This is a genomic window from Cyclobacterium sp. 1_MG-2023, assembly GCF_030546805.1.
Taxonomy (GTDB): Bacteria; Bacteroidota; Bacteroidia; order Cytophagales; family Cyclobacteriaceae; genus Cyclobacterium.
Genome location: NZ_JAUOPC010000006.1, coordinates 57,672 through 288,357, shown reverse-complemented (window position 1 = coordinate 288,357; position 230,686 = coordinate 57,672). Strand labels below are relative to the sequence as shown.

Annotated in this window: 216 protein-coding genes and 1 tRNA gene (1 of these 217 running past the window's edge); 91 read left to right on the top strand and 126 right to left on the bottom strand. The window is 38.7% G+C overall.

Translation table 11 applies throughout. The features are described 5' to 3' along the window. Positions 1-2: 2 nt before the first annotated feature. The gene (locus Q4534_RS11925; RefSeq protein ID WP_303613403.1) at positions 3-1,166 is read right to left on the bottom strand and encodes a 6-bladed beta-propeller; all 1,164 of its coding nucleotides are present in this window, start codon (positions 1,164-1,166) and stop codon (positions 3-5) included. Further along, the gene (locus Q4534_RS11920) at positions 1,163-2,299 is read right to left on the bottom strand and encodes a 6-bladed beta-propeller (protein ID WP_303613402.1); all 1,137 of its coding nucleotides are present in this window, start codon (positions 2,297-2,299) and stop codon (positions 1,163-1,165) included. Before Q4534_RS11920 ends, Q4534_RS11925 begins: the two co-directional genes overlap by 4 nt. A 512-nt stretch (positions 2,300-2,811) precedes the next feature. On the opposite strand from Q4534_RS11920, the gene Q4534_RS11915 reads away from it, so the two are divergent. The 3 genes from Q4534_RS11915 to Q4534_RS11905 are packed head-to-tail and all read left to right on the top strand — an operon-like array spanning position 2,812 to position 5,508. Then, on the top strand, positions 2,812-3,552 hold the full coding sequence (locus tag Q4534_RS11915) for a (Fe-S)-binding protein (RefSeq protein WP_303613401.1): 741 nt from the start codon (positions 2,812-2,814) through the stop codon (positions 3,550-3,552). A 1-nt stretch (position 3,553) separates the two neighbouring features. Next, positions 3,554-4,930, top strand: coding sequence for a lactate utilization protein B (locus Q4534_RS11910; RefSeq protein WP_303613400.1), 1,377 nt, complete (start codon positions 3,554-3,556; stop codon positions 4,928-4,930). Then, positions 4,927-5,508, top strand: a complete 582-nt coding sequence (locus Q4534_RS11905) for an LUD domain-containing protein (RefSeq protein WP_303613399.1) — start codon at positions 4,927-4,929, stop codon at positions 5,506-5,508. Before Q4534_RS11910 ends, Q4534_RS11905 begins: the two co-directional genes overlap by 4 nt. A 107-nt stretch (positions 5,509-5,615) precedes the next feature. Here Q4534_RS11905 and Q4534_RS11900 read toward each other — a convergent pair whose 3' ends face one another. The 4 genes from Q4534_RS11900 to Q4534_RS11885 form a co-directional block, all read right to left on the bottom strand. Next, positions 5,616-7,148 carry an arylsulfatase gene (locus tag Q4534_RS11900; RefSeq protein WP_303613398.1) on the bottom strand — a complete coding sequence of 511 codons (1,533 nt, stop codon included), beginning with the start codon at positions 7,146-7,148 and terminating at the stop codon, positions 5,616-5,618. Positions 7,149-7,513: 365 nt separating this feature from the next. Further along, positions 7,514-8,476, bottom strand: coding sequence for a sugar phosphate isomerase/epimerase (locus tag Q4534_RS11895; protein ID WP_303613397.1), 963 nt, complete (start codon positions 8,474-8,476; stop codon positions 7,514-7,516). A 97-nt stretch (positions 8,477-8,573) separates the two neighbouring features. Then, entirely contained in the window at positions 8,574-9,146 is a 573-nt protein-coding gene (locus Q4534_RS11890) for a pyridoxamine 5'-phosphate oxidase family protein (protein WP_303613396.1), read from the bottom strand. Positions 9,147-9,154: 8 nt separating this feature from the next. Further along, the gene (locus Q4534_RS11885) at positions 9,155-11,098 is read right to left on the bottom strand and encodes a heavy metal translocating P-type ATPase (RefSeq protein WP_303613395.1); all 1,944 of its coding nucleotides are present in this window, start codon (positions 11,096-11,098) and stop codon (positions 9,155-9,157) included. Positions 11,099-11,765: 667 nt separating this feature from the next. Between Q4534_RS11885 and Q4534_RS11880 the strand changes: the two genes are divergently transcribed. Further along, entirely contained in the window at positions 11,766-12,878 is a 1,113-nt protein-coding gene (locus Q4534_RS11880; RefSeq protein WP_303613394.1) for a GAF domain-containing protein, read from the top strand. Between the two features lie 49 nt (positions 12,879-12,927). On the opposite strand, the gene Q4534_RS11875 is transcribed toward Q4534_RS11880, so the two are convergent. After that, positions 12,928-13,557, bottom strand: a complete 630-nt coding sequence (locus Q4534_RS11875; protein ID WP_014019877.1) for a peroxiredoxin — start codon at positions 13,555-13,557, stop codon at positions 12,928-12,930. A 49-nt stretch (positions 13,558-13,606) separates the two neighbouring features. Then, the gene (locus tag Q4534_RS11870; protein ID WP_303613393.1) at positions 13,607-14,020 is read right to left on the bottom strand and encodes a Fur family transcriptional regulator; all 414 of its coding nucleotides are present in this window, start codon (positions 14,018-14,020) and stop codon (positions 13,607-13,609) included. A 169-nt stretch (positions 14,021-14,189) separates the two neighbouring features. On the opposite strand from Q4534_RS11870, the gene Q4534_RS11865 reads away from it, so the two are divergent. Continuing rightward, on the top strand, positions 14,190-14,681 hold the full coding sequence (locus tag Q4534_RS11865; protein ID WP_303613392.1) for a low molecular weight protein-tyrosine-phosphatase: 492 nt from the start codon (positions 14,190-14,192) through the stop codon (positions 14,679-14,681). 49 nt (positions 14,682-14,730) lie between these two features. On the opposite strand, the gene Q4534_RS11860 is transcribed toward Q4534_RS11865, so the two are convergent. Next, entirely contained in the window at positions 14,731-15,999 is a 1,269-nt protein-coding gene (locus Q4534_RS11860; protein WP_303613391.1) for an aspartate kinase, read from the bottom strand. 54 nt (positions 16,000-16,053) lie between these two features. On the opposite strand from Q4534_RS11860, the gene fbp reads away from it, so the two are divergent. Continuing rightward, entirely contained in the window at positions 16,054-17,070 is a 1,017-nt protein-coding gene (gene fbp, locus Q4534_RS11855) for a class 1 fructose-bisphosphatase (protein WP_303613390.1), read from the top strand. Between the two features lie 36 nt (positions 17,071-17,106). On the opposite strand, the gene Q4534_RS11850 is transcribed toward fbp, so the two are convergent. The 3 genes from Q4534_RS11850 to yihA are packed head-to-tail and all read right to left on the bottom strand — an operon-like array spanning position 17,107 to position 18,534. Beyond that, complete coding sequence (locus Q4534_RS11850) at positions 17,107-17,427, bottom strand: hypothetical protein (RefSeq protein WP_303613389.1); 321 nt, start codon at positions 17,425-17,427, stop codon at positions 17,107-17,109. A 5-nt stretch (positions 17,428-17,432) separates the two neighbouring features. Further along, entirely contained in the window at positions 17,433-17,870 is a 438-nt protein-coding gene (locus tag Q4534_RS11845; protein ID WP_303613388.1) for a DUF5606 domain-containing protein, read from the bottom strand. A gap of 58 nt (positions 17,871-17,928) precedes the next feature. Then, positions 17,929-18,534 (bottom strand): ribosome biogenesis GTP-binding protein YihA/YsxC, encoded by a 606-nt coding sequence (yihA, locus tag Q4534_RS11840; RefSeq protein WP_303613387.1) that lies wholly within the window; start codon positions 18,532-18,534, stop codon positions 17,929-17,931. 116 nt (positions 18,535-18,650) lie between these two features. Between yihA and ubiE the strand changes: the two genes are divergently transcribed. The 6 genes from ubiE to Q4534_RS11810 all read left to right on the top strand — a co-directional run bounded on the left by ubiE (position 18,651) and on the right by Q4534_RS11810 (position 22,972). After that, positions 18,651-19,373 carry a bifunctional demethylmenaquinone methyltransferase/2-methoxy-6-polyprenyl-1,4-benzoquinol methylase UbiE gene (gene ubiE, locus Q4534_RS11835; protein WP_303613386.1) on the top strand — a complete coding sequence of 241 codons (723 nt, stop codon included), beginning with the start codon at positions 18,651-18,653 and terminating at the stop codon, positions 19,371-19,373. After that, positions 19,322-20,101 (top strand): outer membrane beta-barrel protein, encoded by a 780-nt coding sequence (locus Q4534_RS11830; protein WP_303613385.1) that lies wholly within the window; start codon positions 19,322-19,324, stop codon positions 20,099-20,101. The genes ubiE and Q4534_RS11830 overlap by 52 nt, the downstream gene beginning before the upstream one ends. Before the next feature lie 60 nt (positions 20,102-20,161). Then, the gene (locus tag Q4534_RS11825; RefSeq protein ID WP_303613384.1) at positions 20,162-20,920 is read left to right on the top strand and encodes an SDR family NAD(P)-dependent oxidoreductase; all 759 of its coding nucleotides are present in this window, start codon (positions 20,162-20,164) and stop codon (positions 20,918-20,920) included. Then, positions 20,917-21,693 carry a M15 family metallopeptidase gene (locus tag Q4534_RS11820; protein ID WP_303613383.1) on the top strand — a complete coding sequence of 259 codons (777 nt, stop codon included), beginning with the start codon at positions 20,917-20,919 and terminating at the stop codon, positions 21,691-21,693. The genes Q4534_RS11825 and Q4534_RS11820 overlap by 4 nt, the downstream gene beginning before the upstream one ends. A gap of 39 nt (positions 21,694-21,732) precedes the next feature. Further along, complete coding sequence (locus tag Q4534_RS11815; protein WP_303613382.1) at positions 21,733-22,503, top strand: ThuA domain-containing protein; 771 nt, start codon at positions 21,733-21,735, stop codon at positions 22,501-22,503. A 169-nt stretch (positions 22,504-22,672) separates the two neighbouring features. After that, positions 22,673-22,972 (top strand): hypothetical protein, encoded by a 300-nt coding sequence (locus Q4534_RS11810; protein ID WP_303613381.1) that lies wholly within the window; start codon positions 22,673-22,675, stop codon positions 22,970-22,972. Between the two features lie 55 nt (positions 22,973-23,027). Here Q4534_RS11810 and Q4534_RS11805 read toward each other — a convergent pair whose 3' ends face one another. From Q4534_RS11805 to Q4534_RS11720, 18 genes are all read right to left on the bottom strand, one after another. Further along, entirely contained in the window at positions 23,028-23,543 is a 516-nt protein-coding gene (locus tag Q4534_RS11805; protein ID WP_303613380.1) for a peroxiredoxin, read from the bottom strand. A gap of 179 nt (positions 23,544-23,722) precedes the next feature. Then, positions 23,723-25,585 (bottom strand): Xaa-Pro dipeptidyl-peptidase, encoded by a 1,863-nt coding sequence (locus Q4534_RS11800; RefSeq protein WP_303613379.1) that lies wholly within the window; start codon positions 25,583-25,585, stop codon positions 23,723-23,725. A 121-nt stretch (positions 25,586-25,706) separates the two neighbouring features. Beyond that, the gene (gene msrB / locus Q4534_RS11795; RefSeq protein ID WP_303613378.1) at positions 25,707-26,168 is read right to left on the bottom strand and encodes a peptide-methionine (R)-S-oxide reductase MsrB; all 462 of its coding nucleotides are present in this window, start codon (positions 26,166-26,168) and stop codon (positions 25,707-25,709) included. Positions 26,169-26,238: 70 nt separating this feature from the next. Beyond that, entirely contained in the window at positions 26,239-26,742 is a 504-nt protein-coding gene (locus Q4534_RS11790) for a peptide-methionine (S)-S-oxide reductase (protein WP_303613377.1), read from the bottom strand. A 557-nt stretch (positions 26,743-27,299) separates the two neighbouring features. Beyond that, positions 27,300-27,494: a hypothetical protein gene (locus Q4534_RS11785; protein ID WP_303613376.1), complete on the bottom strand. Its 195-nt coding sequence runs from the start codon at positions 27,492-27,494 to the stop codon at positions 27,300-27,302. A gap of 182 nt (positions 27,495-27,676) precedes the next feature. Continuing rightward, a complete protein-coding gene (locus tag Q4534_RS11780) occupies positions 27,677-28,243 on the bottom strand; it encodes a hypothetical protein (protein WP_303613375.1) in 567 nt (188 codons plus the stop codon). 130 nt (positions 28,244-28,373) lie between these two features. Further along, complete coding sequence (locus tag Q4534_RS11775) at positions 28,374-28,880, bottom strand: DinB family protein (RefSeq protein ID WP_303613374.1); 507 nt, start codon at positions 28,878-28,880, stop codon at positions 28,374-28,376. Positions 28,881-28,889: 9 nt separating this feature from the next. Beyond that, complete coding sequence (locus Q4534_RS11770) at positions 28,890-30,698, bottom strand: acyl-CoA dehydrogenase family protein (protein WP_303613373.1); 1,809 nt, start codon at positions 30,696-30,698, stop codon at positions 28,890-28,892. A gap of 84 nt (positions 30,699-30,782) precedes the next feature. Beyond that, complete coding sequence (locus Q4534_RS11765) at positions 30,783-31,955, bottom strand: thiolase family protein (protein WP_303613372.1); 1,173 nt, start codon at positions 31,953-31,955, stop codon at positions 30,783-30,785. 86 nt (positions 31,956-32,041) lie between these two features. Then, on the bottom strand, positions 32,042-34,447 hold the full coding sequence (locus Q4534_RS11760) for a 3-hydroxyacyl-CoA dehydrogenase/enoyl-CoA hydratase family protein (protein ID WP_303613371.1): 2,406 nt from the start codon (positions 34,445-34,447) through the stop codon (positions 32,042-32,044). Between the two features lie 40 nt (positions 34,448-34,487). Next, the gene (locus Q4534_RS11755) at positions 34,488-34,922 is read right to left on the bottom strand and encodes a MarR family winged helix-turn-helix transcriptional regulator (protein ID WP_303613370.1); all 435 of its coding nucleotides are present in this window, start codon (positions 34,920-34,922) and stop codon (positions 34,488-34,490) included. 838 nt (positions 34,923-35,760) lie between these two features. Next, a complete protein-coding gene (locus Q4534_RS11750) occupies positions 35,761-37,515 on the bottom strand; it encodes an Ig-like domain-containing domain (RefSeq protein ID WP_303613369.1) in 1,755 nt (584 codons plus the stop codon). Further along, positions 37,512-38,399 carry a class I SAM-dependent methyltransferase gene (locus tag Q4534_RS11745; protein ID WP_303613368.1) on the bottom strand — a complete coding sequence of 296 codons (888 nt, stop codon included), beginning with the start codon at positions 38,397-38,399 and terminating at the stop codon, positions 37,512-37,514. The genes Q4534_RS11750 and Q4534_RS11745 overlap by 4 nt, the downstream gene beginning before the upstream one ends. A 1-nt stretch (position 38,400) precedes the next feature. Next, complete coding sequence (gene mnmG, locus Q4534_RS11740; protein WP_303613367.1) at positions 38,401-40,266, bottom strand: tRNA uridine-5-carboxymethylaminomethyl(34) synthesis enzyme MnmG; 1,866 nt, start codon at positions 40,264-40,266, stop codon at positions 38,401-38,403. Positions 40,267-40,318: 52 nt separating this feature from the next. Further along, positions 40,319-40,768, bottom strand: a complete 450-nt coding sequence (ybeY, locus tag Q4534_RS11735; RefSeq protein WP_303613366.1) for an rRNA maturation RNase YbeY — start codon at positions 40,766-40,768, stop codon at positions 40,319-40,321. Position 40,769: 1 nt separating this feature from the next. After that, a complete protein-coding gene (locus Q4534_RS11730) occupies positions 40,770-41,171 on the bottom strand; it encodes an ATP-binding protein (RefSeq protein ID WP_303613365.1) in 402 nt (133 codons plus the stop codon). A 41-nt stretch (positions 41,172-41,212) separates the two neighbouring features. Then, positions 41,213-41,971, bottom strand: a complete 759-nt coding sequence (locus tag Q4534_RS11725) for an exodeoxyribonuclease III (RefSeq protein ID WP_303613364.1) — start codon at positions 41,969-41,971, stop codon at positions 41,213-41,215. Beyond that, positions 41,968-42,330, bottom strand: coding sequence for a hypothetical protein (locus tag Q4534_RS11720; RefSeq protein ID WP_303613475.1), 363 nt, complete (start codon positions 42,328-42,330; stop codon positions 41,968-41,970). Before Q4534_RS11720 ends, Q4534_RS11725 begins: the two co-directional genes overlap by 4 nt. 261 nt (positions 42,331-42,591) lie before the next feature. On the opposite strand from Q4534_RS11720, the gene Q4534_RS11715 reads away from it, so the two are divergent. Beyond that, entirely contained in the window at positions 42,592-43,167 is a 576-nt protein-coding gene (locus Q4534_RS11715; protein WP_368509154.1) for a ComF family protein, read from the top strand. A 2-nt stretch (positions 43,168-43,169) separates the two neighbouring features. On the opposite strand, the gene Q4534_RS11710 is transcribed toward Q4534_RS11715, so the two are convergent. The 5 genes from Q4534_RS11710 to dapF are packed head-to-tail and all read right to left on the bottom strand — an operon-like array spanning position 43,170 to position 49,906. Next, positions 43,170-43,940 carry a S1/P1 nuclease gene (locus Q4534_RS11710; RefSeq protein ID WP_303613362.1) on the bottom strand — a complete coding sequence of 257 codons (771 nt, stop codon included), beginning with the start codon at positions 43,938-43,940 and terminating at the stop codon, positions 43,170-43,172. 23 nt (positions 43,941-43,963) lie between these two features. Further along, a complete protein-coding gene (locus Q4534_RS11705) occupies positions 43,964-45,151 on the bottom strand; it encodes a M20 family metallopeptidase (RefSeq protein ID WP_303613361.1) in 1,188 nt (395 codons plus the stop codon). Then, a complete protein-coding gene (locus Q4534_RS11700) occupies positions 45,138-45,677 on the bottom strand; it encodes a hypothetical protein (RefSeq protein ID WP_303613360.1) in 540 nt (179 codons plus the stop codon). Before Q4534_RS11700 ends, Q4534_RS11705 begins: the two co-directional genes overlap by 14 nt. Before the next feature lie 11 nt (positions 45,678-45,688). After that, positions 45,689-49,069 (bottom strand): preprotein translocase subunit SecA, encoded by a 3,381-nt coding sequence (gene secA, locus Q4534_RS11695; RefSeq protein WP_303613359.1) that lies wholly within the window; start codon positions 49,067-49,069, stop codon positions 45,689-45,691. 30 nt (positions 49,070-49,099) lie between these two features. Next, positions 49,100-49,906, bottom strand: a complete 807-nt coding sequence (dapF, locus tag Q4534_RS11690; protein ID WP_303613358.1) for a diaminopimelate epimerase — start codon at positions 49,904-49,906, stop codon at positions 49,100-49,102. Between the two features lie 527 nt (positions 49,907-50,433). Between dapF and Q4534_RS11685 the strand changes: the two genes are divergently transcribed. The 3 genes from Q4534_RS11685 (at position 50,434) to Q4534_RS11675 (ending at position 53,717) form a co-directional block, all read left to right on the top strand. Beyond that, positions 50,434-51,267 carry a DUF4349 domain-containing protein gene (locus Q4534_RS11685; protein ID WP_303613357.1) on the top strand — a complete coding sequence of 278 codons (834 nt, stop codon included), beginning with the start codon at positions 50,434-50,436 and terminating at the stop codon, positions 51,265-51,267. A gap of 155 nt (positions 51,268-51,422) precedes the next feature. Beyond that, positions 51,423-52,412 carry a 2-hydroxyacid dehydrogenase gene (locus Q4534_RS11680; protein WP_303613356.1) on the top strand — a complete coding sequence of 330 codons (990 nt, stop codon included), beginning with the start codon at positions 51,423-51,425 and terminating at the stop codon, positions 52,410-52,412. A 132-nt stretch (positions 52,413-52,544) separates the two neighbouring features. Further along, positions 52,545-53,717, top strand: a complete 1,173-nt coding sequence (locus tag Q4534_RS11675; protein ID WP_303613355.1) for a lycopene cyclase family protein — start codon at positions 52,545-52,547, stop codon at positions 53,715-53,717. Positions 53,718-53,772: 55 nt separating this feature from the next. On the opposite strand, the gene Q4534_RS11670 is transcribed toward Q4534_RS11675, so the two are convergent. Beyond that, entirely contained in the window at positions 53,773-57,207 is a 3,435-nt protein-coding gene (locus tag Q4534_RS11670) for a ThuA domain-containing protein (RefSeq protein WP_303613354.1), read from the bottom strand. A gap of 126 nt (positions 57,208-57,333) precedes the next feature. Then, the gene (locus Q4534_RS11665; RefSeq protein WP_303613353.1) at positions 57,334-58,203 is read right to left on the bottom strand and encodes a UbiA family prenyltransferase; all 870 of its coding nucleotides are present in this window, start codon (positions 58,201-58,203) and stop codon (positions 57,334-57,336) included. Positions 58,204-58,289: 86 nt separating this feature from the next. Between Q4534_RS11665 and Q4534_RS11660 the strand changes: the two genes are divergently transcribed. The 3 genes from Q4534_RS11660 to Q4534_RS11650 are packed head-to-tail and all read left to right on the top strand — an operon-like array spanning position 58,290 to position 60,985. Beyond that, entirely contained in the window at positions 58,290-59,369 is a 1,080-nt protein-coding gene (locus tag Q4534_RS11660) for a type III polyketide synthase (protein ID WP_303613352.1), read from the top strand. Continuing rightward, complete coding sequence (locus tag Q4534_RS11655; protein ID WP_303613351.1) at positions 59,366-60,073, top strand: methyltransferase domain-containing protein; 708 nt, start codon at positions 59,366-59,368, stop codon at positions 60,071-60,073. Before Q4534_RS11660 ends, Q4534_RS11655 begins: the two co-directional genes overlap by 4 nt. A 48-nt stretch (positions 60,074-60,121) precedes the next feature. Next, positions 60,122-60,985: a mechanosensitive ion channel family protein gene (locus Q4534_RS11650; protein ID WP_303613350.1), complete on the top strand. Its 864-nt coding sequence runs from the start codon at positions 60,122-60,124 to the stop codon at positions 60,983-60,985. 131 nt (positions 60,986-61,116) lie between these two features. Here Q4534_RS11650 and Q4534_RS11645 read toward each other — a convergent pair whose 3' ends face one another. Then, the gene (locus Q4534_RS11645; RefSeq protein ID WP_303613349.1) at positions 61,117-61,917 is read right to left on the bottom strand and encodes a hypothetical protein; all 801 of its coding nucleotides are present in this window, start codon (positions 61,915-61,917) and stop codon (positions 61,117-61,119) included. Positions 61,918-62,456: 539 nt separating this feature from the next. Between Q4534_RS11645 and Q4534_RS11640 the strand changes: the two genes are divergently transcribed. The 13 genes from Q4534_RS11640 to purE all read left to right on the top strand — a co-directional run bounded on the left by Q4534_RS11640 (position 62,457) and on the right by purE (position 78,064). After that, positions 62,457-64,838, top strand: coding sequence for a TonB-dependent receptor (locus Q4534_RS11640; RefSeq protein WP_303613348.1), 2,382 nt, complete (start codon positions 62,457-62,459; stop codon positions 64,836-64,838). Then, positions 64,838-65,971 carry a PepSY domain-containing protein gene (locus Q4534_RS11635; RefSeq protein WP_303613347.1) on the top strand — a complete coding sequence of 378 codons (1,134 nt, stop codon included), beginning with the start codon at positions 64,838-64,840 and terminating at the stop codon, positions 65,969-65,971. Before Q4534_RS11640 ends, Q4534_RS11635 begins: the two co-directional genes overlap by 1 nt. A 396-nt stretch (positions 65,972-66,367) precedes the next feature. Beyond that, the gene (locus tag Q4534_RS11630) at positions 66,368-68,740 is read left to right on the top strand and encodes a TonB-dependent receptor (protein ID WP_303613346.1); all 2,373 of its coding nucleotides are present in this window, start codon (positions 66,368-66,370) and stop codon (positions 68,738-68,740) included. A 14-nt stretch (positions 68,741-68,754) separates the two neighbouring features. Continuing rightward, positions 68,755-69,987: a DUF4374 domain-containing protein gene (locus Q4534_RS11625; protein WP_303613345.1), complete on the top strand. Its 1,233-nt coding sequence runs from the start codon at positions 68,755-68,757 to the stop codon at positions 69,985-69,987. Positions 69,988-70,261: 274 nt separating this feature from the next. After that, entirely contained in the window at positions 70,262-70,591 is a 330-nt protein-coding gene (locus Q4534_RS11620; RefSeq protein WP_303613344.1) for a DUF6686 family protein, read from the top strand. Between the two features lie 10 nt (positions 70,592-70,601). Next, positions 70,602-71,291 (top strand): hypothetical protein, encoded by a 690-nt coding sequence (locus Q4534_RS11615; RefSeq protein ID WP_303613343.1) that lies wholly within the window; start codon positions 70,602-70,604, stop codon positions 71,289-71,291. 196 nt (positions 71,292-71,487) lie between these two features. Next, the gene (locus Q4534_RS11610) at positions 71,488-71,814 is read left to right on the top strand and encodes a hypothetical protein (RefSeq protein WP_303613342.1); all 327 of its coding nucleotides are present in this window, start codon (positions 71,488-71,490) and stop codon (positions 71,812-71,814) included. 2 nt (positions 71,815-71,816) lie between these two features. Continuing rightward, the gene (locus tag Q4534_RS11605; RefSeq protein ID WP_303613341.1) at positions 71,817-72,110 is read left to right on the top strand and encodes a hypothetical protein; all 294 of its coding nucleotides are present in this window, start codon (positions 71,817-71,819) and stop codon (positions 72,108-72,110) included. A 10-nt stretch (positions 72,111-72,120) separates the two neighbouring features. Further along, positions 72,121-73,728, top strand: coding sequence for a PepSY domain-containing protein (locus Q4534_RS11600; protein WP_303613340.1), 1,608 nt, complete (start codon positions 72,121-72,123; stop codon positions 73,726-73,728). Positions 73,729-74,189: 461 nt separating this feature from the next. Then, positions 74,190-75,968, top strand: coding sequence for a MutS-related protein (locus tag Q4534_RS11595; protein WP_303613339.1), 1,779 nt, complete (start codon positions 74,190-74,192; stop codon positions 75,966-75,968). A gap of 79 nt (positions 75,969-76,047) precedes the next feature. Beyond that, entirely contained in the window at positions 76,048-76,200 is a 153-nt protein-coding gene (locus Q4534_RS11590) for a lmo0937 family membrane protein (protein ID WP_303613338.1), read from the top strand. Between the two features lie 206 nt (positions 76,201-76,406). Then, positions 76,407-77,546 (top strand): 5-(carboxyamino)imidazole ribonucleotide synthase, encoded by a 1,140-nt coding sequence (locus tag Q4534_RS11585; RefSeq protein WP_303613337.1) that lies wholly within the window; start codon positions 76,407-76,409, stop codon positions 77,544-77,546. Beyond that, complete coding sequence (purE, locus tag Q4534_RS11580) at positions 77,543-78,064, top strand: 5-(carboxyamino)imidazole ribonucleotide mutase (protein ID WP_303613336.1); 522 nt, start codon at positions 77,543-77,545, stop codon at positions 78,062-78,064. Before Q4534_RS11585 ends, purE begins: the two co-directional genes overlap by 4 nt. 130 nt (positions 78,065-78,194) lie before the next feature. Here the strand turns inward: purE and Q4534_RS11575 are convergent, their stop codons facing one another. Continuing rightward, complete coding sequence (locus Q4534_RS11575; protein ID WP_303613335.1) at positions 78,195-78,548, bottom strand: DUF3127 domain-containing protein; 354 nt, start codon at positions 78,546-78,548, stop codon at positions 78,195-78,197. 585 nt (positions 78,549-79,133) lie between these two features. Here Q4534_RS11575 and Q4534_RS11570 point away from each other — a divergent pair. Further along, on the top strand, positions 79,134-80,249 hold the full coding sequence (locus Q4534_RS11570) for an MBL fold metallo-hydrolase (protein ID WP_303613334.1): 1,116 nt from the start codon (positions 79,134-79,136) through the stop codon (positions 80,247-80,249). A gap of 216 nt (positions 80,250-80,465) precedes the next feature. After that, on the top strand, positions 80,466-82,265 hold the full coding sequence (locus Q4534_RS11565) for a hypothetical protein (RefSeq protein ID WP_303613333.1): 1,800 nt from the start codon (positions 80,466-80,468) through the stop codon (positions 82,263-82,265). A gap of 41 nt (positions 82,266-82,306) precedes the next feature. Here the strand turns inward: Q4534_RS11565 and Q4534_RS11560 are convergent, their stop codons facing one another. Beyond that, positions 82,307-82,702, bottom strand: coding sequence for a VOC family protein (locus Q4534_RS11560; RefSeq protein WP_303613332.1), 396 nt, complete (start codon positions 82,700-82,702; stop codon positions 82,307-82,309). Continuing rightward, positions 82,699-83,202, bottom strand: coding sequence for a ClbS/DfsB family four-helix bundle protein (locus Q4534_RS11555; RefSeq protein WP_303613331.1), 504 nt, complete (start codon positions 83,200-83,202; stop codon positions 82,699-82,701). Before Q4534_RS11555 ends, Q4534_RS11560 begins: the two co-directional genes overlap by 4 nt. Before the next feature lie 248 nt (positions 83,203-83,450). On the opposite strand from Q4534_RS11555, the gene Q4534_RS11550 reads away from it, so the two are divergent. Together Q4534_RS11550 and Q4534_RS11545 are read left to right on the top strand one after the other, a co-directional pair. Beyond that, on the top strand, positions 83,451-85,340 hold the full coding sequence (locus Q4534_RS11550; RefSeq protein WP_303613330.1) for a mechanosensitive ion channel family protein: 1,890 nt from the start codon (positions 83,451-83,453) through the stop codon (positions 85,338-85,340). A gap of 486 nt (positions 85,341-85,826) precedes the next feature. Continuing rightward, positions 85,827-87,620 carry a PAS domain S-box protein gene (locus Q4534_RS11545; protein ID WP_303613329.1) on the top strand — a complete coding sequence of 598 codons (1,794 nt, stop codon included), beginning with the start codon at positions 85,827-85,829 and terminating at the stop codon, positions 87,618-87,620. Between the two features lie 187 nt (positions 87,621-87,807). On the opposite strand, the gene msrA is transcribed toward Q4534_RS11545, so the two are convergent. From msrA to mutY, 7 genes are all read right to left on the bottom strand, one after another. Next, the gene (gene msrA, locus Q4534_RS11540; protein ID WP_303613328.1) at positions 87,808-88,305 is read right to left on the bottom strand and encodes a peptide-methionine (S)-S-oxide reductase MsrA; all 498 of its coding nucleotides are present in this window, start codon (positions 88,303-88,305) and stop codon (positions 87,808-87,810) included. Positions 88,306-88,452: 147 nt separating this feature from the next. Beyond that, positions 88,453-89,664 carry a bifunctional alpha/beta hydrolase/OsmC family protein gene (locus tag Q4534_RS11535; protein WP_303613327.1) on the bottom strand — a complete coding sequence of 404 codons (1,212 nt, stop codon included), beginning with the start codon at positions 89,662-89,664 and terminating at the stop codon, positions 88,453-88,455. Positions 89,665-90,308: 644 nt separating this feature from the next. Further along, entirely contained in the window at positions 90,309-91,781 is a 1,473-nt protein-coding gene (locus Q4534_RS11530; RefSeq protein WP_303613326.1) for a glutamate synthase subunit beta, read from the bottom strand. 1 nt (position 91,782) lies between these two features. Continuing rightward, entirely contained in the window at positions 91,783-96,276 is a 4,494-nt protein-coding gene (gene gltB / locus Q4534_RS11525) for a glutamate synthase large subunit (protein ID WP_303613325.1), read from the bottom strand. A gap of 369 nt (positions 96,277-96,645) precedes the next feature. Then, positions 96,646-97,995 carry a gliding motility-associated protein GldE gene (gene gldE, locus Q4534_RS11520; protein ID WP_303613324.1) on the bottom strand — a complete coding sequence of 450 codons (1,350 nt, stop codon included), beginning with the start codon at positions 97,993-97,995 and terminating at the stop codon, positions 96,646-96,648. Positions 97,996-98,051: 56 nt separating this feature from the next. Next, positions 98,052-98,519, bottom strand: a complete 468-nt coding sequence (locus Q4534_RS11515) for a single-stranded DNA-binding protein (protein WP_303613323.1) — start codon at positions 98,517-98,519, stop codon at positions 98,052-98,054. 46 nt (positions 98,520-98,565) lie between these two features. Further along, on the bottom strand, positions 98,566-99,648 hold the full coding sequence (mutY, locus tag Q4534_RS11510; protein ID WP_303613322.1) for an A/G-specific adenine glycosylase: 1,083 nt from the start codon (positions 99,646-99,648) through the stop codon (positions 98,566-98,568). A 159-nt stretch (positions 99,649-99,807) separates the two neighbouring features. On the opposite strand from mutY, the gene Q4534_RS11505 reads away from it, so the two are divergent. From Q4534_RS11505 to Q4534_RS11485, 5 genes are all read left to right on the top strand, one after another. Next, positions 99,808-100,116, top strand: a complete 309-nt coding sequence (locus Q4534_RS11505; RefSeq protein ID WP_014019802.1) for an HU family DNA-binding protein — start codon at positions 99,808-99,810, stop codon at positions 100,114-100,116. A gap of 20 nt (positions 100,117-100,136) precedes the next feature. Further along, positions 100,137-100,958, top strand: a complete 822-nt coding sequence (locus Q4534_RS11500) for a tetratricopeptide repeat protein (RefSeq protein WP_303613321.1) — start codon at positions 100,137-100,139, stop codon at positions 100,956-100,958. A 177-nt stretch (positions 100,959-101,135) separates the two neighbouring features. After that, positions 101,136-102,707: an Rne/Rng family ribonuclease gene (locus tag Q4534_RS11495; protein ID WP_303613320.1), complete on the top strand. Its 1,572-nt coding sequence runs from the start codon at positions 101,136-101,138 to the stop codon at positions 102,705-102,707. Between the two features lie 152 nt (positions 102,708-102,859). After that, the gene (locus Q4534_RS11490) at positions 102,860-103,246 is read left to right on the top strand and encodes an acyl-CoA thioesterase (protein ID WP_014019798.1); all 387 of its coding nucleotides are present in this window, start codon (positions 102,860-102,862) and stop codon (positions 103,244-103,246) included. Between the two features lie 304 nt (positions 103,247-103,550). Next, positions 103,551-104,339, top strand: a complete 789-nt coding sequence (locus Q4534_RS11485; protein ID WP_303613319.1) for an NIPSNAP family protein — start codon at positions 103,551-103,553, stop codon at positions 104,337-104,339. A 90-nt stretch (positions 104,340-104,429) separates the two neighbouring features. Here the strand turns inward: Q4534_RS11485 and Q4534_RS11480 are convergent, their stop codons facing one another. The 10 genes from Q4534_RS11480 to aroQ all read right to left on the bottom strand — a co-directional run bounded on the left by Q4534_RS11480 (position 104,430) and on the right by aroQ (position 112,284). Next, on the bottom strand, positions 104,430-105,344 hold the full coding sequence (locus Q4534_RS11480; RefSeq protein ID WP_303613318.1) for a DUF302 domain-containing protein: 915 nt from the start codon (positions 105,342-105,344) through the stop codon (positions 104,430-104,432). Positions 105,345-105,579: 235 nt separating this feature from the next. After that, complete coding sequence (locus tag Q4534_RS11475) at positions 105,580-106,242, bottom strand: peroxiredoxin-like family protein (RefSeq protein WP_303613317.1); 663 nt, start codon at positions 106,240-106,242, stop codon at positions 105,580-105,582. Between the two features lie 190 nt (positions 106,243-106,432). Beyond that, positions 106,433-107,842, bottom strand: a complete 1,410-nt coding sequence (locus tag Q4534_RS11470; RefSeq protein ID WP_303613316.1) for an FAD-dependent oxidoreductase — start codon at positions 107,840-107,842, stop codon at positions 106,433-106,435. An 11-nt stretch (positions 107,843-107,853) separates the two neighbouring features. Then, positions 107,854-108,300, bottom strand: a complete 447-nt coding sequence (locus tag Q4534_RS11465; RefSeq protein WP_303613315.1) for a DUF417 family protein — start codon at positions 108,298-108,300, stop codon at positions 107,854-107,856. A gap of 70 nt (positions 108,301-108,370) precedes the next feature. After that, a complete protein-coding gene (locus Q4534_RS11460) occupies positions 108,371-108,916 on the bottom strand; it encodes a carboxymuconolactone decarboxylase family protein (protein ID WP_303613314.1) in 546 nt (181 codons plus the stop codon). A 225-nt stretch (positions 108,917-109,141) separates the two neighbouring features. Beyond that, on the bottom strand, positions 109,142-109,672 hold the full coding sequence (locus Q4534_RS11455) for a PRC-barrel domain-containing protein (protein ID WP_303613313.1): 531 nt from the start codon (positions 109,670-109,672) through the stop codon (positions 109,142-109,144). Positions 109,673-110,009: 337 nt separating this feature from the next. Beyond that, positions 110,010-110,084, bottom strand: a tRNA-Pro gene (locus Q4534_RS11450). Between the two features lie 116 nt (positions 110,085-110,200). Then, the gene (locus Q4534_RS11445) at positions 110,201-110,776 is read right to left on the bottom strand and encodes a MarC family protein (protein ID WP_303613312.1); all 576 of its coding nucleotides are present in this window, start codon (positions 110,774-110,776) and stop codon (positions 110,201-110,203) included. A 12-nt stretch (positions 110,777-110,788) separates the two neighbouring features. Further along, positions 110,789-111,850, bottom strand: a complete 1,062-nt coding sequence (locus tag Q4534_RS11440) for an aminotransferase class V-fold PLP-dependent enzyme (protein ID WP_303613311.1) — start codon at positions 111,848-111,850, stop codon at positions 110,789-110,791. Then, complete coding sequence (aroQ, locus tag Q4534_RS11435) at positions 111,850-112,284, bottom strand: type II 3-dehydroquinate dehydratase (RefSeq protein ID WP_303613310.1); 435 nt, start codon at positions 112,282-112,284, stop codon at positions 111,850-111,852. Before aroQ ends, Q4534_RS11440 begins: the two co-directional genes overlap by 1 nt. Positions 112,285-112,412: 128 nt before the next feature. On the opposite strand from aroQ, the gene xerD reads away from it, so the two are divergent. The 3 genes from xerD (at position 112,413) to Q4534_RS11420 (ending at position 114,530) form a co-directional block, all read left to right on the top strand. Next, a complete protein-coding gene (xerD, locus tag Q4534_RS11430; protein ID WP_303613309.1) occupies positions 112,413-113,315 on the top strand; it encodes a site-specific tyrosine recombinase XerD in 903 nt (300 codons plus the stop codon). A gap of 181 nt (positions 113,316-113,496) precedes the next feature. Then, positions 113,497-113,979: a Clp protease ClpB gene (locus Q4534_RS11425; RefSeq protein ID WP_303613308.1), complete on the top strand. Its 483-nt coding sequence runs from the start codon at positions 113,497-113,499 to the stop codon at positions 113,977-113,979. A gap of 86 nt (positions 113,980-114,065) precedes the next feature. Continuing rightward, entirely contained in the window at positions 114,066-114,530 is a 465-nt protein-coding gene (locus Q4534_RS11420) for a MaoC family dehydratase (RefSeq protein ID WP_303613307.1), read from the top strand. 172 nt (positions 114,531-114,702) lie between these two features. Here Q4534_RS11420 and Q4534_RS11415 read toward each other — a convergent pair whose 3' ends face one another. The 4 genes from Q4534_RS11415 to Q4534_RS11400 all read right to left on the bottom strand — a co-directional run bounded on the left by Q4534_RS11415 (position 114,703) and on the right by Q4534_RS11400 (position 119,655). Further along, positions 114,703-117,135: an outer membrane beta-barrel family protein gene (locus tag Q4534_RS11415; RefSeq protein ID WP_303613306.1), complete on the bottom strand. Its 2,433-nt coding sequence runs from the start codon at positions 117,133-117,135 to the stop codon at positions 114,703-114,705. Between the two features lie 211 nt (positions 117,136-117,346). Further along, on the bottom strand, positions 117,347-117,952 hold the full coding sequence (locus tag Q4534_RS11410) for a superoxide dismutase (protein WP_303613305.1): 606 nt from the start codon (positions 117,950-117,952) through the stop codon (positions 117,347-117,349). 118 nt (positions 117,953-118,070) lie between these two features. After that, positions 118,071-118,514 carry a nucleoside deaminase gene (locus tag Q4534_RS11405; RefSeq protein ID WP_303613304.1) on the bottom strand — a complete coding sequence of 148 codons (444 nt, stop codon included), beginning with the start codon at positions 118,512-118,514 and terminating at the stop codon, positions 118,071-118,073. Between the two features lie 10 nt (positions 118,515-118,524). Next, on the bottom strand, positions 118,525-119,655 hold the full coding sequence (locus tag Q4534_RS11400) for a hypothetical protein (protein ID WP_303613303.1): 1,131 nt from the start codon (positions 119,653-119,655) through the stop codon (positions 118,525-118,527). 314 nt (positions 119,656-119,969) lie between these two features. Here Q4534_RS11400 and Q4534_RS11395 point away from each other — a divergent pair, with 314 nt between their 5' ends. Next, complete coding sequence (locus tag Q4534_RS11395; protein WP_303613302.1) at positions 119,970-121,172, top strand: Na/Pi symporter; 1,203 nt, start codon at positions 119,970-119,972, stop codon at positions 121,170-121,172. On the opposite strand, the gene deoC is transcribed toward Q4534_RS11395, so the two are convergent. Next, a complete protein-coding gene (gene deoC, locus Q4534_RS11390; RefSeq protein WP_303613301.1) occupies positions 121,138-121,803 on the bottom strand; it encodes a deoxyribose-phosphate aldolase in 666 nt (221 codons plus the stop codon). The genes Q4534_RS11395 and deoC overlap by 35 nt on opposite strands. 14 nt (positions 121,804-121,817) lie before the next feature. On the opposite strand from deoC, the gene Q4534_RS11385 reads away from it, so the two are divergent. After that, complete coding sequence (locus tag Q4534_RS11385; protein ID WP_303613300.1) at positions 121,818-122,423, top strand: isoprenylcysteine carboxylmethyltransferase family protein; 606 nt, start codon at positions 121,818-121,820, stop codon at positions 122,421-122,423. 205 nt (positions 122,424-122,628) lie between these two features. Here the strand turns inward: Q4534_RS11385 and Q4534_RS11380 are convergent, their stop codons facing one another. Continuing rightward, positions 122,629-123,921 carry a DUF5690 family protein gene (locus Q4534_RS11380; protein ID WP_303613299.1) on the bottom strand — a complete coding sequence of 431 codons (1,293 nt, stop codon included), beginning with the start codon at positions 123,919-123,921 and terminating at the stop codon, positions 122,629-122,631. 50 nt (positions 123,922-123,971) lie between these two features. Beyond that, the gene (locus Q4534_RS11375) at positions 123,972-124,697 is read right to left on the bottom strand and encodes an HAD-IA family hydrolase (protein WP_303613298.1); all 726 of its coding nucleotides are present in this window, start codon (positions 124,695-124,697) and stop codon (positions 123,972-123,974) included. Positions 124,698-124,859: 162 nt separating this feature from the next. On the opposite strand from Q4534_RS11375, the gene Q4534_RS11370 reads away from it, so the two are divergent. After that, the gene (locus tag Q4534_RS11370; RefSeq protein WP_303613297.1) at positions 124,860-125,426 is read left to right on the top strand and encodes a phosphonate degradation HD-domain oxygenase; all 567 of its coding nucleotides are present in this window, start codon (positions 124,860-124,862) and stop codon (positions 125,424-125,426) included. A gap of 21 nt (positions 125,427-125,447) precedes the next feature. On the opposite strand, the gene hemH is transcribed toward Q4534_RS11370, so the two are convergent. From hemH to Q4534_RS11345, 5 genes are all read right to left on the bottom strand, one after another. Further along, positions 125,448-126,482, bottom strand: coding sequence for a ferrochelatase (gene hemH, locus Q4534_RS11365; protein WP_303613296.1), 1,035 nt, complete (start codon positions 126,480-126,482; stop codon positions 125,448-125,450). A gap of 324 nt (positions 126,483-126,806) precedes the next feature. Further along, complete coding sequence (locus Q4534_RS11360; RefSeq protein ID WP_303613295.1) at positions 126,807-127,427, bottom strand: HPP family protein; 621 nt, start codon at positions 127,425-127,427, stop codon at positions 126,807-126,809. A gap of 206 nt (positions 127,428-127,633) precedes the next feature. Continuing rightward, complete coding sequence (locus Q4534_RS11355) at positions 127,634-129,607, bottom strand: cytochrome c biogenesis protein CcdA (protein WP_303613294.1); 1,974 nt, start codon at positions 129,605-129,607, stop codon at positions 127,634-127,636. A 90-nt stretch (positions 129,608-129,697) separates the two neighbouring features. Further along, positions 129,698-131,092, bottom strand: a complete 1,395-nt coding sequence (locus Q4534_RS11350; protein WP_303613293.1) for a dipeptidase — start codon at positions 131,090-131,092, stop codon at positions 129,698-129,700. 169 nt (positions 131,093-131,261) lie between these two features. Beyond that, positions 131,262-132,197: a hydrogen peroxide-inducible genes activator gene (locus tag Q4534_RS11345; protein ID WP_303613292.1), complete on the bottom strand. Its 936-nt coding sequence runs from the start codon at positions 132,195-132,197 to the stop codon at positions 131,262-131,264. Between the two features lie 276 nt (positions 132,198-132,473). Between Q4534_RS11345 and Q4534_RS11340 the strand changes: the two genes are divergently transcribed. From Q4534_RS11340 to Q4534_RS11330, 3 genes are all read left to right on the top strand, one after another. Then, positions 132,474-133,499, top strand: a complete 1,026-nt coding sequence (locus Q4534_RS11340; protein WP_303613291.1) for an ABC transporter ATP-binding protein — start codon at positions 132,474-132,476, stop codon at positions 133,497-133,499. A gap of 135 nt (positions 133,500-133,634) precedes the next feature. Further along, the gene (locus Q4534_RS11335) at positions 133,635-134,318 is read left to right on the top strand and encodes a TonB family protein (RefSeq protein ID WP_303613290.1); all 684 of its coding nucleotides are present in this window, start codon (positions 133,635-133,637) and stop codon (positions 134,316-134,318) included. 605 nt (positions 134,319-134,923) lie between these two features. Next, entirely contained in the window at positions 134,924-136,168 is a 1,245-nt protein-coding gene (locus tag Q4534_RS11330) for a PepSY domain-containing protein (protein ID WP_303613289.1), read from the top strand. 57 nt (positions 136,169-136,225) lie between these two features. Here Q4534_RS11330 and Q4534_RS11325 read toward each other — a convergent pair whose 3' ends face one another. Beyond that, complete coding sequence (locus Q4534_RS11325) at positions 136,226-136,522, bottom strand: hypothetical protein (RefSeq protein ID WP_303613288.1); 297 nt, start codon at positions 136,520-136,522, stop codon at positions 136,226-136,228. A 279-nt stretch (positions 136,523-136,801) separates the two neighbouring features. Between Q4534_RS11325 and Q4534_RS11320 the strand changes: the two genes are divergently transcribed. Next, the gene (locus tag Q4534_RS11320) at positions 136,802-137,302 is read left to right on the top strand and encodes a hypothetical protein (protein ID WP_303613287.1); all 501 of its coding nucleotides are present in this window, start codon (positions 136,802-136,804) and stop codon (positions 137,300-137,302) included. Between the two features lie 129 nt (positions 137,303-137,431). Here Q4534_RS11320 and Q4534_RS11315 read toward each other — a convergent pair whose 3' ends face one another. The 4 genes from Q4534_RS11315 to Q4534_RS11300 all read right to left on the bottom strand — a co-directional run bounded on the left by Q4534_RS11315 (position 137,432) and on the right by Q4534_RS11300 (position 140,486). Further along, entirely contained in the window at positions 137,432-137,905 is a 474-nt protein-coding gene (locus Q4534_RS11315; protein WP_303613286.1) for a GyrI-like domain-containing protein, read from the bottom strand. Positions 137,906-137,916: 11 nt separating this feature from the next. Next, entirely contained in the window at positions 137,917-138,528 is a 612-nt protein-coding gene (locus Q4534_RS11310; protein ID WP_303613285.1) for a TIGR04282 family arsenosugar biosynthesis glycosyltransferase, read from the bottom strand. 164 nt (positions 138,529-138,692) lie between these two features. Then, on the bottom strand, positions 138,693-139,067 hold the full coding sequence (locus Q4534_RS11305; RefSeq protein WP_303613284.1) for a hypothetical protein: 375 nt from the start codon (positions 139,065-139,067) through the stop codon (positions 138,693-138,695). Between the two features lie 96 nt (positions 139,068-139,163). After that, positions 139,164-140,486: an NAD(P)/FAD-dependent oxidoreductase gene (locus tag Q4534_RS11300; protein ID WP_303613283.1), complete on the bottom strand. Its 1,323-nt coding sequence runs from the start codon at positions 140,484-140,486 to the stop codon at positions 139,164-139,166. 175 nt (positions 140,487-140,661) lie between these two features. Here Q4534_RS11300 and Q4534_RS11295 point away from each other — a divergent pair, with 175 nt between their 5' ends. The 4 genes from Q4534_RS11295 (at position 140,662) to Q4534_RS11280 (ending at position 142,611) form a co-directional block, all read left to right on the top strand. Further along, positions 140,662-141,369 (top strand): YebC/PmpR family DNA-binding transcriptional regulator, encoded by a 708-nt coding sequence (locus tag Q4534_RS11295; RefSeq protein WP_303613282.1) that lies wholly within the window; start codon positions 140,662-140,664, stop codon positions 141,367-141,369. A 30-nt stretch (positions 141,370-141,399) separates the two neighbouring features. Then, positions 141,400-141,969, top strand: a complete 570-nt coding sequence (gene yjjX, locus Q4534_RS11290; RefSeq protein WP_303613281.1) for an inosine/xanthosine triphosphatase — start codon at positions 141,400-141,402, stop codon at positions 141,967-141,969. A gap of 86 nt (positions 141,970-142,055) precedes the next feature. Beyond that, positions 142,056-142,370: a co-chaperone YbbN gene (locus tag Q4534_RS11285; protein ID WP_303613280.1), complete on the top strand. Its 315-nt coding sequence runs from the start codon at positions 142,056-142,058 to the stop codon at positions 142,368-142,370. Next, complete coding sequence (locus tag Q4534_RS11280) at positions 142,351-142,611, top strand: DUF6952 family protein (RefSeq protein WP_014019754.1); 261 nt, start codon at positions 142,351-142,353, stop codon at positions 142,609-142,611. The genes Q4534_RS11285 and Q4534_RS11280 overlap by 20 nt, the downstream gene beginning before the upstream one ends. A gap of 180 nt (positions 142,612-142,791) precedes the next feature. Here Q4534_RS11280 and Q4534_RS11275 read toward each other — a convergent pair whose 3' ends face one another. After that, complete coding sequence (locus tag Q4534_RS11275; RefSeq protein WP_303613279.1) at positions 142,792-143,787, bottom strand: NTPase; 996 nt, start codon at positions 143,785-143,787, stop codon at positions 142,792-142,794. Positions 143,788-143,930: 143 nt separating this feature from the next. Here Q4534_RS11275 and Q4534_RS11270 point away from each other — a divergent pair, with 143 nt between their 5' ends. After that, positions 143,931-144,758 carry a M28 family peptidase gene (locus tag Q4534_RS11270; RefSeq protein WP_368509153.1) on the top strand — a complete coding sequence of 276 codons (828 nt, stop codon included), beginning with the start codon at positions 143,931-143,933 and terminating at the stop codon, positions 144,756-144,758. 4 nt (positions 144,759-144,762) lie between these two features. On the opposite strand, the gene Q4534_RS11265 is transcribed toward Q4534_RS11270, so the two are convergent. The 3 genes from Q4534_RS11265 to Q4534_RS11255 form a co-directional block, all read right to left on the bottom strand. Continuing rightward, positions 144,763-146,472, bottom strand: coding sequence for a capsule assembly Wzi family protein (locus tag Q4534_RS11265; RefSeq protein WP_303613277.1), 1,710 nt, complete (start codon positions 146,470-146,472; stop codon positions 144,763-144,765). 7 nt (positions 146,473-146,479) lie between these two features. Continuing rightward, positions 146,480-147,160 (bottom strand): hypothetical protein, encoded by a 681-nt coding sequence (locus tag Q4534_RS11260; protein ID WP_303613276.1) that lies wholly within the window; start codon positions 147,158-147,160, stop codon positions 146,480-146,482. A 93-nt stretch (positions 147,161-147,253) separates the two neighbouring features. Beyond that, positions 147,254-149,725 (bottom strand): bifunctional UDP-N-acetylmuramoyl-tripeptide:D-alanyl-D-alanine ligase/alanine racemase, encoded by a 2,472-nt coding sequence (locus Q4534_RS11255; RefSeq protein ID WP_303613275.1) that lies wholly within the window; start codon positions 149,723-149,725, stop codon positions 147,254-147,256. Positions 149,726-149,942: 217 nt separating this feature from the next. On the opposite strand from Q4534_RS11255, the gene Q4534_RS11250 reads away from it, so the two are divergent. The 3 genes from Q4534_RS11250 to Q4534_RS11240 all read left to right on the top strand — a co-directional run bounded on the left by Q4534_RS11250 (position 149,943) and on the right by Q4534_RS11240 (position 151,722). Further along, complete coding sequence (locus tag Q4534_RS11250) at positions 149,943-150,305, top strand: hypothetical protein (protein WP_303613274.1); 363 nt, start codon at positions 149,943-149,945, stop codon at positions 150,303-150,305. A 92-nt stretch (positions 150,306-150,397) separates the two neighbouring features. Beyond that, on the top strand, positions 150,398-151,234 hold the full coding sequence (locus Q4534_RS11245; protein ID WP_303613273.1) for a sugar phosphate isomerase/epimerase: 837 nt from the start codon (positions 150,398-150,400) through the stop codon (positions 151,232-151,234). A 20-nt stretch (positions 151,235-151,254) separates the two neighbouring features. Then, positions 151,255-151,722, top strand: coding sequence for a TlpA family protein disulfide reductase (locus tag Q4534_RS11240; RefSeq protein WP_303613272.1), 468 nt, complete (start codon positions 151,255-151,257; stop codon positions 151,720-151,722). A 103-nt stretch (positions 151,723-151,825) separates the two neighbouring features. Here Q4534_RS11240 and Q4534_RS11235 read toward each other — a convergent pair whose 3' ends face one another. From Q4534_RS11235 to Q4534_RS11205, 7 genes are all read right to left on the bottom strand, one after another. Then, positions 151,826-152,389, bottom strand: coding sequence for a DUF3244 domain-containing protein (locus Q4534_RS11235; protein ID WP_303613271.1), 564 nt, complete (start codon positions 152,387-152,389; stop codon positions 151,826-151,828). A 474-nt stretch (positions 152,390-152,863) separates the two neighbouring features. After that, positions 152,864-153,238: a hypothetical protein gene (locus tag Q4534_RS11230; protein WP_303613270.1), complete on the bottom strand. Its 375-nt coding sequence runs from the start codon at positions 153,236-153,238 to the stop codon at positions 152,864-152,866. A gap of 375 nt (positions 153,239-153,613) precedes the next feature. Beyond that, a complete protein-coding gene (locus Q4534_RS11225; protein ID WP_303613269.1) occupies positions 153,614-154,393 on the bottom strand; it encodes a glycosyltransferase family A protein in 780 nt (259 codons plus the stop codon). Continuing rightward, positions 154,393-155,232: an FkbM family methyltransferase gene (locus tag Q4534_RS11220; protein ID WP_303613268.1), complete on the bottom strand. Its 840-nt coding sequence runs from the start codon at positions 155,230-155,232 to the stop codon at positions 154,393-154,395. The genes Q4534_RS11225 and Q4534_RS11220 overlap by 1 nt, the downstream gene beginning before the upstream one ends. Before the next feature lie 106 nt (positions 155,233-155,338). Then, the gene (gene pheS, locus Q4534_RS11215; protein WP_303613267.1) at positions 155,339-156,367 is read right to left on the bottom strand and encodes a phenylalanine--tRNA ligase subunit alpha; all 1,029 of its coding nucleotides are present in this window, start codon (positions 156,365-156,367) and stop codon (positions 155,339-155,341) included. 88 nt (positions 156,368-156,455) lie between these two features. After that, entirely contained in the window at positions 156,456-160,790 is a 4,335-nt protein-coding gene (locus Q4534_RS11210; RefSeq protein WP_303613266.1) for a hypothetical protein, read from the bottom strand. Positions 160,791-161,279: 489 nt separating this feature from the next. Next, positions 161,280-162,314 carry an RluA family pseudouridine synthase gene (locus tag Q4534_RS11205; RefSeq protein ID WP_303613265.1) on the bottom strand — a complete coding sequence of 345 codons (1,035 nt, stop codon included), beginning with the start codon at positions 162,312-162,314 and terminating at the stop codon, positions 161,280-161,282. Between the two features lie 52 nt (positions 162,315-162,366). Here Q4534_RS11205 and Q4534_RS11200 point away from each other — a divergent pair, with 52 nt between their 5' ends. Then, entirely contained in the window at positions 162,367-163,290 is a 924-nt protein-coding gene (locus Q4534_RS11200) for a 1-aminocyclopropane-1-carboxylate deaminase/D-cysteine desulfhydrase (protein WP_303613264.1), read from the top strand. 1 nt (position 163,291) lies between these two features. Here the strand turns inward: Q4534_RS11200 and Q4534_RS11195 are convergent, their stop codons facing one another. Genes Q4534_RS11195 through Q4534_RS11185 form a run of 3 tightly spaced genes read right to left on the bottom strand, consistent with a single transcriptional unit; the run spans position 163,292 to position 166,522 of the window. Further along, entirely contained in the window at positions 163,292-164,644 is a 1,353-nt protein-coding gene (locus Q4534_RS11195) for an NAD(P)/FAD-dependent oxidoreductase (RefSeq protein WP_303613263.1), read from the bottom strand. 25 nt (positions 164,645-164,669) lie between these two features. Beyond that, positions 164,670-165,950 (bottom strand): kynureninase, encoded by a 1,281-nt coding sequence (gene kynU / locus Q4534_RS11190; RefSeq protein WP_303613262.1) that lies wholly within the window; start codon positions 165,948-165,950, stop codon positions 164,670-164,672. A 59-nt stretch (positions 165,951-166,009) separates the two neighbouring features. After that, positions 166,010-166,522 carry a 3-hydroxyanthranilate 3,4-dioxygenase gene (locus Q4534_RS11185; protein WP_303613261.1) on the bottom strand — a complete coding sequence of 171 codons (513 nt, stop codon included), beginning with the start codon at positions 166,520-166,522 and terminating at the stop codon, positions 166,010-166,012. A 294-nt stretch (positions 166,523-166,816) separates the two neighbouring features. Between Q4534_RS11185 and Q4534_RS11180 the strand changes: the two genes are divergently transcribed. Then, positions 166,817-167,425, top strand: a complete 609-nt coding sequence (locus Q4534_RS11180; RefSeq protein ID WP_303613260.1) for a thiamine pyrophosphokinase — start codon at positions 166,817-166,819, stop codon at positions 167,423-167,425. A gap of 152 nt (positions 167,426-167,577) precedes the next feature. Here Q4534_RS11180 and prmC read toward each other — a convergent pair whose 3' ends face one another. The 3 genes from prmC to Q4534_RS11165 are packed head-to-tail and all read right to left on the bottom strand — an operon-like array spanning position 167,578 to position 169,117. Further along, a complete protein-coding gene (prmC, locus tag Q4534_RS11175; protein ID WP_303613259.1) occupies positions 167,578-168,423 on the bottom strand; it encodes a peptide chain release factor N(5)-glutamine methyltransferase in 846 nt (281 codons plus the stop codon). Continuing rightward, positions 168,420-168,797, bottom strand: a complete 378-nt coding sequence (locus Q4534_RS11170; RefSeq protein WP_303613258.1) for a magnesium citrate secondary transporter — start codon at positions 168,795-168,797, stop codon at positions 168,420-168,422. Before Q4534_RS11170 ends, prmC begins: the two co-directional genes overlap by 4 nt. Next, positions 168,797-169,117, bottom strand: coding sequence for a hypothetical protein (locus tag Q4534_RS11165; RefSeq protein WP_303613257.1), 321 nt, complete (start codon positions 169,115-169,117; stop codon positions 168,797-168,799). Before Q4534_RS11165 ends, Q4534_RS11170 begins: the two co-directional genes overlap by 1 nt. Positions 169,118-169,189: 72 nt before the next feature. Between Q4534_RS11165 and Q4534_RS11160 the strand changes: the two genes are divergently transcribed. The 3 genes from Q4534_RS11160 to guaB all read left to right on the top strand — a co-directional run bounded on the left by Q4534_RS11160 (position 169,190) and on the right by guaB (position 172,410). Beyond that, positions 169,190-170,380, top strand: a complete 1,191-nt coding sequence (locus Q4534_RS11160; RefSeq protein ID WP_303613256.1) for an RsmB/NOP family class I SAM-dependent RNA methyltransferase — start codon at positions 169,190-169,192, stop codon at positions 170,378-170,380. A gap of 195 nt (positions 170,381-170,575) precedes the next feature. Further along, positions 170,576-170,800 (top strand): hypothetical protein, encoded by a 225-nt coding sequence (locus Q4534_RS11155; RefSeq protein ID WP_303613255.1) that lies wholly within the window; start codon positions 170,576-170,578, stop codon positions 170,798-170,800. A gap of 131 nt (positions 170,801-170,931) precedes the next feature. Continuing rightward, positions 170,932-172,410, top strand: coding sequence for an IMP dehydrogenase (gene guaB, locus Q4534_RS11150; protein ID WP_303613254.1), 1,479 nt, complete (start codon positions 170,932-170,934; stop codon positions 172,408-172,410). Positions 172,411-172,482: 72 nt separating this feature from the next. On the opposite strand, the gene Q4534_RS11145 is transcribed toward guaB, so the two are convergent. Genes Q4534_RS11145 through Q4534_RS11130 form a run of 4 tightly spaced genes read right to left on the bottom strand, consistent with a single transcriptional unit; the run spans position 172,483 to position 175,619 of the window. Continuing rightward, positions 172,483-173,043 carry an FKBP-type peptidyl-prolyl cis-trans isomerase gene (locus Q4534_RS11145; RefSeq protein WP_303613253.1) on the bottom strand — a complete coding sequence of 187 codons (561 nt, stop codon included), beginning with the start codon at positions 173,041-173,043 and terminating at the stop codon, positions 172,483-172,485. Positions 173,044-173,060: 17 nt separating this feature from the next. Continuing rightward, the gene (locus Q4534_RS11140) at positions 173,061-173,609 is read right to left on the bottom strand and encodes an FKBP-type peptidyl-prolyl cis-trans isomerase (protein WP_303613252.1); all 549 of its coding nucleotides are present in this window, start codon (positions 173,607-173,609) and stop codon (positions 173,061-173,063) included. Between the two features lie 47 nt (positions 173,610-173,656). Beyond that, the gene (locus Q4534_RS11135) at positions 173,657-174,586 is read right to left on the bottom strand and encodes an FKBP-type peptidyl-prolyl cis-trans isomerase (RefSeq protein WP_303613251.1); all 930 of its coding nucleotides are present in this window, start codon (positions 174,584-174,586) and stop codon (positions 173,657-173,659) included. Continuing rightward, the gene (locus Q4534_RS11130; protein ID WP_303613250.1) at positions 174,570-175,619 is read right to left on the bottom strand and encodes a bifunctional oligoribonuclease/PAP phosphatase NrnA; all 1,050 of its coding nucleotides are present in this window, start codon (positions 175,617-175,619) and stop codon (positions 174,570-174,572) included. The genes Q4534_RS11135 and Q4534_RS11130 overlap by 17 nt, the downstream gene beginning before the upstream one ends. Before the next feature lie 181 nt (positions 175,620-175,800). Here Q4534_RS11130 and Q4534_RS11125 point away from each other — a divergent pair, with 181 nt between their 5' ends. Next, the gene (locus tag Q4534_RS11125) at positions 175,801-176,217 is read left to right on the top strand and encodes a nucleoside-diphosphate kinase (RefSeq protein WP_303613249.1); all 417 of its coding nucleotides are present in this window, start codon (positions 175,801-175,803) and stop codon (positions 176,215-176,217) included. A gap of 146 nt (positions 176,218-176,363) precedes the next feature. Next, the gene (locus Q4534_RS11120; protein ID WP_303613248.1) at positions 176,364-177,734 is read left to right on the top strand and encodes a glycoside hydrolase family 140 protein; all 1,371 of its coding nucleotides are present in this window, start codon (positions 176,364-176,366) and stop codon (positions 177,732-177,734) included. A gap of 14 nt (positions 177,735-177,748) precedes the next feature. On the opposite strand, the gene Q4534_RS11115 is transcribed toward Q4534_RS11120, so the two are convergent. After that, the gene (locus Q4534_RS11115; protein WP_303613247.1) at positions 177,749-178,810 is read right to left on the bottom strand and encodes a lysylphosphatidylglycerol synthase transmembrane domain-containing protein; all 1,062 of its coding nucleotides are present in this window, start codon (positions 178,808-178,810) and stop codon (positions 177,749-177,751) included. Next, the gene (locus tag Q4534_RS11110) at positions 178,807-179,562 is read right to left on the bottom strand and encodes a ScpA family protein (RefSeq protein WP_303613246.1); all 756 of its coding nucleotides are present in this window, start codon (positions 179,560-179,562) and stop codon (positions 178,807-178,809) included. The genes Q4534_RS11115 and Q4534_RS11110 overlap by 4 nt, the downstream gene beginning before the upstream one ends. A 184-nt stretch (positions 179,563-179,746) precedes the next feature. Here Q4534_RS11110 and dxs point away from each other — a divergent pair, with 184 nt between their 5' ends. The 3 genes from dxs (at position 179,747) to Q4534_RS11095 (ending at position 183,685) form a co-directional block, all read left to right on the top strand. Further along, entirely contained in the window at positions 179,747-181,672 is a 1,926-nt protein-coding gene (gene dxs, locus Q4534_RS11105) for a 1-deoxy-D-xylulose-5-phosphate synthase (RefSeq protein WP_303613245.1), read from the top strand. Positions 181,673-181,767: 95 nt separating this feature from the next. Further along, the gene (locus Q4534_RS11100) at positions 181,768-182,922 is read left to right on the top strand and encodes a glycoside hydrolase family 5 protein (RefSeq protein ID WP_303613244.1); all 1,155 of its coding nucleotides are present in this window, start codon (positions 181,768-181,770) and stop codon (positions 182,920-182,922) included. After that, positions 182,915-183,685 (top strand): alpha/beta fold hydrolase, encoded by a 771-nt coding sequence (locus tag Q4534_RS11095; RefSeq protein WP_303613243.1) that lies wholly within the window; start codon positions 182,915-182,917, stop codon positions 183,683-183,685. The genes Q4534_RS11100 and Q4534_RS11095 overlap by 8 nt, the downstream gene beginning before the upstream one ends. On the opposite strand, the gene Q4534_RS11090 is transcribed toward Q4534_RS11095, so the two are convergent. After that, positions 183,682-184,440: an SDR family NAD(P)-dependent oxidoreductase gene (locus tag Q4534_RS11090; protein WP_303613242.1), complete on the bottom strand. Its 759-nt coding sequence runs from the start codon at positions 184,438-184,440 to the stop codon at positions 183,682-183,684. The two genes, Q4534_RS11095 and Q4534_RS11090, sit on opposite strands and share 4 nt — an antisense overlap. Before the next feature lie 474 nt (positions 184,441-184,914). On the opposite strand from Q4534_RS11090, the gene Q4534_RS11085 reads away from it, so the two are divergent. The 9 genes from Q4534_RS11085 (at position 184,915) to Q4534_RS11045 (ending at position 191,683) form a co-directional block, all read left to right on the top strand. Beyond that, the gene (locus Q4534_RS11085; protein ID WP_303613241.1) at positions 184,915-185,334 is read left to right on the top strand and encodes an META domain-containing protein; all 420 of its coding nucleotides are present in this window, start codon (positions 184,915-184,917) and stop codon (positions 185,332-185,334) included. Between the two features lie 284 nt (positions 185,335-185,618). Then, complete coding sequence (locus tag Q4534_RS11080; RefSeq protein WP_303613240.1) at positions 185,619-186,206, top strand: sigma-70 family RNA polymerase sigma factor; 588 nt, start codon at positions 185,619-185,621, stop codon at positions 186,204-186,206. Positions 186,207-186,229: 23 nt separating this feature from the next. Then, positions 186,230-186,481, top strand: coding sequence for a hypothetical protein (locus tag Q4534_RS11075; RefSeq protein ID WP_303613239.1), 252 nt, complete (start codon positions 186,230-186,232; stop codon positions 186,479-186,481). Positions 186,482-186,625: 144 nt separating this feature from the next. After that, positions 186,626-187,366 (top strand): flavodoxin family protein, encoded by a 741-nt coding sequence (locus Q4534_RS11070; RefSeq protein ID WP_303613238.1) that lies wholly within the window; start codon positions 186,626-186,628, stop codon positions 187,364-187,366. A gap of 206 nt (positions 187,367-187,572) precedes the next feature. Then, positions 187,573-188,286 (top strand): hypothetical protein, encoded by a 714-nt coding sequence (locus tag Q4534_RS11065; protein ID WP_303613237.1) that lies wholly within the window; start codon positions 187,573-187,575, stop codon positions 188,284-188,286. 23 nt (positions 188,287-188,309) lie between these two features. Next, complete coding sequence (locus Q4534_RS11060) at positions 188,310-188,849, top strand: YceI family protein (RefSeq protein WP_303613236.1); 540 nt, start codon at positions 188,310-188,312, stop codon at positions 188,847-188,849. Between the two features lie 120 nt (positions 188,850-188,969). Beyond that, positions 188,970-190,043 (top strand): hypothetical protein, encoded by a 1,074-nt coding sequence (locus Q4534_RS11055; protein ID WP_303613235.1) that lies wholly within the window; start codon positions 188,970-188,972, stop codon positions 190,041-190,043. A 5-nt stretch (positions 190,044-190,048) separates the two neighbouring features. Then, positions 190,049-191,077: a hypothetical protein gene (locus tag Q4534_RS11050; protein WP_303613234.1), complete on the top strand. Its 1,029-nt coding sequence runs from the start codon at positions 190,049-190,051 to the stop codon at positions 191,075-191,077. Between the two features lie 90 nt (positions 191,078-191,167). Beyond that, entirely contained in the window at positions 191,168-191,683 is a 516-nt protein-coding gene (locus Q4534_RS11045; protein ID WP_303613233.1) for a DinB family protein, read from the top strand. An 8-nt stretch (positions 191,684-191,691) separates the two neighbouring features. Here the strand turns inward: Q4534_RS11045 and Q4534_RS11040 are convergent, their stop codons facing one another. From Q4534_RS11040 to Q4534_RS11025, 4 genes are all read right to left on the bottom strand, one after another. After that, positions 191,692-192,450 carry a DUF547 domain-containing protein gene (locus Q4534_RS11040; RefSeq protein WP_303613232.1) on the bottom strand — a complete coding sequence of 253 codons (759 nt, stop codon included), beginning with the start codon at positions 192,448-192,450 and terminating at the stop codon, positions 191,692-191,694. Between the two features lie 14 nt (positions 192,451-192,464). Beyond that, positions 192,465-193,136: a haloacid dehalogenase type II gene (locus Q4534_RS11035; protein ID WP_303613231.1), complete on the bottom strand. Its 672-nt coding sequence runs from the start codon at positions 193,134-193,136 to the stop codon at positions 192,465-192,467. Positions 193,137-193,178: 42 nt separating this feature from the next. Then, complete coding sequence (locus tag Q4534_RS11030; protein ID WP_303613230.1) at positions 193,179-193,679, bottom strand: rhodanese-like domain-containing protein; 501 nt, start codon at positions 193,677-193,679, stop codon at positions 193,179-193,181. 68 nt (positions 193,680-193,747) lie between these two features. Then, positions 193,748-194,275, bottom strand: coding sequence for a DinB family protein (locus tag Q4534_RS11025; RefSeq protein WP_303613229.1), 528 nt, complete (start codon positions 194,273-194,275; stop codon positions 193,748-193,750). A gap of 264 nt (positions 194,276-194,539) precedes the next feature. On the opposite strand from Q4534_RS11025, the gene Q4534_RS11020 reads away from it, so the two are divergent. Beyond that, positions 194,540-195,391: an alpha/beta fold hydrolase gene (locus Q4534_RS11020; protein ID WP_303613228.1), complete on the top strand. Its 852-nt coding sequence runs from the start codon at positions 194,540-194,542 to the stop codon at positions 195,389-195,391. Between the two features lie 166 nt (positions 195,392-195,557). Then, positions 195,558-195,761: a DUF2892 domain-containing protein gene (locus Q4534_RS11015; protein WP_303613227.1), complete on the top strand. Its 204-nt coding sequence runs from the start codon at positions 195,558-195,560 to the stop codon at positions 195,759-195,761. Between the two features lie 156 nt (positions 195,762-195,917). Here Q4534_RS11015 and Q4534_RS11010 read toward each other — a convergent pair whose 3' ends face one another. The 3 genes from Q4534_RS11010 to Q4534_RS11000 form a co-directional block, all read right to left on the bottom strand. Next, entirely contained in the window at positions 195,918-197,444 is a 1,527-nt protein-coding gene (locus Q4534_RS11010) for a magnesium chelatase (protein ID WP_303613226.1), read from the bottom strand. Positions 197,445-197,447: 3 nt separating this feature from the next. Next, positions 197,448-198,548, bottom strand: a complete 1,101-nt coding sequence (locus Q4534_RS11005; protein ID WP_303613225.1) for a VWA domain-containing protein — start codon at positions 198,546-198,548, stop codon at positions 197,448-197,450. Between the two features lie 202 nt (positions 198,549-198,750). Further along, positions 198,751-199,230: a GNAT family N-acetyltransferase gene (locus Q4534_RS11000; RefSeq protein ID WP_303613224.1), complete on the bottom strand. Its 480-nt coding sequence runs from the start codon at positions 199,228-199,230 to the stop codon at positions 198,751-198,753. A gap of 129 nt (positions 199,231-199,359) precedes the next feature. On the opposite strand from Q4534_RS11000, the gene Q4534_RS10995 reads away from it, so the two are divergent. Continuing rightward, entirely contained in the window at positions 199,360-200,130 is a 771-nt protein-coding gene (locus Q4534_RS10995) for a type III pantothenate kinase (protein WP_303613223.1), read from the top strand. A 65-nt stretch (positions 200,131-200,195) separates the two neighbouring features. Here the strand turns inward: Q4534_RS10995 and Q4534_RS10990 are convergent, their stop codons facing one another. Then, positions 200,196-201,299 carry a serine hydrolase gene (locus Q4534_RS10990; protein ID WP_303613222.1) on the bottom strand — a complete coding sequence of 368 codons (1,104 nt, stop codon included), beginning with the start codon at positions 201,297-201,299 and terminating at the stop codon, positions 200,196-200,198. Positions 201,300-201,589: 290 nt separating this feature from the next. On the opposite strand from Q4534_RS10990, the gene Q4534_RS10985 reads away from it, so the two are divergent. Then, positions 201,590-203,773: a S9 family peptidase gene (locus Q4534_RS10985; RefSeq protein ID WP_303613221.1), complete on the top strand. Its 2,184-nt coding sequence runs from the start codon at positions 201,590-201,592 to the stop codon at positions 203,771-203,773. A gap of 119 nt (positions 203,774-203,892) precedes the next feature. Here the strand turns inward: Q4534_RS10985 and Q4534_RS10980 are convergent, their stop codons facing one another. Then, the gene (locus tag Q4534_RS10980; RefSeq protein WP_303613220.1) at positions 203,893-204,441 is read right to left on the bottom strand and encodes an REP-associated tyrosine transposase; all 549 of its coding nucleotides are present in this window, start codon (positions 204,439-204,441) and stop codon (positions 203,893-203,895) included. 280 nt (positions 204,442-204,721) lie between these two features. Here Q4534_RS10980 and Q4534_RS10975 point away from each other — a divergent pair, with 280 nt between their 5' ends. From Q4534_RS10975 to Q4534_RS10965, 3 genes are all read left to right on the top strand, one after another. After that, positions 204,722-204,961 carry an addiction module protein gene (locus Q4534_RS10975; RefSeq protein WP_303613219.1) on the top strand — a complete coding sequence of 80 codons (240 nt, stop codon included), beginning with the start codon at positions 204,722-204,724 and terminating at the stop codon, positions 204,959-204,961. 255 nt (positions 204,962-205,216) lie between these two features. Then, positions 205,217-205,450 carry a hypothetical protein gene (locus Q4534_RS10970; RefSeq protein WP_014019691.1) on the top strand — a complete coding sequence of 78 codons (234 nt, stop codon included), beginning with the start codon at positions 205,217-205,219 and terminating at the stop codon, positions 205,448-205,450. A gap of 2 nt (positions 205,451-205,452) precedes the next feature. Then, a complete protein-coding gene (locus Q4534_RS10965) occupies positions 205,453-205,749 on the top strand; it encodes a type II toxin-antitoxin system RelE/ParE family toxin (RefSeq protein WP_303613218.1) in 297 nt (98 codons plus the stop codon). Between the two features lie 149 nt (positions 205,750-205,898). Here the strand turns inward: Q4534_RS10965 and Q4534_RS24120 are convergent, their stop codons facing one another. After that, complete coding sequence (locus Q4534_RS24120; protein ID WP_368509152.1) at positions 205,899-206,141, bottom strand: hypothetical protein; 243 nt, start codon at positions 206,139-206,141, stop codon at positions 205,899-205,901. A 50-nt stretch (positions 206,142-206,191) separates the two neighbouring features. Then, positions 206,192-206,323, bottom strand: a complete 132-nt coding sequence (locus Q4534_RS24115; RefSeq protein WP_407933571.1) for a hypothetical protein — start codon at positions 206,321-206,323, stop codon at positions 206,192-206,194. A 299-nt stretch (positions 206,324-206,622) separates the two neighbouring features. On the opposite strand from Q4534_RS24115, the gene Q4534_RS10955 reads away from it, so the two are divergent. Continuing rightward, on the top strand, positions 206,623-207,447 hold the full coding sequence (locus Q4534_RS10955) for an AraC family transcriptional regulator (RefSeq protein ID WP_303613217.1): 825 nt from the start codon (positions 206,623-206,625) through the stop codon (positions 207,445-207,447). Positions 207,448-207,588: 141 nt separating this feature from the next. Here Q4534_RS10955 and Q4534_RS10950 read toward each other — a convergent pair whose 3' ends face one another. Beyond that, complete coding sequence (locus tag Q4534_RS10950) at positions 207,589-208,059, bottom strand: nucleoside triphosphate pyrophosphohydrolase family protein (RefSeq protein WP_303613216.1); 471 nt, start codon at positions 208,057-208,059, stop codon at positions 207,589-207,591. Positions 208,060-208,430: 371 nt separating this feature from the next. On the opposite strand from Q4534_RS10950, the gene Q4534_RS10945 reads away from it, so the two are divergent. Continuing rightward, positions 208,431-209,792, top strand: a complete 1,362-nt coding sequence (locus Q4534_RS10945) for a PhoH family protein (RefSeq protein ID WP_303613215.1) — start codon at positions 208,431-208,433, stop codon at positions 209,790-209,792. A 52-nt stretch (positions 209,793-209,844) separates the two neighbouring features. On the opposite strand, the gene Q4534_RS10940 is transcribed toward Q4534_RS10945, so the two are convergent. From Q4534_RS10940 to Q4534_RS10905, 8 genes are all read right to left on the bottom strand, one after another. Continuing rightward, positions 209,845-210,600, bottom strand: a complete 756-nt coding sequence (locus Q4534_RS10940) for a LytTR family DNA-binding domain-containing protein (RefSeq protein ID WP_303613214.1) — start codon at positions 210,598-210,600, stop codon at positions 209,845-209,847. A 128-nt stretch (positions 210,601-210,728) separates the two neighbouring features. Next, the gene (locus Q4534_RS10935; RefSeq protein ID WP_014019685.1) at positions 210,729-211,463 is read right to left on the bottom strand and encodes a LytTR family DNA-binding domain-containing protein; all 735 of its coding nucleotides are present in this window, start codon (positions 211,461-211,463) and stop codon (positions 210,729-210,731) included. A 23-nt stretch (positions 211,464-211,486) separates the two neighbouring features. Then, positions 211,487-212,527 (bottom strand): sensor histidine kinase, encoded by a 1,041-nt coding sequence (locus Q4534_RS10930; RefSeq protein WP_149393094.1) that lies wholly within the window; start codon positions 212,525-212,527, stop codon positions 211,487-211,489. Positions 212,528-212,558: 31 nt separating this feature from the next. After that, positions 212,559-213,530: a MoxR family ATPase gene (locus tag Q4534_RS10925; protein WP_303613213.1), complete on the bottom strand. Its 972-nt coding sequence runs from the start codon at positions 213,528-213,530 to the stop codon at positions 212,559-212,561. A 76-nt stretch (positions 213,531-213,606) separates the two neighbouring features. After that, complete coding sequence (locus Q4534_RS10920) at positions 213,607-214,263, bottom strand: pseudouridine synthase (protein WP_303613212.1); 657 nt, start codon at positions 214,261-214,263, stop codon at positions 213,607-213,609. A 10-nt stretch (positions 214,264-214,273) separates the two neighbouring features. Then, positions 214,274-215,110 carry an OmpA family protein gene (locus tag Q4534_RS10915; protein WP_303613211.1) on the bottom strand — a complete coding sequence of 279 codons (837 nt, stop codon included), beginning with the start codon at positions 215,108-215,110 and terminating at the stop codon, positions 214,274-214,276. Positions 215,111-215,196: 86 nt separating this feature from the next. Next, entirely contained in the window at positions 215,197-217,290 is a 2,094-nt protein-coding gene (gene recG / locus Q4534_RS10910) for an ATP-dependent DNA helicase RecG (RefSeq protein WP_303613210.1), read from the bottom strand. 18 nt (positions 217,291-217,308) lie between these two features. Continuing rightward, positions 217,309-218,379 carry a phosphotransferase enzyme family protein gene (locus Q4534_RS10905; protein ID WP_303613209.1) on the bottom strand — a complete coding sequence of 357 codons (1,071 nt, stop codon included), beginning with the start codon at positions 218,377-218,379 and terminating at the stop codon, positions 217,309-217,311. 293 nt (positions 218,380-218,672) lie between these two features. Here Q4534_RS10905 and Q4534_RS10900 point away from each other — a divergent pair, with 293 nt between their 5' ends. Continuing rightward, positions 218,673-220,448: a sodium:solute symporter family protein gene (locus Q4534_RS10900; protein ID WP_303613208.1), complete on the top strand. Its 1,776-nt coding sequence runs from the start codon at positions 218,673-218,675 to the stop codon at positions 220,446-220,448. Between the two features lie 119 nt (positions 220,449-220,567). Then, the gene (locus Q4534_RS10895; RefSeq protein WP_303613207.1) at positions 220,568-220,984 is read left to right on the top strand and encodes a Fur family transcriptional regulator; all 417 of its coding nucleotides are present in this window, start codon (positions 220,568-220,570) and stop codon (positions 220,982-220,984) included. A 1-nt stretch (position 220,985) separates the two neighbouring features. Here the strand turns inward: Q4534_RS10895 and Q4534_RS10890 are convergent, their stop codons facing one another. Continuing rightward, positions 220,986-221,207 carry a hypothetical protein gene (locus Q4534_RS10890; RefSeq protein ID WP_303613474.1) on the bottom strand — a complete coding sequence of 74 codons (222 nt, stop codon included), beginning with the start codon at positions 221,205-221,207 and terminating at the stop codon, positions 220,986-220,988. A 66-nt stretch (positions 221,208-221,273) separates the two neighbouring features. On the opposite strand from Q4534_RS10890, the gene Q4534_RS10885 reads away from it, so the two are divergent. Continuing rightward, a complete protein-coding gene (locus Q4534_RS10885) occupies positions 221,274-221,462 on the top strand; it encodes a hypothetical protein (RefSeq protein WP_303613206.1) in 189 nt (62 codons plus the stop codon). Positions 221,463-221,623: 161 nt separating this feature from the next. Continuing rightward, positions 221,624-222,097: a YcxB family protein gene (locus Q4534_RS10880; RefSeq protein WP_303613205.1), complete on the top strand. Its 474-nt coding sequence runs from the start codon at positions 221,624-221,626 to the stop codon at positions 222,095-222,097. A 78-nt stretch (positions 222,098-222,175) separates the two neighbouring features. Here Q4534_RS10880 and Q4534_RS10875 read toward each other — a convergent pair whose 3' ends face one another. The 6 genes from Q4534_RS10875 to uvrA all read right to left on the bottom strand — a co-directional run. After that, positions 222,176-223,096, bottom strand: a complete 921-nt coding sequence (locus tag Q4534_RS10875; protein WP_303613204.1) for a hydroxypyruvate isomerase family protein — start codon at positions 223,094-223,096, stop codon at positions 222,176-222,178. Positions 223,097-223,099: 3 nt separating this feature from the next. Continuing rightward, positions 223,100-224,419: a Gfo/Idh/MocA family protein gene (locus Q4534_RS10870; RefSeq protein ID WP_303613203.1), complete on the bottom strand. Its 1,320-nt coding sequence runs from the start codon at positions 224,417-224,419 to the stop codon at positions 223,100-223,102. Between the two features lie 17 nt (positions 224,420-224,436). Beyond that, the gene (locus Q4534_RS10865) at positions 224,437-225,417 is read right to left on the bottom strand and encodes an SUMF1/EgtB/PvdO family nonheme iron enzyme (protein WP_303613202.1); all 981 of its coding nucleotides are present in this window, start codon (positions 225,415-225,417) and stop codon (positions 224,437-224,439) included. Positions 225,418-225,807: 390 nt separating this feature from the next. Then, on the bottom strand, positions 225,808-226,740 hold the full coding sequence (locus Q4534_RS10860; RefSeq protein WP_303613201.1) for a hypothetical protein: 933 nt from the start codon (positions 226,738-226,740) through the stop codon (positions 225,808-225,810). A 5-nt stretch (positions 226,741-226,745) separates the two neighbouring features. Further along, positions 226,746-228,206, bottom strand: a complete 1,461-nt coding sequence (locus Q4534_RS10855) for an MBOAT family protein (RefSeq protein ID WP_303613200.1) — start codon at positions 228,204-228,206, stop codon at positions 226,746-226,748. A gap of 165 nt (positions 228,207-228,371) precedes the next feature. After that, a protein-coding gene (uvrA, locus tag Q4534_RS10850) for an excinuclease ABC subunit UvrA (protein ID WP_303613199.1) crosses the window boundary here: on the bottom strand, positions 228,372-230,686 show its 3' portion. The gene runs 505 nt beyond the window's last position; 2,315 of the gene's 2,820 nt are visible here — the last part of the coding sequence; its start codon lies beyond the right edge, outside the window; the stop codon is at positions 228,372-228,374.

Genomic DNA, 230,686 nt, shown 5'->3' with positions numbered 1-230,686 from the left:
ATTCACTCTTCTTCTAGTCTGTATTTGATAAGAATAGGGTTTCCCGAATCTAGGTCACCGGATAGTACTCCGCCATTTTCTTTTATAAGTTCATCTCGAATTTCTTTTGGAAGCTTGTCCCAGTCTTCGTAGTTCAGGTAACCAAAAAACCAGTCTTCGGTTCCATAAAGAGGCCCCTGCAAATTCACATTGCCCAACCAGTTTCCTGACAATGGAAAATGGACAAGCCTCATTGTACGTTTATTATAATAGGAAACATACTTTTGTTCTTCAGAATTGGCAAAGCCCTCCTCACTCCACATCCATTGAAAGCTCAGGTATTTATCATTTTCAACAAGATTTGCTGCATTAAATACATATGGGTTTTCCATAATAAACTTTCTCATATCCATTAATGGCAGTTTCTTGACCTTTTCGTCCAGGCGATTTGCACCGAAATTTAATAGATAGGCCGGCTCAATCTTTTCTTCCGAAATTTTGTAAATGGTATCTGTCCAAGCATGGAGAAAACTTACTTCCCCATCATGCTTAGAAAACTCTATGGGAATTTGGTAAGCATCGGTACTACCTATATCGGTTACCCCTTGAATAGTAGAAGTTGAATCCTTATTACCCAAAACACTGATAAAGTCCGTTTCTTCCGATCCAAAAGACCTACCATCCATATGAAAAGCGGTAAAATCTTGGTTGAGCGGAAAAAAATTGACCACCTGCTCCTCAAACGGGATTGGTTTTTCGTGCTTATAATTGCCTTCCAAATCAAATACAAGGATTTTCTTTTGGATTTTATCCAAAATCTGCAGCGATTCATTAAATAGAACCAAGTCAAATGGTTTGGAGAATTTACCTTCTCCATCTCCTATACTGTTAATCTTGAATAGGAATTTTCCGGTAATAGAGAAGCATAATACACTTTTTGCGATCTCTTTATCAAGTATATAGATTTTATCCTTTTCCACTATCAACTTGTCAATGGCCCCAACTAAGGACAAATCATTGAATTCCAAAGGTATAAGTTCAAATTTATTTAAATCATAAGCCGTTTGGATTGCTTCCGGTTCTATTTTCAGCTCCACCGGTGTTGTCACAACTTCCTTCTTGACCGACTCACTACAGGAAGCACTAAAAAGTAGTACGCCAATGGCAATGCACAAAGTCCTTTTCATAGATCTTCATTTAATTTTACTTTCAATAATACAGGGTAATCAAAATCTTCTTCGGGCAAACCATCTACAGAGAATGTATCCGGAAATTTTTGGGCATGCTTTGCTAATATGGACCGGTAGGTTAGAAAAAGTACTTGTTCGTCACTATTGATGCCAATGGGATAATAGAAAAGCATATCATCGTCTCTGTCTGCTTTTAGTTTGTAAATCTCTTTTCCTTTTTTAAACAAAATGTATTTGGATACGGTCCTACCTTTTTGCACCACAATATCTATAACCATTAAACTTCCTTGCTGAAAAGCAGCCTTAAAAGTTGCAAAACCATCTTCATTGATCTTTCCAAAGCTATCCATAAGGTCCACCTCCCAAAAATTGGACGGTAAATTATAAGTGCCAAAGTCGGCATTCAGTACTTGCTTAAGGCTATCTCCTTGGTGCAAGTATAAATTTGGATTGAATATTTCAAGCATTAACACCCCCTGATCAGATGGGAAAAAATTTCGTTCTGTCATAGGTAGCATTTTGTTTTCATAGTCGTTTTTCAAAAAGCGGTGCTGAATATTTCCTTCAGCATCTGTTTGAATTACCCGATGACTGACAAATGGCAGGTTATAACTTCCCTGAAATAGAAAACTTCCCTCTTTTAACCTAGCGAAAGAATTGGCACCATAATCCAATTCAAATAATTCACTTAAGTCTCCATCCTTAGATACTTTATATACTTTGGCTTTATCTTTAAAAGGAGAAAGCACCATCACCTCCTCTGCTTCCCCAAATTCAAAGTCCCTCAGAGATTGGATAGTCCCAGGCCCTTCCCCTACCTGGGCTATTGCCCTCAGATAATTTCCTTTACCATCAAATAGGTGAAGTTTATCACTTTTGGTTTCATCCATTACAGCTATAAGATTGTCTGAAAATTTTATTCGCAGGTCCATGCTCATAAGGTTGTCCTCCCTTGTTTCAAGGGCAGTCATACCCTGTACGGTAAAATCTTGAAAAGACAAGGTAGGATAATCATCAGGTGCTATAGAAACATTTACTATTTCTTCTTCGGAAGGAGGCTTGGAACAAGCAAGCATTGAAAAAAAAATAAATATTTCAATCGATAATACAATAGGATTGGGTTTATTCATATTGTTGATTTATGATAGGAGTACAAGAAAATAATTAACCTAACTTTCCCAATACCATCAAACCACTTAAAATCATAGCTCGATTTAGATACATCTTTGCGGCAGAATGCTCAAAACTCACTGTTAATGAAAAAGTCAGGATTCAATTTATATAATTAATTTAGTAGTTACAAGTGTCTTCGAAATTATTAGTTTATAATCAAATAAAGATTATTTTTTCTGAGAATAAATTGTCTTCTGAATCAATTAATCCTTATCAGCACAGTGCAGGATGGAGGTGGGGAGAATCCTTGCTAAGTTTATTGTTTGATGTAAGTTTGGATGGGGTTTCGGATCACCAATGACTTGCCTTTGTTGGACAAAATTTAGCAATGGCATGATTTAATTATTATGGGCCCTTACCATATTTTAAGTTTTAGGAATGGGACTAAAACTTTTGATGCTTATATTTATAAAATGGAGCCAACAAAGGCCTCATGTATTTTGTTAATTATCCAAGAATAACCGCACTGATGAAAGTTGGATTATTTATACCATGTTATGTAGATCAATTTTACCCTCAGGTAGCCATTGCCAGCCTTGAGCTCTTAGAAAGCGCAGGAGTAGATGTGGATTATCCCCTAAAACAAACTTGTTGTGGTCAGCCTATGGCCAATTCAGGCTATCAGGATTATGGAGAGGGTGCAGCCGATTTATTTCGAAAGAACTTTAGTGGATTTGATTATGTGGTCTGTCCATCCGGCAGTTGTACCCTACATACCAAAGACCATATTTATTCGGGCAAAGACAATGAGCCAAAAGTCTATGAACTTTGTGAATTTCTTACCGATGTATTAAAAATAAAAAACCTCAAAGCAAATTTTCCATATAAGGTAGGCATTCATGCAAGTTGTCATGGGCTTAGAGGCCTAAATCTTGCCAAGCCTTCAGAAATAATGGGGGTTGAATTTAATAAACCCAAACAATTGCTAGAAATGGTAAATGGCATTGAACTGGTAAACCTTACCAGGAAAGATGAATGTTGCGGTTTTGGAGGAACGTTTGCTGTTTTTGAAGAGGCGGTCTCAGTAAGTATGGGAAAAGACCGAATCAAAGACCATGAGGAACAGGGCGTTCAGGTAATTACGGGAGCGGATATGTCCTGCTTGATGCACTTGGAGGGAATCCTTCGGCGGGAAAATAGTCCAGTAAAGGTCATGCACATTGCCGAAATCCTCAATGGCCAAGTACCAAAAACCCAAAACCAGAAGTAAAATGAAGACGACACCAACCCATGCAGCTGCAGCAGAAGCGTTTCTAAAGGACGGGGAACGCAGTCATTGGCACGATGATACATTATGGCACGTACGTAGCAAAAGAGATGTAGCTGCCCAGAAAATTCCAGAATGGGAAAATTTAAGAAATAATGCTTCTCAAATTAAGGATTATGTGCTTTCAAACTTAGATAATTTATTGTTACAGTTTGAAAAAAATGCTTCTGAAAACGGCATTGAAGTACTATGGGCTAAAGACGCTGATGAACACAATCAGCATGTATTGCGTATTCTGGAGGAAAATCAGGTCAAGAACTTAGTAAAAAGTAAATCCATTCTCACCGAAGAATGCGGCCTCAATCATTTCCTAGAAGACAAAGGATATGATGTAGTGGATACGGATCTTGGAGAAAGAATCATACAATTTAACAAACAGGTTCCAAGTCACATAGTGATGCCTGCCATTCACCTAAAGAAGAAAGAGATTGGTGACATTTTTCACGAACACCTGGGAACAGAAGCCGGTGCAGATGATCCGGCTTACCTCACTGAAGCAGCTAGACAACATTTAAGGCAAAAATTTATTCAAGCCAAGGCAGCCATTACAGGAGTGAACTTTGGAATCGCTGAAACCGGCGGGTTTGTGGTTTGTACCAATGAAGGCAACGCGGATATGGGAACACATCTGGCAGATTTGCACATCGCTTGCATGGGTATAGAAAAACTCATCCCCAGAGCCGCAGACCTCGGTGTATTTCTCCGGCTTCTGGCAAGAAGTGCCACTGGACAAAGCATCACAAATTATACTTCCCACTTTCACCGCCCTAGGGAAGGTAAAAAAATGTACCTAATCTTGGTGGACAATGGTAGAACCGACCAATTGGGTAGAGAGGATTTCAGAAATTCCCTTAAATGTATTCGTTGTGGGGCCTGTATGAATACTTGCCCTATTTACCGTAGAAGTAGTGGCTTTAGCTATGGCTCCACGGTTCCGGGGCCTATTGGGTCCATTCTCTCTCCGGGTATGGACTTGAAAAAGCACAGCACTTTGCCATTTGCCTCCACCCTTTGTGGCTCTTGTACAGATGTTTGTCCGGTAAAAATAAATATTCACGAGCAACTGTACAAATGGCGACAGGTAATCACCAAGGAAGGGCCATCCCAACCTTCCAAAAAATGGGCCATGCGTTTTGGAGGAAATGTAATGTCAAAGCCAAAACTATTTGACATGATGGGTAAAATGGCCAGAAAATCCCTGACCATAAGTCCCAGAGGATTTATTTACAATAGCTTCAATGCATGGGGCAAACACCGAGAATTACCGGAAGTGCCCAAAGAAAGTTTCAAGGACTGGTACCGAAAAAACAGGAAGCAATGAACAGTAGCAAAGAAGCCATAATAGCGGCTATAAAAAAGAACAAACCTGGTAAGCTTCCATTGCCGGAGCACCCTAAGTTTCCCTATGAAAACAACCTGATCGAACAATTTCAGGCCAGTATAAAATTGAATGGTGGATTGGCCAAATCAGGTGAAGGAATAGACCAAATACAGCAATACCTGAATGAAAAATTTACCTCCGACCAACAGGTTTTGTCATTGGTAGATGGAATTTCAGGAAATTTTGAAATAGGAAAAGTTAAAGATCCCCATGAATTGGAGGACATTGAAGTAGCCATATTGGAAGGAGATTGGGGTGTGGTAGAAAATGCTGCCATATGGCTTCCCGAGGAAAAAATCATTCACAGAGCTTTGCCATTTATTGCCCAACATCTGATCGTTTTGCTTAAAGTGGAAAATCTCTTGGGAAATATGCATGAGGTTTACCAAAAGATCAATGTAGCTGATCCGGGATATGGCGTGTTTGTAGCAGGCCCATCCAAGACTGCGGATATTGAACAATCACTTATCATAGGCGCCCACGGACCTAGGAGCATGGTGGTTTATTTGATGGAGTGATTATTAAATTCCAGGAATTAACCCTATTGATATCTATTATTGTGAAATAATCAGGCGGATTGCGATATAAGGCAATCCGCTTGATTTTGTTTTATGCCTTGTATAAATCAAGGAATATTATTTGAAATTATGGCAGGGGTGGATTCATAATGCATGGCCAATTCTTTGACTTTTTCAGGCATGGTATCCGCTAAATTCACAAGCTCAGATGGATCTTTGGTCATGTTATACAGTTCCCATGGTCCCCCATTCATCCTAACAATTTTATAGTCGCCACTTCTAAACATTCTGAACTTATTTATTCCGGAAACAAAGTATTCAGGTTCCTGCCGTTGCTGACCCATAAATACAGGCAATAAGGAACTTCCATGCAAAGGAAGGGTTGGATGCCCCTGAATTGAATCCGGATATTGGATATTTAACAAGTCCAAAAAGGTAGGGGCAATGTCAACCACATGCCCTACTTGATCGGTAATGGTATTGGGAGCTATTTTTCTTGGCCAATGGACGATAAAAGAAGTATGGCTTCCACCCTCTAGACCTGACTGCTTGTGTTGCCTAAAAGGTGTATTGCCCAACATTGCCCAATTGGTGCGCAAACTCCAATAGGAATCTGCTGGACCGGGTGCTACATCTTTTACCTTATTGGTATAGAAGGGGCATGAACCATTGTCATTGAGGTACATGATGATGGTATTTTCCAATTTACCATTGTCCTCCAGTTTCTTCAGTATCCTTCCTATGTTCTGATCCATCCTATCAATTATTGCAGCAAAAACAGACATTTCTAGGTCAAGGGAATCTTTTTTTTCAGCAGACAAACTGTCCCAGGCATAATAATCGGTATAATCCGGTAACAAGGGTCCCCGAGACTTGTTCAAGTTGTTTTCAGGAGGACTGAGTTTAGCACCATTGGGGAGCACACCTATTTTTTGCATGTTTTCAAAACGTTCTTTTCTAAGTACATCCCAACCCTTAAGGTATTTTCCTCGGTATTTGTCAATATCTTCAGGTCGGGCCTGAAGGGGGTAGTGGGCAGCATGGTAAGGCAGATAAAGAAAGAAAGGGTCCTCTTTTTCAAAGGCTTCATCTAGCCAATTCAAAGCATAATCGGTAATAAAGTCCGTTTTGTACATAGGACTTTGTTCATGTTCTATTTCCTCCGCTTTTATTTCTTTTCCTTCCAGGTAAAATGGTTTTTCAAACTCTCCGGATGGAGGTAGAAAGTACTCTGTGGTGGCCCAGAAATAAAAGGAATGATCAAAAACATTTTCAGCTTTACAATACTCCGGCACCCAAGCGTCGAAATGCTCTTTTCCACTCATTATATTATGATAGCCTGCTTCTTTGGTAAGGTTGGCAATATGAACTGCTCCCTCTCCCCCGGTATACAAACCTGTAAGCATGGTTGATCGGGTGGGATTGCATTTGGCCATGTTATAGAAAGTGGTAAACCTTAAACCTCCCTCTGCAAGCCGATCTATATTTGGGGTTTGAATTTCTCCCCCATAGGCCCCTATATCTGAATATCCTATGTCATCACCCATTATCAAGACAATATTTGGCAAAGGGGTTTCTTTTTCAGCACAAGAAATTGTAATTCCTGTAAATAGAAAACACGTTATAATCCTATATATCATGATGTGCAATTTATCTGTCTTAATCCAAAACAATGATAAAAAATTCAGAAAACAAGCAATACTGAATAGGCTAATATAATAAATTAACCAAATATATATTCGGAATTTTTCCATAAAGAAAAATTTTAAATGATCGGTATATTAGATTATCAAAATTTAATCTACCTAAAAAGCCATACAGACTAGATTTGAAAAGCTAAGGCAAAAAAATTCCCCTGAATCCATAAATCAGGGGAATATATAACAATGTTCACTGTGTGAGGGAAAAATCTGCCTGGATTAAAATTTCCGAATAAAATAGCCACAAAGGGACTGATTTTTAAGTCGGTTTTACCCGGTAATAGAAGACCTATTTACAATTTAGATTAGACAGAAAAAGAACTTCTAAGTGCTTTCTCAGCAGCCTCCAGCTCTTCACGAACTTCTACTATGCTTTCCCATATACGTCCTTGCTCTCCATGTTCAATCCCACAATACCCATGGTAACCTGCCTTGAGAACAATTGAAAGCATTTTTTCATAATCCAACTGAGACTGATTGCCTTTTCCATCCCAAACCGTAGGTTTTACACTTACTCCTTTGGCATAAGGCATCAACTGTTTCACTCCTTTATAAGAATCATAGCTAAGGGTTTTTTCTCCTTCATTTCTATACATCAAGAAATTGCCAAAATCCGGAAGTGTGCCGGCTCTTGGATGGTCGGCTGCTTTCATTACGCCGGAAAGCCACTTGGCATCACTGGAAAACCCACCATGATTTTCAATCATTACATTAATATCCATGGTATCTGCAAACTCACAAAGGCTTCGCAAGCCATCAGCTACAAGTTTCTGTGATTCGGCAAAGTCCTTTTTATCTGCACTGTATCTAGTAAAAGAATATCCATTTACTCGGATAGAGTGACAACCAAGAAACTTAGCTGCTTCTACCCATTTTTTGTGGTTCTCCACCGTCTGCATACGCTCTGCCTGATCTCTGGCACCCAATTTTCCTTCATTGTCGCACATGATCAAAACTGAAGTAACACCCTCTCCTTCTGCCCGGGTTTTCATTTCTTTCAAGTAAGCCGTATCCTTGGCTTTGTCCATAAAAAACTGGTTCACATATTCTACTGCTGAAATCCCGTGCTTTTTGGCAAGTACGGCAAAATCCAAATTGTCCATCTTTTTATTGAATAGCAATCTGTTGACAGACCATTGGGCCAATGAAATTTTAAATAATTCCTTGCGAGGAGCCATAGAAATGGCCTGCCCTCCAAGGCCTAAACCCAAAATGGCTGTCGCCAATCCGGTCTTTTTGATAAAGTCTCTTCTGTTACTGTTATGCATGGAAAATAGTTTTTTAAAATGTTTTTGCTGGCTTTAAACCATTGAAGATAGCACTTTTATTCCTTTTGCCCAACGGACATTTAAATTGAAACAGGCCCTAAGGTACCAGCCAGCTTGATTGCCATTTTTCATTTTCCAACACAAATGCAAGCCTTAAGTGACCCTTGCTATCCAGTTGAAGGCATTCTACCTCTTTAGGAATAACCTTAATTACTGAAAAAAATTTATTTTGGTACTCAACATCCACCATCATTCCTTTTTCTGCTCTGTCTACTTGAGTTTTAGGTGGCCTATTTGACTGATAGGCTTTTTGGGCTTCCGGAGGAATGTTTTCCCAGTAATTTTTAGTGGCTTCCTTTTGAGTTAGCATAGTGGCAATCCCTTTAATTTTTACCTGACAACGCGCAGAGGGATGGTAAAACAACAATGAAACATGGGGGTTTTCCCTTATTTGAGCTATTTTTTTACTTCTACTATCTGTATAAAATAACATTTGCAACTCCTCAGTCACCTCGCGGAGCACTACATACCTACTATCAGGCTGATTGCCAGCTGAGGTACAGAAATTTACGAAGCGGAAAGGGTGTTGAACTATCTTTGTGGCCAATTGAAGCTCCTTAATTACAATAGCCCATATTTCCTCCGGTCTTGTGGTAGCAGTAAATAGCATGTTTGAATTTATTTGAATAAATAATTAATTCTAATGGCATTCAAAATGGCCAAGAGGGCCACGCCTACATCAGCAAAAACAGCCTCCCACATACCTGCTAGACCCGCAGCTCCTAGACTCAACACCAGAAACTTTACTATAAAGGCCAGAGCAATATTTTGCCATACGATGGTTTTGGTAGCTTTTCCAATTTTAAAAGCCATGGCTACCTTAGAGGGCTGATCTGTTTGAATTACAATATCCGCAGACTCAATGGCCAAATCGCTACCCATACCTCCCATACCTATGCCTACATCCGCCAAAGCAATAGAAGGGGCGTCATTGATACCGTCTCCAACAAATGCAACAACATTTTTGGGATCCTTTTTAAGGGCTTCAATTTTTGCATATTTTTCTTCTGGTAGCATTCCTCCATGGGCTTCATCAGCTTTGAGTTCTTTCCCTAATGCATCTACTACCTCCCTTTTATCTCCGGATAAAATCAAAAGTTGTTGAATACCAAGCCTTCTAAGTGAGGTAAAGGCCTCTTTGGCATCCGGTTTTAATTCATCCGCTAATACAAAATACCCGCAAAGAACCCCGTCAATTGCACAGTATATTGCCGTTTTATTTGGGTCTGTTACAAGCGATGGAAGCAGTATTCCATAATCTTCCATAAGCAAGCTGTTGCCAACAAGCACCCTCCTACTATTTACTTGCCCTTCCAATCCTTTACCGGGAAATTCTTTTAGTGAATCAACCGGGCTTAGTTTTGATTTAATATGCCGGACGATAGCTTGCCCAATTGGATGGTTGGTATTGGCTTCCACAGAAGCTGCCAACTCTGTCCAATCGGCAGAAGCATTGGAAAGACTTTCCACTTTTTCAACGGAGAAAATGCCGCTTGTCAAAGTGCCTGTTTTGTCAAACAAGACGGTGTTGATGGTAGTAATACTGTCCAAAAAATTTGATCCTTTGAATAAAATCCCTTTTCTGGAAGCCGCACCTATCCCTCCAAAATAACCTAAAGGAATAGAAATTACCAAGGCACAGGGACAGGAAATAACCAAGAATACCAATGCCCGATAGAGCCAGTCTCTGAATAAATAATCTTCTACTATAAAATACGGAATAATGACCAAGGCCAGGGCCAAATAGGTAACAATAGGGGTGTAGACTTTAGCAAATTTGCGAATAAATTGCTCCGTTTTTGCTTTTTTTGATGTAGCCTCTTGTACTGTAAATATAATTTTTTGAAGAGAACTTTCTTCAAAAGGTCTCAATACACGCAAACTTATTAAATCCTGAAGGTTGACCATACCAGCCAAAACCTCTTCTCCTTCTTTGATTTCTGCAGGCAAACTTTCTCCTGTTAGGGCAGCAGTATTGAAAGTCCCCCCATTACTCAACAATTGGGCATCCAAAGGTACCTTTTCTCCGGCTCGGACTTCTATAATTTCTCCGGTCTTCACAAGTTCAGGTTCAACCAAGCTTGAATTTCCCGCTTTGATCACCCGAGCTTGATCAGGCCTGATGTCCAAAAGTGCCTGGATATTGTTTTTTGCTTTGCTTACCGCACTGTGTTGAAGTAGCTCACCAATGGTATAAAAAAGCATTACAGCCACCCCTTCAGGATATTCTCCTATAGCAAAAGCGCCAATGGTTGCAATCCCCATCAAAAAGAATTCGGTAAATACCTCTCCTTTCCGAATAAGTTTCCAAGCGGTTTTCAACACCGGAAAACCTACAAATGAATAAGCAAAAAGGTAAACAAACAACCATCCATTGACACCTAGAACATTAAAGGGCATTTGCTCTTCAGCCAAAATGGCGGTAAATAATATTACAAAGGAAAGTACAATAGGAATCCATGGGGATTGCCATAAATTCTCTTTTGAAGTTTTTGGTTTGGTTTCTGCTTCACAACAACTTTCACTTTCACAACAAGAATGTTCTACTGATTTAGATGCCATTGATTCATGATTCGATTTTTTCAAAGGTACATTAAATCAAGATGCATTTTATTTGCAAAGTTACTTTTAGCTAAAAGCTGGGTTGCCTTTCTGATACGACTTGCTAAACTGTCACAAAAATATATATTAAGATAACTGTTATAAAAATCAAAATTTTAGTGCTAAAAAATTAAATTATATCAATTAATAATTATCTAAGTAGTAGAACAAATAGCTATCCTTTTGAATAAGAAAGTTTAAAAAAATCAAAAATATGCTCCATTTTACCTGACTAAATGTCCAATAGAAAAATTATGCTCGAGAAAGAAGTAAGTTATTTTGAATTATGCGGAATCAATTATTAGTAACACCTCAGGTAAAAATGATAAACGAGGATATTGAAATTTATAGAATTAATTATCAATATTTATATTATAAATAATTGTAATCAACACTTTGTTTTAATATATTAGTTTATTGACTTATAACTAGCTTATTTACAGTATTTCATGTAGGAAATCACATAAGAATATCATAGTAAAAAATTAGTATAATCATACGAATAATGAAACCTATATTTTTAACTTAAATCAAAAAATAATTAGAAATAGAATATATTAATATAGAAGCATATTTAAAAATTAATTACCCGGTGTACCCTTAATAACCTATAAAATATTTTGCCCTTATGGTAAATGAAAAAAACAGATTAAAAGAACTGGATTCTTATCAAGTTGTAGATACAGCTCCTGAAAAAGAACTGGACGAGTTGGCTAATATTGCAAAATTAATCTGTGATGTTCCATTTTCCTTTATAACAATAATAGACAAGAATGAGCAATGGTTAAAAGTAAACTCCGGGTTAAATTTCAACAAAACAAGTAGGAAAGATTCTTTCTGTCAATATGCCCTCAATAACCCCAATGAGGTAATGGTTGTAAATGATCTAACCAAGGACATCAGGTTTGAAGACAATCCATTTGTTAAAGGAAATCCCAAAATTCGTTTTTACGCCGGTGCTCCCTTGGCCACACCAAAGGGAAATGTATTGGGTACTCTCTGCATTTTTGACCAAAAACCCAGAGAAATTTCATCCAATCATAGGAAAGCATTATTGGCCTTGGCTAAAAAAGCAATGGATCACCTCAATCATAGGAAACTAATTTTGGAACAAAGGAATAAGATTGAATCCAATGCTGAAGAGTTAAAAAGGTTAACAGACAATGTGCCAATCGGGATTTTTTTATTGAAAAAAGACGCTCAGGGTAAGCTAAGCTTTGAGTTTTTAAACCGAGGCTTAAAAAATTTACAATTAAGGATAAGCTATGATAAATGGCAAAGCTCTCCGGAGCTAGGTTTTGAATTGGTTCACCCTGAAGACAAGGAAAACTTTAAAAAAAATTTATTAAATTCTTTCAATAAATTGAAACCGCTGTATACAGAATACAGGTTCAAGTCCAAGAAAGGATATAGGTGGCATTTTGTAACCGCTCAGGCCAAGAAAACAAAAGATGGAAGTGTTTTATTATACGGATGCTTTCAAGACATTAACAACCGTGTGGAGCTTGAAAAAGCAATTGAGCAAATATCATTTGATATCTCCCACGTATTGAGAAAACCGGTTACCAGTCTTTTGGGATTGACGCAATTGATTCATACCGAAAAGGTGATAAAAAAAGCAGAGTTGCGTGAATATGTAGACCATATAAAATCAGTGTCTTTGGAACTGGACAGCTTCACACGTGAATTGTACACCATATACAACGAAAAAAGAAAAAAATTTAATTCGGTAAAGAAATAAAAAAGCCCAGCCAATTGGCTGGGCTTCAATCAAATAATGGGGACGTTGTTTAGTTTTTTGACAAATAAGAAGCCACACCTTCTCTGGTTGCGCTCATTGCCTCTTTACCTTCTTCCCAGTTTGCAGGACAAACTTCACCATATTTCTCCACATGTCTTAAAGCATCAATTAGACGCAACATTTCGTCGATATTTCTTCCCAATGGAAGGTCGTTTACCGTTTCATGTCTAACTGTTCCTTCTTTGTCAATAAGGAAAGTAGCTCTATACGCTACAGGAAGTCCTTGGTAAGTAAGCTCTCCTTCTTCATTGTAGTTCCAATCTCCTGCAAGCACACCAAAGTTATGAGCTACAGTTTTTACTGGATCTGCAATGATTGGATAAGTTACCCCTTGGATTCCACCTTCTGCTTTTGGTGTGTTTAACCAAGCAAGGTGAGACTCTTCTGTATCACAAGAAGCGCCAATAACCGCTACTCCTCTTTTCTCAAATTCTTCCAATTTCTCTTGGAATGCAAGAATTTCAGTAGGACATACAAATGTGAAATCTTTTGGGTAGAAAAAGAAAATAACATCTTTTTTACCGATGAATTGCTCTAAAGAGAAATCTTCAACTATTTCTTCTCCATCAATTACAGCAGGTACGCTAAATAAAGGTGCTTTTTTTCCAACTAATGACATAAAATAAAATTTAATTGTTTATAGATAATTTAATGATATTAAAAGAAATTTATTTTGTTTTTCCCTTAATTACCAACGATACTTCTTCAACTTCAAAACCATCAATTTGGTTCTCTTTAAAAAAAGCATGTAGCAACTCTTCCAAATCAGGATTTTTATAATCACGAATGTCACTGCTGTCATTACAATACAGATGGCTGTGCGTCTCCATCACCGGATCAAAACGCATCAGACCCTGATCGTCTCTAAACTTTTGCAGAATACCGGCGTTTACAAAGCTTTCTAAAGTCTTGTAAACAGTACCCATTGAGATACTTGGATTCTCTTCAGTAATCTGATTGTAAACCATCTCAGCAGTAGGATGATCTTGAGAATTACATAAAGAGCGATAAATCACCAATCGCTGGTGTGTAAATTTCATGCCCTTTGAAGTAATCTTCTCTTTTAGTCTATCAACATTCATTTTTAGATAGGAATAATTCCTGTTTAGGATTCATTGTGCAAATGTAGGTAAAATTTTATGAAATTCATATGTATAATGCATTGATTTCCGTAATTTAACCTTTTAATAATCTAACCATTTCCTATTAAACCCTGCTGAAAGCAGACAAATCGCAGAAACTGATTGTTTTATGATAAAAGTATTGTTTATATGCTTAGGTAACATTTGCCGCTCACCCTTGGCCGAAGCGCTTTTCAATCATAAAATCAAAGAAAAAGGTTATGAGAATTTTCTTAGTTGTGATAGCTGTGGAACCTCAGATTATCACATAGGAGAATTGCCTGATGAGAGGACCATGGCCTCAGCTTCAAAAAACGGCATCAAAATATGTCACCGTGGAAGACAGCTTAATCGGACAGATTTCAGGGATTTTGATTACCTCATTGCGATGGATGATTCCAATCTTTCGAACATTAAAAAAGCGGCAGACCAGCACAAAACATCAGCTAAAAATCTGTTTTTGATGCGATCATTCCAAAAAAATGCAGCCTTTAGTGAAGTCCCGGATCCCTATTACGGAGGTGTAGACGGATTTCAGAAGGTTTATGAAATCCTCGACAGCTCTTTGGAAGGTTTCATAGAAGCACTTGAAAAAAATCATCCCGAATTAACTAAAAAGTAATTAATCCGGCATTTCTTTCTATCCCTTCGCCATAGCGCTTTATGGAACATTAACTTTCAAACAACCACTGCACCAAATCGAGGCTCCTTTGTTCGAGAATTAAATCGGCCTCCAACCTTCGGTAATGATCCAGCTCAGCAACAGTTGGGTTCTTAACAGTAATCAGTTTAAGACCTCTATTTATTCTTACGTGAAAAATATCCCTGAAGGCTTTGGTAATTTGTTCATCAGTCAGTGAAATTGCATTGATGACGATATTTATATGGGCAGCAGCACTTTGAATCAATTGAATTTCTGCATTGATATCATCTGCCACATCATAAATATAATCAAAATGAAACCCCCCCAACATGGATAGGTCCCTTATTCTAAGTTCAATAAGGCTCAAATTATTTTTAATTATAGTAATTGGAATTCTTGGGGCTTGCCCAAAAGGACCTATGACTGTACCCGGCTTGTCAGGGTCTAAAAATGATTGCACATAAAGTGAAATTCCATGCTTACTTAAAGGTTTTATGGTCTTTGGATGAATCACACTGGCTCCATAATAAGTCATCTCGGCCGCTTCTTCAAAATCAAGGTATTCAAATTTGACCGCATCAGGAAAGAGGTCAGGGTCACCATTCAAGATACCCGCTACATCTTTCCAAATGGTAACTGAAGAAGCACCAAGGCTAACCCCTAAAATGGCGGCAGTAAAATCTGAACCTTCTCTGCCAAGGGTAGTGGTGTTTCCTTGAAGATCCTTTCCAATAAAACCTTGGGTGACCACAGGAAAAGTTTCGAGCTTTGGAATAAGTGCTTTTCTACAGTGCTGCATGGTTAGCGCCCAATCAACCTTAGCCATTTTGGTATGGGAATCAGTACTAATCAACTCTCGTGCATCCTGCCACAGACATGAACAGCCAACCAGGCATAGGTATTCTTGAATTATCCTAGTGGAAATCAATTCCCCATAGCCAATGATCTGGTCATAAAAAAATGATTGATTTTCTTTTATGGCATGATTCTCTAAGGCTCGGTGTAATTGAGCAAAATGATTTTCTACCCTTGAATAGATGGGATGGCCCTCCTCAAACAAACCCTTGCATAGGTCCAAATGATACTCCATTAAGTCCATCAATGGCCCATTAAATTCCTTATTATCAAAGGATAGGCTTATTAACTCTTCTAGTCGATCAGTCGTTTTACCGGCTGCAGAAACAACTATAACCAAATTGTTTACCCATCGACTTTTGAGTAATTGTGCAATTCGTTGAATTGCTTTGGCGTCTTTTATGGACGCACCACCAAATTTATAAACCAAAGGTTGTATCATGAAAATAGAAAGGAAAAAGTAATTTTTTAACGATAATCTATTAACTTCAAAGGTATGAAGACACAGCCTTACAAACAAGATACCCAGAACCTGGCATATAATGTTGGGGTTACTTTGGATAGATTTATCAAAAGCAAACAAGAGGATTTTCCATTCGCCTCGGGAGAATTGTCCCAATTATTGAGAGACATTGCCTTGGCAGCAAAAATAGTTTCCAGAGAAATAAGCAGAGCCGGTTTGTCGGATGTAACCGGAGCTTTCGGACAGATCAACGTTCAGGGCGAAGAACAGCAAAAACTGGATGTAATAGCTGATGTTCGTTTCACCAGAGCCCTTACCAAAGGAGGTGAAGTTTGTGCCATAGTCTCTGAGGAAGAGGATTTGGTGATTGATTTGCAAAATAGCAAAGGCAAATACGTAGTCGCCATAGACCCCTTGGACGGCTCTTCTAACATAGATGTAAACGTTTCTATTGGTACTGTTTTTTCTATTTACAGGCGGGTTACTCCTTCAGGATCTCCTATACAAGAAGTGGATGTATTGCAAAAAGGTCGAGAGCAAGTTGCGGCAGGCTATGTGCTGTATGGTTCTTCCACCATGCTGGTATATTCCACGGGAAACGGTGCCAATGGATTTACTTATGAACGTTCCTTAGGTGAGTTTTTTCTTTCACATCCTGACATGAAAATGCCTGAAGATGGTAATATTTTCACCATGAATGAAGGACTTACTCCGATGATTAACCCAAATATTCTTTCTTATTTAGAAAGTTGCAAACGTCAGGGAGCTTCGGCAAGGTATATCGGAAGCTTGGTGGCTGATTTTCATAGAAATTTACTTAAAGGCGGAATTTATCTCTACCCTGCGACCAATCAAGCCAAAAAAGGTAAGATAAGGTTGATTTATGAAGCAAATGCATTGGCATTCATTGCTGAACAAGTAGGTGGGATGGCCTCTGATGGTAAAAATAGAATTTTAGATATTCAACCGGAAAGTTTACACCAACGGACCCCTTTTTACATCGGGTCTACCAACATGGTAAAAAAATTAGAGGAGGTTTTGAATAACTGATCTATAAAAAGAAGTCTGAAGGATAATAAAGGCCAACTACTGCTCACTGTATTTCCTGCGAAAGTGCACCTTTAACATTTGGCGATCAATAATTGCAAGTGACATTTGAAATGATATTTCTTCCGGAGGGCAGGTATTTAATATTTCCTGCACTTTCCCTTCACCAAGGTCAAAGCGATAACATAGCTGGAGAAATCTTTCAAATTCTTGATTGAGTAGGTGAGCAACCACCGGCTCAATGACTCTTGCCAAGCCTTCCCTGTCAATTTCTTCCGGAATTATAGGCAGTTGCAGTAAATCTTTTAAATCTACTGCAACTGTCTTGATAAGGCTTGAATTATCAATGGATGAATTCATGCATATTATTTTTCTTCTTCCTCAGTTTTGTTGCCTTCCTCCCCTGTTTCTTCTTCCAAAACCTCCGGACATTGGGCTCGAATAATATGGTACCAATTAATTAATTTCTTAACATCAGAAGCATAAACCCGATCTTCATCAAATTCAGGCAGAATATGTTTCATAAATGCCTGGTATTCTTCTTTGTCAGCTCCTTCTAGACCAGTATCACCTTGAAATTCTTTTTCAATTTTTACCATAATATCCTGTAATGGAGAAGCGCCTTCCTCTGTAAGGGTATAAATGGATATTTCACTCAATAAAGAAACTCGCTGTGCGGCGCCTACTACTAATTTACCCTTTTTATCATCCAAAGATTCAAGGATAACCCCACTTCTACTGGGCTTCAATACTTTATATAAACCTGGTTTTCCAGAAACAGTGGCAATGTCTTTAAATTCCATGATAGTTATTTTTTTATTGGCTGCAAATATATGATTATCTCGAGAAAGATCGGGGTGTTCACCCCTCCTCATAATATTCCGAAACGTTTTCTTCTATAAATTGGGTTAACTCTTCTCTGCCTACGCTTGTCATGGCAGAGGTGACGAAAAACTCCGGTGCTTCTACAAACATTTTTTCCATCTCATCAAGAAAACGGTGCACATTGTCTGCTGTTTTCGATTGGGATTGTTTGTCCGCTTTGGTAAAAATCAATGTAACCGGCAATTCCAACTGACCACACCAAGTAATAAATTCTATGTCTATAGGTTGCGGGTTGAGTCGGCTGTCGATCAAAACAAATACAGATACCAAGTTTTCCCTTTCGGTAAGGTAATTGCGAATCATCTTGTTCCACTCGGCCTTCAGTTTTTTATTCGCTTTGGCAAACCCATATCCCGGAAGATCGACCATGAACCAGCGAGAATCAATTTCAAAATGATTGATTAACTGGGTTTTACCCGGTTTTCCCGAGGTTTTGGCCAAGTGCTTGTGATTGGTAAGCATGTTAATAAGCGAGCTTTTTCCAACATTAGATCTACCAATAAAAGCAAACTCCGGCTTGTTGGGTGCCGGGCACTTTGTATGGTCTGAATTACTCATTAAAAAGCGTGCATTCTTCAACATGGCTCTTTTTTCTTGCAAAGGTAAGTAAATTCCTGAAAGGTCTCCAAACCATTAATTCATTAACAATTTTCCATTGCTCAAGTTTACTTAGTAATATTGTATTGAAATAAGAAGCCATGTCAGTAGTTCCATACAAAAATCAAAAAGAAGGCAAGAAGCAACAAGTTGCCAACATGTTCAATAACATTAGCAAAAATTACGATTTGCTAAACCATGTTCTTAGCCTGGGCATAGACATTATCTGGCGAAAGAAAGCCATAAAAATGTTGCAGGAAGATAAGCCAAAGTTAATTTTAGATATTGCCACCGGTACCGGTGACTTCGCAATAGAAGCCTTGGCATTAAAGCCTGAAAAGATTATCGGTGTAGATATCTCTGAAGGAATGCTCAATGAAGGACGCAAAAAAATGAAGCAAAAAAAACTGGATCACCTTATTGAATTACAAATGGGAGATTCAGAAAAGTTACTGTTTGAGGAAAATAAGTTTGACGCTGTCATCGTTTCATTTGGGGTTAGAAACTTCGAAAACCTTGAAAAAGGATTGGCAGATATGTACCGAGTATTAAAACCAGGGGGAAAAACAGTGATTTTGGAATTTTCTTCACCAAAAAAATTCCCGATGAAACAAGCTTATTCCTTTTATTTTAAATATATTTTACCTCAAATTGGTAAAATCGTCTCAAAAGATAATTCAGCCTATACCTATTTGCCCGAATCGGTAAAGGCTTTTCCTGATGGCAATGATTTTATCAATATTCTTGAAAGGGTAGGTTTCAAAAAAACGCAATGCAAAACGCTCACATTTGGCATAAGTTCAATATACGTTGGTATAAAGTAATTCTTGTTTCTTTAGCACTACTCTTTTTCCAAAACAATTTGGTAAAAGCGCAGCAAAAGAGTTTTATTTTTAATCCATCAGGAAGTGATAATGAACCACTTTCTTATGGCTTTTTCCTTGCGGCACATAACAGTTCGCTAAGAATTAAGTATGCAGACAATTTTCTCAACCCAGATTATCCCAATCTTGATAAGGTTAGAGCAATAATGCCGAGTTTTTCTCCCGGCTTTGCTTTGGGTTTTTTGGTAACAGCCAGATTACACGATCAATTTAACCTGATGTTTACCCCTAAAGTTGGGTTTTATGAATACCGTACCGAGCTACAGCTTTTTACGGATGATCCGGATGCTATCAATGGAGTGGGAATAAATGCTGTTCCTCTACTTACGGAAGAAACGCTTGTGGAAATTCCCCTATTGCTCAAATACAAATCCCAACGTTTTAACAATACGCGAATGTTTTTTATTGGAGGGTTAAACGGACAGTTTAGAACCAAAAATCAAGAAGAAGCCAATGAAGACCCGGTTGCATTAAAAGGAACCGATGTGGCTTTGGAAATGGGTATGGGATTCGACCTTTATTTCAAATTTTTTAAATTTTCTCCGGAAATCCGCTTTTCGCATGGCTTAATGAATTTGTACCAAGAAGGATATTCGGATGAACGAATGACAGGAGCCATCTCATCCATCAAGAGAAAATCAATCACCATCTATTTAAATTTTCAGTAAGGCAATTGCATTGCAGGCCTTTTCATTTTTAATCTTAGGGGAAAAATTTTATCTTCCCTAATGGAAAAGAAAATTGCATTTATTACCGGAGCAAGCTCGGGCATAGGAAAAGCTTGTGTCAAATACCTGGCTGAGGAAGGCTTCGCCATCATCGCTTGTGGTCGAAGAGAAGAAAGATTGAAAGAATTAAAAGATTTACTTCCAAAAGATACTGCCTACCATTATTTGGTTTTTGATGTGAGGGATAAAAAAGCCGTCTATGAGGCCATTGATTCTTTGCCTGATAAATGGAAAAATATAGCCGTTTTGATCAATAATGCAGGCAATGCCCACGGACTGGACTTTATTCAAGATGGCAGCGAAGATGACTGGGATGCCATGATGGACATTAATGTAAAAGGCTTGCTCTATGTTTCTAAAAAGATCATCCCTGGAATGGTGGAAAGAAAACAAGGGCAGATCATCAATATAGGCTCCACTGCAGGTAAAGAAGTATATCCCAAGGGCAACGTTTACTGTGGTTCCAAACATGCAGTAGATGCCATTACCAAAGGCATGCGCTTAGATCTAAATCCATACGGAATAAAAGTAATGGCAATCAATCCAGGATTGGTGGATACCGAATTCTCTAAGGTACGATTCAAAGGTGATGAAAATAAAGCTGCAAATGTGTACAAGGGTTTTACCCCTCTCAAAGCTGAAGATATAGCTGATGTCGTAAGGTTTGCCGTAACAAGACCTCCTCATGTTGTATTGGCAGACGTAATTGTATTGCCCACTGCTCAAGCCAGCACCACCCTATTGCACAAAGAGGAATGATAAAAACCATTACGAGCGGAATAATAGCATTGAGCCTAATGGCTTGTGGGAAAGGCAAAAATGAAACAAGTGAGCAAAGCGCAAAAATGAGCCTCCCAAAAATAGAATCCATAGACAGCTTAAAAGCTGACCCTTTTCAAAAAGACAGCATTCCTTTTGTAGGAGAATTAGAACATCGCCTTATCAAAGCGGGCCTATTAAATGTACAAAAAGAAATTCCAGGGATATATGTAGATCTCAGGTATTCTACTAATAACAACTTCTTTGGTAAGGATGTGTATGGAGAACTCACAAATTGCTATTTGCAACCAGAAGTGATTGAAATGTTAATAATGGCCCACAATGCCTTACAAAAATCCCACCCTTCACTTACATTTCTAATCTATGATGGAGTTAGGCCTCAATCTGTTCAACAAATCCTATGGGATGAATTGGATAAACCAGATAGCATCAAGCCACTGTATGTAGCCAACCCACAAAAAGGTAGTTTACACAACTTTGGTGTAGCGGTGGACCTTACCCTAGCCAAAAGCAGTAATGGAGAAGCCTTGGATATGGGCACAGATTTTGATTTTTTTGGATACCCGGCCTATCCTGATCGGGAGGAACAAATGCTCAAAGAAGGAAAAATTAACCAAAAACAAGTTGAAAACAGGCAATTACTTAGGGAAATAATGACGGAAGCAGGTTTCAAAGGCATTGGGTCCGAATGGTGGCATTTTAATGCCTACAGCAGAAAGATTGCCGGAGAGAAATTCGATATTGTTAAATAAAAATGCTATTATCGTTCCTAATTTTAAACTCCATAACCTATGAAAAGCCTTATCAACAAATCCAAAATATATTCATTACTGATTACCAGCCTCTTCGTTTTCTCCTTATCCTCGCTTAGCCAAGCCCAACAATTCAGAGCTTTAGTTATTAGCAAGACTTCTGGTTTTAGGCATCAGTCAATTCCTGAAGGAGTAGCGGCCATAAAAAAGTTAGCAAAAAAGCATCGCTTTGCCATCTATGCTACTGAAGATGCAAGTTTGGTCAATGATAAAAACCTTGAAAAATACGATGTCATCATTATGATGAGCACCACCGGAACCATCTTTAATGCAGAAGAAAAAGCAGCCTTTGAACGCTTTGTTAAAAGTGGAAAAGGCGTAGTAGGAGTACACAGCGCCACTGATACTGAATACGACTGGCCTTGGTATACAAAACTAATTGGAGGCCAATTCAACCATCATCCACATCAACAAACCGCCAGGATAAAGGTAATGAATGGAGACCATCCTGCCACCTACCACCTCAATGACAAGTGGCTTTGGACAGATGAATGGTATGAGTATAAAAACTTTAACAACAAAGTAAATATACTCTTACAACTAGATGAAAGCTCCTATGATGTAGGGCAAAGAAATGGTAAAAAAATGGGTATGGGTGCTGTACACCCTATTTCCTGGTACCATGAATACGATGGTGGCAGAATATTTTATACCGGATTGGGACATGTGGAAGAAGCTTTTGAAGACGCTGATTTCTTAAAGCATCTCTATGGTGGCATTTGGTATGCGGCATTGGGCAAACCTTTATAGGCCTTTCAAATAAATCCGACCTTCAGCAACTATAAGCGCATAATAAACCCCCTTCCTTACTATTGAGTAGGGAAGGGGGTTTTGTTTTGTTAGGATTTATAAAAAAACTAGATGTTTGATTAGTTCCCTTATAATCGTTATAATAAGCTCAACCTAATTCAAAACCCATATGTCCATCAAAGGGCTAAACAGAGAACTCTTGTTCAAATGGAATACACGTAGCAGTACATTAACCATGTTAATTTATGTGCTTTACGGGGTATTTTATAGATTACAGCTTTCTGTATGGTATGACTATCTAGTAATCGGCATCACCGCTTACAACATTTTACTGATCGCTTTGATTATATACCTAAGCATGGTAAAAAGGCACTTGGTGGATCACCTAAAAAAAGCCATTTTATTGGGAATGTTTCGATTACTTATCAATTTGGTGCTGCTAAGCCTAATTGTAAGCAAAATCCTTTAAAAGTATTTTAGTGTTATACTTCTAAGGCAATTGTTTCTTTGAAAATGAAAGGAATTTACTTTCGCAATTCTTCCAAAACTGTCATAAACTTTTTGACAGACAACCTATCAGAATTTTTCTTTCCTATATACCTGTACACTTCTTTCCCATCAGGCCCAATTAAAATTAAAGCAGGGTAATGAACCAATTGATTGTGGAAGGAATACCCTCCCGGAACGCCCAACTCGTCTGCCAATTGGGCATCTACATCTCTGTAAATTGTAAAACTGTCTTCATCCAGATTTTCTGCCCATTCCAAAATTTCTTCGTCTGTGTCCGGTTTAATAAAAACTTGAATCACATCATCCAAGCCTGCGGTTTTCTCTACATAATCATTGGTATGCCTTATACAATAAGGGCATTCTGTTTTAAGTAGAAAATGCAGGGCAACGTATTTTCCTTTTGCCTCACTTAAAACAAATGGTTTTTCATCTCCTACTGCTGGAAGAGAAAAGTCTTTAACCTTTTCTTGGGCCAATAAACTGTGGGACATAAAGAATAAGAAGAGTACTGCTAGTGTTTGTGTTTTCATGTTTTTTAATAAAATCGTTTTAAGTATTGACTCCAAATTGGCTAATGGGTTAGAATAGGCTACTTACAATTTTGGGTTCAAACTTAGAAAAAAGCCTGCAGGCCTATTTGGACCCACAACTAATTTTTTAAACGCAGACGATTATACCAAGGTTCAATAAAATATTGAAACAAACTGCTTTAGGGTTGGGAAAAACTACTTTCTAAGGCTTTTAGCCCACCTACTACCGGTAATTTCAGAACAGTACTTTCCAAATCTACAGTTATTTTAGTTCCTGGTTTCGGCCAAACAGTAAATTCTTTGTCACTGGAAAAGATCATCAAAGCTATTTTCTGCCCCTTGGGGATAATTTGGTCATCGGGTTGAAGAGGAAAGCTCATGCTGTAGAATTTACCTGGTTTTAAGGGTTTTCCTTTTCGCTCAGAGGAATGGTTTTGAGGATCCGCCCATCCTCTGGTAATAATATTGTCGGTAATCTTCGCATTTTTGTCGGTATTCCAAGGCAATGAGACCAGCCAAACAGATAAGTTGGCTGCAGGCTTATTTGAAGAAAGCTTTATGCTTATCTCAGCGGTGCCGGATAAGTGAATATCCTCCTTTAATTCGGGGGTAAGATAGATTAGCCGGTGATTGGTAAGCTCTGCCTGGGCAAGTGTTGCACCATCAAAGGAATAATTATCTTCCAAGGTTTCAGTTTTCTGGCTATTGTTATTCACAAAAGCCAAGCTACCCCTACCAGGTGCATTTCCGTTTAGGTAAAGTTTTACTTCAGAAGCAGCGGGATTTGGAAATGCTTCATAAGGAGTAGGCTTTTCATGAGGGTCATTTTCACGAACAATCCAAACCTTGGCATCATTTTCTACTCCATTTTCTATTCTATGTAAATATCTTGTAAACCAACGATTCATCATTGAGAAAGGCGGTGGCCCACCATGCCCATCTTGATGATAGTAAAGCTGAGAAGGGATTCCCATATCCACTGCCTTTTGATATATTCTATTACTGTGTTCCGGCATCACATTCCAATCATTAAAACCGTGCGACATTAACAGCGCTGCCTTCATAGGTTCCATCTGGTGTAAGTAATCTTTGGCAAACCAGAAATCATTTAAATCCCCATATTCTCGATCCATACCCTTTCTCATTTCTTTGTCTCTTATCCGTGCATTATTGCGCGCCCTCATGGCGGTATCTCCACTATGAATAAAATCATAAAGCACATCAATATCTTCACCGAGGTAACCTCCGGGAGATCGAACCAGACCATTCGATCGGTAATAATGGTAGTAAGAAGTATTGGGAGCAATAGGGATGATGGCCTCTAAACCTTCCACGCCGGTGGTGGCAGCGGCAAGGGGTATCGTTCCATTGTAGGAGGTTCCTGTCATTCCTACCTTCCCAGTAGACCAAAAAGCGTCTACTTTTTCATTGCCATCAATACTGGTATATCCATCCCTTCGTCCACACAGCCATTCAATGACCGCTTTGGGTGCGAGGGACTCATTTTCCCCTCCCACGGTGGGTACTCCTTGAGACAAGCCCGTTCCCGGAGATGATGAATGAACCACAATATATCCTCTTGGCACCCATTCCCGGATATGGGAATCAGAAATATGAGGTCTCTTATAGATTGTTTTTACTTCCGGATGTGAACGCTCTTTCGGGGGATTACCCAATTCATGTTTAACATCCCAAAATAAGCCCGGAACATTCGGTGCTACTCCCGTAAAATAAGGGCTTGAAATGTAGATTACCGGAAGTTTGAGGCCTTCATATTCTGTCTGATAAGGTCTAGTAACATCCACATGCATGCGATCCATCTTGCCATCTGCATCACTATCAAAGTCTGTTTCCACCCAAAGGTCATGGCGAATCCATTTCCCCGGGTCTTTAAATGCCTTCACCTCCTGGGCCTCACCATTTTTGAATATGGGTGCTGCTGTACCTTGGGCGAATACCTGCTTAGTGGCTAAAAGTAACAATAAATAAAAAGCGATTCCAAATGCTTTTTTTCTGACAGGTTGTGGCTTATTGTAGGTCATAGGTCAGTATTGGTAAATTCCAAACTATTGGATAACACGTATTATGCTTATCAAACAAGTGAAAGGATAAATTTAATAATGATTTCTTAATTGTAATTGAGATCGAAAAATCCAATCTCAATTATCCGGGAACCTCATCACTAGCTTCCACCTTTTTAAGTGAAACTGCATTCATGCAAAATCTCAAGCCACTAGGTGCCGGTCCATCAGGAAAAACGTGCCCCAAGTGAGCATCACAGGTATTGCAAGTAGTTTCTACTCTAACCATTCCAAAGCTGCTGTCTTTATGATGGGCCACTGCGTTGTCTTTTATCGGTTGGGTAAATGATGGCCAGCCGGTGCCGCTTTCAAATTTCTCATTGGCATCAAAAAGTAAAGTTCCGCAACATACACAAGCATAGATTCCCGGTTCAAAGGAACTGCAAACATCAGAACTAAAGGCTCGTTCGGTACCTTTTTGTCTTGTTACCCTGTATTCTTCCTCTGTTAACAGTTTTTTCCACGCTGCATCCGTTTTTTCTACCCTTCGATCAGGTTTTAAATTGCCATTGTTGGCATAGCGTATAACATCGTTCCAGTTCATGACTATTTTTTTTATAATTTAATTCTTTATTCAATAAATAAGCTGAATTCAGTTTGATAAATAAACTCGTTTACTTTTCAGTTGTTTTTACCAGCATCGTTTTTTGAAAACGATCTTTTAGTGCTTTTAGTTTTGGTTCTATGTACTTGGTGCAAAAGGGGCGCTCGGGGTTTTTGTAATAATAATCCAAAAATTCTTTCTTATTTTCTTTAAAAGCCACAAAGGGTAACACTTTGGTAAGAATGGGCCGATCAAATTCTTTTTTAATTGCTTTAAGTACAGACAAAGTCTCTGTTTTCTGTGTAGCATCAAAAACATAAATTGCTGATCTGTATTTCTTCCTAAATACATGATCCGCCGTACAACTGTGGCTGTGTAAATGAATGGCAATTAATAATGATAAATTGACCTCATCTGGCTTGAATTGAACCAAAACCGCTTCGGAGCCTTCTTGATTTGGACTTTCTGAAGAAATCCAGCCTTGCTTAACCTCGAGCACTCCACGAACAGACCTGAATACTCCCTCTGTGCACCAATGGCAGCCACCTCCCAATCCGATTGTCATTGTGTTCATGATACTTATCGTTTAATCCATAGTAGAAGAAAGATATTATAAGCCTAATATTAAAAAAGCCTATCCTGTAAGGTTTAACTACTATCAATAATTTAACCTAAAATGCCTTATCATTGAAAGATTTTTCAGGTCTTTTGGTAGGAGTAGCAAGAATTCCTATAATCAAACAAGCAATTCCATATTTACAAAGCATAAACTTTTTACTTTAAGTTCATCTTAAAATTTTCGGTATTTTTATCGAAGCAAATTGGAGGGTGTTTTTGAAAAAAATGGTTTTTCTTACTATGAAGGTAATATTTTGCCTAGATAGTATCGGGTAAATTAGAACCTAAAAGGAATTGTTAACCCTAAAACCGAAACTGAACTTTATTGAATTCTTAATTTCCCACCTGAAAATTGGACATCTAGGTTCAATATTTCAAAAACAATATATTAACCGGTTTACTATCTACCATAACCACTTAGGTAGCCTGAGAAATCTTACCAAATTAACCAATGGGTAAAACCTACTGCTTTGTCCCTATTGATAAATAATTGACGAAAGGGATTTTGAATAATTAATTCATTATTTTAATGCCTACAAACGAAACAACCGGATCCTGAATACCGGAATAAACATCCTGAAAATAATTTTTCAATTCCTCTGTATTTGTAATGGCTATCGGAAATTTTATTTCTGAAACTGTCCCGAAGGAATTTAACATTAGGGATACCATTACCACCAGCAGCCATTTAATAGTTTGTATTTTCATTGTCTTTCAGTTTTGGATTAATAATCTTGAATATGGCATAGAAAGCCGATTATATGTTCCGGCTTAAAGCTTGATCCTTACTTAATGACAAATTTTATACTTTCTGCATTTACATTCGTTCTGAAATGTTATTCCGAACTTCTTTAAGTATTAAAACCTTTGGAATAGTTGCTTCTCTCCCATTATGGCTTAGCTAGAATTCTTTGTATCCTTATTCTGTGATAACGCTGCAAGATTACCGGGTAAAAGTTTCCAATTATATTGATAAGGAAAGTAAATAAAACCAATAAATTATAACCGAGAATTAAGAACAATAAGTTTATAAATAGCAAAAGAACCAAGGCACCAAAATGTCCAAATTCCGATTGCTTGGATTGATAAATAAATTGTTTCAACCCGCTTTTGGTTCCATCAAAAAACTTTTTTCTATTGTCTTTTTTTCCCCAGAAAAATATAATCAACAGTTTTTGAAAATACTTCACACCCAAAGCTTTGTACCAATGAATCAGCATGGAAGGGTTTTTTATGATGTAGTAATTTTCCGGCAAAGCCTTGTTTGTGGGAAAAACAAAACCTGGAAATGCAAATATGCCTGTCACGCATAAATTGATTATAAATCCCAGAAATAATGAAGACTTAAAGCCTAATTGTTCCGGACCAAAAGCTACTATTTGTCTTAGGGTAGTAAAAGAAAAATACAGTAGAAATAGAGATAGTAGGGAGAATAATATTTGTTTGATAATTTTCATTGATACATGGGTTATCTATAGACTGCAGCATGGGTGAATTGCTTGAGTGGTTTTGCCCTGTAATATAGAAAATTAAAGAATAATGAAGCCTGCACAGGAATTTTCTCTTAATAAAGAAAAAATTTTCTTATTAATTCCTTTCCTTAAGCACACTTACCGTTACCAGCAATTGTCCGAAATGTCGCTGTGAGTGTTCTGCAATATGGAAATATAATCCCATCACTGTAGTAGGTAGTTTTTTTCTACCCACTGTTCGATTCTGTCTTAACTCATCTTCACCGGTTTTGCTGAAAATATGGAGTAAGTCCTGTATCTTTTCACTGAAACGGTTCACAAGATATTCGGTTGAGATGGAAGTATTAGGAGTTTTTTCATTCTTCAGAAAATCAAATTGATCCTCAGACAATGCTGATCCTTGGGCATAGGTTATCAGTCGATCTGCCACACCATAAAGGTGGTTTAGATGAAAGCCTACACTTGCTCTACCGGCCACATTTTGCCAAAGAAGTGAATTAGGAAAGTCAACCAAACATTCCTTTAACTCTTTGTCCAGCTGCAACAATGCATGGGCAGCCGGTTGGAGCATAAAGGGAATGTTTGGAATAGGACCATTTAGCCAAGCTTCTGGCGTATTCATAAGAATGATTTATGCGTGAAAATAAAAATATTTTCCCTTGGAAATCAATGCTGATGCAATTTCACGACGCAGGGATTTGGTATTTACATTGTCGTATTTTGTAAAACGTTTTAATCCCATTAAAAGCATCTTCTGCTCATCGCCTTTAGTAAAAGACATAATGGCTTCTTTTCCTGCAGATTGAATTTTTTCCACCGCTTCATAAAGATAAACCTTGGTTGCTGCCAAATGATATTTAACAGCCTCTTCACCTTCCTTAATGAGCAAGCTTTCTGTTCTCAAAAGGGCAGATTCCGCAGCATAAATTTCAATCATTATGTCTGCCAGGTTCATCATGATTTCTTGTTCCTCTTCCATTTTGTTACCAAGATCCTGAGCCGCTTTCCCTCCAATCATTAGAAAAACTTTTTTTAATTTTCTTAGGGTTTCTTTCTCAGCATTTAAGGGTTGTGAAGAATCAGTACTTCCAAAGCTAGGTACTGAGGTCAACTCTTTGGATACCTCCATGGCCGGACCCAAAATATCTATTTCTCCTTTCATGGCACGTTTCAGCAACATGCCTACCATTAAAATTCGATTGATTTCGTTGGTTCCTTCATAAATGCGGGAAATTCGTGCATCTCTAAAGGCACGCTCCATTGGTGCATCTGCAGAATACCCCATGCCCCCATAAATTTGTACACCTTGGTCGGTTACATAATCGAGTACTTCCGAACCATGAACTTTCGCAATGGCGCATTCTATGGCAAATTGTTCCACACCTTTCAATTTGGCCTTATTGGGTTCCATCCCTTCTTTTATCAAAGCATCTATTCTGTCTTCAACATCTTGACCGGCACGGTAACAAAGGGATTCACAAGCATAAGTTTTTATGGCCATCTCTGCCAACTTGGCTTGAATGGCACCAAAGGAATTAATGGATTGACCAAATTGTTTTCTTTCTGCACTGTATTGAATGGAATATCCCAAAATTGTTCGGCATCCACCCAATACACCTGCACCTAACTTTATCCTTCCAATATTTAAGATATTAACGGCGATTTTAAAACCATTGCCTCTTTCAGAAAGTAAGTTCTCTATCGGCACAGGACAATCATTGAAAAACACCTGACGAGTGGAGCTTCCTTTGATTCCCATTTTTTTCTCTTCCTCATTCATGGTAATGCCACCAAAAGTCTTTTCCACCAAGAATGCAGAAAGGTTTTTGTCCTCATCAATTTTAGCGAAAACTATAAAGAAGTCAGCAAAGCCTGCATTTGAAATCCACATTTTCTGACCATTGATCAGGTAATGCGTTCCTTCTTCATTTAGGTTGGCCTTGGTTTTGCCACTATTGGCATCTGATCCTGCATCCGGTTCTGTTAAACAATAACATGCCGCCCAATCCGCATTGGCCAATTTGGGAAGGTATTTCTTTTTTTGCTCTTCTGTTCCATAGTAAAGAACAGGCAGGGTACCAATTCCGGAATGCGCTCCATATGTGGTAGAAAATGAACCTGCAGCCCCTATGATATCAGCAATCAACATCGAAGTGTTGAAACTCATACCTAATCCACCATATTCTTCAGGAATAGCTATGCCAAGCAAACCCAACTCTCCGGCTTTCTTCAATATAGAAGGAACAAGTTCCGGGTTTTTCATGCTGTCAATCTCTTCCATTTTTGGAGTGATTTCCATATCTAAAAAATCTTGGCAGGCTTGCGCCATCATTTTTTGTTCTTCACTAAATTCTTCAGGTATAAATACGGCGCTTGATTGGGTTTCTTTAATTAGGAACTCTCCGCCGTTAAGGGCATTTTTTTCATTAATTTTTTCCATGGCTATTTAAAGGCTTTAAATATTTTAAAGAGAGGTTAAATACATTGGGTAAATTTGATTGAACCCAAATTTGAAAGGCCTTGACTATAATCGTTCGATTACTCCTGCCACGCCTTGTCCTCCTCCTACACATGCTGTCACAAGACCATATTTTCCCTGTCTTTTTTTCAATTCATTAATCATTTGCACGGAAAGCTTTGCTCCGGTACATCCCAAAGGATGACCAAGTGCCACTGCGCCACCATTAACATTTACTATATCCGGATTAAAATCCAAAGAACGGATTACTCCCAATGCCTGTGTGGCAAAGGCTTCATTTAACTCAATCAGGTCGATATCATTTAAGCTCAGCCCGGCCTGTTTTAGGGCTTTGGGCACAGCTATTTTTGGACCCATCCCCATGATTCTTGGCTCTACACCACCTACACTGTAAGCGGCTAATCTGGCCATAGGCTCTAATCCCAAATCCTTCATCATTCGCTCCGACATTACCACCACAAAAGAGGCTCCATCTGAGGTTTGAGAGGAGTTTCCTGCTGTAACCTGACCACCATTTTTAAAAACGGGTTTTAAATTTGCCAAAACCTCCATGGTAGTTCCGGGCCTAGGCCCTTCATCGGTATCTACCGTGTATTTCCTTGTTTTCCTTTTAAAGGATTCATCCAGATATGTTTCTTCTACTTCCACCGGAACAATTTCATCCTTAAATCTTCCTTCTTTAATTGCCCTTATTGCTTTTTCATGCGATTTAACGGCAAACTGATCGGAATCTTCTCTGGTAACGTTGAAATCTTTGGCCAACTCTTCGGCTGTCAAACCCATGCTTAAATAATAACTTGGGAATTCTGTGGCAATTTTATGATTTAAAACTGTTTTATAGCCCATCATTGGTACCAGAGACATGGATTCTGTACCTCCTGCTATGATGCAATCTGCCATTCCTGATTTTATTTTGGCTGTAGCTAAAGCTATTGCTTCCAGGCCCGAGCCACAATACCTATTGATGGTAAAGCCTGGCGTATCTTCCGATAATGCCAAGAGGGAAATCATTCTTCCTATTTGCATGCCTTGTTCTGCTTCGGGCACTGCATTGCCTACAATGAGGTCATCCACCATTTTTGGTTCCAAACCGGGAACATTGTCCATTAGGTGCTTGATGATATCCGCTGCAAGGTCATCTGATCTATAAAACCGAAAGCCTCCTTTTTTCGCCTTTCCTACTGCAGATCTATAGCCATTGATAATATATGCTTCCATTTGATGTTTATTTTAATGCTTGAATATGGTTAAATTGGTATGAAGCTGTTTTTGGAATCGTAAAACCTCAATAATTATGGCTTTTCTTAATTCCTTAAAGGTTTCCCTTTGAAAAGAATACTATGAATCCTTTCCAAAGTTTTCTTTTCACCTGTTAGACTAAGGAAAGCTTCTCTCTCCAAATCCAACAAATACCTTTCACTCACTTCTGTAGGTGAGGATAAATCTCCCCCACTCATTATCCAAGCTAGTTTTTTCGCGATTTTTGCATCATGTTCTGAAATATAAGCTCCATAGCGCATCCCTGAAATTCCGGTTTCAAATAATGCCAAGGAGGATTTCCCTAAGACTTTTATATCCTTCTTTTCAATGGGTTGGGTATATCCTGCATCATACAAGGCGATGACTTTTTCTTTTGCTTCTGCCAATTGACGCTTTCTATTGATGGTTATGGCATCTTTTTGTTCAAGAAAACCCAGATTATAAGCTTCAGCAGCTGAAGTGGAAACCTTGGCCGTAGCGATGTTCATAAATGTCTCCTGAAGACGATTCAGTTCAACATCTCCGGGTTCAATGTTTTGAGAAAATCTCATGGTCATTTCTTTGGTACCACCGCCAGCAGGAATCAAACCTACACCTACTTCTACTAATCCCATGTATAGTTCTGCATGGGCCTGAACAGCATCTGCATGCAATGACAATTCACATCCGCCCCCCAAGGCCATATTATGTGGTGCCACCACCACCGGCACTGAAGAAAAACGAGCCCTAAGCATGGTATCTTGAAATTGGGCAATCATCAGGTTAATTTCATCAAAATCCTGATCTCCCGCAAACATGTACAACATGGCAAGATTTGCACCTGCGGAGAAATTTCCCCCTTCGTTTCCTATGACCAAACCTTTATAGGATTTTTCAGCCTTGGTAATGGCTGTATTTATTCCTTCAACTACCTCTTGACCCAAAGAATTCATCTTTGTATGAAATTCCAAACCAATCACTTCATCACCTAAATCATAAATGGTAGCTCCTTCATTGCCCCATATTTTCTTGTTGGCAGCTTTAAGCGTGTCCAGCAATAAAAATGATTCCAATCCGGGAATGGCTTTGTAAGATTTAGACGGAATATCATAATAATGCTTTTGACCATTTTCTACTTTATAAAAACTAGTATGTCCGGCAGCCAACATTTCATAAACCCAATCGGCAGGTTTTTCACCTGCTTCCTCCATCGCTTCAACTGTAGCTTTTACTCCTAAAATATCCCAATTTTCAAATGGACCATATTCCCAGCCAAATCCTGCACTTACTGCTTGATCAATCCTATATAGTTCATCAGCAATTTCAGGAATTCTAAATGAACAATAACGGAACAGGTCATAAAAAATAGCTCGATAAAACTTTCCTGCTTTGTCATCAAAATTGACCAAAAATTTGATTCTTTCCTTCAAATCGTCAATTCCTTTAGAAGCTTCTAATGCCTTAAACTTTGGCTTTTCTACAGCTTTGTACTCGTAAGTTTGAAAATCTATTTCTTTTAGTTCTTTTCGACCATTCTCATGCCTGATCATGTGAAAAAATCCTTTGCCACTCTTGTCTCCGTACCATTTGTTCTCATTCAGTACCTGAACACTCTTTGGCAATTTAAACCGATCTCTGGATTCATCGTGTTCCAGTACCTTATAGAGGTTATTGGCCACGTGGACTGTAGTATCTAGTCCAACTACGTCTAAGGTCCTAAAAGTGGCTGATTTGGCCCTCCCTATGATCGTTCCGGTTAGCTTATCCACTTCCGATACGCTTAGTCCTTGCTTTTCGATGGTATGTATGGCTGAGATAATGGCGTAAACTCCTACCCTATTGGCAATAAAAGCTGGCGTATCCTTACACAGGACAGTTTCTTTTCCCAAAAATCTGTCTCCATAATTCATTAAGAAGTCAATTATCTCGGGTTTGGTTTTTGGTCCCGGAATAATTTCGAACAATCTCAGATACCTTGGAGGATTAAAAAAATGCGTTCCTGCAAAACACTCCTGAAAATCCTGCGACCTATTGTCACTCATTAGGTGAATAGGTATCCCTGAAGTATTGGAAGTAACTAGGGTACCAGGCGTCCTGTATTTCTCTACTTTTTCATAAAGGCCTTGCTTGATCTCCAAATTTTCTATAATCACTTCAATTACCCAATCGTAATGCTCGATTTTAGGCAAATCATCATCAAAATTACCTGTAGTAATCCGATTGACGAATTCTTTGTCATAAATGGGCGACGGTTTTGCACGCAATGTACTATTCAGTGCATCATTAACGATTCTATTCCGCACTTCTTTGCTTTCAATGCTTAATCCTTTCTTCGTTTCTTTCTCGTTTGGAGCTTTGGGTATAATATCCAAAAGCAAAACTTCAACCCCTATATTGGCGAAATGACAAGCAATCCTCGACCCCATTATTCCGGAACCTAAAACGGCAACTCTCTTTATGCTTTTTTTCATTGGTTATATTAGCTTATTGTTATTGTTAATATCTATGTGTCTATGACTTCTGAAGTTCATCAATGACTTTATTGATCTTCTTAAATGTAACAAAAAAGGAACCAATCTCATCCTCACTTAGGTTTTCACGAACTTTGTGGTTAAACTCCTTTATAGTACTTACTGCAGCAGCTTTTTTTTGTTTACCTTTTTCAGTTAAAAAAACTTTAACGGATCGTTTGTCTGCTTGGTCCTGGACTTTCTTTATCAAATCCTTTTCTTCCATTGTTTTCAATAACCTGGTTAGACTTCTCGATTCCAATCCCATTTGAGGTGCAATCTTTGTTGCTGCTGTTCCTTCAGTAGAATCTATATTGATTAGAACAAAGCCCATGGAGGTGGTAATCCCCTCCATATTTGCCTTTTGATTGTACATTCTAGAAATGGAATGCCAACAGGACTTAATTTGATAATCTATCGTTTCTTCTTTTTTCATATTTCTACCGAACTCAATTTACTAAAAATAATTATGCATGCATAATAAATTGATATTATTTAAGCTCTTTACCATTTTATTATTATGAAAGTAGTTGTCCTTATTAAACCCTTTTTATTCTTCAGCAAAAAGGAAGCCTAATCATAAAAAGTCTTTTCCTCTTGATCGCACTAAAAAGTATAGCTAAAGCTAAAAATTTAACTATAAAATTAGGACCAGATTTTTTTCTTTGTTTTAAAAAATCAATTACCAAATGAATTTCCTTATCTGAAAGAAAGTTTGCTTCTCTTAGATCTTATTTCTGACTGGTGGTTCTGAATAAGGTTTTATGATTTTTTCACCTTATCTCAAAATGGTAAACTGAATTAAAAAAGAAAATTAATTGTCTTGCAGCTTCAAAGTTTATACACACCTTATTTATTTTAAGATTTTTATAAATTAAAGAAACTGTTGTTATTATTATAAGGTGGATATGTTGGTAATTCCTACTTACTATTTTTATACACTTCCATTTACCAAACTTTCTATACTTATACACGAGTTATTCACATTTTTTTATACCCTTAAATCATTGAATATGTGCCTACTAATTGCATTAGGTTTATTTCTGTGTATAAAACGGTATTTGCTATTAGGTATAACTTTTACGTTGGTATCTATGTGGATAATTGTTTACAAGTAGCAGCTTATCCCCAGTAATTCTAAAAGTGGATAAAAATTGTTATTAATTCCAATTTTAATTGTTGATATAAACAGCTTTCTTCACACTTATCCACTTTTAATATTTGTTTATCCACAAAATTTAATAAACGCTTATTTTTATTTAAATTACTGAAAATCAATTTGTTAAAAGGTCATCTTCCGTAATTTCTAAAATACTTAGAGGAATTTCATCGATTTCATAAGTTTCTAAAGCCTTATTGTTAATAAGTAGACCTGTTTCCCTTCTTTTGGTAAGAATTTGGTCTTGTAAGGTCCAACCTCCTCTTAATATTAATTCTTTACTTCTACTTTCTTCATCGTAATAGAAATAAACTGGTTCAGGTTGTATCTTGAAGTTGATATTGCCCGGGTCCCAAGCCTTGTTCTTGTTACGATCAATGATGGCTCTTAACTTATAATTGGTTGCTTCCAGTTTTGTAAAGGAAAATTGATTGGTTTCAGTTAGGTATTTTTCTCGGATTATATTGTTACTCTTGTCGAGTAATTGGATAATAATTGGTCGTTCATCTGTAAGTACTTTACCACTGATTTCATCCCCAAGATTATCCTTTTTTAGCCTACTGTAGGTGGCTTCAAATTCTTCCTCATTCCAGAGCATTTCTACATCTTGGAAGGTAGAATCTGCTGCAATCAGTTTATACTTTTCGTAGGGTATAGAATCATTAATAGGAATTGTTAGATTTAGCAAGGTCCTACTTCCTGAGCTGTCTGCAAAGCTTACCATATCGGGATTGAGAATAATAGTACTTGCTGTATCGTAGGCTATATATAATGAATCATAGTTTATATTGAAAATAGGTTTATTGAAGGACAATTTTGCGTTAATAGTATCAATAAATTGGGTCTCTCCAAGTGTAGAGATTTCAAGTTTTTCTTTACTTCTGTCACTTTCTTCAAATCGGGCATAAAATGTACTATCAATTTGCACCCCTACCGAATCCATTAACTGTAAACGGACTTCAGTGCTGTCGTTGATTAACTCGGTATGATAAAATCTTATGTTATTGTCTTTTTTCCGGAAAAAAAGCTTTGTGTTCTTGTCTTGGTGAAATACATTATAATTTGCCAAGTCTTTACTAAGAATAACATCAAATTTTCCGCTTGTACTTGAAGTTCTGTTGATCTTTAAGGTACTTAAGTCTGCTCGGTTTAGATTTATTTGTAGATTTTCTATATTTTCATTTACCTCTAATGGTTCAGATAAAAAACCGTATGGTTCACTTCGGTGTTCTGCTTTTAGTGAGTTGTTCTCGTCATACCAAGCATAAGCCCTAAAAGTCCCAGCCTTGATGTTGGTTATTTTATATTTTCCTGCGGTGTCAACCTGTGCGATATAGTAAGGAGCTGAAGTAAACAAATCTGTGCTGTCTTCATTGATGTATAATCCTACCAGAATATCTTTATAATCCGGTTTATCTTCAGAAAACCAATAATCAACTTGTCCTGAAACTGATAAACTGTCTATGGTTTCACCTGTAGAGAATACGAGTTTTAATTGCTCTGCGGGGTTACCTTCTGTAATGTCTTGAATACTTTTCTGAAAATTAAATACATATGTTGTACTATCTTCCAATTCTTGATTTAAGTCAATAAGGACATGTTCTTTAAGGGCTGTGTATTCGACTTTATCTTTATCTATTTTCGGGGTGATTATGATGGATTGTGTTGGATTTTCGAGTTCAACATACTCATTAAATTCTAAGTCTATTTTTTCCGGTTTTATATTGATGCTTTCATTTTTTGGGTCAGATGACAATAGTATAGGTGAATCCTCATCTTTAGGCCCTCCCATAGGAGAGCTTTGTTTTGCACAAGCGGCCAAAAGAGTGGCGATTAAGATTAAGTAGGATATATTGAAAAGTTTTTTCATTTCTTTTTAATCACAAATAGCAAACTAGAATAGTTGTTATCATTGGTTTTGGCATGTTTGTTTGATTGATATCCTGTTTTGATAGCTTCTAAGTATTTGTGTTTATTTCCCTTTGCTTGGTGGCTTAATAAGGAAACATAATAACTATCAAAGGGCAATGGAAGGGTATCTACTAGCCTGCATTGATGTTGCTCAACCAAGAAATTCATCGATTGCTTGTTAAAATGGTACAAATGTCTTGGTACATCAAGCGCTGCCCAATCTTCCTTAAATAGGTCTGCATCAAGTGAATCACGATTGGGAACAGCTAGATATAAGAACCCTCTTTTTTTCAACCTTCCCAATAGGATATCTAATGTTTCATGGAGGTCGTGGATGTGTTCCAATACATGAAATAAGGTAATGGCATCAAATTTCTTTAATTTCTGTAATGCTTCGAAATCTTCAACTATATGGACGCCGTTTTCTTCCCTTGCTATAGATGCTGCTTTTAGGTTGGGTTCCATACCGTATGCTTCCCAACCATCATTTTGACATGTTTTGGCAAACAAACCTACACCACAACCATAGTCTAGCATCCTGCCTTTCTTGGGTATTTTGGAGTTTAACCAGTTAAGTTTTTGTTTGAGTGTATATTTTCTGGCTGCATTGTATACTATATCTGTTAAATTTCTGCTTTTATTTTGATGTGAGATATAGTTGGGCTTGTCATAATACTTGGAAATATTTTCTTCATCCGGTCTTGGATTGGTAAACCATAGCTTACAATTCTTACATTCACATATTATAAAAGATTCTTTACTTATGGCATGGTCTTTTACAACAAGGTGATTGTTAAACTGCTCACTTTTGCATAGAGGACATTTAGTTAACCTTTCATACATTTTATCTTCCTAAATAAATGGTGAGTATGGACATGTCTGCCGGTGAAACTCCGCTAATTCTTGAAGCTTGACCTAGTGTTTGTGGCTTAATTTTACCTAATTTTTGTCTTCCTTCAGCAGAAAGTGCTTTGATCTCATCGTAAGAAATTGTAGTCGGTATTTTAAGGTCTTCTAAATTATTTATCTTTTCAACCATTTGCCTTTCCTTGTCGATGTATGATTTGTATTTAATCAGTATTTCAGATTGTTCTTTTACGGGCTTAGAATATTCTGTTAAGTCTTCCTTGAGTTCTTCACTAATATTAATGATATCATTTAATCCAATGTTGGGCCTCTTAATAAGTTTTTCAACAGTTATTTTTTCTTTAATCAATGCTGTGTTAAGCTGTTCTAGGCCCTTGTTTATTTGGTTTGGTGATAATCTTATTTTCTCAAGTTTCTTTGTAAGTTCCTCGGTTTTCTCAGCTTTTAATTGGGTTTGACGGTATTCCCTTTCGTTTGCAAGCCCCAAATTGTAACCATAGGGTGTTAATCTTAAATCTGCATTATCCTGCCTCAATAAGAGTCTAAATTCAGCCCTGGATGTAAACATTCTATAGGGTTCTTCTGTACCTTTGTTTATAAGATCATCAATCAGCACTGCTATATATGCTTCAGATCTCTTTAAAACAAAGGCTTCTTTTTCTTTAACTTTATTGTGTGCATTTATACCTGCCATTAATCCTTGTGCAGCTGCCTCTTCATATCCGGTGGTTCCATTGATTTGGCCGGCAAAATATAGGTTTTCAACAAGCTTTGTTTCTAGGGTCAGATTCAATTGGGTTGGTGGAAAAAAGTCATATTCTATGGCATATCCCGGTCGAAACATTTTGGCATTTTCAAAACCTTTGATTTTTCTTAATGCTTTATATTGTACATCTTCAGGTAGGGAAGTTGAAAAGCCATTCACATAAATCTCTACAGTGTTCCATCCTTCCGGTTCGACGAATATTTGATGCCTTTCTCTTTCTGCAAAACGATTGATTTTATCTTCAATTGAAGGGCAATACCTGGGCCCCAAACCTTGAATTCTTCCATTGAACATAGGAGATCTATCAAAACCTGTTTCTAAGGTTTCATGCACTTCTTTGTTGGTATAGGTGATCCAACAGTTTCTTTGCTTTTGAATAGGCTTTGTTTCCGACGAATAAGAAAACTTTTCAGGGTTGATATCCCCTTCTTGAACTTCCATTAATGAATAATCTAAACTTCTTCCATCTACTCTAGGTGGCGTCCCAGTTTTCATTCTACCAGATTCAAAACCTAGATTTATCAAATCTTCGGTGATACCTTTGGAAGCACTTTCTCCTGTCCTACCACCTCCCATTTTCTTTTCTCCAATATGGATAAGGCCATTTAAAAAGGTACCATTGGTTAAAACCACAGATTTACATTTTATTTCCAAGCCAAGACTTGTTTTTACACCTTGAACGATTCCATCCTTAACCACAATACCTGTAATCATTTCTTGCCAGAAATCAAGATTGGGCGTTGCCTCCAAAGCTAACCTCCATTCTTCGGCAAATCGCATGCGGTCATTTTGACTTCTTGGAGACCACATGGCTGGACCTTTAGACCTGTTTAACATTCTGAATTGAATGGTAGACTTGTCAGAAATTATACCCGACATTCCTCCTAGCGCATCAATTTCTCTAATAATTTGACCTTTCGCCACTCCTCCTATGGCAGGATTGCATGACATTTGAGCAATGGTGTTCATGTTCATTGTACACAATAAAACGGAAGAACCCATCTTTGCTGCTGCATGTGCTGCTTCACATCCTGCATGCCCTGCACCTACTACTATTACATCGTATATTGGAAACATGTTTATATATTCTAGTGTTCCACGTGAAACACTTGTTTAAATTTAATCTTACTTATTTTACTGTTCCACGTGGAACAGTTGACGGTGGGTATAAAGAAAGTGCTTCGTCTTCTTCTTTTCTCATTTCCTTCTTTTCTAATTCTGTCTTGTCTTTCAATCCGCATAAATGTAAAAGACCGTGAGCTAGAACTCTTAATAATTCTTGATTGTAATCCGTTTTAAGGGTTTCCGAATTTTCTTTTACTCGATCAATGCTTATGTAAATATCTCCTTCTATTTCGTTTTCGTATTCAGACTGATCAAAAGTGACAATATCCGTATAAGTATCATGATTAAGGTATTGAATATTTATATCCAACAAATATTCATCTGAACAAAAGATATAATTCAGATCTTGAATTTTATATCCTTTATTCGCTGCAATTTGCTTCAACCAATGCTTGGTTATCCTTTTTTTCGATAAGGATGATTTTATTTCTTCTTCAAAGAAATTGATAGCCATTTTAATTCATGTAAAATGTAAGTGTGATTTTGCTTCCATCTTTATCAAACTCCACTTCGTCACTTAAATGTCGCATGATGAAGACGCCCCTACCCCCTGCTTTTTCTAAATTTTCCAAGGCCGTTGGATCATTTAGATGTTGGTAGTCAAATCCCTTGCCCTCGTCTTCTACAATGAATTTTATTTGATTGTCAAAGAATAATAATTCTAATTTAACCAAGCTATTTTTATTTGACTTGTTTCCATGAATGATTGCATTGTTGACGCATTCCGTCACCGAAATCATGATATTACCGTAGATATCGTCGTTGATCTGAAACTTTTCTTTGGCATTATCAATAAAACTTTCAACGATAGTAATGTTTTCAATCAAAGATGGAATGGAAATTTTTATTGATTTCATCGTATTTTTAGTCTTTTATTACGACTTTATTTTATTATTCTCTAAACTTCAACTACTATTGGACAATGGTCTGAATGAATGATTTCATTTAAAATGCGTACATTTTTTACCTTTGAACTTATGGAAGGAGTTGTCATGTGGTAATCTATTCTCCAACCCTTATTATTTGCCCTGGCATTGGCTCTATAGCTCCACCAGCTGTATTGGTGAGCTTCTTTGTTTAAAAGCCTGAAACTATCGTCAAATCCTGATGAAGTGAATTTATCCATCCATGCCCTTTCCTCAGGAAGAAAGCCGGAAGTGTTTTTATTGGAAACAGGATTATGGATGTCTATCGCCTTGTGACAAATATTATAATCACCACTTAAGATTAGGTTTGGCTTTTCTTTTATCAAATTCTGGGTGTAACCATAGATATCATCTAAAAAGGCGTATTTAAAGTCTTGTCTTATGCCTCCGGTTGTTCCTGAAGGGAAATAGGCGCATAGAAAAGAGAAATCATCATAATCAGCCCGAATGGTTCTTCCTTCATCATCATATGCAGGTATTCCTATACCCGCAGTAATATTATTGGCCTTTTGCTTACTTAAAATAGCCACACCACTGTAACCTTTCTTTACTGCAGGGTACCAGTATACATGGTAACCCAAATCTTCAAATATAGATATGTCGATTTGGTTTTCCATTGATTTTACCTCCTGCAAGCCTATGATATCAGGATTTTCTGCTTCCAACCATTCAGCAAAGCCCTTTTTTAGTGCCGCCCGTATTCCATTAACATTGTAGGATATTATTTTCATTTAATATCAATTTCAAATTCGTCTTCAAAATAATCCAGTACATGGATTTTTAGCATCTTTTCTTGGTCTGCACTATTTAAATGAGGTAATTTTTTTATTAATTTCCAATGAGGCCATCCGTCTTGATCAATAAAGTCTAAGGTATAAAAACCTGAAAAACTTAAGACCTTACATGTGGCAATATGCATTAAATCCTGCTTTTCTTCTTTGGAAAATGACTTAGGGCCTTTCCCTAGTTCCTGAACACCTATTATAAACAATACGGCATTGAGATCGGATGGTTTTTTACCGAAAATTTCTTGCAAACCGGAAAGAAGTTTCGACCACCTTCTTTCCAAATCCAAGTCTTTTTTTAACAGTGCCATGTTAATTATTTAATTTCTTCTTTCGCTTCTTACGACTGATTTCTTTTTATGTTTTTTTTCCATAAATTGATATAAGCCATTTTATTACAAATATAGCAGGTAAAATGGCTCCTCAATTATAAACAAGGCAATTTAGGTATGCGTTTCAATTATTGGACAGATTTTTTATCCCTTGTATTTCCCCAAACTTGTTGTTTGTGCAATAGGAGTCTGTTTCCATTTGAAAATGAACTTTGTAAAATATGTATTTCCGCCTTGCCAATAACGAATTATCACCTTATTCCTGAAGATAATGATTTGAAAACAAAATTACTTGGCCTGGCTCCTGTTGATAAAGTAATGGCATATTTACGGTTTTCTAAAAAAGGATTAAGTCAGAAACTACTGCACCAGATTAAATACAAAAATAAACCGGCATTGGCCAAAGTTGTGGGCCTTCAATATGGTTATTTATTGAAGGAGTCTGGTTTTGAGAGCAATTGGACGGAAATAGTTCCGGTGCCCCTACATCATAGGAAAAGAGAGCTTAGAGGCTATAACCAAAGTGAACAATTTGGGCAGGGTATTGCTGAAGCTTTAGGGATCGAGTGCAAATGTTACTTATTGAGAAAACAAGAGACAGAAACCCAAACCAATAAATCAAGAATTGATCGATGGAATAATGTTTCTGAGGTATTTGAAGTCCTAAATGCAGACCATGTTAAGGGAAAAAGGATTCTTTTAGTAGATGATGTGTTAACTACAGGCGCTACTTTGGCCTCCTGTGCCCAGGCATTGTTCAAATGCCAGCCTGGGCAAATAGATTTGGCCGTCTTGGCTGCTGGTAATTGATTTCACTTGAATATATCATTTAAAATTCCGGCCAATCGAATTCCACCAGCCAGTAAACGCTCCTCAATATGAGGATAGGTATTGTATCCATAGGAATAAAACAGCCTTTTGTTGTCCGGTAAGTCATATATTATAGGTCTCAATTCTACAGCTTCTTTCAACCATTTGTCCATATCACTGGATTGGTATAGTGAAACCAGTTCTTTAGTTGTTCTTCTATTTAAATGTTGAGACAATTCCGTAAAACTTAAATTTTTACCATCAATTATTTTCGTATCCCAAACGGTGTGAAGATTGGTGTTTTGGTTGAAATAAGTAACTTTTACATCATTACCACCTCGATCATTGCCAGTTCCGACGTGTAAGGGTTGATGCAGGTCACCTACCAAGTGCACAAGCATTTTAAGGTATGCCTTTTTATCCTCCTGATCGAGAGTGCTATTTTTTAAGGCAGTAATAATCATTTTGGTTTTGCCGTAGGCGTCTCCTGACTTTTCTTGTATGGATGGATCATAGCCTTTCCCTGCTTTCACTGTCAAATAATGCCAGGAATTAAGGTGGTTGTAGGAAGGATCTGATTTGATCTCATCCATCCAATTGGCTACCATGGCAAGGGATTCAGGACCGAGAATATTCTGAATACTTCTTGCCGCCTTTTTACTTAGGTGATAGGAAGCAATTTCCCCTACCACCCGATGTCCTGTTTGGCCCCAGCCAAATGAGTTCAGCACAATGCTTCCCGTTACAATGACAGTTAAAATGAATTTCCTCATGGCTTCCTACGGATGGATAATTATTACTGCTTTAATTCTTGTAACGCGATATAAGCCATTAATCCGGTACTAATACCCAAGGCATCTTCATCAATGTCAAAGGTAGGCGTATGTACACTTGAAATGATTCCTTTTGCTTCGTTTCTTGTACCTAACCTGTAAAAGCAACCATCAATCTCTTGGGTGTAATAAGAAAAGTCTTCCGCAGCCATCCAGATGTCTATGTCCAAAACATTTTCTTTACCGAGGTATTCTTCAGCTGCAGTGATTGCTCTTTGGGTAAGTTCGGGTTCATTTTTTAGAAAAGGATAACCCTTCCGAATTTCAAATTCAACCTCTCCACCCATTCCTTCGGCTATACCTTTGGCAATTTTCAGCATCTGTTCATGGGCCTTTTTTCGCCAGGCCTCATTCAAGGTTCTAAAAGTGCCTTCTATGTTTACCTCATTGGGTATTACGTTCGTTGCACCTTCAGCAATTACTTTACCGAAAGAAAGAACTGATGGCGTCTTTGGGTCTGCTTTTCTACTTACAACTTGCTGTAAAGCCACCAATATATGCGCACTGATTAAAACCGGATCAACAAGGGTTTCAGGCATCGCTCCATGACCGCCTTTTCCTATTACTTTTAGATAAAGTTCATCAGCACTTGCCATGTACATTCCTTTGCGAAAACCAACTTTTCCAACCGGAATAAAAGGCATAACATGTTGTCCTATTACTGCTGTTGGCGTTGGATTTTCGAGTGCTCCGTCTCTGATCATCATGGAAGCACCACCGGGAATTTTTTCTTCTCCGGGTTGGAAAAACAATTTTATAGTACCTTCAAATTCATCCTTTAACTCATTCAAAATTCTAGCTGTACCTAGTAGAGATGAGGTATGTACATCATGCCCACAGGCATGCATTACTCCGGGATTGGTAGACTTATAAGGAACATCATTGGCTTCTACAATCGGAAGAGCATCCATATCTCCCCTCAAAGCAATTACTTTCTTTTCAGGGTTTTTGCCTTCAATAATAACAACTAAGCCCGTTTCAGCTTTTGGTTCTATATGGGTTATGCCAAACGAACGTAACTTTTCTTCAACAAATGCTACTGTATTCTTTTCTTCAAAGGATAGCTCAGGATTGGCATGTAAATGTCTTCTAAGCGCAATAATTTCCGACTTATATTTGTCGGAAAGTTGGTGAATTTTATTTTTCAACATCTTCTAAATTTTCTTCTTTTTTCTCTTCGACGAATTTGGGAAACTTGTCCTTTATAATTCTAGAACTCGAAAAGACGGTGTTCATTTTTTCATATGTGGCCAAAGCCTCAATTTTATTCACAAAGCGTCCTACTTTAACCAAATATCTTGGCTGCTGGTATTCCATATAACTTTGTGTTTTTGGGAATTCGGAATAAGCTTCGTTCCTAATATCGAAAGCTTTTTCTCGGTCTACACCACTATAAATTAATATTGTAAAACCATTTACAAATTGTTCTTTACTATTCTCTTCGGCGATTTGTGAAATTCTTCTATTGAGTTCAGTATCAATAGCAGAGGCACTGCTACTTTCTTCTGTCACAGTTTCGGAAGTAGGAAGCTCGGCAAACTGAACTCTACTTGACGCTAGGTCTTCAGTATAGTTATTGTACCGATCAATATTTCCTCCGCTTTTCCGAATGTTTATAATGCCACAGCTGCTAAAAACTAGCAGAGACAAGAGATATATATTTATTTTTTTGAACATGTCAATGGCATTTAATCTTCGATTATTACACACTTGGCATCAGCTATATCCTGCGCAACGCTTTTATATTTAACATCTGACTTTAAATTCCCGTTGGCGTACTTGACAGTAACGCGGTCATTTCGTCCATAAACCTTGTCTGATTTCCTAGGCTTAACAGGTTCTCTATTTACAGCTGGCCTGCTATTGGCTACTGCAGCTTTTTGTCCACTTTGATTTCCTAGTGTATTGCCTACTTCTTCTTTGGAAGCAGTTACTTTAGGCTCTGCACCGGCTTGATTTTGTGCAGCTTTTACCTGTTCAGGATCTTGTTTTGGAAGATCCGATTTAGATATAAAGGAAACAATATCATCATTTAATTTACCTATAAAGCGCTTGAACATTTCAAAAGCTTCAAATTTATAAATCAACAATGGATCTTTTTGCTCATAGACAGCATTTTGAACGGATTGTTTCAGGTCATCCATATCTCTCAAATGCTCTTTCCAGTTTTGGTCGATTATGGCCAATGTAACTGTCTTTTCAATGGCCCTGATCAAGTCTCGACCTTCATTATTAAGAGTGGATTCCAAATTGATGACTACACCAATTTGTTTGATACCGTCGGAAATTGGAACCATAATTTCCTTAACCGTTGCCCCTCTGTTCTTGTGAACATCTTGGAGAATAGGCATGGCTTTGTTAAGGATACCTTCATTCTTTCTGGTATAGCTTTTATAGGCTTTGTCAAAAAGAATTTTAGTTAAAGTAGTCGTATCTTTCTCTTTGAGGTCAGCTTCGGTAAATTGTTGGTCAATGCCCAGTGAACTGAAGATATTCATTCTCAAGTTTTCAAGGTCACCAGTGCTTTTACCCATTTCAATCAGGTCTTCACAAACATCGTACATGATGTTTAGAATATCTAATTCCAGCCTATCCCCTATAAGGGCATTTTTTCTTCTTCGGTAAACAACTTCTCGTTGGCTGTTCATTACATCATCATATTCCAAGAGCCTTTTCCTAACCCCAAAGTTGTTTTCCTCAACTTTTCTCTGAGCTCTTTCAATGGATTTTGTAATCATGGAGTGTTGAATCACTTCACCTTCTTCAAGTCCCATTCGGTCCATCAGTTTGGCAATTCTTTCTGAACCGAATAATCGCATCAAGTTGTCTTCCAAGGAAACAAAAAATTGTGTGGATCCCGGATCCCCTTGTCTTCCTGATCTACCACGCAACTGCCGGTCCACCCTTCTGGATTCATGTCTTTCTGTACCAACGATGGCTAGCCCTCCTGCTTCTTTTGATTCCGGAGAAAGTTTGATATCTGTACCCCTACCGGCCATATTGGTGGCTATGGTTACGGTCTTGGCTTTACCTGCTTCTGCTACTACATCCGCTTCACGGGCATGTTGCTTGGCATTAAGAACTTGGTGTTTAATTTTTCTTATGGTAAGCATCCTACTCAGTAGTTCCGAAATTTCTACTGAGGTGGTACCTACTAGCACCGGCCGATTGGCATCGGTTAGTTCATTGATTTCATCTGCCACAGCGTTGAATTTTTCACGGACGGTTTTGTAAACCTTGTCTTGGTGATCTTTTCGCTGTATAGGTTTATTGGTTGGGATTACAACCACATCCAATTTATAGATTTCCCAAAACTCACCTGCTTCTGTTTCTGCAGTACCGGTCATACCGGAGAGTTTATGGTACATCCTGAAATAGTTCTGCAAAGTAATGGTGGCATAGGTCTGGGTGGCATCTTCCACCTTTACATTTTCCTTTGCTTCTATGGCTTGATGGAGTCCGTCAGAATACCTTCGGCCTTCCATTACCCTACCGGTTTGTTCATCGACAATTTTTACTTTGCCGTCCACCAAAATATATTCAGTGTCCCTCTCAAACATACAGTAAGACTTTAAAAGTTGGTTTACTGTATGAATCCTTTGGGCTTTAATGCCATAATCTTTGATGATTTCTTCTTTTCTAACCAGTTTTTCGTGGTCCTCGATTTCGTCATTTTTTTCCAATTCGGCGATTTCCATACCGATATCCGGCAAAATGAAGAAATTATTGTCTTCATTTTTCTTGGTAATGACTTCAATACCATTGTCTGTCAGGTCTACACTATTGGATTTTTCATCAATGGTAAACAATAGAGGTTCATCCGCTTCAGGCATGTTTCTTTTGTTGTCCTGAAGGTAATAGTTCTCTGTTTTTTGAAGAATTACCCTAACACCCGGCTCAGAGAGGTATTTGATCAAAGGCTTGTATTTAGGAAGTCCGCGGAAAGCTCGGAACAATGCCAGCCCTCCTTCTTTATCATTTCCTTCTTTGATAAGCTTTTTGGCATCGGAAAGGTAGTTTTGAACCAGCTTTCTTTGTTCATCAACCAAAGTGGAAACCCTTGGTTTCATTTCGTAAAACTCATGCTCTCCCCCCTTGGGTACAGGACCGGAAATAATAAGTGGTGTTCTTGCATCATCAATGAGGACAGAATCAACCTCATCAATCATGGCAAAATGATGTTTTCCTTGCACAAGATCTTTAGAATCTCGGGCCATATTGTCTCTTAGGTAATCAAAACCAAATTCATTGTTGGTACCATAGACAATATCTGCTTGGTAAGCAGTTCTTCTGGCTTCTGAATTAGGGGGGTATTTGTCTATACAGTCCACTTTTAATCCATGAAATTCAAAAATTGGAGCGTTCCATTCAGAATCTCGTTTGGCCAGGTAGTCATTCACCGTTACAATATGAACACCTCTACCAGCAAGCGCATTTAGATAGGCAGGTAAAGTCGACACCAAGGTTTTACCTTCACCAGTGGCCATCTCTGCAATATTTCCTCGGTGCAATGCCACACCACCCAATAGCTGAACGTCATAATGAACCATTTCCCAGGTTACTTCTACGCCGGCAGCCGTCCATGTGTTTTTCCAAGTGGCCTGTTCCCCATCAATTTCCACATAGGATTTGGAGGCAGCCATGGTTTGATCTTGTAAATTGGCAGTGACTGTCAACTTACCATTTTCTTTGAGTCTTCGGGCGGTTTCTTTTACCACAGCAAAAGCCCGAGGCAACACTTTCTCCAAGCTTACTTCTAGGGCTTCATCTCTTTCTTTCTCTACCGCATCAATTTGGTTAAATAGTGCATCCTTGGCCTGAACTTCTTCCGGATTTAATTGATCAATTTCATTTCTTAGTTCGGAAATGCGATCATCAAATGATTTGAGGTCTTCGTTTATTATCTCCTTTATCTTGGTAGTTTCATTTCTTAATTCGTCATCAGAAATATCGGCCAACTTGGCAAAGGCGGAATTTACTAGTGCCACGACTGGGCTTAAGGCTTTAATGTCTCGGTCCGATTTGGTACCAAAGACTTTTGCTAACCCTTTTGCTATTGATTCTAACATATTGTTTAAATACTTTTTCTCTAAGGCTATTTAATTGTATTCATTAATGGCGTCTGATGGAATGTCTACACTGATAGTACCACTGAAAACCTGATCGGCAGGCCCGGTCAATACAATCTTTTCGAAATTCCCATCGATATTTTTCTCAAAACTAACCTGAAGATTACCTCCGGGAGTTTGAATATTTATATTGTTCTTCTCTTTTTGCTCTCCATATAATAGTGCGCAAGCTGTTACACCTGTTCCGCAGGAAAGTGTCTCATCTTCAACCCCTCTTTCGTAGGTTCTAACCTGAATCGTATCAGGGGAAAGAATGGAAATAAAATTCACATTGGTACCCTCAGGATATCTTTGCTTGTCTCTTCGGATTGTTCTTCCTGTACCAACAACGTCAAATTCATTCACGTTATCAACAAAGCGCATGTGATGTGGAGATCCTGTATTGGCAAAGAAATCTTGATCTACACTTTGGACTTCCTTCACATCACCCATCCTTAAAGCAACGCTATTACCCGAGATAGTGGCGGTATGTACGCCATCAATGGCTAAGAATGTAGTGTTTTGTCCAATTATTCCTAAAAAGTTGGCAAAAGCGACCGCACACCTGGCTCCATTGCCACACATGCTTTGAGATCCATCTGCATTGTAATAGCACATTTCAAAATCATAATCTGCATGGGACTGGATAAGAATAAGCCCATCAGCTCCGATTCCAAACTTTCTGTGACAAAGTTGCTGAATATAAGGTATTGGATCAGGGCCAAAAGAAAATGTCCTTCCATCGATCATGATGAAATCATTGCCAGTACCCTGATATTTGTAGAAGTTAATATCCATTTGATTTATAATAAGTTACCTTCCGAATTGATTGAAGATCAAAGACCAAAAAGATAAATCAATCCTTTCGAATGCCTACAAAAATCCAACCAATGCAAGAATGAATTACAAAAATAAACAACTTGGCCGAATTTACGGGCTTATATTCAATTAACTACAGGATTTCCTGTCAAGACTGACAAAACGACTTATAAAAGGTTGTCATTTGCTTTCACATTGGTACCGATGTAGCTAGTAGTCGGATATGTTACCCATCATAAAGAGTGGTTGTTAAAAGATTATTTTTATTCAGGTTTCTGGTTGAGTAGTAATAAAACCTTAACTTTAATTTCAATGGTTTGTAGGTTACTTTTTGAATTCCTATCTGAAAATCTAGACCCAAAGTATAATTTTGATGATCTGTTATATAAATAATGACGGAAGTTAGAATAAAGTTTTGATAGTGTTTTAATTAGTCTGAAAGCACTTCATAGCAGGTTCAATAATTATGTACGTTTGATTTAAAAATATTGTAAAATTTTTGTTTTATGAAACAGTTATTTTTAATAATAGCAATTTTATTGCTTCAAGGGTGTAACAAGCCAGAAGGAGAAAATATAATGGAAGTGGCCGATGAAGAGACGTTTGAGGAATTATTGTCTATTCCTATAACCGAACAACCCCCCCCGCAGCCACCATCATTAATTTCAGGAACGGAGCAGTTAAGTAAAAAAACCATTAAGACTGGAGGAATTAATTTTCAATCGCAGGACATAGTGGAAGATTATCAAACAATTCGCAAACTCCTCCCTCGTTATGATGCTTATATTGAGCATGAAAATCAATCAAAAACTAAAGAAAAAATAAGTTACCAGTTGACTATTAGGGTTCCATCTACTGTGTATGATAGTTTATTTGTTACCTTTTCTACCATCGGGCATCGCCTTGAAAACAAGTATTCATCAATAGAAGATGTAACGGAAAATTATTATGACTTAAATACAAGAATAAAAAACAATAAACTGCTAGAAAAACGCTACCTGAAAATTCTAGAAAGTGCGACTGAGATAAAAGATATTCTAGAAATCGAAAATAAACTTAATGAAGTTCGGACTGATGTAGAAAACCTTCAGGGACAATTCAATTATTTAAGTAAACAGGTATCCCTTAGCACAATAAGTTTATCTTTCTATGAAGAACTTCCATATGTTTATGATGCCTCTCAAAGAGGAGGGTTCTTGGAAAAAGTTTTTAGTGCTTTAAACAATGGATGGCAAGGTTTCCTAAATTTTATTATTGGATTGATAACATTTTGGCCTTTTCTGATATTGCTTATTGTCCTTGGTTATTTTGTTAGAAAACTTAGAAGTCAGAAAAATTGAAACTTTTTATAAGGTTGATATTTTTATTTCTTACTTTAATGAGAATGGATTGAACTAAGGATTGACCGCTAGACTAGAAGAATTCCTAAATTGTTTGGCATAGGTGAGTTTAGTCATCATTTATTCTTAGGTATTTAAAACTTTAAATTACTCCAATGAAAATAGCCGTATTTAGTACCAAACCTTACGATCAGGAATATTTTGAAAAATACAGCAGCAATAATGAGTACACTTTCGCATTTTTTGAAACGGCCTTGAACAAGACAACGGCCAATTTATCTGCCGGCTTTGATGTTATCTGCGCCTTTGTCAATGATAAGGTGGACAAGGATACCATTGAAGTTCTTGCCAATAACGGAATCCGTTTGATTGCAATGAGATGTGCCGGGTTCAATAATGTAGACATTCAATCTGCAAAGGAGCATCAGATAAAAGTGGTAAGGGTTCCGGCATATTCACCGGAGGCAGTGGCCGAGCATTCTGTTGCATTGATAATGACTTTGAATAGAAAAACCCATAAAGCATACAATAGGGTGCGGGAGGGAAATTTTTCTCTAAAGAATTTAATAGGTTTCAACCTTCATGGTAAGGTAGTAGGTGTCATTGGTACCGGGCAGATTGGAATTGCATTTTGTAAGATCATGAAAGGGTTCGGTTGCAGGCTTTTGGCTTACGATATTGCCGAAGCCGAAGTATTGGTAGATATGGGCGTCGAATATTTACCTATGGAAAAGGTTTTTCAGCAGGCTGATATAATTTCTCTGCATTGTCCATTGAACCAGTCTACCAAACACTTGGTCAATAAGGCTTCACTGGAACAAATGAAAGCGGGAGTAATGATTATCAATACTAGTCGTGGAGCTTTAATTAATACTTCCGATGCCATAGAGGGTTTGTCTCAGAAAAAAATTGGGTATTTGGGGATAGATGTATATGAACAAGAAGAGAACCTGTTTTTCGAAGACCTTTCGGAAAGCATAATAGAAGATGATGACATCTTAAGGTTAAATAGTTTTCCTAATGTTCTTATCACCTCGCACCAAGCCTATTTTACAAAAGAAGCGATGGATCAAATAACAGTAATAACCCTGGATAATATTCGCGCATTTGAAAATAATGAACCCTTAGCAAACGAAGTTATTTGATCGTAAAACCTTTCCGATACTTATCAGAGATGGAATAGAGGTAAACATCTTGCCAAATTATGGGTTGACTTGTTTAACAAATTTAATTCAAAGGTTTTCCCGATATACATCTAAGGGAAATAATAATAATTGATGGAAGTAGATTACGACTATATCATTGCAGGCTCCGGCTTGGCGGGGCTAAGCCTATTGTATCGGTTGTTATTGGATAAGGACCTACAAAAGAAAACCATCTTGGTGGTTGATAAGGTTAAAAAATCTGACAATGACAGAACTTGGTGCTATTGGGAACAAGGTGAAAGTATTTTTGAGGACATTGTTCGCCATAAATGGGAAACCTTACAGTTTTTTTCTCCAGCGGTAGCCAAGACTTTTTCGCTGAAAAAATACAAGTACAAAATGATTCAAGCAGGTGATTTTTATCGGCTTGTCATGGAATATGCGGCAACATTTGAAAATGTTACTTTTAAGACTGAGGCCATAATAAATATGGATGAAAAGGATGGGCAGGCCATTCTGATTACGGAAAATAAGCATTATAAGGGATGGTTTATTTTTAATTCTACGGCCTTATTTCTCCCTGAGATGAACACCCAAAACACCTTATTGCAACATTTTATGGGTTGGTTTATCAAGGCGGATTCTCCTGTTTTCAATGAGAAAATTGGGACTTTAATGGATTTCAGGTTGGAACAGCAGCATGGCGCTACTTTTATGTACGTATTACCTACTAGTGCCACTGAAGCCTTGATTGAGTTTACCCTTTTTAGTGAAAGCACCTTGGAAAAGGAAGCCTACAATTTTGCCCTTAAAGACTATATTTCAAGTGAAATAGGGATCAAAAATTATAAAATTCTGCACAAGGAGTTTGGGGTGATTCCGATGTCCTTGGCCCAATTCTCAAAAACAATCAAAAACAGTAAGAGAATTGTCAATATTGGAACTGCCGGAGGTTTTACCAAAGCCAGTACCGGATATACCTTTCAGTTTGTGCAAAAGAATGTGTCACAGATAGTGGAGCTTTTAAAATTTCAAAAGCCTCCGATTGTGGGTGATAGCTGGAAAAGTAAAAAATACGCTTGGTATGATAGAACCTTGTTGGATGTTTTGCTTTCAAAAAAGGTAACCGGTAGGGATATTTTTGAAAGTTTATTCCGAAAAAACTCACCGGAGAAAATTCTATCTTTCCTCGACAATGACAGTAATTTTTGGGAGGAGTTCAAAATAAGGAACAGTGTACCCTTATTGCCTTTTATGTTTTCCGGAATACAGCAATTGTTATTGAAAAACAAAACGAAAGATTAAGACAAAAAAAAGGCCTGTAAATTTATATTTACAGGCCTTTTAGAAGAAAGAGGATTTACTTGCTGACCATTTCCATTGATAGAATGGCCATATTTACTGTTTCGTTTTCATTCAAAGCTTCTGTAACGATGTATAGATCTTGAAAATCTTCTTTTACATTATCATTGAATTTTAAAACTACTTTTTGGGTATTGGCGCCTTCTTCGCCACTTTTCCTTACCACCATTTGACCAATGACTTCTCCTTCTGATCCACCGGATCGGGCTTCAATTTGGTAACCATAATCAAAAGGCCGTTGAGCGCTTACCATAAAGTTTATACCTTCTAACCCTGTAAGATCAATGTTTTGAAGCATAAAATAGCCTTTGCCTAATGGAGAGGTGATGATCTGTTGACCATTTATCTCCATAGAATTATAAGCATAGGTGGCATCTAGCTCCCCTAAGTTGATGTTATTGTTGCGAAGGAAAACAGTTTTCGAAGTACTAAGTGGTTTGATATTGTTTCCTCCCTTATCGGTAAAACTTGCATTCAGTAGCATCACTCCGTTATTGGCAAGTTTTTTACCTTGAAGTGGATCCAGTTCACCCTTTGCAGGAAGGCTAGGTTCCTGATCATCCTTGCCATCTAAAGAAAGAACAAAAGCAACGATTTTTCTTGCATCTCCTTCTTTTAAAGTAGGATTGGCCGGCATCATCGTTTCCCCCCATACACCTGAACCACCTTTGATAATTTTGTTGATCAACATGTCCACCGCTTCCGGTGAATCCGCATACTTTTTGGCCACATCGGTATATCCGGGACCAACAGATTTACCATCAATTTGGTGACAACTTTTACATGTCAAAGACTCCATCAAACTTTTACCGGCCATGGCTTCAGACATGACTTGGTGACCCAAGGCTGCTTCCGCTTTATCAAAACCTTCGATATAATCGGCAGAGAGGTAAAGTGATGAAAGGTCTTCACCTACGGTAGGGTCGTCCGGATCAGTGACTGTGACTTCATAATTTACTTTTTGGTTGGGGAAGTAAAAGCTTCCATTTCCTTCAAAAGTAACATTAATGCTTGGGGCAATATTTCCTGCATAAACATTGATCGTATTGCTCGTTGCGGTCTTGTTTTCACTGTCTTTTACCGTTACTGAAATATCATAATCGCCTTGTTTTTCATAAGTGTAGGATATTTCCGGTGCTGTGGTCTCTTTGGTCTCGCCATTTCCTAAATCCCAAGTATAACTTAGGGCATCATTTTCAGGATCAGTTGCAGCAACCTTTACGGTTATATCCAAAGGTAAGCTTCCTGATGTTTTGTCTGCAGTAATTGATGCGATAACCGGTGACCGGTTTCCTGCATTGTATTCAATTACTGAAAGGGCTGCATCTGCATTTGCACTGAACCAGCCTTTTCCATATTCAAGGAGGTAGAGTTTACCATTTGGACCCAACTCCATGTCAATTAGTGCATTGTGCCTAACTTCCTCCATAAAGGGTTCCATTTTTTGGTAATCCCCATTTTCATCCATGGTTACTACCTTTATCCAACCCCTAATCCAGTCATAGATAAATAGTTTGCCATCATAATATTCCGGTAACCCACCTCCGTTAGGAAATAAGTCTGAATAATAAACAGGACCTGCCATAGCATTTCTTCCTCCTGTTCCCACTTCAGGAAAGGCTTCTGATTCTACATATGGATAATAAATGAATGCGGGCTGAGCAGGAGGTAACTCCTTAATTCCGGTATTGTTTCTGGAGTTATTGACAGGTTTATTGGGGTCAAACTCTTTACCTGTTTCTCCGGTATCAAAATTAAAGGCATTGTAAGGATAATTGTTACCTACAAAGAAAGGCCAGCCAAAATAACCTGCTTCTTTTGCTTGGTTAACTTCATCATATCCCCTAGATCCTCTTTCTCCAAACTTGTCTTCTCGTGCATCAGGACCTACCTCACCCCAATACAAAAAGCCGGTTTTCTTATCAACTGAAATTCGGTAAGGGTTCCTGTTCCCTTGAACATATATTTCAGGTCTGGTTTTTTCTGTTCCTTCAGGATAAAGATTCCCTTCTGGAATGCTGTAAGAACCATCTTCATTTACTTTAATCCTAAGGATTTTTCCTCTCAAATCATTGGAGTTACCTGAAGACCTTGCTGCATCATATTGCTCAAAACCCGGTCTATCATCCAAAGGACCATAGCCTTGTAGGGTGTATTTTTGATCCGGTTGATTAAATGGTGTGGAATTATCCCCTGCAGAAACGTAAAGTAGACCATCACCATCAAAAGCAATTGATCCACCTGTATGGCAGCAAATTCCCCTCTGAGAATAAAATTGGAGGATTACTTGTTCAGAATCCATGTCCCAGGAATCATTCTCAAACTTAAATCTTGAAAGTCTGTTTACCGATTCATCTGTTGGACTATAAAAAACATATATCCAATGGTTATTTTCAAAGTCAGGATCAACCTGGATACCCATTAGTCCTTCCTCTGCATTGACCTTAGGTACATCTGTTTTCCAATATACATCCAGATGGGCAACTTTATTAACTTCACTGCTGCCATTTTTGTAAAGCAAAACTTCTCCCCTTCTTTGGGAAACCAGGATATCTAAATTTGGTAAAATAGCCATTTCAGTAGGCTCTTTGAACTGACCCATTACCAAGTTTACTTTCTCGAAACGGTCCGCATCGGGAACAGGTTTGCTGGTAGCATTGGCATAATTTAATTTCTTATTCTCCCCAATGGCATATTTAATTCCCTCCAAAAGGTGGTTTAAAAAGAGTTCTTCCTTATAAGCCGCTCGGGTGTGGCCGCCCCCGGTGTAAAATGCCCGACCACCATCGTATTCGTGGTACCAGGCGATAGGGTGATCTCCCATATTTGATCCTCCTTGATAACTGTTTTCATCCAAAGAGATCAAAACGTTCACATCAGGGTTGAAATTTTTGTAGCTGTACCACTCATCCGTTCTCTTCCATGTTTCAGGAAGAAACGAAGTGGTGCTATTATTTTTGTCAATGATTTTTAGCGCTCCCTCCTGCACATTGGGATGAGGGTCATTCATTCCGGGATGATCTGTAAAATAGCCGCCAACCATTTTACCATACCAATCCCAACCGTATTCAGTATCTGCGGCTGAATGGACGCCTACGAAACCACCACCTGCTTGGATGTATCGCTCAAATTCCGCCTGCTGGGCGTTATTAAGGACATCGCCTGTGGTATTGAGGAAAATTACAGAACTGTATTCCTTTAAAATTTCTTCGGTAAACATCTTCGCATTGGTAGTGGTGTCTACCACAATGCCGTTTTGTTTTCCTAAATTGATAATTGCTTGATTTCCATCCGGTATGGATTCATGGTAAAACCCATTGGTTTTTGAAAAAACGAGTACTTTTGGTTCTCCGGGTCTACTGGTACAAGCTCCCAGTAGGAACATTGCAAATATAAGGGCACAAAATCCCTTCATGACACTATTTTTGGACATAGGTTGATTTTTATTTTGCAGCAATATAATGAATATCTTTTTTTGACTAGACCATTAAGAGAAATAATAAAGCATATTGTATTATAGACAATAATTTTTATCCTTTTAAGGTGCAAATTGAATCACTTATTGGGCAAAAAAATAATAAATAAAAAAAAAGTTTAGGCAGGTGGATGAGACTTTGTTCATGGTCATTGCCATGGTATGATTGGCATATTGGTTCTGGTCTTTTAATACAAGACTAAACCAATATATAAAATACACCACCAAGGGTATGGTTGCGCCAAGAAACCATGGGATTGCCCAGCTTTGACCAATGCTGATAAAATACCAAAGAAAGGCCATCCCTGCCACTAGAAACCAGATTGATGCAAAATAAAACGTTCCAATCTTCCCTAATTTTAAACTTAAGGTGATGTCCCCTCTTTTGAGGTCTTCTTCATGTTGGTATACTTGGGTAAGTGGATAGGAGCCCAATAACAATAAAGTAGTAAATAGCGCAGGAAGTAATAAATCCGTTTGTAGGAGTAAATCTAGTCCGCCAGCTTCAAAGCCAATCAGACACATTAGAAAAGTAAAAGCCCCCTGAAATACTCCGGCAGTAAGCCAACTTAAATAGGGATATTTTTTTAATCGTACAGATGGATGACTGTAGGCCATGGAAACCAATCCATAAAGGAGCACCATTAGGAAAAAGGCTACATTGATAAATAGGGCGCCTATCAAGGACAACCCAAAGAAAGTTAGGGAAAGGTAATAAAGACCAATGGTTACCTTTTTAGGATTTTTAAGCCCGCCGATACTTTTTTCATCTTTGTCATAATAACTATTGTAGCCATTGCTGGAGGGGTAAAGGAATAAATGCAGAATAATGCCTACGGTTACGATATTGTCAATTGATGCTTGCGTTGTAGAAGAAAGTCCAAACCAGAAAACAGGCATGAGGTAATAAGAAAATGGAATTCGAAGGTGTTCCCAACTGGACTTTTTAAACATAATGGTATTGCGCGGTAACAATTCGCTTTGTCATTGGTTTTTACTTAACTTGAAATGTACAATAAACTAAAGCTAAACTAAAATCAATGAAGAGCCAAATAAAGAGCATTGGGCTTTCGAGTCCCGGCAAACCCATCCAACAAGAATTGATTTGTAGTTTTATGCAAAAAGCACACGACCTAGACGCCCAAGAAAGCAGAAAATTGGCCTATGTATATAGGAAATCAGGCATAGCTCAACGATACAGTGCCTTAGAGGATTTTAGGTTTAGTAATGCCGAGGATTTTCGGTTTTTTCCAAATAATAAACTTTTGGAACCTTTTCCCACTACGGATTGCCGGATGGAAGTATTTAGAAGAGTAGCCCCTCAATTGGCAAGCGAGGCCATTGAAAAATGCCTAAAAAAAAGCAAGCTTGAACCAAAACAAATCACACATTTAATCTTGATTTCCTGTACCGGAATGTATGCTCCAGGGGTAGAAATGGATATAATTGAGAGCATGGGCTTTGCTAGTAATGTAGAACGATATGCCATTCATTTTATGGGCTGTTATGCGGCTTTCAATGGGATAAAAATGGCAGATAGGATCTGTAAAAGTGAGCCTTCTGCCAAAGTTTTGGTCTTGAGTGTGGAATTGTGTACCATCCATTTCCAGAAAGAATACAATGAAGACAATATTCTTGCCAATGCACTTTTTGGAGATGGGGCAGCAGCTGTATTAATAGAGCAAGGTGAACAAGGCTTACAAATAGAAGATTATGGATCCAATATTATTCCTGATGGTGCGGACGATATGGCATGGGCCATCGGCAACTTTGGATTTCAGATGAAGCTGAGTAAATACATTCCAGGACTATTAGAGAAAGGGATCAAGCAGTTTTCGGAAGGTATGGAGAAAAAATTTGGTTTGTCAGGCATCAAACATTTTGCCATCCATCCGGGAGGGAAGCAAATATTGAATAAGGTAGAGGCTGCTTTCGGTATAGAAGAGCGTCAAAACAAACACTCCCACCAAATTTTAAAGGACTTTGGGAATATGTCTTCTGTAACAATATTGTTTGTCTTGGAAGCGATTTTAAGGGATACCACTATTCATGGCAAGGTATTGGCACTGGGATTTGGACCCGGCTTGACCTTGGAAAGCTTATTAATAAGTAAATCATGAATAAATTCTTGCGAAGAAGTGAAGAGAAAGAATTGATGGATGACCTTGACTGTAGTGGTTGGGTGCTAGCCCAAACGCTGAAAGAACTAAGGTTAATCAATAAACTTTTGGGAGGCAATAGGGTAACTACTTCAGGGCTTAGACTTTTAATGAATTCATCCGAAAATGAATCATTTACCCTTGCCGATTTGGGTTGTGGTGGTGGGGACATGGCCATCCACATTAAAAAATGGGCGATTAAAAACAGAATAAGTTTAAATATTCTTGGAGTAGATGCCAATCCAAATATTATAGCCTTTGCAAGAGAGCGGGTGGAGAAGGAAAACTTGGCCATAGATTTTGTTGAAGCCAACGTATTTAATCCGGTATTTTTAAAGGTTCCTGTAGACATTCAAACTTGTACTTTATTTACCCATCATTTTACTTCTGAAGAGTTGGTGGTAATACTTAAAAACCTTAAAAGGCAAACTAAGCTGGGGTTTGTAATCAACGATTTACACCGACATTTTTTGGCTTATTATTCAATTAAGTGGCTTACCAAAATTTTTTCAAAATCAAAGATGGTAAAAAACGATGCACCTGTTTCAGTACTGAGGTCATTTACAAAAGAGGATTGGGAGGATATTTTAAAGGCCTCCGGGATAGATCATTATAAAATTTCATGGCATTGGGCCTTTAGATGGCAAGTTATTTGCTGGGTTTGAGATTATTATTTTGAAATTTTAATAAAATCTTTAAAAATCACTTAAATTATGGAATTTGATACCAATTCTTTGGAAGGGATAATCCAAAGTGCAACACCACTCGTTCTGGAGGCTTTAAAAAGTATATTTATTGCTTTAATTGTTTACCTGGTCGGTAAATGGGTAATCGGTTTGGCGATGAAGGCATTGACAAAAGTTTTTAATAAATCGGATTTAGATGCATCCTTAACCAGTTTTTTGAAAAGCTTTGTAAGGGGCTTGCTTTATGTGTTGCTGATTTTGGCGGTGCTTGCCACCTTGGGCGTTGAGGTCACTGCATTTGTTGCAATACTTGGTGCGGCAGGTTTGGCTGTTGGTTTAGCACTTCAAGGTTCATTGGCTAATTTTGCCGGTGGAGTTCTAATTTTAGTATTCAAACCCTTTAAAATAGGTGATACGGTAGAGGCACAAGGGACACTTGGTTCAGTGGAAAAAATTGATATTCTCTATACCACCATCAGGCAATTTGATAATAAGGTAGTTACAGTTCCAAATGGAAATTTAGCGAACAACAACATAACTAATTTCTCTGAAAAGCCTACACGAAGAGTGGAGATGGCTGTTGGAGTAGCTTATGGGACAGATTTAAGGTTGACTAGAAAAATAATCCTTGATACCTTAAAGAAGGATGAGAGAATTCATGCAGATCCTGCGCCTGCGGTGTATTTTACTAATTTTGGAGACAACTCTTTAGATTTATCCGTGAGATGCTGGTCAAATGCCGGTGACTTATGGCCGGTCTTTTGGGACAATATGGAAAACATTAAAGAGTCCTTAGAAGAGAACAATATTGAGGTACCATTTCCTCAACGAGATGTGCATCATTTCTTTCCCGAAGGAAATATTGAATTAAAAAATGTAGAAAAAAAATAAGGAAAAAATGCCGGAGTCTCAGTTACTACCAAGTTTTTGAGACTCCGGGCAAACCCTACATTAAAAAATAACCAACTATCTACAATCAATCTTCCTCACAACAAAATAAAATACTAAAAGTAAGAAAAGGCCTATAATGAGCTACATCCACTGGATTCAAAGCTCTTTATTGTGCTTTTATCAGCCTTACTGCTGATTTGTAAACTTCCTTCTATCGGATTAAATGATCCCAACGCTATGCATTCTTGCATATATTTTAAAGGCTGAACTATTTCAAAGGTGGTTGTGCTGTAATTTTCAGCAGCTAGTGAGCCACTGCCTTTTAAATAAATTCTGAAACCTTCTGTTTCATTTGACAACTCCAGTTCCCTGAAATAGTTTTGATTCACAGTAAAAGTCTGTGCATCTGTATTTACTATTTTAAAATCTTTCATCGATGAAGAGAATTTTAATTTCCTCTCCGTCGCATCATAGCCTAAGTTTTCTAAGGTCTTTTCGCCTTGCAATTTCCTTCCGTCTACTGAAAAGTCTTCAAAACTAACTGTAAGTAGACTACCTTTGCTTAAAAAGTTATCGGTGTATCTGACCGTCAATGCTCCTTTTTTCTCTAAACCTCCTGCACTTAAGCAACCGGAACCAAAATCTACACTGATTTGACCATTTTTATCGTCTCTGGTAATCACTGTTCCAGGACAAGTCATCTCATCTAGCAACGGCAAGAGTCGTTGCTGACTTAAGTCTTGTTGTAAGGTGGACATAATCATCAAGTCCACTTCTTCCATTAAACCCATCATTTCAGAAATTTCATCTGAAGAGATCCCTTTGTTAACTGCTGTCATGTCCTCCTCCAGATCAGACGTTACGCAAGAGACAGCCGAAATAAGCATGGCAATTGCGAAGGTGTTGATCAAATATTTTTTCGGATTATTCATGACAAAATGGATACTAAATCGTATACTTTATTACTTTGTTTTCGAAATGTACTTCTGTAAAATTTTAATTACTAATAAAAAACCAACTTTTTGACTATTATAATTAACAAAGCATATATTTAGTTTTGAAAAGCAAAAAATACTATATAACTGAAGTTATTGCTTGTTAAATGTTTTTAGGTTCTTGAAAAATGTATTTGAAAACACAAAAGGGTAGGTTTTTTGGCTGAATATCACATAAAACCTTGATTTAAATGGCTTTGCCCTGTTTGTGTCGCAGAATTTTGTTTGATGGTTATTTGAAAGTAGCCGATCTTAATTTAGTTGGTTTTTCACTTAAAACTTATTGTTACCTAGCTGTTTAAATTTAATTATGCTCTTGAGATACAAACATAGGATTGACGCTAGAAATAAGTGAACAGTTAAGCTTGATTTCCCTTTTTCCTTACAAAATGGACTAAACTCTTTTATTTAGATTAATTCCATATAGTCTTGTTTAGAATCATTACAGTTAGTACGTTTGTGAAAATATTTAACTCATGAAACATAACATTTTACTAACGATAGGATTAATATTATTTGTGTCCAATATAGCCTTCGGCCAAAAGGCGAGTATTTATGGGGTAGTCACTACTTCAGACGGACAAGCTCTTGAATATGTTAATGTTGGAATTGTAGGCCTGGCAAAGGGAACCATCACTGAAAGGAACGGAGGTTTTGAAATCGGTAATATCAGCCCTGGTGAATACACTGTGTTCGCCTCCTTTATAGGGGCAGAGAGACAAGAACAAACCATCCAATTGGCTGCCGGTGAAAGATTGGCCATGAAATTTTCCCTTCAAGAATCGGCATCTGATTTGGCAGAGGTTATCGTTACGGATATCGGAACCAACCGTTTGTATGCCGACAGTGTGTTTACCGTTGCAAAATTGCCTTTAACAGACTTGCAAAACCCGCAGGTTTACAATTCCATTTCTTCACGTCTGCTGAAGGAACAAGTTGTTACCAATATGAATGATGCCCTTAAAAATGCTACCGGAGTGTCACGACTTTGGCAATCAACCGGGCGAGGGGGAGATGGTGCTGAATACTATTCCATGCGTGGATTCTCTGTGCAACCTACAATGGTCAATGGCATGCCAAGTCTCAATAATGGAGGTCTTGATCCGGCAAATATAGAACGAGTAGATGTAATTAAAGGGCCCTCAGGTACTTTATTTGGCAGTTCGGTAATCTCTTATGGTGGGCTAATTAATATTACCACCAAGCGTCCCATGGATAGTTTCAAAGGAGAATTAGGCTGGGTTACCGGAAGTTATGGTTTAAATAGGCTTACGGCTGATATTAATACTCCGCTTAATGAGCTGTCTGCCTTTCGGGTCAATATGGCTTACCAAAATAGCAACACCTTTCAGGATGCCGGTGGAGCAGAATCTTTTTTTATTGCGCCATCTTTTAAATTTAAAGCTTCTGAAAAGCTTTCCTTTTTGATCAACACAGAATTTTTAAAAACCAAATCTGTAAACGCACCTATGTTGTTTTTAAACAGGTCAAATCCCATTACCTTTTCAGAGATAGACCTTTTTGAAAAAAACTATGATCGATCTTTTACCGGTAATGAATTAGGAATGAACAATACTTCCTATGGATTGCAGGCCCAAGCACTTTATAAAATCACCAATGACTGGACTTCCCAAACTGTCGTTTCTCGAAGTTCAACAAAGACGGATGGTTATTATCATTATTTGTTTGACAATAGTGATGGTGACAGCTTTACCAGATATATTTCAGACCGTAATGGTCAAACCTTGACTACGGACATTCAGCAAAACTTTATTGGTAATCTTGATATTGGATCAGTTCAGAATAACCTGGTTATCGGATTGGATTATTATCATTCTTCATTGATCAATGGAAGTACCGGTTGGGTTGGTAATGGTGTTGTTACGCTTTCAGATGGAAATGATACAGGAGTATTGACCCAGGCAGGAGTAGATGACTTGCTAAAAAATTCCTTTGAAGGGAACAGCACCGGAAACACCCGTATCATGAGTGCTTATATTTCAGATGTAGCTGAGCTGCACCCCTCTTTATCTGTAATGGCAAGTATTCGTGTCGATAACTTTAAAAGTGAAACAGGTAATTGGTCAGCAGAAGGAGCCGAATCCCAAACAGCCCTTTCACCCAAGTTTGGTATCGTATACCAACCCTTGCAAGACAAAGTTTCTGTCTTTGCCAACTATATGAATGGCTTTGTGAATGTGGCGCCCAGATCTGTAGCGGATGCAGACGGAAGCAATCAAAGGCTTCAAACCTTTTCTCCGGAAAATGCCAACCAGATCGAATTTGGCGTAAAAACCAAGCTCTATAAAGACAAGGTGGCTGCAAGGGCCAGTTATTACCATATTGATGTGAAAAACCGATTAATGACAGATCCTAATAATGTCAATAACTCTATTCAGGGTGGTCAAGTGAGGAGTCAAGGCGTTGAATTAAGTGTAATTGCGAGTCCTGTGGAAGGCCTTGATCTTGTGGCAGGTTATAGTAAAAACGATGCAGAGGTAACCCAAGATTATGCGGAAAGTGGTTATTTGGGACTAAGGCCTGAAGAAGCAGGTCCTGATCAACTTATCAATTTTTGGGCAAGTTATTCTTTTCAGTCCGGTGATTTGAAAGGATTTGGTCTTGGCTTTGGTGGGAACACTGCCAGTGAATACTTGACCATTAACAGGGCAAACATTGGTTCCTTTGCCTTGCCCGCTTATCAAGTTTTCAATGCTGCAATAAACTATACCGGCTCCCAATATCTCGTTGCCTTAAAAGTCAATAACCTTACTGATCAAAAATATTATACAGGCTGGTCTACCGTAACCCCTCAAAACCCAAGAAATGTTTCTCTGAGTTTAAACTATAGGTTTTAATGAAGTTTAAAAAAATTGTAGGAAAAATACACCTCTGGCTCGGACTTAGTTCCGGGCTCGTGGTGTTTATAGTGGCTGTTACAGGTTGTATCTATGCTTTTCAGGAAGAAATTCAAGACATGACCCAACCCTACCGCTTTGTGGAGCCGGAAAATGCTCCTGTCCTTCCCCCCACCACCATTTGGGAAAAAGCGGACCAGGCCTTTCCTGACAAACACCTACATGCGGTGCTATACCCCAGCCCAGACCGAGCAGCCCAGGCCATTTACTATAGTTTTGAAGAAAACTATTATTATTTCGTGTATGTTAACCCCTACTCCGGGGAAGTATTGAAAATAAAAGATGTTTACGCTGATTTTTTCAGAATAGTATTGGACGGACATTTTTACCTCTGGCTGCCTCCTGAAATTGGTCAACCGCTAGTAGCCTCCTTTACCCTGGTATTTCTTATTATGGTTATTTCGGGCCTAATATTATGGTGGCCAAGAAAAAAGAAAAATTTAAGCAAAAGTCTGAAAGTAAAATGGAAGGCGAGATGGAGGAGGAAAAACTATGATCTGCATCAAGTACTGGGATTTTACGTAATGGCTTTTGCTGCCATATTTGCGATTACCGGGTTGGTCTGGGGTTTTGTTTGGTTTCGTGATGCAGTGTTTTTTGTAAGTTCTGGCGGGGAAGATTATGTAGAATACTATACGCCACTTTCAGATTCAACAGCCACTTATCGGGAAACAGTTCCGCCATTGGATGCGGTCTGGCTGAAAATGCGAGAAATGTACCCCAAGGCTGAATGGATAGAAGTTCACCCTCCTGAGTTTGACCACGCTGCCATAGCTGCCAATGCAAATCCGGATGCATCTACTTACTGGAAAATGGATTACCGTTATTTTGACCAAAATACCCTCGAAGAATTACCGGTCAATCATATTTATAATCGATTTGATGAGGCTTCCATTGGGGATAAGGTAATGCGTATAAATTACGACCTTCATGTAGGGGCTATTGCGGGCCTTCCCGGCAAAATTTTAGCCTTTTTCCTGAGTGCAATTATTGCCTCATTACCTATTACCGGCTTCTTGATTTGGTGGGGAAGGAAAAATAAAAACATGCCTGTGAAAGGAAGAAACAATTAAAACCGAACCCGAGCCAAAAAACCAATGACAAAAGTTTGATGGAATACATTTAACCTAAGAACAATTGAGCAATTTTAAATTTGTATTAGCTCAAAATGCAATGGTTTAACCTTTTTTATTCCCAGATAACCCAAGATTAATGGTCTGGTATTCAATGAGCTACCTCTCAGGTTGTTTTATGCTATTAGATGGCTGAACTAAGGTCTTTACAAATTTTAATTTTTGTTAAAAAAAATGAAAATTAATCTTCAAATCATTTGGCATCTTAGTCGTCTAACCTTAGATTTGTCTTAATTTAAAATTAATCTAAATAACAATAGTGAATAAAAAGAAACCTTGCAGCGGCAACTGCAAGGTTTCAGGTAAACTACTTCCTAATTCTCCAATTAAAAAGCAATGCAATATAATAAAATATTGTCAGTAATATTTTTATGTCTTTTTTTAACTCAGTTCGGCTATTCACAAGAAGCCGATCAAATAAAAGGCACTGTTACGGATCAAGAAGGTCAGCCTATTCCGGGTGTTTTGGTTCAGATTTTGGAATTAAAAAAAGGCCTGGTTACGGAAGCTGACGGAACGTTTCGGCTACAATTGTCTTCCAACGAGGACTATACCTTGACTTTTTCTTTTTTGGGTTATGAATCCAAACAACAAATCATTTCAAAGGACCAAAGAGCCAAGAACCTTACCATTCAATTAACTGAAGCAGCCACAGATCTTCAGGAGTTTACCCTACTAGGTAAGTCAGAACTTAGCGAAATCAGGGAAAAGGCATTTAATGTAGAGGTGGTGGATGCAAGGAAGCTTCACCATACCAATCTGGATCTGGGCCATGCCTTGGACAGGGTTTCAGGAGTTAGGGTTCGAGAAAGTGGAGGTGTAGGTTCCAGAATGAATTTTTCCTTGAATGGATTTTCAGGAAAACAAGTGAAGTTTTTTATTGATGGGATTCCCATGGATGATTTCGGCTCTTCCTTTCAGTTGAACAATATTCCCATCAATCTATCAGAACGCATAGAAGTATATAAGGGTGTGGTTCCGATAGGTTTGGGGGCAGATGCTTTGGGAGGTGCTGTAAATATTGTTACTAAGAAAGTTAGGAGAAACTATGTAGACGCCTCCTACTCTTTTGGTTCTTTCAATACCCATAGGACAGTTATCAATACCGCCTTTGTTGACAAATCAGGTTTTACTGTGCAGTTCAATGCCTTTCAAAATTACTCAGACAATAATTACTGGGTGAATGTGGATGTAGCTGATATAGAAACCGGAAAATATTACCCCAACCAACGTGTGCGAAGGTTTCATGACAATTACCACAATGAGACGGTGATTACCCAAGTGGGGGTGCAAGGAAAACCCTATGCAGACAAGTTGATGCTGGGCTTAACAGCCGGTAAAAATTACGCTGAAGTTCAGACTGGGGCCAGGTTAGTATCAGTTTTTGGGGATTGGCATAGGAAGGGGACCATTCTGATGCCTACCCTCAAATACAATAAGGGCGACCTATTTACCAAAGGTTTGGATTTAAATATAAATGCCAATTATAATTTTGGTACGGAACAGAACATAGATACGGTCAATAGGCGCTACAATTGGTTTCAGCAATATAAAGAATACGAGACCGAAGGAGGAGAACGCTCCTACTCCATGTACAAGTTCAAAAACAACAATGCTGTTTTTACTGCCAATGCACATTACCAATTTGGAGACCTACATACCATAGCAGTTAGCCATGTATTCAACAGTTTTAACCGAACAGGCAGTGATGAGTTGTACCCTGAAAAAGAAATTTATGAGCAACCCAGGAAGACTTCTAAAAACATAACCGGCCTTAGTTATCAGCTAAACTGGGAAGAAAAGGGTAGTATTTCGGCTTTCTCTAAAATATACAAGCAAAGCAACTTTTTTGCTATGGCTTATAATCCTACCGGTAATTATGGTGATGTAGCTTACAGGAACAACAAAGAAACTTTTACCTATCCGGGTTATGGTGTCACCGGCTCATATTTCCTAACCGGCAATTTTCAGCTAAAGGCTTCCTTTGAAAAAAGCTATCGTTTGCCGGAACCTGAAGAGCTGTTTGGTGACATGGTAAATCTTCAGGGTAATTTAGACTTGAAACCGGAAAACAGCTACAACTACAATTTAGGCTTGAGTATTTGGAAGCAGTTGCATGCGGATCACAGGCTTGATTTTTCTGCCAATGGGTTCTATAGAGATGCCCATGATTTTATCCGGCCAAGGTTAAATAATAACCAAAGCATGCAGGTAATGGATAACCTTTACAATGTGACCAATCTGGGTGTGGAGGGTGAAATTAGGTACAGCTATGGCAACTTGATCAATGCAGGAACCAATATTACTTATCAAAATCTCAGGAACAATACAAAATATGAAGAGGGCCAGACGGTACCAAGCTTGGTGTACCGAGACCGTGTTCCCAATATGCCATACCTCTTTGGCAACGCAGATATCAATGTTCTCCTTTCCAATGCCTTTGGGAAAGGAAATGACTTGGCCTTGGGCTATAATTTGCTTTATGTGCATGCTTTTTACCTGTATTGGCCAAGCTTAGGGGCTGAGAAGTTCGATGTTCCAATGCAACTTTCCCACGATTTAAGTGCCACTTATACCACAGGGGCTAAAGGCAAGCTACAGTTGGTAGCTGAGTGCAGAAACCTTTTCGATAAAGTCCTCTATGATAATTTTAGCTTACAAAAACCCGGGAGAAGTTTTTCGGGGAAAATCAGATATTTTATATACTAATTCTTACTAAACATATGAAAACCAACCGTAATTATTTATTAGCCTGCATGATCGCATTGGTCATAAGCTTGATCAGTTGTGAAACCACTCCTACTTCAGAAGGCCCCCCTGTAGTTGCCGGAGAAAGTCGTTACATTATCGCCTCTACGCCTATGGCTTCAGATGGAGTTGCGGATTATTTGTTGACTGCAGAAAGCCTAACCGAAGGAACGGTTAGTACACTGGGAAATGGTGTGGAGCAGGACGGAACTTACCGATATTATGTTACCCACAATAACAAGTTCTTTAGTATGCTATATGGGCAGGGGAATCCCGGAGCGGTGACCACCTATGAGCTTGATGCAAATGGAAGCCTTGTGAAAAAATCCGATTTTCAATCAGAAACGGTACAGGCCTTCGGACCTATGGATGATGATATCGTAATGGTGAAAATTTCTAGAGGTGATGAACCTATGGCCTCTTGGTACCGGCTAGACACCGAACAACTCCAGATCGTGGATGATGGACAATGGAACCAAGAAGAAATAGCAAACAATGGAGAAAGGGCTTTCTTTTCTTGGGTTTCTCAAGTGGGAGACAAATTATTTGCTCCGTATTTTAGTATCAAAGCATGTTGCAACGACACCTTCGGGACTTCCTATCCTGACAGCGCTTATATTGCTGTTTTCGATTATCCGAGCATGGAGTTAAATACTGTAATTAAGGACAACAGAACCAGTTTTATCGGACGCTATTTTCTTTCTGGCTTGGAGGTCGATGAAAAAGGAGATGCTTACGCTTTTTCAGGCTCCATAGCTACTTCCAATGGCGAAATGACCAGCACTTTGCCTTCTGCATTTACAAGAATCAAAAATGGGGAATTGGCCTTTGACCAATCTTACTATTTCAATGTGGAAGAGTTGGCAGATGACTACTATATCACTGCAAAAACCTATGCGGGAAATGGAAAATTTATTTTAACCATGAAGGAGGAAAAAGGAGCTTATTCTACAGGGAATCGCTTCGGAATCGCCGATGTGTATAACAAAACATTTACCTGGGTGTCAGGTGCTCCCACAGAAGAAGAGATAGTCAATGTGACAATTAATAATTACTCCACCCTAAATGGAAAAGCCTATATCGGAATTACGACAGATACGGGCAGCTGGGTTTATGAGTTTGACGCAATTTCCGCCACAGCCACTCAAGGCTTGAAGGTTGAAGGAGGAAGAATAACCGCCATTAGCCATTTAGACCCTGCGGAATAATGGAATTAAGTCCTGGGTGGATTGTCCTAATGTCTCGGCCGGCAGATGTGGCAAATAAACCCAGGCCCAATTTAAATAAGGTGCAATAACCTAATCAATTGAACCCAAACTAAAGGAAAAGAAGCGGAATTCATAGGCTGCGTTCACGAGTCATTATGGGGACAAAAGTCGCTGAGCTATAAATTTTCTACTGCCATAATTTTGGTTGGGTAGGCTATGAAAACTATTACGATTAAAGAAATAGAGCAATTTTCAATCGCTAAACAACTGTGGAATGTCAACATGTAAAACGGAAGTAATCTATCAAAACCGCGATTTAATATTCACCAAATGTGTGGACTGTTGTAGGATGGGTTTAATGTATCACCAAGTTATGATTGGCTTTGATGAGGTAAATTTTGCGGCCTTTATTAGGTATTTGAAACAGATAGATTTTGACTATTACAAATTTCCTTGCATGGATGGTATCGATAGGGTAATTATTGAAACTTATCATCAAGACATTCAATTTTCATTTTCAGAAGAAGAGTTCTATCATTTGAAAGCATGTGCAATAGAGGCCAATGAGCAACTTGAATTGATAGAAATGATTCGAAAGCTTTAATAAAATAAATATGAAAAATACATCTATAAAATCATTGGTTTTGAGTTTGCTGTTTGGCCTGCTGGTTAGCAGCCTTCATGCTCATGCATTGTGGATCCATACATCGGCCACTACAGAGTTGGGAAAAACACATGCCTTTAAGGTTTACTATGCAGACTATCATGAAGATGCCATCGAAGATGTTGCAGATTGGTATTCTGATGTAAAGGATTTTGAGCTCTGGTTAATCAGTCCATCCGGTAAGCGAAGCAAGTTAAACAAAGTAGCTCGAAAGGACCATTTTGAAGGAAGCTTTGTAGCAGAAGAAAAAGGAGAATATCAATTGCAAATCAGCCATACAGCCAAAGTGCTTAAAGGAACCACCGCCTATCAATTCAATGCATCTGCTCAAGTTTGGGTAGGAAAGGACAAAGCAGACCTAACTGAACAAACGGAGCTAATGCTTAGTAGAAATCCTAAATCTTCTAAGTTTAATGTGTCCTATAAAGGGGAGCCTCTTCCTGAAGCTACCATAAATATATTGGGCCCTGACAATAATAGTCTAGACTTTACTACAGACAAAAAAGGAAAAGCCAAAGCAGACATAAATGGATCAGGTAAATACTTTGCTGAAGTAACAATGACCGAAAAACTTAAAAAAGATGATCCTTCTGGGCTTAAAGCAATATGGAAATGTGCAACACAAGTGGTTGAGATGTAATGTTTTCCAGTAAAGATAGTGGGTATTTTTTTATGTGACTTTTGAGCTAAGATCCTATATTTTTAAAACTAATTTTTTGCACCGGTACCACCATTATTGCTTCGTGGTGGTTCTGGTGTTCCTTTTTTTAGTCACAAGTGACAAGTGGTCACGTGTTTTAGTCTTGTAAACCATAGAAACGAATAACAATATAAGAATGATTACACTCAGTACAATCTTTACCCTCTTGGGATTTGAGTTTTTTTACCAAACTTCTCAACGGGCCGTAATTTTAAGACCTGCCAATTGGGAGGCATGGTTTAGATCAAATGCGCAATTGGCCAAAAGCATAGGTAGCCTATTGATGTTGATAGGAATGCTTTTTTCCATCTATACACTGGGTTTGGGTGCAGGAATATTTGCATTTGTTTGTTCATTAATGCTGGTCGGTAGCTTGGTGGTTTTAATTTCCCCTTTGGTGTGGATCAAGACCGGCTGGATAGTAATTGGATTTGGTCTTTTGTTAATCCTAGAATTGTTTTAATCATGCCGGCCAATAAAAAACACCTCAATCCCAATTTTCTACACCGCTTTTCCAGGATTTCAGCAGGTCTTATAGGTGGGTATTTCGTTACCGTGTCTTTCTTTCTTGCGCTTTCCTATGTTTTGGATAAAGTTGCGGTGCTCTTCACTCTGGTATTTGGAGGCTTTTTACTTTGGGTAGGGCTTCTTATTGTGGCTTTTATAGCCAAAAAAGGATGGAAAATTTGGGCAATTTATCTTTTGCTCACCCTTGTTTTTTCTTCTATAGTCTATTTCTGTCAATCCTCACCCATTTAATTCTTCAATCATGAGCAATAGGATATATAATATTCTTTTCCACACCCATACAATTTCCGGTATTTTCATCAGCATGGCACTGTATGTCATTTTCTTTGCCGGCTCCTTTTCATTTTTTAGGGATGAAATCAACAGTTGGGAAAGAAATGAGCCATTGGCAACTGGTTGGAAGTTAGAAGAAATGGATTTTGATAAGGTACTGGATAGTCTTGAAACCAAAGACAGTTTAATCAATAGGGACATCAGCTTCAATCAATATTATGATGAACAACGCTTGTCCTTGAATATTTCCCCACCAAAAAACGGCAAGCCAAAGGAATCAGGAAAGCGCAGAAGGGGTACTTTCAAATATTTAAATACCCAAGATTTAACCACTTATGATTACAAGGGCTCCTACTCTATTGGTGAATTTTTGTATCGATTACATTTTTTTGCCCAGCTAAACTTTTTTGGCCGATCGGGATATTTGCTGGCAGGACTAATTGCTTTCTTCTTTCTTTTTGCTGTGGTTACCGGGGTTTTGGTCCACTGGAAAAAGATAATAAGCAATTTTTTTATGTTCAGACCCAAAGCAAGTGTCAAAAACCTATGGACCGACGCCCATACTGCACTAGGTATATTAGGTCTTCCCTACCAATTTATTTTTGCACTGACAGGAGTTTACCTAATTGTAGGGCTGACAATCATGTCTCCGGGCATTGTAAAGTTTATTTATGAAGACAGTACTGAGAAGGCTTATGAAGCTTTCGGTTTCAACTCACCTGAGTATACGTTTAACGGAGAAACCTTATCTACAGATTATTCCATCAACCGCTTCCTCAATGAAACCAAAGAAAAATGGCCAAAGTTTGACATTCGCACTATTGAGATATACAATTATGGAGATCAAAACATGCATGTTGAATTTAAAGGAAAAGCAGATTTTGACACTAAATTTGCCAGTGCAGGCAGTATAACTTATAAAGTGGCCAGCGGAGAAGTGGTCAGTGAAATGAGCCCATTTGAGGAGGTACCTTATCTGGAAGGAGCTCGAGCAATCCTTCAAAGATTACATTTTGGAGATTTTGGTGGCATTGCTGTTAAACTGATTTACTTTATTTTAGGAATTGTCACCTGTTTTGTGATAATTTCCGGGGTAATGATTTGGTTGGTGGCCCGAGATAAAAAAAGTGTTTCTCCTGCCAAACGTAAGTTTAATGCTTGGTTGGTTTGGTTTTATTTGGCCGGATGCCTAAGCATGTACCCTGTAACAGCCCTTACTTTTGTAATGGTAAAAATAGGCCTTCAGGACCCCGGCATGGACAGGGTGTCATTTATTTTTCAAACCTATTTTTGGTCTTGGCTCTTGTTAACCTTGGTTTTCACTTTCCTTAAAAACAATGCTCTAACGAATAAGTGGACATTGATATTGGGTGGTGCAATGGGACTAATGGTTCCTTTAGCAAATGGATTGGTTACAGGAAATTGGCTCTGGATAAGTTGGGCCAATGATTTTTCAGATATTCTATTGATCGATGCTTTTTGGTTGTTTAGCTCAATCGGTACTTTGATCATAGGCTTAAAAATAAAGGTGGAAAAACCTGTTTCATTGAAAAGTGGAAAGATGATCCCTGCCTAAAAATTTGTTTGGATTGAAAAACCGCTTGATGGGTACCGGCAGTCAAATGTGCTGTGGGTACCCATATTTCTTATTTAGCATTGATAAAGGTACTAATCGATGGATGAATGCTAGGGACAATAATCATTTGGAATAGTTTCCTAGCTTGGCTCAATTGAAATTGCTCACTTTGTTTTAACTTTTTATACTACATTTATATTTTATTTACCAGAGCGATACTCGTAAAGTGATTTCAAAAATTTAATAGTTGATGCAGCCACAATGAAATTGCATTTAATAGTAGGGCAAAATATTAGAGTTTCACCACTATGGAAGGCCGTTTCCCACTTGAATATTCTTGAGGCTTAGGCTTTGGTAAAAGCTAAGGCAAAAAATGATCGAGTAAAGCAATGGTTTCGCTGGTAACAAAACAGTCATTGTCAATACGGAACTATCTTCCAAATGACCAAATATCTTAATACATGAACGCTGAATTTGACCTTTCTGATCCGGATAAAAAACTAGCAGCCATCCGGGACAAAGTACTTTTATTGTCTTTAGGACGCCTAGGACTTTTCTTAATAATGTTGGCCTTATTGATTGTAGGAATAACAGAAATTCACTGGCTACTCTTTCTGTTTTTCCCTGTGAGCTTTGTCTTTGTAAGCCTGATTTTAAAATTCAACAAAGAAAAAGACAGAGAAAGCTTTTACAAGGCAGTCAAGGAGATGCATGAAGAACGTGTTAATCGAAAGAATCGAAAACTGAAAGGTTTTGACACAGGAGCGGAATTTATTGACCCTATGCATCCCTTTGCAAGTGACTTGGATTTATTTGGTGATCATTCTTTGTTTCAAATGATCAATCATACGGTTAGCCGTGGAGGAAAGTCTCGTCTGGCTTCTTGGATGAAGTCTCCTTTGAAACCAAAAGAGGCTAAAGAAAAGGAAGCTGCCCTATTGGAACTACGTTCTAAAAAAGACTTTCTATTTGTTTTTGAAGCCTTTGGAAAGGCTTTTATGAAAAAAGACAATACTTCTGACGGTAAAGCCAGGTTTTATTCTTGGTTGAAGAAAAGCCTGCCATGGAAATCCTTGTATTTTATTCCCATGGTTCTTGGCCCACTTGTTGGGCTAATTGTTCTTTTTGGTGTATTGTATAACTTCTTTTCCACCGCCTATTTAAGTGTTTTTATCCTAGTGGGGATGGGGCTATTGGGTTTGATATTTAAACCTCTGATGGAGGCAATGAAATCCTTACCCAATGACAGTGATCTTAAAACCTTACAAGCTTGGGCAAAACTTCTCGAAAAGGAGCAATTTGAAAATCCATTGTTACTGAAGATTTTAAAGCCTGTCAAACAAAATGAGTTTTTGGCTTCAAAAGCCTTAAAACAGTTGGAAAACCTCACTTTTATGGTAGAGAACAGGACCAATTTGCTGTACCTAATTTTCAATATTCTATTTTGGGTTGATTTTTATGTTTTATACAGGCTAAAAAAATGGAATGAGATGGCCGGTCAAAACATGAGAGAATGGGAAGAGACCTTTGAAACTTGGGAGGCATTGGTTTCTATGGCTGCATTTATGCAAGAGGAAGACCTTAGTAGCCAAGTTGTTTGGGAGGAGGAACCTGTATTTTCTGCGGAAGGGCTCAGGCATCCACTGATAGTCCCTGAAACCTGTGTAGCCAATAATTTTAGTTTAGGAGAAAAAGAAAAGGTAGTATTGCTTACAGGGTCCAATATGTCAGGAAAAACCACTTTTATGCGAACCCTTGGAATAAATATGGTTTTGGCGGGCATGGGAATTCCACCTTTTGCAGATACTTTTAGGACAGGCCCTTTTTCATTGTATACAAGCATGAGAAATACCGACAGCCTAGGCGAAAGTGTAAGTTCATTTTACGCAGAATTGGCGAGGATCAAAGGAGTTTTAGAGAAGGCAGCTGCCGGAGAGCCCGTTTTTTATTTACTGGATGAAATCTTGAAAGGAACCAATACTGCAGATAGGGTACTTGGAAGTGAGGCGTTGATTAGGCAATTGGCACAGACCCAGGCAAAGGGCATCATATCTACGCATGATATTGAATTAAGCACATTGGAAAATCAGTTGTCCTTTTTGGTAAATTACAGTTTCCACCACGATATTCAAAAGGATGAAATCGTATTTGACTATACAATAAAGAAAGGTTCCTGCCCAAATTTTAATGCACAAAAGCTTATGGAACTGATGGGTATAGAGATCAACAAAGCTTTATAATATAGCGGCTTAATTCACTTTGGCATAAATATTGGTCTTATTGTATCAAATAAAACAACCATATTAAACCGAAACAACCATGAGTTCTTTATTGTATGTAATTGCAATTATTCTTGTAATAGGGTGGATTATAGGAGCCTTCGTCTATACTGTTGGAGGCCTTATACATATTTTACTGGTTTTGGCTGTTATAGCCATCTTGTTCCGTCTTATAGGTGGAAGGTCAGTTTAGCCTTCTGGATTTAGATATAGACTGGGGTTACCGAATGCGGTAGCCCTTTTTTGTTTCTTGTTAAATTTTTTTATCAATCGGTAAGCCGAGAGATCAATAGAATAAAATACCTGCAAAGATAAATTTAACTTGCCATGGCCTATCCCTGCAACATAATGGCGGAGATTCCTTAATTTTGTATTGATTCATAAAAAAATTACCATACTGTGCAGAAAAACTATCAGCAAAAGACCCTAGGAATTTTGGGTGGAGGACAATTGGGAAGGATGCTTATCCAATCTGCTATCAATTATAATCTTGAGGTGCATATTTTGGATCCTGATCCAAATGCACCCTGTAAATTCCTAAGCAATAAATTTGTAAATGGAGACTTGAAAGACTTTGATGCTGTTTATTCTTTTGGGAAAGATTGTGATGTCATTTCCATTGAGATAGAACATGTTAATACTGAGGCCCTATTCCAACTTGAAAAGGAAGGGGTAAAAGTTTTTCCTCAACCCCATATCATTGCCCTCATTCAAGACAAAAGGAGCCAAAAGCAATTTTATTTGGACCAGGGAATCCCTACTTCTCCATTTGTTCTTACAGAAAATAAAGAAGAGGTGATGAAGCAGGCGGCGTTTTTGCCGGCTGTAAATAAGTTGGGAAAAGAAGGTTATGATGGCCGTGGGGTACAAATGATGCGAAATGCGGATGATTTGGAAAAGGCTTTTGATGCCCCCGGATTGCTGGAAAAGTTAATAGATTTTGACAAGGAACTCGCAGTGATTGTGTCGCGGAATGAATCCGGAGAAGTGAAAAGCTTTCCCTCGGTGGAATGTGCCTTCCATCCTGAACATAACTTGGTAGAGTTTTTATTTTCACCGGCCGATATTAGTTCGACAGTGGACGCGAAAGCTAGAGCACTTGCTGAAGAGGTGATTCAAAAGCTTGACATGGTGGGTTTATTAGCCGTGGAGCTATTTTTGACCAAATCCGGTGAATTGCTAGTCAATGAAATTGCCCCTCGACCGCACAATAGCGGACATCATACTATTGAAGCCAATTTTACTTCACAATTTGAACAACATCTTAGGTCTGTGATGGGCATGCCATTGGGCGAGACAGGTTTGAGATGTCCTGCTGCTATGGTAAATTTGCTGGGAGAAGACGGCTATACAGGAGATGCCATTGTGGAAGGGATGGATGAAGCCATCAAAGAAAAGGGAGTTTACTTACATTTATATGGAAAGAAAATTACCAAGCCATTCAGGAAAATGGGTCATGTAACCCTTTTAGCGGAAGATGCCGGCTTATTGAAAGAAAAAGCAGATAGAATAAAAGAACTTATAAAGATTAAAGCATGACTGAGATAAAAGTTGGTATCATCATGGGCAGCCAATCCGACCTGCCAATAATGTCTGAAGCCGCCAAATTTTTAGAAGAAATGGAAGTAGGCTATGAATTGACCATTGTATCTGCGCATCGAACTCCCGTTCGAATGATAAACTACGCCCAAGAAGCCAAAAAGAGGGGCATAAAAGTAATCATTGCCGGTGCCGGAGGTGCAGCACATCTTCCGGGAATGGTTGCCTCCCTTACGAGCTTACCCGTTATTGGTGTGCCTGTAAAATCCTCTAATTCAATTGATGGTTGGGACAGTATTCTTTCGATCCTTCAAATGCCTTCAGGAATTCCCGTGGCTACGGTGGCATTAAACGGAGGGAAAAATGCGGGTATTTTAGCGACTTCTATCATTGGTGCCTACGATGAGGAAGTATCAAAAAATCTTGAGGAATTTAAACAATCTCTTTCAGAAAAAGTATTGGCCTCAGCCGAAAGAGTGGAAAAAATAGGTTGGAAAGCCACACTTAATTCAAAGTAATAGGCTTATGGAAACAAAAAAGTCGGATTCTATTTATTGAATCCGACTTTTTTTACCTCCGGCCAATGTCCACAAAATAACATTGAATAAGGTGGCATTGTGCTAAATATATATTCAGGTTTGATCGTTATTAGAAAGGCAATACATCTCCTTCACTCTCATCATTGAAAGTGGTGACATCAGGCATTTCATTCTTTGGGGCCGGAGCAGCATTTTGGGTGCTTGCATTATTTACTCGCCAAATTTTTACGTCAGTATACCAGCGACCATTAAATTCCCTGCTTTCTACCTCAATACTTGCCGTCAATTCTTGCCCTTGCTGAATGTTAAACTGGTCTATTTTATCCCCCCAGACAGTTAAACAAACTTTCTTTGGATACTGTCCTCCGGTTTCCAAAATATAGTCCCTTTTTCTCCATGTTCCGTTTCTACCATTTCCGGATTGTTCTTCTAATGCTTGTATGATTTTTCCTGATATCTCCATGTTGATTCTTTTTTAATGAAAAAACGAAGGTAATTAAATCCTCTTGGATTTTAAAACGAGATCTTGGAAGGGTAGAAAATACAATTGGGTAAATCGAAGGAGTTTTGGTGCTTTATATACGGATTAGGTAAGATAAGACCCTTATTAGGTTTCGGGTTAAAGGAACTTCCTATTTTTATTAATGCCAATATGAAAAAAAACTAAACCCGAATTGTTTTTAATCGTAACTTTAACTCTGTTTATGCAATAGAATTTCCCTAGTTTACGGGAAGGGTTGCAATCGAAAGAAAATCAGGCTGTTTATAGATTTTAGCATAGCATTGCTATGGTGAAATTGAAAATAGGGACGAAGTGGCTGATTTTGAGGTGATTTCAGGACGAAATAGAAAATCTATTGCCTATTTCGGGTTTAAAAATAACCAATACATTCCTAACCTTAAATCGCTATTTGATTAAACTAAATTTTATTTTCACCCCGGTTTTTCTGACCCTTGAGAGAAAACCCTTTCTTTTTGAAATAATCAAAGGTTTACGGTTCTATAGTTAGCAGTCTAAATGAGAACACTTAAAAAATTAATATACAGTATGATTACTATACTTATTTCAGTAATCGGCCTTCTTGTAATAGCGGGTATTTTGTTCATGCATTTCAGTCCGGAGTTTGGAGGAAAGCCTAGTGAAGAGGCATACAGTCTATATGCCAAATCCAAACATTTTAAGGAGGGGAAATTTGTAAACAATGGAAATGTGGAAATGGAAATGAGTGCTAGTGATATGTTCAAAGCCATTACCGGAATGATGAAGTCCATCCCAAACTCGATTCCCGGAGAGAATATAGAAACTGTAAAAATTGATTCCTTGGATATCGTTCAGTTTGGGTCTGAAACCCGTCTGGTTTGGTTTGGTCATTCTACCTTTTTATTACAAATAGATAACAAGATAATACTTATAGATCCAATGTTTGGAGATGTTCCTGCTCCCCATCCTCTTTTAGGAAACAACAGGTTTAGTAAGGAACTTCCCATTGATATAGAAAAGTTGCCATCAGTAGATGCGGTGTTTATTACCCATGACCATTATGATCATTTGGACTATGGCTCCATTCAAAAGTTAAAAGAAAAGGTCAAAAGATTTTATACCCCTTTGGGTGTAGGGGCACATTTGCAGGCCTGGGGTATTGATAAGGAAGACATTGTAGAGATGGACTGGTGGCAAGAAGAAAATTTTGAGGGATTGACTATTCGCTGTACCCCGGCCCAGCATTTTTCAGGAAGGGGGATTTCGGACAGGGCTCATACCTTATGGTCTTCTTGGATCATCCAATCCCCTACAGCCAATTTATTCTTTAGTGGGGACAGTGGGTATGCAGGGCATTTCAAAGAAATTGGAGAAAAATTCGGGCCTTTTGATCTGGCCTTGATGGAGTGTGGGCAGTACAATAAGTTGTGGCCAACTGTTCATATGTTTCCTGAGCAAACAGCAATGGCAGGTCAAGACGTAAAGGCTAAAACCATCATGCCGATTCACTGGGGTGCTTTCAAGTTGTCACATCACAGTTGGACAGACCCGGTGGAGCGGGTTTCTCAAAAAGCAAAAGTGCTGAATTTAAATGTCATTACACCAAGAATTGGGGAGCCCATAGTGCTGGATAATATTGTAGTTGCTCAACCTGATTGGTGGCAATTGTTGGGTAAAGAATAATCTAGGAATAATTATTGAAATTTAGCCCTTCTTGAACTAGGGCTTCAATACTACTCATATAACCATAAGCATCAGGAAGGTACAAACAATTATAAATAATTAGTATATTTGAAACCAAGACCCGAAGCGGTTATTTTTATTTACCCAACCCGATTCACCCAAGCGTGATAGCGTTTTTTACTTAGAATGGAGATGATAAGGTAAGCAAATAGTTTTATGACAGATTATTCCTCATTTAAGCATCCGATAACGCATACAGAAGATATCAGGACTGTTGCTGAAGTTGAATCCAATGCTCCTGTTTATAACCAATACTATATACTCCCGGAAGATTGTGAAAATGGAGATCATGTGGGGAAAGTAAATTTTTTATGGAGCCATCAGAAATTCTTCAACAGGAGGTGGGCAACTCGGATAGATGACACTTCTTACAGTTTCGAAATAAAGTCAGGAAATTCGGACCAAGCATTTTCGATTTCGTCCGGAGGGGAATTATTCATTTTAAATGCTTCCCTTTTTAAGGAGACAAGGTACCTAAGGGTGCGGATCAAACTATACGACTCCTATTTTCAAGATACCATCTGTAAGGTTTATAGAATACCTGTTCGAAATTGTGTTTACTTTGATAATGAAGTTAAAGACAAGGGGCAAGGCACACGAAAGCACCCCTACCGAAGGTGGAGAGATAACTTCTATGGTAGCAATCCGGCCATAAGCACCGGAAAAGCAGGAATGTTTTATTTGTGGAAAAGAGGGCAGCGGATAGAAGATTGGACGAAGGTCCAAAATCCGCTAATTAAAGGAAAGCTTCCTCCATACATTACTCTAGGAGCTTGGGGGAAAGGTACTAGGCCCATTATCGACGGGAGCAATAACAAAACCTCAGAACGATTTTGTGATGTTGGTGATGCCAGGTTAAATGGAACCTCAGTAACTGCGGCCACTAATCCGGAAGGAGTGGCTCACAATATCTGCATCATGGATATTGAAACGGAATTTGATGGAGAAGGAAGGTGGTACCCTTATCAGGTAGGGATGTATGGCAAAGGAAATAGGTTTATCCGGCTCAAATGCAGTACATGTCTGGAATGGGAGGATGGCTTTTTCTGGGTAAAAAACCATCCTGGAGCAGAAGCCTCCGGTTTTATTGAGGCCTTGTTTCAAGATATTGAAACCTATGATAGTAAATACAGGGCGATAAAGTTTGAAAGTGGAGGAATAAAAGGTCGAAATTTTCGCTGTTATACCTCGATTACGGATTCAGAAACTCCCCTATCTGCTGCCAATGCACCATTTGTTGACTTGAAGTATGCAGATCTACAGTGCCGAGACAATAGGAGAAGCTTAGGGATCCAAATTAGGGCAGAGGCACATTGTTATGAGTGGTTTTATTTAAAGGGTTATCAGGATGCGATGAATCCATTTCGGCACGTTGCTCACAATGGTCTGGATGCCAGTTTTGGAATAAAAAATTCCGGGTTCAAGCATATATTAATAGATGGGTGTACCCGGTTTATTTGCCAATCTGTAAACAATGGTTCGACAGACAAAAAGCCGGTCGGTATATATTTTAAATACATTGACGTGATGAACTCCTCAAGAGCCAAAGGGGGACTGACCATTGCTCAAGAGGCCAGGGATACCCTTATAGAAATGTGCAATTTGGGGGATTCACCGGGAATAGTGATTTTTCCGGACACTTCAGGCACAATAATAAGAAATTGTACCGTTCCGGGTAGAATTGATAGGCGGGCAGAAGCCACTATAATAAATACTGTTTTTGGTAGGTTGACAGGAATGGGTGGAGGGAAAATTATTTCCTCTGCAAGTCCTTTAAAGCCAGCATATTTTGTCAACATGGCAGAAGGGAATTACAGACCTGCTCATGGCTCCCCTTTGGTTGGAGCTGCTTCTCCGACAATAAATTTAGCCTATGATTTGGAGGGAAATGAGATGCGAAGCTTCCCAACCATCGGCTGTTATGAGCTTGCGCCTGACCCTGTGCCTGAGGAATAAGTCCATTGATCGTTCATTTGAAATTACATTTTACCTGAAAATTACTGACCTGTAATGGCTGTGCAAATCTCGATAATAATTCCATTGTGATCCTTTAGGTAACCTACTTTTTGCCCCCAAGGCTTTTCCTCGATTCCTTTGTATTCCAAAGCACCTGCTGCAATCGCTTTATTAAAATCCTCCTTGATATTTTCAGTGACAAAAGCAATCTCCATCGAATAAGGCTGTTCCTTTATAGAGGCTGGTTGAAAATCACTGCCAAAATTTGCTTTTCCCAATTCTTGAGAAGCAAAGGACAAGGTTGTTTCCCCGGAAATCAGTTCTCCATAATCGTTTTCGGGAGTTATGAATTTGATTTTGAAGCCAAATGCTTTTTCATAGAGCTCCAGTGTTTTTTGGACATCTTTTACATAGAAAATTGTGTAGCCGAATTTCATAAATTTTTCAAGGATTTTTTAATTAGTTTTGATGCCCAGTCGTAATGACTTGAAGAATTGGAGATAAGATAAGCTCCCAAGGAGGTGCTGCCTGTCCAATTGTATCGTTTTTTTTCAAATAGTTCCTCATTGGTATGTTGATTCATGATTTTATGGATCTTTTTATGAGAGTCACGTACCAAATCAATGGCTTCTTCCAATAGAAGATTTTCATTTTCTACTTGAATTTTCCGGTTGAGTTCAGGAAGGGTTTTCCAAGTATAGCCCTTGGCCGGTATATCGGGCTTCTGCCCTTTCATTCCTACCCTGTACCATTCCAGCATCATAAGGTGCCACTGGTGAAGGTGAGCCAAGACGTCTTTGATATCTCTGTTTAAAGTAAGAGGTGGAAAGGCTTGCCTTCTTTTTTCCTCAGGATAAGCATTCACTTCATCCATAAGTCTATCAAAATTCTTTTGACTTAAAAAGATGAGTTCGTCTTTTGATTGAGGCCTAGGCATTACATTTTCATTTTAGGTAAGCTTGCTTTCGGTAATAATTTGTGAGAGGAAGTATTGCGAATAGATCCATGAAAAGTTAAACCTTATTCTTTTTATAACCAAAAGATAAATGGATACCTGAAATTTACACCTCCTAAAATGTTTATAAAAATCAGTCAATCAATGGATTAAATGTTGCTTCTTGGTCGTGAAAATAAAGGTTTGAATTACACCGACTTTCACTATATTTATGGCTTATAAATACAACAATGGGGAAATTATCTCAATTCATATTATCGCTATTTTTCCATAGCTTCTTAGTGTTTAGCGCCCTTGGCCAAAACCTGGAGATTGATACTTTGTTACAAAACAAGGACTCAATTGATAATGCTGCCATGGAAGAGTTTAATAGGAAGTTGGCAGCTGTGGAGTTAGAAAGAAAGGTGGACTCCCTTAAAAAGGCTACCCTTGAAGCACAGCTTTTGGAACTAAAAACCACTGATAACCTTCAAAAAATTGATTTGATCCAACAACTGGAAGCGATCAAGGATAATGAAAAAAAGCGACTTTCCAATAAGGTAGCTCAAATTGATTCTTTAAGAGCTACTGCCAAAGGGTACCCTGTTTTAGGGGTTAAGAAAGATACGCTTTTTTTAATCTATTCCAAGATGGGGGCCGTTTCTCCGAAAGAGAGGGCCAATAGTGTATCCAATAAAATCAAGCAGCTTTATGATGATGATTTTTTAATAGATGATTCTATTAGAATATCTAAAGTAGAAGATACATATGACCTTATTTATAAGGATTTAATTATTGCCAGTATTTCAGAAAACGATGCCTTATGGTCCGGGAAATCAAAAGAGGAACTGGCTGAAAATTCCCTTCAAATTATTAAAGGGGCTATTGAGGAAGGCAGGGAGGAAAACAGTTGGTTAAAGTTATTGTCAAGGGTTGGTTTGGTAATCCTTGTGGTAATGATTGCTTGGTTTGCCATAGGCTTGATTTCAAAAGGCTATGACAAGCTTCTGTTGAAATTTGAGAGCAACAAAGATAAATTGCTACAGGATTTGTCCTATAAGAACTATACCTTCTTGAGTGTGGATCAAGAAACCCAAATTCTGTATTTTTTAATAAAGTTCTTGAAATGGTTTGTGTATTTTCTTTTGCTTTACATTACACTACCCATCATTTTCAGCATTTTTCCTTTTTCACGCGATTGGGCCAATACCCTCTTTTACCTCATTTGGGCTCCATTTAAAAGTCTATTGTTATCCATATGGAATTACCTTCCCAATCTTTTCACCATTTTGGTGACTTATTATGTAATGAAATATGTGATCAAGTTTGTGAAATATATCTTTAAAGAAATAGAGGCTGAGAAGCTGGTATTGTCCGGCTTCCATTCCGATTGGGCCATGCCTACATTTAGTATCGTCCAATTTTTGCTTTATGCTTTTATGTTTATCTTGATTTTTCCGCATTTACCGGGGTCTGATTCAGATATTTTTAAAGGTGTATCTGTTTTTGTAGGTGTTTTATTTTCACTGGGCTCTTCATCAGCTATAGCCAATATGGTAGCAGGCTTGGTGATTACCTATATGCGACCGTTTAAAATAGGGGATCGTATTAAAATTGACAATGTGACTGGAGATATCATTGAGAAAACCCTTCTAGTCACCCGTGTGCGAACAATTAAAAATGAAGTGATCACCATTCCAAATTCATCGGTACTTACAGAAAACACCACAAATTATAGCATAGAGGCAAAGGATAAGGGATTGGTGGTCCATACCACGGTAACCATAGGCTATGATGTCCCTTGGCCCAAGGTCCATCAAGTATTAATTGAGGCAGCCACTAAAACAGACATGATAATGGATGATCCCAAACCTTTTGTTTTACAAACGAGTTTGGAGGATTTTTATGTGGCCTATCAAATCAACGCTTATACCCGCGAGGCTAGTAAACAAGCACTTATTTACTCTAGTTTGCATCAAAATATCCAAGATGCATGCAATGAAAGTGATATAGAAATTTTATCACCACACTATAGGGCGGCAAGAGATGGTAACATGAGTACTATTCCTGCTGAATACCTTCCCAAAGATTATCAAGTTCCCCATTTTAATGTTAAACTTGATAAGGGAAATAAAAAATAATTGATCAAGAAGCCTTATTAGGCATTTAAATTATAGAAAAATTTTGATGTTTTTATAATCAGGGAAAGCTATGCAAATGGTTAGAATTTAAAGGATTATGCCTTTGAGTTGGCAAAGCTTACCAGCTTATTCTTTTGCTTAAATTTATTTCTTACCACCTAATATATAAATACTTTTTTATTTCTACTATAAACAATATATTAGCGATAGGTTGATAAAAATAGGCGCTATATAAGTCTGGATTTAGCAATTGGTCTCTTTTTGTATAGACATCTTGATTTAATAAGAAAATTTTTGCCATATTATATATATGGAACTACACTAGGATGTTGTTTTAGGTCGGCTCTCTGAATTTTAAAATGTTAATGCTTTCTGAAAAGGGCGCTAATGACAGTAAGGAATGGCTATTTGGGTTAATTTTCAGTATGAAGTTTGGTTTTGATTTAATTACGGCTGATATTTTAAATTTTCAAACAATGTACCCTAATGGATAAATATATTCTCAACAGTTCGAATGATGCTATTTTTGGATTAAGTTTATCCTGGGAGATAGATTATTGCAACAGGGCAGCATGTGACTTGTTTGGGTATAGTGAAGCGGAATTAATTGGAAAAAAATACACCGAGCTTTTTGAAAACCTCCATTCGTCTGAATTTGATAATTTGGTAGAAGCCTTACTGTTCAAAGAATCTGTAAGCCCATTGCGTACTGATTGCTGTAATAAAGAGGGCCTAAGCCAGGCGGTTTCAGTACAATATTCACCCATAAATAATGAGAAGGGTAAGATTATAGGTGTATCAAGCATTATTAGATTAATAAGCCAATATGAAAAAGCTACAAGCAAAGCCCAAGCTTTAATTGAAACAGCTCCGGATGCCATGGTGGTTGTCAATATGTCGGGGCAAATTGTGTTAATAAATGCCCAAACGGAAAGGCTTTTTGGATACAAAAAGGAGGAGCTTTTAGGTAAGGAGGTAGAACTTTTGATCCCTGATGAATTTGTAAAACACCATAGTGACCATCGCCGCAGATATGCTTCAACACCAAAAGTTAGGAATATGGGGAAAGGGATGGAGTTGTTTGGTAAAGACAAATCCGGAAAGAATTTTCCCGTTGAAATATCATTAAGTCCTTTAAATACAGGAACAGACGTTTTTATCTCTGCAGCCATTAGGGACATTACAGATCGTAAAAAAGCGGAGAATAAATTTAAAGGTTTGTTGGAAAGTGCCCCTGACGCAATGGTTATTGTTGGTAAAGAGGGTGAAATTCATTTGATCAATGAACAAACAGAAAATATATTCGGGTATAAGCGTACAGAGTTGGTAGGCAAAAAGGTAGAAGTATTGCTTCCAAGCCGGTTTCATAAAGCCCATCCTGGGCATAGAGACAATTTTTTTGCGCATCCTAAAATGCGACCAATGGGTGCCGGCCTAGAACTTTTAGGTTTGAGAAAAAATGGGGAAGAATTTCCCCTTGAAATATCCTTAAGCCCATTGGAAACAGAGGAGGGTGTGCTTGTCAGTGCTGCCATACGCGACATCACTGAAAGAAAGAAAGTAGAAAAATCTCTGGAAGTTTTTAATCAACAATTACAGAATAAAAACAAGGAGTTAGAGCAATTCGCCTATATTGCTTCTCATGACCTGCAAGAGCCTTTGCGCACAGTAATGAATTTCACCGGTCTATTGGAACGAGACCATAGCCAAGAACTTGGGGAGACAGGGAAAAAGTGCATGTCCTTTATTATGGATGCTACAAGTAGGATGAGTGAATTAATAAAAGGATTATTAGAGTATTCCCGAATCGGAGCCAATACTGAACAAAAAACGATTGATTGTAACGCAGTATTGGAAGAGATTCAAAAAGACTTAAACTCTTTGATAGAAGAAACCGGCACTAGTATCCAGGTGGAAAGGCTGCCTATTATTAAAGGTTATGCCATTGAAATTAGGCTCTTGTTTCAAAACCTTCTATCCAATGCAATTAAGTTTCGACTACCAAATGTGACTCCTAAAATTAAAGTGTTTGCTGAGGAACAGAAAGACTCTTGGATGTTTTGTGTTTCAGATAATGGTATAGGTATTTCCGAGGAATATCAAGATAAAATTTTCGTTATATTCCAGCGATTAAATCCAATGAACAATTATAAGGGAACAGGCATTGGCCTTGCACATTGCATGAAAATTGTAGCGTTGCATGGTGGGAAAATATGGGTTAAATCTGAAATCGAGAAGGGAAGTGATTTTTATTTCACCATACCCAAACCAATTGAATAGGAGACCAGGAAAACCACTATTTTACCACGATTTACTGCCCTATTCTTGAATAGAGCAACAACTGCTGGAACTTGCTTTACAAATAATTAAAATCAAACCTCATTTATTTTTTCCATATAAACATATCGGCGTTATACGCCTACAAAAAAACATGCCAAGCACAAGTTGGCATGTTTCCCCTAAGTAATTATTTCAGGTAGCTTTCTTCAAACCTTTCAAAATGGCAAGTATAGCCATTGGGATACCTCAATAGGTAATCTTGGTGCTCCGGTTCTGCCGGCCAAAATTCTTCGAAAGGTTCTAGGCTCGTGACAACCTTAGCATCCCATTTTTGGGAATCGTTGACAATTATTATCATTTCTTCAGCTTCTTTTTTCTCTGCTTCGTTTTGAAAAAAAATGGCTGATCGATAACTCGACCCCATGTCATTTCCTTGCCGGTCTAGGGTCGTAGGATTGTGGATCCGAAAGAAATAGTCCAATAAAGCGGTGAATGAAGTTTCCTCAGGATCATAAGTGATCTCTATACCTTCTGCATGACCGGGATGATTTCTATAGGTAGGGTTTTTATTTTCTCCGCCAAGATAGCCAACCTCTGTATCTTTTATCCCTTCTTGGGTCCGGAATAGGTCTTCCATGCCCCAAAAGCAACCTCCGGCCAAATAGGCCTTTTTAAGTTTTCCCATTTTGCTCCTTATTTTATTTTTTTTTTGATGCTTTTCATATATCAACCAAAGGGTAATTCCTTTTTGCCTTATGAAGGCTCAACGTATTTCCCGCAATTTTTGTGCGATTTTTTTAACATTATTCCCATTCATACCCTCCGGGTTTGGTTATTTTTTATTTGGCTCTCCCTTTATTTCGGTTTTAATTGTAGATGACTGTTGTAAAGTTTTATGTACAGGGCATTTGGCTGCAATAACCCTTAACCTTTCTTTTTGTTTCGTGTCCAAGTTGCCGACTAACTCTATGGACTTTGCAAAAACATCTTTATTCTCACCTTCAATCATTTCTTTACTGTGGTTAACATAAGTGTAAACCTCTTGGAGATCCCATTTTTTACGTTCTGCATACAGTTTTAGGGTCATTCCTGTACAGGCTGCCAAACCTGCGGATACCAACTCAAAAGGGGCCATACCAAAATCAAATCCTCCCACACTTTTGGGTTCATCTGCAATAATTCCGTGATTTTGAGTGTTGATATAGGTGGTGAAATTATCTTCTTTTAAATTTAAATGGCCCACCAATTGATGCTTGTTGGGGTTGGGTTTGTCAAAGGGTTTTAGGTCTATATATTTGGAAGCCCATGAACCAATCAGTTCACCCACATAAATACTATCCTCACTTTTAGTTAGGAGATGATTGGCATTGTCTAGGGAGACAAAACTTTTAGGATGTTTTGCTTTTTGATAGATTTCATGTGCATTGTTGATCGATACAATTTCATCTACAGGGGAATGCATGATTAGAATCGGCTTTCTTAGATTTTCGATGGTAGCCGGCAAATGGTGTTGTTTGAATCCATTGATAAATTCTCCACTAATGGTAAATTCGCGTCCACCAATCAAAACAGAAGCTTCTTCATCAGTAGCCAGATTTTTTGCCTGCCCTTCAAAGTGTTTTGTGACATGCTGCACATCAGCAGGAGTTCCAATGGTCACCACACCTTTTATATTGTCTAATTTAGACGCAGCCACTATTGCTGCTGCCCCGCCAAGGGAATGACCAATGAGTAGCGCAGGTGCTTGATAATGCTTGGTGATATAATCGTTGACAACCAATAAGTCATCTACATTGGCCTCAAAATGACTATTGGCAAAGTCTCCCCCACTTTTTCCTAGGCCTGTAAAATCAAACCTGACCACAGCAATGCCCTTATTGTTCAAGGCCTGCCCAATATTTCTTACTGCATTGAGCTGGCTCGTACAGGTAAAGCAATGGGCAAACAGAACAAATTGTTTGGGTTTTTGATGGTTAGGAAAATCGATCGACGTTGACAATTCATTTCCCTTTTTGTTTATTATTTTAATTCTATCTGTGTTCATTATATGTTAAGGTTAAAATCCAAATAACAGAAATATACCGTGGAAGATATAGACTGTGTTGAAGCATTATCATTGAAGCAAGCTATTGATTCAACCTTACAAACTTATTGATATTTATAGTTTATATGATAGGTTAAAATTCCTTAGCTGTTGGCAAAAATTCCTTTGGAGAAGATGTGATTGAATAAAATGAAAATAAAGCAATTTTCTTAAATGCTTGGTTTTGAAATTATCAACTAAAAGTAATTTAAATTGTTTATTTTATTATATTAGCAAAAGAAGGAGTTTATTCTTAAGCTCTTACTATTTGTTCTACTAAAACTTTTATTAGCCATGTCTATACTGTTTCCAATTCTTTACTTTGTATTCTACCTATTGATCCTTGGATTGTTGTGTTATTTGGTCTATAGCTGGGTCAATAAATTCATTGTTTTAAAAACAGAGCAAAATGAATTACTTAGAGAAATCGTAAAAAGGATGGATAAAAAAATGTAGTTTATTCACCTTTGTGAAAATGATTTGGCCCCGAATAAGCCTAAGCCTGCAGGAGAGCAGCCATACGATATATTTTGTCCAAAAAAATGATCAATAAAAAAGGCAATCCAATTTGGATTGCCTTAAGTATATTAGGTGACTGAGCGAAATTAGCTCTGTGTCACTTCTTCTTCATAAGAGTAAAAGGATTGATCTCTCCTGGCGAGACTGGACTCTCCTTGCAAGAACTTATCAACTTCTACCGCACATTCACGGCCTTCAGCGATAGCCCATACAACCAAAGATTGACCTCTTCTCATATCTCCAGCAAGAAATACTTTAGGAACTGAGCTTTGGTAATTTTTAGACTTTGGCAGTCCGTTTTCCAAAAACTCTACACCGAAAGCCTCTAGGAGTCCGGCTTTTGGCCCCAAGTAACCGATAGCTAAAAATGCTAAGTCACAAGGAAGTGTTCTTTCTGTTCCTTCGATTTCGAAAAACTGCATTCTGCCATTTTCCTCTTTCCATTCAATGTCTACGACAGTTAGTCCAGTAACATTTCCATTTTCGTCTTTGGTAAACTCTTTGGTAAGTACGGACCATACCCTTTCGGCACCTTCTTCATGAGAACTAGATGTTCTCAATGTCATTGGCCACTCAGGCCAAGGGTTAAGGGTTTTTCTGCTTTGAGGTGGCTTAGGCAATAACTCGAGTTGAGTTATAGACGCTGCTCCATGACGATTGGAAGTACCAATACAGTCACTTCCGGTATCTCCTCCACCAATTACTATGACATGCTTGTCCTTGGCGTGAATAGGATTGCTTTCCAACTCCCCTGAAATCACTTTGTTTTGTCTGCCAAGAAACTCCATAGCAAAATGTACCCCTTTGGCATCACGGTTATTGATTTTCAGGTCTCTGGGGTGTTGTGCACCCGTAGTAAGCACTACAGCGTCAAAATTCTGAAGAATATTTTCAGCCTTGATATTAAAGCCTACTTCAGTGTCTTTGCTGAAGATTACTCCTTCTTCATTCATCACATCAACCCTGCGGTCAATCACCCATTTCTCCAATTTGAAATCAGGAATACCATATCTTAAAAGGCCACCTACTTCTTTGTCTTTTTCAAAGACTGTTACCTCATGACCTGCTTGGTTTATTTGATCTGCTGCAGCAAGACCAGAAGGTCCGGAGCCTATTACGGCTACTTTTTTTCCGGTTCTTTCTTCAGGTATGTTTGGCTTTACAAGGTTTAGCTCGTAAGCTTTTTCCGCAATGCTTTTTTCGATCAATTCAATTGCAACAGGATCTTTATTGATACCCAATACACAACTTGCCTCACATGGTGCAGGGCAAATCCTTCCGGTAAACTCCGGAAAGTTATTTGTTCCGCGGAGTATTTGATAAGCCAGTTCCCATTCTTTATGGTATACGGCATCATTAAAGTCCGGGATGACATTTCCTAGGGGACAACCATTGTGACAAAAAGGAACGCCACAATCCATACACCTTGCGGCTTGCTCGTTAAGCACTTTGGATTCCAAAGGCTTGTATATTTCCTTGTAATCCTTTTTCCTTTCTTCAGGTGATCTGGATCCAGGTAGTTGTCTTTTATATTTTAAGAAACCTTCTTTATCCGCCATCTTATACTAATGTTTTAGAATTTTCTAATGCTCTTTTTCTCAATACTTCTTTGTAATCCTTAGGAATTACTTTTATAAACCGTTCTTTTCCGGCTTCCCAATCTTCAAGTAATCTATTTGCTGTGTTACTGGAAGTGAAATCTATATGGCTCTGTAAAGAAGTTTTGATGGTGGCATAATCATCCTCATTAAGTGGATCAATGTCTACCATTTCTTTATTGATATTGCCAAGGTTTTCTTTGAAAATATAGGCTATTCCACCACTCATACCGGCAGCAAAGTTTCTTCCTATTTCTCCAAGAATGATCACCAGACCTCCAGTCATGTATTCACATCCATGGTCTCCAATACCTTCAACCACAGCTTCCACTCCGGAGTTTCTTACACAGAAACGTTCTCCGGCTTTACCTTTAATAAATGATTGACCGGAAGTAGCGCCATAAAAGGCTACATTTCCGATAATGATATTGTCTTCAGCTACGAAATCTGCATTCCTATTCGGGTACACAACCAGTTTACCACCGGAGAGTCCTTTACCGAAATAATCATTGGCTTCACCTTCCAATTCAAAGGTAATTCCTTTGGTCAAAAATGCTCCAAAGGTTTGTCCGGCAGATCCCTTGAACTTAAAGTGGATGGTATTGTCAGGCAACCCTGGACTTCCGAAGAACTTAGACACTTCGTTAGAAAGCATCGCGCCCACAGATCGGTCCACATTGATGATATCAAAGGTACCTTTCACTTTGTTGGCTTGCTCCAAGGCCGGAGTAGCTGCTTCTATGAGTTTTCTGTCAAGTACTTTTTTCAGTCTGAAATCCTGATCTATTTGCTTGTAAATTCCCACATGGTCAGGTACCTCAACTTTATGGAAAATAGGGCTTAGGTCAAGTTTATCCCATTTCCAGTGGTTCATTTGACCGGTGGCCTCTTTCAAGATGTTGCTTTGTCCTACCATTTCATTTACTGTCCTGAAACCTAAAGAAGCCATAATCTCTCTTAGGTCTTGAGCCAAGAAGGTGAAGAAGTTAACCACATGGTCAGGGTCACCGGTAAACAGCTTCCTTAATTCAGCATTTTGTGTGGCAATACCAACCGGACAGGTGTTCAGGTGGCATTTTCTCATCATGATACATCCTTCTACAACCAAAGCTCCGGTAGAAATACCCCATTCTTCAGCACCGAGTAAAGTGGCAATGGCCAAATCTCTACCAGTTCTCAACTGACCATCCGTTTGCAAGGTTACCCTGCTGCGGAGGTTGTTGATCACCAAGGTTTGGTGGGCTTCAGACAAGCCCAGCTCCCATGGTAACCCGGCGTGTCGGATTGAGCTGAGTGGAGAGGCTCCTGTTCCACCATCTGCTCCTGAGATAAGGATTACATCTGATTGTGCTTTGGCCACCCCGGCAGCTACGGTTCCTACACCTGCCTGAGATACTAGTTTTACGTTTATTCTTGCTTTTCTATTGGCATTTTTAAGGTCATAAATCAACTGAGCCAAATCCTCAATTGAATAAATATCGTGGTGAGGTGGAGGTGAAATCAATCCTACTCCAGGAGTAGAATGTCTTACTCTTCCTATCCAGTCATCCACTTTATGTCCCGGAAGCTGTCCACCTTCACCAGGCTTGGCTCCCTGTGCCATTTTAATTTGTATTTCAGCTGCGTTGGTTAGGTAATTACTTGTAACCCCGAATCTACCGGAAGCTACTTGCTTGATAGCAGACCTTTCCCAATCGCCGTTCTCTTTTCTCTCAAATCGAATTTCATCTTCACCGCCTTCTCCACTATTACTTTTCGCTCCAATACGGTTCATGGCAATGGCCAAGGTGCTGTGTGCTTCGTGGGATATCGACCCGAAGGACATGGCTCCTGTAGCGAAACGCTTCATGATGGATTCTACCGGTTCCACTTCGTCTAATGGAACAGAGATTCTCTTTTTAAATTCCAGCAAGCCCCTAAGGGTCAAGGCATCTTTAGTCTGGTCGTTGATTTTTTGCGCAAATTTCTTGTACAATTCATAATCTCCCAGCTTTGTAGATTTTTGTAACAGGTGGATGGTTTCCGGATTGAAGAGGTGTTTTTCTCCCCTTCTTTTCCACTGGTAAATTCCTCCGGCTTCCAAAAGTGGACTTTTGGTTTTATAGGCAGCATGATGTCTTACCAATACTTCATCGGCCAACTCATCAAAAGAAACACCACTTATTCTGCTTACGGTTCCTTTGAAACACCTGTCAATTACCTCTGCACCTAGACCAACAGCTTCAAATATTTGAGCACTTTGGTAAGACTGTAGGGTACTGATACCCATTTTAGAAAGAACCTTAAGAAGTCCTTTTCCTATGGCAGCCTTATAGTTTTCAAATAATTTCTTTTGTGGTATCTTCTTGCTCAACATATCGTTTTCATTGAGCGAAAGAAGGGTTTCTAAGGCCAGGTAAGGGTTGATAGCACTTGCGCCATAGCCTATAGCCGTTGCAAAGTGATGCGTTTCCCTAATATCTCCTGCTTCTATTACCAAGCCCGCTTTGGTCCTCAATTTCTGGTTCACCAAGTGATGGTGAACAGCTCCCACTGCCAATAAAGAAGGGATTGGAGCAGTATCTTTCTGAGAATCTCTATCGGAAATGATGAGGATATTTTTTCCCTCACCAATGGCTTTTTCGGCCGCTTGACACAATTTATTTAATGCTTCTAACAACCGTCCCGGTTTGCCATCCGCTTCGAAATGCGCTTTTAAAGTAGCTGAATGATACCCTTTATCCTCAAGATTTCTTAATTTCTCTAAGTCTTCATTGAGCAAGACCGGTTGAGAAATATGTATCTGACGGGTATGTTTAGGGCTTTCGTCCAGAATATTATAACTCTCACCAATTCTGGTAAACAAAGACATTACCAAACGCTCCCTAATTGGATCAATCGGCGGGTTACTTACTTGGGCAAATAGTTGCTTAAAGTAATTTGAGATATGTTGACTTTGTTTGGAAAGAACTGCTAGAGGAGTATCTGCACCCATGGAACCGATTGGCTCGTAGGCGGTATCTCCCATTGGTGATAAGATTACTTTTAAGTCCTCCTGACTGTAACCAAATATGGTTTGTTTTTTCTTAATATTTTCTGTGCTGTAAGGCAATGAAAGCGTTGTAGGCGCAGGGATCATTCGTAATTTTAATCTCTCTTTTTTGATCCAGGCATCATATGGCTTTCTATTGACTACTTCGTTTTTAACCTCTTCGTCGAAAGAAACTTTTCCTTTTTCCAGATCAGCTAAGAGCATTCTACCCGGACTGATACGTCCTTTTTCAATGATAGTGGACTCTCTGATGGGCAATGCCCCTGCTTCCGAAGAAAGGATCAGTCGATCATCAGAAGTAACAAAGTACCTCAATGGACGAAGGCCGTTTCTATCCAATGTTGCTCCCAAGGATTTGCCATCAGTAAACAATAGTGCAGCAGGTCCATCCCATGGCTCTACCAAAGAAGCATGGAATTTATAAAATGCCTTCTTCTTTTTGTCCATCGTTTTGTTGTCCTGCCAAGCTTCAGGTACAAGCATCATCATCACGTGGGGAAGACTACGGCCGCTTAATGCTAACAATTCCACCATAGAATCCAAGTTCGCAGAATCTGAATTCTTAGCGTTGGTAATCGGCATTAGCATTTCAAGCTCCTCATCAGTGAAATGCATGGATTTCATCAATGTCTCTTTTGAGCGCATTTTGTTCAGGTTACCACGGATGGTATTGATCTCCCCATTGTGAGATAGAAACCTGAAAGGCTGAGCCAGTCTCCAGTTTGGAAATGTATTGGTAGAAAACCTGGAGTGTACCAGTGCAATCGCTGACTTAAGCTTGTTGTTTTGTAAGTCTTTGTAAAAGGTCAATACTTGATCAGTACGAAGCTGCCCTTTGTATATGACTGTTTGGCTACTAAAACTTGCAAAATAAAAGGCACTATTTACTCCCGGTATGGTGGAGTTGATGATTCGTGTTGAATAGTTTCTTAGGATGTAAAGTTTCCGCTCCAAATCAATACCCGAAAGATTGTCTTTGTGTTCCACAAAAACTTGTTCAATAGTGGGCATTACCTCCAAAGCTCCGGATCCCGGTACTGTATCATCTGTAGGTACAGACCTGTATCCGATGAGCTTAAAGCCCAATTCGTTGATTATCTTATTTAAGTTTGATTTGCATTTTTTGTAGAGTTGTTTGTTGTTTGGGAAAAACACCATCCCTACGCCATAACATCCTTCCTCGGGCAACCCAAAACCTAACCGTTGCGTAACCTCCTTAAGGAAAGTATGAGGCAACTGGATTAAGACCCCGGCACCATCCCCAGTTTTGGGATCACTACCTCGTCCTCCTCTGTGCTCCATATTGCTTAGCATAAGCAAAGCATCACTTATAGTTTCGTGGCTTTTATGGCCTTTCACATTAACAACTGCCCCTATTCCGCAGGCATCATGCTCAAACTGTGAACGATATAAACCTTGATTCATTCTGTTATGTTTAATTGTATTAGGTATTGAATTTACTTTGAAAAATCCACAATAAATTTTTCAATTATTAAATTCTAGACAATAAAGGTAAAACAAAAATGAAAGAATAGCTGAATATAGAACAAAAAATTATAATTAAGCCAATGTAGGAACACCTTAAAATTTCAACTGAAAAAATACAAAATTTCGCAAAAGTGTATCGTTTCAGTCTAAAATTCAAGCTCATTTGGGAAACACAGCCTCTAGAATTACGCAAACATGTCTAAAATTGCCAATTTTAAAACTACGAAAAAAAAAGAAAAAAATACACACAGAGGGCATAAAAAATAAGATGGATCTTTGATTTAGCTTGTTTAACTAATTTTAAAATCAATCGATTTGGTCAGGCACATTTTTATCAACAGGACCATCCAAAACTACTTTTACTTTCTTTATTTTTCTAGTATCAACAGCCATAATGGTAAACTCAAAATTGTTAAACTTTATCTTGGTACCATTATTTGGTAAATTGGAATTCAACTCAAGAAGCAGGCCTCCCAAAGATTCACTTTCGCCTTTGACCTCATCAAACAATTGAATATCGAGATCTAATTTTTTGCAGAAATCATTTAATGAAATTTTGCCTTCAAAAATAAAGGTTCTATCGTCCAACTTTTTGAATAAGTACTCTTCTACCTCATCAAATTCGTCATTGATATCACCAATAATTTCTTCTATAAGGTCTTCTAGGGTTACCAAGCCCGAAGTGCCCCCATACTCATCCACCACAATGGCCATATGAACCCTCTTGTTTTTGAAGTTTTTGAGCAGGTCAGCTAGTTTTTTGTTCTCAGGGATAAAATAACCCTTGCGGATAAGTGCCTTCCAATTAAAATGTTCGTCATTTTCTATATGGTCCAAAAGGTCTTTGATATACAAGATCCCTTTAATTTGGTCAATGGTATCTTCATATACCGGTATTCTGGAATAGCCGCTTTTGTTGATTTTGTCCATCAACTCATGAAAATCCATTTCTATATCAACAGCCGTGATGTCCATTCTGGAACGCATTACCTGCTTCACAGATAGGGTGCCAAAATTAACGATCCCTTTTAGTATGTCTCGCTCGTTGTTACTTGTGTCAATGGAGGTTATTTCTAAAGCATGATGCAATTCATCAACTGATAAAGAATAGCCCTTTTTTTCTATCCGTTTTTCGATCACATCACTGATGGACATCAATAATGAAGATAGCGGACCAAAGATCACATAGAATAAATAAAGAAATTCAGCGGTAATTTTTGCAAAGCCAACACTTGCTGAATTGGCATAAACCTTTGGAACAATTTCTCCAATGAATACAATGGAAAAGGTCACCCCAATGGTTTGGAAAAGGATGATTACAATTCCTGTAGCATCCGTTCCAAATATACTCCAAGTAAAAAAGGTGGTAAGGGTAACGATGCTAATGTTAATTAGATTGTTGAGAATCAGTATGGTACTCAACAGCTTTTGAGGATTTTCTAAGAGGGTAATAATTTTTTCAGACTTTGGGTCTGAAGCCTCTTTAATACCTTCAATATCCTCATGGTTTAGAGAAAAAAAAGCCACTTCCGATCCGGAAACCAAGGCTGAGATTATCAATAACGCGATAAACAATACCGCATTACCCACCAAATAAACCGGTGATACAGCTATGACTTCAGTCAGGAGCAGCAAACTCGGATAGGGGTCGTCCATTAATTTAATAATATAATTTTATGCAAAACTAATGATTTTACCGAATTCCAGTACTATCAAAATGGTAAATCATCAGCGTCATTGTCTCCGGAATCATAAGCCGGTGAAGAATTGCTATTCATTCCTGTGTTCGGATTGCTGTTTTGAGCGGGCATTGACTGGCCACCGCCTTGAGCATTGTCAGCCCCACTGTTCCTTGAACCAAGCATGGTAAAACTTTGAACCCTAATCTTGGTTCTTTTACGGTTATTGCCTTGATCATCCTGCCAAGTGTCGGACTTTATTTTTCCTTCTACATAAATCTGGCTACCTTTTTTTAGGTATTGTTCGGCCACTCTTGCCTGACCATCCCATAATTCGAGGTCATGCCATTCAGTATTTTCTACACGGTTTCCGCCACGATCTTTATAGGATTCAGTTGTGGCTAGTCTAAGGTTCGCTACTACCTTATCTCCTTCCAAATGTTTTACTTCAGGATCTGCACCAAGATTACCCAATAAAATTACTTTATTAACTCCTGCCATTGGTAGATATTTTCGGTTTTATAAATAGCTGATTAAATATAAACAATTAATATTTTTGATTCAAATACCGGACAATCAATTTTGGTTTGCCAAGTGATTCCAGACTGGAAGCATTTACCAGTGAATAGTTTTTAGATTGGGCCCACTTTTCCACGGCTTCTTTATGGATTGCTCCGAATTTAATATTTACAAAGGAAGCAAAAATTCTTTGATGTGTGAGCAGGTGTTTGAAGGGTTTTTCAGAACTTATGGTATAATTTGGTTCCAGGAGATGGAGTTCTTCCGGCAGGTCAAGCGAATCCGGCTGAATATTTTCGATGCTTTCCAAGGACGAATATTCCGCTAAAGGGAAGTCAACCAGTCCTTGCCATATGTCTTTTTCACTTCGCTTTTTTACGACCGTATGTCCATCTATTTGTATATGATAATATAAAAAGTAACGAGATTTTACTTTCACTTTTTTTTCGTTGACCGGGAGTGTTTCCACCAGTTCGTTTTGAAAGGCATGGCATCTGGTGCGCAAGGGACATTGCTGACAATTGGGCTTTTTGGGGACACATTGCAGTGCACCAAATTCCATGATGGCTTGGTTGTACACATCAGGGGTATTTCCAGGAATGATTTCATTGGCCAGTTTGCCAAAGGCTTTTTTTCCTTGGTGGGAAGAAATGTCCACATCGAGACCAAAAAACCTGGACAAAACCCGATAGACATTCCCGTCGACCACAGCAATCTGTTCTTTATAAGCGAAGGAGGCAATGGCAGCAGCTGTATAGGGTCCTACACCTTTCAGCCCCAACAATTCCTTATAATTGTCTGGAAATTTTCCATTTCTCTCATTGACGATATTGCGTGCACAAGCATGTAAGTTTCTTGCCCTGCTATAATAGCCCAATCCCTGCCATGTCCTCAAGATGTCTTCTTCCGGGGCATTGGCAAGTGCCTCTACAGTGGGGAATTTATTAATGAAAGCATGAAAATAGGGTAATCCTTGGGCTACGCGGGTTTGTTGAAGGATGATTTCGGATAACCAAATGATATATGGATTCCGTGTCTCCCGCCAAGGCAGATCACGGCAATTGAGGGGATACCAACGGAGTAGATTTTCAGTGAAATAGTTGAAATTCAAAATTTTAAAATTTTATTATTCGCTAATAATTGAACAAATGAAGCTAAATTTTTCGATTTAATTTTTTAATTGGAATGGATATTGTAAATTTGCACTCCCAAAATTAGTTGGTTAATAGGAGGTTAAGCCTCAATTGAATTACACAAAAAAAATAAGACAGTGACTAAAGCAGAGGTAATCACAAAGATTTCGGAGAAGACAGGAATCCAAAAGGATGATGTTACACAGACCGTTGAGGCGTTTTTCAAGGTTGTAAAAGATTCAATGGCAGAAGGAGAAAATATCTATGTTAGAGGTTTTGGCAGTTTTATAAACAAAAAAAGAGCTAAAAAAATCGCAAGGAATATCTCTAAAAACACAGCCATTGTGATTGACGAACATTATGTTCCAGCTTTCAAGCCGTCTAAATCATTTATTGAAAAAATTAAAAACAGCCAAAACGTAAGAGAATTGGCTCCTCAGGACTAATAATCCTGACAAATTTGACTATGAAGAGATCCCAAATTATTTTCGTTGTTGCAGGAATTGTCGTTTGTTTCCTTCTGTACAGTTTACCCAAAGTGGTAGTGGACAATGAGGACAAGGGGCTTACTGAGGATGGAACTAGTTTGGGATCTGATTCAAGCAACGAAGAAATTAACCACGGGAACTCTCTAAGTAGCAGTGACCTTGAGGTCATCGAGAACCTGATGGCAGAAATACAAGGAGAGGCTAGTACCGAAAAATTTGTTATATTCGCTGATTCGATTGCTAAAGTTTACCAAAGTGGAGGTAAATTGGATAGTGCGGCGTATTATTTCGGTTTAATTGCTGAAAAGGCGCCGGATCCGAAAAACTGGGAAAAAGCAGGGAATGCTTATTATGAAGCTTTTGGTTTTTCCATGGAAGAGATCAAGACCAAAAGATTGGGGGATAAAACGCGCTTTTATTTAGGCAAAGTTTTAGAGGCCAATCCGGAGCGGCTTGATTTAAAAACAAAGATTGCAATGACTTATGTTTCTTCTGCCAACCCTATGCAAGGCATCACCATGCTAAGGACTGTTTTGGAAGAAGATCCTGAAAATGAAGAGGCATTGTTTAATATGGGCATATTGTCCATGCAAAGCGGTCAGTATAAAAGGGCTGTGGAGCGATTTGAAAAACTTGTTGAGCATCACCCTGAAAATATTCAGGGTCAATTTTATTTGGGGGTAAGTTTGTTTGAGTCGAACCAAAAGAAGTTGGCCAAAACTCAATTAGAAGAATTACGTAAGCAAACTACAGATCCTCAGATTCTTTCGGGAATAGAGAATTACTTAGATAGATTATAATCAAAATATTGTTAAACTAAAACTATAAAATTATGCCTTGCGGAAAAAAAAGGAAGAGACATAAAATCGCTACACACAAGCGTAAGAAAAGATTGAGAAAAAACAGACACAAGAACAAGAAATAATTTAATTTCTGTTCAATTAACACGTTCTTTTATTTCATAACAGAGACACAATTTGAGTTCAGAATTATTAATTGATTCCTCTCAAAATGGTAGTCGAATAGCCCTGCTTAAGAATAAGAGCTTGATTGAGCTTCACGTAGAGGAGGAAGACAACAAGTTCAAAGTTGGCGACATCTATCTTGGTGCTGTAAAGAAAATTGTAAATGGCTTAAATGCTGCTTTCATAGACGTAGGCTATGAAAAAGACGCTTTCTTGCACTATCAAGACCTAGGACCACAGGTTAACAGCTTAAGTAAGCTGGTAAAATTAACCCGTAATAAAAATCATAAAGGTTTCGACCTAAAAGGTTTTGAAAACGAGCCTGAGATAGACAAACTTGGAAAGATAAGCCAAGTATTGTCTAAGAACAATCAGGTGTTGGTGCAGGTTGTCAAAGAGCCAATTTCTACAAAAGGGCCTCGATTATCGTGTGAGCTCTCCCTTGCTGGTCGATACTTGGTATTGGTACCTTTTTCAAACACGGTCAACGTATCCAAAAAAATACGTAGTGCTGATGAAAGAAAAAGGTTATCCCGGCTTATCACTTCCATCAAACCGGTCAATTTCGGTGTAATTATTCGTACCGTGGCAGAAGGTCAATCTGTCACTGAGCTGGATAAAGACCTAAGAAATTTGTTAGAGACTTGGGAAGATGGGATGAGGAAGCTTCAAAAAGCCAAAGTTAAAGACAAAATCATCGGAGAAATGAGTTTGGCCTCTTCAATTATAAGAGACCTTCTCAATGAATCTTTCGACGCAATCACGGTAGAAGATGAAGTAATTTACGATCAAATGCGATCTTATATAAGATCCATTGCTCCAGAAAAAGAAAAAATTGTTAAGCTTTATAACGGAAAAGCGAAGCTCTTTGAAAGTTTTGGTATAGAAAAACAGATCAAAAGCCTGTTTGGAACTACCGTTAGTCTCCCCCAAGGCGGTTATCTCATTATTGAGCATACAGAAGCCTTGCATGTAGTGGACGTTAACAGTGGCAACAAATCCAACCAGGAAAGTGATCAAGAAAATACGGGCCTAAAAACCAATATGGTGGCCGTAAAAGAAATTGCAAGGCAACTAAGGCTTCGCGATATGGGAGGAATTATTGTGATTGACTTTATCGATATGAAAAAGGCCGATAATAAAAAGGCCATTTTTGAAGCGATGAAGGAAGCAATGAGAGAAGACCGATCCAAGAATACGGTACTTCCCCTTACCAAGTTTGGTTTGATGCAGATCACCAGACAGCGCGTTAGACCTGAAATGAACATAGTTACCAAAGAAATTTGTCCTTCTTGTAATGGTACAGGCAAAATACAAGCCTCCATTCTCGTGGCAGATAAACTGGAAAAAGATTTAGAGCATATTGCAGTACACCAAAACGAATCAAAGATTAAAATCGCATTGCACCCTTATTTACATGCCTATTTTACACATGGCATTTTCTCAAAAAGGCTGCAGTGGTTTTTTAAATATTATAAATGGATCAATTTGATCAAAGATTCTTCACTACCGGTGACGGAGTATAAATTCCTGGATATTTCAGGAGAACCTTTAGAAATAATTATAAAAAGCGAGTCTGAATAAGACTCGCTTTTTTTTGCCTTTAAATTTATTGATTGTTTGTCTATGATTAATTTTACTCCTAATTGTAGCTTTTTACTGAAATAAACGATTGATCCTCTAATAATTAACCCAAATTAAACCGCCCTTATATATCTTGCCCTAAAAATTTAAACATGAGTCTCGAAGAAAAAATCAACGAATCAGAAACCAAGATCTATAAAGCTGTTTTTCCTAATACCACCAATCATTACGATACCCTGTTTGGAGGTAAAGCCATGCAATTGATGGATGAGGTGGCCTTTATAACGGCTACGCGCTTTAGTCGGCAACGTATGGTGACCATCAGCAGTGATAAAATTGATTTCACCAAACCAATACCGGCAGGGACAATCATTGAACTGTGTGGTCGTGTGATTCATGTGGGCAATACAAGCTTAAAAGTGAGCGTAGAGATTTTTATTGAGCAGATGTATGAAAAAGGTAGGGAAAAAGCCATTTCCGGAACCTTTACTTTTGTAGCCATTGACAATGACAAAAATCCCGTCAAAATCACGGTTTAGTTATTCTTCAATAACTATAGCTGCTTTTTGAATTTCAACCAATGTTTGAAGAAGTTATTCAGGAGCATTTCGCCTTTTACCATTTGTCAATGTGGGTAAGCTTTGAATTTTCGCCCTTTGGGTTTTATTGATGGATCTAAAAAATTGATAATTCTACCTTCTTAAATTGTATGGTGGGTAGTTTCAGCTTATCTTTTTTTTAGATAAATTGAGAAAAGTTTGATATTCGGGACAGAAACTATTGATCCTGATAAACCTAAGTAACTTCTTGCTTTCGAGCAATTTAATCTAATTACACTATACCATGAGAAATACAATTATGTTGTTTTCAGCACTAGCCATCTTATTGCTGAATACCGGTTTTTCCTTTGCCGCAAAAGGAGACATTTACCAAATAAAAATTTATCATTACTCCTCAAGTGCTCAGGAAGAGGTGATTGATGAATTTCTTGAGAAAGCCTATTTACCGGCCATGCATAGAGCCGGAATTGATCATATTGGAGTATTCAAGCCTCGGGCATCAACTGAAGGAAATAAGCCTGAAGAGAAGTTGATTTATGTGCTGATACCTTTTGGTTCTCAAAAAGAGTTTTCTAAAATTGAGTCCAAACTTGCTAAGGATGAAGAATTTCAATCGGCAGGGGCCACCTATTTGGATGCAGCCTATACCAACCCTCCCTATGATAGAATCGAATCCATCTTATTGAACGCATTCGAGAAAAACCCGAATTATGGTGTTCCTGATTTGAAAGGCCCTAAGAAAGATAGAATTTATGAGTTGCGGAGCTATGAAGGGCATACGGAGAAAATTTCTAAGAATAAAATCAAGATGTTCAATGATGGCGATGAGGTAGGTCTTTTTAAAAGGCTTGGCTTCAATGCTGTTTTCTATGGAGAGGTGATTTCAGGCCCTACCATGCCTAACTTGATGTACATGACAACTTTTGAAAATAAGGCTGACCGTGATGCCCACTGGGATACCTTTCGTACCGACCCTTATTGGAAAGAACTCTCTGCTCTTCCGCAATACCAAAACAATGTATCAAAAAACGTAACCAAATTTTTGTACCCTACTGATTATTCAGATCTTTAGGGAAATGGATAGAAGGCTGTTGCACCTGTCAACAGCCTTCTATTATTTTGTTTCTACGTCGATTTTTTACTGCCTTTTCATTTGCGAATTTTAATTGCCGGCAGCGCCATTGCTTATATTTTGTAGCGCATCGGTAATTTGCTGTATCACCTCATCACTCCCGTTTATTTCATGTCGCAGCTTTAAAAATGCAGGATCATTATAGGAAAGATGGACGGCACCATTAGCATCTTCCCAAACAAGAATTTTTTGGGGCAAATCCAGACCTATGGTCTGAGATTCCTGCATTAGTGGCGTACCCAAATTGGGGTTTCCGAAAATTATGATTTTTGTAGGTCTTAATTCAAGTCCTTTGCTTTGGGCATTGGCTCGATGGTCTAATTCGGCCATAATGGAGAGGTTGTCATTTCCGGAAATAATGGATTGTAAACTTTGGTAAGTTGATTCAAAGTCTTGAGAACTAGTTACGGTGACTATCCCTTCGGAGGCTGTGACAGATTTGGAAATGCTACTTTCTAAATCACTTTTTATGGCATCACCTACCAGATTCTCAAGTGCTGCTGAGATTTGATTGAGAGACTCCACCTCTCCCAAGGCATGTCGGGAAGCTAGGTAGTCAGTACTGTTATAAAGAGCAAAAACCTGATCCTTATTTTCGTAAAACAATACTTTCTGCGGAAGGTCTAAACCTGCAAGCTGATTTTCTTGCATCAAAGGAGTGCCCAAGCTAGGGTTACCAAAGAAGATAATTTTTGTAGGACCAAGTTCTTTGTTTATAGAGGCCGCATTTTGCGAATGATCTACTTCAGCTACAATTCCTATTTGATCATTACTTTCTAGTGAAGTTTTAAATGAGCTATAAGCTTCGTCCAGCGAAATTGTACTTGATCCATAAATTGTTCCCGGCACTTCAGGATTATCATTTTTTTCCGGATCTTCATCGGAATTTATATTACAGGCGGTCGATAATAGGGTAAAACTGAGAAACAAGGCTATTTTATACATGACAACTTGATTTTAAATTGGTCGAAATTTAATTTTTTAAGTTGTTGATAGTTGTTCAATAACTGTTCCAGTATTTAATTAGATTTTACTTATATTTCTCACTCGGTTCAATTTGTAAGGTTTTAGGGTGAAATTCATTAATCCATTAAAAACGGATTTTGACGGTATTGAAAGAAATTCATAACTACCGCCAAAATCATATTTTTTTTCGCTGTCTGTGAGGATTACACGCCCTTTATTTCATAGCCTTTAAAAAGTCGAGCAGATCCTCCGGATTGGCCCTGTTTCGATAATCACTATCAAGAAAAGCGTATTTTATAATGCCATCTTGACCAATAATATAGGTAGCCGCAAGTGGAAGTTCATTGTCCTCGTTGCCATTATAAGCATGTAAGTCAAATTTATCTTGGTAAACATTGGCCACGTCCTCGGTAAGTTTAAAAACTATACCATATTGCTTCGCAACTTGATTGTCTAAATCACTTAAAACCTCAAAAGTTAAATTGTTTTTTTCAGAGGTGCTTATAGAGTTGTCGGGTAGTTCAGGAGTTAAGGCCAGCAATTGCGCTCCTTGTTCCTTAAAGGCCGGTAAATTCTGTTGCAAGTAGTGCAGTGTGAGGTTACAATAAGGACACCAACCTCCTCGGTACCAGGTTAAAATTACAGGTCCTTCTTTCAATTTGTCAGATAGTTTTATCTGTTTCCCCGTGGCATTGGGAAGTGAAAAATCAGGAGCACTCCCGCCCTCTTGCTTGGCTTGCTTGACTATGCCATTGTTTTTGACATCATCTATTCCGGCCTTATAAATGGTTTTTATTTCCTCAGAAGCTGTTTCATTGAAATTATCTTTTTTCGCTTGTAATTCTTCTTGTAGCGTAGTTTTCGTTTGTTCAGTCATGGTGTATTTATTTTATTCAATTTGTAATAAGCTAATCGGCCAAAAACAATGCCAATGAATTTATATTTAATAGGTTAAGAATTAACCTCAAGCACGAATTCGTTCAATGGCTTTGTTTACCTATGGATTAATGTCCGGGAAGGACGTGGAAAACAATAAATGCAAAATCCATGCATTCACCGGATTTGGCTTAATCTTTAAGGTATTCTCTCAATCCGTAGCTGGCCAAAACGCCCTCACCGGTAGCAGCAGCTACCTGTGCTATGGCTCCTTCGCGATTGTCTCCGGCGGCAAAAATTCCATCGATCGAAGTTTTTGCCAAGCCGGTTGTGGTTATAAAGCCACGTTCATTCATTTCCACCAAGCCTTTGAAACTTGCATTGTTTGGTTTGAGGCCGACAAAGATGAAAACACCATCAGCTGTGATCACTTCTTCTTCACCTGTTAAGGAATCCCTTACCTTCAATCCGGCAAATTTTCCTTCTTGATCAATATTTAATGCTATAGAATCCTTATTGTAATACGTTTCTATATTGTCAAGTTCAGGAAGCTTATCTATATAAGTTTGTGATGCCTTAAAGGTTGCTTTTCGATTGATGATTTTTACTTTTTTCGTGAATCCGGAAAGAAAGATACCTTCTTCCAATGCCGAATTTCCTCCACCGATGACAATTACTTCACGGTCTCTGTAAAAGGCACCATCACAGGTAGCGCAGAAATGCACGCTGGCACCCAATAACTCACCTTCCCCCGGGATATTAAGCTTTTCGTATGTTGAGCCCGTAGACAACACTACAGAGCGTCCTAAAAACAGATTTGTTTTGGTTTTTACATTGAACACATTGTTAATCTTTTCAATGCTTACCACTTCTTCTCCTGTTTTAATGGTGGCACCGTAGACTCGGGCCTGTTCTTCCATCTTGTCCATAAGTTCGGGACCTGAAATGGAAGTAAAGCCGGGATAATTTTCTATTTTCTCAGTTAGAAAAGCATTTCCACCTACTGTCTTTTTCTCCAAAATTAAAGTACTGAAGCGGTCTCTTTGGGCATAAATGGATGTGGTCAATCCTGCCGCACCGGCACCTATGATAATGCTATCAAATACTTTGGTGATTTTCTCCTCATCTAATTTGAGTGCCAGCCGTAGTGCTTCGTTTTCCGGTTCCACCAAAATGTCCTTATTAATGAGAATGGTAGGGATTTTCCTTTTCCCATTGTTGATCTTTTCAATGATGGGGATCGCCCATTCGTTTTCATCAATATTGATGTATTGAAAGTTGATTTTATTGTCCACCAGAAAGGATTTGGACTTGATACAATCCGGACACCAATCAGCGCCGTATAGTACAACCCTTGCCTGATCATTTATACCTAAAATAGTAGAAAGTGCTGCATTATCCGGGTTGGTATAACTTTTCCCATTGATTATCAAGGTTGGAATGATACGCTTTCCCTTGTTTATTGCCTCAACTTTTTTTGTAGCCGCTTCATCAAGATCCACATCAATAAAAGTGTAGTCAACATTGTTTTCGCTTAGGAAAGTTTTTGCTCTTCGACAATCAGGACACCAGTCGGCACCGTATAGTATAATCTCTTTCATTGTTGTGGTATTTATAATTCAGTATCAATATTAGCATTTGAATATTTACCCCAAACCATTAATGAAATGGCAAGGTATGGGATGTCTTTGATCAAAAAGAAATCTGTAATTGGAAAGCCATCGACTAATTTCCAAATACCAGGAGTGGTGATAAGAAAGCTAAGCGTGGTAATAAAAATAATAGCGGAACTAATTCCGGCAATTTTCCCTAGTTGTGGCCAATACAATGAGCCAAATAATAATATCCCGATGACAATTTCTAATAAACCGATAAGATTTGAAACTGCCTGTAAGGACATGAGACCGTAAAGCCAATTCATGGCGAAGTGATTTTCCACCAATGGCTTTATTGCTGCAGCCTCTGTGGGAGTAAATTTAAACATTCCTATCCATATAAGTATAAGGGCTGTGCCAAATACGCCTATATAAAAACCGAGGGATGATATTTTGTTGTACATAATTTGGGTTCAAAATAGGTTTTGCAACAATATTCGAAACGAATACCTATTGCAAAACCCTTGTTAAAACTTATAATTCTGGAGCCAATGGGAAATCAATTTCAAAACCTGCAAGGTTATGAAGGTAATTGCTCATGATTTTGTCTCCGATAAGAATGACCACATCGATTAAACTAGCTTCAGTATATCCGGCTGCAAAAAAGGCTTCTTTTACATTTTCCTCTACTTTACCATGATTGCTTACCGTTGCGGCAGTGAATTTTACCAAAGCATCAAGCTTTTCATCAAAATCGGCAGATCCGCCTCGGATTTCAAGAATTTGCTCATTGGTAAATCCATTCATCTTACCAAGGGCAGTATGGGCAGATTGGCAATACCTACAGCCGTTGATTTGACTAGTAACCAAGTTTACCACTTCTTTCTCTTTGGCTTTTAGTGTGGTTTTTCTTCCCTGCAATGCCAAGTAGTCCGGTAAGGCCGTTTCATTTTTGGCATAGTAGGCATAAAGGTTAGGTACAAAGCCAATTTGTTTTCCAAGCTGTTCAAAGATTGCTTGATTGTTTTCAGAAACTTCAGATTTTGTAGGTACGTTGAATGCTGTTGCTGTAGTTGTCATAATTAAATGTCTTTAAATTTGTTTGTTGAATAATTACGATACAAAGATTCAGCATTTACGTCGGTAAAGGTTAGGTCAAATTGCCTTGCTGCTTGGCAATTTTTCCCTATTTAAATAAATAGAGATCGATGGATACATCTGATTAGGTTTTATCAATCCATATTCCATAAAAAAGCCAATCCATTTATTGGATTGGCTTCAATAACTTATAAGAATATTCTATTATTATATTACAGGATCTCCGCCTCTTCTGGCATTATAGGACCTCTCACCCCTACGGTCTTTTTCTAAAAACCCGTTTCCGGAGCGTTTGTCTCTGATTCTGTCTTCTCTTACATCTAAATTGTCCTGATGGTCGAAAATGGTTCGGTTTTCTATGTCGTAACGTCCATATAGACTTCGGTCTTCGGTACTGTAATAGCTCCGCATGGTGTGTAAGAACTCACCTTGTGGGCCTGTAGGCCAGTTGTCGCTTTCAAAACCCGGTGCATTTTCCAATGTTTCTTTGGTCTCTCGCACGAGTGCAGCCTCTCCATGTGGAGGATTAAAATTGAAAGATTCAAATGGCATTGCCAAAAGTTTTGAACCAAGGTTCAAGAATCCCTCATCCACCTTCAATACTACATAGTCTACTTGAGATGTGGATGCATTTAGAACAATATCTTTAATAGAACCTACGGATTCATCTCTTGCCGTTTTTACATTGCGTGAAATTAGTTCCGAACTTCTTAACTGAAAATTATTTGCATTTTTCATTTCAATAGTTGGTTTAATGAGAAAATCATTTGACCTAAATGGTTCAAGAGTTGTGCCAAAAATTGAATATTCCTTTAATCTTATTAAATCTTTGAATAATTTTTAAACCTTAAATGGGGTAGGTATAAACATTATTTTATGAAGCAAATATTATTTATTTGGAGGGGCTTTATATAGTTCGGCTAGAGTTTTAATGGGTGTAATATATTAGGTATACTCTAGGTACCTATGATCAATCAGCAAACTTATGGGGGGCGCAATAGGGTAGAAAAAAAGGATGATAAGAAGTACAATAGGTCGGAAAAAACAAAAGCCAGTTCGCAATGAACTGGCTTTGTCGGGGTGGCAAGATTCGAACTTGCGACCTCCTCGTCCCAAACGAGGCGCGATGACCGGGCTACGCTACACCCCGTTTATTCCCTATTGGGAGGACAAAAGTAAATAAAATTTGAGAAAATCAAAAAGGAATAGGCAATATTTTAAATATTTTTTCAAATTTATTTTCATAGGCCCATATGGGCTTAAATTTTACCCGGGAAAAAGGTTGGTCTTGAAGATTTTTATCGCAATTGAAAGCAGGATGATTCCAAATATTCTTCTCAATATATCCAAGCCTGTTTTTCCAAGTTTTTGCTCCAAGAAATGAGTGCTTTTCAATACCGCATAGATGATGACAAGATTTAAAATGATGCCAATGGCAATATTGGCTTGTCCAAATTCTGACTTTAAGGTAAGAATGGTGGTCAAAGTGCCTGCACCGGCAATTAAAGGAAAAGCTATTGGGACTATAGAGGTACTGGTTGAGCTTGCTTCAGGGTCGTTTTTAAATATTTCTATACCTAAAATCATCTCTGCTCCAATCGCAAAGATGATTAAGGCACCGGCAATGGCAAAGTCTTCTACATCTATGCCAAATAGGCTTAAAATTGATTTTCCAACCAAAAGAAAGGCCACCATCAAAACCCCTGCAACAATGGTTGCCTTGCCGCTTTGAATATGGCCAACTTTCTTTCTTAGGTTGATTACAATTGGTATAGATCCCAAGATATCAATCACAGAAAAAAGAATTAATGTAACAGATAATATTTCCTTCAAATCAAACACCGCAGATCAGTTTTAATAGGCCTTGAGGAAGGCTATCAGTTTTTCAAACTCATTGTCATTCAATGCAGGGAAATTGGCGATTCTAAAGCTGGTTTGCTTTAAAGGGCCATATCCACTGCCCATTTGCATTCCCTGTTCCTCAGCTTCAGCTTTTATTTGTTTAATAAAGCTTTCTTCACCTCCTACACCCAAAACTGTCCGACTTCTGGTAGCCTCATTGCTTACCAAGAAATCCAAAGCTGAAGATTTCTCTACAATCTCTTCCAAAATGCGCATCCGCTCTTCGGTTTTTTCATTTACTTTTTCTATAGGTGGCAAGTCTGCCAAAACCCTATTTAATAGGAAAATATTAAGGACATTGGGTGTATAGTGGGTCTGGTAGTTGGCCGCATTGTCCAGCATAAAATTGAGGCTATTGTACCTTCCTTTTTCCCCCTTTTCTTTGGCTCTTTCTATGGCCTTTGGAGATAATATTAAAATCCCCAGACCTGCTGGCAATCCAAAGCATTTTTGTACAGAAGCATACCAGATATCTGCTAGGTTGAAATCCAAAAAGATTCCGGCCATGGAAGAGGTGGTATCTATGGCAAGCATTTTGTCCGGATATTTAGTGCCAATAGCAGCTATGGTTTCATTGGTAACTTGAGTGGCATTTGACGTTTCGTTTTGCGTTATGGCAATCAGATCAAAATCATTTCCAATCTCCAAGTCATTTACCTCTAAACTTTCATTTTTGTCTAGGACCAACGCTCCTGTTTCATGAATGATATTTTGAGCAAAACCGAACCATTTCTTTCCAAAAGAACCGGAGTAAATATGAAAAGAGGCTTGTAGTACCAAGGATTGGGTGATGATTTCCCAGTTTTCAGTAGCTGAGGAGGTGAACAGTAATTTATAATCTTCGGGAACATCCAGCTTCTCCTTAAATAACCTTTCTGTATCCTTATAAAGATCCATAAAAACGGCACTCCGGTGATTGGCACTCAAGATTCCTTTTTGGTAAGCCTGCTGAAAATATTCCGGTAATTTATCGTACACCTTAGATGGTCCCGGTGCAAAAGTGAGTATAGCCATTATGCGTTTTCTTTCTGATTATCAATAAAGTAATTCAAGCCAAGTTCATAACCTTTCAATCCCAATCCAGCGATCATGCCTACACATTCTTTGGAAATGATGCTTTTGTGTCGGAAAGTTTCCCTCTTGTAGATATTGGAAATATGTATTTCCAAAACCGGGGTGTTGATACCTGCAATGGCATCAGAAATGGCCACTGAAGTATGGGTATAGGCACCTGCATTGATTAAGATTGCGTCGTGCTCAAAGCCCACCTCGTGCAGTTTATTTACCAGTTCGCCTTCCACATTGCTTTGATAATAGGTCAATTCGAGGTCCGGATATTTTTGAACCAGTGTCTCAAAATAATCTTCAAATGAGCGACTGCCATAAATTTCAGGCTCGCGCTTTCCTAATAAATTTAAATTAGGTCCGTTTATGATCGTGATTTTCAATGTTTGGAGGTTTTAATTGACTACTAAACAGGAGCAAAGTTAAGCAATCGCAAAACAACTTGATTGGATATTGATAGGTTTTTACTAAAACTATTATTTAAATACCATCATTAGGTTAATTTTACTTTATGTCTTGGGAAAAGGAAATAAAAGCTTTTGGTTATTACTTGAAAATTGAGCGTTCACTCAGCGAGAATTCTATTTTAGCTTATAGGCAGGATATTCAGAAGTTCTCGAATTTTATGGAGAATAATTTCCCCGAAGTTTCACCTGAAAAAGTGCAATTGTATCACCTGAGGCAATTTGTAAACCTCCTTGGAGAGTTTTCAATATCCGAATTTTCTCAAGCACGAATAATTTCCGGTATCAAAGCCTTCTTCAAGTTTTTGATCTATGAGGACAAAATAGAAGAAAACCCTTCAGACTTATTAGAGGCTCCAAAGTTAACGCGCACCCTACCGGATACTTTAAGTTATGCGGAAATCGAGGAAATTTTTGAAGTCATTCCTTTGGGCGAGCCGGAAGGACATAGAAATAGGGCAATGCTGGAAATGCTTTACAGTAGTGGTTTAAGGGTTTCTGAGTTGATCAATCTGAAATTGAGTCAATATTTTGATGATATAGGATTTTTAAGAATTTTAGGTAAAGGCAACAAAGAGCGGCTGGTACCCATTGGCAAATCTGCTACCAAATACTTAAGCATCTATCTCAAAGAAATAAGAGCTCATCAGGTGATTGCAAAGGGGCATGAAGATTACGTTTTTCTCAACAGAAGGGGAAAAAAGCTTAGTAGAGTGATGATATTTTTAATCATAAAGAAGATGGTAGAAAAAGCAGGTCTTCATAAAAAAGTAAGTCCCCATACCTTTAGACATAGCTTTGCTACTCACCTTGTGGAAGGTGGAGCAGATTTGAGAGCTGTTCAGGAAATGTTGGGCCATGAAAGCATCACAACTACCGAGATATATACCCACTTAGACAGGGATTATTTGCGACAAGTTTTGGATGAATTTTTGCCTAGAAAAAAGTGAGATCCATTTAGCAAAGGCATGAATAACCTATGCTAGTTAATGCTTAACATGACTTGCTGCGTCAAACATTTGGACAATTACTCCCGACCTTTTCAATTCGCTTGCTTACAAAATGCTTTAGGCATGTTTTTTGAATGTCGGAGTGGTTGAAAAATTATTGTAATCAACTTTCTGATTTGAGATGAAAAAGGCATATTTTTTAGGATTAATTGTTTGGCTAATAACCTTGCCCATGGAGGCTAGTGGGCAGGAACGACTCAAGAAATTAATCGCAGAGAGGGAACAATTGCATCAACAGTGGCAAGCCTCTGAATCACAGAAATCGGGCTTATTCGGAAACCGGACAAAAAAGGACATGACGGCTACCAATGAATGGTTGATTCGTATTTTGAATAAGGATAATCAGATAATCAAAGAGTTGGAGATGTTGAAGGAGATAGAAACAACAGAGATTGGTTATGAGAAAGAGGATTATAAGTTTATTGCCCAAAAAGCGGAAGAGGACATTGTGAAGCTCAAACGGGCCTTGGATCTAAAGGATGAAAAAATTCAAGCGGGATTCAAGGAAAAGCGGACCTATGAATGGACTACCCTTATTTTTTTCGTTAGTAGCATGGTTTTGGGCTTTTTATACTACAAAAAGAGAACCCGTCAACTTGGCTAGGAGGTATCAGTAATTTAGTTTTCTTTAATTTTTTGTTTTATTATCCGCTTGGTTTTGATAATTTCATTTTTTAAAACCAAAAAAACATGAGTAAACTGATTATTAATAGCTTTGAAGACTTTCAGGATTATATAGGAAAAGAGTTGGGTGTGTCTGAATACCACCAAGTAACGCAAGAGCAAATCAACCTTTTTGCAGATGCTACTATAGATCACCAATGGATACATACTGATCCTGAAAAAGCCAAAGCAGAAGGCGCTTTTGGAGGGACCATTGCGCATGGATACCTTACCTTATCATTGGTTCCATTTCTTTGGAATCAGATCGTACAGGTGAATAATCTGAAAATGATGGTCAATTACGGCATTGAAAATTTAAGGTTTGCCAACCCTGTTAAGGTGAATGATGAGATTCGCATGCACGCTACCCTGGCCAATATCAGTGATCTCAGAGGAACCATAAAAACAGAGATGAAGGTAAAAATTGAAATCAAAGGTGAGAGAAAGCCTGCACTGGCTGCACAATTAATTTTCCTTTACCATTTTCAGTAGGTATTACCAGATATTTAGCTCCTTCATTAGCTCATTTTGGTTGATTAAAGATTTGTTAAGAATGCCGAGAGTTGGCGTTGAATTAAGAATAGGCCATAGGTTTTAGGTATAAACAAAAACAACATCCAAAGGATGTTGCTTTTACCATTATAAAAAACCTAATCATTACTTATTACAATCTATTTCTTTCTTCAGTACTACCACTTCGTTGGGATACCTTGAACATCTCTCCTTTGTTAAATTTCCACCGCACAGTAAAGCGTACATTTTGCATACTATTGTATTGTCGGACATCTGTATTGATCTTGTGAAAATTAATTCCCCCCGTGAATTTCATGGTTCGGAAGATATCTGAGCCGTTAATTGTGAGACTTAATTTCTCGTCTTTGAAGGTTTTTGTTAACCCAGCATCTAACCAACTCATGCCATCAATTTTGAGCTGTCCATCCTGAAACGGACTTCTATAAATCCCTACCAACTCCAACTTAAAACCTTTAGGTAAGGAAATATTATGTTGACTTCTTGCCATGAATGAAAATTGCTTGACATCCAGAAGGTCTTCTCCTATTTGGGATTGAAAAGTATTTCCATTGAATTGAAGCATATTACTGGTGCTGTACCACTGAGCAAACTCCACCGGTATGGTTGCCCGAAGTCCTAAATTTTGCGTGCGGTCTAGGTTTTGCATTTGTATAAGGGTGGTACGGTTTTCATCATCTTGAATCAGTATTTGTCCGAAAGCATTTTCAGTTTGAGAAAAAGACAAGGCCAACTGATAAGCTCCTTTGTAAATGTGGTTCATTTCAAAATTATTGGCGTACTGAGGTTTTAGATTTGGGTTGCCTTCTTCCGTTGTTAATGGGTCAATATAGAAAACAAAAGGATTGAGTTGTCGGTAATGAGGCCTTGTGATTCGTCGATTGACATTGTAAACGATTTGGTAATTGTCATTTAGTTTGTGTTGAAGGTATACACTTGGGAATAAGTTGAGGTATTCCTGGGTATTTACCTGATTTGAGGTTATTGAATTGCCCTCAATATTGGCATACTCAGCTCTCAGTCCTGCCTGGTAATCCAGCTTCTTTCCCAAAGGAGCTTTGTATGAAACATAAGCCGCCATTACATTTTCTTTGTAAATAAAATGATTGCTATTGCCATCCGGAAGATAAGGACCTTCGGCTTCGCTTTTTGTTATGTCCAGTAGGTTGTCTGATTTTACCCAGCTTCCCTTAAGACCTAGTTCCAAGCTTTTGTTTTCACCCATTGGTTTGGTAAAGTCCGTTTTGGCTGTATAAATGGAATAGACCATATCATTGCCTGTTTTGACACTATTGAGGTCTTCATTGGCCCTGTCATCATCTATCCAGTAGCTATTGTACAGAAAAATAAGGCTACTTGCATCCATATTGGAATAATCGAAATCTGCAGTAAGCTTGGTCCCTAAGGTGTCAAACTTTCCGATATAGTGAAAATTTCCAAATATTCGTGTGTTTTCAAACTCTGTATCATTCAATGCATTGATATAGTTGACCTCCGTACTTTGAGGGTTAGTGATGGTGGTAAAAGAATTTCCTCCGTCATCTCCAGTTTGTGTGGAGGCCTGTAGGTTGATTCCCAGGCTATGCTTATCATTGATTTGATAATCTGTGCCTCCTGAAAAGAATAAGTTTTTGGTTATTAGCTTCATTCTGGCTTTTTGGTCAAAAACAGAGAGACCATTGTCCACTTGGAATCTCCTGAGCAGGTCCAATTCCATTTTCCTTCCCCATTGGTTATAATTTAAACTTACATTGGACGTCCATTTCTTTTTCTTAAAGTTTACCGTACCTCCTACAGATGGGGTATGGATACCATTGTATTGGTGGCCAATATGTAAGTTACCATTCACACCGTTGTAAGTGTTTTTCTTCAATACCAAATTGATAAGTCCGGCAGCTCCTTCCGCATCGTATTTGGCTGGAGGGTTGTTGATTACCTCTATACTTTGGATATTGTCTGCCGGCATGGCTCTCAAAAAATCTGCTAAATCCTTGGCAGACATATAGGTTTGCCTGTCATCCAATAGTACCATGACACCTGATTTTCCATTAAGGTTGATATTGCCATCGGCATCTACATAGACTCCCGGAGAGCGACCTACCACATCCAAGGCGTTGTTTCCTTCGGCCATGGCCGTCCCTTCAATATTCACCACGGTTTTGTCTGCCTGAATCAATACATTGGGTCGTGCAGCGCGGACCTCTACTTCATCGAGAGATCCCATATCGGCCTTCAATTTTATCTTGCTGAAATTTTTTGTTCCACCTTCAATTTGGAATTCCTTACTTACAAAATCTATATGCCCCAGGGTAGAAATTTTAAGCTGTAATTTATTGCTTCGATCAGACTGAATCACAAATTCCCCGGCATCATTGGTGATGGTGCCGGTAATAAGTTCTTGGCTATTCATATCTAGCAATACCACATTGGCAAAAGGTATCGGCTGTTCCTCACTATCTATTACCAACCCATTGATTTTGTTTACGGGCGCTTGTTGAGCGGCCAGATGGCTTAAGCCGAGAAAGAAGAAAAGTGAGGCAGTAAAAATTAATTTGGTAAAGTACATGATTTCAGTTCTTGAATTGTTCAGTCCAACTCAAAGGGAAAAAGGTGCCAAAACCGAAAAAGTTGCTTTAAAGCCTATTTAAGCTTGTTTTATAGACGATTAGGGGTGAGGGGCTGTACTAAAATCGAACACTTTTTATGTTCGGTTTGGATACAAAAAAGCCTCCAATGCAAAGCAAAGGAGGCTCAATCAAATCTTTAAAAACTATTTTTTATTTAGCTGCAGCATATCTTTTAGCAACTTCGTCCCAATTGACAACATTCCAGAAAGCTGAAATATAATCAGGTCTCCTGTTTTGGTAGTTCAGGTAATAAGCGTGTTCCCAAACATCCAATCCAAGAATTGGCGTTCCTTTGGTTTCAGCAATATCCATTACCGGGTTGTCTTGATTAGGAGTAGAGCTAACGACCAATTCACCGTTGCTTACACTTAACCATGCCCAACCTGAACCAAATCTGGTAGCAGCAGCATTTGCAAATTCTTCTTTAAATTTATCAAAAGAACCAAATTTTGCATCGATTGCAGTGGCCAAGTCACCTGAAGGTGCGCCACCTCCATTTGGAGAAAGGATGGTCCAGAAAAGAGAGTGGTTGTAGTGTCCACCGCCATTGTTTCTAACTCCTGCAGGAGCAGAAGAAACATTTTCCATCAGCTCTTCTATGCTTTTCGATTCAAGGTCAGTGCCTTTGATCGCGTCGTTTAATTTGGTTACATAAGCGTTATGATGTTTTCCATGGTGAATTTCCATGGTTTTGGCATCAATATTCGGTTCTAATGCATTCGTTTCGTAAGGTAAGCTGGGAAGTTCAAAAGCCATTTTTTTTCTTTTTTAGGTTATACAATGTTTTTGTTGATGGTTGTAGGTTCGTCTTATTAAAAAACCTAATGTATAAACCATCAATCTCCAAAAATGGTTCTATTATTCCTTTGAATCTTTAATTTCTTAGATTTTTAAAAAAAGTTTGGATCAATTCTTTGGATTCTTCTTCAAATGGGCCTTGAAAAACCTTGGTTTTGGGATGGATTATGGCAGGATCAGTTTTGGAGTACCCTCGCTTTGGGTCTGAGGCCGCATAATGTAACTCGCCCAATTGTGCCCAAAAACAAGCGCCTGCACACATGATGCAAGGTTCCAATGTTACGTATAACTTACATTCGGGCAGGTATTTGGCACCTAGGGCATTGGAAGCTGCAGTGATGGCCAGTATTTCTGCATGGGCAGTGACATCCGTTAGCTTTTCAGATTGATTGTAGGCTTTGGCAATGGCTCGGTTATTAACCACAATTACTGCTCCAACCGGTATTTCCCCCTCTTCCGCAGCCATTTTTGCCTGCTTCAGGGCCTCGTTCATCCAGTACTCGTCCGTGAAAATTTCCAATACTACCGCTTTAAAAAATATAACCGAATACTTCTTCTCTGATGCCTTCGTTAATTATTAAGGCCAAAAGAAGGGAGACAATTAGACCTATGCCTGCCTTTAAAAGGTCATTGGAGGCCATTCGGTAAGCCCTTACCAATCTTGCTTTACGCTTTTTAAGCTTTTTTGATTTTGCCAAGGCAATAGACAATTCCCTACCTCCCAGTAAACCTATAAATACCCAAGTGGTACTCATTGGCATTTGACTGTAAGCTTTGAAGTAAAAAAGTATAATGGCATAAACAAAATCTACGATAGTAGCAGCCCTGACATCCGTCACTCTGGTTTTTTCATTGACAATGCCTTGAATCTTGTCTCCTTTCATATAAAAGAGAACACCAAGCCCTAAAAACACAAAACCTGTGTAGGCTGAAAATTCCCAGGCATTTAGCTCCCTTGGGAGAAATACAGCAATATTTGCAGCATCTTGCATGATCCATACGGCCCAGAGGCTTCCGGAGGTAATCCATTGTAAGGGATACCAATATTTGCTGGGTTTTCCTTTTAGGTAGTTGGTCACAAACTTTTCCAATACATACCAAACCATAATGGCCAAGAAAAAAGCTACGAAATAACCAATAAAGCTTTTCTGCATTACACCCATAATGGTGCCCGCCTTATAGGTAAATACGTTAAGCAAAAGGAAGGTAGTGGAAACAGGCATTCTTAAACGCGTCATCACCAATAAGACGATGGGAGCTGCGATTTGAAGGAATACAAAACTTTCGGGGGCTTTGTCGAGACCATCTACTCTTAAGCGTTGGTAACTAACATCTCCATTATAGTAAAACCAGCTAAATGTGACTGTACCAACAAATATTAATCCCATAAATAACCATAAGAAATACCATTTCTGTTTCTGATTGGAGGCTATAAATGTTCCAATGGTTTGGATACTGTCATTGGCAATTGCAGAATAAGCAGCCAAAGCAAAACCAAACCACATGGCTGCATAAGTATAAGGAGTAATGATTCCAGCAATGGATACCAAAATGCAGATGATCAAAAGGAATGATTTTTCCTTTTTTGTGAAATCAAAAAGGGAATAGGCCGCCTTTGATAGTGCGTCCTGGTTGATGTTTTGATCTTTAAGTTTGGCCATAAGCAGTTGTCGGCTTTGAAATACGGGTGCAAATTAAACAAGAAATATTAAGGATAATGTTACCGAATTGTTAAGTCCCGAATTAATTTATGGTAAAGTTGAACCCTGTATGGGAAATTGAAGAAAAGTATTTTTTCAAAAATATAAATATTTTATTTCCTATTGAGCTACAAGGCATATTTTTAATGCATTATTTCGCTCTAAGTTGTTGTTTTCCAATATTAACAGAAGTTTTACTTAAAAAGCGTGTAATTCTCTTTACACTATACGTATTTTGTAATTATATTCTTTGCAAAATCTACAGCCACTACTGAATGACAAAAGCGTTTGAAGCCAACCCTTTTATGAAAAATCTGATTACGGTAGCCACTATAATTGTGGGTTTGCTGATTTTCATGTTTTCCATCGATTTTTTGACCTTTTCACTGACTGAATTAAACAATGAGGCTGCCAATGCTTTATTCACTGCCACAAGTAATCCATTTGTAGGGCTTTTTATTGGCTTGCTTACCACTGCCCTGATCCAGTCAAGCTCCACCATATCCGCCATGGTTGTAGTGTTGGTGGCTTCCGGAAATCTCAGTCTTGCACAGGCAGTTCCGGTAATCATGGGGGCCAATATCGGAACTACTTTAACCAGTACCTTGGTTGCCTTTGGCTATGTGCTAAAAAGAAAAACCTTTCGAAAAGCCCTCTCTGCAGGCGTATTACATGATATCTTTAATATCATCACGGTTATTATCTTGCTTCCATTGGAGGTGTATTTCGGAGTTCTTAGTCATATGGCTGCATGGTTGACCCATTGGTTTGTATGGGAAGAAAGGGCCAGTATGGAAGGCATAGGGTTGAATGGCTTTTTTCTTAGACCCTTAAGTTATGAATTGTATTCCTTTTTAGTGTGGCCATTGTTGGCTTTGGTTGCAGGTATTCTACTGATGATTGGGTCCATAAAAATCCTTTCTTCTCTTGCCTACAAGTCATTGATCACTCCCAACTTCAAAAAAATCAAAAAACATATATTCAATTACCCCTACAGGTCTTTTGCCTATGGGGTCTTCTTTACAGCGGCAGTTCAATCAAGTACGGTGACCACTTCGCTAATGGTTACTGCTGTTGCTACAGGAAAAGTTGCCTTAAGGAAGGTATTTCCATTTATCATGGGAGCGAATCTAGGAACCACGATTACTGCTGTAATTGCTGCTTTGTATAAAACCGAAGCTGCCATAAGCGTAGCTATTGTGCATGTGCTATTTAACTTGGTTGGCAACCTGATTTTTCTTCCTTTTCCTAGGTTGAGGGAAATTCCTGTAAGACTTGCCAAGAAGTTTGGTAAACAAACATCCCTTAATAAAACGATCGGTTTTGCTTATATTTTACTTACCTTTTTTATCATTCCATTTTTCCTTATTTATTTTAATCAAGTAGAAGATAAGCCTACAGCAGATAAAGAAACAAGTGAAAAAAGAGAGCAGGTGAGGATGGTTACGGATTTTTATCCTGCCAAGCCTCCATTATAAGGTGGCCACTGCTGGTGCCAATTCTATCTGCGCCGGCAGCTATCATTGCCACTGCTTGATCTAGCGTTTTGATGCCTCCGCTTGCTTTGATTCCTACTTGACTAGGAAGTATTTCTCTCATGTGTTGAATGGTTGCTATCTGTGCCCCCTTGTCGGCAAAGCCGGTGGATGTTTTGACAAAATCCACGCCTGCATCCGTACAAATATGGCAAGCTTCCATTAATTCCTCTTCTTGAAGTAAGGCTGTTTCGATGATTACTTTGAGTATTTTTTCTTCCTCATGACAAATATTGGCCAGCTGGGCAAGTTCAATCTTTGGCCAGTTCATACGGGACTTAAATCCGGTAATTGACCAAACCACATCCAATTCATCTGCTCCATCTTTGATGGCCTGTCTGGTTTCAAAGACTTTGGTTTGTGTCATAGAATAGCCCAATGGAAAGCCCACCACCGTTACCAATTGTATGTCTAAATCTGATAACTCCCTTTTGGCTTTTTTTACCCAAAAAGGTGGAATGCATACACCCCTGAATGCATATTTTTTCGCTTGGTCTAAAACAGTTTGGATTGCCTGCTCATCCACTGTGGGATGTAGAGCAGTATGTTCAATATATCGGTTTAAATTTTTCATTAGTCAGTCAAAATATGGATATTCGAAACTTTATGGAATATATTACTTTAGCTTTAGGATGGATCGTGTTTTATGCCGGCCATAGCCTATTGGCAAGTCTCAATATAAAAAGAAAACTCAGGCTTTGGATGGGTGCCCAATATAAATGGTACCGACTAATCTATAGCCTGCTGGCCACCTTCTTTTTTTTAGGGCTGTTTGTTTATGCAGGAAGTATAGAACCTGATTGGGTTTTTATGCCTTCAGATGGTAGCACCTATTTCGGCTATATGTTGGCTACCCTAGGTACCATAATTGCCGTCAAAAGTATGAAAGAAATTTCCGCGGGCAGATTCATTGGCTGGCTTCCCCATGATGACTTACGAGAAAAGGATGAGCTGATTGTTAATGGCTGGTACAGTTATGTTCGGCATCCACTGTATTTAGCCTTGATTTTAATTTTCTTAGGTTATTTCCTTTATATTCCTAATTTGGCTTCAATGGTTCATTTATTGGCTTTATTACTTTATTTACCTCCGGGAATTTATTTTGAGGAGAAAAAATTAATAGCAATTTATGGTGAAGTCTATATTGATTACCAAAGAAATGTTCCACCAATTCTTCCCCGATTTAAAAAATGAATGAGCTGATATTTTATAGTGTATTGTTGATTGTGGTATTGGGTCATTTGGTCATGGCCAGCTTTTTTTATCGACAGATAAGCAAAACCGATAAGCTGTCTTTCCATGAGAAAAATGATTGGCGGTTAAAGGCCCTTATTTTTCCGATTGGCTATTGGTATTTGTTTAAAAGACGAATTAATAGCATTAAAAAATAGAAAGAGCGCTATTTTTTTATCGGTATAGGTTGAATTGCCTGCTTATCTATAGGCAAATCCAAGGGATCGATGGATGCATTTTGCTTTAGTTTTTTATAAAAGTAAAAGCCATTGACAAGCATGACCAAGGCACAAAATGTCATTACCAACATCAGTCCTTCTGAATAAAAGGTAAACCAACTCATTGCCTCCCAGTCTCCAAACTGTTTAAAAATGAGGATGCCACAAGATCCCAAATAGCCAAAGCTGTCCACCAAATACATTAGGAAACCTACATTTCCAACATATTTGAAGGCTGCCAATAAGCGGTCGAATAAGAGACAATTGAATGGAATATAGGCCATATAAATTCCGGTGCCAGTAGCTACGGTCCAATAAAAAGGGTTCATCATTCCGTTTTGAAGCAGAAAGGTTGATATTACAGCTAGCATCAAACCCGAAATAATGATCAGGTGGTAAAGAAATAGGGCCTTGAAGTTGTTCTTCACCAACACAAGCAAGCCCATCATTAACAAAAGCAGCAGGGTGATGGGGATTTCTGTTTGGGTAAGGAGTTCCGGGGCCAGTCCTACTTTTAGCTCCTTCCATATTTCCACCACAAAATTATCTCTAATATCTCTAAAGGCCGTCAGGGCCATGTATACCAAAACAAGTAGTACAATGCCGAAACTGAATTTCTGAAAAAATGCCTTCCGTTCAGATTTATTCATGGACTTTCGTTGGGTCTTTAAGGTCACATCCCCCTCATTTGGTGGAGGAGTGTGGTCTAAGAAAAATACTGCCATGATTAGGAATGGGATAAACAAAGCCCCCGTGATAAAAGGCATCCAGTAAGGGTCTATGGCCCAATCAACCAATAAATACCTGCCAATGGATTTTACAAAACCGGATGAAAAAACAAAACTGATGGCCAAAATGCTACCCATCATTTCCGTAAATCTTCTGCCTTCCAGGTAGTGAAAAACCAATCCCCAAATCAGGCCTAGTGGAAATCCGTTTAATAGAAAGCAAAGGATGTTGAAGGGCGCAGGCAGAAGCGCGAAACCCAGCAGAGATAACCAGGCAAAGCCTACCAAAGATAGGATCAATAGCCCTCTTTTTTTGCCACTCAACTCAGAGATCAGTTTGATTCCATAAAACTTGCTGGCCATGTACCCAAAGGTTTGCATTAGGATTAGCCATACTTTGATATCTATTCCCCACCATTCTTCACCCGAAAAGGTGGCGGCAGCAAATGGTTTTCGAAAAGCATACATACTGCTATAGGTCAGAAATGCCATGAGAGCCACAAAGGTGCTCATTAGTATGGGCTTTGCTACAGATAACCTTTTAGATAGAGAGGGAAAATGAATCATTTATTTTCTTCAGGAATTTTTGTGAAGACAGGGGTTACAAGTGGTATGATTTCATAGAGCGCATTGACAATATGGGTAGGTTGGGCACGCATTAATCTATCATAATTGTACCTTGGGCTGGTGATACCAATACTCATCATACATCCGGATTGTTGACCTTCCAATATGTCCACTATGGTATCGCCTATTTTTATTATTTCTGAGGGACTGCCGATTCCTAAGGCTGCCATCATTTGTAAGATCATATCCGGATAAGGACGGCCTTGGGCAACTTCATCACTGCAGACCGTAATGTCTATAAGCGGATGGTTTTCCCAGCCTACGCCCTTTAAAAGGAGATTTGCTGTATCCCTATCTAAATTGGTGTTGAGACCTATTTTTATTCCCAGTTGCTGCAAGGCTTCAAAAACCTCCATTGCATCTTCAATTTGGGAAATGTCCGGATTGGCCTTATAATGCTGTTTTATTTCCTGCTTGAAAACTTCATAAATCTTTTCTGCCTTTGATTCAGTAAATTCCTTATAATAGGTTGGGTGAGCAGATAGTATTTGCCGGATTGCTTCAGGAATGGCATAGCCCGTTTTTTCGTCTACCAAGTCTAGGTTAAGTTGATCAAAGCCATTGGATAAAAATGCCTTCAATAATAGCTGAGGAACCACTGCATTGTTATTTATTGTGGTTCCGGCCATATCAAAAACAGCCAATTTGATAGGGGTTTTCATGATTCAAGCATTTTACGGTCTCCTATATAACTTTAATGTCTTAAAATAATCAAAAATATCGGTAACCTAATAAAAGCGGGTATTACTAATGGTTAATTTTTTTTCATTCAAAATTGTCGAAATAAAAGAATGTTTTTAATTTCAACATAAAACAATATGACCATGACAGATCCTTCCACCGAAAGCAAAATCAATGAAGTTTTTTCTCTATATGAAAGCTATGGAGATGCAGATTATATAGGGGAGCCTGTTTCTCAAATAGAACACATGAGCCAGGCAGCCCAAATGGCAGAGGAGGAGGGCTATGGGAATGAGGTGATTTTAGCAGCATTTTTTCACGATTTGGGACATTTGTTTTCCCAAAGAGAAGCGTTGGAACAGATGGATGGATATGGCGTAATGGATCATGAAAAACTTGGCGCTGATTACCTGCGAAAGTTAGGTTTTCCTGAAAAAGTGGCCAGATTGGTGGAAAGTCATGTGGAGGCCAAAAGGTACCTTACTTTTAAAAACCCCGTTTACTTTCAGAAATTGTCTGAGGCAAGTAAGCAAACTTTAAACTTTCAAGGGGGAGTAATGACGGCTGAGGAGGCCAGAGAATTTGAGGCAGATCCCGAGCACAAGCTGATTTTGAAAATGAGGGAATGGGATGAAAGAGCCAAGGAAACAGGAATTCCGGTTCCAAAGCTTGATGCCTATAAAAAAATGGCCTTGGAAATATTGTCTTAATCTTTCCAAGGCCAAAGGGCATTATTTTTCTGTTGTGACAAGGTCCTTTACACATTGAACCCAGGTGTCTTCTGAGTTTAAACTTGGTACCAGGTCCCATTTTTCACCACCTAGCTCAATAAAGAGATCTTTGTATTCTTCTCCTACTTCCACAGTGGTTTCCAGACAGTCGGCCACAAAGGCAGGAGAAAAGACCATCACTTTCTTTACACCATCTGCTGCCATTTCTTTTATTAGCTCATCCGTATAAGGTTTGATCCATGGGTCTTTGCCAAGCCTGGATTGAAAAGAGGTAAGCACCTTCTCTTTTGGTAGTTGAAGTTTTTCTGAAATCAAACGGGTGGTATGGAAGCTTTGAGCACGGTAACAATACCTGTTTTTCTTATGGTAGCTTGCACAGCATTTTCCATTCAGCTGGCAATAGCCATCTACCGCACCTTTTAAAATTTGCCTTTCGGGCAGGCCATGATATGAAAACAAGTATCGGTCATAGTCGCCCTCAGCCATTTGCTTTTTGCCCAACTCGACCCAAGCTTCAAGAAACAAAGGATGCTCTACAAAGTTACTTATAAAGCGTATGCTTGGAATTATTTGCCACTCTCTGGCAAGCTCCATTACCTTATCTATGACAGAACCATTACTGGCAGAGGCATATTGAGGGAAAAGAGGCAAAACCACAATTTCTTTTACATTGGCTTTATTTAGGGCTTTTAAGCCATCGGCAATGCTTGGGCTTTGGTACCTCATGGCAATTTCAACCTGGTATTTTTCCTGATCAAGCAATGGAACCAACTTGTCCCTTAAGTCCTCAGTATGGAATAATAAGGGGGAGCCTCTTTCTGTCCATAGTTTGCGGTATTCTTTGGCAGATTTTGGAGACCTGAACGGGGCAATGATAAAATTGACCAGCATCCACCTTGATAGAAAAGGGATATCCAAAACCCTTCCATCCATCAAAAATTCTCTAAGGTACTTCCTTACATCTCCCGTTTCTGGGCTATCAGGGGTTCCCAAATTGACCAACAAAATGCCTGTTTTGGATTTGCTCTTATTCATGTTTTATTTAATTGTCCGTTTTGCTAACCAAAAATACGGGCTATTGTTAGAAAATACCAATAGAATTCAACTTTGCCCATATAAAGGAAGACAAAGATAAGGAATAGGCAGGCCACTTAACCCGAAATAGGCCATAGACCTTAAATCTTCAAACAAGCTTTTTCCTGGGATTCAACCCTTCCTGAGAAGACTCAGGACAGGTAGCACGAATCATATTGTATTATCCGGGTTCAATAAGTTTCAAAGACTGCATAATTTTGAGATGGCCTAAAGTTTATCCCCCGCTTGTTAAAATTCTAAGTAAGGTTTTGTAATTGTTTGGGCTTAATTGGGGCTCTTTATCTTCCATTTGAAGAGTTTCTCAAAGTAACTGAGCTTTCTAATATTGACATCCCGATAGGGGTAAATTCTATTTTTAGAAATATTATTAAACAATAAAGCGACAAGAAGCAAAATCATTAGGCCGCTGAAAATGGGGTTGAGTACATATAGAAATCCCATTTCCTTTATTTCATCAGAACCAATATTGGCGATCAAAGCAATGGCGCCTCCGGGAGGGTGCAAGGTTTTGGTATACTGCATGACCAGTATAGCCAAGGCAACAGACAATGCAGGAGAAAGCCAAATAAATTCCTCTAAATAAAACAACTTATAGGTCAAAACTCCAACCAAGGCAGAAAGGGTACCCCCAAATAAGGTGTTCCGGGGCTGTGCCAAAGGACTGTTGGAGGCACTGAATAGCAAAACAGAAGAAGCACCAAATGCACCTATTAAAAACAATTGATCTTCTCTTTCAAGATGGTAAAACAATTGTTGGAGCATACCTATGGCCGCAATGCCTATAAAGGCGCCACAAAATGACCAAAGGTTATCTATGGGTTGGTGGCTGGTTTCCTTATAGGCGATCAATTTGACCTTTTGAATACCTTGTTTAAACTTCCTCACTGTTAACTAGAATGACTTTTGGCCCGCAAAGTTGGCCAATAGTTAGATTGCTAGCAATGTTTGGTATAAATAAATAGAAAATAGTTTACCTCAATTGTTCCTCAATTTTATTTGGCTCTGAGGGATTCTATCTATTGCCTTTCAATAAAAAAGCCATCCGGGAATTGGATGGCTTCAGTTTAGTTAATTTAAAGATTAAGGGTTCGTTAATTTTGACCTTTTCTATTCTTAAATTCCTTACTTGCCTTATCCAAAAAGTCTATGAATTTTTGGATGTCCGTTTCGTAAGCGATGGGATTAATTAGCAACTCTTCCTCATGATCCAAAATCACATAATAAGGCTGGGCATTGTTATTAAAGCGTGTAATTTGAAAATCCGCATTTTGCTTGCCAATGGTTTTTTTGACCTTATTGTCGTAGGTAGAAGTGTACCATTGTTCTTCCGGCAAGGTATACCTTTCATCAATGTAAAGGGCTACCATTACAAAATCTTCCTTCAAGCGTTTGAGCACCCTAGAATCTGACCATACCCTTGCCTCCATTTCGCGACAATTGACACAACCGTGTCCGGTAAAATCGATAAACAAGGGTTTGTTTTGCCTTTTGGCGGCTCTCAAGGCTTGGTCATAGTCAAAATAACCTTGGATGCCGTGAGGGAAGTGAAGGAAATCTGCGTACTTAGGAATTTCGTCCAGTTCGTTTTCTGAGCTTTGGCGACTGATTTTACTCAGGTCGAAATCATGTGATGAAAGGGGAGGTAAATAGCCACTAAGGCCCTTAAGTGGTGCGCCCCACATACCCGGAACCATGTAGACCACCAAAACAAATGTGGCGATGGCTAACATTAACCTCGGCACACTGACAAAATCCAAAGGGCTGTCATGCGGAAGCCGTAATTTACCAAGAAGGTACAAGCCCAGCAATGTGAAAATTACTATCCAGATCGCCAAATAGATGTCTCTGTCTAAAATGCCCCAATGGTAAACCTGATCGGCAACACTTAGGAATTTGAAAGCCAAGGCAAGTTCTAAAAAGCCCAAAACCACTTTTACTGAATTTAACCAACCTCCGGATTTTGGCAGGGAATTTAACCAGCCGGGGAAAATAGCAAATAAGGTAAAGGGCAATGCAAAAGCCAAGGAAAAGGCAAACATGCCCAAAATGGGTTTGAGCAAGGCCCCTCCGGCAGAACTTATTAAGATTGAACCTACGATTGGGCCGGTACAGGAGAAAGAAACCAGCACGAGCGTAAATGCCATAAAGAAAATACCCAGCATGCCTCCTTTGTCTGCTTGAGCATCCATCTTATTTACAAATCCGGCGGGAAGAGTGATCTCAAACAAACCTAAAAAGGCCAATGCAAAGAAAATAAATACCCCGAAAAAGAATACGTTTGGAAGCCAATGAGTTGACAACCAGTTGGCAAATTCAGGACCTTGAATGGCTGCAAGTAAGGTGCCGGCAATGGTATAAATAGCAATAATCGAAAAGCCATAAATAAAGGCGTTTCTATATCCTTCCAGTTTGTTTTTACCTCTTCCTGTAAAGAAGGTAACTGTCATCGGTATCATTGGAAAAACACAAGGGGTCAATAGTGCGGCCAGACCTGCAAGAAAGGCAATAAACATAAATCCTATCAAGGATTCTTCAGGTTGTTCTAAAGTGATTTCTTCAGGGGTAGCTTCACTAGGGCCCTCACTTGATGTTGGATCACCTAGAGTGATATTGATATCCTCTTGGTAATTGATGCACTGATTGGTAATGTCAGAACACATTTGGTATTCCAGTGTGCCTTTAATTACTGCATTTTCCTCGGTAATGATAAGCTTTTGGTGGAACAGTCCTTCTTTTTCAAAATAGGTGATGTCCCCTTCCCAAATCTCATCGTATTTTTGTTTGGAGCCAATGGCTTCCAAGCCACCCACCAAATTTATGCCTTTGGACTCCTCCAGCTTTACCTCAGTCAGTAAAGGCCCAAGGTTGGGGTCAAACTCATTGGAATAAATATACCAATTGGTAGGGATGGCGGCCTTAAAAATAAGGGTAAGCTCATCTCCTACCTGTGGATTTTTTTGGTTTAGTTGAATTTCCCAATTTGGAGGGGAAATTACTTGAGCACTTAATGAGAAGCTCAAGAAAAAGAAGCTTAAGGTTATAAAAATTAACTTATTGAAATTCATTACCGTTTTTTACCCAATTTGGTGATACATCCAATAGTAATTAAAAACGTTAATGATTAGTTCCTTATCTCCTTTTACTTTTGTTTCTATCTATTCATCTTTATTTGAAAGGCGATGATAATGTTTAAAAAACAAAGCAATGGTTTCTATGCCTTTAAAATAATTGTCTACCCCATAATGCTCATTTGGAGAGTGGATGCCATCTGTATCCAGTCCAAAACCAAGCAATATTGGGTCTAGGCCTAAAACCTGTTGAAACAGTGAAGTGATAGGAATGGATCCTCCTTCCCTTGTTGGGATTGCTTTTTTTCCGAAAGCCTCATCTATGGCAGCTTCGGCCGCTTTATAACCTATGGAATCTGTAGGAATTACTGCCGCTTGTCCACCATGATGGGGCACAACCTTAACCTTTACTGCAGGAGGAGCAATGCTCTTAAGGTGTTCTTCAAAAAGCTTGGCTATGGCCTTATGGTCCTGGTTGGGAACCAGACGCATGGAGATCTTTGCATTGGCTTTTGACGGAAGCACCGTCTTGGCTCCTTCTCCTATGTATCCACCCCAAATTCCATTCACATCTAAGGTTGGTCGAATGCCCACCCTTTCTATGGTAGTGTAGCCTTTTTCTCCATAGGTTTCCTTAATGTCTAATTTTTTCCTATAATCCGCTTCATCAAAAGGAGCTTTGTTCAATTGTTGGCGATATGCTTCATCGTACTCCTCAACATTGTCATAAAAGCCGGGTATGGTAATGCGATTGTCTTCATCATGAAGAGAGCTGATCATCTTACAAAGGATATTGATAGGATTGGCCACTGCTCCACCGAATGTTCCACTGTGCAAATCTTTATTTGGCCCCGTAACTTCTACTTCCATATATGCCAAGCCTTTCAAGCCAACGGTTACTGAAGGATGTTCCAGGGAAATCATAGAGGTGTCGGAAATTAACACCACATCTGCTTTCAGCTTTTCTTGATTGTTGCGCACGAAAACATCCAGGTTTTCTGAGCCAACTTCTTCCTCCCCCTCAATCATAAACTTAACGTTACAATTGAGCTGACCACTGGAAAGCATGGCTTCAAAAGCTTTCACATGCATGTAAAACTGTCCTTTGTCATCTGCTGATCCTCTGGCAAAAATAGCTCCATTGGGGTGACTCTCAGTTTTCTTGATCACAGGTTCAAAAGGAGGAGAATCCCACAGTTCTAGAGGATCTGCAGGCTGTACATCATAATGTCCGTATACCAAGACTGTAGGTGCCGCAGGATCAATAATCTTTTCCCCATAAACGATAGGATAGCCATCCGTTTGGCAGATTTCTGCATGAGCTACTCCTGCATCTTCAAGGCTGCTTTTTACAAATTCAGCAGCAGTGAAAACCTCTTTTTTATAAGCAGGATCAGCACTAACTGAGGGGATGCGTAGTAAATCCAACAGCTCATCTAAAAATCTTTCGGAATTGGATTCAATGTATTTTTTTAGTTCCATGATGCTATATTTTGTTTTATACCCAAAAAGGGTAATTAGTGTGCAGAATATTTTTTCGTTTTGCGATACTTGTATTTTTTTTCTTAAAGCGGTTAAGGAGACGCTTAAAATGACCGCTGAATTGCTTGAATTAAACCATAAAATTAAGACAATTTGAATGGATTTTGCCCTATAATTTAAAATTTACCAGTCGCCCTTCCTTGTTTGATTGCATATGTGGAGGGATGGCAGCCTTGATTTCTTCAAAAAGCAAGTTCACCAACCTTTGCTTTAAAAAGTTACGCGTTCTTATCAGACTGATCTCTCTTACCGGTGGATTTCCTGCAAATGGTCTGAGTCTGGTTTTTTCTTCTTCAGACAGGTTTTCGGTAGCAAGTTCAGGAAGTAATGTAATTCCTGTGTACCGGTCCACCATGTTTTTTAGTCCCTCAATAGAACCACTTTCATAATGGAAATTTTTTCGTTGAAAGACATTTTTATCGCAAAGATTAAGTACTTGATCTCGAAAACAGTGACCTTGTTGTAACACCCACAAATCCTCTGCCGGAAGATCCCCTACAGGAATTTCCCTTCGGTTTAAAAGGGGGTGTTCTTTGGATAGGTACACAAAAAATTTCTCGTAGAAAATAGGCTTTTCAACAATCCCACCTTCTTGAAGTGGACTTACCACTAAACCCAAATCAAGTTCATCATTTTTTAACCTGCTAAGGATTTCCTCTGTGACCATTTCTTGGACCTCTAAAAGTACATTAGGATATTTATCAATAAAATTCCCTATAAAAAGTGGCAATAGGTTGGGGGCAAGGGTAGGTATAATACCAACTTTTATGGTTCCCCCGATTTCACCTTTCATTTCTGCCACCAGTTCCAAAATACCTTTGCTTTCCAGGACCACTCGCTTGGCCTGAAGGATAACTTTTTCTCCAAGCTCAGTAGGGATCACCGGCATTTTAGACCTGTCAAACAAGAGGATGTCCAACTCTCTTTCCAATTTGCTTATTTGAGCACTTAGGGTTGGTTGCGTAACAAAGCAAGCATCAGCCGCCTGGCCAAAATGCCTGAATTTTTCTACGGCCAATATATATTCCAGTTGCTGTATCGTCATAATGTTCGTTTAGGGTAATGAATTAACGAAATTCTACCGCTTTGGGCCAAATAATGCGGACATTTAATCCTTTTTCAGGTAATTAATTTTTTGGATTCAGTTCCTATGCGTTCTTCTCAGTCTTATCACAAGAAATTGGCTTAACTTTGAATTTTGGTAACCAATTCTGTGCATAATGGGAGAAAATATAGTGATTTAGCAAAAATATTGTTGCCCTAGGCTCAGAATTTTATCCAAAATTAATGTTTAAGATTTTATAGAGATCATAAATTTTCAATGCACCTACTAAAGCTGGAAAGTATTCAAAAATTAAATGCCAAAGATAAGACGGCTACTTTAACCAAGGTTTCTTTTGAATTAGAAAAAGGAGAGATTTTGGCCTTGTCAGGGGATGAACACTCAGGTGTGTCAACCCTTATCCGAGGTATACTGGGCCTAGAAAATTTTGACAGTGGTAAATTGTTTTTTTTAGACCCAAACTTAGGTAAACTTTCGATTAAAAGGCCTAAAATTGGAGTGGTTTTTCAGGACTTTGCCCTATTTCCAAATCTCACCATTTTAGAAAATGTAAAATTTGGCTTAAAAGGTTCAAACCAGGAAGTTGAGCAGAAGGCCTTGGCTTGTTTGAAATGGCTAGGTCTGGATAATCTTTCAGATAAATATGCCGAAGAGGTAACCGTAGAAGACCGGTTCCGGACTGCACTAGCCAGGGCCATGGCACCCGAGCCTCGGCTAATAGTTTTGTCAGCCCCTTTCAGTCAGCTGAGGTCCATGTACAAACACGATCTTATAGCAGAAACCAGGCAATGTTTGAAAAAAGCCGGCATTACGGTCTTAGTGGAAACGCGTGATAGCGCTGTAGCCATGTCAATTTCAGATCGCTTGGCTGTGTTTCATAAAGGCTATTTACAACAAATTGATACCCCACAAAATATATATCAACGGCCATTAAATTCTTATGTAGCCAATTTCTTTGGAAAAAGAAATGAAATCCTTGCCACTGCGACAAACGATGGATTTTATACTTCATTTGGGTTTATAGATGACGAGCGCTCCAAGGTTTTCAACAGTAAGGTAAAAATTAATTTTAGACCCGAAGAAGTCAAAGTGAAAAAAGGCTTGAGACAAGCCCTGATAGGAACAGTGAGGCAATGTTCATTCTACGGTGATCACCAGCTGGTAGCATTAGAAGATGATTTGGGTAAATCAATTTTGGTAAAATCATCACCCAATAAGGTTTTTACCATTGGGAGCAATGTGTTTTTTACCCTCAGATCTTTTAAGGTGGAAGATGCTTTTTAAAATATTGGCCATATAATTTTATAGGTATAAAAAGCTGCCCTTTGCAAGGGCCTATTTGCCGAAAAATTGAACTCCTAATAGGTTTAATGTAAAAGAATATTGTAACTTTGAGTCATTCAATAAGCCCTTTCAACCATGAATAAGACCAATAGTAGGATAAAATTTTTAATTACCATTACCTTATGTTGTTCCGCATTATATTCCTCTTTCTCTCAGGAACTTCAAAAGGTAAATGAGAAAAGTAAAAATCCAAATAGGGTTTTTACCTACCATGTGCTTAAAGGCTCACAAGTAAAAGAAGGCGCTGCCGAAATGAAGTACAAGGGGAAGTTGGGATTCCGGGTGAAGGGCCAGTTTAGGCAGGGGAATAAGTCCGGTAGCTGGGAATTTTTTGATACAGATAATAATTTAATCCAGAAGTACAATTACACAACAAAAAATTTCGAATACCTGCAAAATTTTAATGCCGTTAAGGCGGTATATATTTTAAAAGACCAAGAGTTGGTACCATTAGAAACCGGCGCTATTCCTGTATTGCTCGGCGGGGATGCTAAGTTTTTGTATTTTTTGGCCAATAATGTACAGTATCCGCATGCTGCAAGGGCAAAAAGAGTTTCCGGCACTGTAGGTGTGATGGTGACCATTACCAAAGAAGGGGAAATGGTCCGGCCCTTTATTCCCAAGCCCGGAGATAAGGCCTTAGATGCCGAGGCATTAAGGGTGGTATCTTTTATGCCGAACGACTGGATACCGCTATATTTAGATGGGGAAGCTACGGATTGTTTGGTGCTTTTGTATTTTAATTTTCGGCTGGGATAATACCATTTATACTAATAAATATTCTCGATTTGTTCTGTGTTATACTTTGATAAATGGCAATCAATCGCAATTTTGAGAAAGTTTCTTTGCGGAAAATACTGACTTTTTCCGGTAGGGAATTTATGTTTTGCGTCTGTCCTTCAGTAAAACCTTTGAAGGTTTGATGGATAGTCATTGCAAAAAAACACCAAAATAATTTAACCTTTTACCCCCCTGAATAAATTCCAGATGGATATAAGGGTCTCTTTTTTAGCTGTTTACAGATCTGATTTTTTTATTGATTCTTTCGGTAGAATTGAGAGGTTTTTTTATATTTGTCGCTTATTTAAATCTTTCTTAGATTAAATCTAAATAATGTTTAAATTTGTGCTTCCATCATTTCCTACAAGATTAAGGGGAAGAATTCTAGTGATGGGTCTAAACTTAATTTGGCAATTCATACGGTAGTCTAATACTAAAGGCCGTCCGGAGGATAAATCACAGCAGGGTAAGCTTGTTATGATTTTGAAAAAAGGCGGGTTTTGAAACCTATAAATATTTGAGGGTGAAAATAGCTTGAAAGGGTTATTTACTCTGTTGTTTACAAAATCAATACAACCAAGAAAATGGCGAAGCAAAAAAACATTACTTTGTGGGAGAAAACCAGGAAATTTCTCAATGACATACACCTGTGGGCAGGGTTGATTAGTGGAATAGTACTTTTAGTAGTGTGCCTCACAGGTACAATATATGTTTACAATACTGAAATTAGAGAATGGAGTGCTTCTCATCTCTACAAAGTGAGCAAGACTGAAGGTGTAGCTAGACTATCTCCAAATGAATTGCTTGATAAAAACAGGGAGCTGATTGATGGAAACATTACAGGTGTAAGGGTTTCTTCAGATGCTGAAAGAAGCTTTCAGATTTCTGCCAGAGCAAAAGGAGACAAAAGCAGGTCCGGAACCACCTATTTCGTTAACCCCTATACCGGTGAAATGCTGGGCAATAGCAAAGAAGAAAATGCTGCAGTCACTTTTATGGGATACATGTTTAGTTTGCACCGTTGGTTGTTGTTAGACAAAATCGAAGAACCAATATTTGAAGGTTTAGAAAACAGGAAATTGGGAAGCTATATTACAGGAGCCTCCACCATTCTTTTTACCATAGGTGTGCTAACCGGCTTGGTGATATGGGTGCCCCGAAAGGCGAAGCATTGGCGTCAAGGATTAAAAGTAAAATTGAGCGGAAATTGGAAGAGAATAAACCATGATCTTCATAATTCATTGGCATTTTATTCAGCCATCATCTTATTCTTAATGGGGGTAACAGGACCCTTCTTTTCCTTTCCATGGTACAGAGAAGCCTTGCAAAAATCATTGGGAACGTATAAGGAAAGAAGTGTAGGAGGACATGGTCCGGCAGCAGCACAAGGTAAAGGTGAAGGAGAAAAAAAGAAACAAGAAAAAATTGAAGTATTGCCGCTAGAGGATTATTTATACAGTGCAGATCAAGTGTTGGACTATGCGGGGGAGTATACACTAAGCTTGCCTAAAAATGGCGGCAAAACCATTAGTATCAGTAAGACAAAAGCTGGATTTTTTGCACCTGCAGCCTCAGATAAATTGGTTCTTGATGTGGCAAGTGCCGAGGTAGTGGAAGCAGATATTTTTAAGGAGAAGCCTTTGAATGAACGCATATCCGGATCCATTAAAGCCCTACATTTGGGCAATGTTTATGGGTCTTTTTCTAAGCTTCTCTATTTTATTTCCTGCTTAATTGCGACAAGTCTTCCGGTGACCGGTACCTTGATTTGGGTCAATAAAATGAAAAAACCGAAAAAGAAGAATAAAAAGAAAGAACAATTGGCTTAGTCTCTGCTGTCGTATTTTAAATAGGTGGTTATCTTGAACCAGATAATGGGCATGCTGTTAATCAATCAAAAAAAGATAAATCACTATACCAATAAATAAGACAAAGAATATCCTGCCCAACCAATAATTGTATTTGGTTTGGCGAATGATTTTATGGATTTGCCGTTTTAATGTTTCCGAATCAGTTTGTTCAAAAAGTTGGGCAAGTTCCTTTACTGTAAATTGAAGGTTGATGCTTTGTTTTTTTATGGTGAGATTGTGTTTTTTTAAAAAGCCATTTACCTTAAAGTAGATTTTGAAACCCACCGCTACATTAATGGCAAATAGTATGTATATGAGGTATAAAAAAGTCATTAGGTTTAGGGGAGTATGGTGGGGTTCGATATCTTTATAAAGATTGGTGCTGGATTATTGAATTTGGCCTAAGGCTAATGAATAATTAATTCCAAAAGTAGAAAATATTCGCCTTTCAGCTGACTTGAACTAATTCTGAAATCCAGATGTAAAGTTAACTTTTAGTTCTTTAAGAATATTGGAAAGACGATTATACTGTATTAATAAAGTTTATTTTGCTTTATTTAGGACGGAATGGATCATAAGTTCGTCATAAATAGGTAACAAGATTAAATTATTATGAAACGGTATCCCATTTTTTTAATGCTTACCATAACCTTATTTTGGGTGGGTTGTGTTGAGGAGCAAGACATCAATGTCCAAAGCCTTATTGGGAACTGGGAAAACTCAGTTTACATGGAAAACCAGGGCGTTAATCAAGTAGATGCTTATGGGTTTGATGAAAGCGGAAGGTATTTTAGATATATTTACTTTAAAGATCCGGAGAGCAATCAAACTTTGGGCTATGCCATGTATTTGGTGGGAGATTATATTTTGGAAGGAAAAGAACTGGTATTGAAAGAAGAACGAAGGCTTTTAAATTTAGGTGTTAACCTATATGAAGAAATTGAAGGTCTTTCAGAGGTTGAGGTGATAGAAAATACAACTTTAGGTTTAGCATTTAAAAGTAATGGGCAAATTTTGGAAATGACCAAAACCTGTAGTCCTTTACTTTCCAGTATTTGTATTCCTGTTACTCCTTATACTCGAAAAGAATATGTCTCCTATTCTCCTATATAATTTAAATCAGGGAGATAAAGCCTTGAATAGCATGAGCCTATCATTGCAAGCCCCCAAATTCTCTTTAAGTTTTAACTATTGATTATAAAAACGAAAGATCTATTGCCAAATCCACGTTCAAGATTGGTTTCAATTAGAATTTTTGTTTAGAATTGGGATCCATATTTCTTCTTCTGAACTTGCTGAGGTATTGCTGTATTTCTCTCCCATCACCTGAAAATGAGGGCGATCGTCTAATTGATACTTTGATTGTGAGACCCACTGCCTGTAAATATAATCATAGATGCTATGGTCAGTACTTGGGCCTTTATAATTAAACTTGGCATACAAGCCGGCAGGAATCAGAAAGGGTACCATTTCCTCCGGAATAATTTTTAAATTATCAACTTCCACACAAGCCCACTGTTGAAATGCTTTTGTGGGATCAAAAGCGCTGAAATAGTCCGGACCATAGACCTGCATGGCAATAAATTCGCTCGAATGAATTGGTCTATTTTTCATAAACCGCTTCCATAAGGCCGCAGTTTCATTTTTTACAAGACTCATGGAGCAACTTAGGCCTACCAACTGTTTGGCTTTTAGGGTTTCTATGTGGGCTTGCATATTTGATTTAATTATTTGGAATCAGTTTCTGAAATGAGTGCTATTAGTTGATCGCTTAAGTCTGAATATTCATCGATATCATTGAGGCATTCCAACAGATGTACTTTGAGCTGCTTTTCGGTGGCAATGGCTATGGTATTTGCAAATACGGAATCACTGCTCCAAGCGATGTTTTCAAACAATTGTCCATCATTTTTATTCAGTCCGATCAGGTAATAGCCCCCATCTTCAGCAGGTCCTAATATGAGATCATTATTTGCTAAGCAAGCAAAGGCCTCTTCAATATGTCTTAATCGTAGCTCGATGCAATCCGTACCAATGATGATAACATGCTCGTAACCTTCTGTAAAGGCTTGATCAAAAGCTTGACTCATTTTTTCGCCTAGGTCTTTACCGGTTTGCGGATAAAAAGAGTAGTTGTCTTTTGCGTATTGTTTTGTATCAATTGGGCCTTCATGAAAAATCAATACATCAGCCTTGATTGAGGAGAGTAACTTGTGGGTATAGTTTAAAAGATAGGTATAAATAAAAACGGCTTTCTCATTTCCGATAGTCGCTGCAAGCCGGGTTTTTACTTTTCCCGGTGAAGGGAATTTTTGGAAAACAATGATGGCTTTTTTCATGGACTGAGTAAAATTACACTAAGTTGACTATACGCATAAAAAAAGCCAATGGTTCTTGTCCAGGAGAAACGTTGTTCTAACGCTGGATTTAAGCCTTGGCTTTTTTATTTGCAGGATTGATAGGATTGTTTACCTATACGGTCTTTTCAGGGTGTTTTTAAGAATTATTCTTCACCATTTCCACGACCTTTTTTTCGGTTTTCCCGCATTTTTTTCCCTGCTTCTTTTTTCTCAGCATCCCATTTTTCTTTTTGTTCCGGAGTTAGAATAGCCTCCAATTTTTGTTGGTGTGCTTCCCTTGCTGCTTTTATTTCTTCTCTTTCTGCTTCTCGGGATTCTTTTCGACTAATGGCTTGCTCAAGAAATAAAGCGTTGATTTGTTCTTCTTGTTCTTCAGTAAGATCTAGTTTTTCATCCATCCTTTGAGTCATCCTTTCGGCCATTTTCTCAGGATTAATTTCTCTGTCACCTTGTCTTTGTGCTTGTACGTGCACCACGGTAGCTGCTACCAGTGCACAAATCATTATTAACTTTTTCATAATTGTTCTTTTTTGTGTTTCTATAGCTGTTAGACCGACAGAGATTGAACAAGTTTAATGATCCGATGTTAAGGAATGTTAAAAATTGGGAAAATTTTAGGTTTTGTCTTCAATCAGTTCTTCTCTGTCTTTGGGTTTAACATAAGTAGGCCTGATAAGTAACCTCAGGGAAGGGTCAAAGGCAAGATAATTCCATGACCAGTCAAGGAAAATAAAAATCCTGTTTTTGACACCTAGAATTGCCATCAAATGGACGAATAGCCAGATAAACCAAGCAAGGATACCTTGAAATTTAATAAAAGGAAGGTCAACCACAGCTAATTTCCTACCAACCGTGGCCATGCTCCCCAGATCTTTATAACGGAAAGCTTTTGGTGCTTTTCCTTTTAATTGCCCCAGAAAATTATTTGCTAAGTTATCTGCTTGTTGGATGGCAACTTGTGCAACTTGCGGATGGCCTTTAGGGTAATCCGGCAATTGTTGCAAACAAAGGTCCCCTAGTGCATAAATGTTTTTGCTGTTGTGAACAAGGTTGAATTCATCCACCAGCAGTCGTCCATTCTTGAATTTTTGTGTGTCTACGATTCCTTCTATGCCGTTGGGCGCAATTCCCGCAGCCCAAAGCAAGGTATTCGTTTTAAGTTTTTCTTCACCATTGATAATTACGTTTAGCCCATCGTAATTCTCAACAGCAGTATTAAGCATAACATCTACTTTTAGGCTTTCCAGGTATTCTTTGGCCTTTTGGCCTGAGGAAGCGGACATTCCTGCTAGCAGTGATGGCCCCATTTCTATCAAAACCACCTTCATATTATCAAAGTTAAGCTGGGGATAGTCCTTTGGAAAAACCTTATTCCTAAGTTCGGCCATTGCTCCGGCCAATTCCACCCCTGTAGGGCCTCCCCCGACTATTACCACATTCATTAATGCTTTTCGTTTTTCCAGATCAGCAATATTGATGGCCCTTTCATAATTAGAAATTATTTTATTCCTTATAAATAAGGCTTCGGAGACAGATTTCATGGGAAGGCTGTTTTCCATAATGTTTTTCATCCCAAAGTAATTGGTATCTGCTCCCATGGCTAAAATGAGGTAGTCATAGTCCAAAAAGCCGATGTCAGTATATACACATTTCTTTTCTTGATCGATCCTTTGTGCTTCAGCCATTCGGAAGGTCACATTAGGGGTATTGTGAAAAACCTTACGCAAAGGGAATGAAATGGCACTGGGTTCCAATCCTGCCGTGGCTACCTGATAAAAGAGAGGTTGGAACTGGTGATAATTGTTTTTGTCCAATAGGATCACCTGATAGTTTTTGTTTTTTAGTTTTCTGGCAAGCTTGAGACCTGCGAATCCTGCACCTATAACAACTATTCTTGGAAGGGATAATTTAGGGAGGTTTGGAAGGGGTTGATCCATAACTAAAAATTTTTAGATGAGGGTTGTATTACCTAAAAATAAAACGTATATCGTGTGTCATAGTTCATTAAATCCACAAAACCTTGTGATTAGTTTAGTCGTGGTAAGTTTTGTAATCATATTAGTCCTATCAAAAATTTTAATTATTTTTACAAAATTGGAAAAATAAAAAATTATGGGAAGAGCATTTGAATTTAGAAAAGAAAGAAAATTCAAAAGATGGAGTCAAATGTCCAAGGTGTTTACACGATTGGGCAAAGAAATTGTAATGGCTGTCAAGGCAGGTGGACCCGACCCGGCTAATAATTCCAAGTTGCGGACCATCATTCAGAATGCCAAGGGTGCCTCCATGCCCAAAGACAGGATAGAAGCTGCCATATCAAGAGCTAGCAATAAGGATGAAAGCGACTATGAAGAAGTAGTATATGAAGGTTATGGCCCACATGGCATTGCCGTCATCGTAGAGACATCTACAGACAATATCAATAGAACCGTTGCCAATGTAAGGCACTATTTTACCAAAGCAGGCGGTTCTTTGGGCACAAGTGGTTCGGTTAGCTTTACCTTTGATAGAAAAGCAGTATTCCGATTTGCCAAAGCCGACTATGATTTGGAAGAACTTGAATTGGAATTAATTGATTTTGGTTTAGAGGATATAGACGAGAATGAGGGAGAAATTTTTGTTTACACTGCCTTCGAAGACTTTGGAAACATGCAAAAAGCACTTGAAGACAAAGGCATAGAAGTAATAAGTGCGGAAATGCAACGTTTTCCTATGTCTACCACCGAATTGACAAGTGAGCAAGAGGAAGACATAAACAAAATGATTGAGCGGATGGAAGAGGATGATGATGTAAACCATGTTTACCATAATATGGCTTAATCCAAATATTTAGCAATTTTAATTCATATAATGGCATTCCCTAAAAGAAGAAATTTACAGGAGCAGAAAAGGCAGAAGTTAGTAATCGTCGGAAGTAAAAATCCTGTAAAAGTTAAATGCACCGAGAATGCATTTTCAAGTATATTTGATGATAGTTTCATTGTTCAGGGATTGAATGTGGATTCTAAAGTTAGTGACCAGCCCAAGGGTGATGTAGAAACCTATACAGGGGCTTACAATAGAGCCTACGCCTCTAAAAATGCTTTCCCAGAAGCAGATTTCTGGGTGGGCATAGAAGGTGGTGTAGACCATGTGGGCGAACAAATGGTTTCATTTGCCTGGATGGTTATCATGGATGGCGAAGGCAAGATAGGAAAAGCCAAAACCGCTACATTTTTTCTGCCCGAAGCATTGAATAAAATGGTCAGTGATGGAATGGAATTGGGTGAAGCTGATGACAAATTATTCAATAAAAACAATTCCAAAGAATCAGGTGGAGCTGTAGGTATTTTAACCAAAGGTGCCATCAGCAGATCCAACTATTACCAACAGGCCTTGTCGCTGGCCCTTATACCCTTTATTCAAAAAGAGCTGTATTAAAAAGCTGACATGACTCATAGATATTTTCAATTGGATTTTAATATTAATAGTAATTACCTTTGTTCTTCAATTAAACCAAAAGAATTATGCTACAAGAATTAGAATCAGATAATTTAGGACAAGTAATTAAAGACAATGATAAAGTAGTTGTTCAATTCGGAGCTACTTGGTGTGGCAACTGCAGGATTATGAAGCCGAAAATGAAAAGGCTAAGTAAAGCTTATGAAGGACTCACATTTTTGTACGTTGATGCAGAGAAATTACCTGAATCCAGAAAACTTGCTGAAGTAAATAACTTGCCTACTTTTGCGGTTTTTGAAGGGGGATCCCTAAAAAATCAAATTCAAACAAATAAAGAAGAAGCTTTAAAAACATTGATCGATGAGGTTGCCAATAATTAAACACGTTCTGGGTTTCATTGAAGAGAACGATGAAGACTGGGTAGTTGAAACCATAGAACTCTTGGAGTCAATGACAGAAATCAGCACGCTGAAAGACGAAGAGTTGGATGTGATGGGCGAATTACTATCCAATTTATATGGCACGCTGGAAGTTCAGAAAATGATTAAGGAGGAAGGAATGGATAAGAAGGAAGCCATGAATGCTTTTCTTAAAAGAGTAATGGGTTCCATTGATAAATAAATTCCACTTTGGGAAGTAGAAAAGTTGTTTATCACCCTAAATAAAAAATCTGCTATATCGAAGTGTGGAGGTAGGTCCTATGGATCTACCTCTTTTTTTTGGCTGGCGCTCAAAGCAAGCTAGCCAGGTATATAAGAAAGCCCTTAGGAAGGAAAACCATTCCAAATTGTTTGATTGGATTTAATTTTCCGATGTTATTTGTTCCAAGAAGTTTCTTAAGGCCACTTTCCAGTCGGGAGAAGCATCCCATTTTTCACCAATATACAATTCATTTCTTACCAAGAAACGAATGTAATACTTGACCACTATCTTGTCAGGATTTTCACCTTGATCCAAAGGTACCCCCATACTTCTCATAAGGTCAGCCTCTCGACCTTCCTGTTTCATAAGGATAAACTGGACCTTTTCATTGATGAGTTCTTGATTGGACTTAGCGGTAGTCAGGAATTCGGTTTCAAAGGGATATTCAGCATTAAATATCTGTTCAAGGCCTTCTTTTTGCGCAAGCTGTTCTGCTTCCACCTGCTTGGGGTCCTTTCCGTAAATATCTTGTCGGAAAGTATTGAGAAAATCTTCATTTCCCGCAGCCCCTGTAAGTAGGATACCCAGTTTAAAGACATCTAAGTTTAAAGGAGGTGCTTGTATGAAGTTATTTCCAAGTGAATTGTTTTCTAACCCCGGAATGGAAGGATATTCTGGAACTTCAATTACCAGAAAGTTTTCACTTCTTTTGTTCAGGCCAATGGATTGAATTTGTTCTTTTAGATCTTCCAAACTGGTAGCATTGCTGGACCAATTGTTTCCAGGGGAAATAATATTTCTATTGCCTGAAAAGGGATATATATGGCAAAATAATCGACCATCCGTTTTTCTGATTAGCAATATAATATTTCTGATCTGTCGGGTAATAAAATGACTGGCATAGGTGTTTTTAATGCCCTCAGATAGGATGACTTCTTCAAGATCAAAATACGCAACGGGATCTCCACCCGCCTCTACAAGGGCAGGATGAACTTCTTCCACCAAATCCTTCCAGGTGATAGGAGCTGTTTCGGCAGGGGCAGCAGAAACAAGTACTACCGATTTTCCATCTAAAAATTGCTCAACAGGCGTTGGTTGGGCCAGACTTACCAATGAAAAAAAACTTACCAGCACCGTCAAAGAAATATATTTCATAAACAAAATCAATTCCACATCTGAAAGTTTAGTATTTTCACGAATATACACAAGCCATTGTAAAAACTTTCGTTATGAAAACGATTACCTCCTTTATTTTATTACTTTTTTGTTGCTTAGCCTTCCATTCCCAGGCTCAAAAAATGGATACCCGGGTCTTGTTAGAAGATATCCAATTCCTTTCCTCTGACCAATTGGAGGGAAGATCAGCTACAAGTGAAGGCAATAAAAAAGCAGCAAACTATATTATTGAAAGGTTTAAAGACTTGGACCTAAGTAGTCAATTTCCGGAATATACCCAATCGTTTTCTTTGAATAAAAGATTGGAGCAATTAGGAACTGGAGAAAATATCATTGGCTTTGTACCCGGGTCTGCTTCTTCTAAGATAATTTTAATCATGGCTCACTATGACCATTTGGGCACAAAAGGAAAGGACATTTACAATGGAGCAGATGACAATGCATCAGGTACAGCTGCTTTGTTAAATATGGCGGCCTATTTTAAGAAAAACCGTCCTTTACAATCCATTCTATTTGCCGCAACGGACGCAGAGGAGGAAGGGCTGTTGGGTGCTAAAGCTTTACTAAAAGACTTCCCATTTCCTTTGAATCAGATCCAATTGGTGGTGAATATGGACATGATTAGCCGAAGTGAAGACAATACCTTGTATGCAGTGGGTACTCGATTTTATCCTCAGTTTAAGCCTTATCTTGAAAAATCCGGAGAGCGATCAGCCATTCAACTGGTATTCGGAAATGATGGAGCCAAAGGAGAGCTTGACTGGACCAATGCTTCAGACCATGGTCCTTTTCATAAAGAAGGGATACCTTTTATTTATTTTGGTGTGGCCGATCATAAAGATTATCATAAACCCACAGATACCTTTGAGAACATAGATCAAACATTTTATAGGCAAGCCTGTGAACTTATCTTAAATAGTATTTTAGAAATTGATGCTGCCATGGAATAAGCAATCAATCGATTATATAGGAGAAGCTTAAATTTCCAACAAAATTATCTTTATCCAAACCCGGAATAAAGTAATCGTCCGGATCATTTTCTAAGTACCACTTATAATTCAATGAGCGTACATATTTAAAATTAGCTGAAACAAGTAATTTATCAAATCTCCATTCTCCTACGATAGCAGGTGCTAAGTCCACATATTTTCTGCGAAGGTCTTTGATGGCTTCAAAGCGTTTGTAATAAAAATCATTGTTATAATTGATGTATTCAAACTCAATACCGATTCGGTTAAAGTTTTTTACCCATGCCATGTCAATGGAAAAGACATTACTTCCCGGTCCGTATCCAAATCCCAATACTTGGCCCTTATGTGTATAGCCATGCCTTACATAAGGGTGGGTGTACCAACTGTTTCTGCTTAGGATTTCCTCTCTCACGGACTGCCCTGTTTGGGTCATTTCCATTCCTAATTGAAAGAATTCATCTTTTTTCTTTAGGCTGGTTAAATTGGTAAAGCCAAAAGTAAAAGCCCTGTTTTTATCGGGGTTTATCAAAAAGTCATGCAGGGTTCTACTATTGCCATTGCTTCCATATTCCCCGTAAAACTCAAAATGGCCATTGGGGTTTATCCATCGGAATTGACCGGAGCTGAGTTGATTTCTTTGGTCTACATTGGGTTTGGTAATGCTCTCAGGACCTTTTTCACCATTAAAAACCGGAAGGTAATCGGCGAATTGATCCATGTCTGTGTGATACATCTGAGAAACACTGCTAAAACCTAAAAACAAACCGGGAAGCCACTTGGGTTGATAGCTTATGGTCAAGCCGGATAAATAACGCCAGTCATCATCTGCTCTTTTGGGGACATACAGTGGCGTACTGGTGTAGGTGTAATAGGAGTTGACAGGATCTACTCCTGAAGATCTTAACTGCCCGGCAATAAGCTGCCCTTCAAAACTACCTATTACGGTCTTTACCGGTTTTCGGGTATTGAATGTGAAGTGCAAAAATCCCGGGGCATTGTTACTCATCAATAGTGAGGCCCTTCTGCCGGGGCCCCACCATAGGTTTTCGTTGGAGATACCTATAGAGTATTCTTTGAAATTAAAACGCAAGCTGGACTGGCCTAATGAAAGGCGGGTGATTGGCCCTCCATCAAATCTTTCCGGTATATCTGAGGTATTGACCCATTCAAAATATTGGAGCCAAGTGCTTCCCCAGTGTTCCAATGGAAAAGCTGTAAAATCTGAATTTGCTGCATGCAAAATCTCCGGCTGCAATTGTAAGGTCAAGGGACCGTATTCAAAATAGATGCCTAAGCTGGTATTCAGTTGTAGGCCCTTGTTTGGAATCATTTCCCCATCGTTGATCCCAAATGGAAGATTACTATTGTGCCTGGATTTGATCATCACGGGGAGTGTCATGAACTTTACTTCATCAAAACTTGCTAAGCCGGACATGTTTTGTTCCTTAACCTTGCTGTTCTGCTCAAAATTAAATGCTCCTGTTGTATTGAAAACTTGTTTTGGCAATAACGGGCGAATCATAAAACTACTCTCCCCAGACAGGTTGCCAAGGAGTTGTTGCCTGCGCATATAATCGTCATAGACCGGGTAATGGAGCCCAATACTTTGGGCCAAAACTTTTGAAATTGGTGTCAAACAAATTAAAGCTGCCCAAAGAAAAATAGGTGCAAATAAAGAAGATCTTTTACTCATTCCGGCATCAATTTATGGTCAAGGTGCTCACTTGAATACTCGCTACAGACCAACTTTCGTCACATACGGGCTCAGGGGTGTTTTCCTGCTTCAGTTCGTCTCCTATTGCAATTGACAATTGCCCGTCTGTATGGTTAATTAACTTGGTGATCCGATAAAGACTTGTCCAGCCCTCTACATTAATATACTGGCATCTTCCTGGCAAATCCGTACGTAGGGCTCCTGTTTTTGGGTCATTGAATCTTGGGTAATTGTCAGGATAGGACTGGTATAAACAAAAGGTAGATTCGCATAGAGAATTCGAAAAAGTGGTACGTACAATGGATTGATCATCCAGTTTTAAATACCAATAATCGGGGCCTCCGACATTGTCCGGATTGCCATCCCAGCTATCGTGGAGCAGAATCTCCAAAGTTATTTTAATGGTATTGTGAGCCGGTAAATTATCCAGCCTTAAGCGAACTTCATCATCATGGTAGTATCCTAGTACCGTATCCCCTTCAAAGATGAATAATTTTCCATTTTCAAAATTTGCAAGGTCAGCTTTAGAGAAATCGTTGTTGTATACCATCATCTCTTCCCGGAGAATGTCTTCACATGAAAAACAACATGCCGCAATTAAAACAATGAATCCTAAGGCTTGTTTTCGAAAAACCGAAAAGTTAAATGTCAATGAGTTATCCTTCATTAAGTAATGGGTACAAAAGGCTCCAAAATTAAAGACAAAGTAACAAAATATTATCCAATTTCAGGCCAAATTATGCTGAATTTGGATAAGGTCTTAGTCAAGAACGTACTGTCGCTTTACTCTTGGGCCAATCCCTGTGAGCAATTCATAAGGTATGGTCCCTATTTTACCGGCAAGGTCTATGATAGTAGGTTGCTCACCGAAGAGTATGGCCTCATCTCCCACACATACATTTAAACCGGTAACATCAGCCATACACATGTCCATGCAAACATTGCCAATGATAGGCACCAATTTACCTTTAATTAAAACCTCAGCATTTCCATTGCTAAACCTCCTGTCATAGCCATCTGCATAACCTATGGCCAATGTTGCCACTTCGCCTTCTGTTTTCATTTGCCCAACTCTTCCATAGCCAATCGTTTCTCCTTTGGCAAGTGTTTTTACCTGAGACACCACTGTTTTCAGGACCATGGCCGGTTCTAATTTATTTTGTTCCATTTGATTGACTTCTATGCCATATAAGCCAATCCCTAATCTTACCATATCATGGGCATATTCCGGATAACGTATGATACCTGCTGAATTGAGGCAATGCCTCAAAGGTCGGCAACCGGTACTATCCATTAATTTTTTACTCCATTTTCCAAAAGAAGCAAGCTGGGTTAGGGTGTAATCTTTATGGATGGCTTCATCAGCTCCGGCCAAATGGGTGAAAATCCCGGCGACTTTTATTTTTTTAGCTTCTTGTAGAATAGCAATGGCTTCATCAAGGTCCTCTTCTGTCATTCCTAGTCTTCGCATACCGGTATCAAATTCCAAATGAACAGGAAGTTCTCCGGAATAATCTCCTATGCTGGCAGACAAGGACCTAAGCTGTTGTAGGTTATAAACTACCGGCTCCAAAGCATGCGTTTGAAGCAAATCCATATGAAAACTTCCAGGGTTCATTACCATGATTGGTAGGCTGATGCCATTGTTTCTAAGGAAAATTCCTTCATCAGTATAGGCTACAGACAAGTAATCAGCCCCAATTTCTTGTAAGTAGTTAGCGATTTCAGCTGCTCCTCCTCCATAAGCAAAAGCCTTAACCATCACCATGATCTTGGTTCCTGCTTTAATTTTTTGGCGGTAATGCATAAAATTGTGGCGGAGCGCATTTAAGTTGATTTCTAAAATGGTTTCATGGGCGAGGGCTTCTAGTTTTTGGACGATGCGCTCAAATTTATAAACCCTAGCCCCTTTGATGAGGACCAAGTCATTGGCAAGGGACAAGGTTTCCAGGCCATCTAAGAGTGAGTTGGTATCGTCATAGCACCTGCTTTCACAAGGAAACAAGGCCTTGGATTCTTCAAACCCTTTTCCAACACCAATAAAGAGGTCTATCTCATACTGGCCTAGCAGCCAGGCTATTTTTTTAAAAGTGGTAGCCACATCTCCATCTTGTTGAATTTCTGATAGAATAAGCATCTTTCGGCCACTTGTAGTGACTTGTTGGCTCATAAACTCTAAGGCCAATTCCAGTCCTGCAAGGTCATTGTTATAACTGTCATCAATCAGTTTGCAGCCGTTTAGACCGGACTTTAGGGTAAGCCTCATGTCAACAGCATGTAGCAGTTCCAGTCCTTGCTGAATCATAGCAGGTTCCATCCCCAGACTAAGGGCAGCGGTGATTACATGCCTCAGGTTTTCTAGAGAGGCCTTGTCTCTGAATGAAGTATAAAATGTAAAAGTTTGCAGGTCTTTGCCCATCATGTAAATCTTGGTGCCATTCCTATGAGACTTAACCGACAGGACATAATCAGCACCGGGCTTGTCAGACCAACTAATGAGTACAGAAGGGTCAAAAGTTGAAGTTAAGTGGTTATTTACCAACTCCTGATCCTTATTGTAGACCAAGAATTTGACCTCCTTAAAAAGCCTGCACTTTTCAATGATCTTTGATGCTGTATCCTTAAAATTCTCGTCATGGGCACTTCCAATATTGGTAAAAATGCCTAGTTGTGGCTGAATGATCTCCCTTAATGCCTTCATCTCATTGGGAGCAGAAATCCCCGCTTCAAGTATGGCAAGTTGGTGTTGAGGATTTATTCCCAACGCTGAAAGTGCTACGCCAATTTGACTATTGTAACTTTTGGGGCTTTTCCATAAATTATATTTGGCTGACAATACCTGGGCCAACCATTCCTTAACTATGGTCTTCCCATTGCTTCCGGTAATTCCAATAACAGCTCCAGCAAAGGCTTCTCGGTTGATTTTTGCCAGTTGTTGTAATTCTTTAAGGGGAGCAGTAGAAAGCAGGATATTGGCATTCTTCAGCTTTTTTAAGAGAGGGCTAGGACAGTGATTGGGCAAGACGAAGTTTCGCACACCTTTGGTATAAGCATCTTGTGCAAATTCCCACCCGGCATGTCTCGATCCCTGCAGTGCAATAAAAAGGGTTTCTTTTCCGGCGTGAATTTTTCTGGAATCAATTACCGCAAAAAGAATGCTGTCATCAGGACTGCCATGGATAAATTGGCTGCCATTGTTTGAAGCGAATTGAGAGAAATTGATCGTTTGCATTGTCTTTTCGGCTGGGTTAAGCAATTGGAAATTCAACAAATTTAGAACTTAAATTTTTAGCTAAGATTGTTTAGTACAAATAATAAAATTCTTTAACAAGGCTTTATAGGACTGGCTTAAGGCCTTGTTTTTCATTTGTATAAGAATAAATAATTGTTTATTATTGATTTATAAACAGTTAATTGAAGTCTTTCTTCGCCCTTTTACGAACAAAATCATGATTTGTCAAAATAATATTCGGATTCTTTCCAGTAAGCCTTTTATTCTTGGGGCCTTATTTTTCTGCTTTTTATCCGGAGAAACTTTTTCACAAAAAGAAGACGGTAACGTTTACAATTATGTGCAACAAAAAGCGACTTTGAAGAAGACTGAAATAATTCAAGGAGAAAATTCGGAAAATAATAAAAACCGCTTCATTGGATACGATAATGAATTGATTCAAAAATCCTCTCAATCAAAAGAAATTTTATTCCAAGAAAAGAAGGCGGATGGCGTGAAAAATAACACTGCAAATGAGGAAACTTCTACACTTTCTCTTAATATATTTCTGTATGTATTAGATACTTTTAAAGAGGATTGATTGGAGACTTTCTCTTAATCTACTGCCTTAATTTTTTATTTTTTTGTATGTCTGCGGGGATTTTATTATTTTAGTTTATAATGATAAACCCCATGAAAAACTTAAACTTACTACTGCTCGTTGGCATATTTGCCGCTCTTTCACTTGTAATGACTTCTAAAGCTCAAGAGATTGGACTACAACTTTATAGTTTAAGGGAGCAAATGAAATTGGATGTTGAAAGGAATCATGAACTTATCCAGCAATGGGGCATCCGTTATATTGAGGGGGGAAGTACCTATGAAATGAGTGATAAAAAATACAAAGCCCTCCTGGAAAAATATAACCTTCAAATGATAAGCGTGGGTGGGGCCTATGATGAGCTGATCAATGATCCTGAAGCAGTAATAAAAAAGGCCAAAGATTTTGGTGCCAAGTACATAGTAACTTTTTGGATTACACATAATGGAGAATTTGACCTTGAAAAAGCAAAAGAAGCGACTGAGCTTTTTAATGAATTTGGCAAAAGGGCAAAAGAAGAGGGATTAACATTTTGCTATCACCCACATGGCTATGAATTTAAGCCCCAGGGCGAGGGAACACTTTTTGACTATATGCTGGACAATGCCACAGATTTTAAGTTTGAAATGGATGTGTTTTGGGTAAAAATGGGTGGAGGAGACCCTTTGGCAATTTTGAAAGCGCATCCTGACAAATTCCCATTGTTACATTTAAAAGACAGAAAGAAGGGAACCCCGGGAAGTAGCGATGGGACAGGCGATGTAGAATCGAATGTGGTGCTTGGAAAAGGCGATATTGACATTAAAAATATTATTTTGCAAGCGAAAAAAGGAGGCACTCAATTTTTGATAATTGAGGATGAGTCTTCAAAGTCGGTGGCCCAAATTCCACAGTCCGTTTATTATATCAACCAGGCTTTAAACAATTGATTTAAAAAAAGTAGAATTTTATGTTCATAAATATTAAAGTATTGTTAATCATCATAGGGCTAGGCTTCAATAACCCAGAGCCCATGCTTACTTTGGACTATAATGATTTTAAAAATAAAATTGAGACGAAGTCAGATGAATTGAGGATCTATAATTTCTGGGCCACATGGTGTGCACCTTGCATCAAGGAAATGCCCTACTTTGAAGCTGCTGTAAAAAATATGGAAAACACCAAGCTGGTATTTGTGTCCATAGACGACGATAGAAAACCGGAGCGGGTAGAGGCTTTTATTGAAAAATTGGAGATAATATCACCGGTTTGGTTGCTCAGTGAAAAAGAACAAAAAAACTGGAAGAGGCAATTGGAGAAAGATTGGTCAGGAGCCATTCCGGCTACTTTGTTTGTTGCTGCTGATGGCACCAAGCATTTTCATACAGGCCTTATGAGTGAAAAGAAATTCAAGGAGCTAATTGCAGCCTATCGATAAATACCAAAATGATGGAGCTAGCCGGTATTGTAGCATTATAGCTGTAGTGCAAAAGCCTTCCTGTGTATGGGAAGGCTTTTGCTTTTTATTGCACTTATTTTTTTCAATCGAAATACAAGAATTTCTTTTTTCCTTCATTTTCTACTTTTACATATATCTGGTGAAGTTCTAAAAACTTAAGTTTATAATTTTTCGAAAAGCCACCTTCTTCTTGAATTTTGTCTTTCAAAAGCACCTTGTGATCTGTTCTAAAAATAGTGACTTCTGTGCCCGGATCTGTTAGGCCTAGTACCTTAAGATTGAAGCTTTTCTCATCGATAGGTTTGGCATAAGCCATCAGTTTCTTTTCTGCTTTTTTAAAGCTGTTTATTTCAAAGCTTCTTGCATCCTCTTTGGTTTCAAGCTTTACTCTGTACTGTCCCTCAGGGACACTGCTTAAATTGAAAGGAATATTTTGAGGACCTTCCACTGTGAAAAAGTTCCTGCTTATGATTATATTATTCTTATCATAAATGCTGATTCGGACTTTTCCTATGGAGTCAGCTAATTTAATGATAAACCTTTGTTCTTGTGTTTCTACGGAGGAAACTTCCTTTAGGCTTTTATCCCATGCAAAACTTGAATAGGACATTCCAAATACGAGAATTATTGTTGCTAATGCTTTCATGATATTGTGTAGTTTAGAGGTTTTGTTGTTTTCTCGATTATTGCCAAGCACGTACCAAATCGAAGAAAGCAGTCCTTCCTTTAACCCAATAGCAACTTATTTAAATGCCTATGCAACCTTAAAAAATCAGGTAGATTAGGATAAGTTGTATCAAAAGCGGACAATCGTACGGTTCTTTGTTAAAGCACCGTTCATTATTTTACCATAAAAGCTTGTATTGAACTTTTAAAAAATAGTGTAAAAAAAAAATTATTTAAAAATATAAGTAGTTGATAATGTGGGTAATATATTGATTTTACTGATCGGTTTCGAACAGTAGTTGTTTTGAAAACGATCAATGGTTTTAAGCCAAAGTAAGTTGAAAAGAGTGAAATCAGGTTTCGGCAGGCACTAGAATCAGCTATAAAAGATGCTTGTTTACTTTTAGCCATTGCAGCCCTACCATTTTTTAAATGAAAGTAGAAAGAAGAAATATTAGAAACGAGCAGTTTTGTTCTTCCTTCGCTTAAAAGCACCCTTTCTCCGTTTATTGTTGCTATAAAAGTTATAGAGAAAATTAATGGTAATCAGGGTTACGGAAATTGGAATGAAAAAAGAGGGCATCATTGTTTTAATACCAAAAAGGATAAATAAGGCTGCAATGATTCCAATTTTAAATGAGGTATGGCTTTCCGGATAAGTACTGCTGATCAAGGCCAAACTGGTAATTTCAACAACGATTAAAACCATGATCATATAGGTAAACGCAGTAGCTGCAGTAATTCCGGTACCTATAAAATACCAAGCAAGGAGCCCTAAAATAAGGATTAGGCTTATGCTGTGGAGGGTAAAATTGATTTTTTCTTTCATGGGTTTGGGTTCAAAGTCACCTTAATTTAATATTATTTCTCTTGAATCCAAAAATAACAGTAAGTTTTAATGGTCTCTTTAATAGCATGTACTTTTTGCGGTGATTTGATGTCGTTATTACAAATTATCTTTTATGAATGTCGTTTATTTGCGCATGCTGCTATTCAAATGGGGAATTGGTGTACTTTGCTGGTGATTGGATATTTAACCATAGTATCGCTATCCTAAAATCTCCAACCGGCCTGATTACCCTATGATTGCAACAATTCCAGGAAACAACGGAAATCCTATTACTCAATCCCAGTTTAGGCCATTCATAAGGGAAGGCTTTTAATAGAGGTAGCCTCTATATTTTGGTCTAATAATTAAGATATCCTATAGTTTCCCCAACCATTTTAAAAGGGTATTGTAGGGTTTTGACCAGGTGCGCTGAAACCTAAGGGGACCATTTAATTCTTGTTCAAAGAAAGACCTATGATGGGCATTTAGGTAAGCAATCCTTTCTCTCTTCTTTTGATTGGTGCCTGTTTTCTTGCGTTTACTTGTGGGTGTCAATCGATAGTAAAAACCTATAAATGGGAGTTGGATGACGTCCCCTCCGTTTTTTAGCATTTTGATCCAGAACTCCCAATCTTCACGTCCCATGCTCATGTCCTCAGAAAAACCGCCAATTTCAAGAAAATCTGACTTCCGGAACAAAGCAGCGACAAAGATCATATTGTCTCTGGCCAGTTGATTACGACTAAAGGGTTTTAACTTCCAGGGTTTTTGGCCGCTTTCATTGAATTTGACAGCTTGGCAATAAACAACTTTTACATTGGGACTGCTACTCAATGTTTCCACACTTTTTTCCAGGTAATCGGGTGAGATAAGATCATCTCCATCCAAGGGTAGGATATAGCTTCCCTTAGCCGCCCTTATCCCCTTATTTCTGGCTTTGGCAACTCCCCCATTTTCTTGGTCTATCACCTTTATTTCGCTATGTTTTTCTGCCAGTTGATGGGCAATTGTCAAGGAATTGTCCTTCGATCCATCATTTACAATAATAATTTCTAAGGGTTTATAAGAGGAAGCCAAAACAGATTGAACCGTTTCTTCAAGATATTTGCCCTGATTATAACAGGGAATCACAATGGATACCAGTGCTTTAGTCATCAATGAAAGAATTTTTGGAACATATCGTCAATGGGTTCTTTAAGTGCCAGTGTATTTGGGCCAAACTTTCTGATGCTATAGTGGTTTTCTCTTAAAATTCTTAAGCAGGAATTGTAATCGCTGTTATTGAGACCAACGTTTTCAAAAATGATGGCTTCAGGTTGAGTTTTGGGAATGTCAAAGATGCGGATAACCTCTAAGTCGTAACCCTCCGCATCAATTTGCAAAAGGTCTATCTTTGAAAGGGAATATTTATCCAATAGTGTTTTTGGTGAGATTACCCTAACATCTTCAGAGCTTACCCATTGGCTTTTGTCTTTGGGTATTGCAATTCCAAATTTTTTACAGTTTGAGGCAACTATTCCATCCTCAAATGCTTTGAGGACTTTTTCCTTTGAAAAAGAGGTAAGCCCTGTTGCCCATCTCATGTCTGAGAATCCAATTTTATAGATGGGTTGGCAACCGTCTTTTTCCCCTATGGCGGCACATAGGGTATTGATTCCCTTATTTTTTACATAAATTTTTTTAAGATATTGATGGTATACTCCCGGTTGAGGTTCTAGCAAAACACCCTTCCAATTGTCTCTTTTTATAAACTTATGAATGGGATCATGTGTAATACCATCATTGGCACCGATCTGAATAACCGTAAAGTTATTTTTTTTAGATTGGGAGTATAGGTTCAGAAAATCACTTAGGCTTCCCTCCTTCGGATTATAAAAGTATTTGTAAAACCCAATGAAAGCAAGATTATTAGAGGCACTTAAGTTGAACCGTAAAGACTTGTATTGCTGCTGTAGTTTTCGCTTTAAGGATATTAGTGAATGATTTTTGTGCATCAATCAAAGTTATTAAAATTTGGGTGCTTTACAAATTCAGAAAATTTTATGATGTTAAATTTTCACTAATATCCTATTTGTCCTTTGTTTAAGGATTTGCGATAAGTTATAATAATCCTCTAAACTGATTTAAAAACCTAATGTCATTTTCGGTGAATAGCCTAAGGTCATTGATTTGATACTTCAACATGGCAATTCGCTCTATGCCCATACCAAAAGCAAATCCGGTATATTTTTCAGGGTCAATTCCACAGTTTTTAAGCACATTGGGGTCTACCATACCGGAACCTCCAATTTCTACCCAACCACTGCCTTTACAAATATTGCAACCTTTACCCCCGCAGAGTTGACAAGAAATATCGATTTCTGCACTTGGTTCCGTAAAAGGGAAATAGGAAGGCCTGAACCTTACCTGTGTATGTTTCCCAAACATCTCTTTTGCGAAATGATATAAAGTCTGCTTCAAATCCGAGAAACTGACATTTTCATCCACATACAAACCTTCCACCTGATGAAATATACAGTGCGCTCTGGCAGAAATTGCCTCATTTCTAAATACACGGCCTGGTGACAGGGTCCGGATAGGAGGTTCTTCATTTTCCATCACCCTAACTTGAACAGAAGAGGTATGGGTCCGCAATGCGATGTCGGGGTTTTTTTCAATAAAAAACGTATCCTGCATTTCACGTGCCGGATGGTTTTCCGGGAAGTTTAATGCTGTGAAATTGTGCCAGTCGTCCTCAATTTCAGGTCCCTCAGAAAGGTTGAAGCCTATTCTTTCAAAAATGGTTACAATTCTTTGCCTTACGGCTGTTAATGGATGAATTCCTCCAACAGGCCAAGCCGTGGGTGGCAAGGTGAGGTCCTGATCGAGCACTCTTTTCTGTTGGCTACCACTTTCAGATTGGGCGATCAATTCCTTAAATTTTTCTTCAGCCAGGTTTTTTACTTCATTGACTTCCTGGCCAAATGCTTTTTTCTGATCATTCGGTATATTCCTCATTTCAGCAAAAAGGGCACCTATAATGCTCTTTTTACTTATAAACCTCATTCTGAAAGCTTCTAGTTCTTCTGCAGAATCGGCTTTGGCTGCTGCTAATTCAGCTTTAATCTGGTTTATTTTTTCACTATGCATGTGGAAATTCATCTTTGTAAGACCACAAATCTAAAATAATTTTTTGAGGCCACCTATCTTTTAAAAGAGCTAAAAAGGATTCTTTCTACTATAAGCTATCTTCTTCCTCTTCTTTCTTGGGAATTTTGGGTTGCATTAATCCTGAACTGCCCATTAATCCTGAAAAAGTAGCCTTCCACATATAATTGAAAACAAATTTATAAGGAATCCTTTCCACATAGATTGGAGAGCTTACCAGTCGGTTAAAAATAGGCCTTGGATTGTTTTTTCTTAAAGCCAAAGCATTGATGACAAAAGTTAAAATTCCTTTTCTTCCTCCGGCATCTTTTAAGGTACGCTCATCCAAAAGCTGCACTTTAAGCTTGTTGTATTTTAAGGTCATCTCCCCGATTGCTTCATTTTTATCCACCACAAAATGCCATTTTCCCTCCCTTACCTTGCCTCTTTTTACCGTAATAAAAGCATTGGTAGCCAATATGGAGTTGATGGAAGGAAGGTCAAAAGCACCTACCTCTGCCTCCACTGTAATAGGGTAAGGGTCTTCAAATTCCATTTGAACTTTTGCCTTTATCGGAGCCACCTTGTTGATTCTAAAATCGGCTTCCACCTCGGGATTTTTCCTGTCTTCTCCAAATTCCCCCAATCTAAAAGGGTACATTTTGGCATTGAACTGATCAAAAGTAATCTCACCCGGGACCATTCCTTTGATTGGAAACTCTGTATAAGTAAGCATGCCCTCTTTTACAATTAAGGTGTCCAACTCGATGATCTGCTTGGATAGCTCCATCAACTGCTGAGGCATCATCTTGACCACTGTGGTGTCCTCTTCAATTCTTTTGTCTCTAAAAACTTCCAACTGTGGCATTTCCAAGGTCATGCTAAGGGCTTCAATCTTCTCTTCAGCAATAAACCGTTTTAGGTTTAAGCCTTCTATAATGATTTTTGGCACATACAATTCCATTACATCCGTTTGCTTTCCTACTGCCCGTGCATAGGCAAACCGCCCTACCCTAGGTAAAAACCGAACTTCATTAAGGATCAATTTGTCCTTAGAAACCATTAATTTACCAATGCTTACTTTATTCAAGCTGTCCGGTAAATTCAGTTCATAGTCCTTGAACTCAAAACGGAAATCTTCATTGAAAAAGAAGTCAGAATTGAATTGTTGTTTTTGTGTAAAGTCAAAATTCAGGTCACTGAGAATAAGCCTTAGGTTTTTAAAGGCCCTATTAGGGATGGTGTCTGACTTGTCTATTAGGGCAAAACTTCCACCATTGAGTTTGAAATTCCTGATCAGGATACTTTCCAATATTTTGCGGCTCACTTCCTTTCCCTGCCCATTAGGTAATTCAATAGGGGGTTCATTTTTGCTTAGGTAGAGGTTTACCTCAGGATCTGTTAATCGCAAAAGGGATACATCAAGCTCTCCGGTTTTTTGAAAACTTGTAAGGGAGCGGGTATTGATGCTGATCTGGGGAATATGTGCTTTAATTATTGGGCCTTGCAGATTTTCAGGGGCTTCTTTAGGCACCACATTCACATTCTCTATCAATATTTCTTCCTTCCGAGAGTCAAGTTGAATTTTTGAAAAAGTGACTGTATGAACACTGTCCTTAAGTGCCAGAGAAAAATTGTCTACATCCAAAGCCATGGTCGAAAAGAAGCTGGCAATGTCTCCATTCGATAACCTGGTAGAATCAAGCAGAAAGTCTGCTATGGCTATGTTGATTCCGGTATTGATCAATTGTAAATCATTTCCATTCTGGTAATTCGCCACATTAAAAGAACCATTGGTGGCCAAAATGGAATCTATTTTGATTACATCAATGGTTTTTGGAAGGTTTCTACTTTTCTTTTTTTCCTCATTTGGCTTGTCTTCTTCTTTGTTAAAGGCCCGGTTGATGGACAAATTCACTTCAGCATCTGAAAACCGAAGTTTGGTCAATGCCAAGGTGTTGTCAAACAAAAAGGCTTCCAGGTCTACTCCACTAAAGCTTAAATCGGGAAAACTCGCCTCAATACTGACCTTTGATTCGAGGTCTTTATTGGGCATTAACTTAACATCGAAGGTATTGATTTCTTCCCGCGCAGAATTGAAGCCGATTCGGCCGGCCACAATGCTGTATTTTCCATTGGCCAAGTTGAATAGATAATTGTTAAGGTTGACATCTACTTCATCTGAAAACAAGGTCCTGTTAGCTGCAGGGTTTATCTTTTCGTCCAGGTAAAAATTCCTGATTTTTACTGAGATGTTATTCTCGGCGAAGGACCTGAACTGTTCATTGGCAAAGTTTTCATAGTTGAAAGTACCATTTTCGGTGCTCAAAGAGTCAATACTGATAACTTTGAAATAGCTGGTTATCAAATCCAATACATCTCCACGTTTTAGTTTTTCTTGCTTGTCATTTTCTTTGGGGATGTATTTTGTCCAATGGATGATTGGGCTGGGGATGTCAATATGATTGATAAATAACTTGTTTTGAAAATAAGCTTGGTTGATATCCACTCCGGTAGCAGAAAATTCCGGTATCTCGATATCCAAAACGGTTGTTCTGCCATATTTATCCAGCAAGGGAAGTACGGCTTCAGGGGAGAAGGGTTTAAGTTTAAACCCATCCACATGCAATAGATCCTTTTTGGTATCAATTAATATTTTGTCTGCTACAAAAAGATGCAGGTTATCTGACAACTTAAGGGCATAGTCTTCAATCTCAAGCCTAAGGTTGTCGGCCAGAAAAATCCTCAAAGAAGTATCTGACATGTATTTATCATCCAGCTGAAAATTCTCTAGCAGAAAGTTTATTTTCCCAAAAGCCAAGCTGTCTTGCCTTACTCTGAGGTGATTGTCTAGTACAAGGCTACCATTTTCCACTTCTAATTTCTGGACATATACAGCTTTAAAAAAACCTTTGGTTAATTGCTGTAGGTCATTCATTTGGGAGGGCTTGCTTTCTGCAGTAGCATTGCCAAGGATGTCTTTGATCACTACATCCGGTGCATTTATTAGCAACTCCCCTATGTCAATGATGTTTTCATTGTAGACTTTTCTCAGATTTGCATTGGCAAATTCCAGCAGTGGTACTTTTATTTCAAAAAGGGAAGCTTCCGCAAGGCTGTCTTCATCCACTTCCGGATTAAGTTCTATTTCATTGATCTTAACCTTGTCATCTAAAGTAGACAGGTAAATATTGTGTCCTGAAATCCAATGCACCCCGTCTGCCAAGGCTATTCTTGCCCGATCAATTTCTAATGTTGCATTTCTAGCATATAAAAAATTATCTTTTTTAAGCTCCTCGTCTTGTCCCAGGTATACTTCTTCCAAAGAAAATTGGATTTCATCTGCTTCAATTCGGTTCTTATTGGGGTTATGAACGCCCCTTTGCAAGAACTCTCCATCGTCAATGGTCAAAGCTTTTATGGTGATCGACTCCAGTAAATCTTCCACCAGGTCGTACATGTCTGTGGTTCTTGCTTCCTCATCCATCGCATTCCTGTCCGTATACAAAACGATATGCGGTGCATTAAGATTGAGGTCGCCAATGGCAACTTTTGACGTTTGGAACATCTCCATGATGTCAGCATCTGTCAAGGCTAGCTTTTCCAAAAATATTTCATAGTAGACGTCGGCTGCTTTTTCCAAATTGGGGGTAACCCTTACCTTGCTCGCCAATATTTGCTTGTCCAGAGAAGATACGGCTACCTTTTCGGCCATGACCTTATGAACGCTATCTGCTAATGAAACCTCAAAGTCATCAAAATCCAATTGAAAGCCCTCGATGCCAAAAGGAACATTCTCTTCCTCTCCCCCAATGAGATGTATGTTTTTGAGGTATAGGTTGGTGTTTTGGGCAGCAATGGATTTTTGACTTAGGAAATTTTCTATTAAAAAATTGGCCTGATCGATGTAAAAATCATTGATAAAAATCTCCTTTAAGGAACCATTAAGTGATTTCTTTATTTCGAATTCAAGTTGTTTTAGAGGGCTGAATTCTTTGTTCTCAGTAAGTTCCAATTGTTGTTTGGCCTGGATCATGGGAGCTGTCAAGCGTAGTTCATCAGCTGTTAACTTGCCATCTTCACCTATGAAGTTTAGGCCCAATATATCCAATTGATCTACTGAAATTTTGTAATAGGGGATTTTTAGGGCGTCAAAAATTGTGGGGTCTGTTGGTACAAGTTGAAACTTTTCGACAAAAAGACCACGCTGAAACAAGGAAAGGTACACCCTTTCAAAGTCTACAGCGTATTTGCCTTTTGAAACTTTCTCTACCTGTTGCTGTATATATTCTCTAAATAACCAGTCAGCTGCGAAAAAAAGAATGAAATGGGTAGAGATAGCAAGAAAGGCGAGAACTGAAATGATTTTCAGAAATCGCTTTCTTTTTCTTCCAGATTTTTTGATATCTAATTCTTCTCCACTCATTTTTCAGATCAAGAATACAAAATAAAGAGGAAAATGTTTAAGAAAGACCGCTAAAAGAAAAATTTGAGCTACTAAAAATAAAAAAGCCGGTGGATATATGTTTGAATATATTCACCGGCTTGGGTATAAATGCTGTAGGAGAAGGATTCGAACCTCCACGAGGTTGTTAGGCAACACATTGAGCTCGATGTGTGCTTTGTCCAATACGCCGGATAAACCGGTTTCCTCACCCCCGAGACAGGAGGGCATGTCTGCCAATTTCAACACCCTACAGTGTTTGAAAACTTTATCAAAAATGACTTCGCTTTTCCAGAGCGGAAACCGAATTATATTTTGATATAGCAAATGTAATAAATCGTAGAGATTTAGAAAATATTATCATTAGAAATATTAAAAAATTATAATATCAGTAAAAAATAACCTTAATTTAAATGGTATTGAAAATTATAGGTCCTATTATATTGCCGGTTTTAGGGATTCGATAATTGGCTATTTTTCAAATTTCACATAATTTTCCCACTTTTCGATGACCGTTAACATGTCCTCCGGTATTTCCCCTTCAAAATACAATTCTTCTCCACTTATCGGGTGAATAAAACCCAAAGATTTGGCATGTAGTGCCTGCCTGGGAAGTATCTGAAAACAATTTTGAATGTAAGATTTGTACTTTGAATATTGGGTTCCTTTTCGAATTTGATCTCCTCCATACATGGCATCATTAAACAGCGGGTGGCCGATGTATTTCATATGTGCTCGAATTTGGTGTGTCCTCCCGGTTTCTAGCTCACAGCTTAAAAGGCTGACATACCGCAGTCTTTTGATAACTTTCCAGTGAGTGATGGCCGACTTTCCCGCATCACCTTCAGGATATGCCTGCATCACTTTTCGGTCCTTAACTCCCCGACCTATAGGTACATTGATTGTTCCTTCATCATCTGCCGGTTCTCCCCAGACCAAGGCCACATAGGTTCTTGATATAGAATGATCAAAAAACTGCTTGGCAAGATGAGTCATGGCCCTTTCGGATTTAGCAATTACCAAGAGTCCACTGGTGTCTTTGTCTATCCTGTGTACCAAACCCGGCCGTCCTGAATTCCCGGGTAATTCCGGGAGATTTTTAAAATAGAATGCCAATGCATTGACTAAGGTGCCGGTCCAGTTCCCATGTGCAGGATGCACCACCATACCTGCAGGTTTATAAACTACCATTAGGTGGTCATCTTCATACCTGATGTCTAAAGGAAGATCCTCCGCTACCACCTCTGTTTCCTTGCGACTTTTTTCCATGGCAAAGGTAATCAGGTCGCCTGCTTTGATTTTATAATTGGCTTTTACTACCTCCCCATTTACTTTAACTATTCCGGAAATAATGCTTTGCTGAACCTTATTTCTAGTAGCATAGGCCAGTTTATCGGTAATAAATTTGTCTATTCTAATCGAATTTTGTCCGGGATCTACAGTAAGTTCATGGTGATCGAAAAAACTTTCCTCTTCCGGTAATTCTTCATTCGTGATCTCTGTCATGGTGCAAAATTAGGATTTGATCAAAAACAATTAGAGTTTTGACTTAAAATCATTGGATAAATTTATTTTGACTGCGTTAAAACCTGCCATATATCAGCAACTTCACGACCCGTTAATCAATGAAAAGGGCTTAGAAGTAATTGTTAAAAGACTGGATTTACTTCATCCAGATGTTCAAGGTAACAAATTTTATAAACTACATTATAACCTTGAAGCGGCGAAGAAATCGGGGCTTTCACAAGTATTGACCTTTGGAGGGGCTTATTCCAACCATATTCATGCTACCGCATTGGCGGCTTCTGCAAATGGGTTGAAGGCCATAGGAGTCATTAGAGGTGAACTAATCACTCCACTTAATCCAACCTTGGAAGATGCCCTGAATCAAGGGATGGAATTGCACCCAATGTCTAGGGAAGAATACAGGCAAAAAGACAGTTCTTCCCTGCTAAAAAGCTTGGAAGATAAATTTGGAGCGTTTTATTTGATTCCTGAGGGAGGAACCAATGCCCTGGCCATAAAAGGAACCCAAGAAATTTTGGAGGACAAGGATTTGACGATGGATTTTATTACTTGTCCTATTGGGACCGGAGGTACATTTGCAGGGCTCTTGGCAAGTGCCAGACCCAATCAAAAGCTTATTGGATTTTCTTCTTTGAAAGGTGATTTTATAATTTCTGAGGTGGATCAGTTGCTTCGCAAATATGGGATTCAGCCCAAATGTGCGTATAAAATTCAGACAACCTATCACTTTGGAGGATACGCTAAACACAAGCCAAACTTGGTTTCATTTATACAGGAAATAAAAACAAAGGCCAATCTACCACTTGAGCCTGTCTATACAGGTAAGATGGTATTTGGCCTTTTTGACATGATTCAGAAAGATTATTTCCCTAAAGGAAGTAAAATATTGGTTCTGCATACCGGAGGATTACAAGGTATCCGAGGATTTGAGCAAAGACTCGGCATCAAGCTTTGACCTACACCGCTCCGGAAGTTTCCACTTTTTCTACTATGGCGGCATAGTCTAAATCATTCCAGTTTTTGGGGACATCCGGGTCCTTCATTACCTCATCCATCACTTTTTCCTGGAGTTTACCAATGGCATAAGCCTCCGAATAGCGCATATTAGAAAAAGTTACCATGCTGTACAGGGGTTGCCATTCTTTGGGATACAATTCATGCAGTTTGGCTTCAATTTTTTTCCGTATCAGAAATTTAGGATCAGCAATGTTGTCACTCATCTCTTTGAAATTATCCATGGCCAGCTGGCAGATGGCATCGGTATCCGGTTTCCTTGTTTTCTGAAATTTTTCGAAGACCAAATCCCAAGAGGAAGTACCGTATTTCTCGATAAGGTTGTCCAAAATAAAACAATCTTCAAATCCACAGTTCATGCCTTGTCCATAGAAAGGAACCATGGCATGGGCCGCATCCCCTATGAGCAAGGCGTTGTTTTCAGTCCATGGATAGCACTCTGTATTGATAAGGGCGGAAGTAGGATTGTTTTTGAAATCAGCCAACAGATTAGGCATCAAATCAAAGGCGTCATTGAAGTAAGTTTTAAAAATTAGATTGATATCCTTGTCATCATAGATGTTTTCAAAGCTAACTTTATAACCTTCAAAAGGCAAAAACAGGGTACAGGTAAAAGACTTGTCCAAATTAGGCAAAGCTATGAGCATGAACTTTCCCCTTGGCCAAATATGAAGGGCATTGGGGTCCAGTGCAAAATCTCCGGCAGCAGTAGGTGGAATGTGTAATTCCTTATAGCCGTGAGAGATAAATTTTTGGTAAAAATTAAATCTTACTTGGCTTTGGAAGGCATTTCTTAGTGCAGAGTAGGAACCATCAGAACCAATTAGCACATCTGAAGTCATCCGTGTTTCTGAGCCATCTTTAAGGCAAAATTCCACTTCTCGCTTAGAGACATTGACATTTTCCACTTTGTGGTTAAAATAAATCTTTGTACCCAGTGCTTCAGCTTCATCCATTAGCAGTTCGTTAAATACATTTCTGCTTATGGAATAAATGGCCTGATTCTCTTTTCCGTAGGGTTGAAAGTAGGTATTCCCATGTTCATCATGGATTCTTCTGCCGGACAAGGGTAAGGTATAGGGCAAAACTTTTTCTTTCAAGCCTGCTTTTTCCAGGGCATTCCAGCCTCTGTCACTCAAAGCCATATTGATTGATCTGCCTTCTCCGGTTTTATTTGAATTGCGCCAATCCTGACGTTTTTCATAGATAGTAACATCTAGTCCTCTTTTTTTGAGGTATATGGCGAGCAGGGATCCGATGAGTCCCGCGCCCAATAGGTCTATTTTCTCATTCATTTTTTAACAGGTTTAATTCTTGGGGTTATTCATTCAATGAGTTTTTGAGGATTTTACTGAATTCAAAAACATCCTGAAAGCTATTGTACATAGGGGTGGGTGCAAGTCTGATGACATTGGGATTTCTCCAATCCGCCACCACTCCGTTATCAATCCACAAATCAAAAACTTTTTTGCCTTTTTTGTGAATCAATAAAGAGAGTTGGCATCCCCTTTCTGTTGGTCTTAAGGGAGTTATAATTTCTAACAATTCAGGGTCTTTAATTGTTTCACGAATGGCAAATTCGAGATAACCGGTTAATTGAATACTCTTTTTTCTTAAGTTTTCTAAGCCGGCTTCGGCAAATAATTCCAGCGAAGCCTGGTGGGCAGCTAAGCCCAGTACATTGTCGTTGCTTAATAACCAGCCATCTGCTCCGGGCATATGCTTGAAGCCCTTATTCATTTTAAATCGTTCTTTTTCATCATGTCCCCACCAGCCGGCAAATCTAGGCAGCAGGAGGTTGTCACGGTGTTTTTCGTGCACGAAGATTCCCGCGACATTACCGGGTCCTGAGTTGAGGTATTTGTAGCTACACCAAGTTGCGAAGTCTACTCCCCAGTCATGAAGCTGGAGCGGAACATTTCCTATGGCATGGGCAAGATCAAAGCCTACAGGGATATTGTGTTGATTGGCTGCTTTACTTATTGCTTTTAAATCAAACAACTGTCCTGTATAGTACTGAAGTCCCGAAAGCATGACCAAGGCCAATTCATCTTTATGGCTTTCTATAATTTGAAGAATGTCTTCGGTGCGTAACAGGTGTTCATTTGGTCTTGGCGCCAATTCCAGTATGGCTTCATCTGGAATCAAGCCATGAAATTTTACCTGAGACTCCAATATATACTGATCAGAAGGAAAAGCCCCGGCTTCGGTTAGGATCTTGATTTTTTTTCCTTTGGGTTGATAAAACGACACCATCAATAGGTGGAGGTTTACACTTAGGCTATTCATGGCTACAACCTCCTCCGGATTGGCTCCAACTAAAGGTCCAAGCAGACTTTTAGAAGGTTTTCTGGCATCGACCCAGGGTACTTTGCCTTCAAAGTGACCGTCCACTCCTTTATCGGCCCATTTTTCCAATTCTTGTTTCAAGTAAGCATTGACGGTTCGGGGCTGTAAACCAAGAGAATTGCCACAAAAATAGATCAGTGGTTGGCCATTTTGTTCCGGAATATAAAATTTTTCCCGGAAAGTGGACAGTGGATCAGCTTGATCCATTCTGTGCGCAAATTCCGGTGTTAATTCAAATGCAATCTGATCCATATCTGGATGGGAAAATGGTGTATTTATTTTAAATCAAAGTTCCAGAAATCATACCCGGCCTATTTTTGCATTACTGTACCGCATTTTTTACAGCGTGTGTTTTCGGGGTTGGCCCAAAAACGATCCATTATAGGAGGCAGTTGGTTTACTATATCTGAGATGGTGGCATATTCTTCGTAAAGTTTGTTGTCACAGTTTTCACAAAACCAAAGGAAACCATCTTCTTCACCCGGTTTTCTATACCTTTCTATCACCAGACCCACTGTATTGGCCGGTCTTCTGGGGCTATGAGGCACTCTGGGAGGCAGTAGAAACACTTCCCCTTCTTTGATGGGTATGTCTTTCATTACCCCATCGTCTACTATTTTAAGAACAATATCACCTTCAACTTGGTAAAAGAACTCCTCACCTTCGTTGTAGTGGTAATCCTTTCTGGCGTTTGGACCTCCTACCACCATGACGATAAAGTCGTCATTTTCCAGGTACATTTGTTGATTGCCCACCGGAGGTTTTAATAAATGGCGGTGATCATCTATCCATTTGGTGAAATTGATTGGTTGGGAAACGGCCATAATTTGAATAGTTTTAATGATTATGCCTGGGCTTGCTTGATCATACTGAAGATGAATTATAGGCCTAAGGCGAACGGCCAAAATTATAAAAAATATCCTATTAATGAACTATATAAACCTTAGCATTAACAAAATGGTAAAAATGATTGTTTACAAAGGTTTTATGCCGAGTTTTGAATAAATGGTGACCTACCAATTTTTTATCATTGCTATTCAGTAACTTGCCCGAAAAAGTAAATGATTGGTTTGCTTTGACCTACTAAAATGATCCAATTCAGCCTTTTTTAAGCCCTTATGTCCTCACACCATTTTGTAAAAGAACAACAAGAACCGGCTTTGCTTCTGTTGCTTGAAGAAATTGAAGATACGGAAACTCTTTCTTCCCTACTCGAATGGGTGCCTACCGTCTTGGTTACCCAAAACAATGTGCAAAAAATCATGTCATTGGGTATCAAAATTGATGGGATTCTTGCCACAAAGGAATTCCAGAATGACAACCCTTCCTTGCTTGAAGAACAGCATCCGGTAATATTTATCACTTCGGCTGAAGGTGCCTTCTTAGAAGCCGGCCTCAATTACCTTAGGGAAAAAGAGCATCATGCGGTAAATATCCTGAACTTTGATCCCTTGCGTGTAGGGGAGTTGCTTCCTCAGCTATCACATTTGGACATAGTATATTTTTACAATGGAATAAGGTATTTTCCGGCCAAGAAAGGAAAAATGAAAAAATGGTTCCCCGAAGGTCCCATACAGGTGCATGGTGCTGAAGGACAATTTATTGAACATCAATCGGCATCTGCTTCCAATGTTTTTCGCATCCAATACACTACCTTTTTAGAGCTTGAAGAGGGTTTTCATACCTTTAGTAGCAATGATTTGTTTTGGATAGGCACCTTGGTATAGTCGAGAAATCAAGCCAAAAATATGCTGTAGACGAATGGCCAAAATTTCAGGTTTCTCCTGCCTCTAAAGCAAAAGGCTTTTTAACCCTAAATATGCAATAGACCTTCTACCCAATGATTACGAACCCAATTATACAATCCTGGTATTTAGTTTTAAGGTACCGTTTGCCGGACTTGGCCATATACGATGCGATCCTTTCCGTTGATGTCCCGGATTAGCCGGACTTCTCCAAAGCCTTCGCTGTTCATCATGGAAACGACTTCCGGGCCAAAAGCTTCATTGATTTCAAAATACAGGAAGCCATTAGGGTTGAGAGATTCTTTGGCATGAAGGCATATGGCTTTGTAAAAGCGCAAGGGGTCCTCATTGGGTACAAACAAAGCCAATTCAGGCTCATGTTTCAGCACATTGGCTTGCATCAAGGCACGTTCTTTTTCCAACACATAGGGAGGGTTGCTGACCATAAGGTCATATTGATCCAAATGCAAATCTTTATTCAAAACATCTGCTTTGATAAAATTGAGCTTTGATCCATGTTTTGCTGCATTGTGTTTGGCGATGGCCAAAGCTTGCTCACTGATGTCTAGGGCCGATACCTCCGCTTCTGCCCATTCCAGCGCCAAGGATATGGCAATGCAACCAGAGCCTGTCCCAAGGTCAAGGACTTTCATTTTTCCTTTGTGGTTTTGTAGAATCAGTTGGACCAGTTCTTCGGTCTCATTTCTGGGAATCAGTACACCGGGGCCAACCCTAAATTCTCTTCCATAAAACGGTGCTTTTGCCAATATGTATTGTATGGGTTCACCAGCCATTAATTTGGCCATGGCATTTTCTAAGTTTTCAGGAACTAAAGGAATGGGTTTATTATTTAATACATCTATTCGGTCCACAGACAAATAGGCTTCGAAAAGCCACATCACCAGACTGCGTACTTCAGTATCCGGATAAAGGGAGGTTAATTGGCTTACATAGGCCTTGTATACGTCTCTTAAATTCATTTCTTAATTGGGTTACCGATCCCTTTGTTATTGATGAAAAACCAAAAATAAATTGCCCCGATAGCATAACAGACCAAATCCAAGGGGTCTCGAACATACACAGAAGACCAAGCGGGCAGTAACCCTTCGAATAACAGGCCAAAGTATACCAGGCCAATGATAATTTGCTTTTTGGAGAAGATCAGTTGTGTATGGTTTTGATGCACCCATCTAAACGCTTGTAAGGTAATGCCAAGGACCACCGGTATGGCAAGGAGGTCATCCAAGTAACTGTGCAAAAATGGCAAAAACAGGCCTTGAATCTTTTCAAGGTATTGATTGGCCCAGAATAGTATACATGGAAACCAGAAGAAGGGATTTTTGAGCACCGACATTATCCGGGCAAGGCAGCTATCAGCCAAGCAATTATTGTGATAATGGTGATATAAAGGCTATAAAAGAAATTACCTACTATTTTGGATTTCTTTACAAATGCACTGTCGCTTTCCTTGATGTAGAAAATCCACTGTTCTTCATTGACTTTCTTTTGAGCAGCTCTTTTTTCTTCGAATGCCAATTCTTCCTTTCCGAGTATTTCACCGCAATGTTCGCAGGTATCAGTCAGGTTTTGATTCCATTCAGTCCATTTTCCACAATTTGGGCATTTTTTTTCTCCCATAGCGGCAAAAATACCAAAATATCCATCTTCTGCCAACTCCTCTTATACTTCTTGGGCATATTCCCCGTACATATTTTCTATATTTGTGGTTAAATTAAAAATGCCTATATGAAGCTCTTTCCAAATACAGTTAACGCAGTGGTCAAAGCGTTGGAAGAAATATTTGACAATAACCATTACGCTGACAAAGTAATAGAAAAAGTTTTGCGATCTAATCCTAAATGGGGGGCCAGAGACCGGGCATTTATTGCAGAAAGTGTTTATGAGATCGTTCGATGGAAAAGGTTGATTGAGAAACTAAGTCCTTCGAATGATTATTATCACTGGTTCGGTACCTATTGGGTATTGCATGACAGGGTCTTGCCCGATTGGAGAGAGTTCAAAGGTATCAATGGAGAGAAAATCAGGCAGCACAGGTCTAAAATAGCAAACCGAGCCGTATTGCAGTCTATACCGGATTGGTTAGATGAAATGGGAGCTGCGCAATTGGGTGACAATTGGGAGCCCGAATTGGCCAGTCTAAATGAACAAGCGCAGGTGGTATTGCGTGCCAATACACTTAAGACACAGCGGACAGAGCTCAAAAATAAACTTGAGGAACTGGAAGTAAAAGCATATGTTCCAAAAGAATATCCTGATGCTTTGGTTTTGCTAAAGCGCAAGAATGTGTTCCGGACACCACTATTTAAAGAGGGGCTATTTGAGGTACAGGATGCTTCTTCGCAAATGGTAGCAGCAGCTTTGGAAGTGGAGCCGGGTATGAGGGTGATCGATGCCTGTTCAGGTGCAGGAGGTAAAGCCTTACATTTGGCGGCCTTGATGCAAAACAAAGGCAGGATTTTGGCCATGGATACAGAAGCCTGGAAGTTAAAAAATGCCAAATTGAGAGCCAGAAGAGCCGGAATTTCAATAATGGAAACCAAAGCCATAGAGAGTAACAAAACCATTAAAAGGCTTCATGAAAGTGCAGACCGTTTGTTGTTAGACGTTCCTTGTTCAGGCTTGGGAGTTTTGAAGAGAAATCCTGATACCAAGTGGAAGCTCAATCCGGCATCCATAGCAAAAGTAGAAGCCTTACAGAAAGAGATCCTGTTTCAATATCCCTCTATGCTCAAACCGGGTGGAATCATGATCTACGCTACTTGTAGTATTCTTCCCTCCGAAAATCACAAGCAAGTGGAGGCTTTTCTAAGCAGTGAAAATGGGCAAAAATTTGAACTCATGGAAGAGACCCAGGTGCTTTCCCATGAAAGTGGCTTTGATGGTTTTTATATTGCCAAATTGAGAAAGAAAAAGTAATGCGCTCATTATTACTAGGGCTAATTTTAGCAATAGTTTAGGTTCATGTAACCACTTTTCTCACAAAAATTATTGGTGAAGGGCAACAGTATCACCATCCACCCACCGGATTCCTCTATAGGTTGGAATGCCAATTTGGGAAATTTCAAATAGGAATTTGCCTTTTCTCTTGGAGGGGAGAAAACAAAAAATATTGTGAGGACTACTTTCTTGTCAAGACCCCTTGTGAATGAACAATTGATACATGCTGCCAATAAAAATTTATGGAAGGTGGTTGATATTAGTGACTTAGGCGCAGATCCTGAAAACATGGCTATTGGAGAATTCGAAAATCAAGCGGTGGCTTCTCATCCAAATGACCGAGGAATGAGGGGCATAAGTGCAGCTTTGTCCAAGGGAGTTAAGGTTATGGAACAATGACTCCCTCCAAAGATTATTCCTTTTAGCAGAGACAAATTTAATTTTTTTAACATTTTTTTTAGAAAAAAATTGATTCGCATGTTAAATTCATTGTATCTTTGACGGGCAAATAGGGTATTTAACCATTTGCCATGAATCCAAACACAGATAAATTTCTCTTCGAAGCACTCACCTATGATGATGTGCTTTTAGTACCGGGATATTCCGAGGTACTTCCCCGCGACACCTCTACTTCTACGCGCCTTACCAAAAACATTCAACTGGAAATTCCATTGGTTTCTGCAGCCATGGACACTGTTACTGAAGCTGAATTGGCCATTGCCATAGCCTTAGAAGGCGGGCTGGGTTTTATTCACAAAAACATGACCATCGAAAAGCAGGCAGCTCAGGTAAGAAAGGTAAAAAGATCTCAAAGTGGAATGATCTTGGATCCCATTACCTTAGACATCGATGCCAAAGTAAAAGATGCAGAGGCTATAATGAGTGAATTCAATATTGGGGGCATTCCTGTAGTAGATGAGAACAGGTTTCTCAAAGGAATCATCACCAATAGGGATTTACGATTTATCAAGGACCTAAGTCGACCGGTCAAGGAGATCATGACCATGGAAAACCTAATCACCGCAAAAGCGGGGATTACGTTAGAAGAGGCAGAAGAAGTCCTTCAAGAATATAAAATCGAGAAGCTGCCTATAGTGGATGAAGAGTATAAGTTGACCGGCTTAATTACTTATAAGGATATCCTAAAGCGCAGAGATAAACCTCATGCGTGTAAGGATAGTTTTGGCCGATTACGTGTAGGCGCTGCAGTAGGTGTTACTGCTGATATAGAGCAAAGAGTGGGAGCCTTGGTAAATGCAGGAGTAGATGTTATTAGTATCGATACCGCTCATGGCCATTCCAAAGGAGTGATTGAGACTTGTAAAAAGATCAAAACCATATTCCCAGACCTTGATGTGATTGTTGGGAACATCGCCACTGCAGAAGCCGCTATAGCTTTGGCAGATGCCGGAGCCGATGGAGTAAAAGTGGGCGTTGGGCCCGGTAGTATTTGTACCACTCGGGTGATTGCCGGTGTGGGTATGCCTCAACTGTCGGCTGTCATGGAGTGTTCAAATGCCTTGAAAGGAAGAGATGTTCCTGTTATTGCAGATGGAGGAATTCGATATTCCGGAGATATTGTAAAAGCCTTGGCTGCCGGAGCTGCTTCAGTAATGATTGGTTCTATCCTTGCTGGAACTGAGGAAGCACCCGGAGAGATAATTATCTTTGACGGAAGGAAATTTAAATCTTACCGAGGTATGGGCTCTCTAGAGGCCATGGAATCGGGATCCAAAGATCGTTATTTCCAAGATGCCGAAGAAAACATTAAGAAACTGGTACCTGAAGGTATAGTGGGACGAATAGCTTTCAAAGGCCTAGTTTCAGAAGTGCTGTACCAAATGGTAGGAGGCTTGCAGGCAGGTATGGGGTATTGCGGAACAGCTACCATAAATGACCTTAGGGAAAAAGGAAAATTTGTCAAGATTACTTCTGCCGGAGTAAGAGAGTCACATCCACATGACATCAACATAACAAGAGAAGCACCGAACTATAGTGCCAAATCTTAATACGGGATATTCAATAATGAAAAAAGGCCGATGGAAATTTTCCACCGGCCTTTTTTAATGTATAAAGGGGTTTTAATCCATTCCTAAAAAGTCCACATCAAAGACCAATACTGAGTTGGCCGGAACCCTCGCTACACTCTCATTGTCTTGGTAGGCGTAGGGAGAAGGAATGATAATGGTAGCTTTAGCCCCACTTCGAATTCGCTGAAACCCATAAGTAAAGCCCTGAATGGCCCCACCATTAGAAGTACTTTGCCCAAGGAAGAAAGAAAAAATATCGTAATTTCTGTCTTCATCGTAAATATCATTTTCTAAAGCTACGTCTTCAAGGTTGGAGTCAAAAACAGTCCCATCCAGCAAATAACCGGTGTAATTGGTATAAACCACATTCCCTGAAACAGGTCTTGACCCGGTTCCTTCCTCTGTCACTATGATCACCACTCCCGAAGGATCGTGGATCCTATAAAGGCTGTCATATTGAGCAGTTTCTAAATAGGTATCAATTTTTTCCCTGTCAATGGCTAAATTTCCTTCCGTATCATAGGTAGGATAGCCATAGCCACTCAAGTTGTCATCACATGAAAAACTGACAATGGCCAGACAGAAAATAATAATTAATTGATTTGTACGCATCCTTTAGCTATTAATATTTAAGGTTCTTGATAAGGTCTGTTTTCTGTCAGGTCTAATTCAAAAACCAAAACAGAATTTGGTGGGATAGAACCTGCCCCCTGAGTTCCATAACCATAATAAGATGGAATAAGTACTGTCGCTTTTTCTCCTTCTTTCATTCGAGAAAGTGCAGCGGTCCAACCTTGGATAACACGCGACACTCCAAGCACTAGTTTATAGGGTTCGTAGGTTCTGGATTCACTATAGAGTCCATTGTCCCTTGCCGTTTGCTCAATGGAAGTGTCAAATACGGTGCCGTCTAGTAACATACCGGTATAATCCACAGCCAAAGTATCTGCGTAAGCTGCTACTTCACCTTCTTCTACTACTTCCGTAAATAAAAGTACAATACCTGTCCCTTCTATTTCTTCCTCTTTCATGTATTCATCTGGGAAATTCTGAATATAGGTTTCAATTTTATCGAGATCTTCTTGAAAAATCACGTCCAAATTTTCCTCTTCTGAGACACAAGAAAGTAAAACAGCGAAAAGAGGCATGAATGCCAGATACTTAATATTTCTAATCATGGTAGGTATGTATATAATAATAGTTGCAAAAGCAGGTATTCAATAAACTACTGCTTTTTTACGTCAGTTACTTCCACGTCAAATATTAAAATAGAGTTAGGTACAATTACTGCTCCTCTTTGACTAGGCCCATAGGCTAGTGGAGAAGGAATCAATAACTTGGCTTTTGAACCCTTTTTTAACAATTGAAGGCCTTCATCCCAACCCGGAATAACCATTCCTTGGCCTACACTGAATGTAAATGGTTCGTAAGGTCTTCCTTCTGTATAGGTTCCTGCATCTTTGGCTTTGCTTTCAATACTGGTATCGAATACAGTACCGTCAAGCACATAACCGGTATAGTTTACAGAGATTTCGTCTCCTTGTTCTATTTGTGCACCTGAACCTTCTTTCTCTATGACGTAATAAACACCTGATTCTGTCTTGTCAGCGTCCAAATTATTTTCAGAAATATAGCTTTCTATGGATTGGATATCATCTTCCAATTGAACTTTGGCTTCTTCAGCCTGTTTTCTTTGTCCTTCGGCAGCCAAATCATTGAAGTAGTCTTGGAATACTTCTTCTTCCAATACATTTACCACACCAATCTGTATGGTTACTGTTTCGTCATTTTCCAAAAATGGAGGCACGCCCTCGGGAGTGAAGATTTTTTCTGCAGTAGAAGTAATTACGATACTGTCACCATTGTTAAGATTTAGGAAAATCTCATCAACGCCTGTTCTCGCTGTTGCAGTATCTAAATGTTGCAAATAAGGAGGCATTGGCTGATCATAACTAGAGATAAACAAGGAGTCACTTCCGGTTTTGGCAGTAAAGTGGTAAACGACAAATTCTCCGTCTTTGGTTTCTTTGTCACCTTGTGATACATAACGGTATTCTATTCCGTCCGAGGTTGTTTCTGTCTTCTCACAAGAGTACAACAGTGAACTAGATGCCAATACCAAGGCACTAAAAACTAAATTATTGATTTTTTTCATCGACTAATTCTAATTGATTAAATAAGATTTGTTTGTTTTCTTTTATTAATTCTTTAAACCGGTCTACGGTTTGTTCTAAATTTACATCTGAAATACCTCCGGAAGCATTTTTATGCCCTCCTCCATTAAAGTATTTGGCTGCAAATTTATTTACAGATACGTCTTCAGCAGAGCGAAAAGAGATTTTGACTCCATCTTTCCTTTCTGTAAATAAGGCTGCAATTTTAATTCCATCCAAAGAAAGGGCATAATTTACAAGACCTTCTGTATCTCCGGTTTGGGATTGGTATTTCCTCAGGTCCTTTTTACTTATAGCAAAAAAAGCAGTGTTAAGTTCCGGTAAAATAGTCAACCTTCTGGTAAGGGCAAATCCTAAAAATTTTAGTCGATTTACTGAGTAAGTATCATATATTAACCGAGCAATCTTGGAGTTGTCAGCTCCCAGATCGATTAATTCCGCTGTTACTAAATGTACATTTTTGGTGGTATTGGGATGTCTGAACCCTCCTGTATCGGTCATGATTCCCGAATAAAGGCATTCAGCAATGTCCTTGTCAATCAGATCTCTATCCCCTACCTTTACCATTAAGTCATACAATAACTCACAGGTAGCTGCTGCTTCAGTGCTGCAAAAGCTGAAATCCGCAAAGTCTTCCGGTTCCTGATGGTGGTCTATATTGACAATATAAGCTTTGGATTGACGCACGGAATCTTCCATTTTTTGAAGTCGACTAAGACAACAGAAGTCCAAGCAGAATATAATATCTGCCTCAGCAATCAATTTTTCAGCTTTCTCAACCTTTTCAGGGTCTTCATAATTTATCACTTCATCATTCCCTTTCATCCAATGAAGGAAAACAGGATAATCTGACGGCGTAATTACTTCTACTTGGTGTTTTTTCTTATTTAAATAGCCGGCTAAAGCTAATGAAGATCCAAGCGCATCTGCGTCAGGTTTATGATGGGTTGTGATTATAATCTTTTTGGACGAAGCTGAAGAAATCTGTTCTTTAAATAGATTTATATTCTGCATGTGTAATAATTGAGTACCGTATTTAAAAAACACAGATGACAAAGTTCCATATAATTTTCTGAAATTCCCAATTCCTATTTTATCGAAAGATAGACTTTATTTATTATCTGTTTTAAACTTTCGCACTTTAACTTAAAAGGATTAATTTTACAGCCATAACTAATAATCCAAATAAAATTTTATGGCTACCAATAGAACGTTTACAATGATCAAGCCTGATGCCTTCGGTGCTGGGAATTCAGGAGCAATCTTAAAAATGATTGAAGAGGCAGGATTCAAAATCATTGCTTTGAAAAAAACCCAATTGAATGAAGAATTGGCGGGAGAATTTTACAAAGTTCATGAAGAAAGACCCTTTTACAGCGCATTGTGTAAGTATATGTCTTCAGGGCCCATTATTGCTGCAATTTTAGAAAAAGACAATGCAATTGCTGATTTTAGAAAATTAATAGGTGCTACCAATCCTGATGATGCTGAGGAAGGCACCATTAGAAAATTATATGCTACCTCCATTGAAGCCAATGCTGTTCATGGATCCGACTCTGATGAAAATGCTGAGATTGAAGGAAGCTACTTTTTTAATGCATTTGAAAAATAAAGTGAATTTTGTTTTCTATCCCTCTCGGATTCTGAGAGGGATAGAAAAATTTAAGATTTTTTAACAATTGCTGTTGATTCATCAGATTAAAAATCACAGCCTTAAAGGATTTTTTTTAAATTGGCAACAGATAAACTTGATATGCCATGCAAAAAATATTCTCCTCTCTACTTTTTTTGTTAACCCTTAGTATCCCTAGTTTTTCCCAAGAGTCTTTGCTTAGAATTAAAATCGCTGACAATCAAAGGTTTCTTGTTACTGAAGATGGCAGCCCCTTTTTTTGGATGGCAGATACAGCTTGGGAGTTATTCCATAGATGTGATGATGAGGAGATAGACTACTACCTAAATAAAAGAGCAGAACAAGGGTTCAATGTAATTCAGGCGGTCGCTCTGGCAGAAATTGATGGATTAAACAGCCCAAATGCCTTTGGAGAGACCCCTTTATTTGAAAATGACCCCACTCAACCAAATCCTCGCTATTTTGATTATATCGCTAAAGTATTGAAAAAGGCAGAGGCTAAAGGCTTATATGTTGCCTTGCTGCCGACTTGGGGAGATAAGGTCTTTAAGAAAGGTTGGGGTGTAGGCCCTGAGGTTTTTAATGTGGAGAATGCGGAAGTATTTGGTAGGTGGATAGGTAACCGATTCAAGGATTTCACCAATGTGATATGGGTTATTGGAGGGGATAGAAACCCAAGAGAGAACAGCACAGATATTGATATATGGCGTGCAATGGCCAAAGGTATTGCCAGCCAGACCGGAGGCAATGAAAACACCCTGATGACCTTTCACCCCCAGCCTACGGCTCCGGGAGGGTCAAGCAATTGGTTTCATCAAGACAAGTGGCTGGACTTTAATATGCACCAAACGGGCCATTGCCCGAATCAAGCTACCTATAAAAAGATCACACACGATTATAATCTTATACCCATTAAACCCACCATTGATGGGGAACCACTTTACGAAGATCATCCCAATTGTTTTAAGCCGGAGGAATTGGGGCACAGCATACCGGAGGATATTCGAAGAATTATGTATTGGAATGTTTTTGCCGGCGCATTTGGTCAGTCCTATGGCTGTCATGCAGTCTGGCAGATGTTTACACCGGAGCGGGAAGGAATCAACTTTCCTTTGAGACCATGGAAAGTTGCCTTAGATCTCCCCATGGCTTCACAAGTTCAACACCTCAAAAACTTGATGTTGAGTAGGCCTTTCTTAACCAGGATCCCGGATCAGAACATGGTGGTTGATAAACAGGAAGATGATGAAAGTTATGTAATAGCTACCAGAGATCAGGAGGGAAGTTATGCGATGATCTATATTCCCACCGGAAAAACAGTCACCCTAAACACTTCCATCATGAAATCCAAAACCTTGAAGTGTTCATGGTATGACCCACGAACAGGTGCTTGGACTGATGCCGGATTTGTCAGCAGTTCTCCATCATTTACTTATACGGCGCCAAGCTCAGGTGGAAAGGGACACGATTGGGTTATGGTTTTGGATGCCATTTAGTCGGCCTTCCCTGCTTACTTATTTTCACTTTTTTTCTTGAAAAACACTTGCCTCACCCACCTAGGTAAAAAGATGGCCCCTAATAAAAGATAGGGATAATAAGAAAACATCCGCCAAAGAATACTGGTGACAAAGGTATAACCGGTCAGGAACTCATTGAAGAACTGTGTAAAGAAAAACTCTGCTGTTCCACTACTTCCGGGAGTTGGGCTGATCATCATTACGATCCACATGATAATCTGCCTTGCAAAAACGACCACGTGTTCGAAAACCGAAAGTGTTTCAAAGGCAGATATTAGGGCGTTGAGCATTAAGTATCTTGAAGACCAAATGAAAACGGTGGTAAGGATAATAATCAGCCAATATTTGAAATTCTTCCCTTTGAGTTCTTTGCTAGCCTCAATGATTTGATCCCCATAATTATTGGCCTGATATTTCCATTTTCGAAGCCATTTGATTGAAAATAGCCTGAGCATTATCCACTTGAATACCCTTGGACGGTAAAACAAGGCCAAGGCCATTAATACTGAATAAATGGTGTACAAGGTATAACTTCCCCAAAACAGGTATTCCATGCTTGAGCCCAATCTCATTTCCAGCACTCTGCTTTCAGGGAAAATATAGCCCTGGGCTAAAAACAAAATGATGGGCGCACCTAAGACAAAGAATAAATTGTCCATAATGGCTGTCAGCATGGTGAAAGCCAAAGCTTTCCCTAGGGGAATGCCTTCTTTATTTAGGATAAACACAGCTACAGCCGTTCCCCCTACAATAGAAGGAGTCACTGCTGAGGCAAATTCCCACAAAATGATTACATATATGGCCCTAGACCAAGTCAAGTGTTTATTGGTTACTTCCCTGATCCGAAAAACGTAGCCGGCATCCCGTAGGACGATAAAAACCATTGCCAATAATATGGACCAAATTGAAGCATCAAAAACTCCTCTTAAAGTTTGGGCATTTACAGTCGGATCCATGTAAAACATAGCAAAGACTATGGCGATCCCAATAAACACAGGAACCCAAACCTTATTTGGATTTAAGGTTTTAAATACTTCCCTATTGTCTAATTTCATAAGTTTTCTACAGGTATAGCTTCTAATCGTTCTACCCAGAAATTGTTAAAACCCTCTCCTATTTTTATTGTCACCAGCGTAAGCTGAAGGAGCTCTAAAATGGCTAAAAAAGTATAGATAATAAAAATTTTATCAGGATTCAGGACAATAAAGTCTGAAAAAGGGATTCTGGGATTTTCTTCCAGTCGATCTAAAACCAATGATTTTTGTTGTTCTATGGAATAGGGATATTGAATCACCGTATGCTTTGTGGTATCCTGGCTATGGGCATATTTCGTCAAAACTCTTTGGTACACTTTTAATAAGCGATACAGGTCAAGGTCCTGGAGTTCGGCATCCACCTGATCTATTTGATTGATCTGCTTGAGCTCTTGCACCACATTGCCTCTGGCAAATTTGGACATCCTTTCCTCTTCCATACTTGCAAGTTCGCTAACTACGGACTTGTATTTTTTATATTCCAATAAATGTTTTATTAGATCTTCCCGGGGATCTATTTCTTCTCCATCTTCATTAAGTTCAGGCCTGGGGAGAAGCATTTTCGATTTCACTTTCATCAAAGTGGCTGCAAATAATATAAATTCACTGGCCACCTCAATCTCCATTTTTTCCAGATGGTGAATATAATCAAGAAAATCATTGGTGATTTTAGATATGGGAATATCATATATATCCAGTTCATCACGCTCAATGAAAAACAGCATAAGGTCAAATGGCCCTTCGAATAAAGGTAATTTGATTTCGAAACTCACTGGATAAGATTATTTTTTGTTATTTTTGTATTTCTTATTGTGTTCAAAGATATCACATATCTTGTTAAATCAATAGGCAAGTCAATAATTTCCATAAAGGTATGGAGGCCTGAATAATTATTGGTAATATTAAACATTATATCCTATGAATAGGTTATAGTTTTCTATAAATGAAGATAAGTATATGCAAATAGAACCTGGAAAATTACTTAGAGGAATCCTTTACCCGGAAGACCTTAAAAACCTCAGTAAAGACCAATTGGTTCAAATCTGTGATGAATTGAGACAGTTTATCATTGACCATGTTTCTGTTTATGGAGGTCACTTTGGTGCTGGCTTAGGCGTCGTGGAACTTACTGTAGCATTGCATTATGTGCTCAATACTCCTGATGATCAGTTGATTTGGGATGTGGGCCATCAGGCTTATGGACACAAGATCCTTACCGGCCGTAGAAATGACTTTCATACCAATAGATTATACAAGGGCCTATCCGGATTTCCCAAAAGGAAAGAAAGTCCTTTCGATTCTTTTGGCGTAGGACATTCCAGCACTTCCATCTCGGCTGCTCTGGGAATGGCCATGGCTTCAAAATATAAGGGGGATACCAAAAGGCAGCATGTGGCCGTAATAGGTGATGGTGCGATGACAGGAGGAATGGCCTTTGAAGCGATGAATCATGCCGGTGTTTCAGACAGTAATATGGTGATCATCCTCAATGACAATTGCATGTCTATTGACCCTAATGTTGGGGCATTGAAGGATTACCTTACAGACATCACCACCTCCCATACTTACAACAAAGTGAAGGACGAAGTATGGCACCTGTTGGGTAAAATCAGTAAATTTGGTTTCAGTGCTCAAGATGTAGTTTCAAAAGTGGAGGGAGCCATAAAATCTGCCTTGCTGAAACAAAGCAACTTATTTGAGTCCTTAAACTTGCGCTATTTCGGACCGGTGGATGGCCATGATGTTAATCACTTGGTGGAGGTACTCAATGACCTTAAAGATATTCCGGGACCAAAGATTCTTCATTGCATAACCGTAAAGGGTAAAGGCTTTGCCCCCGCAGAAAAAGACCAGACCAAATGGCATGCTCCGGGGAAATTTGATAAAATTACCGGAGAAATTGCTAAGAAAGTACCTACTACTCCCCAAGCACCCAAATACCAAGATGTATTTGGACATACCTTGGTGGAGCTGGCAGAAAAGAATGATAAAATCGTGGGGGTTACTCCTGCGATGCCCTCCGGATCTTCCATGAATATCATGATGAAGGCTTTTCCTGATCGATCCTTTGATGTGGGAATAGCAGAACAGCATGCAGTTACTTTTTCCGCAGGACTGTCTACTCAGGGCTTGGTTCCCTTTTGTAATATCTACAGCACCTTTATGCAGCGGGCATATGATCAGGTGATTCATGATGTTTGCCTCCAAGATTTGCCGGTTGTGCTTTGCCTGGATAGGGCGGGGTTTGCCGGTGCAGATGGGCCTACCCACCATGGTGCCTATGATTTGGCTTATTTGCGTTGTGTACCTAATCTTGTGGTTAGCGCCCCTATGAACGAAGAGGAGTTGCGAAACCTAATGTTTTCAGGTGCGGAGCACCAGGCCCCTTATGCCATCAGGTATCCAAGAGGTCAGGGTGTTATGCCTGATTGGAAAAAACCGCTTAGGAAAATACCAACAGGTCAGGGAAGGATAATTACCGAAGGTAAAGACATTGCCATACTAAGTATTGGGCATATTGGTAATTATGTGCTCGACAATGCGGAGAAGTTTGAATCTCTGGGACTAAGCGTTGCCCATTATGACATGCGTTTTGTCAAACCTCTTGACGAGTCATTGCTGCATGAGGTTTTTGGTAAATTTGACAAAGTGATCACGGTGGAGGACGGTTGTCTGATGGGGGGATTTGGTAGTGCTGTCTTGGAATGGATGATGGACCACGGTTATCAGGCAAGAATAAAACGTTTGGGCATACCTGATAAAGTCATCGAACATGGAGAGCAAATAGAATTGCACCATGAATGCGGTTTTGATGCTTCCGGAATTCTGCAAACGGTGAAAGATATGATGAACCTAAATGTGGAAGATAAAATTAAGATTTGAAAATACCAGTCTTATTATAGATGAGGAAATCCGGCCGGTTTCCTCATTTTTTTTTAAATTGGACCGATGTATAAGTAATTTAATCCGCTACTTCCATGTCCGATATAATAAACCCAAGAAGGGAATTTTTGAAGAAAGCTACGGCGGCATCTGTTGCGCTGACTCTTAGCCGGCCGTCATTTACTAAACCCTTAGAAAAGAAAAAGAATAAGCTTCCACAATGGCGAGGCTTTAATTTGTTGGATTTTTTTAACCCCATTCCCGAAAAAGGACGGAAGACAAAACCTGCTTATTATAAATACATGGCCGATTGGGGTTTTGATTTTGCCAGAATCCCTATTTCCTATCCAAGTTATTTGTCCTTTGATCGAAGCAAGCCCATACGTCCGGATGAGGTACTACAATTCAATAACAAAATACTGGATGAGATTGATGAAATTGTTCACAATTGCCAGCAACAAGGATTGCATGTTAGTTTAAATCTGCACAGAGCGCCTGGGTTTTGTATCAATGCAGGTTTCAGAGAGCCGTACAACCTTTGGGAGGATGAGGAAGCTTTGGAAGCCTTTTGTGCCCACTGGGAAATGTGGGCCAAACGCTACAAAAATATATCTTCTAAGAAGTTAAGTTTTGATTTGGTCAATGAACCGTACAAAAGGCTTAACCCGAATGACCAGCATTCCCCGGGAGGCCCTGTGCCGGTAAATGAATATAGGAAAGTGGCAGAGGCTGCGCTGAAAACAATTAAAGGTGTCAATAAAAACCGATTGGTCATTGCAGATGGAAATGGAGGAGGAGGCATGGCTATTCCTGAATTTGCTGATTTGGATTTGCACCAAAGTTGCCGGGGTTACTTTCCCATGCATATTTCCCATCACAAAGCACCTTGGGTTTTTAAAGATCCTGAAAGCCTGTCGAAGCCGAATTGGCCGGGAATGCACAATGAGCGGCATTATGGCAAAGCAGACTTGGAAAAACATTACGCACCTTGGATTGCTTTGCTGGAGCAAGGTGTAGGTGTTCACTGCGGAGAGTTGGGTTGTTACAACAAAACTCCCCATAAAGTCTTTTTATCCTGGTTTGGGGATATTTTAGACATTTTAGATGACAATGGAATAGGTTTTGGTTTATGGGAGTTTTCCGGCTCTTTCGGCCTGCTTAACTCCGGAAGGACAGATATTGCATATGAAGATTGGTACGGAGAGAAATTAGATAGGGAATTGTTAAATTTATTGATGAAATATGCCTGAGATATCCTATTGGAAAAAAGGAAAGGGCCAACCCCTCGTTTTGCTTCCCGGTTTTTGCGAAACGAAAGAAATGTGGACAGATTTTGTGGAGCCGCTATTGACGAGTTGTGAAGTCTGGTGCCCTGATTTGCCGGGATTTGGTAGCAGCGATGCCTATAATGGTGATTTTACGATTTCAGATATAGGAAAAGAACTGGCCCAGTGGATGCTAACCAATAATATAGGCCATGCAAGCCTTATAGGCCACTCCCTTGGCGGTTATTTGGCCTTGGAAATGGCACAACTGCCAAACCTCACTTTAAGTGGGTTGGGATTGTTTCATTCCACGGCCTATCCCGATAGTGAAGAAAAAAAGGATAGTAGGGAAAAGACAGTGGAATTTGTGAACAAGCACGGGGTAAATAAATTTATCAGTTCCTCATTGCCACTGCTGTTCAAAAGAGAAAACAGGGATCGCTGCAAGGGAGCCATTGACCAACTTATAGCACATGCCAGTCAACTTCCCCGGGACAGTATCATAAATTACCTGAAGGCCATGCGGGACAGAGATGACAATAGGGAAACACTTGCAGCCTTTCCAAATCCAAAACTGATGATCTGTGGGGTTGAGGACACTGCCGTAACCCTAGCAGACAGCCTGAACCACAAGAAGCTTGTCGATCAGTTCTGTCAACTTTCGGATTGCGGACATATGGGAATGTTTGAACAAAAGGAAAAAACGCAAGCTGCCATTTGCGATTTTATGGAAAGCTTGAAAAGCTAGTAGGTAGCTCTTCCTCCGGATAAATCAAACACAAAACCGGTATTAAAACTGGCTTCGTCTGAAAGTATCCAACTAGCGATAGCAGCTGCTTCATCTACAGTACCAAGGCGCTGCATGGGGATTTTTGAAGCCATATATTCCAATTGTGCTGGATCGGTATCTTTGTTCATGGCCGTTAGAATAACCGCAGGGGCCAAACCATTGACTGTGATTCCGGAGGTGGCATATTCTTTTCCTAAAGCCTTTACCAAGCCTATTACTCCGGCTTTGGTGGCAGAATATCCCACCATATTTGGGTTTCCTTCTTTACCGGCTATAGAAGCGATAAGGAGGATTCTACCATATTGTGCCTTCTCCATATGTTTTAGGGCATATTTGGCAGTTAAAAAAGAGCCCCTCAAATTGACATTATATATTTTGTCAAATTCCTCAGTAGCATAATCGGTTATTTTTATCTGGGTAGGACCTACTATGCCTGCGGAATTTACCAGTATGTCAAGTTTTCCAAAGTGACTGATGGTTGCTTGATAAGCATCTTGTACAGCTGATTCCTTTGAAATATCAACAACAAAAGCTTTTACGGGCAGGCCAGAATCTTGCCATTCCTTTTCTAAAGCAAGTAATTTGTCTTGATTGAAGTCCCAAAGCGCAATACTTGCACCTTCAGCTACCAATCTCTCGGCAATTGCTTTCCCTATGCCATCTGCAGCTCCGGTAATTACTGCAACCCTGTCTTTATATCTTGATTTAGTCATTGAAATGATTTTTTGGATTTTCTACCTTTAAAATTAATAAAGTGCAAATGAATATTACTTACAGCTGCCTTAGATTTAAGAAAAATCTTTTTAGCCACAGGCTCATTTTTTTATTTTCTGCCACAATATTTACAACAATTATTTTAAATTACTAAAGGAATTATATCAGCTTGGAAAAGGATGTCCTTATTTCTAATTAAATTCTTGGCCCTAAGATTGCTTGGGTTTTGCTGAAATTGCTGGGAAAAAGCCAAATTAAAAGCGTTGCTTACAACTATTTCTGTTGATTTTAAACTTAACCTCACAATCCTGAGTTACATCTATTAATTATTCAATAATAAAATATACCAGAATCTCAATTGACAAAATAACCTGATAATAATTGGCTAGCGTTTTTTTAAAGACCGTTAAGTGGTTGGAATTTAAACTGTTAATGGCTTGTCTATTGTTGGGGTAACTTAAACAAAAACCGTTATGAAAAAGTCCAGACACTTAATTGTTCTAATCTTACTCCTATCTTTTACCTCATGTAGCTCACTCAGCTCCATGAACCCACTAAGTTTACTTACAGGAAACAAATGGAAGCTTGCCGGAATGATGGGCAAAGCCCTAGATGTTGGAAAATTTGCTGATGCTTTACCAATGCTAAGTTTTATGGACGGTGGGAAGTTGAGTGGTTTCACCGGTTGTAATAATTTTTCCGGAAATTTTAATTTGGATGGAAAAAGCCTTTCACTAGACCCCGGTGCCATGACCAAAAAAGCATGTCAGGGTTCAGGAGAAAATGAATTTTTGAATGCACTTTCCATGGTAAGTGATTTTAAAGTAAGCAAAGATAATTTGACATTGATGGATGGAGCCAAGGAACTTCTGCGATTTGTTCCAGAAAATTAAATCCAACTATCTTTTTGCACTTATAAGCTACCCATTTGCTTTAGAAGCAAATGGGTAGCTAACTAATGGAAATAATACCTGGGCTTTTTAACAGTACCCACATTGGTTCGAATTATTCCCAAATCAAATGATTGCCCTTTTATTACCTAACACTCACCTGAATTATCAATTGGGATGAAAAAAAGGGATGGTTCCAAAGAGGCTTTCCGGAGTAGAAGCTTTATTGCTTCCCCATACGATGTCCCCAAAACCATTTACCTTTCTATCGGAACATAGTTGTCACCATGGAAGAAAAAACAAATTATCAGTCCAAGCAAAAAGTCATCAGTGAGTGGGTTCATTCATTCAGCGATTACCTCTATAGCTGGGCATATCATAAAACCAATAGTAATGAAACCGCTGAAGACTTGGTTCAGGAGGTATTTATGGCGGCCGTTAAAAATTATGAGAAATTTGAAGGTAGAAGTAGTCCTAAAACATGGTTGTTAAAAATTTTAAACAATAAGATTATTGATCATTACCGGAAGTCATCTAAGAAACAAAATGATCAGGATGATACTGCCTCTCAGTTTACCGATTCATTTTTTAATGGTGCGGACAACTGGAAGGCCAATGGACTTGAAGAAGCCTGGACAAAGGAAAGTCATTTGCTAGATGATCCGGCTTTCAATAAAGTTATGGAAATATGTATTGAAGATCTCCCTAACAAATGGCGCCTAGCAATTCTTTCAAAATATCTTCTACAAAAAGAATCCGTGGAGATCTGTCAGGAGCTAGAAATTACGATGTCTAATTATTGGCAAGTATTACATAGAGGCAAGTTACTTCTAAAAAAATGTTTGGAAGTCAACTGGTTTGTAAAAAATAATTAATAGGGATGTTTTTGGAGAAAATAATGAGTCAATTGCTTCTTTCATGTAAGGAAGCTACTTTCTTAATAGAAAAAAAAATGGTCAGTCCGCTGACTTTTACGCAAAGGCTAAGACTTGGGGTGCATTTAAAACTTTGTAAGGTTTGCAGTGCGTATGAGAGTCAAAGTGAAACCATGAATAAGGCCTTGGAGAAATGGGTCAAGGAAGGTGCGCTCTCCAAAACGCTACCTTCAAAAATCAAATCAGATATTCTGGAAAAAATAAATCGTAAATAATTTTATTTTTCTGTCAGGCCATTAACTTATTCACGTCTATTTGGTTATATCACTGAAATTCAATTGATGAGAAGGGAAATGCTTACTTTTTCTTTTCTCTGAATTTTATATTTAAATCAAATTATTAACCAAATAGACCTAGTTATGGAACTCAGTACTTTTCAAAAAAGCTTGAATAAAGACAATCCTTACGATTTTTCAGCCTTAAAGGCGGTCTTTCTAAATTGTACCCTTAAAAAATCCCCCGAACTCTCCCACACTGAGGGTTTGATAAAAATGAGTGAGGCCATTATGAAGGCAAATGGGATATCCACTGAAATAATTCGCCCTGTAGATCATCAAATTGCTTTCGGTGTATATCCGGACATGACCGAGCATGGCTGGGATAGGGATGATTGGCCTGCCATTCAGGAAAAAGTAATGGCAGCAGATATTTTGGTAATAGGAAGCCCTATTTGGCTGGGAGAAAAATCTTCCATAGCCACCCTTGTCATAGAAAGGTTATATGGATTTTCAGGAGAAATGAACACTCAGGGGCAATACGCCTATTATGGAAAAACCGGAGGTTGTCTGATTACCGGAAATGAAGATGGAATCAAACATTGCGCCATGAACCTTTTGTATAGTCTGCAGCACCTTGGCTATGTAATCCCTCCCCAGGCAGATGCTGGATGGATAGGTGAAGCAGGGCCAGGCCCATCTTATTTGGACAAAAACTCTGGCGGTATTGAAAATGATTTCACCAATAGAAATACCACATTCATGACTTGGAACCTCATGCATATGGCCAATATGCTTAAAAACGGTATTCCTTCCTATGGCAACCAAAGAGACAAGTGGGATAACCGGGAAACCAAAGACCATCCTAATCCTGAATACAGGTAGTTTATCAAAACGCACCCTATTTAATGGAAGGAAAAAGGGCTAGTCAGACCAGTAAACTCAGAATTTTACGGAAAGATTTCCAGACCCTTTTTCCGCAGTGGTGCGATAAACCTTTGGTTGGGCTATGGCTAATTTGCCTAATATTGCCCACCTCCCTTTTCAAATATCAAGCATACTATCTATAAAGCTAAATAACTTCGATAATTATGGGAAATGTACATTTACTTAAATTTTATCTATTTATTGCCACCTTTTTTTTAGCAATCACTTGTGTGCATGCACAGCAAAAAACGATTCCTAAAACAGATCAATATTTTGATTTGGCTCTAGGCTTTGGAGAAAAAAGTCAAACAAGCTACGCTCTCTCATGGAATAAAAACTATGGATTGTTTTCTTCTAAAAAGCTAAGGTTAGGTTATGGTGTTCGCTTTTCAGGACTTAACGGGAAAGAGCTCAACTACATTACTGCTCCAGCAGATTTGACAGGTGATGACGCGACTATTGATTCTCTATTTATGAATAAAGCCAATACCATGGCCTTGAATGCCATGATTAATATCCAATACCAGTTTCATCCAAAATTCAAGGCTGGATTTAATATCGATGCCTTGGGGCTAGGTTTTGGCGGGGAGCAAAGTGCCAATTTTATCAGCTCAGAAAACACAGGTCAGTTTCCTCAGAGCGTATCAGCTAGCCCAACCTCATTTAATGCCCTGTTGGGAGGTGACAATGACCTTGGCCAACTCAAATCAGAGTTTTATGCGGCTTATGCGGTCTCCCAAAAAACATGGCTAAGGGCTGGATTTGACATGACGTTTTCGGAATACACAACGGAACAAAACTTAAGCTATGAAAATGACAGATTCAGAAATAAAGCCATGTTATTTTTCGTCGCTGTTTCTTACAATCCCTTCAAGTGATTAACAATTAACCCTTATATATCATGAAATCTTCGATTTTCATCCTCCTGTTTTATTGGTTTTTGGCACCTAATGTAAATGCTCCTGAAACGGAATCTGTCAACAGTCTTGAAGAATCTTACATTAAATTCAATATTCGAAACCTGGGATTAAATGTGGAAGGCACTTTTAAATCGTTTAAAACCAAGGTGCAATACAATGAATCTCAACCTGGGAAAAGTAGCTTTTCCGCAGAAATTCAAAGCAATTCTATAGATACAGGCATCACCAAGCGAGACAATCACCTTAAAAAGTCAGAGTACTTTGATGTTGCCCAATACCCTACCATTAGCTTTCAGTCTACAAAGGTATCAGCAGTGGGAGAAGATAGGCTCAAGGTTTTAGGTGACTTAACAATAAAAGGGAAAACACTCCCAATAACCCTACCTGTGTCCATTATAAACAAAGGATCAGTAAGGGAATTTAGAATTGAGGGCGAACTCGACCGAAGAGATTATAAAGTTGGCGGGAGCAGCTGGGTAATGTCCGACGATGTCTACTTAGACCTTCTTATTGTGAATTAATGTTCAACTTAATTGCTTGCTTCAGATTACTATTGCTTTCACCCCTCTTCCTTGCTAATTGTTTGTAAGCATCACCTCTAGCTTGTCTTGACTTGCTAATAGCTTTATAAAATGTCTATAATGTTGAAGTGCTATACTGCCATCATGCTGTTTTCTGCTTTGGTTCCCGAAGCTGAATCCAGACAGTCAAAGCAAGACAGTACAATATTTAAGGCTTTGCCTTTGGCCTATTTTACCCCTGAAACAAGGATTGCGGCAGAGGGTTTTGCATTTTATAGTTTTTATGCAAAAGAAAGCAAAAGAAAATCCAATTTGCGGATGTTTGTTACCTACACCCAAAACAAGCAGTATTTACTAATTCTTCCTTGGCAAGTATACACCTCAGGGGATCAATATTTCTTGAATGGCAGCATTGACTATCGCAAATTTCCTGAATATTATTATGGATTGGGAAACAATACCAAGGAGACCTCAAGGGCACTTTATACATTTAAGGCCTTAACATTTAAGAGTAAAAGTTACAAAAGGCTAAAAAAAGACACTTATATTGGTTTGGCGCTCCAAGGTCAATGGCTGAAGCCGAAATTTCCGGAGATGGAGCCTCTTTTTGAGGATGTTTTGGTGGGGAATGGAAGAGAAGGATACAGCTATATGGGCTTTGGACCGGCTGTGATGTGGGACAGAAGGGATCATATTTTATCCCCTTCTTCCGGAAGCTTTATTGAGTTTAGTCCTTTAATTGGTTTAGGGAAAAGCAATCATTCTGCGATTAATTTTGGTTTACTAAGTTTGGACATAAGGCATTATTTGGCACTTTCTGACAATATTACCTGGGCCAATCAATTTTTGACCCAGTTGTCTTTTGGTGAAGTGCCATTTCGAACTTTACCAACCTTGGGAGGACCATTTCTTCATAGGGGATACTATCAAGGAAGGTTTAGAGACAATCATTCTGCGATCGTCCAGTCTGAATACAGGCATCATGTGATTGGGAGGTTTGGCTTTGTTGTATTTGGCTCAGCAGGAAGGGTTTACAACACCTTAAAGGAGAAATTATATAAAAACATACATTTTGCTGCAGGTGGAGGCCTAAGGGTGCGCATAAGTAAAAAGGACAGAACCAATGTAAGATTGGATTACAGCTTTACTTCTGATTCACGTGGTTTCTACATTTATTTTGCAGAGGCTTTTTAAAACAAATGAAATTTAAAAGTAACTTCATCACCAAACTGACCCACTGGGAATATTGGCCAACTTGGCTGGTTTATTCACCTGTGGTATTTTATTACCTGTTACTTTCAGCAAGGGCCAGGTCCTTCTTTTTCTTCACCTTAACTAATCCGCATATGGAAATGGGGGGGCTTTATAACTGCAGCAAATACCGTCAGCTTCGTAAACTCCCGTCTGACCTAATACCAAAAACAGTTTTTCTTAAACCGGGAACTTCAATGGAAATGGCCCTTAAAGCCCTATCCAATATAGGAATTGAATTTCCCTTGATCGCAAAACCCGACAGGGGAGAAAGGGGCACGGCAGTGAAGGTCATTAGAAACAGGGTGGGGTTGAAAGCCTACCTGGATCATAGCAAGGCAGATATTCTATTGCAGGAATTTATCCAAACCTCTTTTGAGGCAGGGGTTTTTTATTACAAATTACCTACTGAGAAGGCAGGGAATATACCTTCCATAGTATTGAAGGAATTTTTGACCGTAGTGGGGGATGGTAAAACTAGCCTTAAAGAACTGGTTGATGAATCTCCTCGAGGTAGACTCGTAAGCAAAAATCTGTTCAAAGGCGATGGTTTGAATCCTGAGGAGGTGTTGCCTTTAGGGAAAGAAAGAATACTTGAGCCCATTGGCAATCACAATAGAGGTACCAAATTTATCGATGGAACAAAATTAAGCAACCCTACTCTAGTTCGGTTTTTTGATAAGTTGAGTCTTCAGCTAGATAGCTTTTATTATGGAAGGGTAGATTTAAAAGCCAATTCGGTGGAAGATTTTGTTCAAGGTAGAGGAATTAAAGTCTTGGAAATTAATGGGGTGAATGCGGAGCCGGCGCATATTTATGACCCTGATGCAAAACTGTGGGAAGGGATCAAAACACTATTAAAGCATTGGAGCTTGATCTATAAAATCAGTAAAGAAAATAGTTCGTTTTTGCATTCAACTACCTCATTAAAAGAAGCTTGGGCACATTATGTGCAAAGAAAAAAAATAAAAAAATGACGGGATTATGTCAGGTTTTATGGCCAAATACGTCTATTTTAAAGAACGGTTTTATACTGTAATCAAAATTAGGATTCCGAATATTGAATTATGAAAGCTGAATGTAAACAGAACCTTGAGCAAATTTCCGGTCTTTTGGAAAAGCTAAGCCCCCAGCAATACAATTATAAGTCTAAATTTCTGTCAGGAGCCACCATAGGTCAACACATTCGGCATATTCTTGAATTTTATATTTGTATTAGAGAAGCCGTGGATTCAAAAATGACGGCGATCAATTATGACAAAAGAAAACGAGACAATTCAATAGAACAGGATCCCAAAACAGCCTTAACTGCCGTTGATAATGTGGTACAGTTCTTAGAGGGAGAAAAGTTTTCAGGAAATGCTTCTCTCGTCACCAATTTTTCCCTTTTGGATGACTGTAATTGTATTATTCCATCTTCCTTTCTAAGGGAGTTGGTTTATTGTCTAGAGCATAGCATTCACCACCAGGCTTTGATTAAAATTTCCCTTTTAGATCAGGGACTTGTGCATTTGGTAGATAGCGATTTTGGAGTAGCACCTTCCACTACAAAAGCCCGACTTGCCAAAGCAGGCAAGCTTTAGCACTTTTTTTATTCATTCAGAGACCAATTGTAGTCTTTGAAAGAAATTTTGGCCTCTTTACTCAGGTGCTTATCAGCATATTGGTTGATAAATTCCACTAAACTACCGTCTCGGGTAAAATCTTCCTTAAACCAAGAAAATAGTGGTGACAATTCCGCCTGTTTGTTATCCAAGGTGTTGTGCTTAGGATTATTGATGAATGCTTGGGCAGCTTGCTCCAATTGTGCGTCTAAATTATTGGCTGAGTAGGCATGGTTCATTAATTGGGGGCAAGAGACAGAAGCACAGTTAATGGCAAAATGAATTCTTGGTTCATTGAATTCTTTTCTCAGGATTTTATGTTCTATTTCATCCAGGCTTGCCGGTTTTCCTCCTATTTCAAAGAACTCCAGGTGCCATACGGTGTTGACAAGCGGTATGTTTAGCCTTGGTTTAATGTCTTTTATACTTTTTACGGGATAGTGCTTGAGTATCAATTTAATGGTGAATGCATTGTAGGCATTGATCCAATATGCCAATTGCTCTGCTTCCGACCAGGTATCTCTATCGGGTGGATTGGTGCTCAGCAAAGTTAGATAAATATCTAATTTATCCATATCAGCATTAAAACCATTATAGTCTACCTTTCCTTGTTCGTTTACATGGGCTTGAAGTAGCTGGTCAAAAGATGTGTGGCTAGGTGGATTTGTGCCTGATTGACCCAAGCCGGAACTTCCACAAGAAAGGTTAATTAAAAGAATGCTGTAGTAAATAAATAGTTTTATCATGATAGGTTGGGCTGTCAATGAATAAGTTGGTTGGAAAGCTGTAGCAAGTCTTCTGCTACAAAATCATTCTTTGGGGAGAGCGGATAATTTGATTTTCCTGCCCTTTTGATAAAAGCAGTCTGTAATCCTTCTCTGGCAGCACCTACCAAGTCCCAAGGATGCGCAGCAATCATCAAGGCCTTATCTGCAGCAATTTCCATTTTGTCGAGGACATACGCATAGGTCGAGGGGTGTGGTTTAAATTTTCCTACACTTTGAATGCTAAAAATTCTATCAAACAACTGGCTGATGCCGGCAGATTTTAACTGTTCATTGACAGTTTCCAAGGTGCCATTGCTTAGGGCGACAATTATAAAACCTGCATTTTTTAAGCGTTGAAGGCCTTCAAATACATCTGAATGTGGAGAAAGCTTTTTGAATTCGCTTAAAATTATTTCTCGTTTTTCAGCTGAAAGCGCTTTGCCATGATTTTCGGCAGTCATTTCTAAACATGCATCAGCAATTTGAGAGAAATCAGCAAAATCACCGGTTACAGTTTCCACCAATGAATAATGCAATAAAGATTGAAACCACTTTCCTGCTGCCTCAGGATTTCCTATTTCTTTATTTATTGCAGTCTGCACTGCTTTTGTATCTAGCAGGGTTTCATTCACATCAAATATTAACAATTGGGGTGAGGAAGACATAATATTCTATTTTAGCGGGTGACTATAAATTGTCAGTAGGGATTAATTAACTTTTTCGCCTTTGTTTAGCCATATTCCCCACATCTTATTGTAGGTATGGACTTTGTTGGTCGGCAATGTGTCTGCTTGGAACACGGGATTGTTTTCATTTACCCAATGAAAAATTCCTCCATAAAGGTTATATACTTTACTAAAACCATTTTGTTTTAATATTTTTCCAATTTCTTGACTTCGGGCACCAATTGAACAATAGACAACTATGGTGCTGTCCTTTGGAATGCCCTTTACCGAAGAAATGTCAAAAGTTTCATAACCTACCCATTGAGCCCCTTTCAGGTGGCTTACCTCAAATTCGTTTGCTTCACGGGTGTCTAATAATAAGGCATTATTGATGAGCTTCTTTTGTTCGGGATAAACCAAATCAAAATTTTGATCATAAGTGCTTTTAAGCAAAGCCTTATAAGCCAAGCTTTGTCCATAGCCTTTCTCTACTGAAAGAGAGGAAACCAATAAGCATAAGGAAAGTATGTATAAAACTTTCATGGAACTAGAACAAAACTTTAGTCCCAATAATTTCTAAATTTTAAAAATTTATCCCCCTTTATGAATGCTTACCAACCTACATAGGGGGGAGCAGCGATGTCTTTAAGCCTCAGGTATACCAAACACTGCGCACGGTGGTGTACTTGATGCCCCCGCAATAAGTAAAAAATATTTTCTTTGGTCATGTTTTCATTGCCAAAGACGATCTTTTCATCCAATATGATTTTTTCTGCATTTTTGATTAACTCCAATACATAATTATTTGCCTGTGATAGCAGCTCAATGGTCTCTTTTTTATCGATAGAGTCTTTATTTTCTTTGTTATAAAAAGATTTTTTTTGTCCATTGATTTTGCTGGTAAGATAACTGATATTGTCTACGATATGTAGCAGCTGATCTTTAAAAGACATGGACTCAGGGCTCGGCTTGTAATCATAAAGTTCGGCGGGCATGGCCTCTGCTACAAGCTGTGAATAATTCATATTGCGTTGCCAAACCATAGGGTACTGGTCGGAAAAATACATTTGTGCTTTTAAATCTGAAATGCCCATAATAAAAACCAATAATGAAAATTGAATGATTAACTTTCCTTTCATAACAGGGGACAATAATAACATCTTTGGTTTAAAATGCAATGCATAGGGTAAATTGAACAAGAGTAAGCATTGCTTTGGGCTTCAACCCGAAATATACAATAGACCATCTATTAGGTGCAGAAATTTTCAAACAGTTTGACTTTCTTGCGATTGCAACCCTCTCTGGAAAAATTCAAGACAGGCCTCACAAATCCTATTGCTTAATCCGGGTTCAAATTAAAACCGATGCGTCAAGATTTTCGTTTCTTAAATAAATTGCAGCATATGAATTTTAAAACCTTTAGGTTTTCTCTTGTTTTATTTTTCTTCTTAATACTGATGACCGGATGCTTCTCATTTAGAGATAATGACAAAAGTCTCTATCGGTTGATGGAGAAGAAGGAAATTGCTTTTGAAATAAATTATTTGGAGGAATATCCTTTGCGCTGGTTATGGTACGAAAATACTGACAAGGAGGCGCCTATATTACTGTTTATCCATGGTGCACCCGGTTCTTCTTCTGCTTTTCTTTCTTATATTCAGGATGACACCTTAAGAGAGCAATTTTCTATTTTGATCATTGATCGGCTAGGTTATGGTTATTCAGATTATGGCAATTACAGAGCCATTCCCCAGCAATTCGAAGCCATAAATACCTTAATGAATGAAGTTCATGCCAACAAACAGAAGGTCTATACAGTAGGGCATTCCTATGGAGGAACTATTGCCGGCTATATTGCCATTCAGGATCCGAAATGGCTCACAGGTACAGTAATGATCGCTCCGGCCATAGATCCTGAGCAGGAAAAATACTTTTGGTTTGGAAAGTTGGCTTGGTATAAAAGTACCCGATGGATGGTTTCTAAGTCATTAAGGGTTGCTGCAGATGAGAAGTATTCCCATGAAAAAGAGCTTAGAAGATTCGTTAATCATTGGGATAAAATAAACTCCCCAATTTTACACATACATGGTGACAAGGATGGTTTGGTGCCTTATGGAAACATAAATTTTTCCATGCAAAATATTCCCAAAAATTGGTTGGAGGTCAAAACCATTCCCGGTGAAGGCCATCTGATTCCTTTTACAGAGAAAGAATTAATGATTAGTGAAATTCAAAAATTTATTGGCACAAATTAAATGATGGATTCAAGGAAATAATTTTGCTAAAGATATTTTGTCTATGGTGATTTAAATCACTTATTTTCTGTTTGGTAACCTTTAAATTTATTGTATTAGATGCAAGAGTACTACTAAAGGCTCTGCTGTTTTTTCAAATTTCTTCTTCAATAAAAATAATAGTACCATGACAAAAAATATGGGATCAACCGACAGAATCATAAGGACAATTATTGCAATTGTTGCCTTGTACCTTTATTTCTCGGGAATTGTAACGGGAGTATTGGGCATTGTGTTAATTATCATTTCCGCCATTTTTCTACTAACGAGCTTGGTTAGTTTTTGTCCACTTTATACTTTGTTTGGCATCAAATCATGTAAGACGCATTAAGAGCAGGAGATTCAATCTTCTATTCCCTTCGTAGGTTTGGTGAAAAAATAGGGTAGATAGGATAGAAAAATCGTTCACAGAACTAGACATAAAAAAAGGAACAAACTCTTTTGGGAGTTGTTCCTTTTTCATTTGTCAATTCGCGGAAGCTATTTTTTATTCCTCAAAATCGTCCTCAATATCATCTTCTCCGGCTGCACCCAAGTCAAACATGCTACTGAAAAGATCATTGAACTGCATGCCTGTGTCCAGTAGTTTCTTGCTCAGTTGGCTGTGCTCTGCCAAGCCATGAAGTGCGAACTCCATGTAAAACTCTTTTTCTTTTTCCGGTAGCTCTTTTACAAATTGTGTAGTGATTTTCTCCAGTCCCGGAACATCCTGTAATAATTTTTTGTATTCTTTATCGCTTTGTGAGGCCAATATGTCCAAGCTATTGCCTTCGCCAAACCAGGAAAGTGGTAAGACATAAGGATTGCCTTCTTTTGCTTTCTTTTTCTGCTCGGGGGAAGGGAAATGCTGAGAAAATAGGGTACGAACGGCTTTGCCGATAAGATTGTAAGCCACCAATCCTGCACCTTCTTGTTCTCCTTCATAGACCAGTTCTACCTTACCGGTGATGGCAGGAATTACCCCTATTAGGTCGACTATCCGAACAATGGTTTCATTTTCACCATTCAGGTACAATCTTCGTTCTGCAGCCGAAATGAGGTTTTCATAGGCAGAAATGGTCAACCTGGCAGAAACACCACTTTTTTCATCCACATATTCACTTTCTCTGGCCTCTACTGCAATTTGTTCAATCAGGTCTTTCATCAGCTCAGGAACATGGATTCTATCCATTGGCCTGTTGTTGACTTTAGCTTCCTGCTCGGTTATTTTTCTTCCTATTTCGATGCTTTTCGGATAGTGAGTAATGATTTGACTTTCAATCCGGTCTTTGAGCGGAGTGACGATACTTCCTCTGTTTGTATAATCCTCAGGGTTGGCTGTGAAAACAAATTGTATATCCAAAGGAAGCCTTAATTTAAACCCCCTGATTTGTATATCTCCTTCTTGTAAAATATTAAACAATGCCACTTGAATTCTTGCTTGCAAATCGGGCAATTCATTGATTACAAATAGGGATCGGTTGGATCGTGGTACCAATCCAAAGTGAATGACCTTTTCATCATTGTAAGACAATTTCATCGTTGCGGCCTTGATGGGGTCCACATCACCTATTAGATCTGCAACGGATACATCAGGGGTTGCCAGTTTCTCCGTATAGCGGTCTTCTTTTGCCCACCAAGTGATGGGCGTATCATCTCCCTTTTCAGCAATCAATGCTTTGGCAAAAGTAGAAATGGGCATCAAGGGATCATCATTAAGTTCTGCTCCTTCTACAACAGGTACATAATCGTCCAATAGCATGGTCATCATCCTTGCAATCCTTGTCTTGGCTTGACCCCGTAAGCCCAAAAGGTTGATGTTATGTTTGGAAAGAATGGCCCTTTCTATATCCGGTATTACCGTATCCTCATAACCCCAAACGCCTTCAAAAACATTTTCTTTGTTTTTGATTTTGCGAATGAGATTGTCTCTTAGTTCTTCTTTGATGGATTTGGGACTGTAACCAACCGCTTTTAATTGTCCCAGGGTTTTTATTTTTAATAAATCTTTTGCTTTCATTTTGCTGTATTCCATATTTTAAAAACGTTTGGTTCTGTTTCTTCGGTAATCTTCAAAAATTAAATGTCCCAATCCTTGCAAGTTGCTGTAATAGGCATTGCCGTTATTCACCGTAGTAAATTCTTTAACAAACTCCTTAAGGTAAGGGTCAGAAGCGATCATAAATGTGGTGACAGGAATTTTTAACCTTCTGCATTGTGCAGCAAGTTTAAGTGTTTCCTTGAGAATTTTACTGTCTATACCAAAGCTGTTTTTATAGTATTTGATGCCCACCTTAAGGCAGGTAGGTTTTCCATCAGTGATCATGAAAATTTGTTTGTTTGGATTTTTTCTCCTTCGCAATAGGTTCATGGCCAGTTCAAGTCCGGCCACTGTATTGGTGTGGTAGGGCCCAACCTGGAGGTAGGGAAGGTCTTTTATTTCAATTTGCCAAGCGTCATTCCCAAACACAATCACATCTAGCGTATCTTTGGGGTACCTGGTCTTCACCAATTCGGCCAAGGCCATGGCTACCTTTTTGGCCGGGGTGATCCGGTCTTCGCCGTATAGGATCATACTGTGGGAGATGTCAATCATCAAAACAGTGGAAGTCTGGGTCCGCATTTCACTTTCCACCACTTCAAGGTCATCTTCGGTTAGAAGGAAATCTCCGGAAAAACCATGGTTAATCTGAGCATTTCTTAGCGAATCTGTTAAGGCAATCTGATCCAAATTGTCGCCAAAAGCAAAAGGTCTGCGGTCTGTTCCTCTTTCTTCGCCGGGGCCGGTGTGGTTGGTCTTGTGCTGTCCGCCTTTTCCTTTTTTGAGCTTGCCAAAAATTTCTTCTAAGGCACTTTTACGTATGGACTGTTCCGCTTTACCGGTGATTTTAAATCCTCCATTACTCTTTTTCTCATCCAGATAACCTTTGCTTTTAAGGTCCTCAATGAAGTCTCCGATGCCATATCCCGGTTTGGTCATGTTGTACCTTTTGTCCAAATCGGTGAGCCAGCTAAGTGCCTCAGCAGCATCACCTCCCGTCATGGTGACCAACTGAAGGAAAATATCCAAAAGCTGCTCAAAAGTATTTTTATCTTCGTCCTTTTGAGGGACAAATTTGCTGAATCTAAAACCTTTCATAGTAGGGTAACAAGAATTAAGGCCGAGAGGTTTAAACTAAGTCAAATACCTCAAAGAAATTTGGACTTCAAAGGATTGCAGTTTTGGATCTGCCCAATGGAATGGTGTAAATGATTGCTTATTGACTTTTTCTAAGGTCTTAAATTGAAATGATTCTAGGAAGTTCAATAGACCAAGAACACCTCTTGTAAGCAATAGTAAATCAAGTAGCTAGCATTTCCTTGATTTTTTCAGCCTGAAGGTTGCAATTGATCCATTCGGATTCCATATGTGCCCTGTACTTCTTATAGAACCTGATGGCCGGTTCATTCCAATCTAGGACCTGCCACATCATGCCTGTGCAACCTTCCTCAAGTGATTTGGCCATCACTCTTTCAAAAAGCAATTTGCCGGCACCTTTTCCACGCTCTTTTTCAGTGACAATATAATCTTCCAAATAAAGACGCTTGCCTTTCCACGTGCTGTAGCGGTAATAGTAAATGGCAGTACCTATAATGGTGTTGGTTTCCTCTTTTTCCACCACAAAAAAGCCGAAAACAGGCTCAGGCCCAAACCCATCCTTTTCCATCATTTCTAGTGTATTGGTTACTTCCTCAGGGGCTTTTTCATACAAGGCCAATTCTTTGATAAGTTCAAGAATGGCAGGTAAATCCTCTTTTTTTCCTTCTCTAACAGTATACATAATTTGAAATTAATAAAATTGGTCAACTTTACCTTTGTAAGCCGAAGCTTTCTCCAAAATTATTATTGGCAGTTTTTTGCTTATCGGATGACTTACAATTTTTATCTTTGAGGCTTAACCCTTTGAAACATGTTTCTATCTATTGATGCAGGAAATTCTAATATTGTATTTGGTTTTTATCAAGAAGTAGATGATTGCTGGGAGGAAGTACTTCGAATCCCAACAAAAAAAGACCTCAAGGTTTATAATCTTGAGAGAAAGATTGCCATGTATTTTTTAGAGAAAGGCTGGGGAACCGATCGTATAGACCTAATAGGAATAAGTACTGTTGTGCCGGATTTGGAGCCTGTATTGATCCTATTTTGTCAACGGTTTTTTGGAAAGGATCCTTATGTTATCAATGAAAATAGCTACGAAAAACTACCTGTGACAGCGATGAACCCCAGAGAAATAGGTTCGGATCTAATGGCCAATATAACTGCTGCTTATTTACAATTTAAAGCGGCCTGTATTGTCGTAGATTTTGGAACAGCCCTGACTTTTAGTGTGGTGGATAAAGATGGGGGAGTTATTGGGGTGAACATTGTGCCCGGGATCAAAACTGCCATCAACTCCTTGTTTAACAATACCGCGAAATTACCCAAAGTGGAACTGAAGTTGCCTGAATCAGCTTTGGGGAAAAATACGGTTCATGCCATTCAGGCGGGCATCTTTTATGGATATTCAGGCTTGGTCAAAGGAATGGTGGAGGCCATTGAGAAGGAAACCGGAAAGGAATATCAATTGCTTGTTACCGGAGGCATGTCCTCATTAATGGGGCATTTGGGAGATAGGTTCAATAATGTGGATATCAACCTGACATTGAAAGGCATTTATGCAATCACTAGGCTCAATTTATAAAGTTGATTACATTTATCTTGATGCCAGCCTTTGGGAGAAAACTTTATGGGCATGGAAAAAAAGGGTCAATCTTCGATGATTTCCATTAACCGAGAGCCTAGATTTGAAATGTTTACCGCATTTTCTGAAAATGCGGAAACATTGGACAGAATAATTACGGCATTTTTCTTTTCTAAATTCAGGGTGATAAAAGAAGTGTAGCCTCCTGTTCCACCACTATGCATTAACCATTTGCCTACTTTTTTATTTTCAATTATCCAGCCTAGCCCAATGGAATTTTCATGAGGGTTAATAGAGAATGTTTTCTTTTGTGTAAGCGCCAATGCCTGATTGGCCGGGTTGAATTGAGCAAGGGCAAACTTAGTCAGATCTTGGGTACTGGATAGAATGGCTCCGGCACCTTGCAAAACATTTAGATCCCAGTTGGGCGTAACCTGACCTTCCACATCCAGGCCTTTGACAAGTTGATTCGATACCTTTTCTCTTTCGATAGTGGAGGACTTCATTTGCAATGGTTGGGTGATTCTACTTTGCAACATTTCCTCATAGCTGGAAGAATCGATCTTGGTCAGAATATAACCCAATAGTCCTACTCCCAAATTTGAATAGTCGAATTTTAGTCCGGGTTCCTGTTTTAATTCTAGCTGTTCTGTGAGGTATATTCTCAATTTTTCTTCCCCATAATCTTTGTAGGGATTGGCTGTATCCACTTCTGAAAGGATCAGGTTATCAGGGAGCCTGGGTAAGCCTGAACTGTGGTTCGAAAGTTGTTGCAGGGTAAATTCAGCTGTGTTATTGAGTTTCCATGGCAAATATTTACTGGCAGGGTCATTGAGGTTTAGCTTGTCTTCAAGGTTTAAGTCTGCCAGTAATGTGGCGGTAAATACTTTTGAGATAGACCCAATTTCAAAGACCTTATCATGGTTTTCTACTGAGAACAAGGTGTCATCTTCTAATTTCACTCCATAAAATTCCGGCTTTCCATTCTTTATTATGGCTATGGACAACTGGGTTTGGTTAAAAAATCCTTTGGCTTCCGTATGGATCAATCTTGATTGGCCTTCCGTAATTTTACCTTCATAGGCTTGCTGAAAGTTAACGGCTGCGCGCTCTTCCTGGCAGCTGATGCCAAGACATGCAATTAGAACAAGAATTATAAATTTTGGCATAAAAGCTATTCTTTTGCTTGGATTGAAGATATCAAATAAATCCCTGATTACCTTAGGAATAGGTGAATATCGTTCTGGGATTCTTTATCAATTAGTCAAGAACCTAATTCTTTTTGAACGACCTGGTTAACAATGTAGACCAAGAAAGCGTATAAGCTGAACTACCGTTAGTTGCTACGGCGAAACATTATTGAAATGTTGGTGGTTTTTAAAGTAATCACCGTTTAATTACCTTTGGGCATCATATAAGCCGGACTGTCTTTTGCACACTTGGCTAAAAGGAGAAAAATATGAAACGATACTATAAAATACAGGCCGTTTTGGTCTTTGTCTTACTCTTTACAAATAGTGGATTGGCACAGGATAATAAAAAATTAACACTTGAAGCGGTTATAAAAGACCAAGTTTTCACCCCCAAAACCGTTCAAGGCATCAACTGGATGAAGGATGGCAAATTTTACAGTAGCTTAAAAACGGTGGCAGGCTTTCCTCAGGTAGTAAAAATTAATGTGGCTACAGGTGAGGAGAGTGAAGTGTTGATTGATGGTAGGAAATTGGGGCTCAATTTTAGCAATTACGCTTTTAATCCGGAGGAAAGCATGGCCTTGCTGGGATCTGAAATAGAGCCCATCTATAGGAGGTCTACCAAAGCAATCTACCATTTGCTTGACCTAGAAACCGGAAACTTGAAAGAATTAGAAGAGGGAGAAAAAATATCCTATGCCAGCCTTTCTCCTGACAATCAGAAGGTGGCCTATGTAAAGGAGAACAACCTCTATTACCTGGACCTACAGACGGATGAAAAAGTTCAGGTTACTTCAGATGGAGAAAAAAACGCCATCATCAATGGAGCTGCCGATTGGGTTTATGAAGAGGAGTTTTCCATGTCCAAAGCTTTTGCTTGGTCTAACGATGGCAGTAAACTGGCCTATATTCGATTTGACGAAAGTGTAGTGCCGCTTTTCAATATGCAAAAATGGGGTGCTTTGTATCCGGAAGATGAGCATTTTAAATACCCTAAAGCCGGGGAGAAGAATGCAACGGTAAGTATCCAAATCTACCATTTGGAAAATGCGCAGACGCAAACTGTAGATGCCGGTGCTGAGACTGACATTTATTTGCCCAGAATGTATTGGGCAGCCGACAACAATACCCTTGCTGTAATACGGTTAAACAGGCTACAAAATCAGATGGATATCTTGTTTGCAGATAGCCAAACAGGAGAAACGAAAACCATCCTCTCTGAAACAGCCGAAACCTATGTGGATATGGATTACAATGACAATTTTCTCTTCCTTCCTGAGGGAGAGGGTTTCATTAGTACTTCCGAAAAGGATGGTTTCAAACACATCTATCAATATGACCTAGAAGGAAATTTAACCCGCCAAATCACTAGTGGGGAATGGGAAGTGACCGAATTGGTGGCTGTGGATAGTGAAGGAGGGAAAGTGTACTATGTTTCTACCGAACAGTCTCCATTGGAAAGACACTTATATTCCATCAATTTAAATGGGAAAAAGAAAAAGCTACTTAGTCCACAGGAAGGAACCCATTCTATTAACATGAGTCCTGACCAGCAATATTATATTGATGCTTACAGCACCGTCACCCAACCTCTTAAAGTTGTTTTGAATGATAATGGAGGGAAGCAAATTAAGGTTTTGGAAGACAATCAAGCTCTTCAGGAAAAAATGAAGGAATACGCATATCTTCCTAAGGAATTTTTTGATTTTAAAACCATAGATGGTACCACCCTTAACGGCTATATGATAAAGCCGGTCACGTTTGATCCGGCAAAAACCTATCCGGTATTAATGTATGTATATGGCGGTCCGGGTTCTCAGAATGTAATGAACAACTGGGGAAGTACGCGGGACTGGTGGCATCAGCATCTGGCAACTGAGGGATATATCGTGGTGAGCATAGACAATAGAGGTACCGGAGGTAGAGGTAGAGACTTTAAGCACAGTACCTACAATCAATTGGGGAAACTGGAGACAGAAGATCAAATCGCAGGAGCGAAATACCTCGCAGAACTATCCTATATAGATGCAAGCCGGATTGGCATATGGGGATGGTCTTATGGGGGATACATGTCTTCGCTGGCACTGATGATCGGCAATGAAACTTTCAAAACGGCAATGGCTGTGGCACCGGTAACGACCTGGAGGTATTATGATACCATTTATACCGAGCGCTTTTTACAGACCCCTCAATTAAACCCTGCCGGATACGATGACTTCAGCCCTATCAATCATGTAAACAAGCTCAATGGCAACTTTCTATTGGTACATGGTACGGGTGATGACAATGTTCACTTTCAAAATAGTGTGGCTTTGGTAGATGCACTTATAGCGGCAGACAAGCAGTTTGACAGCTTTTACTATCCCAATAGGAATCATGGGATTCATGGTGGTAATACCACCTGGCACTTGTATAAAATGCTGACCAATTATGTGAAGGAAAAATTGTAATAGGAAATTGTTATGATGGGACGAAGTTACCGCTATCGCTCAAACGCCACTGGTCTAAGTTTAGCGAAGCGTAACTTAGACCTAAAATGACGAAAGTTTTCAACTTTCATAACCAAAATTTAGGTAGCAAATATAATAGGTAAAACACCCTTTCCTCCTGCATAGTCAATGGCACTACTATACTGATAGTGTTCAGGTGTTGTTACGAGTCCTGCTTTTACAGGATTTTGATGAAGGTAATCCAATCGCTGCGTCAGCATTTTTGCATTAAAAAGTGCTATAGGGTGGTTACTTTGTTGCCAAAATTGAAATTTTTTATTGTTAGCATTTCTTTTGCCCGCCCTTTCAAATATCCAAAGCATCCATTCTTTCCTGCTTTCTTTTGGGTTTTCGGCAATCAATTTTAACAAAGCTTTGGAGGTATGCCGCTTTAAATCCCTCATAATGTCTGAAAGTCTATTGTTTTCGGAACTAATGATAAGGTGTACATGGCTAGGCATTATGCACCAAGCATACAATTCAAGGCCTTTATTTTTGCTACAAAAGACCAGAGAATCTACGATAATTTCAAAATAGATCTTTCTCGTAAATACGTCTATCCAATTTACGGTAGCAAAACTTACGAAATAAAGTTCACGGGAATCATGGAAAACATATTTTCTGCCCATAAAACTAACATGTCTAAATTTTTGAATTTTTTTTTAAAAATAGATTCTGAGCTTTTAATTTAGTAAAAATCAAAATAATTAAGCCTTACTCAAGTTGAAAACTTGAATGATGGTGGGACGAAGTTACCGCTATCGCTCAAACTTCGACCAGTAATCCAACTGGTCTAAGTTTAGCGGAGCGTAACTTAGACCTAAAATTATGAAAGTTTTCAACTTTCCTAATCCATTGCTGTAATTTAAAATGTAATATGAAATCGTTAACTTCATGGAACATAAAAAAATGATTCGCGTGGATATCCAATCAATCAAAGTCGACCTTAGCCATTGGCTCACTGAGCTTCAAGATCTGTCTGTCCTTGAGCAACTTCAAAGCATGAAAGCGAAACAAGAAAGTTCTTTGAAATTAAATTCCGAACAGACGAAGGAAGTGGACAGTAGGCTTGAAAAATATGAAAATGGGGAAATGAAGTTCTCGCCTTGGGAGCAAGTTAGAGAGAGAATAAAGAGTGGTTTGGTCTAAAATTTAGAAACGTGTAACTTAGATATTTAATGTGTTTTTCAGCATTATTATTTTAGTAAAAATCTAGATGTTTAGACCCACTCAAGGTAAAAACTTGCGACATGATGGGACTAAGTTGCTGCTATCGCTTAAATTTTGACCAGTGTGGAATCCTGATTCGTTTCAAATTTGCTGTATATTCTTGATCTACTGTGATAACAGCAATAAACTAAATTTAAAAATCGTTAACTTTAAGAGATAATAAAAAATACTCCAATGGATATTGCGGTAAAATACAAGATCATATCGGAAATCATCAATAGTAATGATGAGCATGTTTTGAATGCGGTCAAATCGCTTTTAAAAATTGATGATGAAGTGGATTTTTGGGAAGAGTTAAGTACGGATGACCGCGCGGCTATCGATGAAGGTTTGGCCCAACTTGATAAAGGCCAGTTTGTGTCTCAAGAAGCTGTTCGTGATGAAATCAAAAAACGGTTTAATTTTTAGATTTGAAATTATCAATCCGCTATTCTCTCCGTGCCAGGCAAGAAGAAATGGAATTGCTTGATTATGTTCTTCAAAACTTCGGACAGAAGAAGGCAAAGGAAATATATTTCCTCCTTGAAAAAAGACTGGATCAGTTATCAGGATCTCCTGAGATGTACCGTGAATCTAATAAAAGGAAAGGTTTAAGAAAATGTGTCTTTAGTAAACAGACGAGCATATATTACCGGATCAAAGAAGATCATATTGAGATCGTAAGTTTTAGACCTAACCGTAAAAATCCCAATAAATTTATGGTTTAATCTGTACTCTACTGGTCTAAATTTTAGCAAATCATAACTTCGACCAGTAGAAATAGTAAAGGATAGGGTTATTTTCCCGTCTGGTCTAAGTTTAGCGGAGCGTAACTTAGACCTTAAATGACGAAAGTTTTCAACTTTCAAACCTAGACTTAGGTTGCAAAAATAATAGGTATAAGTCCCTTTCCTCCTGCATAGTCAATGGCACTACTATACTGATAATGTTCAGGTGTTGTTACGAGTCCTGCTTTTACAGGATTTTGATGAAGGTAATCCAATCGCTGCGTCAGCATTTTTGCATTAAAAAGTTCTATAGGGTGGTTACTTTGTTGCCAGAATTGAATTTTTTTATTGTTGGCATTTCTTTTACCTGCCCTGCCAAACATCCAAAGCATCCACTCTTTCCTGCTTTCTTTTTTAACAAAGCTTTGGAAGTATGCCGCTTCTAGTCCCTCATAATATCTGATAAGTTATCATTTTCAGAACTAATGATAAGGTGCAAGTGGCTAGGCATTATGCACCATGCATACAATTCAAGACCTTTATTCTTACTACAAAAAATCAGAGAATCTACGATGATTTCAAAATATATCTTTCTCGTAAATACATCAATCCGGTTTACTGTAGCAAAACTTACAAAATAAAGTTCAAGGGAATCATGGAATACATTTTTTCTGCCAATAAAACTATCATGTCTAGATTTTTGAAATTAACTTTAGCAATGCGGTTTTAAACTATTATAATTTAGTGAAAATCTAGATGTTTAAACCCACTCAAGTTGAAAACTTTTGACATGATGGGACGAAGTTACCGCTATCGCTCAAACTTCGACCAGTAAAGGACTTGTAAAGTACAAAATAGGGTTATTTACCAAAGATGATATATACAGGCAAGCAAAACGAATATTTTGAAATTCAATCCATTGACTCTACTAACTGTAAACACCTGTTAGAAAGTCAACCGGAAGTTTTGAAATTGATCTGGTTTACCTCTGACAATAACAAACTGCTGATAGATGGGATTCCTTATACTTTCAATAAAAACCAATTGCTAAGCTTGTCTCAGCTCAATAAGTTGGAATATGAGAAAATCAATGCCATCAATTTATTAAGGTTCAACCGACAGTTTTATTGCATTTTGGATCACGACAGTGAGGTCAGTTGTAAGGGAGTCTTGTATTATGGAGCGGCCACTCCACCCATTATAAAGGCAGCCGATAAGGAACTGGAAATACTGGAAACGGCTTGGAAAATGGCCGTGCTGGAATTTGAAATGAAGGATGACCTTCAACTAGAGATGCTTCAGATGATGCTTAAAAGGATACTTATTCTATGTACTCGTATCTTTAAAAGACAGCAATTTAATGAAAGTCCTACGCCCAAACAAAATGATTTGTTTAGGGAATTTAATTTTTTGGTGGAAATGCATTTCAGGGAAAAACATTCTGTAGCTGAATATTCAGAATTGCTGTTTAAAGCCCCTAAAACTATCTCAAACACCTTCAAAAAGTTATGTGAAAAAACACCCTTGCAAGTCATTCAGGAAAGAATTGTTCTTGAAGCACGTAGGATGTTGTATTACACGGAAAAGGACATTTCAGAGATAGGGTATGAGTTGGGTTTTCAGGACATTCAATCTTTCAGCAGGTTCTTTAAAAACCAAGAAGGGATTTCTCCGACGGAATTTAGAGATAAAAAATAATTTGTCTTGAATTTAGAAGATAGGCTAGGTAAATGGGTTTCGTACGATTAATATTTAGAGTAAATAATGATGCCTGGATTTAAGTATTGATATTCTCCACCAAACTAATCCACGAAGGTCCATTTTTAGAAAAGTAAATGATTAGGTGTTTTTTAAAATTGTTTTTAAATCAGCAGGGGAGTAGTTAATGGACTTTAGTGTTTTGTTGTCTTCCTTGCGATAGACCAAAAATACCTCATCGGATTTAACATAATAGCAGTCGGTGCCTTTACTTTGGTAATGTGCAACTGTGGCTATTGCCTCCTCTTCATTTTTACAGGCCTTGCTCATATTGGACCTTTGAACCTCGTCAAAAAGGCTTTTGAATTGATCTGCCAAGCCAAACTCCAACACTGCCCCGGATAAAACATACTGGATATCACATAGTGCATCGGCTACTTCTACCAAGTCATCATTGGCAATGGCTTCTTCCAATTCCTTCAATTCTTCTGCGATTAATGAAACCCGAAGTTTGCAACGGGATTTATCAGGGATAACCGGTGAAGGCAAAATTGGATGCTTAAAAGTCTGGTGAAAATCGGCTACCGCTGTTAAAGTCTTGGGATCTTTCATAGTGATTTATTCTTCTGTTTTCAAAGAAAAAAAATGTAGGCTTATGAAACCAGTATATTTCAAATAAATTATTAAAAAGAAGTATTTTGATTTCCGGAAATTTAATTGAAGCAAAATTGAAACTGCATTTTTAACTTTTTCTTGCCAAGTATTTTCTACTGAAAATTGATCAATAACGCTTCTTAATTTGTGAGACATTAATAATTTATTTTTAACGAAAATAAACAAGGGCTTAACCGGCAGTTTATTAGGGGATTATGAAATTGAATGGCTTTAAGTATTAAATATGAGTTAATTTTAGCGGCTGTTTTTTTAAGCATTGTGAATTAAAATAATTATTATTAAGAGACTTTTACTTTCAAATAGGCTTTATGGCAAAAAAGGCAACAAGTAGTACCTCGAAAATTTTTGTACTTGATACATCGGTCATTTTATATGATCACCATTCCATTATGAACTTTGAAGAACACGATATAGTCATTCCAATTACTGTATTGGAGGAACTGGATCAGTTTAAAAAAGGGAATGATACCAAGAATTTTGAATGCAGGGAATTTATCCGGCTTCTAGACAAAATTTCCGAAGATCAGATGATTCAAAATTGGACACCTTTGAATGGAAAGAACAAGGGTTCCTTTAAAATCATGATGAACCCGGAAAATAAGCTCAATGCCAATGAGATCTTTGGAGAGGAAAAGAATGACCATAAGATTCTAAATGCGGCATTAAGCCTTAAGCAAACGGAAACGAATAGAAAAGTAATCTTGGTGAGTAAGGACATCAACTTAAGGTTGAAGGCCAAGTCTTTGGACATTGCGGCAGAGGATTATGAAACAGGCAAGATTAAAAATATAAGTGAAATAGAAAATACCGGCAAGGGGATTATTGACAATTTAGACAATGAAATAATTGATGACCTGTACGAAAAAGGTAACCTTGCGGGAGCAAAAGTTTTTGGGAAAAGGAAAAAAAACCTACCGGAAAACAATACTTTTTACATTTTGAAGGGCTTGGAAAGCAATGCTTCCATCTTGGCATTTTATCATGCGGAGCAAAATGATTTCTCAAAAATTTCAAAGACAAAAGCTTACAATATAAGTCCCAAGAATGCCGAGCAGGCATTTGCTTTGAATGCCATATTGGATCCCAATATAAAGCTGATGACCATACAAGGAGTGGCAGGTACAGGTAAAACCTTGCTGGCACTTGCCGGTGCTTTGGAGCAGCGCAAAAATTATAAGCAAATATTTTTAGCTCGACCAATTGTGCCTTTGAGCAATAAAGACATTGGTTATTTGCCCGGGGATATCAAGTCCAAGTTAAACCCCTATATGGAGCCACTATGGGACAATTTAAAGTTTATCCAAAACCAATACCAAGAAAGCGACAAAGAATACCAAAGGATCAATGACATGATCAATCAAGAAAAATTGGTCATTCAGCCACTTGCTTATATTCGGGGGCGCAGTTTGTCCAATATTTTTTTTATTGTGGATGAAGCCCAAAATTTAACGCCTCATGAGGTGAAAACCATCATTACTAGGGCGGGAGAGAATACAAAAATAATTTTTACCGGTGATGTTTTCCAGATTGATACGCCTTATCTGGATAGCCAAAGCAATGGCTTGTCTTACCTTATTGATAGGGTGAGAAAACATCCATTGTATGCACACATCAAACTTGAAAAAGGGGAAAGGTCTGAATTGGCCAATTTAGCCAATGACCTGCTTTAATTAGGAATATGCAATAGGTTTACTATTGCATATTCCATGTCTAATGTTTTAATTAACTTTCAGTAATGGTGTTGAGTTTGGCCAGGAAGCTGTTGTAATACTGCCTTCCCACTTGAACAACATCTCCCGTTTTAAGGTTAATTTCTTTGGTGTTGAAACTTTCTATTTGGGCCAACTGGACGATGTAGGATTTTTGCACCCTCAAGAATAAATTTGATGGAAGTTTTTCTTCCATGTCCTTCATTGATTTCCTAATGGTAAAATTTCTGTTTTTAGAGAATATCGTCACCATATTGCCATTGGCTTCCACATAATAGATGTCGCTATAATCTACTCTTTCAAAGCTATTGTCAGCTTTTATATAGACCGCATCCACTACCAGATAAGGGCTTTCTGCTATTTTTGAAGAAGCACTTTCGGATAAAGCAGGTCTTGTTCTCTGATTATAAAGTACAATTTCAACCATAGCATGGATATCGTTGCTATTAAAAGGCTTCACGATAAACCCGGCTGGATGTGTTCTTTTTGCCCTTTCTATTATGGCTGGATCACTATAAGAGGTTACATATACAATAGGTGCATCCACCATCTGCTGTATTATTTCTCCCAATTCAATACCATCTTTGTCACCTTTCAACTTGATATCCATAAATACCATGTCCGGGCGGTATTTTTTTACTACTTTGATGGCTTGGTTTGCAGAATTGGCAATATCAATATTTACATAACCTAAAAGTTGCAATATTTCTTCAATATTTTCGGAAATATTTATATCGTCCTCAACGATCAGTATCCGTTCTTCTTTCATTTCTATACTGTTTTAATTGAAAAATCTAAAAATTAACACTTCAACGAAATTTACAAATAAAATACAAATAAATGCACAGAACAACCAATTAACTGACCATTTGATTTCATTATTTTTTCTTAAAATGGTTATAAACTCATCAGGTCTTTAAATCTAGCGGCCTGCCTTCTACTTACTTCAATCCGTTCTCCTCCCTTTAATGTCACTACCAGCCCACCGTTAAACCAAGGTTCGATACTTTCTACCCAACTTAAGTTTATGATATGTTTTCTGCTAGCTCTAAAGAAAGACTTTTCATCCAATCGCTCATCCAATGCATTCAATGACTTGTGAATCATTGGTTTATTTTTCTCAAAATATACTTTGATATAATTACCATCAGATTCAAACAACCTTACATTTGCCAATTTTACAAACCAACATTTGTCGCCATCTTTAACAAAAACCTGATCGTTTAAGGAAAGTTTGTCCTTAGGCAAATCAACCTCCAAAGCCTCTTCTTTTTTTAATTCCTCAAGCTTTTTCTCGAGTTTTTTAAGCGTTTCTGTTAATCTATCCGGCTCAATTGGCTTCAGTAAATAATCCAAGGCATTAACTTGAAAAGCCTGTAAGGCAAATTCATCATAAGCGGTAATAAATACCACCAAAGGGACATAGTCCAACTCCTCAAGTAGGTCAAAACCTGTTTTTTCAGGCATTTGAATATCCAAGAACACCACATCAGGTTGTAGGGATTCTATTTTTTCTTTGGCCTCGTCCACATTTGGTGCCTCCCCTAGAATCTCAATATTGTCATTTTGACTAAGTAAGCTGATAAGCTCTTTTCTAGCCAATCTTTCATCATCTACTACTAATACGCGCATACTATTTATATTTTAACCTAAATTTAACCTTTTTGTTTTGGTATTTTTATTTCTGTAACCACAAATTCATTTCCATAATTGAAAATCTTGAAAGAGGCCTTGTTTCCAAAAATAAGTTTTAACCGTTGAATGGTGTTGGCAATACCGTGCCCCTCTCCCTTTTTCTTGGGTGTTCCGGAAGGTTTTAATTGCCCACTGTTTCTTACCCAAATGTATAAATCATCTAACAGCCCTACTGTACATTTGACTTCTATAATTCCCCCTTTCATCAAATTTGAAATGCCATGTTTGATGGCATTCTCAACAATTGTCTGAAGCATCATAGGTGGAATACGGTATTGATTGGTCTTGGGTTCTACATCGTAAATTACTTTTAACCGCTCCTCAAAACGAATGGATTCAAGGTTCAAGTAGTCTTTCACCGTCTTCATTTCTTCAGATAAGGGAATGGTTTTGTGCTTGTCCACCACTAAGGAATACCTTAAAATATTGGACAGTTGGGTAATGGCAGATTTGGCTTTAATTGGGTCTTCATCTACCAATGCACGGACACTATTCAGTGCATTAAATATAAAATGAGGATTTAGTTGATTGCGTAAGTGTATCAATTTAATTTCATTGATTCTGGCCTGGTATTGAAGACTGGAGTTGTAGTTGTCTAGAAAATAGAATAGAAAATATAACAAGGACCACAGGGAATAATAAAGAAAGCTGGTAAACAGATTGACCATCAATACCAAAGGTCGAAAATCTTGAGGGTAATGTAAGGTGCCAAAAATCCAATTGATTAGGATTTGTGAAAGGGTATTCACCAAGCTCAAAATCAATACAGCTGTCAATACGTGGCTAATTAGCTTAGTGGTAGGGAATTCAAGCCAACTATTGTGTTTAATTTGATACCTAAAAAAATGTGTGGAGACAAAATAGACAATGGCCAAAGAAAAATAGGCACCAATCTGAATGGGGGTAATACCGCGAGCCATGGATACAAAAAACAGGTTGACCAAAGCAAAGCTCAGCCAACCAAAAATTTGTAACAACCAATATAGCTTGTTTTTATTCATTCAAATCCCTACTTCCTCCGGCAAAATTATGTTACTGTAATGTAGCCGATTTGTTCAAAGGTATTTTATCAAGAATTTTATTAATCAAATCACGGGTGCTTACATTGTCAGCTTCTGCTTCATAATTTAGGATTATCCTGTGATTGAGTACATCTTCTGCTACCTCCTTGATGTCTTCAGGCAACACATAATCCCTTCCCTGCATAAAAGCATTGGCCTTGGCTGCAAGGTTGAGGTTAATGGATGCTCTTGGAGATGCACCAAATTGAATGTACTTCGCCTCCTCATGCATGCCGTATTTTTCAGGGAATCTGGTGGAAAATACAATCTCAATGATGTAATTCTCTAATGCCTCTGCAATTTGCACTTCATTGATGGCATTTCTTATATCGAAAATTTCTTCTTTGTTTAAAATAGGACTTACCTCAGAAGTGAATTTTGAATTGGTCATTCTCCGCATGACTTCCAATTCATCAGCTTTGGAAGGGTATTCTATATTCACCTTCATCATAAACCTATCTACCTGGGCTTCAGGTAATGGGTAAGTCCCCTCCTGGTCTACAGGGTTTTGGGTGGCCAAAACCAAAAAGGGTTTGTCAAGGGAAAAGGTATTTTCACCAATGGTAACTTGTTTTTCCTGCATCGCTTCGAGCAAAGCGGATTGCACCTTCGCAGGAGACCTGTTGATCTCATCCGCTAAGATAATATTGGAAAATATCGGCCCTTTTTTAACTTCAAAATTTGCATTCAATTGGTTGTAGATCATGGTACCTATCAAGTCAGCAGGTAACAGATCGGGGGTAAATTGAATGCGCTTAAAATCCAGATGAAGCACCTTCGAAAGGGTGTTAACTGTCAGGGTTTTGGCAAGGCCCGGAACCCCCTCTAATAAAATGTGTCCATTGGTAAACAAGCCAATTAAGAGTCTGTTGACCATCTTTTCCTGACCAACTACAATCTTTTTTACTTCATTTATAACTTCCTGAATCTTTTCCTGATGCATAATGGATATTTGAAATTTCTATTGATATTTTGCCTATAAGAAGCCTAAATTAGAATAAAACATTCTTTATCACAATTTAGAACCTTTTCTTCTTTTTCATTTTTCTACTGTTGGTACTTTTATAGGGCTCGCCGGAATGTGGTTTTCCTGAAATTCCTAAAGAAGAATAAATGGATTCTTGGTCAAAAGACCTAACTTCTCCTACCTCAAAACCTTCGATCGTTAAATTTTCTACTGACCACCTGACTAGGCGGAGGGTGGGAAAGCCTACAGCAGCAGTCATTTTTCTTACCTGTCTATTTTTCCCTTCTTTAAGACTTATTGCTACCCAAGAGTCAGGAACATTTTTTCTGTAACGAATAGGTGGGTCCCTTTCCGGTAACAGCTGTTCAATATCTTGAATTGGTTTTGCTTTGGCTTTTAAGGTTTTATGGGGTCTTTTATTCACAGTTATGATTACCCCTTGTTCCAAGTCTTGCACGGCCTTGTCTGTGATTTCCCCTTCTACCTGTACCCAATAGGTTCTTTCATGTAAATAAGTAGGATCAAGCAATAAATGATTGAGTCGTTTGTCATTGGTTAATATGAGTAAACCTTCGCTGTCTTTATCTAACCTACCTACAGGGTAAACGTCAGAAGGAAAATCTCCAAGTAAGCCTAGTGTGTTTCCATCACCGCTAAATTGACTCAAAACACCAAAAGGTTTATAAATGATATAATAACTAAATGACATATTATTTGGCTTACCTCAGCAATTGAAATAATTCGTTTAATTGAGGGGTAAGAATAATTTCTGTCCTCCGGTTTTTTGCTCTTCCTTCAGGAGTTTCATTGGATGCTTTGGGGTAATAGAAACTCCTTCCGGCTGCTGTTACTCGTTCTGGCTGTACATCATAGGCATTGGTTAAAACACGAACAATGGCCGTTGCCCTGGCTGTACTCAATGCCCAATTGTCTTTAAACCTGCCCCTGATTGGAACATTGTCAGTGTGCCCTTCCACCAATATTTGAATGTCCGGACTGTTGTTTATCACTGCTGCTAATTTACTCAAAGCTTCTTTTCCATCTTTATTTACTGTGGCACTCCCTGAAGGAAACAATAACTTGTCCTGCAAGGAGACATACAGTTTTCCATCTTGTTCATAGACTTGAAGTTCATCAGACCGGTATTGAACCAAGGCTTTGTCAATGGTTGTTTTTAGGCCTTCCATAACAGCTCTTTGTTCATCCAGCAGGTTTTGCAGCAGATCTAGCCTTTCCTGTTGTTCCATCATCCTTTGCTCCTTTGCAGTAAGCTCTTGCTGCACAGAAGAAGAAGTTGCAATGGCCCTTTCAAGTTTGGCCTCCAATGCTTCATTTTTTCTATTGGATGCCTCTAATTCTTCACCTAGCTTATCTGCTTTTTTAATAAAGGCTTCAAGGCTATTATTGGTGCTGTCCAGCTTGTTTTCTGTCGCTCTTAAAGAACGCATCATTTCTGCATTCCTTATGTTTACTTCGTTGTATTTCTTTTGCGGTACGCATGAGTACCACAGTGGTATTATCACTACGATACTTCGAAAAATTATCTTGTTCCACATAATTGTCTTGTTTTAAGTAATCTGTAACGAAAAACATACCAATTTAATGGCTTCTCTTCGAAATTTGGCTTTTTTACACAAATAGTTCAGGAAATCCTGCTCCAATTCATTTCGTTCTTTCTAAGTCTAGACAATTGATCAGCGATGGGTTTATTTTCTAACTCCTTAAGGTGAGGGTCTTTCTCCAGAATTGATTGTGCTGAAGCCCTGGCTTGGACCAAAATTTCGCTGTCTTTGCCAATGTCAGCAATTTTTAAATCCGTAATTCCCGACTGTTGAGTGCCGGCCAAATCCCCCGGGCCACGGAGCCTAAGGTCTACATCAGCAATCTCAAATCCATCATTGGTTCTTACCATCGTGTCCAACCTTACCCTACTGTCTTTGCTTAGTTCATATTTACTCATTAATATACAATAGGATTGGTCTGAGCCTCTTCCTACCCTGCCTCGCAATTGATGGAGCTGGGACAAACCAAACCTTTCGGCATTTTCGATCACCATAACGGAAGCGTTTGGTACGTTTACCCCCACTTCGATTACCGTGGTTGCCACCATTATCTTAGTTTCGTTTTTGACAAATCGATTCATCTCAAACTCCTTATCAGCAGGTTTCATATTGCCATGTAATATACCAACAGGCAGTTCAGGGAAAGCCCTACAAATACTTTCATAGCCATCCATCAGGCTTTTTAGGTCACTTTTTTCAGAATCTTCAATCAAAGGATATACGATATATACCTGTCGACCTTTGGCGATTTCTTTTTTCAAGAATCCAAAAACTTTGAGCCGGTCTTTGTCATATCTGTGAACAGTCTGTATGGCCTTTCTGCCTGCCGGCAATTCATCAATCACAGAAATGTCCAGATCTCCATACACCGTCATGGCCAGAGTTCTGGGGATAGGCGTAGCAGTCATTACCAGTACATGGGGATAGAAATCACTGTTTTTACCCCATAATTTCGCTCTTTGGGCCACACCAAATCGATGTTGCTCATCAATAATGGCAAGGCCTAATTGCTGAAAGACCACCACATCCTCCAAAAGCGCATGGGTACCAACCAATAGGTTCAACTCACCCGATTTTAAAGCTTCATGAATGATTGCCCTTTTTTTCTTACTAGTAGATCCGGTAAGTAAGGCAATCTTCAAGCCCATTTGTTCCGAAAAATCTTTTAAGCCTTCATAGTGCTGGGTGGCCAAGATTTCTGTTGGGGCCATCAGGCAGGTTTGGTATCCTGAATCTACAGCCACTAATAGGCAGATAAAAGCGACAATGGTTTTTCCTGAGCCTACATCCCCCTGGACCAGACGATTCATTTGAAGGCCGGATTTCAGGTTGCTGTAAATTTCCTTAATCACTCTTTTCTGCGCGTTGGTAAGGTCAAAGGGAAGGAATTCTTTGTAAAACTCGGTGAGCAAGCCTGTTTTGTCCAAAACCTTTCCTCTGAATTTCTCGGTTCTCGCCAAGTTCATTTTCAATAAGCGAAGTTGCAAGAAAAAAAACTCCTCAAACTTCAAACGGTAAAGGGCTTTTTTTAATGCTTGCTGGCCCGAGGGAAAGTGAATTTCCTTGAGTGCTACCGGCTTTCTTTCCAAACGCAAGGTTTGGCAAAGTGAAAGTGGAAGGGTTTCAGGAACCTTAGGCAGAACCAATGGCAATAAGGTTTCCATGATTTTGGAAATACCTTTACTGTCCAGGTACCTGCTTCTTAATTTCTCAGTGGTGGGATAAACCGGCTGGAAGCTTGCCTCTTTTTCTTGCTTATTGGTAAGGGGTTCGATTTCAGGATGTGCAATGCTGATTTTTCTACCATATTGCTGTGGTTTCCCGAATACTACCATAGGAACCCCTTTGACCAGTCTTTTACTTACCCACTGAATGCCTTTAAACCAAGTTAACTCTATGACTCCGGTCTCATCTCTAAAGTGGGCCACTAGCCTCTTTTTTCTACCATCACCGATGATTTCTAAAGAGGAAACGGTTCCCACAAGCTGCACTTGCTGAAGGTCTGATAGGATGTCCGCTATTTTATAATATTTTGTCCGGTCTTCATACCTGAAGGGATAATGTTGTAACATTTCACCAAAGGTGAAAATATCCAACTCCTTATTGATTAATGCGGCTTTTTGAGGGCCAACACCTTTCAGGTATTCGATTTTAGTATCAAAGAATCCGGACAAATCTAACTAATTAATATTTCACAGATACTTTTCTTTCAGTCGGGATTCAAGGGCTTTGATTTCCGGCCTTTTTCCGATAAATGCAGTTAACAACTCCGCTTGGTTTTTGGACCGGTGAAGATTTTGTTCTTTATATTCTATTTGATAATACACATTGCCCATCAAATGATCCGTTAAAAAGCGCAGTCCCATGATAAGGGTCATCATTTCTGCACCAAAAGGAATTGATTCCATTTCTTTTTCAGTGATCTGTCCTGCCAATATGGTATAAAAGCCTTCCAATAAGCCTTCATATTTAACCATGTCAATATGAATGTTTCCCCAATCTAAGGAGGACTCATCTCTGGTACAAGCCACTGTTCGGGCAAGATCCCCAAAATCATAAAATACAAAGCCGGCCATGATGGTGTCCAGGTCGATTACAGCATTGACCTTCTTTAGGTCTTCACTAAAGATCAGGTTATTGATTTTGGTGTCATTATGCGTAGCCCTAAGTGGTAGCTGATCACGGTAAATTCTAAACTGCTTCAATAACTCCTTTTGGGTCTCATAATAGGCGATCATCTCCTCTGTTTCCTTGTCGATTTTAATGGCAGGATTTTTTAAGGCTTGATCAAATTGTTCATACCTCCATTCCAGGTTATGGAAATCTTGTATGGTATCTTGGAGTTTGCCGGGGTCTGTTTTTGAAAATATTTTGACAAAGTAAGCAAAAGCTTCCGCAGCAATTTCAGCTTGTTCTTTTTCTTCAATGTCATCTCTGGTTAGTCCGGTAACGAAGGGGAAAAGACGGTATTGTCCACCGTCTAATGTTGTGAATAGTTCGCCTTTGCGGTTAGGAATAGGTAAGGGCAAAACAAAAGGGAGCTTAGCGGGGTCAAAGTTGTCCAAGAGATATCCGAGATTATTTGAGATTCGCTCAGGGTACTTAAAAACTGTGTCGTTAAATTCTTGTAATATATAGGATTTGTTGGGCCCATCCACTTTATAAGTCTTATGAATGTGACCCGAACCGAATCTATTGGCTACCATTTGGCCTTCGTCTAATGCGTAAGCAGATTTTAAGGCATCTAATATTGTTTCTTTCATAGTTGTAATTCAAAAAACCTATAAGGTTAATTATTTTGACACTTTTGGCATTTTCAAATAGTAAATTTACGATACTTTTAAATATATGTTATTGAAAGAGTTTATATTTACTTTTGAAGGCAATGCAAACACTTTAAATGTGTGTTCCGGCTTAGTTCCACAAATATTTAAAGGAATTAATTAAAATAATTGAAAAAGTTTTATTTATTTAGAAAAATTTTCTTCTTACTTGGGAGATATAAATTATTACTTCATCATCATTTGTAGAAAAAACATACCATAAATAAGTCACCATGAATATTTCAATCCTTGATTGGGCAATAATTATTTCATTTTTTGTTATCTCCATGTTAATAGGGGTATTTGCCTCTAAAACAGCAGGTAAGAACGCTAAAGAATTCTTCCTTTCTGGAAGAAACATGCCATGGTGGCTTTTGGGTGTCAGTATGGTTGCCACCACTTTTTCTGCAGATACGCCAAACTTAGTAACAGATATTGTAAGAAAAAATGGCGTTTCCGGCAACTGGGTTTGGTGGGCTTTCTTGTTGACTGGGATGTTAACAGTATTTGTCTATGCCAAACTTTGGAGACGGTCGGAGGTAACCACCGATCTGGAATTTTATGAATTGAGGTATGGTGGGAAAGGTGCTGCATTTTTAAGGGCATTCCGAGCCTTGTACTTGGGTGTCTTTTTCAATGTTGTAATCATGGCCACAGTTTCTTTGGCAGCTATTAAGATCTTTGGGGTTATGCTTGGTCTTAGTTCATGGGAGACTCTTCTAATTGTATCAGTTGTAACGGTATTTTATAGTTCATTGGGAGGTTTGAAAGGGGTATTGCTTACAGACTTTTTTCAATTTTTCATTGCCATGGCCGGAGCCTTTGGCGCAGCTATATATATTGTAAGCTTACCGGAAATCGGAAGCTTGGATGCTTTGCTTACCCACCCGAATGTATCAGATAAGTTGAATATCATACCTGATTTTAGCGATTGGAATTTACTTATCCCTCTATTCATTATGCCTTTGGCTATTCAGTGGTGGGCCACATGGTACCCTGGAGCTGAGCCGGGAGGTGGAGGATACATCGCGCAAAGGATGTTGTCTGCCAAAGATGAAAAGAATGCCATTGGTGCCACATTGTTATTTAATGTTACCCATTATGCCATTCGTCCATGGCCTTGGATAATTATTGCATTGGCTTCGCTTATTTTATTTCCTCAGTTGAGTGACATGCAAGCAGCCTTCCCTAATATTGAAGAAAGTAAATTGGGAGATGATTTGGCTTATTCTGCCATGCTTACCTTCCTTCCAAAAGGACTTATAGGAATTGTTCTTGCTTCGCTTATTGCAGCTGTAATGTCTACACTTTCTACCCATCTTAATTGGGGTTCTTCTTATGTTGTAAATGATTTTTATTCCAGGTTTGTTAAGCCGGATGCTACAGATAAAGAATTGGTAGCAGTAGGTAGAATTTCAACGGTAGGTTTAATGGTACTTGCTGCACTATTGGCAACGGTGCTTTCCAATGCCTTAGAAGCCTTTAATATCTTGCTACAAATTGGAGCAGGTACAGGATTGATATTTATTCTTAGGTGGTTTTGGTGGAGGATCAATGCCTATACTGAGATTTCTGCGATGATTGTTTCCTTTATTGTAGCCATCTATTTTGAATCCATTCATAATAAATTGGGCTTTTATCCGATTCCGGAAGATATGGCCTACCTTAAATTACTATTGGGTGTTTCCATTACCACCATTACTTGGGTGGCAGTTACCTTACTGACCAAACCTGAGGATGATGAAGTATTGCTTGCCTTCTACAAGAAGGTTAGGCCTGCATCCCATGGCTGGAAAAAACTATTGGCCAAATACCCTGATGTAAAGGAAGAATTTGGTCAGTTGCCTATGGAGATTGGTTTGATGTTAATCGCTTCAATTATGGTTTATGCAGCCTTATTTGGTGTAGGTTTCTGGATTTATGGAGAAGTATTGCCTGCTATAATAGCTTCTGTGATAGCGATTGCAGGTGGTGTACTTGTGTTTAAAGGCTGGAAAAAAATGAAATAAATCGTATTGCTATTATAAATTGAGATCATGGGAAGAAAGGTATAAAGCGCTTTCTTCCCATGAATTAGTTGGAAAATACTAATAACAGTTGGATATTAGCAGCTACCAAAATAAATCTTATGGCTAATAAAACGGCTGAAATATTAAAAGACAATAAACTAAGGGTAACGAGCTGTAGAAGAGAGGTGCTCAATACATTTCTAGTTAGAAAGATTGCTTTGTCTCACGCTGATCTCGAAGAGGCGTTAAAGGATAATTTTGATAGGGTTACCATTTATAGAACGCTAAAAACCTTTTTAGAAAACGACCTTGTACACAAGGTCTTGGACTATACCGGTGCGGCAAAATATGCCTTGTGCAACCATGGCACGGATGAAGCACATCATGACCATGAGCATGTCCATTTCAAGTGTGAAAAATGTGGGAATACGAGTTGTTTGGAAGATATTTCCTTGCCTAAAATCTCCTTGCCTAAGGGGTACAATCCCAAAGAAATGAGTCTCCTAATTCAAGGGACTTGTAATAAGTGCAAATAAATTAATAATGAACCGGTGTTTTATCCTTCTCATCGGAAGGCCAAATGATGCCCGGGGGTAAATCAATAACAGGTGGCGTGTTGGTTTCTACACCTCCATCCCCATCATCATCATTATTTTTCCTGTTTCGTTGAATTTTTGACTTAGTAAGCGTGGCCACGAAGTAAATCAATACTACGTAGGCTATGCCACATAAAATCAAATCTATCACCAGGCTATTCATCATATTGAACGTTTGATGTTTAAGTTACAATAATAATTTGAATATATCAACATGCCATCCAGTTGATTGATTCAAGATTTATTGGAGCAATGGATCGCTATATTTGTAGAAAGTGGTGGTCAAGGCTTTTGTTTCTTTAGAATGCCCAAGACAATAGTTCCTGAGTTGGGTGATTTTGATATTATGTGTAGGGTAGGGGTTTACATGGAATCACATAAATCATTATTGAATTTTGCATTGGCATTGCCTATCTAATATTCTACTCTTTGAATAGAAATTGATAAAAGTAAGTGCATGGCTACTTAGACCAATAGAATTGAATCGAAAAAGTGTAAAAAAGTGAAAAGGGATACCCAATAAACTTGCTATCTAATAGATAAGGTAAGATATTTGCCCAGCAAAATGAATATTTTAAAATGATCGTAAAGACAAAGAAATATAAACTGGAAACAGGGACCTATATCAAACAAGGGTTGATGAATATTTTAAAGGAGCAATGGTGGGTAGTTTTGATCGCTATTGCCATCGCTTGTGGCTACTTTTGGATCCCTTCTTGGTGGTGGATAAGTATGGCTATCTTGGCCTATGTTTTGTATTGGCTATTTTGGGTAATACAATTTGCGGGCGTTACACAAATGGAGCAGAACAAGGTCATGTTTGAAAAGCTTTCTTATGAAATTGATAGTCGGCAGATCCTGATGAAAATCAATAGCAAACAAGGAATGCCAATCAAATGGGAAATGGTAAAAGATGCTCAAATTAAAGATGATGCTTATATTCTTGTATTGTCGAAAGCACAGTTTATTCATCTCCCTTTCAAGATTTTCAATACCCAGAATGAGGTTAAATTTGTAGAAACAATATTGAAACGTAAAGGGTATTTGGCCTAGTAACCCAATACTTTATGATAAAATAAAAAAGGGCAGGTATAATCAATACCTGCCCTTTTTCCATTCAATTTATAAGGCTTATAGAAAGCTGTCTGCTTTTCTGTAGGCTTGGATTACAGCTTCTTCGCCCTCTTTTCCTGAGCCAAAATTCCCGTGTTCCATACCACAAACACCTTTGTATCCTTTCTCGTAAATGTATTTGAAGACATTTTCGAAATTGATTTCTCCGGTACCGGGCTCTTTTCTGCCCGGATTATCTCCTATTTGGATATAGGCAATTTCATCCCAACACATTTCCATTAAGGTAATCAGATGTCCTTCGTTTTTTTGCTGATGGTAAATATCATATAAGATCTTACAGCTAGGACTATCTACTCCTTTACACACAAGATAAGTTTGTGGGGAGTACCTTAGGTAGAGGTCAGGATTGTCACTTAGAGGCTCAAGCACCATCGTTAAGCCATGAGGTTCTAGGATTTCAGCACCTTTTCTAAGCGCTTCTATGACATTGGCGTTTTGGATGTCTAGGGGTAAATTCCTTTGGTAATTTCCAGGAACCACTGTTGTCCATTTTGCATTGACTCTTTTGGCTACTTCTACGGCCTTTTTACAGCCTTCAAGAAAAACATCTACATGTTCCTGCTTACCTGCAGCCAGTGTATTGGCACCATTTCCACCCTTATCCAAGACAAAGACTCCCATGGTCATGCCCAATTTTGCCAGATGATTGCCAATTTTTTCCTGCATGGCAGGCGTTCTTTTCATCATGCCATTGTCTTCAAGGCTTCTAAAGCCTCGCTCATGCATATAGGTTATTTGGTCTAGCAGGTCATCTCCTGCCAGATTTTTAAACATTCCAAAGTGAGGGGCATAGTCTAAATTAAATGTGGCGTCTGCCTTTATAGAAGCAGCTTGAGCCTTTTGGTTAGTGCCTACACCCACCATTCCTGCTGCGGCTGTTCCTAAGGATACGTTTCGAATGAATTTTCTTCTTTCCATGGCTTATATTACTTTGGTTTGACCTGGAATAGCATGAGGATAAAATCCATCTTCGTTTGGAACTACTTTAGGCATTGCATCCCAAGCCAGCGTTTCAGGTTTTAGGTTTATGTTAGAGTTGATGCCTTCTTCCCAGGTAACAGGTTTGCCGGAGTAAGTGGCATAACGTCCCAAGATGGAGGTCATTGTACTTTTTGCAGCATTTTCAGCATCAGCAAATTTGTATTCTCCTTTCACTACCGCATCAAATAACTTGTCATGCTCCACTTGGTATGGGTTGGCATTGCCTGCACCATCATGGTCATAAAGGCTATTTCCTTTTAAATCCGTTAGTTTACCAACATGTCCTGCATTCATATAGGCCTTACCTTTTGTTCCTTGGAAGCTTTCGTCAACTCGGTTGTGAGCGCCAGGGAAATGACGACATTCACTATGGATAACGGTACCATCTTCATAGGTAAAAAGCACCACATGGTGGTCAAAAATTTCCCCATTTTCTTTGCCTCTTCTTACGGTTCTTCCTCCGGTTCCTTCGGCTTTAATTGGGTAGCTATTTTTCACCCAGTTGGCGACATCAAGGTTATGCACATGCTGTTCTGTGATGTGATCTCCACATAGCCAATTGAAATAGTACCAGTTTCTCATTTGGTATTCCATTTCTGTCTGTCCCGGCTGACGTTCTCTTACCCACACACCACCGTCATTCCAGAATACTTGGCCACCAATGATATCACCGATTTGGCCATTGTGAATTCTGTCAATGGTTTGGATATAATTGTCTTGATAATGTCTTTGAAGCCCAACTACCACATTTAATTTTTTGGCTTTGGCAGTTTTAGCAGCTGCTAATATCCTACGGATGCCCACAGCATCAGTAGCCACAGGTTTTTCCATAAAAATTTGTTTTTCAAGACGCACAGCCTCTTCAAAATGATCAGGTCTAAAGCCCGGAGGAGTTGCAATGATTACAACATCCGCATCTTTCATTGCCTGTTTGTAACCATCAAAGCCTACAAATTTCTTCTCTTCCGGGACAACTACTTTATCCTTGCCATATTTTTTTAGAATACGCTCATGACTTTGATCCAAACGATCCCTGAAGGCATCAGCCATCGCCACAAGTTTGATGTTTTGTCCAGTTTCAAATGCCTGAAAAACTGCTCCTGTACCTCTACCACCACATCCAATAACTGCAATTTTTATTGCATCATCTCCGGCGGCATAAGCGCCTGGTAAAGTGAAAGGGCTTAGCATTGCTCCTCCGGTTATTAAAGCAGAAGTTTTGATAAAACTCCTTCTTTCATTACTATTATTTTCTTTCATTATTTATTGAGTTTATATTAGTAATCTTCCATTGGCTCGGTGCCATAGTATTTTTCAATATATTCTTTGCTAGGTGGTGTCAGAGGTCTGATAATCCTCATTCCTAAGAAAGGGGCTTCGGGAAACCACCACTGGCTTTTGGGAATTTGTGGGTCTATTCTTTTCCATTCAGGAGTACTTGCTGCCCGCTTGCTGCTGGTCATTTCCTCCGGGCTGTCATCATAGCTTCCACCTCTTATTACTTTAGGGTAAAGTTCTTCAGACAAGGTGGTTGGATTATCTGCTTTTGCACCACGTTTGGAATAGGCATTGGCTTCATAATGATCCATGGTCCACTCATTGACATTTCCTAAGATGTCATACAAGCCCCAAGGATTTGGTTTTTTCTGCCCAATTTCATGTGTGGTACCTTCGCTGTTGTCTTTATACCAGGCAAATTCACCCAATTGAGACGCGTCATCTCCAAAAAAGTATTTGGTGTTGGTGCCTGCACGTGCGGCATATTCCCATTCTGCCTCTGTAGGTAGACGGAAAAATACTCCTGTTTTGAGGTACAACCACCTGCAGAACTGAATGGCCCCATATTGAGTCATGGCTATCGCCGGTTTGTGCTCTTTACCCATTCCGAAAGTCATGTCCAAATAGGGAATGGAAGGTCTTGTTAAACCATCAATTTCTGGTGCCAAGGGACCTTCACTTGTGGAAGCCTCAAAGCTCTTGTCTAAAAATAATTCGTAAAGATCCCAAGTGGTCTCATGAGAAGCCATCCAAAACGGATCTATTTTTACCTCGTGTATAGGGGCTTCATCTGATGCACCATCACTGCTACCCATCTTGAAGCTCCCTTCAGGGATAGGTACCATATCAAAGGAGATTCCTGTTCCTGGAATTTCTTGTGAATAGGGTTCAAAGTTCTCAATAGATTGATATGCGCTTGCCAGAAACAAGACTGAAGAAATAGAACCCAAAAATAAAGTTCTTTTTAATAATTTTAACATGGATTAGGCTTAGGTATTCGTTAAGTTAACTACTTGTATTGTACTTCAATTTATCATAAAAATTAATTGAATGCTTAAATTACCTTAATTTTTTAAATATTGAAAATTTCAGGCATTGAGACAGTATTTTCCTTCCAAAAAAAGGATGGGCGGTATATGTATTCACAATAAATAATGGCAGTTCCTACTTGCTTTTATAGGCAAAATGGTTTGGTTTTTATAAGTATTTTGGACTCATTAATACTCTTTTCCGAGGGTTTACACCCGGTTATGCAATAGGATTCGTAATAGAAGGTCTATAACGTATTTCAGGTTATAGAGAAGGTTTATCCATTTATTCTATTTCACCAAAAAATCGATAGGGATTGCCCAGTGGCTTAAATTTTCAAGTTAATCCAACCATTTCTTTTTATAAAGCGTGGAATGGTGGGGGGAATAACTCCTTATTTCTTTCTCAATTAGTCTGGCAACCTGTGCATTAAAATGTACGGGGTCTCTAAAGTTATTTTCATCAACTGTTAAATGAGAAGCATAATTGAAATCAAATACATCACCTAAGGTGAACAAATCATCTTTAAATTTGGCTTCAAACTCCTCCAATTCATACTTTGTTAATACTTCATGGTAGTCTTTGTGTAGAGGTGGGATCCAAAAAATCAGCTTAATGCCCTCTGTTTTACAATGGTCTGCAATTTCTGTCAATTGCTTATGGTATTCGTCCGGATAAGTAATGTTTTTATAAAACTTGTCAGTCCCTTTCAATTTTTTCTTCCAAAATTGTTCTTTGGCTCCCGGTAATTCAACTTGAGAATGACTCTCGTCCTCACCTTGATGATTGTCAGTCATTATAGCATAGGCTGCATTGAAAGTATACTTATTAAAGGCATAGGTGAAATAATTGCTTTTTCTGTTTATGGTCTCTTCTACCCAAAAGCGACGATTGTATTTATTATATAAGTTTAGGTTGATTCCTATTAAAACTGTGTCAGGCTTTTCGATTTCTCTGGCCCACCAAAATGATTGAATGACTTCTTTTAAACTTGCCCCACCATAGGCCAAATTGGACCAAGCCGAACTGTCCATGGCATTGTAAAGCCCATTGCTTCTTGAGTCACCTAATACCCAGTTTTTCTTGGGGTCGTTTTTAAAATCAATCATTTTATATAGGTGTGGCTCAATGTCCAAAGCAATGGCTTTTTTCTCCTCTTCACTGATAATTCCAAAGCCATTTAAATAATTGAAAGGATCAATTAAGGCAATTAAACAGCTATATAGCACAAAAGGAATTACAAAATAGAGGCTATTTTTTATAAATCTTTTCATGTTGCTTAAAATTGAAAGTAAATGAATTCTTGTTGAACACCATTCATAATGAAGCAAAATATGATTATCACGTAGTAAAATGCCCACCTTACCGTTTTAGGTAATTTTTGGGGATTTAGCTCGAGTCCATGATTCTTTTCTCGTTGGAGCCATTCTACAAGAATGAAGCCTATTAATAAAAAGAATAGATATATCAGGTGATTACCGGTATTCATGCTCCAAAAATCTTGGATGGGTAAGACAAAGAATTTTGGTGAAAAGATGATTGATATATAGTCAAATGCCATGTAAAGGCTGTCTGCTCTGAAAAATATCCAAGCAATGACGGTCAGAAAAAAAGTGATACCCATTTGAAATGTTTCTCTAATACTTGGTAGGTATTTGCCCGCTGCTACTGTGTCGGAAGTATGCACTCTGTTCTTTTTTGTCAACAGTAATGGAAGATAGAATGCAGCATTTAAAGCCCCCCAAAAAAGAAATGTCCAATTGGCTCCATGCCAAAAACCACTGACAATAAATATTATGAATATATTCCTAATTGCATGGCCTCCTCTGCTGCCGCCTAAAGGAATGTATAGGTAATCTCTAAACCAAGTGGAAAGAGAAATGTGCCACCTACGCCAAAATTCGGCAATGTCCCTTGAGAAGTACGGGAAAGCAAAATTCTTTTTTAATTCAAATCCGAATAGCCGAGATGTGCCAATCGCTATATCTGAGTAACCGGAAAAATCGCCGTAAATCTGAAAGGCAAACAGTATCCCACCCAAAAATAAAGTGAAACCTGAATAGGATTGGTAATCATTGAAAATATCATTTACATAGATCGCACAATTGTCTGCAATTACGATCTTTTTGAATAAGCCCCAGAGTATTTGCCTTAAGCCATCGCAAGCTTTGGTGTAATCGAAACTTCTGTTCTTGAAAAATTGTGGCAATAGATTTGTTGCCCGTTCAATCGGCCCTGCTACGAGTTGGGGGAAAAAACTGACATAAGCAAAAAATGCAACAGGTTCTGAAACAGGAGCCATCTTTTTGCGGTACACATCAATGGTGTAGCTCATCGTTTGGAAAGTGTAAAAACTGATGCCTACCGGTAAAATAATATTTAGCCTTGAAGGATCCATAGAATTGCCGAATAGAGTAAAAGCATCTGCAAAACTATCTGCGAAAAAATTATAGTATTTGAAAAAGCCTAAAAACCCTAGATTGACAGCCAAACTAATAAATAAAAGGAATTTTCTTTGATTAACATTTTGGCTTTTGCTCAGTTGATTCCCAATTAAAAAATCAACCAGCGAACTGAAGAAAATCAGTGACAAAAAACGATAATCCCACCAGCCATAAAAAACATAGCTGGCAAGCAATACCCATAGGTTTTGAAGCCTTAAATTCTTCTGGAAGACAAACCAATAAATGAAAAATACAATCGGTAGAAAAATTAGAAATTCAATTGAATTGAATAACATGGCAATAGGAATTAGGTAGTTTTAAAATATTTGATTTAGGCTTCTTAAAGATGGTATTTAAAAGAAGACCAAATTTTATATATAGCACAAAACTATATATAAAATTCATTTAAATCACTTTTTATCTATAAAAAAATAAATTTATTCCTATATATATTTGTATTATTATGCCTTATTGAGCTCCATGAGGTATTTTCCGGTATAATTATTTTCTTTCTTCATTAAATCTTCCGGTACACCTTCGAAAATTACATTGCCACCTTTTTCTCCTCCTTCAGGCCCCAAATCGATGACCCAATCTGCAGCCATAATTACCTCTGTATTGTGTTCAATTATTAGTACGGTATGTCCTTGGTCTATTAGGGAATTAATGGAAAACAGCAATTTTTTGATGTCATGAAAATGAAGCCCTGTAGTAGGTTCATCGAAGATAAATAATATTTTCTCCTTATTTTTTGTGTCATTTTTACCTAAGAAAGAAGCGAGTTTAACTCGCTGGGCTTCGCCGCCACTCAAGGTGTTGCTGGATTGGCCAAGACCAATATAACCCAAGCCAACTTCCTGCAAAGGCCTTAATTTTTGAATAATGCCCTGCTTCTCACTGAAAAAGTCCATGGCTTCATCTATGGTTAAGTTTAGGACTTCGGAAATATCTTTGCCTTTGTATTTGGCATCCAAGATTTCATTTTTAAAGCGCTTTCCTTTACAAGATTCGCAGGTAAGGTAAATGTCTGCCATAAACTGCATCTCTATCTTCTGTGTTCCTTCTCCTTGACATGCTTCACACCTGCCACCATCTACATTAAAGCTAAAAAATGCAGGTTTATAACCTCTTTGCTTGGAAATGGGAAGTTCTGCATACAGGGCCCTGATCCCGTCATAAGCCTTGACATAAGTAACAGGGTTTGACCTAGAGGATTTCCCGATTGGGTTTTGGTCTACAAACTCAATCCGGTTTACATTCCTGTAATCCCCGTCAATTTTATCAAATTTCCCAGACTCTTCATTGACACTACCAAGTATTTTACCTAAGGCAGGATACAATACTTTTTTTACAAGGGTAGATTTGCCTGAGCCACTCACACCTGTCACTACAGTCAATACTCCTAAGGGTATTTTTACAGTGATATTTTTCAGGTTATTCTCCTTGGCTCCTTGAATTAAAATGTATTCGTTCCATTTTCGGTTGTGCAACTTGACATTGATGGACTCTTCTCCACTTAGGTACCGAGACGTATGCGTATTGCCCGCTTCCATCAATTCCTTTAAGTTTCCTTGGAAAACCAATTCTCCGCCATGTACCCCTGCATCCGGGCCTATGTCGATGACTTGATCAGCAGTAAGGATAATTTTCTCTTCATGTTCCACCACTATCACCGTATTGCCCAAATCTCTTAAGGCTTTTAATACAGTAATCAAACGCTCTGTATCTCTTGGATGTAAACCTATACTTGGCTCATCTAAAATATACATGGAACCCACTAGGGCGCTGCCTAAGGAGGTTGCCAATTTAATCCGTTGAAACTCACCTCCTGATAGAGAAGAAGTTAATCTATTGAGGGTTAAATAGCCCAGACCTACCTGATCAAGGTATTCCAGCCTGTTAATGATTTCTTTGAGTAATCTTTGAGATACATTTCTTTCTGTCTCTGTAAGGGCTAAAGACGCAAAGAAAGGTAGGGCCTTATCGATGGGAAGTAAAACCAAATCTGTGATGGATTTCCCAGCAATCTTTACATAAGAAGCATCCTTTCTAATTCTGGTTCCTTTACAGTCCGGACAAACTGTTCTCCCTCTAAACCTGGAAAGCATAACCCGGTATTGAATTTTATGAAGTTTGCTTCCCAAGAATGCAAAAAAGTCATTTAGGCCTTTAAAATATTTATTTCCAGTCCATAATAAAGCTTTATCCTTTTCCTCCAGGTCCTCATAAGGCCTGTGGATGGGGAAATCAAACTTTATCCCATCTTTCAATAAAGGTTGCAACCATTTTTTGGTGGTCTCCCCACGCCATGGAGCAATCGCTCCTTCAAAAATAGAAATGGACTTATCAGGAATGACTAAATCAGGATCAATTCCCAAAACAGATCCAAATCCCTCACAAGTTCTACATGCGCCATATGGATTATTGAAGCTGAAAAAGTTGACGGTTGGTATTTCAAAATGCATACCATCCAGTTCAAATTTATCACTAAAGGACCTAGAGGCAATATCCGGAATAACAATCTTGCATTCTCCCAATCCTTCAAAAAAGGCGGTTTGCACACTGTCTGCGATCCTAAACTGGTTGCCCTCATCGTCTTTCATAACGGTTACCCTGTCTACGAGTATCTCAAAGTCCCCTTCAGGTAATTTCTCCAATTCAAGTAAATCTTCTACAAAGGATACCTGACCGTCAATAAGCACCCTGGTAAAGCCTTTTTGTAACAAAATCTCCAGCTCTTTCTCTTTGGCTCTCTCGGGACTAAAATGTAGCGGAC

What these genes read in the sequence shown, in the direction of transcription:
- Q4534_RS11900 (WP_303613398.1), bottom strand. Translation starts at nt 7,148, where the DNA reads ATGATATATAGGATTATAACGTGTTTTCTATTTACAGGAATTACAATT.
- Q4534_RS11160 (WP_303613256.1), top strand. Translation starts at nt 169,190, where the DNA reads ATGAAGCTCTTTCCAAATACAGTTAACGCAGTGGTCAAAGCGTTGGAA.
- Q4534_RS11415 (WP_303613306.1), bottom strand. Translation starts at nt 117,135, where the DNA reads ATGTACTTTACCAAATTAATTTTTACTGCCTCACTTTTCTTCTTTCTC.
- Q4534_RS11515 (WP_303613323.1), bottom strand. Translation starts at nt 98,519, where the DNA reads ATGGCAGGAGTTAATAAAGTAATTTTATTGGGTAATCTTGGTGCAGAT.
- Q4534_RS11240 (WP_303613272.1), top strand. Translation starts at nt 151,255, where the DNA reads ATGTTCATAAATATTAAAGTATTGTTAATCATCATAGGGCTAGGCTTC.
- purE (WP_303613336.1), top strand. Translation starts at nt 77,543, where the DNA reads ATGACTGAGATAAAAGTTGGTATCATCATGGGCAGCCAATCCGACCTG.
- Q4534_RS11285 (WP_303613280.1), top strand. Translation starts at nt 142,056, where the DNA reads ATGCTACAAGAATTAGAATCAGATAATTTAGGACAAGTAATTAAAGAC.
- Q4534_RS11825 (WP_303613384.1), top strand. Translation starts at nt 20,162, where the DNA reads ATGGAAAAGAAAATTGCATTTATTACCGGAGCAAGCTCGGGCATAGGA.
- hemH (WP_303613296.1), bottom strand. Translation starts at nt 126,482, where the DNA reads ATGAATAAGAGCAAATCCAAAACAGGCATTTTGTTGGTCAATTTGGGA.
- Q4534_RS11425 (WP_303613308.1), top strand. Translation starts at nt 113,497, where the DNA reads ATGAAAAAGGCATATTTTTTAGGATTAATTGTTTGGCTAATAACCTTG.
- Q4534_RS11250 (WP_303613274.1), top strand. Translation starts at nt 149,943, where the DNA reads ATGATTTGTCAAAATAATATTCGGATTCTTTCCAGTAAGCCTTTTATT.
- guaB (WP_303613254.1), top strand. Translation starts at nt 170,932, where the DNA reads ATGAATCCAAACACAGATAAATTTCTCTTCGAAGCACTCACCTATGAT.
- gldE (WP_303613324.1), bottom strand. Translation starts at nt 97,995, where the DNA reads ATGGACGACCCCTATCCGAGTTTGCTGCTCCTGACTGAAGTCATAGCT.
- Q4534_RS11685 (WP_303613357.1), top strand. Translation starts at nt 50,434, where the DNA reads ATGAAACAGTTATTTTTAATAATAGCAATTTTATTGCTTCAAGGGTGT.
- Q4534_RS11610 (WP_303613342.1), top strand. Translation starts at nt 71,488, where the DNA reads ATGATTACACTCAGTACAATCTTTACCCTCTTGGGATTTGAGTTTTTT.
- Q4534_RS11140 (WP_303613252.1), bottom strand. Translation starts at nt 173,609, where the DNA reads ATGATTAGAAATATTAAGTATCTGGCATTCATGCCTCTTTTCGCTGTT.
- Q4534_RS11115 (WP_303613247.1), bottom strand. Translation starts at nt 178,810, where the DNA reads ATGAAATTAGACAATAGGGAAGTATTTAAAACCTTAAATCCAAATAAG.
- Q4534_RS11725 (WP_303613364.1), bottom strand. Translation starts at nt 41,971, where the DNA reads ATGAAAATAATATCCTACAATGTTAATGGAATACGGGCGGCACTAAAA.
- Q4534_RS11270 (WP_368509153.1), top strand. Translation starts at nt 143,931, where the DNA reads ATGGATACCCGGGTCTTGTTAGAAGATATCCAATTCCTTTCCTCTGAC.
- Q4534_RS11880 (WP_303613394.1), top strand. Translation starts at nt 11,766, where the DNA reads ATGGTAAATGAAAAAAACAGATTAAAAGAACTGGATTCTTATCAAGTT.
- Q4534_RS11235 (WP_303613271.1), bottom strand. Translation starts at nt 152,389, where the DNA reads ATGAAAGCATTAGCAACAATAATTCTCGTATTTGGAATGTCCTATTCA.
- dapF (WP_303613358.1), bottom strand. Translation starts at nt 49,906, where the DNA reads ATGGATATTAACTTCTACAAATATCAGGGTACTGGCAATGATTTCATC.
- Q4534_RS11925 (WP_303613403.1), bottom strand. Translation starts at nt 1,166, where the DNA reads ATGAAAAGGACTTTGTGCATTGCCATTGGCGTACTACTTTTTAGTGCT.
- Q4534_RS11570 (WP_303613334.1), top strand. Translation starts at nt 79,134, where the DNA reads ATGATTACTATACTTATTTCAGTAATCGGCCTTCTTGTAATAGCGGGT.
- Q4534_RS11210 (WP_303613266.1), bottom strand. Translation starts at nt 160,790, where the DNA reads ATGAGTGGAGAAGAATTAGATATCAAAAAATCTGGAAGAAAAAGAAAG.
- Q4534_RS11295 (WP_303613282.1), top strand. Translation starts at nt 140,662, where the DNA reads ATGGGAAGAGCATTTGAATTTAGAAAAGAAAGAAAATTCAAAAGATGG.
- Q4534_RS11575 (WP_303613335.1), bottom strand. Translation starts at nt 78,548, where the DNA reads ATGGAGATATCAGGAAAAATCATACAAGCATTAGAAGAACAATCCGGA.
- Q4534_RS11070 (WP_303613238.1), top strand. Translation starts at nt 186,626, where the DNA reads ATGGAACTCAGTACTTTTCAAAAAAGCTTGAATAAAGACAATCCTTAC.
- Q4534_RS11220 (WP_303613268.1), bottom strand. Translation starts at nt 155,232, where the DNA reads ATGCACAAAAATCATTCACTAATATCCTTAAAGCGAAAACTACAGCAG.
- Q4534_RS11315 (WP_303613286.1), bottom strand. Translation starts at nt 137,905, where the DNA reads ATGCAAGCCCACATAGAAACCCTAAAAGCCAAACAGTTGGTAGGCCTA.
- Q4534_RS11260 (WP_303613276.1), bottom strand. Translation starts at nt 147,160, where the DNA reads ATGAAGGATAACTCATTGACATTTAACTTTTCGGTTTTTCGAAAACAA.
- Q4534_RS11890 (WP_303613396.1), bottom strand. Translation starts at nt 9,146, where the DNA reads ATGCTATTTACTGCTACCACAAGACCGGAGGAAATATGGGCTATTGTA.
- Q4534_RS11035 (WP_303613231.1), bottom strand. Translation starts at nt 193,136, where the DNA reads ATGTCTTCCTCACCCCAATTGTTAATATTTGATGTGAATGAAACCCTG.
- Q4534_RS10860 (WP_303613201.1), bottom strand. Translation starts at nt 226,740, where the DNA reads ATGAAAAGATTTATAAAAAATAGCCTCTATTTTGTAATTCCTTTTGTG.
- Q4534_RS11655 (WP_303613351.1), top strand. Translation starts at nt 59,366, where the DNA reads ATGAATAAATTCTTGCGAAGAAGTGAAGAGAAAGAATTGATGGATGAC.
- Q4534_RS11225 (WP_303613269.1), bottom strand. Translation starts at nt 154,393, where the DNA reads ATGACTAAAGCACTGGTATCCATTGTGATTCCCTGTTATAATCAGGGC.
- Q4534_RS11025 (WP_303613229.1), bottom strand. Translation starts at nt 194,275, where the DNA reads ATGAAAGGAAAGTTAATCATTCAATTTTCATTATTGGTTTTTATTATG.
- Q4534_RS11640 (WP_303613348.1), top strand. Translation starts at nt 62,457, where the DNA reads ATGAAACATAACATTTTACTAACGATAGGATTAATATTATTTGTGTCC.
- Q4534_RS11850 (WP_303613389.1), bottom strand. Translation starts at nt 17,427, where the DNA reads ATGAATTCATCCATTGATAATTCAAGCCTTATCAAGACAGTTGCAGTA.
- Q4534_RS10930 (WP_149393094.1), bottom strand. Translation starts at nt 212,527, where the DNA reads ATGAATAAAAACAAGCTATATTGGTTGTTACAAATTTTTGGTTGGCTG.
- Q4534_RS11920 (WP_303613402.1), bottom strand. Translation starts at nt 2,299, where the DNA reads ATGAATAAACCCAATCCTATTGTATTATCGATTGAAATATTTATTTTT.
- Q4534_RS11600 (WP_303613340.1), top strand. Translation starts at nt 72,121, where the DNA reads ATGAGCAATAGGATATATAATATTCTTTTCCACACCCATACAATTTCC.
- Q4534_RS11090 (WP_303613242.1), bottom strand. Translation starts at nt 184,440, where the DNA reads ATGACTAAATCAAGATATAAAGACAGGGTTGCAGTAATTACCGGAGCT.
- Q4534_RS10875 (WP_303613204.1), bottom strand. Translation starts at nt 223,096, where the DNA reads ATGGAAAGAAGAAAATTCATTCGAAACGTATCCTTAGGAACAGCCGCA.
- Q4534_RS11500 (WP_303613321.1), top strand. Translation starts at nt 100,137, where the DNA reads ATGAAGAGATCCCAAATTATTTTCGTTGTTGCAGGAATTGTCGTTTGT.
- Q4534_RS11545 (WP_303613329.1), top strand. Translation starts at nt 85,827, where the DNA reads ATGGATAAATATATTCTCAACAGTTCGAATGATGCTATTTTTGGATTA.
- Q4534_RS10945 (WP_303613215.1), top strand. Translation starts at nt 208,431, where the DNA reads ATGGCAAAAAAGGCAACAAGTAGTACCTCGAAAATTTTTGTACTTGAT.
- Q4534_RS11455 (WP_303613313.1), bottom strand. Translation starts at nt 109,672, where the DNA reads ATGAAAAATGCAAATAATTTTCAGTTAAGAAGTTCGGAACTAATTTCA.
- Q4534_RS11590 (WP_303613338.1), top strand. Translation starts at nt 76,048, where the DNA reads ATGAGTTCTTTATTGTATGTAATTGCAATTATTCTTGTAATAGGGTGG.
- mnmG (WP_303613367.1), bottom strand. Translation starts at nt 40,266, where the DNA reads ATGTTTCCAATATACGATGTAATAGTAGTAGGTGCAGGGCATGCAGGA.
- Q4534_RS11830 (WP_303613385.1), top strand. Translation starts at nt 19,322, where the DNA reads ATGCAAAACGCTCACATTTGGCATAAGTTCAATATACGTTGGTATAAA.
- prmC (WP_303613259.1), bottom strand. Translation starts at nt 168,423, where the DNA reads ATGAATTTAAGAGACGTATACAAGGCCTATGTAAGCCAATTAACCTCC.
- Q4534_RS11195 (WP_303613263.1), bottom strand. Translation starts at nt 164,644, where the DNA reads ATGAATGAGAAAATAGACCTATTGGGCGCGGGACTCATCGGATCCCTG.
- Q4534_RS11280 (WP_014019754.1), top strand. Translation starts at nt 142,351, where the DNA reads ATGAGGTTGCCAATAATTAAACACGTTCTGGGTTTCATTGAAGAGAAC.
- Q4534_RS11055 (WP_303613235.1), top strand. Translation starts at nt 188,970, where the DNA reads ATGTTGAAGTGCTATACTGCCATCATGCTGTTTTCTGCTTTGGTTCCC.
- Q4534_RS10895 (WP_303613207.1), top strand. Translation starts at nt 220,568, where the DNA reads ATGGCTAATAAAACGGCTGAAATATTAAAAGACAATAAACTAAGGGTA.
- Q4534_RS24120 (WP_368509152.1), bottom strand. Translation starts at nt 206,141, where the DNA reads ATGCTTTGGATGTTTGGCAGGGCAGGTAAAAGAAATGCCAACAATAAA.
- Q4534_RS10940 (WP_303613214.1), bottom strand. Translation starts at nt 210,600, where the DNA reads ATGAAAGAAGAACGGATACTGATCGTTGAGGACGATATAAATATTTCC.
- Q4534_RS11205 (WP_303613265.1), bottom strand. Translation starts at nt 162,314, where the DNA reads ATGACAGAGATCACGAATGAAGAATTACCGGAAGAGGAAAGTTTTTTC.
- Q4534_RS11630 (WP_303613346.1), top strand. Translation starts at nt 66,368, where the DNA reads ATGCAATATAATAAAATATTGTCAGTAATATTTTTATGTCTTTTTTTA.
- Q4534_RS11120 (WP_303613248.1), top strand. Translation starts at nt 176,364, where the DNA reads ATGCAAAAAATATTCTCCTCTCTACTTTTTTTGTTAACCCTTAGTATC.
- ubiE (WP_303613386.1), top strand. Translation starts at nt 18,651, where the DNA reads ATGTCAGTAGTTCCATACAAAAATCAAAAAGAAGGCAAGAAGCAACAA.
- Q4534_RS11870 (WP_303613393.1), bottom strand. Translation starts at nt 14,020, where the DNA reads ATGAATGTTGATAGACTAAAAGAGAAGATTACTTCAAAGGGCATGAAA.
- Q4534_RS11865 (WP_303613392.1), top strand. Translation starts at nt 14,190, where the DNA reads ATGATAAAAGTATTGTTTATATGCTTAGGTAACATTTGCCGCTCACCC.
- Q4534_RS11395 (WP_303613302.1), top strand. Translation starts at nt 119,970, where the DNA reads ATGACAAAAGCGTTTGAAGCCAACCCTTTTATGAAAAATCTGATTACG.
- Q4534_RS11730 (WP_303613365.1), bottom strand. Translation starts at nt 41,171, where the DNA reads ATGAAATCAATAAAAATTTCCATTCCATCTTTGATTGAAAACATTACT.
- Q4534_RS10925 (WP_303613213.1), bottom strand. Translation starts at nt 213,530, where the DNA reads ATGCATCAGGAAAAGATTCAGGAAGTTATAAATGAAGTAAAAAAGATT.
- Q4534_RS11635 (WP_303613347.1), top strand. Translation starts at nt 64,838, where the DNA reads ATGAAGTTTAAAAAAATTGTAGGAAAAATACACCTCTGGCTCGGACTT.
- Q4534_RS10865 (WP_303613202.1), bottom strand. Translation starts at nt 225,417, where the DNA reads ATGTTAAAATTATTAAAAAGAACTTTATTTTTGGGTTCTATTTCTTCA.
- Q4534_RS11065 (WP_303613237.1), top strand. Translation starts at nt 187,573, where the DNA reads ATGGGAAATGTACATTTACTTAAATTTTATCTATTTATTGCCACCTTT.
- pheS (WP_303613267.1), bottom strand. Translation starts at nt 156,367, where the DNA reads ATGCATAGTGAAAAAATAAACCAGATTAAAGCTGAATTAGCAGCAGCC.
- Q4534_RS11820 (WP_303613383.1), top strand. Translation starts at nt 20,917, where the DNA reads ATGATAAAAACCATTACGAGCGGAATAATAGCATTGAGCCTAATGGCT.
- Q4534_RS11300 (WP_303613283.1), bottom strand. Translation starts at nt 140,486, where the DNA reads ATGGATCAACCCCTTCCAAACCTCCCTAAATTATCCCTTCCAAGAATA.
- Q4534_RS11145 (WP_303613253.1), bottom strand. Translation starts at nt 173,043, where the DNA reads ATGCGTACAAATCAATTAATTATTATTTTCTGTCTGGCCATTGTCAGT.
- Q4534_RS11010 (WP_303613226.1), bottom strand. Translation starts at nt 197,444, where the DNA reads ATGGAATACAGCAAAATGAAAGCAAAAGATTTATTAAAAATAAAAACC.
- Q4534_RS11665 (WP_303613353.1), bottom strand. Translation starts at nt 58,203, where the DNA reads ATGTTTAAAAAGTCCAGTTGGGAACACCTTCGAATTCCATTTTCTTAT.
- Q4534_RS11330 (WP_303613289.1), top strand. Translation starts at nt 134,924, where the DNA reads ATGGCGAAGCAAAAAAACATTACTTTGTGGGAGAAAACCAGGAAATTT.
- Q4534_RS11420 (WP_303613307.1), top strand. Translation starts at nt 114,066, where the DNA reads ATGAGTAAACTGATTATTAATAGCTTTGAAGACTTTCAGGATTATATA.
- Q4534_RS11775 (WP_303613374.1), bottom strand. Translation starts at nt 28,880, where the DNA reads ATGAATACGCCAGAAGCTTGGCTAAATGGTCCTATTCCAAACATTCCC.
- Q4534_RS11680 (WP_303613356.1), top strand. Translation starts at nt 51,423, where the DNA reads ATGAAAATAGCCGTATTTAGTACCAAACCTTACGATCAGGAATATTTT.
- Q4534_RS11230 (WP_303613270.1), bottom strand. Translation starts at nt 153,238, where the DNA reads ATGAAAGAAAAAATCAATTTTACCCTCCACAGCATAAGCCTAATCCTT.
- Q4534_RS11530 (WP_303613326.1), bottom strand. Translation starts at nt 91,781, where the DNA reads ATGGCGGATAAAGAAGGTTTCTTAAAATATAAAAGACAACTACCTGGA.
- Q4534_RS11485 (WP_303613319.1), top strand. Translation starts at nt 103,551, where the DNA reads ATGAGAAATACAATTATGTTGTTTTCAGCACTAGCCATCTTATTGCTG.
- Q4534_RS11750 (WP_303613369.1), bottom strand. Translation starts at nt 37,515, where the DNA reads ATGAAAAAACTTTTCAATATATCCTACTTAATCTTAATCGCCACTCTT.
- secA (WP_303613359.1), bottom strand. Translation starts at nt 49,069, where the DNA reads ATGTTAGAATCAATAGCAAAAGGGTTAGCAAAAGTCTTTGGTACCAAA.
- Q4534_RS11780 (WP_303613375.1), bottom strand. Translation starts at nt 28,243, where the DNA reads ATGAAAATTATCAAACAAATATTATTCTCCCTACTATCTCTATTTCTA.
- Q4534_RS11385 (WP_303613300.1), top strand. Translation starts at nt 121,818, where the DNA reads ATGGATATTCGAAACTTTATGGAATATATTACTTTAGCTTTAGGATGG.
- Q4534_RS11075 (WP_303613239.1), top strand. Translation starts at nt 186,230, where the DNA reads ATGAGTCAATTGCTTCTTTCATGTAAGGAAGCTACTTTCTTAATAGAA.
- Q4534_RS11745 (WP_303613368.1), bottom strand. Translation starts at nt 38,399, where the DNA reads ATGTATGAAAGGTTAACTAAATGTCCTCTATGCAAAAGTGAGCAGTTT.
- Q4534_RS10920 (WP_303613212.1), bottom strand. Translation starts at nt 214,263, where the DNA reads ATGTCATTTAGTTATTATATCATTTATAAACCTTTTGGTGTTTTGAGT.
- msrB (WP_303613378.1), bottom strand. Translation starts at nt 26,168, where the DNA reads ATGAACTGGAACGATGTTATACGCTATGCCAACAATGGCAATTTAAAA.
- Q4534_RS11470 (WP_303613316.1), bottom strand. Translation starts at nt 107,842, where the DNA reads ATGAAAGAGATTATACTATACGGTGCCGACTGGTGTCCTGATTGTCGA.
- Q4534_RS11375 (WP_303613298.1), bottom strand. Translation starts at nt 124,697, where the DNA reads ATGAAAACCCCTATCAAATTGGCTGTTTTTGATATGGCCGGAACCACA.
- Q4534_RS11135 (WP_303613251.1), bottom strand. Translation starts at nt 174,586, where the DNA reads ATGAAAAAAATCAATAATTTAGTTTTTAGTGCCTTGGTATTGGCATCT.
- Q4534_RS11885 (WP_303613395.1), bottom strand. Translation starts at nt 11,098, where the DNA reads ATGGCATCTAAATCAGTAGAACATTCTTGTTGTGAAAGTGAAAGTTGT.
- gltB (WP_303613325.1), bottom strand. Translation starts at nt 96,276, where the DNA reads ATGAATCAAGGTTTATATCGTTCACAGTTTGAGCATGATGCCTGCGGA.
- Q4534_RS10970 (WP_014019691.1), top strand. Translation starts at nt 205,217, where the DNA reads ATGGATATTGCGGTAAAATACAAGATCATATCGGAAATCATCAATAGT.
- Q4534_RS11895 (WP_303613397.1), bottom strand. Translation starts at nt 8,476, where the DNA reads ATGCATAACAGTAACAGAAGAGACTTTATCAAAAAGACCGGATTGGCG.
- Q4534_RS11620 (WP_303613344.1), top strand. Translation starts at nt 70,262, where the DNA reads ATGTCAACATGTAAAACGGAAGTAATCTATCAAAACCGCGATTTAATA.
- Q4534_RS11310 (WP_303613285.1), bottom strand. Translation starts at nt 138,528, where the DNA reads ATGAAAAAAGCCATCATTGTTTTCCAAAAATTCCCTTCACCGGGAAAA.
- Q4534_RS10975 (WP_303613219.1), top strand. Translation starts at nt 204,722, where the DNA reads ATGATTCGCGTGGATATCCAATCAATCAAAGTCGACCTTAGCCATTGG.
- Q4534_RS11860 (WP_303613391.1), bottom strand. Translation starts at nt 15,999, where the DNA reads ATGATACAACCTTTGGTTTATAAATTTGGTGGTGCGTCCATAAAAGAC.
- Q4534_RS11245 (WP_303613273.1), top strand. Translation starts at nt 150,398, where the DNA reads ATGAAAAACTTAAACTTACTACTGCTCGTTGGCATATTTGCCGCTCTT.
- Q4534_RS11255 (WP_303613275.1), bottom strand. Translation starts at nt 149,725, where the DNA reads ATGCAAACGATCAATTTCTCTCAATTCGCTTCAAACAATGGCAGCCAA.
- Q4534_RS11045 (WP_303613233.1), top strand. Translation starts at nt 191,168, where the DNA reads ATGAAAGCTGAATGTAAACAGAACCTTGAGCAAATTTCCGGTCTTTTG.
- kynU (WP_303613262.1), bottom strand. Translation starts at nt 165,950, where the DNA reads ATGGATCAGATTGCATTTGAATTAACACCGGAATTTGCGCACAGAATG.
- Q4534_RS11705 (WP_303613361.1), bottom strand. Translation starts at nt 45,151, where the DNA reads ATGTTGAAAAATAAAATTCACCAACTTTCCGACAAATATAAGTCGGAA.
- Q4534_RS10995 (WP_303613223.1), top strand. Translation starts at nt 199,360, where the DNA reads ATGTTTCTATCTATTGATGCAGGAAATTCTAATATTGTATTTGGTTTT.
- Q4534_RS11325 (WP_303613288.1), bottom strand. Translation starts at nt 136,522, where the DNA reads ATGACTTTTTTATACCTCATATACATACTATTTGCCATTAATGTAGCG.
- Q4534_RS10980 (WP_303613220.1), bottom strand. Translation starts at nt 204,441, where the DNA reads ATGGGCAGAAAATATGTTTTCCATGATTCCCGTGAACTTTATTTCGTA.
- Q4534_RS11125 (WP_303613249.1), top strand. Translation starts at nt 175,801, where the DNA reads ATGGCTACCAATAGAACGTTTACAATGATCAAGCCTGATGCCTTCGGT.
- Q4534_RS11000 (WP_303613224.1), bottom strand. Translation starts at nt 199,230, where the DNA reads ATGTATACTGTTAGAGAAGGAAAAAAAGAGGATTTACCTGCCATTCTT.
- Q4534_RS10880 (WP_303613205.1), top strand. Translation starts at nt 221,624, where the DNA reads ATGATCGTAAAGACAAAGAAATATAAACTGGAAACAGGGACCTATATC.
- Q4534_RS11565 (WP_303613333.1), top strand. Translation starts at nt 80,466, where the DNA reads ATGACAGATTATTCCTCATTTAAGCATCCGATAACGCATACAGAAGAT.
- Q4534_RS11040 (WP_303613232.1), bottom strand. Translation starts at nt 192,450, where the DNA reads ATGATAAAACTATTTATTTACTACAGCATTCTTTTAATTAACCTTTCT.
- Q4534_RS10900 (WP_303613208.1), top strand. Translation starts at nt 218,673, where the DNA reads ATGAATATTTCAATCCTTGATTGGGCAATAATTATTTCATTTTTTGTT.
- Q4534_RS11760 (WP_303613371.1), bottom strand. Translation starts at nt 34,447, where the DNA reads ATGAAAAAAAGCATAAAGAGAGTTGCCGTTTTAGGTTCCGGAATAATG.
- Q4534_RS11815 (WP_303613382.1), top strand. Translation starts at nt 21,733, where the DNA reads ATGAAAAGCCTTATCAACAAATCCAAAATATATTCATTACTGATTACC.
- Q4534_RS11380 (WP_303613299.1), bottom strand. Translation starts at nt 123,921, where the DNA reads ATGAGCACCTTTGTGGCTCTCATGGCATTTCTGACCTATAGCAGTATG.
- Q4534_RS10985 (WP_303613221.1), top strand. Translation starts at nt 201,590, where the DNA reads ATGAAACGATACTATAAAATACAGGCCGTTTTGGTCTTTGTCTTACTC.
- Q4534_RS11845 (WP_303613388.1), bottom strand. Translation starts at nt 17,870, where the DNA reads ATGGAATTTAAAGACATTGCCACTGTTTCTGGAAAACCAGGTTTATAT.
- Q4534_RS11550 (WP_303613330.1), top strand. Translation starts at nt 83,451, where the DNA reads ATGGGGAAATTATCTCAATTCATATTATCGCTATTTTTCCATAGCTTC.
- Q4534_RS11800 (WP_303613379.1), bottom strand. Translation starts at nt 25,585, where the DNA reads ATGACCTACAATAAGCCACAACCTGTCAGAAAAAAAGCATTTGGAATC.
- deoC (WP_303613301.1), bottom strand. Translation starts at nt 121,803, where the DNA reads ATGAAAAATTTAAACCGATATATTGAACATACTGCTCTACATCCCACA.
- yihA (WP_303613387.1), bottom strand. Translation starts at nt 18,534, where the DNA reads ATGTTGAAGAATGCACGCTTTTTAATGAGTAATTCAGACCATACAAAG.
- Q4534_RS11875 (WP_014019877.1), bottom strand. Translation starts at nt 13,557, where the DNA reads ATGTCATTAGTTGGAAAAAAAGCACCTTTATTTAGCGTACCTGCTGTA.
- Q4534_RS10855 (WP_303613200.1), bottom strand. Translation starts at nt 228,206, where the DNA reads ATGTTATTCAATTCAATTGAATTTCTAATTTTTCTACCGATTGTATTT.
- Q4534_RS11625 (WP_303613345.1), top strand. Translation starts at nt 68,755, where the DNA reads ATGAAAACCAACCGTAATTATTTATTAGCCTGCATGATCGCATTGGTC.
- Q4534_RS11015 (WP_303613227.1), top strand. Translation starts at nt 195,558, where the DNA reads ATGACAAAAAATATGGGATCAACCGACAGAATCATAAGGACAATTATT.
- Q4534_RS10915 (WP_303613211.1), bottom strand. Translation starts at nt 215,110, where the DNA reads ATGTGGAACAAGATAATTTTTCGAAGTATCGTAGTGATAATACCACTG.
- Q4534_RS11355 (WP_303613294.1), bottom strand. Translation starts at nt 129,607, where the DNA reads ATGAATTTCAATAAGTTAATTTTTATAACCTTAAGCTTCTTTTTCTTG.
- Q4534_RS11180 (WP_303613260.1), top strand. Translation starts at nt 166,817, where the DNA reads ATGTCCTCACACCATTTTGTAAAAGAACAACAAGAACCGGCTTTGCTT.
- Q4534_RS11005 (WP_303613225.1), bottom strand. Translation starts at nt 198,548, where the DNA reads ATGAAAGGTTTTAGATTCAGCAAATTTGTCCCTCAAAAGGACGAAGAT.
- Q4534_RS11320 (WP_303613287.1), top strand. Translation starts at nt 136,802, where the DNA reads ATGAAACGGTATCCCATTTTTTTAATGCTTACCATAACCTTATTTTGG.
- Q4534_RS11335 (WP_303613290.1), top strand. Translation starts at nt 133,635, where the DNA reads ATGAATAAGACCAATAGTAGGATAAAATTTTTAATTACCATTACCTTA.
- xerD (WP_303613309.1), top strand. Translation starts at nt 112,413, where the DNA reads ATGTCTTGGGAAAAGGAAATAAAAGCTTTTGGTTATTACTTGAAAATT.
- Q4534_RS11370 (WP_303613297.1), top strand. Translation starts at nt 124,860, where the DNA reads ATGACAGATCCTTCCACCGAAAGCAAAATCAATGAAGTTTTTTCTCTA.
- Q4534_RS10935 (WP_014019685.1), bottom strand. Translation starts at nt 211,463, where the DNA reads ATGCGCGTATTAGTAGTAGATGATGAAAGATTGGCTAGAAAAGAGCTT.
- Q4534_RS11675 (WP_303613355.1), top strand. Translation starts at nt 52,545, where the DNA reads ATGGAAGTAGATTACGACTATATCATTGCAGGCTCCGGCTTGGCGGGG.
- Q4534_RS11670 (WP_303613354.1), bottom strand. Translation starts at nt 57,207, where the DNA reads ATGTCCAAAAATAGTGTCATGAAGGGATTTTGTGCCCTTATATTTGCA.
- Q4534_RS11095 (WP_303613243.1), top strand. Translation starts at nt 182,915, where the DNA reads ATGCCTGAGATATCCTATTGGAAAAAAGGAAAGGGCCAACCCCTCGTT.
- msrA (WP_303613328.1), bottom strand. Translation starts at nt 88,305, where the DNA reads ATGGGAAAACTTAAAAAGGCCTATTTGGCCGGAGGTTGCTTTTGGGGC.
- Q4534_RS11645 (WP_303613349.1), bottom strand. Translation starts at nt 61,917, where the DNA reads ATGAATAATCCGAAAAAATATTTGATCAACACCTTCGCAATTGCCATG.
- Q4534_RS11710 (WP_303613362.1), bottom strand. Translation starts at nt 43,940, where the DNA reads ATGAGGAAATTCATTTTAACTGTCATTGTAACGGGAAGCATTGTGCTG.
- Q4534_RS11595 (WP_303613339.1), top strand. Translation starts at nt 74,190, where the DNA reads ATGAACGCTGAATTTGACCTTTCTGATCCGGATAAAAAACTAGCAGCC.
- Q4534_RS11410 (WP_303613305.1), bottom strand. Translation starts at nt 117,952, where the DNA reads ATGGCTTTTGAACTTCCCAGCTTACCTTACGAAACGAATGCATTAGAA.
- Q4534_RS11785 (WP_303613376.1), bottom strand. Translation starts at nt 27,494, where the DNA reads ATGAAAATACAAACTATTAAATGGCTGCTGGTGGTAATGGTATCCCTA.
- Q4534_RS11650 (WP_303613350.1), top strand. Translation starts at nt 60,122, where the DNA reads ATGGAATTTGATACCAATTCTTTGGAAGGGATAATCCAAAGTGCAACA.
- Q4534_RS11555 (WP_303613331.1), bottom strand. Translation starts at nt 83,202, where the DNA reads ATGCCTAGGCCTCAATCAAAAGACGAACTCATCTTTTTAAGTCAAAAG.
- Q4534_RS11535 (WP_303613327.1), bottom strand. Translation starts at nt 89,664, where the DNA reads ATGAACACAGATAGAATTAAAATAATAAACAAAAAGGGAAATGAATTG.
- Q4534_RS11305 (WP_303613284.1), bottom strand. Translation starts at nt 139,067, where the DNA reads ATGAAAAAGTTAATAATGATTTGTGCACTGGTAGCAGCTACCGTGGTG.
- Q4534_RS11185 (WP_303613261.1), bottom strand. Translation starts at nt 166,522, where the DNA reads ATGGCCGTTTCCCAACCAATCAATTTCACCAAATGGATAGATGATCAC.
- Q4534_RS11805 (WP_303613380.1), bottom strand. Translation starts at nt 23,543, where the DNA reads ATGAAAACACAAACACTAGCAGTACTCTTCTTATTCTTTATGTCCCAC.
- Q4534_RS11080 (WP_303613240.1), top strand. Translation starts at nt 185,619, where the DNA reads ATGGAAGAAAAAACAAATTATCAGTCCAAGCAAAAAGTCATCAGTGAG.
- Q4534_RS11170 (WP_303613258.1), bottom strand. Translation starts at nt 168,797, where the DNA reads ATGTCGGTGCTCAAAAATCCCTTCTTCTGGTTTCCATGTATACTATTC.
- Q4534_RS11460 (WP_303613314.1), bottom strand. Translation starts at nt 108,916, where the DNA reads ATGACAACTACAGCAACAGCATTCAACGTACCTACAAAATCTGAAGTT.
- Q4534_RS11605 (WP_303613341.1), top strand. Translation starts at nt 71,817, where the DNA reads ATGCCGGCCAATAAAAAACACCTCAATCCCAATTTTCTACACCGCTTT.
- Q4534_RS11265 (WP_303613277.1), bottom strand. Translation starts at nt 146,472, where the DNA reads ATGAGTAAAAGATCTTCTTTATTTGCACCTATTTTTCTTTGGGCAGCT.
- Q4534_RS11275 (WP_303613279.1), bottom strand. Translation starts at nt 143,787, where the DNA reads ATGAAATATATTTCTTTGACGGTGCTGGTAAGTTTTTTTTCATTGGTA.
- Q4534_RS10890 (WP_303613474.1), bottom strand. Translation starts at nt 221,207, where the DNA reads ATGAATAGCCTGGTGATAGATTTGATTTTATGTGGCATAGCCTACGTA.
- Q4534_RS10955 (WP_303613217.1), top strand. Translation starts at nt 206,623, where the DNA reads ATGATATATACAGGCAAGCAAAACGAATATTTTGAAATTCAATCCATT.
- Q4534_RS10950 (WP_303613216.1), bottom strand. Translation starts at nt 208,059, where the DNA reads ATGAAAGATCCCAAGACTTTAACAGCGGTAGCCGATTTTCACCAGACT.
- Q4534_RS11755 (WP_303613370.1), bottom strand. Translation starts at nt 34,922, where the DNA reads ATGAAAAAAGAAGAAACGATAGATTATCAAATTAAGTCCTGTTGGCAT.
- Q4534_RS11915 (WP_303613401.1), top strand. Translation starts at nt 2,812, where the DNA reads ATGAAAGTTGGATTATTTATACCATGTTATGTAGATCAATTTTACCCT.
- Q4534_RS11085 (WP_303613241.1), top strand. Translation starts at nt 184,915, where the DNA reads ATGAAAAAGTCCAGACACTTAATTGTTCTAATCTTACTCCTATCTTTT.
- Q4534_RS11340 (WP_303613291.1), top strand. Translation starts at nt 132,474, where the DNA reads ATGCACCTACTAAAGCTGGAAAGTATTCAAAAATTAAATGCCAAAGAT.
- Q4534_RS11465 (WP_303613315.1), bottom strand. Translation starts at nt 108,300, where the DNA reads ATGTACAACAAAATATCATCCCTCGGTTTTTATATAGGCGTATTTGGC.
- Q4534_RS10905 (WP_303613209.1), bottom strand. Translation starts at nt 218,379, where the DNA reads ATGAAAGAAACAATATTAGATGCCTTAAAATCTGCTTACGCATTAGAC.
- Q4534_RS11910 (WP_303613400.1), top strand. Translation starts at nt 3,554, where the DNA reads ATGAAGACGACACCAACCCATGCAGCTGCAGCAGAAGCGTTTCTAAAG.
- Q4534_RS11345 (WP_303613292.1), bottom strand. Translation starts at nt 132,197, where the DNA reads ATGACGATACAGCAACTGGAATATATATTGGCCGTAGAAAAATTCAGG.
- Q4534_RS11350 (WP_303613293.1), bottom strand. Translation starts at nt 131,092, where the DNA reads ATGGAACTAAAAAAATACATTGAATCCAATTCCGAAAGATTTTTAGAT.
- Q4534_RS11030 (WP_303613230.1), bottom strand. Translation starts at nt 193,679, where the DNA reads ATGAAAGTTTTATACATACTTTCCTTATGCTTATTGGTTTCCTCTCTT.
- Q4534_RS11440 (WP_303613311.1), bottom strand. Translation starts at nt 111,850, where the DNA reads ATGGCTATACTCACTTTTGCACCGGGACCATCTAAGGTGTACGATAAA.
- Q4534_RS11480 (WP_303613318.1), bottom strand. Translation starts at nt 105,344, where the DNA reads ATGTATAAAATAGCCTTGTTTCTCAGTTTTACCCTATTATCGACCGCC.
- Q4534_RS11770 (WP_303613373.1), bottom strand. Translation starts at nt 30,698, where the DNA reads ATGGAAAAAATTAATGAAAAAAATGCCCTTAACGGCGGAGAGTTCCTA.
- Q4534_RS11475 (WP_303613317.1), bottom strand. Translation starts at nt 106,242, where the DNA reads ATGACTGAACAAACGAAAACTACGCTACAAGAAGAATTACAAGCGAAA.
- Q4534_RS11765 (WP_303613372.1), bottom strand. Translation starts at nt 31,955, where the DNA reads ATGGAAGCATATATTATCAATGGCTATAGATCTGCAGTAGGAAAGGCG.
- Q4534_RS11400 (WP_303613303.1), bottom strand. Translation starts at nt 119,655, where the DNA reads ATGGCCAAACTTAAAGATCAAAACATCAACCAGGACGCACTATCAAAG.
- Q4534_RS11050 (WP_303613234.1), top strand. Translation starts at nt 190,049, where the DNA reads ATGAAATTTAAAAGTAACTTCATCACCAAACTGACCCACTGGGAATAT.
- Q4534_RS11615 (WP_303613343.1), top strand. Translation starts at nt 70,602, where the DNA reads ATGAAAAATACATCTATAAAATCATTGGTTTTGAGTTTGCTGTTTGGC.
- Q4534_RS11810 (WP_303613381.1), top strand. Translation starts at nt 22,673, where the DNA reads ATGTCCATCAAAGGGCTAAACAGAGAACTCTTGTTCAAATGGAATACA.
- Q4534_RS11660 (WP_303613352.1), top strand. Translation starts at nt 58,290, where the DNA reads ATGAAGAGCCAAATAAAGAGCATTGGGCTTTCGAGTCCCGGCAAACCC.
- Q4534_RS11560 (WP_303613332.1), bottom strand. Translation starts at nt 82,702, where the DNA reads ATGAAATTCGGCTACACAATTTTCTATGTAAAAGATGTCCAAAAAACA.
- dxs (WP_303613245.1), top strand. Translation starts at nt 179,747, where the DNA reads ATGCAAATAGAACCTGGAAAATTACTTAGAGGAATCCTTTACCCGGAA.
- Q4534_RS11130 (WP_303613250.1), bottom strand. Translation starts at nt 175,619, where the DNA reads ATGCAGAATATAAATCTATTTAAAGAACAGATTTCTTCAGCTTCGTCC.
- Q4534_RS10990 (WP_303613222.1), bottom strand. Translation starts at nt 201,299, where the DNA reads ATGCCAAAATTTATAATTCTTGTTCTAATTGCATGTCTTGGCATCAGC.
- Q4534_RS11020 (WP_303613228.1), top strand. Translation starts at nt 194,540, where the DNA reads ATGAATTTTAAAACCTTTAGGTTTTCTCTTGTTTTATTTTTCTTCTTA.
- yjjX (WP_303613281.1), top strand. Translation starts at nt 141,400, where the DNA reads ATGGCATTCCCTAAAAGAAGAAATTTACAGGAGCAGAAAAGGCAGAAG.
- Q4534_RS11905 (WP_303613399.1), top strand. Translation starts at nt 4,927, where the DNA reads ATGAACAGTAGCAAAGAAGCCATAATAGCGGCTATAAAAAAGAACAAA.
- Q4534_RS10870 (WP_303613203.1), bottom strand. Translation starts at nt 224,419, where the DNA reads ATGAAAGAAAATAATAGTAATGAAAGAAGGAGTTTTATCAAAACTTCT.
- ybeY (WP_303613366.1), bottom strand. Translation starts at nt 40,768, where the DNA reads ATGGCTATCAATTTCTTTGAAGAAGAAATAAAATCATCCTTATCGAAA.
- fbp (WP_303613390.1), top strand. Translation starts at nt 16,054, where the DNA reads ATGAAGACACAGCCTTACAAACAAGATACCCAGAACCTGGCATATAAT.
- Q4534_RS11100 (WP_303613244.1), top strand. Translation starts at nt 181,768, where the DNA reads ATGTCCGATATAATAAACCCAAGAAGGGAATTTTTGAAGAAAGCTACG.
- Q4534_RS11700 (WP_303613360.1), bottom strand. Translation starts at nt 45,677, where the DNA reads ATGTTCAAAAAAATAAATATATATCTCTTGTCTCTGCTAGTTTTTAGC.
- Q4534_RS11060 (WP_303613236.1), top strand. Translation starts at nt 188,310, where the DNA reads ATGAAATCTTCGATTTTCATCCTCCTGTTTTATTGGTTTTTGGCACCT.
- Q4534_RS11490 (WP_014019798.1), top strand. Translation starts at nt 102,860, where the DNA reads ATGAGTCTCGAAGAAAAAATCAACGAATCAGAAACCAAGATCTATAAA.
- Q4534_RS11790 (WP_303613377.1), bottom strand. Translation starts at nt 26,742, where the DNA reads ATGAACACAATGACAATCGGATTGGGAGGTGGCTGCCATTGGTGCACA.